Source organism: Streptomyces sp. NPDC107559, assembly GCF_055657365.1.
This window is the reverse complement of the sequence record NZ_JBVKBD010000004.1, coordinates 46,030-269,037: the sequence shown is the minus strand read 5'-3', so window position 1 is coordinate 269,037 and position 223,008 is coordinate 46,030. Positions and strand designations below refer to the sequence as shown.

Sequence of the window (223,008 nt, the reverse complement as noted above, 5' to 3'; positions counted from 1 at the left end):
GTTCCTTGAGACATGGGCCGTCGCCATCGAGATCGCGAGGACTCCCTCGGCTGTCGCACGACTGCGCGCAGCGGAGTACACCGCGCAGAGCGTGGACCGGGACGACCCGGCCTGGCGCGACGCCATGGACGAGATCCACACCCTCCATGTCTGGGCCCGGGAGTCGCTCGCCCGTGACTGACTGGCGTTGGGAGTACGACCCGGACGAATCCCGTGTCGTAGGCGGCGAGACACCCGCGCAGCCTGCGTTCGTCGCGGAGGTCGAGAAGCGCGCCGACGAACTGGTCCGCGCGGCAGAGGCACTGCACCTCGACGGAACCGGCTATCAAGGCGCGGGCGAAGGCGTACAGACCGCATACGTTCCCGGCGGGATGTTCCTCTACTTGACCGTCCCTCGCCACGAGTGCGTCTACATCCTCCAGGTCACCGTCTGGCCCGCCTGACCGCCTCCGCGCCCCTCACCGCCCCCGCAACTCCCCCTTCACCACCTTGCCGCTGGCGTTTCGGGGCAGGTGGGGGACGAACTCCACCGATCTCGGGACCTTGTAGTTCGCCATCTCGCGGCGGGACCAGGCGATCAGGTCGTCGGCCGTGAGGTGTGCGTCGGGGCGGCGGACCACGAAGGCCTTGCCGACCTCGCCGAGGCGGGTGTCCGGGACGCCGATCACCGCGACGTCCGCGATCTCGGGGTGCAGGCCGAGGAGTTGTTCGATCTCGGCGGGGTACGCGTTGAAGCCGCCGACGACGAACATGTCCTTCAGGCGGTCGGTGATGCGCAGGTTGCCCGCCGCGTCCAGGACGCCCACGTCACCGGTGCGCAGCCAGCCGTCCGCCGTGAGGACCTCCGCGGTCGCGGCCTCGTCCTCGTAGTAGCCGCGCATCACGTTGAAGCCGCGGACCAGCACCTCGCCCGGCAGTCCCGGCCCCAGCGGCGCCCCTGCCCCGTCGGCGATCCGGACCTCCGTGCCGGGTATCGCCCGGCCCGACGTCGACGCGATCACCGACGGCTCGTCGCCGCGGCGGCACATCGTGGCGATGCCGCTCGCCTCCGAGAGGCCGTAGGCCGTCAGGACGGTGCCGACGCCGAGCTCGCCCCGGAGGCGCTCCACCAGCCGCAGCGGGACCACCGCCGCGCCCGTCACGACCAGGCGCAGCGCGGACAGGTCGTGGGCGTCGCGGGAGGCGTGGTCCAGGAGGGACTGGTGCAGGGTCGGCGGGCCGGGGAGGACCGAGATCCGTTCCGCGGCGATGTTCGCCAGGACCGTGTCCACGTCGAACACCGGCTGGGGGACCATCGTCGCGCCCCGGGTCAGGCAGGCGATCACACCCGCCTTGTAGCCGAAGGTGTGAAAGAAGGGGTTCACGATCAGGTAGCGGTCGTCGCGGCGCAGGCCCGCCAGGTCGGCCCAGATCTCGTAGCCCCGCAGCGTCTGCGCATGGGTGATCACCACGCCCTTGGAGCGGCCGGTCGTGCCGGACGTGAAGACGATGTCGGAGGGCAGGGCGGGGGTCACCGCGTCCGCCCTGGCCCGTACCTCGGCGGCCCCGACGCCCTCCCCGTCCGCCAGGAAGTCCTTCCAGGTGCGGAAGTCGGCCGGGGCGTCGTCCGCGAGCACCACCACCCGTTCCAGGGCGGGCAGCCCGCCCAGCGGCCCGGGGCCCGGCCCCGCCCCCGCCGCCCCGCGCAGCGACGCCACGTACGAGGTGCCCAGGAACGTCCCGGTGACGAACAGCAGCCGCGCGCCGCTGCGCCGCAGCACGTCCACCGCCTCGGCGCCCTTGAAGCGCGTGTTGAGGGGGACCAGGACCGCGCCCGCCGACACCGCGCCGAGTGCCGCGACGATCCAGTCGAGGGAGTTGGGAGCCCAGACGGCCACCCGGTCGCCCACCTCGACGCCATGGGCGAGGCAGGCGGCGGCCGCCCGTTCCACGCGGGCGCCCAGCTCCGCGTACGAGATCCTCGTACGGCCCTCCACCACCGCCTCCGCGTCGCCGTACCGCTCGGCCGCCGAGCGGACCAGGCCCGGGATGCTGCCCCATTCCACGTCACCGCGCACGGCCGACCAACCTTCCAGACGCGTAGCTGACTGTCCGTCAGATTAGCTGTAACCTGACGGGCTGTCAGCAGTTGGGCAGTGGCCCGGAGGGGGCGCGCATGGGAAGTTCGGGGCTCAAGGACGCCACCGCCATCGTCGGGATCGGGCAGACCGGATTCGCCAAGCGGCTTCCCGAGGACGAGAAGACCCTCGCCTGCCGGGCCGTCCTCGCCGCCCTCGACGACGCCGGGATCGATCCCGGCGAGGTCGACGCGCTCGCCTCCTTCACGATGGAGGAGACGGAGGAGGTCGAGCTCGCCAAGGCGGTCGGGTTCGGTGATCTGACCTTCTTCAGCAAGATCGGGTACGGCGGGGGCGGTTCCTGCGCGACCGTCGCGCACCTGGCCGCCGCCATCGCCGCCGGGCAGGCCACCGTGGGGGTCGCCTGGCGGTCGCGCAAGCGCGGGAGCGGGCCCAGGCCCTGGACCAACACCGCCGTCCAGCTGCCCACCCCGGCCCAGTGGACCCGGCCCTTCGGGCTGCTGCGGCCCGTGGACGAGATCGCGATGCTGGCCCGCCGCTACATGCACGAGTACGGCGCCACCCGCGACCATCTCTTCAACGTCGCCCTCGCCTGCCGCAACCGGGCCAACCAGAACCCGGACGCGGTCATGTACGAGCGGCCCCTGACCCGGGAGATGTACATGACCTCCCGGTGGATCAGCGAGCCCCTCTGCCTCTACGACAACTGCCTGGAGACGGACGGCGCGCTCGCCTGCGTGGTCGTCTCGCGCGAACGGGCCCGCGACTGCCGCCGGAAACCCGTCTACGTCCACTCCGCCGCCCAGGGGCTGCCCGCCCAGCACCACGGCATGGTGAACTACTGGAACGACGATCCCCTCACCGGCCCGGCCTGGACCGCCGCCCGGCATCTGTGGAAGCACGCCGACCTCACGCCGGAGGACGTGGACGTCGCCCAGATATACGACGCGTTCAGCGCGCTCATACCGCTGTCGCTGGAGGGCTACGGGTTCTGCGGGAGGGGCGAGGGCGGGGCGTTCACCGAGGGGGGCGCCCTGGAGACCGGCGGGCGGCTGCCCGTCAACACCGGCGGGGGCGGGCTCTCCGAGGCGTACGTCCACGGCTTCAACCTCATCACCGAGGGCGTGAAGCAGCTGCGCGGGACCAGTACCGCCCAGGTCCCCGGCGCCTCCACCTGCCTGGTCACGGCCGGCGAGGGAGTCCCCACGTCCGCGCTGCTGCTGAGGAGTTGACCGACATGCTCTCTCCCGTCATCGATCCCGACGGCGCCCCCTTCTGGGAGTACGCCGACCGCGGCGAGCTCCGCGTCCAGGCCTGCGCCGACTGCGGCGAGGTGCGTTTCCCGCCCCGGCCCTGCTGCCCGCACTGCCGCTCCTTCGCGAGCGAGTGGCGGCGGACGGACGGGCGCGGACGGATCTGGTCCTACGTCGTCGCCCATCCGCCGCTGCTGCCCGGCTACGCCGAGCAGGCGCCGTACAACGTCGTCGTCGTCGAACTGGCCGACGCCCCCAGGATCCGGCTGGTCGGCAACCTGGTCGGCGGGGCGGGCGCGGCGCTGGACTCCGTGCCCGCCGACCGGGTCCGCATCGGGGCGCGGGTGCAGGTCGTCTTCCGCGACGACGGGCTGCCGCAGTGGGTCCTGGAGCGGCCGTGAGCGGGGTGCGGGTCGGCGCGGACAAGGACACCGGTGTCGCCGTCGTCACCCTCGACCGGCCCGACCGGCTGAACGCCGTCGACCTCGACATGGCCGCCGGACTCGCCGCCGTGTGGCAGGAGTTCCGGTTCGACGACACCGTACGGGCGATCGTGCTCACCGGGGCCGGCGAGCGGGCGTTCTGCACGGGACTGGACCGGGACGCGGTCGTGCCGCAGCCCGGGTCGCCGTACATGCAGGACGATCCGCTGCTGCGGATCGGGCCGAAGGCCAACGACCTGTGGAAGCCGGTCGTCGCCGCGGTGCGCGGGATGGCCTGCGGCGGGGCCTTCTACCTCCTCGGGGAGAGCGAGTTCGTGGTCGCCGACACGACCGCCGCCTTCTTCGACCCGCACACCACGTACGGCATGGTCAGCGCCTACGAGTCCGTCCTCATGGCCCAGCGGATGCCGTACGGGGAGGTCGCCCGGATGGCGCTGATGGGCAACGCGGAACGGATCGGGGCGCGGCGGGCGTACGAGATCGGGCTGGTCAGCGAACTCACCCCGCCGGGGCAGGCGCTGGCGGCGGCCGTGCGCTGCGCCGGCGTCATCGCCGGGTTCCCGACGGAAGGGGTGCAGGGGACGGTGCGGGCGCTGTGGGCGGCCAAGGAGGCCGCCCGGACGCAGGGGTTCGCCCAGGCGCCGCACCTGATCGCGCTCGGGAACCTGCCGGCCGAGCGGCAGACCGGGCTGTTCCGGGCCCGGCGGCGCACACACCGGACCCGCTGAGCCGCAGGACGGCTGAGCGGCAGGGCGGCAGGGCGGCAGGGCGGCTGAACCGCAGGACGGCTGAGCGGCAGGACGGCTGAGCGGCAGGACGGCTGAGCGGCAGGGCGGCCGAGCGGCGGGGTTGCTGAGCACCGGGGCCGCCGTCACCGCCGGAGGCGCTGCCCGGCCCGGCCCGCCGGGGGGGGGCGGTGCCGGGCCGGAAGACGGTGCCGGGCGGCGGGTCAGGTCGTGCGGGCCGTGCCCGTGCCCTTCTCCGCGTCCAGCGCGTACACGCAGCGGTCCTTGCTGCACGCGTACACCACGCCGTCCTTCACCACCGGCGAGCCGGTGATCTCGCCGCCCGTGGCGAGCTTCCAGCGCAGCCGGCCGTCGTCGGCCTTCAGGGTGTAGAGCAGGTGGTCGGTGGAGCCGAAGTGGATACGGCCCTCCGCCACCGTGGGGGCGCCCACGATGTCGCCGCCCGCCTGGAAGCGCCACTTGGGTGTGCCGGTGACCGCGTCCAGGGTGTAGAGACCCTTGCCGCTGCCGACGTGGACATGGCCCGCGGCCACCAGGACCGGCTCGATCGAGGACCGGGCCTCGGTGGCGATGCGCCAGCGGTCGCGGCCGTCGGCGGCGTCGAGCGCGTAGACCGTGCCGAGGTAGTCGGCCAGGTACACCCCGCCGCCGGTGACCGCGGGGCCGGGCACGAAGGCGGGCGGGGAGAGGAACGCGGCCGGGGCCTCGAAGTGCCAGCGCACCCTTCCGGTGGCCACCTCGACGGCCAGCACCCGGGTGCCGGCGCAGAGGTAGACATGGCCGTCCGGGGCGTGCGTGACGCGCACCGGCACCCCGCCGCAGGAGGCGGCGTCGCCGATCGGGTACGACCAGCGCTCCTCGCCGGTGCGCGCGTCCAGGGCGCACAGCCGGGCGTCCTGCCAGACGTACACCGTGCCGTCGTGCAGCGCGGGGCCCGCCTCCGGCGACTCGAAGTCGCTCTGGCAGCCGTTGATCTCCCACAGCCGCTGCCCGGTGGAGGCCTCCCAGGCCTGCACCCCGCCGCCGCGCGTGCCGGTGACGACCGTGCCCCGCTCGGCCTTCAGGGAGTACACCCAGGCGTCCGTGGACAGCCGCCACAGGTCGCCGCCCTCGCGGGCGTCCAGGGCGAACAGGGTGGGGCCGTCGGAGGCGTGCACCCGGCCGTCGGCGACCGCCATCGACCAGGCCACGTCCCGGGTCTTGAAACGGCGTCTGCCGGTCGCCACGTCGAGGGCGTGCACCTCGAAGGAGGTCACGTAGACCAGGTCGCCGGCGACCGCCGGGGTGCCCCACACGTCGTTGGACATGCGGAACCGCCAGGGACGCCAGCCGGCCGCCGCCTCCGGGAGCGCCGACGGCGCGGGTACGACGGGGTCGGCGCCGTTGACGCCGGGGCGGGGTCTGGCCCAGGACGCGACCAGGCCGGCCTCCGGCGGGGGTGCCTTGACCGCGGCGGCACGGGCGTCGGCGACCCGCGGTCCGGGTCCGATCGGCACCGCGGCCCCGGCCAGCCGGACCGGGCCGTTGTCGGGGGCGCCCACGGGGGCCGGGCCGGGCGGCAGCGCCGGGACGGCGGGGTCGCGCGAGGGCGGCGGCGGCACCGGGGCGCGGCCCCCGCTGCGCGGGCCGCTCACGGCCGGCTTCACCGGCGGGCGGCCGCCGCGGCGGGTCTCGATCAGGGCCACCGCCTTCTCGGGCAGCCACGCGGACGCGGTGCCGCTGTCGTCGGAGCCGGAGCCGAAGAGGTGGGGGGCCAGCTGGGCCTGGAGGTCGGCCGGGTTCGGGCGGCCGGTGGCCTCCATCTGCATGCAGGACTCGATGAGCGGGCGCAGCTCGTCCGGGAGCCCTTCGAGGTCCGGGCCCTCGCGCAGCAGCATGAAAACCGTCTCGACCGGGTTCGCGCCGTGGAAGGGCGGATGTCCGGTGGCGGCGAAGACCAGCATCGAGCCCAGCGAGAACACGTCGCTGGCGCCGGTGACGCTGCGGGAGTCCTTCGCCTGCTCGGGGGACATGTAGGCGGGTGTGCCGACCGCGACGTTCGTCATGGTCAGACGGGTGTTCGAAACACCGGAGGCGATGCCGAAGTCGATCACCCGGGGGCCGTCCTCGACCACGAGCACGTTCGAGGGCTTGAGGTCACGGTGGACCAGCCCGGCGCCGTGGATGGACTGGAGCGCCTCCGCGACGCCCGCGGCGAGCCAGCGCACCGCCTGGGCCGGGAGCGGCCCGCAGTCGTTCACTATCTCCTCGAGCGAGGGCGCGGGGACGTACGCGGTGGCCAGCCACGGCACCGCGGCGCGCGGATCGGCGTCCACGACCGCGGCCGTGTAGAAGCCGGAGACCGCCCGCGCCGCCTCCACCTCGCGGGTGAAACGGACCCGGAAGAGCTGGTCCTCGGCGAGCTCGGTGCGGACCGTCTTGATCGCCACGCGCCGGCCGGACGCCGAGCGCGCGAGATAGACCAGCCCCATGCCGCCGGCACCCAGCCGTCCCAGCACCTCGAACGGCCCGATACGCCGCGGATCGTGCTGCGTCAGCTGATCCACCACTTGCCCTGCCACCTCCCCGTACGGGCCGCACCACCCACGTGTGCAGCGACCCCGTGCAGCGTCTCACCACCGCACCGCCGTGGCGGCACGCACCCTGATTCTTCCTGGCCCGGCCACAGGTTGCGAACCCAGGGACAATCAGGATGTCTGCCATGTTATTGGGGGATATCAGGGCAAACATCGGGCGCTCAGCGTTCCAGCAGCGCGAAAGACGCCCCCTGATTGTCGCTGACGACGGCCACCGTCCCGTACGAGGTGTCGAACGGTCCCGCCTGGACCCGGCCGCCGAGCCGCCGGACGGTCCGGGCGGCGGCCGCGCAGTCCTCGACCCGGAAGTGGACGAGGAAGTGCGGCGGCATCTCGGCCGGGAAGACGTCGGCCACCGCGGCCCGGCCGAACGCGGGCTCGGACCCGGGACCGAACAGGGCCTCGTGGAAGAGGGCGCCGTAGAAGTCGTTGGCGGCGGCCGGGTCGCGGGCGTAGAGCTGGACCCAGGCGAAGGTGCCGGGGGTGCCGCGGGTGCCGAAGCCCGGGTAGGTGCCGGGCTGCCACAGACCGAAGACCGCCCCCTCGGGGTCGGCGGCCAGCGCGGCGACGCCCAGGTCGCCGTCCCTGAGCGGCGCCCTGACGGCCTGGCCGCCGGCCTGCTCCACCCGCCGCAGCAGCGCCCGCACGTCCGGGGTCGAGAAGTGCACCGCCCACACCGTGGGCATCCGGCCGTCCGTCTTGTGCGCGAGCGCGGCGACGGGCTCACCGTCCTTGCGGGCCCATACCGAGGAGCCGTACGCGTCCTCGTACGTCCATCCGAAGAGCTCTCCGTAGAATCGCTTGCCCGCCTCCACGTCGGGAAGCTGCGCGTCCACCCAGCAGGGAACACCCTCCCGGACGCCCCCTCCGTACCCCGATGCCCAGTTTTCGGCCATACCGCCAAAGTAACTGGGCCGCACGCACCCCGCAGACCAGCACATCAGCCCCCATACCCTCGCGCACCCCATTTGCACTCGGCCGAATCGCGCTCCGATCACCCCTCGGTAAGCTGACGGCATGACAGGACAAGTGCGTACCGTCGACGGCCGCGTGGCCGGCCGGCGTGGGCAGGCGACCCGGCAGAAGCTGCTCGACTGCCTCAGCGAGATGCTCAGCTCCTCCCCGTACCGGGACGTCAAAGTCATCGATGTCGCCCGGAAGGCGGGTACTTCGCCCGCCACCTTCTACCAGTACTTCCCGGACGTCGAAGGTGCCGTCCTGGAGATCGCCGAGCAAATGGCCGCCGAGGGCGCCGAGTTGACCGAACTGGTCGCCGGACGCTCCTGGGTCGGCAAGGCGGGCTGGCAGACCTCACAGGAACTCGTCGACGGTTTCCTGGAGTTCTGGCGCCGCAACGACGCGATCCTCAGGGTCGTCGACCTCGGGGCGGCCGAGGGGGACAAACGGTTCTACAAGCTCCGGATGAAGATCCTGAACTCGGTGAACAACTCCCTCTCCGACGCGGTCGCCGAGTTGCAGTCCAAGGGCAAGGTCGACAAGGACGTCAATCCGGCCGCGGTCGCCGGTTCGCTGGTCGCGATGCTCGCGGCGGTCGCCTCCCATCAGAAGGGCTTCCAGTCCTGGGGCGTCAAGCAGGCCGAACTCAAGCCCAATCTGGCACTGTTGGTGCACCTGGGCGTGACCGGCAAGAAGCCGACGAAATAGCCCCGGCCCTCTTTCCAGGTACCGAGTCCTGTCAGGCAGGCGGCGGCCCACCCGGGTGGGCCGCCGCCTGCCGCGCTACCTGCGCACGATCCTGAAGAGCCGTATCTCCCGCTCCACCCGCGCCTGGTACGCCGCGTACGGCGGCCAGAGCGCCAGCGCCGCCGCCCAGGCCGCGGCCCGCTCCTCCCCCGCCAGCAGCCGCGCCGTGACCGCGATGTCCTCGCCCCCGAGGCTGACGGACGCCTCCGGATGCGCGAGCAGGTTGTGGGTCCAGGCGGGGTGGCCGCCGCGGCCGAAGTTGGAGCCGACCAGGAGCCAGCCGCGGCCGTCCTCCTGCGGCACGCACGCCAGCGGGGTGTGCCGGGGCAGCCCGCTGCGCGCCCCGGTCGAGGTCAGCACTAGCCCCGGCAGCATCTGGGCGCTGAGCAGCACCTTTCCCCGGGTCAGCCGGTGGACCGTGCGGTCCAGGGCGGGGATGACGTGCGGGGCGACCTTCGCGAAGCCCCGGGTGGCGGACACCCGCCGCACCAGACGCACACCGACGGTGGTCACACCGTCACCTCCTGCCGCTCGAAGAGCCGTGCGGTCCGGGCCGCGTGCGCGCGCAGCCGGTGCACCGGGCCGAACAGCAACTCGTCGCCCGTGGCCCGCTTGAAGTACAGATGGGCCTCGTGCTCCCAGGTGAAGCCGATGCCGCCGTGCAGCTGCACGGCCTCGGCGGCGGCGGTCCGCAGCGCCTGGAGGGCCTGCGCGAGGGCGAGGCCGCCGACCCGCTCGCCCCGCGCGGTCGCCCACGCGGCGTAGTACGCGGCCGAGCGCGCCGCCTGCACCTGGACGTACACGTCGGCCAGCCGGTGCTTGACCGCCTGGAAGGAGCCGATCGCCCGCCCGAACTGCTCCCGGCGCCCGACGTGCTCCACGGTGCGCTCCAGCACCCGGTCGGCCGCCCCGACGGCCTCGCAGGCCAGGACGGCCGCGGCGGTGTCGCCGACCGCGGCGAGCACCGGCAGGACACCGCCCCGCTCCCCCGGCTCCGGCCGCTCCTGCTCCTCCCCCAGCAACTCGGCTTCGACATCCCGCAGTTGGAGACGGCCCTGCGGCCTGGTGGCGTCCAGCGCGGTCTGCCGCGCCCGCACCAGCCCGGCCGCGTCGCCGGACACGAGGAACAGCAGCGTGCGCGAGCGGGCGAAGCCGCCGGTGTGCGCTGCGACGACGAGGAGCCCGGCGCTGTGCCCGTCGAGGACCTGGTCCGCCTCCCCGTACAGCCGCCACCTGCCGTCCACGCGCCGGGCCTGCATCCCGCCGGCCCGGCCGCCGCCCGCCCAGTCGCCGCCGTTCGGGCCGGTCAGGGCGAGCGCGGTGGCGAGGGCGGCGCCCGGCACGGCGAGGGCGGCGGTCAGATCGCCGGCCGCGATCCGGGGCAGCAGCCCGGCGCGCTGCTCCTCGGTGCCGAGGGCGAGCAGCAGGGGGGCGGCGAGGGCGGCGGTGGCCAGCAGCGGGGTGGGGGCCAGGAAGCGCCCCGCCTCCTCGCAGGCGAGAGCGAGATCGGTGACCGGGCAGCCGGCGCCGCCGTAGCGCTCCGGCAGGGCGAGACCGGGCAGGCCGAGCCGTGCGGCCAGGGCCTCCCAGAGGCCGGGGTCGTGACCGGCGGGGGCGTCGGCGGCGGCCCGCACCTCCGCCGGCCCGCAGCGCTTGCGCAGCAGCTCACGGAGGGTGCGGCGGATGTCGTCCTGTTCTGCGCTGAAGCCGGCGTCCATGAGGACCACCCACCCTCTCCCGATCTGACGGCTCGTCATGTTAAGGCGGCCGCCCTCGGATGCACAGGGCCTCGACGCCTGCCGCCCCGACCGGATCTGATATACCGTCAGATCCATGTCGCTGCCAGGTACCCGAAGGGCCGCCGTCGTCGGCGCGGCGCTCTCCCGCTGCGGCCGCGTGGACGACGCGACCGCGTACACCCTGCACGCCCAGGCGGCCCGCCGCGCCCTCGCCGACGCCGGACTGGACCGCTCGCTCGTCGACGGCTTCGCCTCGGCGGGCACCGGCGTCCTCGCGCCCGTGGAGGTCGCCGAATACCTGGGACTGCGCCCCACCTGGGTCGACTCCACCACCGTGGGCGGCTCCACCTGGGAGGTCATGGCGGCCCACGCGGCGGACGCGATCGCCGCGGGCCACGCCAACGCCGTCCTGCTCGTCTACGGCTCGACCGCCCGCGCGGACATCAGGGCCGGCCGCCGCAGCGGCGACCTCTCCTTCGGCGCCCGCGGCCCGCTCCAGTTCGAGACGCCCTACGGCCACACCCTGATCGCCAAGTACGCCATGGCCGCCCGCCGCCACATGCTCGAACACGGCACGACCATCGAGCAGTTGGCGCAGGTCGCGGTCCAGGCGCGGGCGAACGCCGCACTGAACCCGGAGGCCATGTTCCGCGACCCGATCACGGTCGACGACGTGCTGTCCGGCCCGATGATCGCCGATCCGTTCACCAAGCTGCACTGCTGTCTGCGCTCCGACGGCGGGGCGGCGGTGCTGCTCGCCGCCGAGGAGTACGTACGGGACTGCCGCACCGCCCCGGTGTGGGTCCTGGGCACCGGGGAGCACGTCTCCCACGCCGCCATGTCCGAGTGGCCCGACTTCACGGTCTCCCCGGCCGCGGTGAGCGGACGGCTCGCCTTCGAGCGGGCGGGGGTCCGGCCCGACGAGATGGACTTCGCGGAGATCTACGACGCCTTCACCTACATGACGCTGGTGACCCTGGAGGACCTCGGCTTCTGCGCGAAGGGCGAGGGCGGGGCGTTCGTGGAGAAGGGGCGGCTGACGGTGGCGGGCGGGGAACTGCCCGTGAACACGGACGGAGGCGGTCTCTCGGCCCAGCATCCCGGGATGCGCGGACTGTTCCTGCTGGTGGAGGCCGTACGGCAGCTGCGGGGCGAGGCCGGGGCCCGGCAGGTGCGGCGACCGGACGGGGAGCTGCCCCGGCTGGCGGTCGCCTCCGGCACCGGGGGCTGGTTCTGCTCCTCGGGGACGGTGGTGCTGGGGCGGGACTGAGCGGGGCGGCGGTACCGGGCCGGTCGGCGGTACCGGGCCGGGCCGCCGACGTGGTGGCGGGCGGCCGCGCGGGACGGCTGCGTGATACTCGGGGCATGGCAACGGATCTTCACGAGCTGCTCAGGTCGCTGCGGGTGTGGGCCCCGGAGGCGACCGAGCTGCCGCCCTTCGACCCGGAGGCCGTGCCCGGCGACCCCCTCGCGCTGTTCACGGCCTGGTTCGCCGAGGTGGCCGCGGCCGGGCAGACTGAGCCGCACACCATGTCGCTGGCGACCTCGGACGAGGAGGGCCTGCCGGACGTACGGACCGTGATGCTGCACGGCGCCGACGCGGACGGCTGGGCCTTCGCGACCCACGCGAGCAGCCGCAAGGGCCGCCAGCTCGCCGCCCGGCCGTACGCCGCCCTCGGCTTCTACTGGCCCGTCCAGGGCCGCCAGGTGCGGGTGCGCGGCCCGGTCGCCGTCGCCCCGCCCGGGGAGGCGCGGGCCGACCTGCACGCCCGTTCCACCGGGGCGCTGGCCGCGGCGCTGACCGGCCGGCAGAGCGACGTCCTCGGCTCGGTGGAGGAGCTGCGGCGGGCCTCCGAGGGCGCCTGGGAGCTGGCCCGGCGGGAGCCGCAGGCCGAGGTCGGGAGCTGGACGCTCTACCGGCTCCGCCCGACGGAGGTGGAGTTCTTCCAGGGCGACGGACAACGCCGCCATGTGCGGCTGCGGTACCGGCGGGAGAGCGCCGACGCGAGTACGGACACGGGCGCGGGCTGGGTCAAGGAGCTGCTGTGGCCCTGAGGCCGCCGCACCCCGGCGCCGTACGTCCTTGAGAGCTCCGGGCCCACGCGCACCCCGGCACCCACGCGCCACCACGCCCCGCACGCGGCGCGCCGGTCAGGACAGCCGCGGCTCCGGGTCCGTCGCCAGCCTCGGCTCCGGGTCCGTCGCCAGCCGGGCGTGCAGATGGCTGTCGCGGAACGCGTCGTGGCGGCCCGCCTCGAACATGGCGCCGCGCAGGGTGCCCTCGTACCGGAAGCCGCAGCGCTCGGCGACCCGGCAGGAGGCGTCGTGGTCGAGGGCGTGGTCGAGTTCCAGCCGGTGCAGGCCGAGGTCGCCGTGGGCCCAGCGGGCGGCGAGGGCCAGCGCGCGGGTGGCGACGCCCCGGCCGCGGGCCTCCGGCAGGACCCAGTAGCCGACCCGGCCGGAGCGGAAGGCGGGGTCGATCGCGTTGACGCCGATGTGCCCCAGCGTCGTACCGTCCGCCGCGTCCGTGACCCGGAACGAGGCGCTGGTGCCGTCGGCCGCGCCGTCCTGCTTGGCCCGCAACGAGGCACGGGCGCTGTCGAGGTCCGCGACGGGCCTGAGCGGGGTGTTCCAGCGCCGGAACTCCCGGTCGGACAGCCCGCGCAGCCAGGTCTCGACGTCGGCGTCGCGGTCCGCGCGCCAGTGGCTCAGCCGCAGCCCGTGGCCGTGCAGTTCGGGGAAGGGGAAGCCGGGGGACCTGTCGCTCGTGTGGGCCATCGGGCCATTGAAACCGGTGAACCGGCGATCGGCAGCCCCTTTACGCCCCCGTCGGCGCCCGGCCCGCGAGGATCACGGTCGCTCCGGCCGGAACACCGGCACCCCCTCGCGGAAGGCGACCTCCAGTGCCGCACCCGCCCGCAGTCCGTCCGGCCCGCACTCCACCACCTCGGTCATCATCCGCGGCCCCTCGGCGAGGTCGACGACGGCGGCGACGTAGGGGGTGCGCTGCCCGAAGGGCGGCAGATCGTTGCGGTGGACGACGGACCAGGTGTAGAGCGTGGCCCGGCCGCTCGCCTCCTGCCAGGTCACGTCCTCGCTCCAGCAGTGCGGGCAGAACTCGCGGGGATAGTGGTGCGCCCGCCCGCACGCCCCGCAGCGGCGGATCAGCAGGCGTCCGCGCGCCGCCGCGTCCCAGTAGACGCGGGTGAAGCCGTCCGGTTCGGGGAGGTCGTGGCGCGGGCCGCCGCTCACCGGAACCAGCCGAGCGCGTCGTCCAGCGACCAGGTCTGCCACGACATCCCGAACAGGGCCACCACCGAGATGAGCCCCATCATCGAGTTCTGCCCCTGCTCGGCCCAGTCGTGGATCATCAGGACGAAGTAGAGGGCGTTGAGCACCAGTCCGCCGACCAGGGCGACCGGGGTCAGAAAGCCCGTGATCAGGCCCAGTCCGAGGGCGAGTTCCGCGTAGACGACGACGTACGCCATCGTGCGCGGCCTGGCCGCGACCACGGTCTCGAAGCCGGAGCGGACCGCACCCCAGCGGTGTCTCGCCGCGACGTCCGCCGCCCACGCGATGCCGGTGCCGTGCTCGAACCAGTCCTTGCGGTCCTTGTGCCGCCAGCTCTCCAGCCACCACAGGCCGAGCCCGATACGCAGCACCGCCAGCCATTCCGCCCCGCCGAGCCAGATCGTGTCCATGTCCCCGGACCCACTCTCCCGCCGACCCGCCCATCACATCTGACGGTACGTCAGTTCAGCGGACGGGCGGCACTTTCGCAAGATGCCCGCGACCCACGGCTCTCCGGGCGCCCCGCTCACACCGAAGCTGTGCGTCCGCACTGAATCCGGCGACATTGCCGACGATTTCGTCGGCACTCGACTACGTTCACAAGGACGCGGCGTCCGGTCTTCCCGTCTGTCCGACCGGGCGCCGCCCACCTCGCACCCCCAACACCCCACCGCGCATACACAATCGGGCGGCCTACGTCACACGTCCCACCCACCCGTCCCCCAGGCGTGATCAATCCGCAACCAATTCCGGTCTTGACCGAGACCCATCAATCCTGTGCGTGATTACGCTCGCGCTCATGCCAGACTCCACCCCCTCCTCCGACTCCACCCCGCCCGCGCCCGTCCCCTCCGCCGCGGCCGCCGCGGCCGTTGCCACGGACCGGCCCGTGTACGTCATCGGCGCCGGCCCCGGCGGGCTCGCCGTCGCGTACGCGCTGCGCGCCCGGGGCGTCCGCGCCGTCGTCCTGGAGAAGTCCGACCAGGTCGGCGCGTCCTGGCGACGCCATTACGACCGGCTCCACCTGCACACCACCCGGCGCCTGTCCGCCCTGCCGGGACTGCCCATCCCGCGCCGCTTCGGCCGCTGGGTGTCCCGTGACAACGTGGTGCGCTACCTGGAGAAGTACGCCGAACACCACGAGCTGGAGATCGTCACCGGAGTCGAGGTCTCCCGCGTCGAGCGCTCGCCCGACGGCACGGCCTGGCTGCTGCACGCCACCGGCGGCCGTGAACTGACCGGCGCCGCGGTGGTCGTGGCCACCGGCTTCAACCACACGCCCCACATCCCCGACTGGCCGGGCCGCCAGTCCTACACCGGCGAGCTGCTGCACGCCGGGGCGTACCGCAACGCCGAGCCCTACGCGGGCCGGGACGTGCTCGTCGTCGGGATCGGCAACACCGGCGCCGAGATCGCCGTGGACCTGGTGGAGGGCGGTGCCAAGCGGGTACGGCTGTCCGTCCGCACCGCCCCGCACATCCTGCGCCGCTCGACGGCCGGCTGGGCCGCCCAGTACACCGGTGTGCTGGTCCGGCGGCTGCCGGTCGGGCTCGTCGACCGGCTGGCCGGGCCGGTGGGCAGGCTCAGCGTGCCGGACCTCTCGGCCCACGGCCTGCCCCGCCCGGACACCGGCCTCTACAGCCGCGTCACCGCGGGGTCGATCCCGGTCCAGGACGTCGGCCTCATCGACGCCGTACGCAAGGGGCAGGTCGAGATCGTGGCCGCCGTCGACGGCCTGGAGGACGACGAGGTCGTCCTCGCCGACGGCAGCCGTCTGTCGCCTGACGCCGTCGTCGCCGCCACCGGCTACCTGCGCGCCCTGGAGGACCTGGTCGGCCACCTCGACGTGCTCGACGCCCGGGGCCGCCCGGTCGTGCACGGCGCCCGCACCCCGCGCAACGCCCCCGGCCTGTACTTCACCGGCTTCACCAACCCGATCAGCGGCATGTTCCGCGAGCTGGCGATCGACGCGGAGAAGATCGCGAAGGCCGTCGCGGCGGAAGCCGGACCGGGACAGGCGTCCCGCCTCCCGGGCTGACCCGGTACCGAGGCACGCCCCGCCCGCCGTCCGGCCCCGGCCCCGCGGCGGGCGGCCGTCCGTTCTTTGTGTGCACAACCATTCCTGACGGATCGTCAATTCAGTAATCTGACAGAGCGTCAGTTATTTGGCTGTCACACAGGAGCGGGCGGACCGATGCTTGGATCAACCCACGGCACCCTCACCACCGACTCCCGCCGGGCCCGCGTCATCGCGTGCGGTGAACCCCCGGCGCCGGCCGTCCACGGCCGCCCGGCCGACGTGGACGACCTCGACGTCGGCGGACGTCCGCTGCATGCGGCCGTCCCCGACCTGGACCGCCTCTTCCGGCCCGAGTCCGTCGCCGTGGTCGGCGCCTCGGACGCCGACGGCCGGCCCAACACCGGCATCACCCGGCAGCTGATCGCCTGGGCGGAACGGGTGGGCGCGCGACTGCACCCCGTCCACCCCACCCGCGCGTCGGTCTTCGGCATCCCCTGCCTGCCGTCCGTCGCCGACCTGCCCGAACAGGTCGACCTCGCCGTGCTCCTGGTCGCCGATCCGCTCCCGGTGGTCGAGGAGCTCGCCGAGGCCAAGGTGCGGTTCGCGGTGGCCTTCGCCTCGGGGTTCGCGGAGACCGGGGCATCGGGCGCGGCCGCGCAGACCCGGCTCGCGGACGCCGCCGCCCGGTCCGGGGTGCGGCTGCTCGGGCCCAACACCAACCTCAACGCCTTCGAGCGCTTCCGGGACGACCTCGACGGACCGGCGATCGCCCTCATCACCCAGTCCGGCCACCAGGGCCGTCCCGTCTTCGCCCTCCAGGAGCTCGGCATCCGCCTCTCCCACTGGGCGCCCACCGGCAACGAGGCCGACCTGGAGAGCGCCGACTTCATCTCGTACTTCGCCGAGCGGCCGGAGGTCGGTGCCATCGCCTGCTACGTGGAGGGCCTGAAGGACGGCCGGTCCTTCCTGCTCGCCGCCGACCGGGCCGCCCGGCGCGGGGTGCCGGTCGTCGCGGTCAAGGTGGGCCGCACGGAGACCGGCGCCCGCACCGCCGCCTCCCACACCGGCAAGCTGACCGGCTCGGACGCGGTGGTGGACGCGGCGATGCGGCAGTTCGGGGTGATCCGGGTCGACGGTCTCGACGAGCTCCAGGACACCGCCGCGCTGCTGGCCCGGGCCCGCGCCCCGCTCGCGGACGGGGTCGTCGTCTGCTCCATCTCGGGCGGCACGGGCGCGCACGTCGCCGACCTGGCGACCCGGGCCGGCCTGCGGCTGCCGGTGCTGTCCGAGGCCAAGCAGGCCGAGCTGCACCAGTGGATACCCGAGTACCTGAGCGTGGCCAACCCGGTCGACAACGGCGGGCACCCGGTCGGCGACGAACGCGGCCGGAAGATCATCGACGCGATCCTCGACGACCCGGCGGTCGGCGTCCTGATCTGCCCGGTCACCGGCCCCTTCCCGCCGCTGAGCGACCGGCTGGTCCAGGACCTGGTGGACGCGGCCGAGCAGTCGGACAAGCTGGTGTGCGTGGTGTGGGGGTCGCCGGTCGGCACCGAACCGGCCTATCGCGAGGTGCTGCTCGGCTCCTCGCGGGTGGCCACCTTCCGTACCGTCGGCAACTGCCTGGCGGCCGTGCGCGCCCACCTCGACCACCACCGTTTCGTACGCGCCTACCGCTCCCCCTTCGACGAGGCGCCGCGCACCACCTCCCCCTCCTTCCGCAAGGCGCGCGCCCTGATGCGGCCGGGCGAGCAGCTCAGCGAGCACGCGGCGAAGCAGCTGCTGCGCGCCTACGGCATCCGGGTGCCCCGGGAACAGCTGGTGACCAGCGCGGCGGCGGCCGTGCGCGCGGCCGGGCTGGTCGGCTACCCGGTGGTGATGAAGGCGTCCGGCGCGCGGATCGCCCACAAGACCGAACTGGGGCTGGTGAAGATCGGTCTGACCTCGGCCAGCCAGGTCCGTGACGCCTACCGCGAGCTGACGGAGATCGCCCGCTACGAGGACGTGCCGCTGGACGGCGTGCTGGTGTGCCAGATGGTGGAGCGGGGCGTGGAGATGGTCGTCGGCGTCACCCATGACGACCTGTTCGGGCCGACCGTGACCGTGGGGCTCGGCGGGGTGCTCGTGGAGGTCCTGCGGGACACGGCCGTGCGGGTGCCGCCCTTCGGCGAGGACCAGGCCAGGACCATGCTCACCGAACTGCGCGGCCGGGCCCTCCTCGACGGGGTCCGCGGCCGTCCGCCAGCCGATGTCGACGCCCTGGTCGAGGTCGTGCTGCGGGTGCAGCGCATGGCCCTGGAACTCGGCGGCGAGCTCGCCGAGCTCGACATCAACCCGCTGCTGGTGCTGCCCCAGGGGCAGGGCGCCGTGGCCCTGGACGCCCTGGCGGTGTGTCGCTGAGATGAGCACCCCCGAATCCGCCGGGTCCTGGGTCCAGCACGACGTGGAGGACCAGGTCTGCCGCATCACCCTCAACCGCCCGGAAGCCCTCAACGCTTTGAACCCCAGCCAGCGAGAAGAAATCATCCATCACCTTGCCAACGCCTCCGCCGACCCGCAGGTGCGGGCGGTGGTCGTCACGGGCACCGGCCGCGGCTTCTGCGCGGGCGCGGACCTGCGGGGCGGTCCGCCGGCCGGGGAGCGGGTCGCGGGCGATGTCGCCCGTACGCTCCGGCTGGGCGCCCAGCGGCTGATCGCCGCCGTCCTCGACTGCGAGAAGCCGGTGCTCGCCGCCGTGAACGGCACGGCGGCCGGTCTCGGCGCCCACCTCGCCCTCGCCTGCGATCTCGTGCTCGCCGCGCGGTCCGCCCGGTTCATCGAGGTGTTCGTACGACGCGGCCTGGTCCCCGACGGCGGCGGCGCCTATCTGCTCCCCCGGCTGGTCGGACCCCAGCGCGCCAAGGAGCTGATGTTCTTCGGCGACGCCCTCACCGCGCCGGACGCCGAGCGCCTGGGCCTGGTCAACCGGGTCGTCCCGGACGAGGAGCTGGCCGCGACGGCCCGCGCCTGGGCGGACCGGCTCGCCGCCGGTCCGACCCGCGCCCTCGCCCTGACCAAACAGCTCGTCAACGCCTCGCTCGACGCCGACCGCGCCACCGCCTTCGCCGCGGAGGCCGCCGCGCAGGAGATCAACATGACCACGGCGGACGCCCGGGAGGGAGTGGCGAGCTTTGTGGAGCGGCGCGCACCCGGGTTCCGGGGCCGCTGACCTCCGCGAAACGGCTCCCGGCGGCCCGCACACCCCTTCTCATCTGACGCATCGTCAGCTTCAATGGTGGATGTGATGGGACACGCGGGAATGGCAGCAGCCGCCGTCCGTTGGCTGAGGTCGGCCGAGGCGCCGCCGCCCACGTCCGTGGAGACGCTGCCGCGGCCGGAGCTGCGGTGTGTCGGCGAGGACGAGCGGGCGCCGGTCGACAGCGCCGAGTTCCGGCGGGTGCTGGGGAACTTCGCGACCGGCGTGACCGTGATCACCGCACCCGCCGCCGACGGCTCCGGCTCCCCCGCCGGTTTCGCCTGCCAGTCCTTCTCCTCGCTCTCCCTCGACCCGCCGCTGGTCGCCTTCATGGTCGGCCGCGCGTCGACGACCTGGCCGCGCATCGCCCGCGCCGGGGTCTTCTGCGTCAACGTCCTGGACGAGTCCCAGGGCGAGCTGTGCCGCGCGTTCGCGGTGAGCGGCGCGGACAAGTTCGCGGGGGTCGCGCACGAACCGGCCCCGGTCTCCGGCGCACCGCGCCTGGCCGGGGCGCTCGCCTGGATCGACTGCACCGTGCACGCCGTGCACACCGGCGGCGACCACCTCATCGTGGTCGGGCGGGTGGACGCCCTCGGCACCGGCGAGGCCGCCCCCGGCGAGGGCGGGGGTCCGCTCCTCTTCCACCGGGGGCGCTTCGCACGGCTCGGACCGGCCGACTGACGGCTCTCAGGCCATCGCCGGCAGCGCCGGCATCGTCGCCGGCCGCCGCCTGATCACCAGGGCCATCAGCGCCGCCGCCGCGCACAGCGCGCCCGACGCGTACCAGACCACGTCGTACGAGCCGAAGGCGTCCCGGGCGACACCGCCGAGGAAGGCGACGAGCGCGGCCCCCACCTGGTGGGAGGCGAGCACCCAGCCGAAGACGATGGCGCTGTCGTCGCCGTACTGCTCCCGGCACAGGGCCAGGGTGGGCGGCACGGTGGCGACCCAGTCGAGTCCGTAGAAGACGATGAAGAAGATCATCGGCGGGTGCACGGAGGGCGCCAGCAGCATCGGCAGGAACAGCAGCGAGATGCCCCGCAGCGCGTAGTACACGGCCAGCAGGCGGCGCGGTTCGAAGCGGTCGGTGAACCAGCCCGAGGCCACCGTGCCGACCACGTCGAAGACGCCGATCACCGCCAGCAGCGAGGCGGCCGCCGTGATGGGCATGCCGTGGTCGTGCGCGGCGGGCACGAAGTGGGTCTGCACCAGGCCGTTGGTCGACGCACCGCAGATCGCGAAGGTGCCCGCCAGCAGCCAGAAGGGGCCGGTGCGCACCGCCGCGAACAGGACGGTCACGGCGCGGCGGGCGGCGCCGGGGACGGGCGCGGGCTTCGGCACGAACTCCTCGGACCCGTACGGCTTCTGCCCCACGTCCGCCGGGTGGTCCCGCAGCAGCAGCCAGACGAAGGGCACGACGGCCAGGGCCGCGAGGGCCACCGTGACGGCGGCCGGACGCCAGTCGTGCTCCTCGACGATCCAGGACAGCAGGGGCAGGAAGATCAGCTGGCCGGAGGCCGAGGCGGCGGTGAGGATGCCGGTCACCAGGCCCTTGCGTGCGGTGAACCAGCGGTTGGTCACCGTCGCCGCGAACGCCAGGGCCATCGAGCCCGAGCCGAGGCCCACCAGCAGGCCCCAGCAGAGCATCAGCTGCCAGGCCGCCGTCATCCACACCGTCAGGCCGGAGCCGACCGCGATCACGGTCAGCGCGACCGCGACCACCCGCCGGATGCCGAAGCGGTCCATCAGCGCGGCGGCGAAGGGCGCGGTGAGGCCGTACAGCGCGAGGTTGACGGAGACGGCGGCGCCGACCGTGCCGCGCGACCAGCCGAACTCCTGGTGCAGCGGGTCGATGAGCAGGCCGGGCAGGGAGCGGAAGGCCGCCGCACCGATGATCGTGACGAAGGTGACGGCGGCGACGAACCACGCGCGGTGGACGCGGGAGCGGCGTGCGGACGGGGCGTCCGCCACGGTGGCTGCGGCTTCTGATGTCTGGGTCACGTCGTAGAGCATCCAGTGCGCGACCATGACAAACGAGTGGCCCGAAGGACAGCATTCGCTAGGATCGGGCCATGACCCGTGAGCGTGCGTTCCGCCCCCACCGTGTCGTCGTCCTCGCCCTCGACGGGCTGCTCCCCTTCGAACTGGGCATCCCGCACCGCATCTTCGGACGTCCCAAGGACGCCGAGGGGCGCCATCTGTACGAGGTCGTCACCTGCTCCGTCCGGCCGCCGGGCCCGGTCGAGACGGACGCCGACTTCGCCGTCCAGATCGCCCACGGACCGGAGGCCCTGGCCACCGCCGACACGGTCGTCGTCCCGGCGTCGTACGAACTGGGACCGGTCTACGAGCAGGGCGTGCTGACCGACGAACTGGCCGCCGCGCTCGCGTACATCAGGCCCGGCACCCGGCTCGCCTCCATCTGCACCGGCGGCTACGTGCTCGCCGCCGCCGGCCGGCTCGACGGCCGTCCGGCGACCACGCACTGGGCCGACGCCGCGCACTTCGCGCGGCTCTTCCCCCGGATCAAGGTCGACGCGGACGTCCTGTTCGTCGACGACGGCGACGTGCTGACCTCGGCGGGGGTCGCGGCCGGTATCGATCTGTGCCTGCACATGGTCCGCCGCGACCACGGCACCGCGGTCGCCAACGAGGTGGCCCGCCGGACGGTCGTGCCGCCGCACCGGGACGGCGGGCAGGCCCAGTACATCCACCGGCCCGTGCCCGACCCGCAGGTGTCCGGGACGACCGCCGCCCGCGCCTGGGCCCTCGGCCGTCTCCACGAGCCGCTCCAGCTGCGCGACCTGGCCGCCCAGGAGTCCCTGTCGGTACGCACGTTCACCCGCCGCTTCCGCGAGGAGGTCGGCGTCAGTCCCGGGCAGTGGCTGACCCGGCAGCGGGTGGAGCGGGCCCGGCACCTGCTGGAGTCCACCGATCTGTCGGTCGACCAGGTGGCCCGGGACGCGGGCTTCGGCACCGCCCAGTCGATGCGCCAGCACCTACAGACGGCGCTCGGGGTCACCCCCTCCGCGTACCGGCGGACGTTCCGGGTCGGCAGCGACCGCGACGACGTCCGGCCCGAGGGCGACGGCGGGAGCCCCGCCGGTGCGGGCAGCGAGGCCGGTCTGGGCGTCGCGCACTGAGCGGCCCTCGCGCCGGATCTCGCCCCACCAGCCGAGCGCCGTCAGCACGAGGGTCAGCGCCACCCCGGACAGGATCGCCGTCGACGGCGCCACGAACCGGAGCAGGGCGCCGGCCAGGGAGCCGGTGGCCGCGTACCCCGCGCCCGCGGCCGCGTACATCAGCGAGTAACCCGCGGCCAGGGCGCCCGGCGGGAGGGCCTCGCGCAGGGAGAGGTTGCGGGTGAGCATGGCCCCGGACTGGAGGGTGCCGCCCGCGGCCAGCGCGATCGCGATGCCCGCCGGGTGCGGGAGCAGCGCGGCGAGGGTGATGCACACCGAGGTCCCCGCCATCAGCACCACACTGCGGGTGCGCAGCCGTCCCGGCCAGTTCCGCAGGCCGTAGGCGAACGCGCCCAGCCCGGCGGCCACCGCCATCCCGGCCAGCAGCGGGCCGGACCAGCCGACGTCGACGCCGCGCTGTTCCAGCAGGGCGGGCAGGACGAGTTCGCTGAGGCCGAGCAGCGTCAGACTGGCCGCGCCCGTGACATACACCGGCCAGGCGTCGACCAGCGGCCGCCGCCGCGCCGCCCCGGCCCCGCCGCCTTCGCCTGTTCCCCGCCCGTCGTCCGCAGCCTCCTGGCCGCCCGCGCCCCAGCCGGCCGGGAACAGCCGCAGCCCGGCCACCGACGACGCCATCAGGGCCGCCGCCAGCAGCAGCGGCACCCGCGGCGCGGCCCCGAGGGCGAGGCCTGCGACCACGGCCGGGGAGACCGCCCACACCCCGGACGACAGCATCGACTCCACGGACAGCGCCTGGGCCGCCGCCCGCTCCGGGACCAGCGCGGTGAGCAGGGTGCGCAGACCGCCGGTGACGGCCGCCGGGGCGGCGCCGGCCACGCACGCGAACCCGGCCAGGACGGCGGCCGGGGCGCCCGGGAACATCCCGAGCCCCAGGAACCCGACGGCTCCGACGGCGAGCCCGGCGGACAGCTGGGCACGGGTCCGCTCCGGCCGCAGCCGCGTCCCGAGCACCGGGGCGCCGACGATCTCACCGATGACGTACGCCGCCGCGAGGGCCGCGCCCAGGGAATAGCCGCCGGGCCGCTCGCGCGCCAGGAAGACCAGGGCCAGCGGCGCCATGGCCACCGGCATCCGGGAGCCGACGGCGGTACCGGCCCAGGCCAGGACCTGCCTGGAGGCGATGTCGCGATAGGTCATGCGCCGACGGTACGGGCCGGGACCGACGACGCCCCGGGATTTTTTCCCCGCCCGTGGACGGCTTCCGGTCACCGTCAGAAGGTGAGCACCCCGCGCGCCACCCGTCCCGCCTCCGCGTCGGCCCGCGCCTTCTCGAAGTCCTCGACCGGATAGGTGCCCGTCACCAGCTCGTCGAGCAGCAGCCGGCCCTGCCGGTACAGCTCGGCGTACAGCGCGATGTCGCGCTGCGGGCGGGAGGAGCCGTAACGGCAGCCGAGGACCGCCTTGTCCAGGAAGAGGGAGGAGACCTTGAAGGACGCCTCGGCCGTCGCCGGGGGCACCCCGAGCAGGACCGCCTGGCCGTGCCGGTCCAGCAGGTCGATCGCCGCGCGGATCAGCTCCACCCGGCCGACGCACTCGAAGGCGTGGTCCGCGCCGGTCGGCAGGACGTCCTTCACCCCCTCGACGGAGGTGAGGAAGTCCGTCGCCCCGAACCGACGGGCCAGCGTCTCCTTCTCGGGGTTGGCGTCCACGGCCACGATCCGCAGGGCACCCGCGATCCGCGCTCCCTGGAGCACGTTGAGGCCGATCCCGCCGGTGCCGATCACGAGCACGCTGTCCCCGCGGTCCACGCGCGCGCGGTTGAGCACGGCGCCCAGCCCGGTCAGCACCCCGCACCCGATCAGCGCGGCGGACGGCATCGGGATGTCCTTCGGGATGCGCACCGCCTGCACCGCCTTCACCACCGTCCGCTCGGCGAAGGCCGAGTTGGCGGCGAACTGGTACACCGGACGGCCGCCCCGGGAGAACGGCCGCCCGGGACGGCCGATGGCCTGCCGGCACATCGTCGGCCGGCCCCGGTCGCAGTCCGCGCACGTCCCGCAGTTCGCGAGCGTCGACAGGGCCACGTGGTCCCCGGGCACCACATGGCCGACACCCGAGCCCACCGCCTCGACCACGCCCGCGCCCTCGTGCCCCAGCACCACGGGCACGGGGAAGGGGATGGTCCCGTCCAGCACGGACAGGTCGCTGTGGCACAGGCCCGCGGCGGAGACGGCGACCAGCACCTCTCCGGGTCCGGGATCCCGTACCTCCAGGTCGTCCGCGACCCGGACCTGCTTCCCGTCGTAGATCACGCCTCGCATCACACGGCTCCCTTGGGCTCCCTGGGCAGGCCGAGCACGCGCTCGGCGATGATCGTGCGCTGGATCTGGTCCGAGCCGCCGTAGATGGTGTCGGCCCGGGAGAACAGGAACAGGTGCTGGAGCGCGTCGAGTTCGTACGGCGCCGCGGGCGACCAGTCCACCGGTCCGACGGCCGCCGCCGCGCCGCGCGCCAGCATGGCCAGCTCCCCGAGCCGCTGGTGCCAGCCCGCCCACAGCAGCTTCGCCACGCTGGGCGCCCCCGCGTCGCCGGTACGGCCGAGGGTGCGCAGCGCGTTCCAGCGCATCGTGCGCAACTCGGCCCACTGGCGCACCAGCAGTTCCCGTACGACGGGATCGTCCGCCGTGCCCGTCTCCACGGCCGTGCGCACCACGCGCTCCAGCTCCGCGGCGAACCCGATCTGCTGGGCGAGGGTGGAGACGCCCCGTTCGAAGCCGAGCAGGCTCATCGCGACCCGCCAGCCGCCGCCCTCGCCGCCGACGACGTGCTCCACGCGCGCGCGTGCCCCGTCGAAGAACACCTCGTTGAACTCGCTCGTGCCGGTCAGCTGCCGGATCGGGCGGACCTCGACGCGGCCCGGCTGGTCCATCGGCACGAGCAGGAAGCTCAGGCCGTGGTGGCGGCGCGAGCCGGGCTCGGTGCGGGCCAGCACGAAGCACCAGTCCGCCTCGTGCGCGAGGGAGGTCCAGATCTTCTGTCCGGTGATCCGGTAGTGGGTGCCGGACGGCTCCCGGGCGGCGGTGGTGCGTACGCCCGCCAGGTCGGAGCCCGCGCCGGGTTCGCTGTAGCCCTGGCACCACAGTTCGTCGCCCGCGGCGACGGGGGGCAGGAAGCGGGCCTTCTGGCCGTCGGTGCCGTGGGTGAGCAGGGTGGGGGCGAGGAGGTTCTCGCCGATGTGCCCGGAGCGCGGGGGCGCGGCCGAGCGGGCGTACTCCTCGGCCCAGGCGACCTGCTGGGTGAGGGTGGCGGTGCGGTTGCCGTAGCCGTCCTCGGGCCAGCCCAGGCCGATCCAGCCCGCCTTGCCGAGGGTGCGTTCCCAGCCACGGCGGTCCCGGGCGTCGCCCGCGTGCGCGGCGAGCCACGAGCGTGCCTCGGCGCGGAACTCCTCGTCCTGCGGTGTGAACCCGAACTCCACGGTGACCTCCTCGGAAAGAGCGCGGCAGCGGTCCTGCTCAGGCGTTCGGCCGGGCTCCGTCCCGCGCCGCCCGCTCCATCGCCTCGACCCGCTCCAGCAGCGGCATCGGATCCGTCCCCACCGTCCCCGGCAGGAAGTCGGCGATCCGCTGCGGGGTCCAGACGCCGTCGGCGTAGGCGGCCCGCAGTTCCCTCGGCTGCGCCCACACCGCGATCTTGGGTCCGGCGATCGTGTACACCTGACCGGTGATGCGCTGTTCCCTGGCCCGGTCGGACAGCAGATAGACCACGAGCGCGGCCACGTCCTCCGGTTCGCCGATCTCGGTGAGCTCCATGGGCACGTTCGCCGACATCCGCGTACGGGCCACCGGGGCCACCGCGTTGGCGCTCACCCCGTACTTGTGCAGCCCCAGCGCGGCGCTGCGTACCAGCGAGATGATCCCGCCCTTGGCGGCGCTGTAGTTGGCCTGCGAGACCGAGCCCTGGTGGTTGCCGCTGGTGAAACCGATCAGGGTGCCGGAGCGCTGCGCGCGCATCACCGCGGAGGCCGCCCGGAACACGGTGAACGTGCCCTTGAGATGGGTGGCGACGACCGGGTCCCACTCCTGCTCGGACATGTTGAACAGCATCCGCTCGCGCAGGATCCCGGCCACGCAGACGACTCCGTCCAGCCGCCCGTACGCCGACACGGCCGTGTCGACCACCCGCTGTCCGCCCGCCATGGTGGAGATGTCGTCGGCCACCGCGACCGCCGTCCCGCCCGCGGCCTCGATCTCCTTGACGACGGCCTCGGCGACCTCGCTGCCCGGTGCGGCGCCGTCCACGGCGACACCGAAGTCGTTGACGACGACCCGGGCGCCCTCGGCCGCCGCCGCCAGCGCCACCGCCCGGCCGATGCCGCGTCCGGCGCCCGTCACCGCGACGACCTTGCCTGCCACGAAGTTCCCCACGCCCGGCCCCTTCCCGCGCTATCTGACGGACCGTTAGATTTTATGACCGGTCGGATGCCTGGAGACAAGCCCCGGGGAGCACCCATGTCACTGCCGGACGAGTTCCACGAGATCGCCAAGCGCGTCAACAACTGGGGCCGCTGGGGGGCCGACGACGAGCGCGGCACCCTCAACCTGATCACCGACGAGATCGTCCGGGAGGCGGCCGGGTGCGTGCGCACCGGACGGCGCGTCCCCCTCGCCCTGCCCCTGCGTCAGGACGGCGTGCAGACCGGGATGATCCCGGGGCGGGTCGACCCGCTGCACGTCATGGTGCAGATCAACCAGGAGATCTTCGGGCCGGGGACGGTGGCGTGCAGCGACGACGCCGTGACGATGGGGCTCCAGGCCGCCACCCACTGGGACGCGCTGCCGCACGTCTCCCACTCGGGCCGGCTCTACAACGGCCGCCCGGCCGGCACGATCACCGCGCACGGCGGCGCCGGGTTCGCCGGCATCGACAAGGCGGAGCACATCGTCTCGCGCGGGGTGCTGCTCGACGTGGCACGCGCGCGGGGTGTCGAACGGCTGGCCGGCGGACACGCCGTCACCCCGGAGGACCTGGAGGCGGCCGAGGAGCTGGCGGGCACCCGGGTGCGCGCGGGCGACATCGTGCTGGTGCGGACCGGGCAGATCCGGGCCTGCCTCGCGGGCGACCGGCACGGGTACGCCCATCCGTCGCCGGGCCTTTCGGTGCGCACGCCGGAGTGGTTCCACGCGCGCGACGTCGCCGCGGTCGCGAACGACACCCTCACCTTCGAGGTGTTCCCGCCCGAGATCGACGACCTGTGGCTGCCCGTGCACGCGCTCCACCTGGTGGAGATGGGCATGCTCCAGGGCCAGAACTGGGATCTCGAAAAGTTGTCCACAGCCTGTGGAGAAGAAGGGCGTTACGCGTTCCTGCTCTCGGCGATGCCCGAGCCGTTCGCCGGTGCGACAGGGACACCGGTGGCTCCGGTCGCGATCCTCTGAGCGGGCGGAGGCCACGGGGCACGCTCCACCGGTCGCGGCCCATCAGCCCGTACGGCGACTCCGGCGGTCCGCGGGCCGGTCCCGTCGGACGGGTTCGGCTGGCGGCGCGCCGCTGCCCGCCCCGAGCACGGCACCGCGCGCCGCCATCCGACCTCGGCGCACCCGCCCCGGTCCCTCTGCCCTGAGAAGAACGGCGCCGAACTCACGACCCGCCCGCGCCGAGGGCCCCCGTCACCGGGACCCTCGCCGCCCCCCTCGGCAAGTCGCTGCCACAAGCGTGATCAAACGGACACGCCGCGTCAACACCCGATCGGGGATTTATCGCCTATGCCCCACTTCGCCCTGGGCGCGCACGGAAGCACATCCGGGCGCACGCCGTCCTGGCCCTCACCGGACGACGGCACCTCACACACCCGGGCACCAGTGGCGACGGGATTCCGCCGGCCGTGCGCCCGCCCTGCGCGCCCGCGCCGGGCGCGGTCACCGCCACGGCCACGGGTCACACGGCTTCGTAGGCCCCGTACACGAGTCCCTCGTATCCCTCGCACGCCGCCACCTCGCGGCAGGCCGCCCCGGGGCCCTCGGACTCCTCGGGCCGGTCCACCTCGCACCAGATGCGCTTGCCCGCGCCCTCGGAGCTCCAGCCCCAGCGGTCGGCGAGGCCGTCCACCAGGGCCAGACCGCGGCCGCCGGTCGCGTCGCCGTCGGCACAGCGGGGCACCGGCGCCCGGTCGCAGGCGTCGGCCACCTCCAGCCGGACGGTGGCGACCTCGGCCGCCACGGCGGCCAGCGACAGGCGCAGCACGGCAGGCCGGCCGGTGTGCACCACGGCATTGGTGACCAGCTCGGAGACGAGGAGCACGAGGGTCTCGGCGAGCGGTTCGTCGGCCTCTATCCCGGACCCGGCGAGCCGCGAGCGGGCCCACCTGCGGGCGCGCCCGACCTCGGCTGGGTCGGGCCGGATCTCCAGCTGCACTTGTAGCACCTGCACCGCTCACACCATCCGAACCGGCGGACACATGGCCTCGCGCCACGCGAGCGCCACGACGAGGGCCATGACGAGGGCCACGATCGTAGCCATTTTCAGCATGGCCAGGACAATGGCCGCAGCCAGGATCACTGATCGTGAATCCCTTGTAGGACAGCTTGGTTGACGTACAGTCACGCCAACAAGCGCTTCGGGCATATTCCAGCGCCAAGGAGTACCTGTCCGGCATACTGTGCGACCGATGCCGACGCAAGTCGAACAGGCAGGGAAACGCCGCTCGGAGCAAGCCCTTTCTGCCTTGCAGGCAGCGATGCGCACCGCCGGATCCGGGGCCGCCTCTGGGGCGACACCCGCATGGCTCGTACCCGGAACCACTCGCATCCCACACAAGGTACCGGAGCACGGTGCCGACTCCGGGCCGTGACGAGCCCACCCCGCGGCACAACCCGATATCGACGCTCCGTAGTTCCGGGATGCCACGATCCGCGGCACTCGGGCGCGGCGCGCCCGCCGGCGGACGGCCCTCGGGACTCCTATGCCGGGTCGGCGGCCAGGTCGGCGGCGAGCAGTTCGGCGGCCTGGCCGCCGCCGCCCGCCCTCCGCGCCCGCACCCACGCCCGCTTCAGATGCAGATGCACCTCGGACTCCCAGGTGAAGCCCATCCCGCCGTGCACCTGGAGGCAGTCGCGGGCGCCGCGCACGGCCGCCTCGTCGGCCAGCAGCCTGGCCGCGGCGATGTCGACGGGGTCGGCGGTGACGGCGGCCGCGTAGACCGCCGCGCGGGCCGGCTCCGTCCGCTCCAGGATCTGCGCGCACAGGTGTTTGACGGCCTGGAAGGCCCCGATCGGCTGCCCGAACTGCTCACGCGTCCGGGCGTGTTCCACCGCCAGCTCGCACACCCGCGCGGCCGTGCCGAGCTGTTCGGCGGCCGTCAGCAGCACCGCGACGGGGTCCGGGGCGGCCGGCGGACCGTCCGGCGCGGGCACCCGGTGCAGCGGCGTCAGCGGGTCCACGGAGGTCAGCGCCACGGCCTTCGAGACGTCGCCGCGCACCACGTCCGCCTCCGCCAGCCACTCCACTAGCTCGCCGTCGACGGCCGCCACCACGGCCTGCCCTTCGGCCGCCCCGGGCACCGAGCCCGCCGCGAGATGGGTGGCCACCAGGGGGCCCGGCAGCAGGAACCGCCCCGCCTGCTCGAACGCCAACACCGCCTCGGGCAGTCCCAGTCCGACCCCGCCGTCCGCCTCCGGCACCCGCAGCGCGAAGAACCCGGCCGCCCCCAACTCCCGCCACAGCCGCCGGTCCAGGCCGGGCCGTTCGACGGCGGCGCGCAGCGCCCCGGCCGCGAAGCGCCGGGTCAGCAGCTCCCGTACACCGGCCCGCAACGCCTCCTGGTCCCGGGTGAGTCGGAATCGCACGGTCCGTGTCACCGTCCCTTCGGCAGTCCGAGGATCCGCTCGGCCACGATGTTGCGCTGGATCTGCGAGGTGCCGGCCGCGATCGTGTAGGCCAGCGAGGACAGCCGGTCGAGCACCCAGGGCCGGTCGAGGTCGAGCGACTCTGCGCCCAGCACGTCGGCCGCGGTGTCGTAGAGCTCCTGACGCGCGTGCGAGTACCTCAGCTTGAAGACCGAGCCCGCTACGCCGGGCACCGCGCCGCCCGCCGCCTCCGCCTCGCTCACGTTCCACTGCGTCAGCCGCCACAGCGCGCGGAACTCGGCGTTGAGCAGGCCCAGCCTGCGCCGCAGCCCGGGGTCGTCCCAGCGGCCGTCGGCACGGGCCGTGCGGGCGAGTTCGTCCAGCACCCGACGGCAGGCCACCACCTCGCCCACGAACGCCGTGCCGCGCTCGAAGGACAGGGTCACCATGGTCACCCGCCAGCCGTCGTTCTCCGCCCCGACCCGGTTGGCGACCGGCACCCGCACCTCGTCGAGGAACACCTCGGCGAACTCGGCGGACCCGGCGAGCGTGCGCAGCGGCCGTACGGTGACGCCCGGGGCGTCCATCGGCATGGCCAGCCAGGTGATGCCCCGGTGCCGGGGCGCCGCCGGATCGGTGCGCACCAACAGTTCGCACCAGTCGGCGACTTCGGCGTGCGAGGTCCAGATCTTGGACCCGCTCACCACATAGTCGTCGCCGTCGCGGCGGGCGCGGGTGCGCAGCGCGGCCAGGTCCGACCCGGCGCCCGGTTCGCTGAAGCCCTGGCACCAGACCTCCTCGCCGCGCAGGACCGGCGGCAGCCAGCGGGTCCGCTGCGCGGCCGTGCCCTCGGCGGCGATGGTCGGTCCCGCGTGCAGCAGTCCGACGAAGTTGGCGCCCACGTAGGGTGCGCCGGCCCGCTCGGTCTCCTCCAGGAAGATCAGCTGCTGGGTCGGGGTGGCGCCCCGGCCGCCCGCGTCGACGGGCCAGTCCAGCCCCGCGTACCCGGCGTCGTGAAGCATCCGCTGCCAGCCGAGGTCGTAGGCCCGGCGGGCCGGCCAGTCGCCGGGGGACGGCTTCGCCGGCAGCGTGGGCAGCACCCGCGCGAGCCAGGCCCGCAGCCCCGCGCGGAACTCCTCCTCGGCGGGCGTGTGGGAGAGGTCCATGGCGCACCCATCTGATAGTCCGTCAGATCGCCGCTGCCGAGCAGGCTAGCCGCGCACCCCTGGACCGGCAAGGCGGCCGGGCCTACGCTCTGCGCAGCATCTGACACATCGTCAGCTATCCGTGGGGGCCGAAGTGGACGACACCGCACACTCGCTGAGCTCCGCCCGCACCCTGTGGGACCTGGTGGTCCGCCGCGCCGCCCTCACCCCCGACCGTCCGGTGTTCCTCCAGGGCGGGCGCTCCCTGACCTTCGGCGGGCTGCGGGCGCGGGCCGAGCGGGTGGCGGCCGGGCTGTACGGCCGGGGCGTGCGCCCCGGCACGGTGGTCGCCTGGCAGCTGCCCACCCGCATCGAGACCGCCGTGCTGTCCTTCGCGCTGGCCCGGCTGGGTGCGGTGCAGACCCCGGTCATCCCGTTCTACCGGGACCGGGAGGTCGGCTTCGCCCTGCGCGAGTCACGGGCGGAGTTCTTCGCCGTACCGGGCGTCCTGCGGGGCTTCGACCACACGGAGATGGCACGGCGGCTGGGCGCGAAGGGCGTCTTCGAGGCGTACGAGGACGAGAGCCTGCCCGACGGCGACCCGGCCGTGCTGCCCCCGCCGCCCGCCGAGGGGACCTCGGTGCGCTGGATCTACTGGACCTCCGGCACCACCTCCGACCCCAAGGGCGTGCTGCACACGGACCGCTCGCTGCTCGCGGGCGGCTCCTGTCTCGCCCACGCGCTGCGGCTGTCGGCGCACGACGTGGGCTCGATGGCCTTCCCCTACGCGCACATCGCCGGACCCGACTACACGGTGATGCTGTTGCTGTACGGCTTCCCGGCCGTGCTGTTCGAGCAGTTCGCGCTGCCGGACGCGCTGGCGGAGTACCGCAGGCACGGGGTGACGGTGGCGGGCGGGTCGACGGCGTTCTACTCGATGTTCCTCGCCGAACAGCGCAGGCGGCCGGGCGAGAAGGTCGTCCCGACCCTGCGGCTGCTGGCGGGCGGCGGGGCGCCCAAGCCGCCCGAGCTCTACCACCGCGTCGTGCGCGAGATGGGGGTGCAGCTCACCCACGGCTACGGCATGACCGAGGTGCCGATGATCACCATGGGGGCGCCGGACGACACGGCCGAGAACCTGGCCACGACGGAGGGCCGGCCCCCGCGGGGCATGGAGATCCGGATCGTGGACGGGGAGGTGCGCCTGAAGGGGGAGGCCGTCTGCCAGGGCTATCTGGACCCGGCGCAGACGGCGGAGGCCTTCGACGACGACGGGTTCCTGCGCACCGGCGACCTCGGGCATCTCACCGGCACCGGCCATCTGGTCCTCACCGGACGGCTCAAGGACGTCATCATCCGCAAGGGCGAGAACATCTCCGCCAAGGAGATCGAGGACCTGCTGCACGCGCACCCGGCGGTCGGGGACGTCGCGGTCGTCGGACTGCCGGACGCCGACCGCGGGGAACGGGTCTGCGCGGTCGTCGAACAGCCCGCGGGCGCCGCGCGGCTGACGCTGGAGGCGGTGACGTCGTACCTGCGCGCGGAAGGGCTGTCGGTGCACAAGCTGCCGGAGCAGCTGGAGGTGGTCGACGCCCTGCCGCGCAACGAGACCCTGCGCAAGGTCCTCAAGTACCGGCTCAGGGAGCGCTATTCGGGGACGGTGAAGTAGCGGGCGAAGGCGGGCACGATCTCCGCCTCGCCGACCCGGCCGTCGCCGTCGATGTCGAGCGCGGCGGCCGTCGCGCGCGCGAGGTCCTCGGGCACGCCCAGGATCACCAGCACCCGCGCGGTGTCCGCGACGGCGGCCGTGCCGTCCGCGGCCGCCGCCAGGCCCAGGGCCGCGTGCAGGAAGGGGCGGGCGATCTCGCCGAACCGCTCGGGGTTGTCGTGCAGCCGCTTGACCGCGCCGTTGACGAACTCCTCCCGGGTGATGCGCTGGTCGCCGTCCCGGTCCGCGATGCCGGCCATGCCCTGCCAGAACGCCTCGGCGCCCGCGTACAGGGCCTGTCCCTTGTCGGAGCGGGCCGCCGTGCCGAACTCCGCCAGCAGCGCCTTGGCCGCCGTACTGAAGTCCTCCCGGTCGATGTAGCCGTTGCCGTCCTGGTCGAAGACGACGAACCGGGCGGCGATCCTGCGCTCGTACTCGCTGCTGACCATGTCTTCTCGGTCCGCCTTACCTCACGTCGGATGCATCTGGTGCCTCTGACCGGGAGCGTACGACGCCGGAGGCCGTCCGGGAGGGGGAAAACGACGCTTGCACCAAGACCGGGGGAATTCCGGGACAACGGTGCGACCGTCGGCCGGAGCCCTCCGCCGCCGCGCGGGCGGGCGGCCGTGCGCCGGTCCTCAGGCGGAGAGCGGGCGCGACTCCTCGGCGGCGACCGCCGTGTCGAGGTCCGGGTGGACGTCGAACAGCCGTCGGACGCCCAGCGCGCCGAAGACCCGGTTGACGTGCGAGCCCTCCACCGCGCCCTGGGCGGGCAGGACCAGCCGCAGGTGACCCTGGCAGGAGCGCAGCAGCCGGCGGGCCGCGATGAGGACGCCGACCCCGCTGGAGTCGCAGAAGTACACCCCGGACAGATCGAGGACGAGTCGGTGGCGGCCGTCGGCCACCACGTCGTGCACCCGTTGTCGCAACGTGGGCGACGTCACCAGATCCAGTTCGCCCGACACATGGAGCACGGCCCAGTCTCCCTGCGTGCCGTCGGTCACTTTGAACGCCACCACCACGCCCTTCGTCCGCCAAACGGAAGCTGTCCCATCACTTCCTTGCAGCGCGGCTGCCCAGCGGGCTGTTCCCTGAAACACCGACCAAAAAACGAAGACTGACCAAAGACGGCTTGTTTCAATCGTCTTCGATCCTGTTCGATCGAGTCTGATCGCCCGGATTCGGGGTAGCCAAACGATCGGAGCCCTCCCGCGCGGGATCCTGCCGGGTTCGCTACCACTCACGGCCGCCCCAGGGGCGCACATTGCAACAAAGGGGCGTGCGTTGTCGGACGTGCCGACTACATTCGAGGAGACGGTGGGCGCACGCTGATCTCAGGGACGAACCGGCGAGAGGGGCACGATGGCGAAGAAGGACGCACCGCCCCGCTGGGACCGCAAGATGCAGCAGCGCCTCGCACGCGGCGAGGCGGCCGCCCTCGGCGAGTTCTACGACCGGTTCGCTTCACTTGTGCACGGCCTCGCTCATCGCGTGCTCGAAGACGAGCGGGCCGCCGACAGCGTCACCCGCGAGGTCTTCGCCCATGTCTGGGAGCACCCGGACGCCTACGACCCGAAGACGGGACCCCTGCGCACCTGGGTGGCCGCCCTGACCCACCGTCTCGCCGTGCAGCGGCTGCGCGCCACCGGGACCGCGGCGCTCGCCGGCGACGACGGCGGGGCGAGCGCCGAGGAGCTGGAGCTCAAGGTGCGCCACGCCTCGGTCGCCGCCCGCGCCGACTACATCGTCCAGTCCATGCCCGCGCCCCTGCGCGCCGCCCTGGACCTGGCCTACTTCCAGCGCCGCGACTACCGCCAGACCGCCGCCGACCTCGGCGTCACCGAGGACGAGGCCCGCCGCCGGCTCCGCCTGGGCCTGCAACTGCTCTCCACCGCCCACGACGCCGGCGCCTCCGGGGCACCACCCGAATACGGAGGTGCCGCGTGAGCGGGGCGGACCGCTTCGGCCCGGACGACGAGAGTGCGAGCGAGAAGCACGAGGACCTCGAAGGACACGGGGAACGCAAGGAGTACGGGGAGTACGAGGAGCGCGGCGAGTACGACGCGTACGGAGGGCCGGAAGGGGACGAAAAGAACGCAGAGGGCGAACCGGTGCAGAACGAGCAGGGAGGGCGCGGGTCCGGCGGACCGGGCGGCCCGGACGACGGCCGGGGTCCGGACGAGGGCCGGCTGCGCATACCCCCGCCCCGCGCCTCCGTCGAGGACACCGGGCTGCCGCTGCCCGAGCCCGCCGCCCCGGCACCCGGCACCGCCCCGCTCGCCCTGGAGCACCCGGTCCTGAAGTCGCTGCTGGGCGCCTGGGCGCTGGCGGCCTGCTCGGCCGAGGAGACGGCGGCCGTCGAGGAGCACCTGGGCGACTGCGGCTCCTGCGCCGACGAGGCCCGGCGGCTGCGCGAGGCGGTCGGCCTGCTGCACCCGCCCGAGCCGCTGGACCTCGATCCGGGGCTGCGCACCCGCGTCCTGGCCGGCTGCCTGGACCGGCGCCCGCCGCGCATCCCGGTACCCGACTGGGCCCACGCCTACGACGCCGAGACCGCCCGCCTCGACGCGCTGCTCCAGGACTTCGGGGACGCCGAGTGGCACGCGCCGGTGCGGCTGCGCTGGTTCGACGGGGCCGCCACGGCGAGCCGCCGTACGACCGTCGCCGGGGTCATCGCGCATCTGCTGGCGGTCGACGGTCTCGTCGCGACCGCCCTCGGCCTCGACGACCCGGTGGCCGGCCTCCCGGCCGGCCGGACCGCGTCACCGGGAAGCCGTACGGAGGCGTACTGGCAGGCGTCCCACTTCCCGCCCACCCGCTCCGTGCGCACCCCCTGGCGGGAGCAGAGCCACGACATCGTCCGGACGGTGTCCTTCACCGGCGGCAGCGCCGGGAAGCTGACGGTGTCCTACGGCAGCACAGGCGACGGCGCCGAGATCGCGCTGCCGCTGCGGGACGCGATGCTGGACCGCGCCTTCGAGTGCTGGGTGCACGCGGAGGACATCGCGGAGGCGGTGGACTACCCCTACGCCCCGCCGTCCCCGCGCCATCTGCACCGCATGATCGACCTCGCGGCCCGGATGCTGCCCCTCGCCCTGGCCGAGCGCCGCCGCGCCGGACTCGCCGCGCCGGGCCGGGGACGGCATCTGGTCCCGGCCGGCGCACCGGGACGCAGCCTGCGGCTGGAGATCGAGGGGCTCGGCGGCGGGGAGTGGATGATCCCGCTGGACTCCCCGGCGGCGACCACCTCACCGGACCACGAGGTGGCCCATGTCGCCCTGGACGGCGTGGAGTTCTGCCGACTCGCGGCCGGACACGTCCCGCCGGAGGAGGCGGCCGCGGGGCAGGTCGGGGACCGCGAGGCGATCAGGGACGTACTGCTGGCCGCGGCCTCGCTGAGCCGGATGTAGCCGTCCTACGCGAAGACGACCGTCCGCCGGCCGTTGAGCAGGATCCGGCGCTCGGCGTGCCACTTCACGGCCCGCGCCAGCGCCTGGCACTCCACGTCGCGGCCGATCGCGACGAGCTGGTCCGGCGTGACGTCGTGGCGGACCCGCTCGACCTCCTGCTCGATGATCGGGCCCTCGTCGAGGTCGGCGGTCACGTAGTGCGCCGTCGCACCGATCAGCTTCACCCCGCGCGCATGCGCCTGGTGGTACGGCTTGGCGCCCTTGAAGCTCGGCAGGAAGGAGTGGTGGATGTTGATGATCCGGCCGCTGAGCTGCTTGCACAGGTCGTCCGACAGCACCTGCATATAGCGGGCGAGGACGACGAGTTCGGCGTTCTCCTCGCGCACCAGGTCCAGGAACCGGGCCTCCGCCTCGGCCTTGGTGTCCTTCGTCACCGGGATGTGGTGGAAGGGGACGTGGTACGAGCCGACGAGCTCGGCGAAGTCGTTGTGGTTGGAGACCACGGCCGCGATCTCCACCGGCAGCGCACCCGTGCTCGCCCGGAACAGCAGGTCGTTCAGGCAGTGCCCGAACCTGCTGACCATCAGGACGACGCGCATCTTCTCCGCGGCCCGGTGGATCTGCCATTCCATGCGGAAGGAGTCGCCGATCGCCGCGAAGCTGGCCCGCAGCTTGTCCAGCGTCACCGGCGTCTCCGCCGTGAAGTGGACGCGCATGAAGAACAGACCCGTGTCGTGGTCGCCGAACTGCTGGCTGTCCTCGATGTTGCAGCCCGTCATGAAGAGGTAGCTCGACACGGCGTGCACGATGCCCTGCTTGTCGGGGCAGGACAGGATGAGGACGTACTGGTCGGCCGGGGCCGCGGCGCGGGTGGACTGCTCAGTCATGCAGCACAGGGTCCCATATCCGCCCCGCACCGGCCGAGCACCGTCCGCTACGCGGACCGCGTCATGATCTGAAGCACTTCGAGGGTGCGCGGCGGCGCGTCCGGGTCGTCCCCGTCGCTCACCGCGAGACGCACATGGGCGTCGCGCGCCGCACGTATCGCCTCCGGCCACGCCTCGTGGTCGACGTAGGCGGAGACGGGCGCGTCCGGGCCGACCTGGTGCATGATCCGCAGCACCCGCAGCACGGCGGTGTCGACGAGCGCCGCCTCCTGGGAGTCGCGGAAGATCGTGCCGACGTACTTCTCGGCGGACCAGTTGTCCAACCAGGTGTCCTCGACCAGGCGGTACACGGCGTCGGTGACGTCGCCGTAGCCGTCCAGGCCGGCCAGCCAGACGTCCCGCTGGAACACCGGATCGGAGAGCATGTGCAGCGCGGAACGCACGTTGCTGCGCCAGCGCCACCAGGGCATGTCGTTCAGTGGCATGCCGCCCATGGTGGATGAGCGACGGCCGCGACGGGAAGAGTTCTCCGTACCTTGCACGGTCACCGATCGTACGTTCTTCCGCTCCGACCTCTCGACACCCCCCGTAATTCACCTTCCCGTCACCACTCGTTGACCCGAGGTCACTCCACGGTTAGTGATGTGGCGGAATCGTGCATGTTCATGACTGGCAGGCAACACACGCGCAGCACCTTCCCTCCCCACACCAGCCGGCGCGCCAGAGCTGTCCGCCGTGCCCTGGGTGTACTGGTGGCATGCGCGTCCCTCACCGTCGGCTGCGGGGCCATCCCCGGAACCGACGGAGCATCGGGAGACGACCCGATCACCGTGATGACCTGGGCCCCCCAGGACACCAACGCCACCAACAAACCCGGTATGCCCGCCTTCGCGGCGGCTTACGCCCGGTACATCAACGCGCACGGCGGCCTGGCCGGGGGCCGCAAACTCAAAGTGATCACCTGCAACGAGAAGAACGACTCGATCACCGCGGCGAAGTGCGCCCGGCAGGCCGTCAAGGCGAACGCCGTCGCGGTCCTGGGCTCCTACAGCCAGTACTCGGACTCGTTCTTCCCGCCGCTGGAAGGCGCCGGCATCCCCTACATAGGCGGCTACGGCATCACCAACTCCGAGTTCACCAGCCCGCTCTCCTACCCGGTCAACGGCGGCCAGGCGGTACTGCTGGCCGGCCTCGGCAAGGAGCTCGCGGCCAACTGCGGATCCGTCGCGCTCGTGCGCCCCGACAATGTCGCCGGGGACGCCCTGCCGGAGCTGCTCAACTCGGGACTGACGGCGGGCAAGCACGCGCCGACGGTCGACGTGCTGGCCGAGGACGACGCCACCGAGTACTCCGAGCAGTCGGAGGACGCCCTTCGGGCGGTCGCCACCTCCGGCGGCGGGAAGGACGACCAGGGGTGCGTGGTGCCCGCGCTCGGGGACGCCACCAGCACCTTCATGGACTCGTTCCGGCGTGACCGCGAGGACTACCCGTCCGTGCGGACCGCCACGGTGCTCGGCAGCGTCGACCAGACCGTGATCGACGCGTCCGGCGGCGCCTCTGGCCCGTACGAGGGCGCGTACATCACCGGCTGGTACCCGGCGGCGAACGACGACCGCTGGGACAACATGAAGAAGGTGATCAGCGAGCAGGCCTTCTCCGACAACCGGATCGACCCCGCGGACGCCGGCGTGCAGACGACGTACATCGCGTACACCGCGTTCAAGCGGATCGTCGAGTCGCTGGCCGGCGGCGAGGTGTCCGCCGACACCGTGCGGCACGCGCTGGACGACGGGCTGGAGATCGGTACGGGCGGTCTGACGCCGACCCTGCGGTGGCGCTTCCAGGACCGCCTCGCCTCCGTCGGCTTCCCCCGCCTGACCAACGCCGACGTGACCGTCCAGGTCGTGACCAAGGGGCGTCTGGTCTCGGGCAAGAAGGGCTTCATCGACGTCACCAAGACGCTGGAGGAAGCGAAGCTCAGCTGACGGGAGGGCCGGGAGGGGGATCCCGGCCCGTCGAGCCCAGCTGACGGAAGGACCGGGAGGGGGATCCCGGTCCACGGGGATCAGCCGACGAACCAGGGCCGGGAGGGGTGATCCCGGCCCACGATCCTCACAGCTGGGTCGACTGGCGCTCGGTCAGGCCGTACTTCCGCGCGATCGTGTTCCACAGCTGCGCGGCCTTCTTCTTCTGCGCGCTGGCAGTGCCGCTCGCCGCGTCGCCCGCCCGGGACTCGCCGGTCCTGCGGGCCTGGCCCTTCTTACAGGACTTCCCGTTCCCCGTGGTCTGGTCCGCCCAGGCCGCGTAATGGGTGTCGGCCGACGCGGACGCCTTCCACGCCTCGGTGAGCGCGCCGGTCAGCCGCTCGTGGTCGGGCAGCTTGTCGACGGACAGCCCGGACAGCCTCGTGACCAGCTCGTTGCGCTGCTTGGCCGCGTCCCGCAGGTCGGCGGCCGCCTGGCCGAGGTTGTCGCAGGACCTGACGCCGGCGACCGCCGCGATGACCGCGGCCCGGCTGCTGCCGCTGTCGGCCAGCAGCTTGTCCAGCTCCACGGCCTGCGCCTTCGCCCCGTCGCCGCCGGCCGCGGGAGCGGCGCCCTGGCTCGCCGACGCCGAGGCGGAGGCGGTCGAGCCCGCCTCGCCCTTGTCGTCGCCCCCGCCGCCGAGCAGCGAACCCGCGCCGATGCCGACCACGGCGATGGCGATGCCGATGCCGGCGATCAACGGCACCCGGGAACGGCCGCGGCCGCCCCCGTCCTCGCCCTGGTGGCCGGAACCCCAGCCGTCGTCGTCGCGGGCGCCGCGGCGGCCCGTGCCGGGACCGGCGGGCGGGGCGTACGAGGCCTGCCCGGGGTAGCCGTGCGCCGCGGGTCCGGTGTCGTGCTGCGGGATGCGCGGCAGCTGCTGCGTGGACCCGGCCGGAACGTCACCGCCCATGTCGTTGCGGAACAGGTTGTCGAACTCGGCGGGCGGCTGCCGGTCGCCGCCGTCACCCGGCATACCCCCGCCGTACGGTCCGGCGGACGGGTCCGCGGGCACCGGCGCGATGTACTGCGTCGCCTGGGCGTCGGGGTGGAACCCGGCGGCCACCGCCTCGGGCGGCAGGGCCCCGGGCCCCACCGGCGGTATGAACTGCGTCGCTCCCTCGTCCACGGCGGGCGCGACGACGGGCGGCAGGAACTGCGTGGCCCCCTCGACACCGCCGGGCGCGGCCGGGACCGGCGGAATGAACTGGGTGGCGCCCTCGTGGGCGGCCGGCGGCAGCGGCGCGCCGTACGCCGCGTGCTGCGGGCTCTCCGGCGGCATCGGGCCCGCGCCGCCGGAGGTCTGCGGCCAGGACGGCGCGGAGGACGCCGCCTGCGGCCCGCCCCAGGCCGGCTCGGCGGACGGCCAGTCCGCGGCGGGCGGCTGGGCCGCCCCCGGCTGCTGGCCGGGACCCCACGCCCCGCCCCAGGCCTGCCCGCCGGCCGGTGCCGCGCCGGCGGTGTCCTGACCGTACGCCTGGCCGTACTGCTGAGCGCTGTCCTGATAGCTCTGGTAGGGCAGGCCGGCGGGCGCCGCCGTCCTGCCGGGGAGCACCGGCTCGCCTCCGTCGGAGGGCAGCACGATGCCTTCGCGCGCTGACCGCGCCGAGGGCTCCTCGCCCTGTCCACTCTGCGTCACCGGGACTCCTACGAATGGGGGACCTTCGGGATCGTCGGCCCACGCTACCGGGTCCCCGGAACCGGGTGCTACGCAGCTCAGGACCTGACCTGCCTCCTTGTGACCTCAGTAACAGATCCGGGGCGCCGTGCGCTGTTCATGCCCGCTCCCGCGCACCGGCGGGCCGTTTCCCGCAGATTCACGCAGCGGCGCCCCCAGTGTTCACGCGGCCGCCGGCAGCTCCAGCCGCGCCCCGAACTCCCGCACCACCGGCTCGTCACGGTACGGATCCAGCCGCTGCTGGAAGTCCTCCAGATACTCGGCGCCCCGGTTGGAACGCAGCGTCTCCAGCAACTCCACCGCCTTCAGGCCCGTGTTGCAGGCCTCCTCGATCTCGCGCTGCTGCACCTGGGCGGTGGCCAGCAGGACATAGCCGATGGCCCGCCGTCGCGCCCGCGACTCGGGGTGCCCGGCCAGGGACTCCTGCGCACACCGCGCCGCCGCCTCGGCCTGTCCCAGGTCGCGGTGGCAGTGCGCCAACTCGTCGGCCAGATAGGCCTCGTCGAAGTGCGCGATCCACGCCGGGTCGTCGCCCGCGGCCGCGTCCGCCTGTTCCATCGCCGACACCGCGCGCCCCGAGGCGATCTGGGCCGCCCGCGCGTCGCCGAGCAGCGCGTGCCCGCGGGCCTCCGCCGCGCAGAACATGGCCTCCGCCCGCGGGGTCACCCGGCCCCGGGCCCCCTCCTGGGCCGCCCGCGCCAACTGCGCGATCTCCCGCGGGTTTCCGAGCTGCGCGGCGAGATGGCTCATGGACGCGGCGAGCACATAGCCGCCGTACCCGCGGTCGCCCGCCGCCTGCGCCAGCCGCAGCGACTGGATGTAGTAGCGCTGCGCCAGACCCGGCTGCCCGGTGTCCACGGCCATGTAACCGGCGAGTTCGGTCAGCCGTGCCACCGCGGCGAACAGCTCGCGGCCCACCGCCTCCCGGTAGGAGCCGGCCAGCAGCCCGGAGACCACGCTGTTGAGGTAGTGCACGACGACCGGGCGCACATGCCCGCTGCCGTACTGGTGGTCCAGGTCGACCAGCGCCTGGGTCATGGCCCGTACGGCCGTCACGTCGGACTGGCCCACGCGCGGGCCCGCGGCCCGCGCCACCTGCGAGTCCGGCACGGAGATCAGCCAGTCGCGGCTCGGCTCGACCAGCGCGGACGCGGCGACGGAGGACCCGGACAGGAAGTCCCGGCGTCCGACGTCGCTGCGCCACAGCTCGCAGACCTGCTCGATGGCCCCCAGTACCGTCGGCGAGAACTGGAGACCGACACCCGACGCGAGGTTCTTGCCGTTGGCCATGCCGATCTCGTCGATCGTGACCGTACGGCCCAGCTTGCGGCCGAGCGCCTCGGCGATGACCGCCGGGGCCCGCCCCCGCGGCTGCTGCCCCCGCAGCCAACGGGCCACGGACGTCTTGTCGTAGCGCAGGTCGAGGCCGTGTTCGGCGCCGCACATGTTGACCCGGCGGGCCAGCCCGGCGTTCGAGCAACCCGCTTCCTGGATGAGCGCCTGCAACCGTTCGTTCGGCTGCCGGGCGACGAGAGGCCTTGCGGCCATGGCTGAACCCCCTGTGGCTGCGGTGCCTGCCCACGCACCGAGTTGACGTGTCTTCGCTGGCCGGACCCGGTCGGTTCCGCCGAGTCGATCCGGCCTCGAAGATCAATGCCCAACGGACATAGCGAAAATGCCAGACATACGAGGATTGCCGGGGTAAAGGTGGAAGCCGACCCCACTCGTGGCTACCCACTTCCGCCGTGGATCCTCCCGCGCGCCCCCGCACGTGCATCCATGCGCCCCGGACGCGAAAGCAGTGCTCCTCCCCCGCGCGCGCCGGGACCGTAACCCGAGGTGGGCCGGGGAGTTGAGTGGGCGTGGAAGAGACGATCCCGGCCGCCGAAGCCGCCCAGATGCCGCAGCAGCGCGGGGAATCACTGCTGGAGACCGCCGTTCGCTACGCCGAGGAACGCCACTGGGACGTGGTCCCCGGCACCTGGCTGGAAGCCGTCGCGGGGGTGGAGCGCTGCTCCTGCGGCCGGGCCGGGTGCGGCGCGCCGGGCGCGCATCCCGCGCGCGAGGACTGGGCGACGCAGGCGACCGGCAGCGCGACCGTGGTGCGCCGGATGTGGCAGTGGCGGCCGACGGCGTCGATCCTGCTGCCGACGGGCCGTACCTTCGACGCGATCTCGGTGCCGGAGACGGCCGGCTTCCTGGCGCTGGCCCGGATGGAGCGGATGCGGCTCCCGCTCGGTCCCGTGACGTCGGCGCCCGACCGGCGGATGTACTTCTTCGTGCTGCCCGGGGCGTGCGCGAAGGTGCCCGAGCTGGTGCGCCGGCTGGGGTGGTCCCCGGCCTCGCTGGACCTGGTCGCGCTCGGGGAGGGGGCGTACGTGGCCGGGCCGCCCACCCGGTTCGGTTCGCGGGGGGCCGTGCAGTGGGCGTGCCGGCCCACCCCGGCCAACCGGTGGCTGCCGGACGCGGAGGAGCTGATCTCTCCGCTGGCGTACGCGTGCGGCCGGGACCGGTAGGGCGCGCGCCGTACCGCCCCGCCGAAGCGCTCCGTCCGGTCGTAGGGTGCATCCATGACGCAGGGAGCAGGGGTGGGCGCAGCCGCCGTACGCGTGCAGGGGCTCTGGAAGCGGTTCGGGCAGCAGGTCGCGGTCGCCGGGATCGACCTGGAACTGCCCGCGGGCAGGTTCATCGGGCTGGTGGGGCCGAACGGGGCCGGGAAGACCACCACCCTGTCCATGGTGACCGGCCTGCTCCGGCCCGACCAGGGCCGCGTCGAGGTGGTCGGGCACGACGTCTGGCGGGACCCGGTCGCGGTGAAGGCCCGGATCGGCGTGCTGCCGGAAGGACTCAGGCTCTTCGACCGGCTCTCGGGGCGTGAACTGCTCGGCTACTCAGGCCGGTTGCGCGGTCTGCCCGGCGCCGAGGTCGACAAGCGCGCCGCCCAGCTCCTCGACGTCCTCGACCTGGCCGGCGCGCAGCACAAGCTGGTCGTCGACTACTCGACCGGCATGCGCAAGAAGATCGGGCTGGCGGCCGCGCTGCTGCACAACCCCGAAGTCCTCTTCCTCGACGAGCCGTTCGAGGGCGTCGACCCGGTGTCCGCGCAGACCATCCGGGGCGTCCTGGAGCGGTACACGGCCTCGGGCGCCACGGTCGTGTTCTCCTCCCATGTGATGGAGCTGGTCGAGTCGCTGTGCGACTGGGTCGCCGTGCTGGCCGCGGGCCGCATCCGCGCCCAGGGCACCCTCGACGAGGTGCGCGGCGGGGCGCCCACGCTCCAGCAGGCGTTCCTCGAACTCGTCGGCGCCAACAGCCGCGACACCGGCTCCGAACTCGACTGGCTGGGCGGCGGATCCCGATGACGCATCCGGCCGACCCCCGTCCCGCCGGCCCCGCGGGCCTCCGTCCCGTGCCGGTTCCCGCCGGTCCCGGCGCACCCCGTCCCGCCGGCCTCACGGCGACCGTCGTCCGGCTGAAGCTGTCCCTGCTGCGCAACGGACTGCGGCAGTCCGGCGGACGGCGGGCGGCCTTCGTCGTCTCCGCCGTCGTCGCGCTGCTCTTCGCCGCGCTGCAACTGCTCGGGCTGATCGCGCTGCGCGGCCACGCGCACGCCGCGTCCCTGGTCGGGCTGCTGACGGCGGTGCTGGCGCTGGGCTGGGCGGTGATGCCGCTGTTCTTCCCCAGCGGCGACGAGACCCTGGACCCGACCCGGCTGGTGATGCTGCCGCTGCGGCCCCGGCCGCTGGTACGGGCGCTGCTGGCGGCCTCCCTGGTCGGCGTCGGCCCGCTGGTCACCGTCATGCTGCTGGCCGGCAGCGCGGTCTGTGTGGCGCACGGGACGGCGGCGGGGGTCGTCGCGGCCGTGGCCGTCGCCCTGGCCCTGCTGGTCTGCGTGGCCCTCGCACGGGCCGTCGCGATCGCCAACATCCGGCTGCTGACCAGCCGCAGGGGACGCGACCTCGCGGTGCTGAGCGGCCTGGTCATCGCGATCGGCGCGCAGGTGGTCAACTTCGGGGCGCAACGGCTCGGCGTGTCGGGTCTGGCACCGCTCGACCCGGTGTACGCGGTGGTGCGGTGGGTGCCGCCCGCGTCGGCGGTCGGGGCGGTGGACTCGGTGAGCCGGGGGGCGTACGGCACCGCGGCCGCCCAGCTCGCGCTGACCGTGGGCGCGCTGGTGCTGCTGGTGGCGGCGTGGGCGCGCAGTCTGACCCGGCTGATGACCGCCCCCGACGGCTCGACGGTGCAGCGGACCGAGTCCGAGGGCCGCGAGCGCGGTACGTCGTGGGGTCCGGCCCGGCTGCTCCCGGCCGGCCGCACCGGCACCGTCATGGAGCGCAGCCTGCGCTACATCTGGCGCGACCCCAAGACCAAGGCGGCCTGGGTGACGTCGCTGGCCATCGGCCTGATCGTGCCGGTGTTCAACGCGTTGCAGGGCACCGGCTCGATCTACTTCGCCTGCTTCGCCGCGGGGATGCTCGGCATCCAGATGTACAACCAGTTCGGCCAGGACACCTCCGCGTTCTGGATGGTCGCGCTGACCATCTCCACCCCGCGTGACGCGTACGCCGAGCTGCGGGCCCGGGCGCTGGCGCTGCTGCTGATCACCCTCCCGTACGCCACCCTCGTGACCGTGCTGACGACCGCGGTGCTCGGCGACTGGCGCCGGCTGCCGGAGGTGCTGGGGCTGTCCCTGGCGCTGCTGGGGGCGATGCTGGCGACCGGCGCCTGGACCTCGGCCCGCTTCCCGTACTCCATCCCGCAGGAGGGCTACAAGAACGTGGCGCCGGGGCAGAGCGGGCTCGCCCTGATCTCGATCCTCGGCGGCATGGTCGCCGCCGCGCTGCTGTGCGCCCCGGTCCTCGCGCTGACGATCTGGCTGAACGTCAGCGCGGGCGGCGACGCGTGGACCTGGCTGCTGCTGCCGGTGGGCGCGGGGTACGGGACGGCGCTCACCGCGCTCGGGCTGCGCCTGGCGGCCCCGCGCACCGCCGCACGGCTGCCGGAGATCCTGGCGGCGGTCAGCAAGGGCTGAGGCGGGCGGCCTGCGCCGGCGAAGGCCGGCAGGCGGCCAGGTGGCGGCTCAGGGCTGTGTCAGGGGCTGTCAGGGGCGTCAGGGGCTGTCAGGGGGTGAGTACGCCGTCCAGGAACGGCTCGATCGCCGCCCGCCACGCCTCCGGCTGGTCGTAGTGGACGAGGTGACCGGCGTCGGCCACCTCCGCGTACTGCCCGCGGGGCAGCACCCGGACCATCTCCTGCGCCTCGGCGCGGCCCAGCTCGCCGTCCTGGCCACGGACGACCAGGGCGGGGCAGCGGACCTGGGCGAGCTCCTCCCAGTGCGCGTCGTACACCCAGGTCTCGCGGGACCTCAGCATCTGCCCGGGCTCGAAGACGGGACGCCAGCCGTCGGAGGACTCGTGCATGACCTCGGCGTAGAACTCACCGCGGGCCGGATTGGGGCGCTCCACCCAGGGGTCGTCCTCGCCGAACCACTTGCGTACGTCGGCGAGGGTGGCGAAGGGGACGGGCCAGGACTGGAACCAGTCGGCCCACTCGCGCTGCGAGGCCGCGCCGAGCGCGGAGGCCCGCATGTCGCAGATGATCAGACCGTGCACCAGATCGGGGCGCTTGGCGGCGAGCTGCCAGGCGGTCAGCGCGCCCATGGCGTGACCGACGAGGACCACATGGGTGAGGCCCACCTGTTCCAGCGCGGCCTCGGCGTCCTCGACGTACGCCTCCCGGGTGAAGGACGCCTGCGGGGACTTGCCGCTCTGCCCGTGACCGCGCTGGTCGAGGGCGACGGCCCGGTGCCGTTCGGAGAGCCAGCGGGCGGTGGACGCCCAGTGGGAGGCCCGGCCCATCAGACCGTGCAGTAACAGGACACCGGGAGCGGCCCGGCTCTCCTGCGGCAGCCCCGGCCCGTACCGGTCCCGGCCGTGGGCCTCCTGCCCGGGTGGTCCGGCCTGCTCCGGCAGGAGTACGGCCGGGTCGCGCTTGGGCGGGTCGCCGAACTCCCAGGCGGCCAGGCGCACGCCGCCCGCCCCGGTCACGTCGATGCGTCGCGCCATTGGTCCTGGCACCCCCCTAGCTCCGCTCGGACCGCTCGCGCCGGCCGGTCCTGTGAACCGCTTGCTGCCTGCCGTCGTTGCCGTGGTACCGCTTTCCCTCATCCACATCTACGGACTCTACGCAGACTCATGGGCAAATTATCGAAAACGTATTCGAAATACGCCTTCTCCGCGGGTAACACCCCTCGTTCGAGTGACCACTCTCAAGGAATGATCGCCGCCACCGAGGGGAGATCTTCAGCGGGAGGCGGACCGCTCGGGGAAAACGGTCCGAGGGGAACGACCTTGAGAGCTCGGGGCTCCAGGTCGGAACAGGGGAGGACAGGCCCCGGCGCCTTCGGGCGCCGGGGCCACCCTGGTCTCTGCGGCACATCCTCCCCGCCCCCTCAGCCCGTATGCCTCATGCGACAGCAAGCCTGGCACGCGAAGCGTCGGACCGCTGCGATTCGGCGCACTCAGCGCTTGGCGACGAACACGTGCGAGGCGACCTCCGCCACCAGCTCGGCGGCCTCGCCGCCGCTGCCCACCAGCACACCGCCGGGAGACTCGGTCACGCTCACCACCGAGCCGGGCTGCACGCCCGCCCGGCGCAGCGTGTACATCAACTGCGCGTCCGTCTGGATCGGCTCGCCGATCCGGCGCACCACGACCGTCTTGCCCTCCAGGCCCGGGTCGAGCTCGGCCAGGGACACCATGCCCTCGTCCAGGAAAGGGTCGGCGCCGTCCTTCTCGCCGAGCTCCTCCAGACCGGGGATCGGGTTGCCGTAGGGCGACTCGGTCGGGTGGCGCAGCAGCTCCAGCACGCGCCGCTCCACGGCCTCGCTCATCACGTGCTCCCAGCGACACGCCTCGGCGTGCACCTGCTCCCACTCCAGACCGATCACGTCCACCAGGAGACACTCCGCGAGCCGGTGCTTGCGCATCACCCGGGTGGCCAGCCTGCGGCCCTCGTCCGTCAGCTCCAGGTGCCGGTCGCTGGCCACGGACACCAGTCCGTCGCGCTCCATCCGGGCCACCGTCTGGCTGACGGTCGGCCCGCTCTGGTCGAGCCGTTCGGCGATCCGGGCGCGCATCGGGACCACACCTTCCTCCTCCAGCTCGAGGATGGTGCGGAGATACATCTCCGTGGTGTCGATCAGTCCGGACATACCTGCCCCTAAATGAGATCTGCCGGAAGCACGGCTGGCTCCGCGGCGCGTGCGCTGGCCCTGGGCTCAATTCTGACGCATAGCACTGACAACCGTGCCCCGCCTGCGAAACGGGACGGTTACGCGGGAGTGCGCCGGGCTCGCCCACGGCGGACGCCGATCGTCCGGGGCGCACGGCGGCCCGCGAGCCACCCGGAAGGCGCGGACGGCGGGGAGGCGCCGACAGCGAGGGCACCCGGTCGACACGACCGCGCGTCGCCGTATTGACAGGGCACTGGTCCAGACCGCACGGTGATCCGCGGCACAGACGCCGCCAGACGCTGTGAAGGGGCATCGCATGGGCGACAGCACACCGGCCGGCCAGTTCTTCGACGCCGCGATCACCCTGCTGCAACGGGTCCGCGACGAGGAGGCCGGGGTCATCGAGGCGGCCGGCACGCTCCTCGCCGACGCGGTGGCCGGCGGCGGCCGTCTCTTCGCCTTCGGCGCCGGACACTCCTCGCTCGCCGCCCAGGACCTCGTCTACCGGGCCGGCGGCCTGGCCCTGATGAACCTGCTCCCCGTGCCGGGCATGGTCGGCGTCGACGTCAGGCCGGCCACGCTCGGCTCCGCCCTGGAGCGCGTCGACGGGCTGGCCGAAGTCGTCCTGGACTCCTCCCCGCTGCGCGCGGGCGACGTCCTCGTGATCATCTCCCTCTCGGGCCGCAACACCCTCCCCGTGGAGATGGCCATGGGCGCCCGCGCCCGTGGGGTGGAGGTCATCGGCGTGACCTCGGTGGCGTACGCCGCGCAGACGTCGTCCCGGCACTCCTCGGGGACGTACCTCAAGGACCACTGCGACCTCGTCCTCGACTCGAAGATCGCGGTCGGCGACGCCGAGCTCAGCCTGGACACCATCCCGGCCCCCTTCGCCCCGGCCTCCACCGTCGTCACCACGGCGCTGCTCCAGGCGGTCATGGCCACCACGGCCTGCACCCTCGCCGAGCGGGGCGTCGAGCCGCCGCTGCTGCGCTCCGGCAACGTCGACGGGGGCCACGACTGGAACCGCCGGATCATGCAGGAGTACCGGGACCGGATCTTCTACCAGCACTGACGGGAGCGGCCGGACCGGCTCCGGGCGCTCCCGCGGCGCGCACTACTCGGTCCGCAGCAGTCCCGCGAGGTCGAGGGCGCCCGCGATCCGTACCGCGACGTCCTCCGCGTACGCCGTGTCGGAGCGCTCGAAGGCGCTGCGGCCGCCGGTGCGCAGGAACGTCACCACGCCCAGCGTCCGCCCCCGGCTGCGCAGCACCGCGCACAGCGCGTGCACCGTGTCGGACGGCCACTGCCGGGCCAGCGCCCACTCCCGTGCCTCCTCGGCCGGCCCGGTCCCGGCGGCGGAGCGCACCGACCCGGTCCGTTCCACGCACTGCAACGCCGGATGCCCCGGGCCGTAGCACACGGGCAGCCCGGCCTGCCCGGTGAGCAGCGCGGGACCCGGGGTGCCCGCGGGCGTCTGGGCGATCCGCACCAGCCGTACCGGCCCGTCGGCCGGCTCCGTCACCCGGTCGATCAGGGCCTGGTCGGCGAACCCGGCGAGCGCGAAGTCGAGATGGACGGTGACCGCCTCGGCCGGGTCCTCGCACTCGGCGGCCGCGCGGGCCGCCCGGTGCAGCTGGTTGCCGCGGAAGCGCAGCAGCGCCGCCTCCTGCTCGCCCTGCCGGGACTCGGTGACGTCCTGGAACAGCCAGCCGACGCCGAGCGGGACCGGCTCCTCCGCGAGCGGCGAGGCCAGCCGCAGGAAACCGCTGCGCCAGCAGCGCCGGCGCTCGCCCTCGGGCGTGCGCACGGTCACCCAGATCTCGGCGGGCGCGGGCGGCGCGCCCTGGGCCAGGACGTGGGTGAGCGCGCTCTCCAGTTCCTCGACGCCCTGGGCGAGCAGTTCGCCGAGCGGCCGTCCCAGCGCCGCCGTGCGCCCGATGCCCAGCGCGCGGGCCGCGTGCGCGTTCACGACGGCGGGCCGCAGATCGGCGTCGACCAGGACGACACCCCAGCTCGCGTTCTCGAACAGGGCCTCGCTCAGCGCGATGGACCGCTCCAGGTCGATCTGCGCGTGCACCTCGCTGAAGGCGCAGTACAGGCCCGCGGGCCCGCCGTCGGGGCCGTGCACGACGGCCGACTGGGTCCGTACGAGCACCCGGCCGCCGTCCTTGGTCAGCAGCGCGAACTCGTGCACCTGGCGGCCGGGGGCCCGCATGGCGGCCATCAGCCGCGCCTGGACATCCTCGGCGTCCGCGGGGCGCACGGCCCAGCCGGCGAACCCGTGCCGTCCCACGGCCTCGGCCGCCGTCCAGCCCAGGATCCGCTCGGCCTCCCGGTTCCAGTGGGTGACGACGCCGTCCGCGTCGAAGGCGCACAGGGCCGCGTCCATGCCGTCCAGCAGCGCGGCGAGCAGATCCGAGCCGTCCGAGGCCTCCCGCTCGGGCTGTGTGGGCTCGTCCGGCCCCAGCTCGTCGGTGGTCCCACTACGCCGGGAAGCACTCACCTGGACCCCCTGCCGGCTGCGTCACTTGCCATCATTCAACTCGAACGTGATGCAGCACACATCGAGTTCCCACAAGATTGAAGGAATCGTTGTACGCCGGGGTCTATCCGGCACAGGACTCGCGGCGCAACGTCAGCCACAGATCGCTCTCCCCGTCCAGCACATACCGCTCGACCTCGACGAACCCGCGCGCCTCGGCGAACCGGACGCCGTCCTCGTTGGCCGCCAGGACGACGGCCTCGACCGTCCGGGCCCCCAGCGTCCGCGCGTGGGCCAGCCCGTGCTCGTACAGCGCCGTGCCGAAGCCCCGCCGCCGGAACCCGGGCAGCACCCGGGCGATGACGGTGGCGACCGCGTCCGCGCCCTCCGGCGGCCGTACGGTCGAGCAGCCGACCAGCGTGTCGCCGAGATAGGCGTTCGCCAGGCGGTAGCGGCCGACGCGCTCCACCGCCTCGGCCGGGGACATCGCCGCGGGCGGTACGACCACGTTGTGGACGTGCCGCCACTGCTCCGTCATCGCCTCGCCCGCCACGGGCGCTATCCGAAGCTCCGCCCGGCCCGCCGCGTCCGCCGCGTCCGTCCGGTCCGCCTGATCCATCTGGTCCATCTGATCCGTCTGATCCGTCTGATCCGTCTGATCCGTCATGGCAGCAGGGAATCGCGGCCCCGCCCGCCGGTCAACGGGATTGCCCGCGCGCGACGGCGGCGGGGCCGGCGGGGCCGGCGGGGCCGGCGCAAAAAGGGTTGAAGGTCCGCCGCGACCTTCTTAGGGTGGGACTTACACCGAAGGGAGGTGATCGGGTACATGAGTGAAACCCGGACGCGTGAGGTGGCTGCGGGCTAGCGGCCCGTCACCACACCGAGTGCGGTGCCGGACCAGCGCGTGACAGAAGCGTGCGGCCGGCCCAATCCCAAGCAGTCACCCGACCCGCGAGTCGCCGGTTACGTCCGGCCGGCCCCTCTTTCGGAGGGCCTGTGACTCGCGGGTCGTCTGCGTTCCCGGACGGATCCGGGGGCTCAGTGGCCGATGTCCTCGTAGCCCTCGATCTCGCGCGGGTCGCGGGAGCCCGGACCGATGTAGCGGGCGGAGGGACGCACCAGGCGTCCGGTGCGCTTCTGCTCCAGGATGTGCGCCGACCAGCCGGCCGTACGGGCACAGGTGAACATCGACGTGAACATGTGGGCCGGGACCTCGGCGAAGTCCAGCATGATGGCCGCCCAGAACTCCACGTTGGTCGCGAGGACCCGGTCCGGGCGACGGTTGTGCAGCTCCTCCAGGGCCGCCTTCTCCAGGGCCTCGGCGATCTCGAAGCGCGGGGCGCCGAGCTCGCGGGCCGTGCGGCGCAGCACCCGCGCGCGAGGGTCCTCGGCGCGGTAGACGCGGTGGCCGAAGCCCATGAGGCGCTCACCGCGGTCGAGGGCCTGCTTGACGTACGCCTCGGCGTCGCCCGTGCGCTCGATCTCCTCGATCATGCCGAGCACCCGGGAGGGGGCGCCGCCGTGCAGCGGGCCGGACATGGCTCCCACCGCGCCGGACAGGGCGGCGGCCACGTCCGCGCCGGTGGAGGCGATGACCCGGGCGGTGAAGGTGGACGCGTTCATGCCGTGCTCGGCCGCCGACGTCCAGTAGGCGTCGACCGCCGCCACGTGCTTGGGGTCGGGCTCGCCGCGCCAGCGGATCATGAACCGCTCGACGACGGACCGCGCCTTGTCGATCTCGCGCTGCGGGACCATGGGGCGGCCCTGGCCGCGGGCCGACTGGGCGACGTAGGACAGCGCCATGACGGCGGCGCGGGCAAGGTCGTCGCGGGCCTGCTCGGCATCGATGTCCAGGAGCGGTTTCAGGCCCCAGACGGGGGCGAGCATGGCGAGCGCGGACTGGACGTCCACCCGGATGTCACCCGAGTGCACAGGGATCGGGAACGGCTCGGCGGGCGGCAGGCCTGGGTTGAAGGCGCCGTCGACGAGGAGGCCCCAGACATTGCCGAACGAGACGTGGCCGACCAGATCCTCGATGTCGACGCCCCGGTACCGCAGCGCGCCGCCCTCCTTGTCCGGTTCGGCGATCTCCGTCTCGAACGCTACGACTCCTTCGAGTCCGGGTACGAAGTCGGACATCAGGCGGCTCCTCATGATGTGTACGACGGATGATGTTGTGGGCCGAGAACCGGGACCGGCGACCGGGCGGAACGGTGGAGTCGGCGTACGCCCCACGGATCCACGGTCGTCCGCGACGGCTCGCGGTCCTGGGCGCCCACCCTGGTGATGCCCCGTGCGGTCGGCGGTCATCCAACCAGGACGCCATCAGCACCATATCCCTGAGTGTCACCTTTGGGGAGTACTTGCGGCACTGAGTGCCACCCCGATGATGCGGGACGACACCCGGCGGCGGGCATGCATACGGCAAGATGACCGCGTGAACGCCGCCCACGACGCCGCCGCCCCGGATCCCGCCTCGATGCGCAAGCAGTACCGGGAGGAGGGTCTCGCCGAGTCCGATCTGGCCGCCACGCCCGTGCAGCAGTTCGCACGCTGGTTCAAGCAGGCCGCCGCGGAGGCACACCTGTTCGAGCCGAACGCCATGATCGTCTCGACGGTGGACGCGGAGGGCAGGCCCAGCTCCCGTACGGTGCTGCTGAAGCAGTTCGACGAGCACGGCTTCGTCTTCTACACCAACTACGACTCCCGCAAGGGCCGCGACCTGGCCGGGAACCCGAACATCTCGCTGCTGTTCCCCTGGCACCCGATGGAGCGCCAGGTCATCGTCCAGGGCGTGGCGCGGCGTACCGGCCGGGACGAGACGGCCGCCTACTTCCGCACCCGGCCGCACGGTTCCCAGCTGGGTGCCTGGGCCAGCACCCAGTCCAGCGTCGTCCCCTCCCGCGCCAAGCTCGACGCCTCGTACGCCGAGCTGGAGGACCGCTACCCGCAGGGCGAGCAGGTCCCGGTCCCGCCGCACTGGGGCGGTTTCCGGGTGACCCCGCGGACGGTGGAGTTCTGGCAGGGCCGGGAGAACCGGCTGCACGACCGGTTGCGGTACGTGGCGCAGGCGGACGGCGGCTGGCGCACGGAGCGGCTCAGCCCCTGAGCCGGCCGGGTCCCGGGGTCCCGGTCCCGCAGGCCCCCGGTCCCCCGGGCGTCAGTCCCGCAGCGCCGCGTCCAGGACGGCCGCCCACTGCGTCACGACCCGTTCGCGGCGCTGGCGGTCGTCGGTGAGCAGATTGGCCAGGCCCAGGCCGCGGGCCATGTCCAGCAGGCCCTGGACCGTCTCGCGGACCCCGGGCCGGGACTCGTCCGCGCCCAGCAGGTCCACGGCTATCCGATGGGTCTCACGGCCGACCCGGGCCTCCAGCTCGATCACCCGCGGGCTCAGCTGCTCCTCGTTCGAGGCGGCCACCCACAGATGCAGCGCCGCCCGGAACAGCGGGCCGGTGTAGAGGTCGACGAGGGCCGCCACCACCTCGCGCCGGTCCTGGGCGGCGCCCTCGGGGAAGAGGGCCCGCAGCGCGCCGGAGCGTTCCTCCGCGACGTACTCGACGGCCGCCGTGAACAGGTCCTCGCGGGTCGGGAAGTGGTGCTGGGCGGCGCCCCGGGAGACCCCGGCGCGCTCGGCGACGACCAGTACCGTGGAGCCCGCCCAGCCGTGCTCGGCGAGGCAGGCGACCGCGGCCTCCAGCAGCCGCTGCCGGGTGGCCCGGCTGCGGTCCTGCTTGGGGGCGCGGTCGCGGTCGGCTGTGGTCACAGCACCCATGCGGGATCCCGTCGTTCGAGGAAGGCCGTCATCCCCTCCCTGGCCTGCGCGGAGGAGAACAGCCGGGCCGAGAGCGCGGTGAGGTCGGCCGCGTCCTGGTCGAATGCCTCCAGCACCCTAGCCGTGAGCAGCGCTTTCGTCTCGGCCAGTGCCCCCGGGGCGGCCTTGCGCAGACCCTCCAGGACGGGTTCCAGTACGTCGTCCACGTCGTCGCCCGCCACGGTCAGCAGCCCGGTCCTGACCGCCTCGGCGGCGTCGAACCGTTCGCCGGTGAGGTAGTAGCGGGCGACGGCGCGCGGGTCGGCGCGGGGCAGCAGGGTGAGCGAGATGACGGCCGGGGCCACCCCGATCCGCACCTCCGTGAGCGCGAAGGTGGCGTCGTGGGAGGCGGCCGCGATGTCGCAGGCGCCGAGCAGGCCGAGGCCGCCCGCCCGTACGTGCCCGGTGACCCGGGCCACGACCGGCTTGGGCAGCTCGACGATGCCCCGCAACAGGGCGACCAGCGCGTCAGGGTGCGGCGGGTCGCGCAGGTCGGCGCCGGCGCAGAAGGTGTTGCCGGTGTGGGTGAGGACGACCGCGCGCACCCCGTCGTCCCCGGCGCAGTCGGCCAGCGCGTCGGCGAGTTCCCCGACGAGCGCCGCGGAGAGCGCGTTGCGGGTGTCCGTCGCGTCGAGGCTGAGCGTCTGCACGCCCCGCTCGCGGGTCCGTCCGACCAGGGTCATGCGCGCTCCCTCAGTTCCCGGCGCAGGGTCTTCCCGGACGCGGCCCGCGGCACCGCGTCGATGAAGGTGACCTGCCGGACACGTTTGTAGGGGGCGACGCGCTCGGCGACGTACATCATGACCTCCCCCTCGGTGAGGCCGGCGGCGGCCTGCTGGGCGACCACGAAGGCGTGCGGTATCTCGTTGCCGTCGTCGTTGCGGACGCCGACGACGGCGGCGTCGGCGATGCCGGGATGGGTGAGCAGGATGGCCTCCAGCTCGGCGGGGGCCACCTGGAAGCCCTTGTACTTGATGAGCTCCTTGACCCGGTCGACGACGAACAGCCAGCCGTCGTCGTCGACATGGCCGACGTCCCCGGTGTGCAGCCAGCCGTCGGCGTCGATCATGTCGGCGGTGGCGTCGGGGCGGCCCAGGTAGCCCTTCATGACCTGGGGCCCGCGGATCAGGATCTCGCCGGGCTCGCCGACGTCGAGGTCCGTGTCGGGGTCGTCGAGGGAGACGATCCGCATCTCGGTGCCGGCGATGAGCCGGCCGACGGTCCCCGGGGGCGCGTCGGCCATGGCGTCCAGCGGGACGACATGGGTGCCGGGCGACAGCTCCGTCATCCCGTACGCCTGGCCGACCGGCGGCAGGCCCAGCCGCCGGGAGCAGGCCGCGGCGAGCTCGGCGTCCAGCGGGGCGGCGGCGCTGACGATGTACTTCAGCGACGACAGGTCGTACTCGGCGACGGCCGGGTGCTTGGCGAGGGCGAGGACGATCGGCGGGGCCACGTACAGGCCGGTGATGCGGTGGTTCTGGATCGCCGCGAGGAAGGAGTCCAGTTCGAAGCGCTGGAGGACGACGACGGTGGCGCCCTTGCGCAGCGGCGCGTTCATCAGGGCCGTCAGGCCGTAGATGTGGAAGAAGGGCAGCACGGCGAGGATGCGTTCGCCGGGGCCGGTGTCGACCGCGGGCTCCAGCTGCGCCAGGTTGGTGGCGATCTGCCGGTGGGTGAGCATCACGCCCTTGGGGACGCCCGTGGTCCCGGAGGAGTACGGCAGGGCCGCGACGTCCTCGGCCGGGTCCAGGGCGACCTCGGGTTCCGGCGCCTCGGAGGCGAGCATGTCGATCAGCGAGCGGTGCCCCGGCGCGCTGTCGCAGACGAAGATCTCCTGGACTCCGCCGGCCAGCTCGGCGGCCTCGCGCGCGCTCGCCAGCAGCGGTGACACGGTGACGATCCAGCGGGCCGCCGAGTCGCGCAGCTGCTTGGCGAACTCCTGCGCCGTGGCCAGCGGGTGCACGGTGGTGACGGAGGCCCCCGCGCGCGTGGCGCCGTAGAACGCGACCGGGAAGGCGACCGTGTTGGGGCTGTGCAGGGCGAGCACGTCGCCCTTGCGCACCCCCGCCTCGGCCAGCGCGGCCGCGACCCGCCGGTGGAACCGGTCGACCTGTTCGTACGTGAGGGTGGTGCCGTCGGTGCCGTCCACCAGGGCGGGGGTGTCCTCGAACTCGGCGGCCCGGCCCAGTACCGCCTCGTGGATGGGGATTTCGATGGCAGGGACGTCTGCGTACGCGCTGCGGAACACGGTTCCTCCTCGCACAACGGTGTGCTGGATCAGTACGACTTGGGCAGACCCAGGGTCTGGTGGGAGATGTAGTTGAGAATCATTTCCCGGCTCACCGGAGCAATACGGGCCACACGCGAGGCTGTTATCAATGCGGCGAGACCGAATTCTCGGGTGAGGCCGTTGCCGCCGAGGGTGTGCACCGCCTGGTCGACCGCCTTCACGCAGGCCTCCCCGGCCGCGTACTTGGCCATGTTGGCGGCCTCGCCCGCGCCGATGTCGTCCCCCGCGTCGTACAGCGCGGCGGCCTTCTGCATCATCAGCCGGGCGAGTTCGAGGTCGATGTGCGCCTGCGCGAGGGGGTGCGCGATGGCCTGGTGGGCGCCGATCGGGACCTTGAAGACGGTCCGCTCACGCGCGTACTCGATCGCCCGGGCCAGGGCGAAGCGCCCCATGCCGATGGCGAACGCGGCCGTCATGATCCGCTCCGGGTTGAGCCCGGCGAAGAGCTGGAGCAGGCCCGCGTCCTCGTCGCCGACGAGTGCCTCGGCGGGCAGCCGCACCTCGTCCAGGACCAGTTCGAACTGCTTCTCCGCGCCGTGCAGTTCCATGTCGATCTTCTGCCGGGAGAAGCCCTCGGCGTCCCGCGGGACGATGAACAGACAGGGCTTGAGGCTGCCGGTACGGGCGTCCTCGGTACGGCCGACGATCAGGGTGGCGTCGGCGATGTCGACGCCGGAGACGAAGACCTTGCGGCCGCTGAGCAGCCAGTCCCCGCTGTCGCCGTCCCGGCGGGCGGTGGTGGTGATCCGGTGCGAGTTGGAACCGGCGTCGGGCTCGGTGATGCCGAAGGCCATCGTGCGGGAGCCGTCGGCGAGGGCGGGCAGCCACTCCCGCTTCTGCTCCTCGGTGCCGAAGCGGGCGATGACCGTGCCGCAGATGGCGGGCGAGACGATCATCATCAGCAGGGGGGCGCCGGCCGCGCCGAGCTCTTCGAGGACGATGGACAGCTCGGCGATGCCGCCACCGCCCCCGCCGTACGCCTCCGGCAGGTTGACGCCCAGGTAGCCGAGCTTGGCGGCCTCCTGCCAGAGCTCGGCCGGATAGCCGCCGTCCGCGACGACCCGGGCGAGGTAGTCGCGGCCGTAGCGCCTGCCGAAGGCGGCCACCGCGGCGCGGAGGTCCTGGTGCTCCTCGGGCTCGATGAGGGTGCTCATGGTGCTCCTTCGAGTGCGGGTTCGTCGGGACCGGGCGCGCCGGGTCCGCACGGGGGATGCGGACCCGCGTCCCGTCAGGCCTGCTGCACCACGGCCAGCAGCGTGCCGACCTGCACCTGCTGTCCCACGGTCACGGAGAGGGAGGTGAGGGTTCCGTCGGCGGGTGCCGTGATGTGGTGCTGCATCTTCATCGCCTCCAGCCAGAGGATCGGCTGACCGGCGGCGACGGCCGCGCCGGGCTCCAGCCCCTCGGCGATCCGCACCACCGTGCCCGGCATGGGGGCGACGAGGGAGCCGGGGGCCCGCTGGGCGGCCGGGTCGGGGAAGCGGGGCAGGGCGGTCAGCGCGGTGGCGTTGACGTGGACCCGGTCGCCGTACCGTGCGACCTCGAACTTCCGTTGCACACCGTCCACTTCGAGTACGACGAGAGCGGCGTCGGCGTGCACCACCCGCACCCCTTCGGCGGTCAGGCCGTCGCGGGTGTGCCGGTAGTGGACCTCGTGCTCCTCGCCGGCCATGGCGTAGCGCCTGGTCTGCGGCTGGGACGGCAGGTTGCGCCAGCCGCCGAAGCGGGAGCGGCCGTGGGCGTCGGCCAGGGCGGCGGCCAGCGGGGCGTGCGGGTCGGCCGGACCGCCGTCGGTGAGGGCGGCGAGGTGCCGGTCGTAGAAGCCGGTGTCCATGCGGCCGGCGGTGAACTCCTCGTGGCGCAGGGAGCGTACGAGGAGGTCCCGGTTGGTGGCGGGGCCGTGCACCGCCGTCCGCTCCAGGGCGCCGGCCAGCCTGCGCAGGGCCTCGGCGCGGGTGGGGGCGTGGGCGACCACCTTGGCGAGCATCGGGTCGTAGTGGACGCCGATCTCGTCGCCGTCGGTGTAGCCGGTGTCCAGGCGGACGCCGTCGGGGACGGCGAGGCGGTGCAGGGTGCCGGTCTGCGGGGCCCACCCGCGGGCCGGGTCCTCGGCGTACAGGCGGGCCTCGACGGCGTGGCCGTCCGGGCGGGGCAGGGTGCCCGCCAGGGCGTGGCCCTCGGCGATCCTGATCTGCTCGGCGACCAGGTCGACGCCGAACACGGCCTCGGTGACGGGGTGTTCGACCTGGAGGCGGGTGTTCATCTCCAGGAAGTGCGCCCGGCCGTCGGCGACCAGGAACTCGACCGTGCCCGCGCCCGTGTAGTCGACGGCACGGGCGGCGCGCACGGCCAGCGTGTGCAGTTCGCGCTCCAGCTCCTCGGGCAGGCCGGGCGCCGGCGCCTCCTCGATCACCTTCTGGTGCCGGCGCTGGAGGGAGCAGTCGCGGGTGCCGAGCGTCCACACCGTGCCATGGGTGTCGGCGAGGACCTGCACCTCTACATGGCGCCCGTTCTCGACGTAGGGCTCGACGAACACCTCGCCGTCACCGAAGGCGCTCACGGCCTCGGCGCGCGCGCCCTCCAGCGCGCCGTCGAGGTCGGCGAGCCGGCGCACGATCCGCATCCCGCGCCCGCCGCCGCCCGCCGCGGCCTTCACCAGGACGGGCAGGTCGGCCTCGGTGACCTCGCCCAGCGGCACGAGGCCCATCAGTTCCTTGGCGCGGGTCTTGGACGCCATGGCCTCGATCGCCTCCGGCGGCGGACCGATCCAGACCAGGCCCGCGTCCAGGACGGCGCGCGCGAAGTCGGCGTTCTCGGACAGGAAGCCGTAGCCGGGGTGCACGGCGTCCGCGCCGGCGGCGACGGCCGCCTTCACGATCAGGTCGCCGCGCAGATACGTCTCCGCGGGGGTCGCCCCGGGCAGCCGTACCGCCGTGTCGGCCGTACGGGTGTGCAGGGCGTGCGCGTCGGCGTCCGAGTGCACGGCGACCGTCCGGATGCCCGCCTCGCGGCAGGTACGGAAGACACGGCAGGCGATCTCGCCGCGGTTGGCGACGAGGACGGAAGAAATCACGTGTACGGACCTCACATCCGGAAGACGCCGAAGCCGCCGCGCGCGCCCTCGAAGGACGCGGTGTGGACGGCCGACAGGCACAGGCCGAGGACGGTGCGGGTGTCGCGCGGGTCGATGACGCCGTCGTCGTACAGCCGCCCGGACAGGAACATCGGCAGCGACTCGGACTCGATCTGCTGCTCGACCATGGCGCGCAGCCCGGCGTCCGCCTCGTCGTCGTACGGCAGCCCCTTCGCGGCGGCCGACTGGCGGGCGACGATCGACAGCACGCCGGCCAGCTGCTGCGGGCCCATCACCGCCGACTTGGCGCTGGGCCAGGCGAACAGGAAGCGCGGGTCGTAGGCACGTCCGCACATGCCGTAGTGCCCGGCGCCGTAGGAGGCGCCCATCAGGACGGACAGGTGCGGCACCTTCGAGTTGCTGACCGCGTTGATCATCATCGCGCCGTGCTTGATGATGCCGCCCTGCTCGTACTCCCGGCCGACCATGTAGCCGGTGGTGTTGTGCAGGAACAGCAGCGGGATGTCGCGCTGGTTGGCCAGCTGGATGAACTGGGCGGCCTTCTGGGACTCGGCGCTGAACAACACCCCCTGGGCGTTCGCCAGGATCCCGACGGGATAGCCGTGCAGGGTGGCCCAGCCGGTGGTCAGGCTCGTCCCGTACAGCGGCTTGAACTCGTCGAAGTCGGAGCCGTCGACGATCCGGGCGACGACCTCGCGCGGGTCGAAGGGGGTCTTGAGGTCGCCGGGGACGATCCCGAGGAGCTCCTCCGGGTCGTACTTGGGCGGCTCGGCCGGACCCGGATCGGGGTAGGCCTTGCGGTGGTTGAGGCGGGCCACGACCCGCCGTGCCTGACGCAGCGCGTCCTGCTCGTCGACCGCGAAGTAGTCCGCGAGCCCCGACACCCGGGCGTGCATCTCGGCGCCGCCGAGCGACTCGTCGTCGCTCTCCTCGCCGGTGGCCATCTTCACCAGCGGCGGCCCGCCGAGGAAGACCTTCGCCCGCTCCTTGACCATGATCACGTGGTCGGACATGCCGGGGACGTAGGCGCCGCCGGCGGTCGAGTTGCCGAAGACGACGGCGACGGTGGGGATCCCGGCGGCGGACAGCCGGGTCAGGTCCCGGAAGATCGCGCCGCCCGGGATGAAGATCTCCTTCTGAGACGGCAGATCGGCGCCGCCGGACTCCACCAGGCTGATGCAGGGCAGCCGGTTGGCGAGCGCGATGTCGTTGGCGCGCAGCGCCTTCTTCAGGCTCCACGGGTTGGATGCACCGCCGCGCACGGTGGGGTCGTTGGCGGTGATCAGGCACTCCACGCCCTCGACCACCCCGATGCCGGTGACGAGCGAGGCGCCGACCGTGTACTCGCTGCCCCAGGCGGCCAGCGGCGACAGTTCCAGGAACGGGGTGTCGGGGTCGAGCAGCAGCTCGATGCGCTCGCGGGCCAGCAGCTTGCCGCGCCCGCGGTGCCGGTCGACGTACTTGGGGCCGCCGCCCGCGAGCGCCTTGGCGTGCTCGGCGTCCAGGTCGGCGAGCTTGGCGAGCATGGCCTCGCGGTTCGCCCGGTGGTCCGGGCCGTTGACGTCCAGCGCGGACGGCAGGACCGTCACAGCAGCACCTCCGGTATGTCCAGGTGACGGGAGCGCAGCCACTCGCCGAGGGCCTTGGCCTGCGGGTCGAAGCGGTGCTGGGCGGCGACGCCCTCGCCGAGGATCCCCTCGACGACGAAGTTCAGGGCGCGCAGGCCGGGCAGGACGTGGCGGACCACGCGCAGACCGGCGGTCTCCGGCAGCAGCTCGCGCAGCCGTTCGACGGTGAGGGTGTGGGCCAGCCACCGCCAGGCCTCGTCCGTCCGCGCCCAGACCCCGATGTTGGCGTTGCCGCCCTTGTCGCCGCTGCGGGCACCGGCGACCAGGCCGAGCGGGGCCCGCCGGGTCGCCGCGCCCGGCGGCAGCGGCTCGGGCAGGGCGGGCTCCGGCACCTCGTCGAGTACGCGGGTGCCGGGGGCGGCGGGCACGGCGACCCGGCGTCCGTCGTGGAGCACCGCCAGGTGTTCGACGGTGTCCTGGGGGACGTACGCCGCCTCGAAGACCCCGTAGGGCGCGCCCTTCCCGGGCGGCGCCACCACATGGAATCCGGGATAGCTCGCGAGGGCCAGTTCGATGGCGGCGCCGCTCAGCGCCCGTCCCACGGCCGTCTGGTCCTGGTCGCGCACGACCAGCCGCAGCAGCGCGCTCGCGGTCTCCTCGGTGCCGGCGTCCGGCCGGTCGGTGCGGACCAGGTCCCAGCGGACCTCGGCGGGCGGGTTCCCGGCGAGGGCGTCCGCCATCTGCTCCCGCACCAGCGCGGCCTTCGCCTCGATGTCGAGGCCGGTGAGGACGAAGACGACCTCGTTGCGGAAGCCGCCGAAGCGGTTGAGGCCGACCTTGAGGGCGGGCGGCGGGGCCTCCCCGGTGACGCCCTCGACCCGCACCCGGTCGGGGCCGTCCTGGGTGAGCCGTACGGTGTCCAGCCGGGCGGTGACGTCGGGGCCGGCGTACCGGGCGCCCCCGGTCTCGTAGAGCAGCTGGGCGGTGACCGTGCCGACGTCGACGAAGCCGCCGGTGCCGGGGTGCTTGGTGATCACACAGCTGCCGTCGGCGTGGAGCTCGGCGAGCGGAAAGCCGGGGCGGCGGACTGCGCCGCCGCCCCGGCGGCCTTGTTCGGGTTGGGCGCCGTTGTCGTCAATCCGGTTGAAGAAGGCGTAGTTGCCGCCGGTGGCCTGGGTGCCGCACTCCAGGATGTGTCCGGCGACCACGGCCCCGGCCAGCCGGTCGTGGTCGTCCGGCGCCCAGCCGAAGTGGGCCGCGGCGGGCCCGGTGACCAGGGCCGCGTCGGTGACCCGCCCGGTGACCACGACGTCCGCGCCCGCCTTCAGGCACTGCGCGATGCCGAAGCCGCCGAGGTAGGCGTGGGCGGCCAGGGCGCCGGGGTGGCGGGCCAGCAGGTCGTCGCCCTCGACATGGGCGACCCGGACCGGGATGCCCAGCCGGCCGGCCAGCTGCCGTACGGCGTCCGCGAGTCCGGCCGGATTGAGGCCGCCCGCGTTCGTCACTATCTTCACGCCCCGCTCGTGGGCGAGGCCGAGGCCCTCCTCCAGCTGCCGCAGGAAGGTACGGGCGTAACCGGCGGCCGGGTCCTTCATCCGGTCGCGGCCCAGGATCAGCATGGTCAGCTCGGCGAGGTAGTCGCCGGTCAGCACGTCGAGCTCCCCGCCGGTGAGCATCTCGCGCAGGGCGTCGAAGCGGTCGCCGTAGAAGCCGGAGGCGTTGCCTATCCGCAGGGTCACCGCGCGGCGCCCTTCGGGGGGCGTCCGGCGCCGGGCAGTCCGGCGAAGGCCTGGGCGAGGCCGAGCCAGCGGTCGGCGTCGGGGCCTTCGGCGCGTACGTCGACGTCGGCGCGGTGGGCGCGCTGGGTGACCAGGAGGCAGAAGTCGAGGGCGGACCCGGTGACCCGCTGCGGGGCGTCCTCGGGGCCGAGCGCCCAGCCGGCGCCGGAGGGCAGGACCAGCTCGACGCGGAAGGCGTCGGCGGGCGGGGTGAGCCCATGGACACCGAAGGCGAAGTCACGGGTGCGCACCCCGAGCCGGGCGACATGGCGCAGCCGGTCGGTGGGCGCGCGGACCACGCCGAGGGCGTCGGCCACGTCCTGGCCGTGCGCCCAGGTCTCCATCAGCCGGGCGGTGGCCATGGAGGCGGCCGACATGGGCGGGCCGTACCAGGGGAAGCGGGCACCGGCCGGGGCCTCGCGCAGGGCCCGGTCGAGCGCGGCACGCCCCTCCCGCCAGCCTGCCAGCAGGGCGGCGGACGGCTGTCGGGCGCCCTCCTCGGCGCCCTCGTCCACGAACGAGTCCGGCGCCTCGAGGGCCTTCTCGACCAGGGCGTGGAAGGCGTCGGCGTCCGTGACGGAGAGATGGGCGGAGTGGTCGGTCCAGGCGAGGTGGGCGATCTGGTGGGCGACGGTCCACCGGGGCGCGGGAGTCGCAAGCTCCCACTGCCGTGGACTCAACTCGGCCACGAACCGGTCGAGTTCTTCGCTCTCGTCACGCAGATCATCGAACACTGGCGTCGGATCGGACATGCCGGGGAGCATGCCAGCGGGCCTAGAAACAATCAAGCATGCTTGCATGAATTTGTTCGTGCGGAACGCGCCGTCCAAGGTCCGGCAGATGGGGCCGCCGCGGCGTCCCGAGCCCCGGCGCAGCGTGCGGCAGCAGCCGGCAGCCGTCAGGACAGCGGGTCCGAGGTGATCTGCCAGATACTGAAGAGTTCCGAGCGCGGCGTGACCATGTACACGAAGAAGCCACCCGCCACGAACGCGTGCTTCGCGCCTTCGTCGGCGCCCTGGTACGCGGGGCCGTGCAGGTGAAGCGCCTCGGCCGCTCGGACCAGTTCGTCAGCCGTCTTCTCCACTTCGGCGACGAACCCGGTCGGCGCCCCGGCGGCCACCGTCGCCTCGTCCGGGACGTACTCCCAACGCCAGGTCACTTCGCGAGCGCCCGGAAAGCGGCACGGTAGATACCGCTTGCGGTGCCCAGATGCTCGCGGGCCTCGTCCGGCTTGATCGCGACATGAGCGAGGTATGCGGCTCGGTGGTACGCCTTCGCCGTCTCCGGGTGGCGCTCGATCTCGATCAGCGCCGCCCAGTGGTCGAGGTAGGCGTGGACGGGCCGGAGCGAGCCATGGTCGACGGCTTCGGCGAGGGCTTGATCCTTGGCCTGGTCGTAAGCGGTCAGGAGTTGCGGCGCGACAACGGCACAGGCGGCACGCAGAGCGCCCGGAGTACGGTCCGGTCGCGGGATCAGCGGTCCGTCGCCGGTTGTCTCGCTGTGCTGCGTGCTCATCCGCCGTCCCCTTCGCGTCTCCGACCGACGGGCCGACCGCGTGCCGGTGTCGGCTCGTGGCACGCACCCGACTCTAGTACCCGGCCGTACGGCCACGCCTCAGGAAACGTCAGGAAGCGCTCGGCGGGACCGCTGCCTTTCCGCGGCCCACCTGGGTGCGTACGGCCCCCATGCTCGCGCCGATGACCAGCGCGATCGCGGCCGCCTGGAGGGCGGAGAGGGCCTGGTCCAGGATGAGGAAGCCCGCGGCCGAGGCGATGGCCGGCTCCAGGCTCATCAGGATCGCGAAGGTCGAGGAGGGCAGCCGGCGCAGGGCGAGGAGTTCGAGGGTGTAGGGCAGGACGGAGGAGAGCACGGCCACCCCGGCGCCCAGACCGAACGTCACCGGGTCGAACAGCTTCGTCCCCGACTCGGCCAGCCCCAGGGGCAGGAACAGCAGCGCGCCGACCGCCATCGCGAGGGCGAGCCCGTCGGCCTGCGGGAAGCGGCGGCCGGTACGGGCGCTGAAGACGATGTACGCCGCCCACATCGCGCCCGCGCCCAGGGCGAAGGCGACACCCCCGGGGTCGAGGTCGCCGAACCCCCCGCCGCCGAGGAGGAAGACACCGGCGAGGGCCAGCCCCGCCCAGACGAGGTTGAGCGCGCGACGGGAGGCGACCACCGAGAGCGCGAGCGGGCCGAGGACCTCCAGCGTGACGGCCGGACCCAGCGGGATGCGGTCGACCGCCTGGTAGAAGAGGCCGTTCATCGCGGACATCGCGATGCCGAAGACGACGACCGTGCCCCAGTCGGCGCGGGAGTGGCCGCGCAGTCGCGGACGGCAGACGAGCAGCAGGACCAGCGCCGCCACCAGCAGTCGCAGGCTCACCACGCCGAGCGCGCCGGCCCGCGGCATGAGGGTCACGGCGAGCGCGCCGCCGAACTGGACCGAGACGCCCCCGGCCAGGACCAGTCCGACCGGCCCGAGCGAGCCGAACCGGCGGGGCGCGCCACCCGTGGGGACGGGCACGGGTTCCGTCGCCGACACGGACGGGGACGACGGGGTGGTGGCGCTGGGGGTGGTCACAGGCGGTCCTGGGGGCTGGCTCGGATCAGAGATCGTTCATCGTGATGCACTTCCGAGTCCAGGGTAATGGACTCCGTCAGGGGTGTGAACCCTTGACGGGACTGTCCTGAATGCCGAGACCGGCGGCCCCGTCGGACGCCGGGCGGCGGTGCCGGGTCAGCGGCGGGCCAGGTAGAACTCCAGGGTCCGGTGCAGCAGCCGGTTGAGCGGGAAGTCCCACTCGCCGAGGTATTCGACCGCCTGCCCGCCGGTGCCCACCTTGAAGCGGAGCAGGCCGAGCAGATGGTCGGACTCCTCCAGCGTGTCGGTGATGCCCCTCAGGTCGTAGACGGAGGCGCCCAGCCGGTGGGCGTCGGTCATCATCCGCCACTGCACGGCGTTGTTGGGCTGGACCTCGCGCCTGCGGGCGGTGGAGGCGCCATAGGAGTACCAGACGTGGTCGCCGACGGTCAGCATGGTGGCCGCGGCCAGCACCTCGCCGTCGTGATGGGCGAGGTAGAGCCGCATCCGGTCGGGGTGCTCGGAGTTGAGCGCCGTCCACATGCGCCGGAAGTACGACAGCGGGCGCGGGGTGAAGCGGTCGCGCTCGGCGGTCTCGGTGTACAGCCCGTAGAACACCGGCAGGTCCTCCGGGCCGCCCGGCACGACCTTGACCCCGGCCTTCTCCGCCTTCTTGACGTTGCGCCGCCACTGCTGGTTGAGGCCGCCGTGGACGTCCTCCAGCGACCGCCCGGCGAACGGCACCTGGAAGACGTAGCGCGGCTGCCCGGCCGCGAACCCCTCCTCCCCGCCGGCCGCGGCCCGCCGCCAGCCCATCCGGCGCAGCCGGTCCGCGACCTGCTCGGCGAGCGGCTCGTACGAGGTCGCCTCCGCCTCGCCCAGCCGCCGGACGTCCGGATCCGCGATCGCCGCCTTCACCGCGTCCGCGCTCCAGCGCCGTACGACCACGGGCGGTCCCATCTTGACCGAGAACGCGCCCCGCGACTTCAGATGAGCGAGCAGCGGTCGCAGCCATCGCTCCAGGTCGGGCGCGAACCAGTCGATCACCGGCCCCTCCGGCAGATACGCGAGGTAGCGCCGCAGCCTGGGCAGCGGCCGCAGCAGCACCAGGCCCGCCCCGGCCAGCCGCCCGTCCTCGTCGAACCAGCCCAGGCTCTCCGACCGCCAGTCGGGCTTGACGTCACCCCAGGACGGGATCTGGAGGTGGCTGACGGAGGGGCGGGCCGAGACGAAGGCGAGGTGCTGGGCGCGGGTGATGGGCTGGACGCGAAAGGTCATGCGCGGGGCTCCCTCGTACGGTTCCTGGCGATACGCGGCTCATCGGCCAGCCTAGGAGGGCTTGCCCGCTTCGTCCTGCGCCACGCGTCCGTCCGGCCCGCTCACCGGTCCCCACCGGCCCCGTCGGCCCACTCAGCCGACCCCACCGACCCCGCCGGCCCCGTCGGCCCGCTCAGCCGGCCCCGTGCGGTCCGGGCGGCCGCCCGTCCGGGCCGCCCGGCAGGCACTCCGCCAGCACCTCCGCCAGATGTCTCCCCCGCACCCCGGCCAGCTGCTCCAGCTGGGTCCGGCAGGAGAACCCGTCGGCCAGGACCACCGTCCCGGCCGCCGCGGCCCGCACCGACGGCAGGAGCCGTTCCTCGGCGCACGCCCTCGACACCTCCTCGTGCCCCTTCTCGAAGCCGAAGTTGCCGGCCAGTCCGCAGCAGCCGCCGCCGAGCTCGCCCGTCAGTCCCGCCGCCGTACGCAGCCGGCGGTCCGGTCCGTCGCCGAGCACCGCGTGCTGATGGCAGTGGGTCTGGCCGACGACCGGGCGGTCCACGCGGGGCGCGGCCCAGTCGGGAGCGTGCTGTTCGAGGACCTCCGCGAAGGTGCGGACGCGAGCGGCGAGGAGGGCCGCGCGCGGGTCGTCGTGCAGCAGTTCCGGCAGGTCGCCGCGGAGCGCGGCGGCACAGCTCGGCTCCAGGACGACGACCGGGGCGGCCGTCTCCAGCACCGGCGCCATCAGGTCGAGGGTGCGGCGCAGCACGGTGCGGGCGCGGTCCAGCTGGCCCGTGGACAGGTACGTCAGACCGCAGCAGACCCGGTCGTGACGCGCCGTCAGCAGGGTGGCCGCCGACCTCGTCCGGCCGTCCGCGATCCGGCCCCGCGGCGGCCGTAGCGTCGGCGGCAGCACCACCCGCAGGCCCGCCGCCTCCAGCACCCGCACGGCCGCCCGGCCCACGGCGGGCGAGAGGTACTCGGTGAAGGTGTCCGGCCACAGGACGACCAGGTCGCCGGCCCCCGTGCCGACAGTGGCCCGCCGGCCCCGCCACCACCGGCTGAACGGCTCGGGTGCCAGCCGGGGGATCTCCCGCTCCGGGGCGATCCCGCCGAGCCGTTTCGCCGCCCACGCCAGCGACCGCACGCGGGCGAGCGCGTTGAGCACCCGTACCGCGCGTGTCCGGGAGGCCCAGCGCAGCCACACCGGCAGCCGTCCCAGCGTGTAGTGGGCCATGGGACGGCGGCGCCCGGCGTAGTGGTGGTGCAGGAACTCCGCCTTGTACGTGGCCATGTCGACGCCGACCGGGCAGTCCGAGCGGCAGCCCTTGCAGGACAGGCACAGGTCCAGCGCGTCCCTGACCTCTGGGGAGCGCCAGCCGTCCGTCACCAGCTCACCCGCCAGCATCTCGTGCAGCAGCCGGGCGCGTCCGCGGGTGGAGTGCGCCTCCTCGCCGGTCGCCCGGAAGGACGGGCACATCACCGCGGGCCCGGACGCCTCGGCCGTACGGCACTTCGCCACCCCGACGCAGCGGCGCACCGCCGCCGAGAAGTCGCCGCCGTCCGCGGGATAGCCGAAGGCCACGTCCACGGGGGTGCGCGGCAGCACGGAGAAACGGAGGTCGCTGTCCAGCGGGGCCGGGCGCACCAGCATCCCGGGGTTGAGCAGGTCGTCGGGGTCCCAGACCGCCTTGGCGCGCTCGAAGAGCGCCACCGTCTGCGTGCCGTACATCCTCGGCAGCAGCTCGGCGCGGGCCTGCCCGTCGCCGTGCTCCCCGGAGAGCGAGCCGCCGTACGCCACCACCAGGTCGGCGAGCTCCTCGGAGAAGCGGCGGAAGCGGCCCACGCCCGCCTCGGTGAGCAGGTCGAAGTCGATACGGACATGGATGCAGCCGTCCCCGAAGTGCCCGTACGGGGTGCCCCGCAGGCCGTGGGCGGCCATCAGGGCCCGGAAGTCCCGCAGATACGCGCCGAGCCGGGCGGGCGGCACCGCGCAGTCCTCCCAGCCCGGCCAGGCCTCGGAGCCGTCCGGCATCCGGGTGGCCGTGCCGCTCGCGTCCTCGCGGACCCGCCACAGCGCGCGCTGCCCGGCCGGGTCCGTGACCACCAGCGCGTCGACGGCGTCGGCCGCCCGGGCGACCTCCCGGGCCCGCGCGTGCGCCTGGGCCGCCGTGCCGCCGCCCGTCTCCACGAACAGCCAGGCCCCGCCCCGGGGCAGCCCGGCCGTCCCGCGCACCAGGTCCGCCGCCATCCCCTCCACGGTCAGCGGGCCGAGCGGGAGCAGCCCGGCGGCCGCCTCGGCGGCGGCGCCCTCGTCGGCGTACCCCAGCACGGCCAGGGCGACCGCGCGGGGTGCCTCGACCAGTCGTACGACCGCCTCCGTCAGCACCCCGAGGGTGCCCTCCGAGCCGCAGAACGAGCGGGCGACGTCGGCGCCGCGCTCGGGCAGCAGCGCGTCCAGGGCGTACCCGGAGATGCGGCGGGGCAGGTCGGGGAAGCCGGTGCGCAGCCGCGCCAGTTCGCCCTCCGCCAGCTCCCGCAGGCCGTCCGGCGCGCCGGCCCAGCCCGGTCCGAGTCGCGAACGCGCGCCGCGCGCGGTGAGCACCTCCAGTTCGCACACGCTGTCCGCGGTGGTCCCCCAGGCCACCGAGTGCGCGCCGCAGGAGTTGTTGCCGATCATCCCGCCGAGCGTGCACCGGCTGTGGGTGGACGGGTCCGGACCGAAGCGCAGTCCGTGCGGCGCGGCGGCCTCCTGGAGGCGGTCGAGGACGAGTCCCGGCTGCACGACGGCCGTGCGCGCGTGCGGGTCCAGCGAGACGAGCCGGTTCATGTGCCGGGTGAAGTCCAGCACCACCCCCGTCCCCGTCGCCTGCCCCGCGATCGACGTGCCCCCGCCCCGGGCCACCACCGGGACCCCGCGCTCCCGGCACACGGCCAGCACCGCCGCCACGTCGTCGGCGTCCCGCGGCGCCACCACGCCGAGCGGGACCCGCCGGTAGTTGGACGCGTCCATCGTCACCAGGGCCCGGGAGGTGACGTCGAAGCCGACCTCGCCCCGGACGGCCCGCCGCAACTCCGCGGCGAGACCCGCCGGATCCGCCGCACCCCGCGACTCCGCCGGACGGCCCGTACCGCCTGAGTCGCCCGCGCCGCCCGGCCCGCCCGGGCCCTTCCGTGCACCGAGATCCCTCATACGCCCAGGATGCCCACGGCCACCGGCAGGAACGAGCGGGTGACGAACGGACGGCGTCCGGATGGCGGCCGGACGGCCCCCGGAGGTCCGGCGGATGACGATCCGGCGCCCGTGCTGTAGGTACGCACAGGTCCGCGGGGCGGCGCGATCGTCTCATCGAACGGACACGGTTCCGTCCCGTTTCGCCGAGGCGATACCCTCCGGCTCGTGGCTGAGATCCAGATTCCTGCTGACATGAAGCCCGCGGACGGTCGTTTCGGCGCGGGTCCCTCCAAGGTGCGGGTGGAGGCGCTGGACGCCCTGGCCGCCACCGGTACGTCCCTGCTCGGCACCTCCCACCGCCAGGCCCCGGTCAAGAACCTGGTCGGCCAGGTCCGCGCGGGCGTCTCCGAGCTGTTCCAGCTCCCGGACGGCTACGAGGTCGTCCTCGGCAACGGCGGCTCCACCGCCTTCTGGGACGTCGCGACCCACGGCCTGATCGAGAACAAGTCGCAGCACCTCACCTTCGGCGAGTTCAGCTCCAAGTTCGCCAAGGCCGCCAAGCTGGCGCCCTGGCTGGCCGAGCCGACCGTGATCTCCTCCGAGCCGGGCACCCACCCCGAGGCCGCGGCCGAGGCAGGCGTAGACGTCTACGCCTTCACCCACAACGAGACCTCCACCGGTGTGGCAGCGCCCCTCAAGCGCGTGCCGGGCGCCGACGAGGGCTCCCTCGTCCTGGTGGACGCCACCTCCGGCGCCGGCGGCCTGCCGGTCGACATCGCCGAGACGGACGTCTACTACTTCGCCCCGCAGAAGTCGTTCGCCTCCGACGGCGGCCTGTGGATCGGCGTCTTCTCCCCGGCCGCGATCGAGCGCGCCGAGCGCGTGCACGCGTCCGGCCGCCACGTCCCCGAGTTCTTCTCGCTGCCCACGGCGATCGACAACTCCCGCAAGAACCAGACCTACAACACCCCGGCCCTCGCCACCCTCTTCCTGCTCAACCAGCAGCTGGAGTGGATCAACGGCCAGGGCGGCCTGGCCTGGTCCACGGCCCGCACGAAGGACTCCTCCACCCGCCTGTACTCCTGGGCCGAGGACTCCAAGCACGCGAGCCCGTTCGTCTCGGACCCGGCCAAGCGCTCCCAGGTCATCGGCACGATCGACTTCTCGGACGAGATCGACGCCGCCGCGATCGCCAAGGTGCTGCGCGCCAACGGCATCGTCGACACCGAGCCCTACCGCAAGCTCGGCCGCAACCAGCTGCGCGTCGCGATGTTCCCGGCGATCGACCCGGCGGACGTCGAGGCGCTGACGAAGTGCATCGACTACGTGATCGAGAAGCTCTGACCGCTTCCCGCTTCCCGCTCGCAGAGCTCCGAGGGGCGCCCGGTGTCCACCGGGCGCCCCTCGCCGCGTCTCACCTCACGCCCCTGCCCCGGCGCCCGACCGGTGTCAGGACGCGGCCGAGTCGGGCCAGAGCGCCCGCAGGGCGTCGGGAACTCCCTCCACGCCGCGGAAGTCGCCCATGGCCAACTGGAGGATGTAGCCGGGCAGGATGCAGACGAAAGCGGCGGCGATCGCCTCGGCGGACACCTCGCGCGGGAGGTTGCCGCTCTTCTGGTGCTCGCGGACGACCTCGGCGAAGTCGAAGCGCATCTGGGCCAGCAGGTCGTTGAACTGGGCGGCCAGTGAGGGGTTCCGCAGGGACTCGGACCAGGCCAGCACAGCGAGCCCGGCGATGTCCTGTTCGAGGGTCCTGGTCCTCACGAGTTCGAGGACGTCGGCCATCACGGCCCCGACGGAGCTGCTGGGCCGGTGCTCGGCGACGCTGTGGACCATGGCCAGGACCTCGCGCATGTTCTCCTGGGCGATCGCCGTGATCATCTCGTCCTTGCTGGCGAAATGCCGGTACACCGCCCCCGCCGAGAGGTCGGCCTCCGCGAACAGGTCCTGCATGGACGTCGAGTGGAATCCGTCCCGCAGGAAGCAGCGGCGAGCTGCGTCCAGAATCTGCTTCCGGCGGGCCTCCATGTACTCCTGCGTGACCTTCGGCATCTACCCACCCATACATTAAAAAACGAATCTTCGTGTCAATTTAACACTCGGCGGCGACAGGCGCCCATGACGCCGCACGCGCCGGTGCGCGGGCCGGCCGGCCCGCAGGACGGCGATACTCCGCCATACTTTCCGGACGATCAATATCAATCAGGCCGAAAACCCCTTGGGTAGGGAGGCTGGCGATCTTGGACGTCTACGAGGCGGTCACGAGCCGGCGGGCGGTGCGCAAATTCACCGACCGGCCCGTCCCTCAGGAGGTGCTGGAGCGCGTACTGTCCGCCGCGACATGGGCGCCGTCCGGTTCGAACCTCCAGCCGTGGCATGTGTACGTGCTGACCGGGCGGCCACTGGCCGAGCTCAAGAGACGCGCCGGCGAGCGCGTGGCCGCGGCCGACCCGTGGGACGAGCGGGAGTACGAGATGTACCCGCCCGCGCTGAAGTCCCCGTACCACGAACGCCGGTCCGCCTTCGGCCGGGAGCGCTACAGCGCACTCGGTATCGAGCGCGAGGACTGGGAGGCGCGCCAGCGGGCCGCCGCCGCGAACTGGGACTGCTTCGGCGCGCCCGTCGCCCTGTTCTGCTACATCGACCGCGACATGGGCCGGCCCCAGTGGTCCGACCTCGGCATGTATCTGCAGACCGTCATGCTGCTGCTGCGCGCCGAAGGGCTGCACAGCTGCCCGCAGATGGCGTGGTCCGTGTACCGCAGGACCGTCGCGGAGGTCCTGTCGCCCCCGGACGACCTCATCCTCTTCTGCGGCATGTCGATCGGGTTCGAGGACCTCACGGCGGGCGACCCCCGTACGGGCCGGGCACCGCTCGACGAGACCGTCACGTTCGTCGCGGACTAGGGCCTGTCGTGCCGCGGCACACCCCCGCGGCCTCGGCCGAAGCAGGCGCCGCTCCTGCTCGGCCGCCCCGGCCGCCCGCACGTCCCCGGTGATCACGCCGACCGCCTCAGTGGCCGGCCGCGTGCCGGGCGTGCAGGTGCGGGTGGTTCCCCTCCCGCGCCGGGGAGGGCGACTGGGCGTGCGCGTCGGGGGTCGACCGCTGGACGGGCACCGCGGCTTCGCTCGCGGCCGGACCTTCGCCACTCGCGCTGTCGGCTCCGGTGGGGGCTTGCGCGTACGGGGCGTCCGCCGCGGCAGGCGTCCGGCGGCGCCCGAAGGCGACGGCCGCCAGGCCGAGCACACTCCACAGGACGAGAACGGCGATGTGGCCTCCGGAGCCGTTGCCGTCGAAGTAGGCCGTGCCGCGCAGCAGATTCGCGCCGGCGCCCGGAGGCAGCCACTGACCGATGTCGTCCACCGCCTTGGGCAGCAGTTCCGGTGCGGACGTGCTGCCGGAGAACGGGTTGCCCACGAAGACCATGAGCGCGGCACCGGCCCCGAGCCCCGCGGGGCCGATGAGCGTGATCAGACCGGCGGTGGTCGCGCTGATGGCGAGCATGGTCAGGGACAGGGCCGCCCAGGTGGCCACGTGCTGGTGCGGCAGCGCACCGAGAACGCCCTGGGCGACCAGATAGGCGCTGAAGCCGGCCGCCGCGCACGCGACGACCAGGTCGACCAGCCGACGCCGGCCCGGCATCCGGACACCGGACATCGTGATGAGCGCCGCGATCAGAATGCTGCAGATGGTGAGCGGGAGAACCGCCGAGCTGAACACCACCCCCCGGGGATCGTCCGCGGAGGTCGGGACGACGTCCACCGACTTCACCCCGACCTTGACCGGCGTCACGGGGGCGTGCTTCCCGGTTTTCGACCCGCCAGCCCCGCCGTGCGCCGACGGCGCGGCACTCCCGGAGACCCGCTTCCCGCCCTGGGACTTGGCGGGCCCGCCGTGCGCCGACGGCGCGGCGGTCCCGGTGACCGACGGCGCGGCGGTCCCGGTGGCCGACGGCACGGCACTCGCGGCCGCACGCGCGGCCGCCGCCTGGGTCGCATGAGCGGCGAGCTGCCGGCCTGCCGTGTCGAGCAGCTGGGCCACGGGCACACTGGCGGCGGAGGCCTTCATCACGGTGACACTGGCCGGGGTGACGACGAAGGCACCGTAGACGTCCCGGTCCTCGATCGCGGAGCGCGCCGACGCCTCGTCCGGGTAGAGGTGGAAGTCGAATCCCCCCGGCTCGCTGTGCGCGAGGCCTTCGATCGCGCTCTGACTGGCCGCGCTCGTGCCCACGATCCCCACCGGCAGATCACGCGGCGCGATGCGCGACGCGGGCCATGCGTACGCCATCACGGCCAGCGAGATCACCAGTGGCAACGCCACGGTCACCACAGCGGCCCGACGCCCCCATGACAGGAGTCCCACCAACGGGTTCTTCACGGTCACGCTCCCAAAGACGAATGATCGTTCTCTTGCGCATCCAGTCTGCTATGGCTGCGAAAAAACGTCAACACGAACATTCGTTTTTCTTTTTCGACGCTCCCTGCCGGGAGTCGCGTCGCCCCGTCGCCGCTGCCGGAGCAGCAGGACCCATCCCGTGACACCGACCAGCCCGGGGGTGATCATCCGGTAGAGGAGATCGACGGCCGTGGCGCCGCTCATGGGCACCCCGCCGTGGTGCAGGGTGAGGACCAGGGCCGCGTCGAGGGTGCCGAACCCGGCGGGCAGCAGCGGCATGGCCGACGCGGCCGATACCCCCGCGACGTAGGCGAGCAGCACCGTGCTCCAGGCGGGCGAGACCCCCACCGCATGGCACACGGTGAGCAGGCAGAAGAAATCGGCGGTCCAGTTGAGCAGGGCGAAGACGAGTCCGCGCACCCAGAATCGGGCCGGCGGGTGGATGGCGGCCAACTCGTCGAGCAGCCGGTCGGCCGACGTCTGCCCCACGGCACCCACGTCCCCCACGGCCCCGGGCCGCAGTCTGCGCCACAGCCGGAACCACGCGCTCAGGGGCCGACGCAGCACGGTGGCGTGGTGGACGAGCGCAAGGGCGGCGCCGGTGAGGGCGCAGGTCGCCGCGATCTGGACGGCGCCCCGGGCGAGCTGCGAGCCGTCCCCCGCGAGCGTCTGGCCGACGCCGGCGAGCGCGACGAGCGCGATCGTGCCCAGCACACCGGTGGCCGCATGCGTGAAGCCGATCTGAGGCGCGCTGGCGCCCCAGGAACGCATACGGCGCGTCCGGTAGGTGATCGAGACCAGGCTGCCGCCGGGCAGGGTCGCGCCGACCGCGTTCCCGGCGAACACCGTGGCGACGGCGGAGCCCAGCCTGACGCGCAGCCCGCCGCTGCCGAGCGCGAGTCGTTGCAGGCGGGCGAACGCCATCATGGAGGCCATCTCGGCGGCAAGGGCCAGCAGGAGCCACGCGGGCCGAAGCCGGGCCAACTCCCCTGCCGCCCTGCGCGCGTGGGGCTCGACCAGCATCCATTCGGCGCCCATCACCGCCACCATGGCGCCGGCGGTCAGCACCGTACGCCGGCGGAAGCGCGGCGAGGACGTGAACTCGTCGCCCTCGCCGGCCCGCTCCGTCCGGGCACCCGCCGCCGCGTCCGGATCGCGGCCACCGTCCGGCCCGGCCTGGCGCGGGCCGCTCATCGCGGTGTCGGCCAGTCGGGAATCAGACGGACCAGACCCTCCAGGTGCACCTGGCACCGCGTGTGCTCCGGGACGGCCAGGTCCCACAGGCCCGCGGGGAACCGCACGTCGACGCGGACGGCCGCGACATGGCCCGGTTCCCTCCCCGCGATCGACGGGAACGGGCCGACGATGTTCAGCCGGGTCAGGGTGACGGCTCCGGTGATGCCGTTCAGCGTGAGCATGGCGGTGAGGGTCCGGCGGGTACCGGTCCGGTCCTGGAGGTGGTTGCGGACCAACCGCAGTTGCCCTCCGGATCCCGCGAGTTGACGCCCCAGGTCCGCCTGGCGCCACCAGGAGCGCCGCGGGCGGCCGGCTGCGTCGCCGTCGGACATCCGAAAGCGCAGCAGACCCCCCGCCGGTTCTTCGGTGTCATCGCTGACGAGGAAGGCCTCCGCAAGGTGCAGCGGCAGACGCGAGGAGCCCTGGCCGCGACGCCGGCTGTCCAGCCAGTTGCTGCCTCCGCGACTCCCGTTGCCGTGTCCTGTGTCCGGTGATGCGGCCCCGATGTCCGGGGGGCCCACCTCGTCCGGGGGCGGGGGCGGGACAGAAAAGATCATGACGAGTCACCTGGGGGAAGCAGTCGGGGCGGTACGGCCGGAGGACGACGGAATCCGACCGGCGCGCCCGATGCCACCGCGACGGGCCGGGTGCGGGCGGACGAGGGGCGCGGAGACCGATGGCGCGCGACGGCGGTGAGGGTGGCCATCAGACGTCCTCACACCGTGGCCGTGGTCTGCCGGGCGAGCCAGTCCTCGGTGAGCCGGTGGCCGGCCTGGACCAGCCGCGGGGTGTCGCGGAAGTCGATGAGGCTTCCCACGGGGGTGAGGGCCGCGGGCAGCCGGAGCACCGATCCGCGGACCGCCGCGAAGTCCCGCCGCTCACGTTCGTCCAGGATCTGGCACACCGCCCGGAAGGCGACGTCCAGGGCCGCGGGCGGCCGGCGGCCGACCTCTTCCGTCACCGCGGCGGGCAGTACGTAGATGGTGCTCGCGCCGAGTGCTTCCGCCTGGAGCACGGGCATGTCCGCCGACACGCCGCCGTCGATGAGGCGGCACCCCCCGACCCGCACCGGCGGGTACAGGCCCGGGAAGGCCGCCGAGGCGAGCAGCGCCGAGACGACATCGCCGTGGGACAGAACGACCGCCGCGCCGGTCTCGAAGTCGGTCGCCACGGCGTGCGCCGGCACGACGGTCTCCTCGATCCGGCCGACGCCGATGCCGGACCGCAGCACCTGCCGCAGCGCCGCGCTGGAGACCGCCGCCTCCCCCCGGCCCAGCAGGGCCCTGACCAGGGTCCGGGGCGATATCGGCGCGACGTGCCGACGCTTGAGGCTCAGCCAGAGCGCTTCCAGCCGGTCGATGCCCTCGACGCTCGGGTCGGCGGCGAAGGCGACGCCGTTGAGCGCGCCGGCCGAGGATCCCACCACGAGATCGGGCCTGATCCCCGCCTGCGTGAGCGCCCGCAACGCGCCGACCTGCGATGCGCACAGACTGCCGCCGCCCTGAAGCACGAACGCCACGGTGCCGGACCGCGCCGGCTCGGCCGCCGCCGACTCGGCCGCCGCAGGCGCGGCCGGCGCAGGCGCGGCCGGCGCAGGCACGACCGGTGCCCCGGCATCCCCTGGAACCTGGCACGGAGCCGTCGCCGACCCACCGGTTTGCACGGTGCCCATGCCGCCTCCTCCCTTTCCGCGAACGATCATTCCGTTTTGCGGTTCCCCATCCTGCGGCACCGATCGAAGCCCGTCAAGACGAACATTCGTTTTCCTTTAGGTGGGAATGAAGGGCGCCCGGCGGACACCGGACGCCCTTGTCTCACACCGCTCTCACACCGCCGTACAGCTCAGGCTCGGCACCGCGCCGCCGCCCGGCGCGCCCCCGAACCCGAAGCTCGCCGAACCGCCCACCGCGACAGCGCCGTTGTGGGCCGCGTTGACGGCGGTCACCGTGCCCCCGCTCTGCGTGTACGAGGCGTTCCACATGTTCGTGACCTGCTGCGAGCCGCTCCAGGTCCACGTCACCTTCCACGAGGTGAGCGCGGTCGTCCCGGTGTTGGTGACCTTGACGTCGGCGTTGAAGCCGCTGCCCCAGTCACTGCTGACGCTGTAGGCGGCGCTGCACGCGGCCGTGGTGCCGCCACCGCCACCCCCGCCACCACCGCCGCCGCCCGCCGGGAAGCCGGGCGCCTTGATGCTCGCGAGATACCCGTCCTTCACCGTGTCCACGGTCGCCCAGTCGTCCTTCAGGATGCCGCCGGTGTCACCGGAGTTGGGGTTCCACGACCAGAACGTCCAGTGGAAGCCGTCGGCGCCGTAGGTGGCGGTCGGCCGCAGATAACTCACCAGCGCCGCCAGCCACTTCTGGTCCACCGTCGACTGGAGCGTCGTACCGAACTCGCCGACCCACACGGGCGCGATGTTCTGCTTGAAGATGTAGCCCCAGTACTTGTCCCAGATACCCGGCATGTTGGCGGGGAACGCCGGGTCGCTGAACCAGCTCTGCTGGGCGACGCTGGTCGCGTAGTCGTGGGCGGAGTACACCACCCGGTTGGGCACGGCGAGTTGCACGGGGTACTGCCCGACGCCCATCAGATTGCCGCCCCACCAGCCGGAGACCCCGTTGAACGACTGCACGCCCTCCACGAAGACCAGCAGGGCGGGATTGACGGACAGCACGGCGTCGCCCGCGCGCTGCGCCGCCAGCCGCCAGTCCGTGGCCTGGTCCCCGCAGCCCCAGCAGGCCGGGTCGTGCGGCTCGTTGTGCAGGTCGATGCCGATGACGGTGTCCTGGCCCGCGTAACGGGACGCCAGCGCCTTCAGGTCGGCGATCCAGGCCGACTCCGGGACGGCCGAGGTGTACCAGAGCGCCGACTGCCCGCCCGAGTCCGGCCGGTGCCGGTCCAGGATGACCTTGAGACCGTCCTGGCCGGCGTACGACACGATCCGGTCCATGACGCCCAGCGAGTTCAGGCCCGCCAGGTCGGCGTTCTTGCCGCCGGAGAAATCGATGCTGTTCGGGACGGTCGTGCTCTTGAAGATGTCGTCGCTGTAGGGGAGGCGGATGGTGTTGTAGCCCAGCGACTTCATCTGGTCGATCATGCTCTTGTAGTCGCGCGACCAGAGGCCGTGCACGACGTAGTTGGCGGTCTCGAAGCCGAACCAGTTGATGCCGGCGATCCGCACCGGCTGTCCGGACGCGTCCAGGATCTGACGGCCGCTGGTGTGCCAGTAACCCGCCCCGGCGGCCGGGGCGGCGGCCGCGTGGGCGGCCTGGACGCCGGCCAGCGGTAACAGGAGCGCCGCGGCGGCGGCACACAGCGCTCTGCGCAGACTGCGGAACATGTCGCTGCTTCCTCTCGTGGGGGAGCGGCTCCGGAACACGTGGGAGCGCTCCCACGACACCGCATCTCCCATGGAAGTAAGAACTCACGCGCCCGTCAAGACGCGTGACGCCACCTCAGTTCCGGCGCAGCAGCCGCCGGACGCCGAACAGCCCGGCGCAGACGGCGGCGACGGCGAGCGCGCCGTAGGTGACACCGCTGCCGCCGGAGCCGCCGCCCGTCGCGGAATCCCCCGGACTGCCGCCGCCGGACGGCTTGTCGGAGCCGGACCCGTTGCCGCCCGACCCCCCGCCGGGCGCGTCCTCCGCCTGCACGGAACTGCCGGCGCCCTCGCTGCCGTACATGAGCTTGGTCCCGTCGGCGGAGTAGGTGACGGACTCCCCCTGGCCCTGCAACGGCACGTTCAGGCGGCCCAGCCGCTCGATCTTCCCGCCGTTCCAGTCGTAGTAGATGCCTCCGAAGTAGCCGCGCACGGCGAGCCGGCTGCCGTCGGGCGAGAAGGCGGCGTCCGTCGCCCAGAGGTCGACCGTGGCGACGGGCTTGAAGATGTTGGCGCCGGAGGGCGACAGCTCGGCCGGGCCCTCGTACAGGTGCCCGCCGTCCTCCTTCTTGTCGATGATGTACACCCGGCCGGTCTTCGGGTGGACGACCAGCGACTCGGCGTTGCGCGCGCCGTCGGAGTACTTCACCACGTACTGCGTGGCCTTGACCGTCTGGTCCTTGAGGACCTTGGGCTCGGGCAGCCGGTAGATCCAGACGTACGGCCAGGTCCCGTCGAGGTTGTCGCCGATGTCGCCGACGTAGATCTGGTTGCCGGGGCCGATGGAGACGGCCTCCACGTCACGCGGTGAACCGATGCCGCTCAGCGTGAGGGTGGCGACCGTCTTTCCGGTGGCGCTGTCCACGGCGTAGAGGTAGGGCCCGTCGTCGCTGTCGTTGTGGGTCCAGTAGATCCCGGGGTGCAGACGGGAGGCGGCCAGGCCGCTGGACTCGGTGATGCGCGGGTCCTTGATGGTGAACCCCTCGTCGCCGCCGGCGGCAAGGGCGGGCGCGGCCAGCACACCCGTGAGCAGGACACCGGCGAGGAGGGCGAACGGTCGACGCATGCCCCAAGACTGCCATCCCGGACCTGGTGCCGCGTCAGCCGAGGCCCGTCGTCCGCGTGGCAGGCCTCACACCCGGCCCGGTCCGCCGACGGCCCGCCGATCGTCCATCATGAGCGGATGCTCAGGTTCATGCCCGTCGGCGACTCCCAGACGATCGGAAGCGCCGGCGAACACACTTGGCGTTACCGGATGTGGCAGCACCTGCGCACGACGTACGGCGGCCCGTTCGCCGTCGTCGGCCCGCGTGAGACGCTCCACGACAAGGCGACGGACGCGCCCACGTCGTACGAGTACGCCGAACCGGACTTCCCGCGCGCGCACCTGGCCGGCTGGGGCGAGGGCTGGCTGCACATGGCCCCGCTGGTCGGCGACGCGGTCCGCGCGCACCGGGTGGACGTCCTGCTGGTCGCCCTCGGCCTGATCGACCTGGGCTTCTACACCAACGCCCGGCAGACGGCGGACAACGTGCGGCTCTTCGTGGCCGAGGCGCGGTCGGCGAACCCCCGGGTGCGGATGGTCGTCCTGCCGGTGATCCCCAACTCCCGCGCGCTGGAGGACCCCGAGTTCGCGGTGGAGGTCGCCGCCTTCAACGAACTCCTGGCCAAGGCGGTCGCCGACCTCGACGGACCCCGCTCGCCCCTGCTGCTGGCCTCGCCGCCGCCCGGGTACGACATCGACCACGACACCTACGACGGCACGCACCCCAACGCGAGCGGCGAACACAAGATCGCGGAGGCCTTCGCGGAGGCGATGCACCAGGGGTGGGGACTGGGCGGGGAGTACGACCGGGGCTGAAGCCCCGGTCCGGCCCACGCCTCCTGCCGTGACCCGGTCACTGTGCGTATCGTTGAACCGCGCGGTCGCACTCGTGCGGAGGGCGGCCGGGGAGGAGCGCCACCATGACCGTCCTGGAAGACAGGATCGAGATCGAGATGGCCGACGACAACGCCGAGCGCCTGGACCAGTGGTTCGAGCGGCTCGCCCGGATGCCCGTCCCCGAGGGTTACAAGGCCGAGATCGTGGGGGGCTGCGTCTTCATGACGCCACAGCGGGACGTCCACTGGGAGACCATTCGCGAGATCCTCTGGGCGCTCGAAGACCGATTCGGAAGGCGCGCGCGGGTGTTCTCGGACGTCCGTATCGACTTCCCCGGCCCCCAGAACGGCTTCTGCCCCGATGTGGCCAAGCTGCGTGAGGGCGCCGCGAAGGACGACGAGGGCCGCTGGCGGTACGAGGACGTCGAGTTCGTCGCCGAGGTCGTCTCCAAGGGGACCGCCCAGAACGACTACGGGCCGAAGAGGACCGCGTACGCACTCGCCGGGGTGCCCGTGTACCTGATCGCCGACCCGTACCAGGGTGCGTGTCATGTGTACACCGAGCCCAAGGAGGGCGACTACGCGTACAAGCTGCGCGTCGGCTACGGAACCGACGTCGACATGACCACGACTCCCCTCGCGCTCACCCTCAGGACCGACGACTTCCCGCGCGACTGATCCCCCTTGCTTGGAGTGCACTCCAGGACGTTGGCTTGGAGACCATGGAGTACACGCAGCTCGGACGCACCGGACTCAAGGTCAGCCGACTCGTCCTCGGCACCATGAACTTCGGCCCCCTGACGGACGAGGCCGACAGTCACACGATCATGGATGCGGCGCTCGACGCCGGTATCAACTTCTTCGACACTGCGAACGTGTACGGCTGGCGCGAGAACAAGGGCCGTACGGAATCGATCATCGGGAACTGGTTCGCCCGGAACGGCGAGCGGCGCGACAAGGTCGTCCTCGCCACCAAGGTCTACGGCAACATGGCCGCCGAGGGCGACGCCTGGCCCAACCACGACAAGCTCTCCGCGCTCAACATCCGGCGGGCGGTCGACGCCAGCCTGAAGCGGCTGCGGACCGACCACATCGACGTCTACCAGTTCCACCACATCGACCGTTCGACCCCCTTCGAGGAGATCTGGCAGGCCGTCGACGTACTGGTGCAGCAGGGGAAGATCCTCTACGTCGGCTCCTCCAACTTCCCCGGCTACAAGATCGCCCAGGCCAACGAGGCCGCCGCCCGCCGCGGCACCATGGGCCTGGTCAGCGAGCAGTGCCTCTACAACCTCGCCGAGCGGCGCGCCGAGATGGAGATCGTCCCGGCCGCGCGGGAGTACGGGCTCGGGGTCATCCCCTGGTCGCCGCTCCAGGGCGGTCTGCTGGGCGGTGTGCTCAAGAAGGAGGCCGAGGGCGGACGCCGTGCCTCCGGCCGGACGGCCGAGGTCCTCGCCGACCCGGCCGGACGCGCGCAGATCCAGGCGTACGAGGATCTGCTCGACAAGCACGGCGTGGAGCCCGGCGAGGCCGCGCTGGCCTGGCTGCTCACCCGGCCGGGGGTGACCGGCCCGATCGTCGGCCCGCGCACCCCCGAGCAGCTCGCCTCGGCGCTGCGTGCCGTCGAGCTGGAGCTGGGCGAGGAGCTGCTGGCGGGTCTCGACGAGATCTTCCCGGGGCCGGGCCCGTCCCCGGAGGCCTTCGCCTGGTAGGCGGCCAGCCTTCGGACCGCTGACGGACGGCCGACGCACAGCCGACGGACGGTCACCGGGGAGCGCCCCGGTGGGCCGGACCGTCGGCCCGGCGGTCACGGCGGGCCGGCCCGGGTCACAGCACCTGGAGGGGCACGGGCTCACCCGGTCCCGGACCCGTGCGGCCGCGGCCCCGCACGGCCGCGCGCTCACCTGCCGAGCGCGGCCGCCACGGCGACGACGACGAACAGCAGCACAAGCACACCGGCCATGATCCGGTTCCGGGTTTTCGGGTCCACGCGTCCGAGCGTAACCGGCCCCGGCGCAAAGCCGTCCGGCGGACCGCCCCGAAGCCGCCCGGCTCCGCTCAGGCCACGTGGCCCCCGTCACTCCCGGCGTCCCCGGCGCTCTCCTCGCTCCCGGCGTCCCCGGCGCTCTCCTCGCTCCCGGCGTCCCCGGTTCGCCGGGCGGAGCCCAGCGGCCAGCGGACGACCGTCTCGTAGCGGGGCTGCTCGCCGGGCACACCCGACTTCGGCAGGTTGCTGCGGACCAGGCACAGGTCCGTCACCGTCCAGGTGTCGCTGGTGAACCCGGCGAGGGCCTCGACGTACGGGCGGGTGTCGATCCCGTCGCGGCTGCGGGCCACCGTGAGATGGGCCTGGTAACGGCGGTGCTCGCCCATGGGCACGCCCGCCTTGCGCGCGGCGGCCTCGCTCCGGTCGGCCAGCAGCCGCAGCGTCTCCAGGTCGCCGGCCGCGCCCGTCCACAGCGCCCGTCCGTGCCCGAACTGTCCGCCGCCGCGCAGCGCCAGCGGGAAGGGGGACGTTCGGTGCGCGGCGCGCTCCAGCCGGGCCGACAGCGCGGGTACGAGGTCGTCGTCGACCTCGCCGTAGAACGCGAGCGTGAAGTGCCAGCCGGGGCGGCCCGTCCAGCGCAGCCCCTGCGCGCCGGGCAGCTTGCGCAGGGTGTCGACCTCGGCGGCCAGTTCGCGGGTGACGTCCTGCGGGGGCAGCACGGCGGCGAAGAGTCTCATGGACGTCACCCTTCCAGGGAACGGACCGTCCGGCGAGCCTCCCGCCCACGCACGTGCGCCCCCCCGCCCGCCCGGGAGGCGCGGAGCCGGTGCCCGGGCGGCCGGGCGGCCGGGCGGCCGAGCAGCCGGGCGGCCCGGCTGCGCATCGCGCCGGAGCCGGTGTCCCGGGGGGAACGCAGAGGCCCGGGGGAACGGTCTCCCCCGGGCCCGGCACCTACGCTGCGGCGGCTCAGACCGCCGCGGCCAGTTCCTCCTGGCGCTCCTTCGGGACGAAGCCCACCCGCGGGTGGCCGTGGTTCCAGCCCACCGCCAGCCGCAGTCCGCCGACGCGGGCCATGACCAGGCCGATGGTGACGGCCGCGACGGCCGAGACGGCACCGCCCGCCGCCAGTCCGGCCCGCACCCCGTAGGTGTCCGTGATCCAGCCGGCGATCGGCGCGCCCACCGGCGAGCCGCCCATGAAGACCATCATGTACAGGGCCATCACCCGGCCGCGCATGGCCGGGTCGGTGGCCATCTGGACGCTGGTGTTGGCGGTGACGTTGACCGTCATGCCGAACATCCCGATCGGGGCCATGAGCAGGGCGAACAGCCACAGGGAGGGGCTGAGGGCGGCGACGATCTCGACCGCGCCGAAGACCACCGCCGCCGCGACCAGCACCCGCATCCGCGCCGTGCCCCGGCGGGCGGCGAGCAGCGCGCCGGCCAGTGAGCCGACCGCCATCAGCGTGTTGAAGAGGCTGTACGATCCCGCCCCCGCGTGGAAGACGTCGTCGGCGAAGGCCGAGAGGTACACGGGGAAGTTGAAGCCGAAGGTGCCGATGAACCCGACCAGGGCGATCGTCCAGATCAGCTCGGGCCGCCCGGCGACGTAGTGCAGGCCCTCGCGCAGCTGGCCCTTGCCGCGCGGGGCGCGCTCGACGACGTGCAGTTCGCGGGCGCGCATCAGCAGCAGTCCGGCGATGGGCGCGACGAAGGACAGGCCGTTGGCGAGGAACGCCCAGCCCGTGCCCACCCCGGTGATCAGCAGACCCGCCACGGCGGGACCGACCAGCCGGGCGGACTGGAAGTTCGCGGAGTTCAGGCTGACCGCGTTCTGCAACTGGTCGCGGCCGACCAGTTCGGTGACGAAGGACTGGCGGGCCGGGTTGTCGACGACCGTGGCGAGGCCGACGGCGAAGGCGGCGAGGTAGACGTGCCAGACCTGGACGTGTCCGGACAGCGTCAGGAAGGCCAGCACGAGCCCGGTGACGGCCATCGCGGACTGGGTGACGAGCAGGGTGCCGCGCTTGGGCAGCCGGTCGACGAGGACGCCGCCGAAGAGGCCGAAGAGCAGCATCGGCAGGAACTGCAGGGCCGTCGTGACGCCGACGGCCGTGGAGGAGCCGGTGAGGCTGAGGACCAGCCAGTCCTGGGCGATGCGCTGCATCCAGGTCCCCGTGTTGGAGACGACCTGGCCGATGAAGAACAGGCGGTAGTTCCTGACCTTCAGTGAGCTGAACATCGAGGACCGGCGGGACCGGCCGGGTGAGCTGTCGTGGATGGTCGGTGCGGGGGCGGAAGGTGCTCCGGATCCCGTACTCAAAAGGATTCGCCTCCTCGTCCGGCCGCCCGTTCGCCTGACGCGCGGCCGGGTTGTGCCGGTCTACAGGTGTGCGAGCTTCTCCAGGACGGGGGCTGCGGCGCGCAGTTTCGCCCACTCGTCGTCGTCGAGGCCGTCGACCAGGGAGGCCAGGAAGGCGTTCCGCTTGCGGCGGCTCTCCTCCAGCATCGCCGTGGCCTGTTCGGTCTGGGTGACGACCTTCTGGCGCCGGTCCTCGGGGTGAGGCTCCAGCCGGACCAGGCCCTTGGCCTCCAGCAGCGCGACGATGCGGGTCATCGACGGCGGCTGGACGTGTTCCTTTCGGGCGAGTTCGCCCGGGGTCGCGCTCCCGCACAGGGACAGGGTGCCCAGCACCGACATCTCGGTCGGGCTGAGCGACTCGTCGACTCGCTGGTGCTTGAGCCGACGGGACAGCCGCATGACTGCGGATCGCAGGGAGTTCACGGCGGCAACATCGTCGCCATGGGTAAGGTCCGACATAGTCTTTAGCGTAACTCATTACTCTCGCTAAATACCAATGGGACACGCGCGGCGCGCGCTCACGACCGCCGGGGCACGCGGGGTGCCCATGACCCGGACGGCTCAACCCGGATATCACTCATACGGGTGATCCATAGGGGGAACATCTCGCGCCACACCGAAGCGTGCGGCGACTCTCGTACGCATGGGGACCAGCGTGCTCAGCCTGCGTGTGGACGGGGAGCTGCTCGAGAGGCTCCGGGAACATGCCGCGAAAAGGGGAATGAGCGTCCAGGACTATGTGGTCCGGACGCTCATTCGCGATGACTTCGACGAGCGGTTCCAGACCGCCGTCGAGGAGACGGAGAAGTTCTACGGGGTCACGTGACGACCCCGCGCCATCAGGTCAGGCCGAGGGCCGGCATCAGGTAGTAGAAGGCGAACACCGCCGAGACGACGTACATCGCGGCCGGGATCTCCTTGGCCCGGCCGGCCGCCAGACGCATCACCACGAAGGTGATGAAGCCCATGCCGATGCCGTTGGTGATCGAGTACGTGAACGGCATCATGACCATCGTGACGAAGGCCGGGATGGCGATCGTGAAGTCGGCCCAGTCGATCTCCTTGACCGAGCCGGCCAGGATCAGGAACCCGACCGCGATCAGAGCCGGGGTGGCCGCCTGGGACGGGACCATCGTGGCGATCGGGGTGAGGAACAGGGCCACGGCGAACAGGGCGCCGGTGACGACGTTCGCGAAGCCGGTGCGGGCGCCCTCGCCGACGCCTGCCGTGGACTCCACGAAGCAGGTGGTGGCCGAGGAGGAGGAGGCGCCGCCCGCGGCGACCGCGATGCCGTCGACGAAGAGGACCTTGTTGATGCCGGGCATCTGACCCTGCGCGTCGGTCAGCTTGGCCTCGTCGCTGATGCCCATGATCGTGCCCATCGCGTCGAAGAAGCACGACAGCAGGACCGTGAAGACGAACAGCACACCGGTCAGCACGCCGACCTTGTCGAAACCGCCGAACAGGCTGAACTTGCCGATCAGACCGAAGTCGGGGGTGGCGACGGGGTTGCCGGGCCACTTCGGCGTCGTCAGACCCCAGGACGGGATCGTCGCGACCGCATCGATGATCATCGCCAGGACGGTCATGGCGACGATCGAGATCAGGATCGCGCCGGGAACCTTGCGCACGATGAGCGCCAGGGTCAGCAGCGTGCCCAGGATGAAGACCAGCACCGGCCAGCCGGTGAGGTGACCGTCGACGCCCAGCGTGAGCGGGACGGTGGTGTGGGCGGCGTCCGGGATCCGGGAGACGAAGCCGGAGTCGACCAGACCGATCAGCATGATGAACAGGCCGATACCGATGGCGATGGCCTTGCGCAGCCCGTAGGGCACGGCGTTCATGACGCGCTCGCGCAGACCGGTGGCGACCAGCAGCATCACGACGAAGCCGGCCAGGACCACCATGCCCATGGCATCCGGCCAGGTCATCCGCGGGGCGAGCTGGAGCGCGACCACGGAGTTCACACCCAGACCCGCGGCGAGCGCGATGGGCACGTTACCGATGACACCCATGAGGAGGGTGGTGAAGGCGGCCGTGACCACGGTCGCCGTGACCAGCTGGCCGTTGTCGAGCTGGTGCCCGTACATGTCCTTCGCGCTGCCCAGAATGATCGGGTTCAGCACGATGATGTAGGCCATCGCGAAGAAGGTGGCGAAACCGCCACGGATCTCCCGGGACAGCGAACTGCCCCGCTCGGAGATCTTGAAGTAGCGGTCGAGAGCGCCGTACGCGGGCGTGCCGCCCGGCTGCTCGGGCGCGGGAACCTTGGCGGGGGCCGAGGTGGACATGCGGGACCTCAGGGGGTGACGGGGGTGGGGAACATGATCGAGCCTCGCCGCTCCCAGGTCACCTTCAGCGTTCCCCCACGATGCTGTTGGTGTTTCCTACGACAAGAAGTGGCCAGGCTCGTACCGTTTCAGTATGAACATATGAAGTCGATTTAGCTATCTCCGCGCGTAGACCCAGGTCTCACAGGTGACACACCGCTCCCTGCGTCACCACCCCGAAGGCCTCGTAAGCTGTGCGCATGACCAAATGGACCCCCACGCACGAGGCGCCCGAGCCCCTGGAGGGCCCCGTGGTCGCCACCATCACCGGCGGCACGATCATCTGGTTCGCCCTGTTCCTCGTACAGCTCCCCTTCTACGGCTGGTACGCGGACCACGGCCACGCATGGTGGATCTGGACCTGTCTGGCCGGCGGCGGGCTGGGCCTGATCGGCATCTGGTACGTACGCAAGCGCGACGCGGCGATCAAGCGGGCGGCCGCGGCGGCGGTCCCGGCGGCCGAGTAGCCACCGAACCCACGGGCCCGCGCGGCATCGGACCCACGGGCCCGCCGGACCCACTGGCCCGCGCCCCGCGTCGTCCGTGCCGGTCGTCCCTGCCGAGCGCCCGTACGACCACGGCATCAGTCCCCGCGCGCCCTCCTCGTCCTCAGGTCGGAACTTCCGCCCACTCGGCGGGTGAACCGTCAAATCCGCACGTACCGTCGAAGGCATGAGGCACATCGACGCCGGCGCCGAGCTCGATCCCGTGCACCCCGTCCCCATGCCCCCACCGCCGGCCACCGGACTCAGCACCGCCCAGGTCGCCGAGCGCGTGGCCCGCGGACAGATCAACGACATCCCCGTGCGCAGCAGTCGTTCCCTGACCGAGATCGCCCGTGCGAACGTCTTCACCCGGTTCAACGCGATCATCGGCGTGCTCTGGCTGATCATGCTGTTCGTCGCGCCGTTCCAGGACAGCCTGTTCGGCTATGTGATCCTCGCCAACACCGGTATCGGCATCGTCCAGGAGTGGCGGGCGAAGAAGACCCTGGACTCGCTCGCCGTCGTCGGGGAGACCCGGCCGACGGTCCGGCGGGACGGCGCGGCCGTCCAGATAGCCACCTCCGAGCTCGTGCTCGACGACCTCGTGGAGATCGGACCGGGGGACAAGGTCGCCGTCGACGGCGTCTGCGCCGAGGCCGACGGGATGGAGGTCGACGAGTCGCTGCTCACCGGCGAGGCCGACCCGGTCGTCAAGCGGCCCGGCGACCCGGTGCTCTCCGGCAGCTTCGTCGTGGCCGGCGGCGGGGCCTTCAAGGTCACCAAGGTGGGCCGCGAGGCCTACGCCGCCCAGCTCGCCGAGGAGGCCTCCCGCTTCACCCTGGTCCACTCCGAGCTGCGCTCCGGCATCTCCACGATCCTGAAGTACGTGACCTGGATGATGATCCCGACCGCGATCGGCCTGATCATCAGCCAGTTCTTCGTCCAGCAGCACGGATTCAAGGACTCCATCGCCCGGACGGTCGGCGGGATCGTCCCGATGGTCCCGGAGGGGCTGGTGCTCCTCACCTCCGTCGCCTTCGCCATCGGCGTCATCCGGCTTGGCCGAAAACAATGCCTCGTCCAGGAGCTGCCCGCCATCGAGGGACTCGCCCGCGTCGACATCGTCTGCCTCGACAAGACCGGCACCCTCACCGAGGGCGGTATGGACGTCACCGAGCTGCGCCCGCTCGGCGGCCACGAGGAGGCCCACGTACGCAGGGTGCTCGGCGCGCTCGGCGAGTCGGACCCGCGGCCCAACGCCTCCCTCCAGGCCGTCATCGACGCCTACCCGGACACCGAGGAGTGGCGCTGCACCGAGTCCCTGCCGTTCTCCTCCGCCCGCAAGTACAGCGGCGCCTCCTTCAGCGAGGGCAACGGCGAGTCGAGCACCTGGCTGCTCGGGGCCCCCGACGTGCTGCTGCCCGACACCGACCCCGCCCTCGCCGAGACCGGACGGCTCAACGCGCAGGGGCTACGGGTCCTGCTGCTCGCCCGGGCCACCCGCGACCTCGACGGTCCCGACGTGGCGAAGGACGTCCGGCCCGCCGCCCTCGTCGTACTGGAGCAGCGACTGCGCCCGGACGCGGCGGACACCCTCGGCTACTTCGCCGAGCAGAACGTCCACGCCAAGGTGATCTCCGGTGACAACGCGGTGTCCGTCGGGGCGGTCGCGGGCAAGCTCGGGCTCACCGGCACCGCCGTCGACGCGCGCAGGCTGCCCACGGACCGGCGGGAGATGGCGCGGGCCCTCGACGAGGGCACCGTGTTCGGGCGGGTCACCCCGCAGCAGAAGCGGGACATGGTGGGCGCCCTCCAGTCCCGCGGCCACACGGTCGCGATGACCGGGGACGGGGTGAACGACGTGCTCGCGCTCAAGGACGCCGACATCGGTGTGTCCATGGGCTCGGGGTCCGAGGCGACCCGGGCCGTCGCGCAGATCGTGCTGCTGAACAACAGCTTCGCCACGCTGCCCTCGGTGGTCGGAGAGGGGCGGCGGGTGATCGGCAACATCACCCGGGTGGCCACGCTCTTCCTGGTCAAGACCGTCTACTCGGTCCTGCTGGCCGTGCTGGTGGTGTGCTGGCAGGTCGAGTACCCGTTCCTGCCCCGACACCTGACCCTGCTGTCCACCCTGACCATCGGCGTCCCGGCGTTCTTCCTGGCCCTCGCCCCCAACAAGGAGCGCGCCCGGCCGCACTTCGTCCGGCTGGTCATGCGGTACGCGATCCCGGGCGGGGTGGTGGCCGGGGCGGCGACCTTCGTGACCTATCTGCTCGCCCGCCACCACTACACCGGGGCGGACTCGCTGGACGCGGAGACGAGCGCGGCCACGCTGACCCTGTTCCTGATCTCGATGTGGGTGCTGGCGATCATCGCCCGCCCGTACACCTGGTGGCGGGTCGTCCTGGTCGCCTCGATGGCCGCCGGGTTCCTGGTGGTGCTGGTGGTGCCGGCGCTCCAGAGTTTCTTCGCGCTGAAGCTGGAGGGGACGGCGATGCCCTGGACGGCCGTGGGCATCGCGGCGGTGTCGGCCGTCGTCCTGGAACTGCTGTGGAAGTGGGTCGACCGCCGCTTTCCCGCATGACAGAACGCCGGCACCGGCAGTACTGGCGGTACTGCCGGTGCCGGCGTTCTTCAGCCGGGTGCGGCTCTTACTGCACGTCGATGAAGTCGCCCGCGGCGTTGACGGCCGGGGTGGTCGTGGTGCCCGCGAAGACGTAGCGGTAGTAGCCGTCCGCGGACGCGGTGACCGTCGTCTTCAGGGCGCCCGTGGAGCTGGTCTTGACCGTCTTGACGGTCGTGTAGGCGGTGGCGCCCTTCTTCTTGAACTGGAGCTTCACCGGCTGGGTGGCGTAGCCGGCGTACTTGCCGCTGTCCCAGTTCGCGCGGGTCAGCGCGCCGGTGACCGTGATGGTCTTGCCCTTCTTGACCGGCTCCGGCGAGGCGTTGACCGTCAGCTTCGACAGGCGCTGGACGTTCTTGGCGCCCAGGTCGCCCTGCCACTTGATGTTGCTGCCGTTGGTGGCGACCGCGACCGCGCCGACCTTCCAGGCGCCGGCCTCGGCGTTGAACAGGTCCTCGGTCTCGTCGGAGGAGGCCGGACGGTACTGGAGCTTGGCCGTGCACTTGAGCACGGTCGAGGAGGACGCGGTGCAGGTGCCCGGGCCGTCACCGCCGAGCATGTCGGTCGGCGCGGTGATGGAGGTGCCACGGTAGAGGACCGGGCCGCTCTGGAAGGAGCTCGCGCTGACGCTCGCGGGGTGCGTCACCGTGTAGGTCGCGGTGACCGTGACCTGCGCGGTGGGGCCGACCACGATGTTCTTGCCGGCGTTGACCACGACGTTGGAGAAGGTGACCGCGGACAGCGGGTTGCCGGCGGCCTGCGCGGCCGGGACGGCGAGAGCGGAGAGGGCCAGGGCGCCGGAGACGGCGGCCACAGTGGCTCGAATACGCATGGGGTTCCCCAGGTGGAGAAGGGGTCCCGCCGCTGGCCGTTCCTCACGGTTCGTCGTCGGCGCGGGACCCAAGTGATCGGTGAGTCTGTTGACTCGCCGAGTGAGATCAGCGAGACATGCGACTGGTTGTACGGGTGATGCGAAGGAACCCGATTTTTTATGTTCGCGTTACGCACCGATGACGAAGCACAGAGCAGAACGCCCGGCCCCGGGAGACCCCGGGACCGGGCGGAGACGCGGAGCGCGACGGCGCCGACTACCGCACGTCGATGAAGGACTACCGTACGTCTATGAAGTCGCCCGCGGCGCTGACCGCCGGGGTGGTCGTGGTGCCCGCGAAGCTGTAGCGGAAGTAGCCGTCGGCGGCGGCCTTGACCGTGGTGCTCAGGGCACCCGTCGAGCTGGTCCTGACCGTCTTGACGGTGGTGTAGGCGGTGGCGCCCTTCTTCTTGAACTGGAGCTTCACCGGCTGGCCGCTGTACCCCGCGTACTTGAGGGTCTCCCAGTTGGCGCGGGCCAGCTTGCCCGTGACCGTGATGGTCCTGCCCTTCTTGACCGGCTCCGGCGTGGCGTTGACCGTCAGGGTCGCGGCGCGCTGGACCCGGTGGGTCGTCTGGTAGTCGTTCCAGTAGACCCTGCCGTCACGGGCGAACACTCCCACCGCCACGTGCCAGGTGCCGGCCTGAAGGTTGGCGGTCAGGTTGCTGCCCGGGACGGCGGTGACGGTCAGGCTGCAGGTCGAGGTGGTGGCGCTGGCGGCGGCGCAGGTGGCCCTGCCCTCGTTCGCCAGCAGCAGCCCGTCGAGGCCGCTGTCGAGGTTGGTGCCGTGCCACAGGTCGACGTCGATGTCCTGGATGCCGCTGGAGTGGCTCGCGGTCACCGACACCGTGAACTTCTTCGAGGCCGACGGACCGACGACGATGTTCGCGCCGGAGTTGACCGAGACCTTGGAGACCTTCGGCAGTTCGTCCGCGGCCGTCGCGGCCGGCACCGCCAGGGCGGTCAGGACGAGGGCGCCCGAGACGGCCGCGACGGTGGCTGGGATGCGCATACGGTCCCCCGCTTGAAGGAGGCCCGCCGTCCGTCGTCGCACACGGTTCGCGAGGACGGCAGGGCCCGATGGGTCGTGGAGTCTGCTGACTCACATGATCAGATGCGTCACGCGGGTGAAGGGTTGCACACGAGATGAAAACCTCGTGGCGTTCCAGGCGTTCCGGCGGCTCAGTCGAACCAGCGGTCCCGCGCCAGCTCGTCCGTCCGCGAGGGGTCCTCCAGCAGCGCCGCGACCTCGAAGCGGCGCGGCCACTGGCCGGCCGCCCAGGCCAGGCCCGCGGCGACTCCCTCCAGGGTCGAGGCGTGCAGGACGCCGTCGTCGGTGAGCCGCCAGTCGATCTCCACGCCGTCCACGAGGAGCTCCTCGTGCTCGACGTAGGACCGCGGGGTCCGCGGCCCGAGCAGGACCCGCACCGGATCCGGTACGTCGTGCTCGGCGCCCTCGGAGCCGACCTCGCCGGTGACGGACTCGCTCAGCCGCCGCACCTGGAACAGCTCGGCCAGCCGGTAGGCGAGCGCCGGGCGCACCGGCAGCAGCGGCACGCCCTCGGTGAAGGGCAGCAGGTCGGGCGAGTCGACCACCACCGCGTCGGCCGCGTCCACCACCTCCACCCGGCCGTCGACGACCGCGCGCAGCTCGTCGGGCAGGGTCACCTGCTCGGGGTCCAGATCGGACAACGCGCAGTACAGGCCGTGCAGTTGGGCGGCGGTGACGGAGCGCTCCGGGTCGGCGAGCCGGTCGAGCAGTTCGGCGGCGCCGCCGGGCTCGTCGAGCAGCGCGGCCACCGAGGTGCGTACCCCGAGGGCCCGCAGCACCTGCTCGTCGTCGAACCCGGTCGCGTCGGCCTCGTCGTACAGGCCGCGCAGCAGCGGGTCGCCGCCGGCCGAGAGCAGACCGGCCGGACGCCGGCCGTCGATCACCGGGTGCCCGCGCAGCCACCAGGCCGTGTAGGGCCGTACGACCTCGTGGGTGCCGTCGGGCAGCAGGATGCGCAGCGGCTGGACGAGGGCGTCGCGCAGCGGCGGCCGGGCCAGCATCGCCAGCGCCTGCGGCCAGCTGTCCTCGTCGACCAGGTCGAGATCGCGTACGGCGACGAGTTCGGTGGCCACCGGCGGCACCGGGGTGTCCGGGAACCGGTCGAGGACGTCCTCGCACCACACGTCGACGGCGTCCAGCAGACCGGCGTCGTCGGGCTGGGCGAAGTCGCCCTCGCGGGGCTCCAGTTCGTCCGGGTCGAGGACCACGTCCGTGGCGCGGACCAGGGCGAAGCCGGCCAGCACGCCGCAGGCGGCCAGCGGCTGTTCGCCCCACTTGTCGGCCAGTTCGGTGTCGACGAAGGCCAGTTCGTCCTCGCGCATCACCTGGGCGAAGGGGCTGCCGGGCAGCACCAGCTCGCCGGCCGGGGCGAGTTCGCCGTCCTCGTCGGGCAGGGCGAGGGCGCCGAGCCAGGGTTCCTCGCCGGGCTCGATGCCGGCGTCCCGGACCAGGGCGAGGACGATGTCGGCGAGTTCCTCGGCGTCCAGGACGTCCTCCTCCCACGCCCCGCCCATGTCGTCGAGGGAGGCGGCGACGGCACCCCGCACCTGGGGGGTGGTGAGGACGGCGCGGGCCAGGGCCGGCAGGGCGCCGAGCTTCTCCAGGAGGGGGTGGACGGCGTCCGGGTGGGCGACCTTCAGGCCGAGCCGGGCCAGCACCTCGGGTTCGATCAGGGCGCCGTCCGAGGAGGGCAGCAGCACCTGCCGGGGACCGACGGTGGTGCGCCCGTCGGCGAGCGGCACGGGCAGCCCGGAGAGCCGGTCGGGGTCGACCCCGGCGAGGCTGTCGTACAGCCGCCGCCACCAGTCGGGCTCCTTCTCCAGCCCGGCCAGCCGGTCGACCGCGTCGGCGAGCGCCACCCGGGCCACGCCCAGCGTGCGCAGCTCGACCCGGCGTTCGAGGCCGGCGGGCAGCAGGGTGGGGAGCACCTCGGCGAGCACCCGGACGGTGTCGCCGCCCGCGCCCTCGACCACTTCGGCGTCGCGCGGGCGCAGGGCCTCCGGCAGATCGGGGTCGGGCGTGCCGTCGGGCCGGACCGCGGGCGGCAGGAAGGCCGTACGGGGCAGGCGCTCCAGGATCGCCTGGCGCAGGGCGCCGTCGAGGCCGCCCTTGCCGAGCGGGCCGGGCACGAGGTCGAGGATGCCCTCGTCCACCGGGCGCCAGTCGGTGAGGAGTTCGGTGTAGGCGTCGGCCGCGCGCTGCACGAGGAAGTCGGTGAGCGGGCCGGGGGCGGCGTGGCGCCGGGTGGGGTCCAGCGGGAAGGACGCGATGAGCAGGGCGGGGACGCCGAGGGGCTCGTCGCTGGGGGTGGGGGCGTGCACGAACGGGCCGGTCCGGGGGTAGCCGGGCGAGCCGTCCCCGGCCTCGGGCACCGCCCAGGTGACCGACCAGTGGGGGCGCAGCCGCTCCTCCACGGGGCGGTCGACGAGCAGGTCCGGGGTGAGCGGGCCGTGGGCGGTGGACGTACGCCAGCGGGTGGTGCCGTCCCGGGAGTCCTCCACGACCGTGTGCGCGCCGTCGGTACGGCGGCGCAGCGTGCGCGGGGTGCCGTCGCCGATCTCGACCACGACCTCCGTCAGGCCGGGCAGGGCGAGCAGGAGGGCGTCGTCCACGGCGCCCAGGAGGCGCTCGGCGAGGTCGGCGGCGGCCGTGTCGCGCAGCGGGAGGACGACGACCGTGTCGTACGGGTCGGGCGCGGTGCCCTCGGCGGGGAACGGCAGGCGCAGCAGCGGGACATGGCCGTCCCGGCGGCGGATCTCGTCGCCCAGGCCGGGGCTGTGGCCGACCTGCTCCGCGGCCAGCTCGCGGGCCTCGGCCAGGGACCAGCGCACTCCGCCGTGGCGGGCGAGGACCGCGGGTTCGTCGGTGACGGCGAGGACGGCGGCGAAACCGACGCCGAACCGGCCCACCGCGCCGTCGTGGACGTCGCGTTTGGCGGAGGCGCGCAGGGTGGACAGCGACTCGACGCCGGCCGCGTCCAGCGGGGCGCCGGTGTTGGCGGCGGCGAGGACGCCGTCGCGGAGGGTGAGGCGCAGCCGGCCCGGTACGCCCGCACGGGCCGCGGCGTCCGCCGCGTTCTGGGCGAGCTCGACGACGAGCCGGTCGCGGTAGCCGCCGAGGACCAGGTCCTCCTCGGCGTTGGCGTCCTCGCGGAAGCGGGCGGGGCTGGTGGCCCAGGCGTCGAGCACACCGCGGCGCAGACGGGCCGTGCCGAAGGGGTCCGCGCCCTCGGGTGCCGGCCGCACGAACTTGCTCACGTTCACACTCTCCTCATCGGCGTGAGGTCGAAGGTACCGCGCGGCCGGGCCCGCTCCCGCCGCTGTGGCCCACGAAGATCCGGCCTTTCCCGCGCGGGCGGACCGGGCGTACGGGAGCACGCACCCGACACGCCCGCGGCGCTACGGGTACCCAGGCATCCCCGGCCCCATGGGCACCCACGCCCCCGGAGGCCCCACAAGCACCCGCACGCCTCGGGCAGGGGCGGAAGCAGGGGTGGGACCGGGCGGGGGCGGAAGTGGAGGCGGGACCGGGCCGAGGCGGAAGCAGGAGCGGGGCCGGGCAGGGGCGGGGCAGTGGGCGTGTCCTGGCCGGCGGAGCCCCGGGGGCCGGGCGGGTCCGGGGCTACGAGTGCCCCAGCTCCGCCGTCTCCTCGTCCGCCGTCACCGCGGGCACCGACCCCGAGTCGGGCGCCGGGCGGAGCGGGAACGGGTCCACCCGGGTCTCGTCGATCACCGGCTCGGCCGGGCGGGGCGGCTTCGGCATGACCGCGGCCTCGGAGTGGCCGCCGCAGCCGTAGGCGAGGGAGACCACCCGGCCGTCGGCCGGGGAGAACTCGTTGGCGCAGACGCCGAACGCCTGCCCGAGGGAACCGCCGATGGGCACCAGGAAGCCGCAGCTCACACAGGACGCGGGGGCTGCCTGGGCCATCGCGGTCTTCGACCCGAAGGCCTCCTCCCAGCGGTCGGCGCCGACGTGCAGGCCGTACCGGGACAGCACCCGCGCCCGGCGCATCCCGAGCTCCTCGGCCACCGCGGCGAGCGAGCCGCGGGCGGGGACGACGGGCTGTGCCGCGGGCGCGCCCGCGGTGACCTCCGCGTCCTCCGCCTCCACCAGCTCGGCCATCTCGTGCGAGACCGGCGCGCTCGGCGGGGGCTCGTCCTCGCCGGAGTAGCCCGGTTCCAGGCGCAGATCGTCGGCCTCGGTGGGCAGCAGGTCGCCGGGGCCCATGTCGCCGGGGCGCAGCCGTTCGCTCCACGGCACCCACTCCGGCGCGAGCACCGCGTCGGGGCCGGGCAGCAGGACCACCTCGTCCAGGGTGACGATCTTCGCGCGGGACGCCCGCGCCACCGTCACGGCCCAGCGCCAGCCCCGGTAGCCCAGCTCCTTGCACCCGAAGAAGTGCGTGACAACACGGTCACCCTCGGAGACCAGCCCCACGTGCTCGCCGACCACACCCGGCGCGGCGGCCTCCTCGGCGGCGGCGCGGGCGAGGTCGACCGCCTCGGCGCACAGGCGGTCGGGGGTGCGGCTTCGCGTTGTCGCTGCGCTCACAGGTATCGCTTCTCTCCTACGCCGTCTCTCGGGTGCGCCGGCCTGAAGGCGGCAGGGCGGACGGAGCGGACCGAAGGGCCGCGTCGACGTCCGCGCCCGACGCGCTCGGGCGCACCTACGTCATCCATTCTGCGGGATGTCCGAGAGGCGCGCGGCCGAGAACGTTCGCCACGGCGCGCTACGCACGGTACCTGTTCGCGTCTGCTTGGCCTACACCGACGGGACTGTTCGCGGCCTCACGATGCGGTTTCGTGCTGTTTCCCGGCCGCCCGGCCAGCCGTGGAGCCGTCGGGAGCACGCCGTGCGGCCGTCGGGAGCACGGCGTGCGGCCATGAGGTACGCGGCCATACGCGCGGTTACCGCACTAGGCACAGCTTTATCGGGGCACTATGACGTCGTGGCAGCCGCGAGGTCGCCCCAGGGCGCCGCCGGGATCGGCGGGGTGAAGGGCAGCAGCCGAGGTGGCGGTTCGGGCCGGGTCGGCGGTTCCGTCCGCGCGATCGGCCGCGCCCTGCACCTCCCCTTCACCGGGACCGCGCGGGGCATCCGCAAGGCCACGCACGCGCACGGCGCGGGCGAGTCCGGCCTCGGCAAGCTGATCGAACTGCACGCGGTGAACGGCGCCGGGGACGTCATGATCACCGTGGCGCTCGCCTCCACCGTGTTCTTCTCCGTGCCGACCGACGAGGCGCGTGGCCGCGTCGCGCTCTACCTGGCGATCACGATGGCACCCTTCACGGTCCTCGCGCCGGTGATCGGCCCGCTCCTGGACCGGCTGCCGCACGGCAGACGCGCGGCCATGGCGGCCGCGATGCTGGCCCGCGCGCTGCTGGCGCTGGTGCTGTCCGGGGCGGTGATCACCGGCAGTCTGGAGCTGTACCCGGCCGCACTCGGCGTGCTGGTCGCGTCGAAGGCGTACGGGGTGGTGCGCAGCGCGGTCGTGCCCCGGCTGCTGCCGCCGGGCTTCTCCCTGGTCAAGGCGAACTCGCGGGTCACCCTCGGCGGACTCCTCGCGACCGGTGTCGCCGCGCCGGTCGGAGCGGGGCTCCAGGCGCTCGGGCCGCGCTGGCCGCTCTACGGCGCCTTCGTGATCTTCGTGGCGGGGACGTTCCTGTCCTTCACGCTGCCGCCCAAGGTCGACTCGGCCAAGGGCGAGGACATCGCGCTGCTGGCCTCGGACGAGGAGCATGTGCGCGGGCCGCGCCGCCGGGAGGCCAGACGGCTCGGTCTGCGGACCGTCGGACCCGCGGTCACCCACGCGCTGGGCGCCAACGCCGCGCTGCGCTGCCTGACCGGCTTCCTGATCTTCTTTCTGGCCTTCCTGCTGCGCGAGCATCCGCTGACCGGTCAGAGCGCGGCGGTGTCGCTGGGGATCGTCGGCGTCTCCGCTGGTGTGGGCAACGCGCTCGGCACGGCCGTCGGGGCCTGGCTCAGGTCACGGGCGCCGGAGATCATCATCGTGACGGTCCTCGCGATCGTGCTGGGCGCGGCGATCACCGCCGCGGTGTTCTTCGGGGCGTTCCTGGTGGCGTGCCTGACGGCGGTCGCCGGGTTCGCCCAGGCACTGGCCAAGCTGTCGCTGGACGCGTTGATCCAGCGGGACGTGCCCGAGCCGGTGCGCACCTCGGCGTTCGCGCGCTCCGAGACACTGCTCCAGGTGTCCTGGGTGTTCGGTGGCGCGGTGGGCATCGTGCTGCCGCTGAACGGCACCCTGGGCCTGGCGGTGGCCGCCTGCATCGTGGCCGCCGGCTGGCTGACGACCGCGCGCGGGCTGCTGGCCTCGGCGCGGCGCGACGGCGCGGGCCGTCCGAAACTGGCCTGACCGCGCCGCCCGGCCCGGCCCGGGGGAGCCCGGTCCGCCAGCGAGTGGCGTAACCCCCGGCCGCGCCGGACCCCACTTGGGCGGAGCATGGGAGGTGCCCGATAGCCTTCGCCCATGAAGACGCTGCAATCCGTTGTGCGACGCCGCCGCGCCGTCGCAGCCGCCGGCGCCGTTTCCGCCGGACTGCTCGTTCTGTCCGCCTGCGAGAAGCCGACGCCGATCTCGACGATCACCGTGGGCACGAGCTCGGTCAGCTCCCAGGCCACCTGCTACAACGACGGCAAGTCGCTGGACACCCAGGCACTGGTGAGCTGCCTGAAGGACACCGACATCAAGTCGATCACCGTCGACCCGGACGAGACCGTGCGCTTCGGCGTCGACCCGGAGATCGCGGACAACGGCTGGACGCTCCTGATGAACGGTCAGCCGCTGACCGACTCCAGCACCAAGACCTACCGCACGATCCCCGGCAGCGTGTTCTTCAACGCCCAGTACGGCGCCAGCGGCGACTCCACGCTGGTGTCCATCAAGGAGGGCGACAAGGACGTGACCGGTCTGTGGTCCTTCAAGCTCAAGAAGGACGCCTGACCACGTCCTCCGTACGTGTCCTCGTCGCCACCGCGGTTCCCGCCGAACGGGACGCGGTGGCACAGGCGTTCCCCGGGCCGGTCGACGAGGTGCGGCTGCCCGGGGTGAGCCTGCGCCGGACGGCCGGCCGGTACGACCTGCTGGCGGCCGGTGTCGGGCCCGCGCTCGCCGCCGCCTCCACCGCGACCGCCCTCACCGCGGCGGCCCTGGGCGGGACGCCCTACGCGCTCGTGGTCAGCGCCGGCATCGCCGGCGGCTTCCCGCCCGACGCGCCCGTCGGCTCGCTCGTCGTCGCCGACGAGATCACGGCCGCCGATCTGGGCGCCGAGACCGCCGAGGGCTTCCTGCCGGTCACCGAGCTCGGCTTCGGGACCGTCACCCACCGTCCGCCGCACCCACTCGTACGGGACCTCACGACGGCGCTGGACGCCCGCGCCGGGGCCGTACTGACCGTCTCGACGGTCACCGGGTCCGCCGAACGCGCGGCCCTGCTGCGCGCCCGGCACCCGCGGGCCCTGGCCGAGGCCATGGAGGGCTTCGGGGTGGCCGAGGCGGCCGCCGCGCACGGCACGCCCGTGCTGGAGATCCGCGCCGTCTCCAACCCCGTCGGTCCGCGTGACCGTGCCGCCTGGCGCATCGGCGACGCCCTCGCGGCCCTCACCGAGGGCTTCGCGAGGCTCGTACCCGTCCTGGAGAAGTGGAACCCGCATGACCGGTGAGCCCGCGCAGTCCAAGCTGCGGATCTCGTACTCCCCCTGCCCCAACGACACCTTCGTCTTCGACGCCCTCGCCCACGGCCGGGTCCCGGGCGCCCCGGCCCTCGACGTGACCTTCGCCGACATCGACATCACCAACGGCATGGCCGAGCGCGGCGAGTCCGACGTGCTGAAGGTGTCGTACGCCGTGCTGCCGTACGTCCTCGACGAGTACGCGCTGCTGCCCTGCGGCGGCGCGCTGGGCCGCGGCTGCGGGCCGCTGGTGCTCACCCGGGACGCGGAAGCCGACCTCACCGGACGCACCGTCGCGGTGCCGAGCGAGAAGTCCACGGCCTATCTGCTGTTCCGGCTGTGGGCCGCGGACACCGTCCCCGGCGGGGTCGGGGAGATCGTCGTGATGCCCTTCCACGAGATCATGCCCGCGGTGCGGGACGGGAAGGTCGACGCGGGACTCGTCATCCACGAGGCGCGTTTCACCTATCAGAACTTCGGGCTGCACAAGCTCGCGGACATGGGCGAGCACTGGGAGAACACCACCGGGCTGCCGATCCCGCTGGGCGCGATCATCGCCAAGCGTTCCCTGGGCGCCCGGGAGCTCACCCGGCTCGCCGACTCCATCCGTACGTCCGTGCACGCGGCCTGGGACGACCCCGAGGCCTCCCGGCCCTACGTCATGGCACACGCGCAGGAGATGGATCCGGCCGTCGCCGACCAGCACATCGGTCTGTACGTCAACGAGTTCACCGCCGGTCTCGGCGAGGACGGTTATGCGGCCGTACGGGGACTGCTCACCCGTGCGGCGGCCGAGGGACTGGTACCGCCCCTCGGCCCGGACGCGCTCGCCTTTCCCTAGGCCCGGCGGTCGTCACACATCCAGTTGGTCGGCGACCGCGCGAAGCAGCCCGGCGACCTGCTTTCCGGCGGTCTTCTCGGGATAGCGGCCGCGCTCCAGGGTCTGGGAGACGTTTTCCAGAAGGGTCGTCAGGTCCTGGACGATGGAGGCCAGTTCGTCCGGCTTCTTGCGCTGCGCGGCCGCGACGGACGGGGCCGGGTCCAGCACGACGACCGAAAGGGCCTGGTCGCCGCGCTGTCCGGCGACGACTCCGAACTCAACCCGCTGCCCCGGCTTGAGTGTCTCGACTCCGGCGGGGAGGACCGAGGAATGGACGAAGACGTCGCCGCCGTCGTCACGGGAGAGAAAGCCGAAGCCCTTCTCGCTGTTGAACCACTTGACCTTGCCAGTCGGCAAAGCACACGCTCCCTCGATCCGTCCTGGCCACGCCCGGACGCACTTGAACTGCCGTCGAACCACCTTACCGGGGGTCTCTCCAGCGGAACACGCCTTAAAACGGGACCGAGGCCCTACCTGTGTGGGAAGGGCTCAAAGTGGTTGTAGAGGTTCAGTGCACGTCCCGGCTCCGGACGGGCCCGGGCCGCACGGAGCGGCCGACGACCTGCGGTGGCCTGCCGAACTGCCGTAACGATCCTTCCGCCGCGGACAAAGGCAGGAGAAGGAAATAGGGCTCGGGCGTTTCCCGTTCGGGGGACCTTGCCTTTCCGCCCCTTACCCGTGCACCGCTTACGCCTTTTCGGGAACGCCGGGACTTCACCCGGACCGAATTCCCTATCGCCGCGGACCCGCCGCATCCGGCCGGAAGGCGCGGACACCCGAGGGCCAAGTCCGGGAGTCATGGCGGAGGCGGACGCTTTCCGGGTCTGCGGACGACCGGCTCGATCTCGCCGCCCGACACGTCCGCCCGACACGTCCGTCCGTGCGGACGTCGCCGGACCGTCCGCGCGCGCCGGGAACTACCCTGTCCGGGTGCGTGACGAAACCCGAACCGATTCCGCCGGGCCCGGCGACCGGCTGATCCGTGCCGGTGCCCTGGTCTTCTTCGCCGGTGCCGTGGCCACTCTGGTCACCGTGACCCCGCTGCTGCTCGACACGAAGCCCTTCCCGACGTACATGTTCGGGCTGAGCATGCTGATGGGCGTCGGCTTCCTGATCGCCGGTGCGGGCGTGCTCCGGTCGATCGCGGCCGGCCGTCGTCAGGCGCGGGCCGCCGGGCGGTAGGACTCCAGCCAGCCCGGGAAGTGCAGGAGGTCGGGCAGGACGACGTCCGCGCCGGCCGTGCGCAGCTCCGCCGCGCTGCACGGCCCGGTGACGACCGCCACCGACAGCGTCCCGGCCGTGCGCGCGCCGCGGACGTCCCCGACGTGGTCGCCCACGTAGACGTCCGCCGCGTGGGCGCGCAGCGCCTGTGCCTTGGCCTCGGCCCACAGGTCGCCGATCACCTCGTCGGGTTCGATGCCCAGGTGCTCCAGGTGCAGTCGGGCGCTGGGCTCGTACTTCGCCGTCACGACGATCGTGCGCCCGCCGGCCGCCCGTACGGCCTCGATCGCGGCGCGGGCGCCCGGCATCGCGGACGTCGCGGCGACGGCGAAGGCCGGGTACATCTCCCGGTACAGCTCCACCGCGGCCGGCACCTCCTCCGCCGGGAACCAGTTGGCCAGCTCCTCCACCAGCGGCGGCCCCAACCGGGTGATCACCAGGTCCGCGTCGACGTACGTCCCCGTCCGCTCGGTGAGCGCCCGGTAGCAGGCGTGGATGCCGGGGCGGGAGTCGATCAGCGTCATGTCGAGATCGAATCCGACGGTCAGCGCGGGAGCGGTGGTGGAGGCCATGCAGGCCATTGTGCCCACGCCGACAGCGCGCGGGCCGGGCGCCCGGGTGCCTCCCCCGGCTTCCCCGGCTTCCCCGGCCAAGAGCGGTCAGCGGCTGCGCTGGGAGCGCCACACCAGGAACAGGGCCGACGCGACGGCCGCGCCCCGTACCACCCAGGGCCAGGTCTGGGCGAGCGCGTCGTTCATCTGGCCGTCGGCGATGGGGGTTCCCCACCGGCCGTCGGTCCTGCCCCACAGCCAGACCAGACCTGACGCGACCGCCAGGCCGGGCAGCCACGCGACCGCCCACTTCGCCTCCGCCCGGGTCAGCCGGCGCGAGGCGTAGGCGATCAGCCAGCCGAGCAGCAGCGCGAACCAGTTGCCGAGCACCGCGCCGACGACGAGGGCGCCCGCGGCGATCAGGAGCAGCGGATTGCTCCAGTTGCCGGTGCCGAAAGACGGCAGGCGGCGGCGGGCGGCGGGTGCGTCCGGGACGTCGGCCGCGGTCTCCGCGCCCGGGTCCGCCGGTGCCGCCGGGTCCTCCGCGTCCTTCGGGTCCTTCAGGTGCTTGCGCGGCGGCGGCTTGAGCAGCTCGGGGATCTCCACCCCGCCGACAAAGCCCGGCACCTCGTCGCCGACGCCGAAGGGACTGCTGTCCGTGCGCCACCAGTCGGGCTGGGTCGCGCTGTCGCCGAGTTCGTGCGCGGCCGCGCGGTGCGGGGGCGACGGGGCGTCCGAGGGCGGTGGCGCCTGCGGCCCCGCGGTCCGTCCCGACCGGGGGCGCGGGACCGCACGGCGCAGCCGGCCGGGCCGTCCGTCGTCCGCTCCCGCCGCCGCGTCGCGCTGCGCGGGCACGGCGGCGGCCGGTGTCTGCGGGGCGCCCCCGCCGCCGGCGGCGGCCGCGACGACGTCGTCGGGGCTGCCGATGCGGTCCAGGATGCGGCGTACGGCGGCCGGACTGTCCACCGGTGTCCTGGCGCGCCGCCGGTCGATCTCGTTGCGCAGCTCCGACACCAGCCGCATCCGCGCGGACGACGACAACTGCCGCTGGTGCGCCACGTCTCCGACACGGCTCAGATACTCGTAGACGACCTGGTCGCTCTCGATCCCCACGAAGTCCCCTCCGGGGCGGATGTGTTGGCTGACCCCGTGGAGGCAGACGTTACCGCTCCCGGCGCGGCCGGGGCATCTCCCGGCCGCGCCCGCGCGGCGGTTCGCGCGGCGGTTTCGAGCGGCGCTTCGAGCGGGCCGCCTCGACCACTGCCCCGACCGCTGCCGCAACCGCTGCCGCGACCGCTGCCGCGACCGCCGCCGTGGCGCGGCTAGGGGAGCGGCTCGGGGAGCGGCTCGGGGAGCGGCTCGTGGCGCGGCTAGGGGAGCGTCGGGCACAACAGGCCCGCGCGGGGGTCGGCCGCCTAAGGGGACCCGCTACCGTGGGTCAGATGAGCACCGCGGACCACCCCGCCCCCCGCTCCCTCGCGGAAGCGCTCCGCGCCAGGGACGACCACTCCCTGGCCGCCCTCCTGCGCAGCCGCCCCGACCTCATCACCCCCGTCCCCACCGATCTCACCCAGCTGGCGACCAGGGCGGGCACCCGTGCCTCGGTGGTCCGCGCGCTGGAGCGGCTGGACCGGTTCACCCTCCAGGCGGCGGAGGCGCTCGCGGTCGCGGCGGACCCGGCGTCGTACGCCGAACTGCTCGGCCTGATGGGCGGCGACGACGGGGACCCGGCCGTCACCGCGGCCCTGCCCGGCGCCGTGGCAGGACTGCGCGAACAGGCCCTGGTGTGGGGCGGCGACGACCGGCTGCGGCTGGTGCGCACCGCCCGTGAACTGCTCGCGCCCTCGCCGCAGCACCCCTCGCCGACCGGTCTGGGCCCCACGGTGCAGGAGGTCACGGCCGGGATGTCGCCGGGCCGGATCCAGGAGATCGTCGGCACCGCCGGGCTGGCGTCGACGCACGACGCCGTGTCGGCGGCCGCCGCGCTCACCGCGCTGTTCACCGACCGCGCCCGGATGGACGCGCTGCTCGGCCAGGCCCCGGCCGACTCCCTCGACGTCCTGGACCGGCTGGTGTGGGGGCCGCCGTACGGGCAGGTCACGGCCGACCCGGCGGCCCGGCTGCGCTGGCTGCTGGACCGCGGACTGCTGCTGCCGACGGCGCCCGGCACGGTCGTACTGCCCCGCGAGGTCGCCCTGCATCTGCGGGCCGGGCGGGCGCACCGCGCGCCCGAGCCCGTGCCGCCCGCCGTCGAGCCGGCCGGTACACACACCCCGGCGGTGGTGGACGCGACCGCGGCCGGCCAGGCGTACACGGCGCTGGCGACCGTCGAGGAGTTGCTGAAGGACTGGGACGAGGGCGGGCCCGCCGTGCTGCGGGCGGGCGGGCTGAGCGTGCGCGACCTGAAGCGGACCGCGGTCGCCCTGGACGCGTCCGAGCCCATGGCCGCGTTCTGGGTCGAACTCGCCTACGCCGCCGGGCTGGTGGCCTCCGACGGCGAGGCCGACGAACGGTACGCGGCCACCCCCGCCTACGACGAGTGGCTGGAGCAGCCGCCGGCCGAGCGCTGGGCACGGCTCGCCGAGGCGTGGCTGCTCGCGACCCGGACGGCGGGTGTGGTCGGCGGGCGGGACGCGAAGGAGCGGCCGCTGTCGGCCCTGGGTCCCGGGCTCGACCGGTCCGCCGCGCCCGAGGTGCGGCACCGGGTGCTGACCCTGCTGGCCGGGCTCCCGCAGGGCACCGCGCCGGCCGCCGACGTGGTGCTCGCCCGGCTGCGCTGGGAACGCCCGCTGCGCGCCCGCGGCGGCACGGTGAGCCGCCCCGGCGAGAGCGGCGGCGAGGACGACGACCTGCGCTCCCGGATGGTGCGCTGGACGCTGACGGAGGCGGAGACGCTGGGCGTGACCGGCCGGGGCGCGCTGTCGGCACACGGGCGGGCCCTGCTGGGGGCGCCCGGGCCGAGGGCGGCCGACGCCGACGGTCCCGCCGGGCCGGGCGGCAGACTGCCCTTCCCGCACCACAGGACCGCCCGCCCCGAACCCCTCTCCGCCGCCGAGCAGTCCGTCGCCTCCGCGGCCGCGGCCCGGCTGCTCACCCCGCTGCTTCCCGAACCGCTGGACCATGTGCTGCTCCAGGCCGACCTCACGGCGGTGGCACCCGGACCGCTGCGCCGTCCGCTGGCCGACACGCTGGGCGTGCTCGCGGACGTCGAGTCGAAGGGCGGGGCGACGGTGTACCGGTTCACGCCGGGCTCGGTGCGGCGCGCGCTGGACGCCGGCCGGACCGCGAGCGATCTGCACGCCTTCCTCGCCACCCACTCCCGTACCCCGGTCCCGCAGCCGCTCGCGTACCTGATCGACGACGTCGCCCGCCGGCACGGCCATCTGCGGGTCGGCGCGGCCTCGGCGTACGTGCGCTGCGACGACGACGCCCTGCTGAACGAGATCATCGCCGACAAGCGCGCCGCCGCCCTGCGGCTGCGCCGCCTCGCGCCGACCGTGCTGGCCGCCGAGGCCGACCCGGCCACGCTGCTGGAGGGTCTGCGGGCGATGGGGTACGCGCCCGCCGCCGAGTCCGCCGAGGGCGACGTGCTGATCGCCCGCGCGCACGCCCACCGCACTCCGCCCCGCACGGCCCCCGAGCCGGTCCCCGAAGGTCCGCCGATGCCCGACCCGACGCTCCTGACGGCGGCGATCCGGGCGATCCGGGCGGGCGACCTGGCCTCCACCGCCCCGCGGAAGGTCTCGGCCGGCGACGCGGTCCCGCCGGCCGGCGGCGAGCTCCCGCGCACCGGCTCCGCCGAGACCCTCGCCACCATGCAGGCCGCCGTCCTCACCGGCCAGGCCGTGTGGATCGGCTACGTCAACGCCGAGGGCGCCGCGAGCCAGCGGGTGATCGCGCCGGTACGGGTCGAGGGCGGCTTCGTCACGGCGTACGACCACACGGCCGACGAGGTCCGCACGTATCCGCTGCACCGGATCACGGGGGTGGCGGAGCTCGCCGACGAGCAGCAGTGACCGCCCGGCGCCCCGCCCGGCGGTCGCCGCCGCTCCGGGCCGACGGTCCCTCCGGTCCGCGCGCGAGGTCCGTGCGCGGACCTCACGTGCCCGGTCCACACGTGCCCGGTAGTCGCGTGCCCGGTAGTCGCGTGCGCGGACCCCGCCTACGCGGTCAGCAGTCCTCCACGCGGGCGCCCTCGGGCAGACCGAAGTGCCTGCGGGCGGCGGCCTCCAGCGCCGAGGGCCGGTCGGCGCCGTCGAGCACGGACCGGGCGGAGTACCCGAAGTGGTCCGCTTCCCACTCCCCGTACCCGGCGCCGTCCGGCGGTTCCTCCTGGGACACCACGCGGTAGCCGCCGTCCGGCTCCCGCTCCAGCCGGACCACCTGCGGGACATGGGAGCCGCTGCACTCCACCAGAGCGCCGCCGCGCACCCCGTACTCCATGCACAGCGTGTCCACGCCGGCCCGGATCCGGTCCCCGCGCCGCTCCATCTCCAGCGCCTTCGCCCGGCAGAACCACCGTGCCTCCAGCTCGGGCACGCTCTCCCCGTACCCGCTGCCCTGCGACTGCGCCACCAGCCGGGCCTCGATCACGGGCCCCACCTCGTCCCACAGCCGCGTGTCGATGACCGCCGGACGCGTCATGACCCACGAGCCCGTCGCCACCAGCACCGCCGCGGCTCCCACGCCGGTGCCCCATCTGCGTACCGACATTCCGTGAGCTCCTCACCGCGCCGCCCGGACCGCGCCGCTTCGTCCTGGTCAGACAGCCGCCGGGCGGACAGGGTTGCGCGGGAGAATGAACAAACCACTTTTCATAACGGTCCGGACATCTCCGTCGGCCGTGCCCCGGGCGCCGGCGGACCTTCGTCCGGGACCGACCGCGCCGACGGCCGGTAGGGCACACTGGACGTTTGGCCATGCCGCGCCATCCAGAAAGGCAGCCCCGAGTGAACGGTCCGCTGATCGTCCAGTCCGACAAGACCCTGCTCCTCGAAGTCGACCACGAGCAGGCCGACGACTGCCGCCGGGCCATCGCCCCGTTCGCGGAGCTGGAGCGGGCGCCGGAGCACATCCACACCTACCGGCTGACCCCGCTCGGCCTGTGGAACGCGCGGGCCGCCGGCCATGACGCCGAGCAGGTCGTGGACGCGCTCGTGCACTACAGCCGCTACCCCGTGCCGCACGCGCTGCTCGTCGACATCGCGGAGACGATGGACCGCTACGGCCGGCTGACGCTGTCCAAGCACCCGGCGCACGGGCTGGTCCTGACCAGCACCGACCGGCCGGTGCTGGAGGAAGTGCTGCGCTCCAAGCGGATCGCCCCGCTGGTGGGCGCCCGCATCGACCCCGACACGGTCGTCGTGCACCCCTCCGAGCGCGGGCAGATCAAGCAGACGCTGCTGAAGCTGGGCTGGCCGGCCGAGGACCTCGCCGGGTACGTCGACGGCGAGGCGCACCCGATCGAGCTGGCCGAGGACGGCTGGGCGCTGCGGCCGTACCAGAAACAGGCCGTGGAGAACTTCTGGCACGGCGGCAGCGGTGTCGTCGTGCTGCCGTGCGGCGCGGGCAAGACGCTGGTCGGGGCCGGGGCGATGGCGCAGGCCTCGTCGACCACGCTGATCCTCGTCACCAACACCGTCTCCGCCCGGCAGTGGAAGCACGAGCTGGTGAAGCGGACCTCGCTCACCGAGGACGAGATCGGCGAGTACAGCGGCACGCGCAAGGAGATCCGGCCCGTCACCATCGCCACGTACCAGGTGCTCACCACCCGGCGTAAGGGCGTCTACCCGCACCTGGAGCTGTTCGACTCCCGGGACTGGGGACTGATCGTCTACGACGAGGTGCATCTGCTGCCCGCGCCCGTCTTCAAGTTCACCGCCGACCTCCAGGCCCGGCGCCGGCTCGGGCTCACCGCGACCCTGGTGCGCGAGGACGGCCGCGAGTCGGACGTCTTCTCGCTGATCGGGCCCAAGCGGTTCGACGCGCCGTGGAAGGAGATCGAGGCACAGGGCTACATCGCGCCCGCGGACTGTGTCGAGGTCCGGGTGAACCTCACCGACTCCGAACGGCTGGCCTACGCGACCGCCGAGGCCGAGGAGAAGTACCGCTTCTGCGCCACGACCGCGACGAAGCGGAAGGTGACCGAGGCGATCGTGCGGCGCTTCGCCGGCCAGCAGATCCTCGTCATCGGCCAGTACATCGACCAGCTCGACGAGCTGGGCGAGCACCTGAACGCGCCGGTGATCAAGGGCGAGACGTCCAACGCCCAGCGCGAGAAGCTCTTCGACGCCTTCCGCGAGGGCGAGATCAGCGTGCTGGTGGTGTCGAAGGTGGCCAACTTCTCCATCGACCTGCCGGAGGCCACCGTCGCCATCCAGGTCTCGGGCACGTTCGGCTCGCGGCAGGAGGAGGCCCAGCGGCTGGGCCGGGTGCTGCGGCCCAAGGCCGACGGCCACCAGGCCCACTTCTACTCGGTGGTCGCCCGCGACACGATCGACCAGGACTTCGCGGCGCACCGCCAGCGGTTCCTCGCCGAGCAGGGCTACTCCTACCGGATCGTGGACGCGGACGAGCTGCTGTCGGAGGGCTGACGGGGCCGCTCCGCCGGGGCCGGGTCCAGGAACGGCCGGTCCCGCCGCGCCGGGACCTGGGGCCGGGCCGCCGTCCCGGGCCGCCGCGGGTCCTCGGGGACCGGGACGGCGGCCCGCCGTCCGCGGCAGGCCGCGCCGGCCAGCAGCGCGCAGCCCAGCAGCGGATACGGCGCCGCCAGCGGCTGCTGCCACCAGGGCAGCCGCAGGTCCAGATCGCCCTGGTGCGGCAGCAGCCACATCGTGCGGGCGGTGAACAGCGCGGTGGTCAGCAGCGCCGTACGCAGGTGTCCGTCCGCCAGCAGTACGGCGATCAGCGGGACGCACCACACCCAGTGGTGGGACCAGCTGACCGGCGACACCAGCAGCGCGGTGAACGCGGTGAGCAGCACCGCGTGCCGCTCCCGTGCGGCGCGCGCGGCGAGCCACAGGCCGCAGACGGCGACGGCGAGCGCGGGGAGCGCCCAGGCGGGGCCGGGCGCCGGGTCGCCGAGGAGGCGGGCCGTCAGGCCCTGGAGGGACTGGTTGTCGACGATCCACGGCTTGCCGACGCGGCCGGTGTCGTAGAGGCGGCGGGTCCAGAAGTCGGCGCTGGCGGCGGGCAGCGCCAGGGCGCCGAGCAGGGCGGTGGCGGCGGACGCGGCCGTCGCGGTGGCCGCCTCCCGGCGCCTGCCGCGCAGCAGCAGGTGCACGACGAAGAGCGCGGGGGTGAGTTTGATCCCCGCCGCGATGCCCAGGGCGACGCCGCGGCCCGGGGCGCCCGGCAGGCGGGTGAGGTCCCACAGCACCAGGACGGTCACGACCAGGTTGACCTGGCCGAACAGCACGGTCTGGAAAACCGGCTCCAGCCAGAGTGCCAGGGCCGTGGCGGCGCACAGGGCGGAGGAGCCGAGCGGACGGCCCGCGAGCCGGGCGGAGAGCTGGACCAGCCGGGCCAGCAGCAGCACGTTGCCTGCGAGGAACGCCGCCTTCACCACGGGGACGGGCAGCCAGGCCGCCGGGGTGAACAGCAGCGCCGCGAAGGGCGGGTAGGTGGCCGGGAGGTGCCACCGGGTGACGGTGAAGCCGTAGAGATCGCCGCCACCGTCCAGGACGGCCGCGCCCTCGGCGCGGTAGACCAGCGCGTCGGCCATCGGGGCGCGCTGCACCACGCACAGGGCGACGAAGGCGGCGAGGGAGACCGCCAGCAGCAGAAGGGAGGTCGCGGAGGGTGATCGACGGGTCACGCAGTGACCCTAGGATGTCATTTGTGGCGGACGCCCGCCTCCTCGCCGTACTCCCCGAGGATGATCACGTCGAAGGCCGCCCCCAGGAACACCTTCACGGCGCGCAGGGCGTCGCCGAAGCGGTGCGGATGGCTCCCGGTGAGCGGGGTGGCCCCGGGGGGGCGGTTCGGGACTGGGGTGACGATGGCTGCACTCATATCTCCATAGTGGCCTTCCCCGGACGAAAGGGGCATCGGTCGAGGGGTCGAGCCCGTACCGTCCCCACGTACACCCGTGGGCCGAGCGGACGCCTCCGGGGCGGAGGGGATGTCCCCTAGGGGAGACCTGGAACCCCCGCAGGCCCGCGCCTCCCGGGGCCTGCGGGGCCTGCGGGACTTTCGGGGCCTGCGGGACTTCCCGGGCTTGCAGCGCCTGTGGAGCCTGCGGGAGGGCGCCTCCCCGGGAACGGACGCCGGGTGGACTCGGGGCAGGCGCCGGGTGGACGCGGGCGGGCGCGGGAAAGACGCGCGGGCGGAAAACCGTTCGCTTCCGGACGGCCCGCTCGCCTACAATCTCCGCTCTTGCCCGCCTCCCTCACGGAGCGCGGCCGGCCGGACGGAAACCGGGCGGCATCCCCGCGGCCGCCCACCGGCCACGGCGCACCAGTCGTCATCCCGCAGCAGGCCCCGGAGGCACTCCCTTGTCCACGCCGTCCGCCGACGATCCCCTCTCCCGCGAGCGCGCCCACCTCACCTCGTCCCGGTCCGCGCTGCGCGCGATGCGCGAGGACGTCGAGTCCCTCGACATCCGCGACGTCACCGCGAACTGGGTCAACGCCGAGGTCCTCGCCCGCCAGATCGACGACCGCATCAAGGCGCTGGCCGACCTCAGCGACACCCCGCTGTTCTTCGGCCGGCTCGACTACCTGCACGCGCCCGGCGCCGAGCAGGCCGAGGGCGCGGAGGGCGAGCAGTTCTACATCGGGCGCCGGCACGTGCACGACGGGGACGGCGACCCGATGGTGATCGACTGGCGTGCGCCGGTCTCGCAGCCGTTCTACCGGGCGTCCAAGAAGGACCCGTTGGACGTCGGGCTGCGCCGTCGCTTCGGGTACACGGGCGGCGACCTCACGGCGTACGAGGACGAGCACCTCTCGGACCCCGCCGAGACGGCGCGCACCAGCAAGCTGCTCCAGCAGGAGATCGAGCGTCCGCGTGTCGGGCCGATGCGGGACATCGTGGCCACCATCCAGCCCGAGCAGGACGAGATCGTGCGCAGCGGGCTGGGCGGGACGGTCTGTGTGCAGGGCGGGCCGGGGACCGGGAAGACGGCCGTCGGCCTGCACCGTGTCGCCTACCTCCTGTACGCCCACCGGGAGCGGCTCGCCCGCACCGGCACCCTGGTCATCGGGCCGAACCGGTCCTTCCTGAACTACATCGAGCAGGTGCTGCCCGCGCTGGGCGAGCTGACGGTCCGGCAGGCCACGGTCGACGACCTGGTGGGCCAGGTGGAGATCCGGGGCACGGACGACGCGACGGCCGCGGTCGTCAAGGGCGACGCCCGGATGGCCGAGGTGCTCAGGCGGGCCCTGTACTCCCATGTCACGCTGCCCACCGAGCCGGTCATGGTGGTGCGCGGCTCCCGGCGCTGGCGCGTGCCCGCGTACGAACTGGAGGACATCGTCCGCGAGTTGCTGGCGCGCGACATGCGCTACGGCGCCGCCCGCGAGGCCCTGCCGCAGCGCGTCGCGCACGCGGTCCTGGTGCAGATGGAGCGGTCGGGCGAGGCGCCTGACGACCGGGTGCAGGACGCGGTGGCCCGCAACACCGCGGTGAAGGCGGCGGTGAAGGAGCTCTGGCCGCTCGTCGACCCGGCGAAGCTCGTGCTGCGACTGCTGGCGGAAGCGGACTTCCTCGCCGAGCACGCGGCCGGGATCCTCACCGAGGAGGAGCAGAAGGCGATCCTGTGGGCGAAGCCCGCACGGAGCGTCAGGGCGGCCAAGTGGTCCCTGGCCGACGCGGTGTTGATCGACGAGGCGACCGACCTGATCCAGCGGACGCACTCCCTGGGGCATGTGGTGCTGGACGAGGCGCAGGACCTCTCGCCCATGCAGTACCGGGCGGTGGGCCGGCGCTGCACCACCGGTTCGGCGACCGTGCTCGGCGATCTGGCGCAGGGCACCACCCCGTGGGCGACCCGGAGTTGGGACGAGGCGCTGACGCACCTCGGCAAGTCGGACGGCGTGGTCGAGGAGCTGACCGCCGGTTTCCGCGTACCGACGGACGTCATCACGTACGCCTCCCGGCTGCTGCCGCACATCGCCCCGGGGCTGACCCCGGTCGCGTCGGTCCGCGAGAACCCCGGCTTCTTCGACCTGCGCCCGGTCACCGGCACCGGTGAAGTGGTCGCGGCCTGCACGGAGTTGCTGGGCAACGAGGGCTCGACCGGTCTGATCGCGGCCGACGCCCGGATCCCGGCGCTCGCCGAGGCGCTCACGGCGGCCGGGCTCGGGTATCTGGCGCCCGGCGAGGAGACGACCCGGCAGACCCGGCTGACCCTGGTCCCGGCCTCGCTCGCCAAGGGCCTGGAGTACGACTACGTGGTCCTGGACGAACCACAGGCCGTGGTGGACGGCGAACCGGACGAGCGCACCGGGCTGCGCCGTCTGTACGTGGCGCTGACCCGGGCGGTGTCGGGCCTGATCGTCACGCACGCGGCCCCGCTGCCCGACCAGCTCACCGGCTCACCGGCCGATCTGCCGGCCGATCTGCCGGCCGGCTGACCGGCCGGCTGACCGGCCGGCCGGCGTCACCGCCCGTCGACCGCCCGCCGCCACTCCTCGACCGCGGTGGCCGACACCGGGCCCGACCAGCCGTCCGGCCGTGCCGCGCCGCCGATGTGGAAGCCGTCGATCCGCGCGGCGAGCAGCGCCGGCACATGGTCGAGCCGGAGGCCGCCGCCGACGAGGAGCCGCGGCTCATAGCCGGGTTCCCCGCGCCGGGCCGCCTCGGCCAGCAGCGTGGGCAGACCGTCGTCGACGCCGTGCGGCGAACCGGCGGTGAGGTAGGTGTCCAGTCCGGGCAGGCCGTCGAGCTGTTTGCGCAGGGCGTCCCGGTCGGCGGCACGGTCGATGGCCCGGTGGAAGGTCCAGGCGGCGCCGTCCAGTTCGCCGACGATCCGCTCGACCGCGTCCAGGTCGACGCCGCCGTGCCCGTCGAGGAAGCCGAGCACGAACTCGGTGGCCCCGGCCGCCCGCAGCTCGCGGGCGGCCTGCACCAGCCGGTCGAGGTCCCCGGCCGCGAAGCCGTCCGCGAGCCGGAGCATCACGCGCAGATCGATGTCGACAGCGGCCCGGATCCCGGCGAAGGTCCGGACCGGCGGGGTGAGCCCGTCGGCGGCCATGTCGGTGACCAGCTCAAGGCGGTCCGCGCCTCCGGCCTGGGCGGCGACCGCGTCCACGACGTCGAGGGCGATCACCTCCAGGACTGCACGCGTGCTCATAGGTCCCCTTCTCTTGGGCTGCCCGGATTCCCCGGGCCCCCGGCGCGACTACAGGTCTAGTCCAATCTCAGGGTACGCCCACCTGCCCGGAGGCCGCGAGAGCACGGCCGCCCCGCGCCGACGGCCCGCCCCGACGCCCGGGTCAGCCGAAGAGGTTCAGTTCCCCTTCCGGCGCGCCGGCCAGTTCGTACGAGCCGCCGCGCACCGGACGCCCCGTGTACAGCCGTACGAGGATGGCGGCGTCGCCGATGTAGCGCGCCGGAGTGCGCCCGGCCCGGTGATCGCCGAGGGCCAGCGGTTCGTCCACGTCGTCGAGGTCGGCGTGCATCGGCAGCCGGCCGCGCTCGCGGCTGATCCGGGCGAGGAGCGTGAGCGCGTACGGCAGTCCGTCCCCGGCGTACGCCCCCGGCTCCCCGAGCGCCTCGCGTACGTCCCCGGCGTGCACCCACTCCCCCAGCGCGATCCCGTCGAGCCTGCCGTCGGTCCGGGCGATCACCGGACCCGCCTCGGTCATCCCGCGCTCCAGCTCGTCGACGACCTGCGCGTTCGTCCACCCGGCGCGCTCGGCGATGTCACGGTCGTTGGACTCGGGCGAGAACACGCCTTCCTCGAACCGGCCCTCCACCACTCGGCTCAACGCGGCCGCGGCGTGCGCCAGCACATCCCGCACCGTCCAGCCCGGACACGCCTCGGTGGGCAGCGCGAAGTCCTCCTCCTTCCTGGCCCGCAGCAGCGGGATCAGCGCGTCCCGCTCGATCGTCAGGAGCCGCCCGGGCAGCTCGGGGTCCCGTTCGCCTGATGTCCAGTCAGTCATGCCCTACACGCTAGGCCGCCGTCGGCCCCCACGGGAGAATGGCCTCATGACTGATCCCACCGGTCCCGTCGGCCCCGACGGTCGCGTCGGCCTCGTCGGTCGCGTCGACCCCGACGCCCTGCACGCCCTGCGTTCCCGCTGGCTGCCCACCCTGCTCGCGGCCCGGGAGGGCGCCGCTCACCCCGACCCGTGGCCGTACGCCGACGAGCTGTTGCGCCGCTGGTCGGAGCCGCAGCGCAGGTACCACACGGTCACGCATCTGGCCGCGGTGCTGGACCACGTCGACACGCTGGAGGAGTACGCCGACGACCCCGCCGCGGTGCGGCTGGCCGCCTGGTTCCACGACGCGGTCTACCTGCCCGAGCGGTCGGAGAACGAGGAGCGCTCCGCCCGCCTCGCCGAACGCGCGCTCCCCGAGGCCGGCGTCGGCGCGGCGCGCACGGCCGAGGTCGCCCGGCTGGTCCGGCTGACCGTCGGCCACGACCCGGCCGAGGACGACCGCAACGGCCAGGTGCTGTGCGACGCCGACCTCGCGGTGCTGGCCGGGCCGCCCGCCGCGTACGCCGCCTACACCGCCGCCGTCCGCCAGGAGTACCACTTCGTCCCGGACGACGCCTTCCGCGCGGGCCGCTCGACGATCCTGCGTCAACTCCTCGACCTGCCAAGGCTGTTCCGTACCCCGTTCGCCGCCGGGCGCTGGGAGGCCACGGCGCGTCACAACCTCCGCTCGGAGCTGGAAATGCTGTCGCTCTGAGGACGGCCCCGCCCCTACGCTGCCCCCCATGCATGCATGGGGCGGGGAACAGGTGGAAGAGGCCGTCGCGGGCTGTGTCGCGACGCTGGGCAAGGCCGTGGACACGGACTGGACCACGGTGAAGGCCGGCCGGCTGGAGTGGGACTGCCGGGAGACGGCCGCGCACCTCGCGGGCGCCCTCCTCGCCTACGCCGGACAGCTGGCGGGCCGGGCGCAGCAGCGGTACGTCCCCTTCGAGATCACCCTCGACGGGGACGAGGACGGACTCGACCCGGCGGACAACGCCGGTGTCCTGCAGGTCCTGGAGACGACCGGCGCCCTGCTCGTCGCCACCCTGCGCACCACCCCGCGCGAGGTCCGCGCCTTCCACCCGTTCCCGTTCCGCAGCGCGAACCGCGAGGGCTTCGCCGCGATGGGCGTCACCGAGGTGCTGCTGCACACCCACGACATCGCCGAGGGTCTCGGGATCGCCTACGAGCCCTCCCCCGACCTCGCCGAGGCCGTCCTCACCCGGATCTTCCCGCAGGTCCGGCCGGGTCCGACGCCCTGGGCCACCCTGCTGTGGGCCACCGGCCGCGGCGACCTGGCCGGGCGCGCCCCCGTCACCGACTGGCGCTGGAGCAACAACCTCGTCATACCGGCCGGACGTCTCACCCTCCAGGGCATCACCCCCGCCGCCGCCCACGACCTGCGCCAGGGCGGCGACGGCGGGTTCGAGTGGATCGAGGGCGGCCCGTTCGAGGGGACGCGGGACGCCGCCGGGATGCTGGTGAAGGCGTACGAGGCCGGGGTGCACCGGCCCGAGTGGGGCGTGTTCGCCCTCGTACGCACCGAGGACGGCCGCGCGGTCGGCGGCATGGGCTTCCACGGCGCTCCCGACGAGCAGGGGCGCGCGGAGATCGGCTACGACCTCGTCGAGGGCGCGCGCGGCCGGGGCTACGCCACCGAGGCGCTGCGCGCGCTGTCGCAGTGGGCGCTGGCCCGTGACGACGTGCGCTCCGTGTTCGCGACCGTCGACCGGGACAACGCCCCTTCGCAGGCGGTGCTGTCCCGGGCCGGGTTCACCCGGGTCGACGCGGACACCGAGCACCCCGCGGGCGACGGGGAGCTCGCCTACGAACTGGGCCGCTGAGCACGGCCCTTGGGCCGGCGCAGCCCCGAGGAGTGCAGCAGCCGCACCACCTCGCGGCTGCTGACCTGGACCGCACCGGCGGCGACCGCGTCGGCGTAGCGGTGCGAGGGAAGGTCGTAGTGGTCGCGCTCGAAGGCCCGCCGCGGCACGCCCAGTCCATCGGCGAACAGGTGCAGTTCGTCGTAGGAGACATCGCTGACGACATGCGACCACACCCGGCCGTGGCCGGGCCAGGTGGGCGGATCGATGTAGATCGTCACGGGCGCGCCCCGCGAGTCCCCGGGAACTCCGCCGCCGGTGTCCTGGTCCGGTCGCTCACGACGAGGGCGTCCCGTCCGTGGCCGCCCCGAGCGCACCCACCGCCGCGACCTTCACGCCCGCCTGGTGGCACACCCAGTGCGGGTCGGGTCCGAGTTCCGGTTCGACGTCCAGGGCGTGCGGGTCGCCGGAGCCGCAGACCGGGCACAGCGGCCAGCGGCCGTAGCGCTCCAGCAGCGCGTCCTGGACGTCCTGCGCGACCAGCCCGGCCACGTAGTCCAGGCCGTCCGGCCACTGCTCCACCCACCAGCGCCGCTGCACCACGGAGTCCTCGACCAGCGAGACCACGTCCGCCTCCGCCACCTGGCCCGCGACCAGGTCGGCGAGCACCAGGGCACGCGCGGCGTGCAGTGCCTTCTCCAGGGGGCTGATGGGGTCCATGCACCCATTGTGCGCACTCTTGACCCCGACACCGAGCCGAAAATATCTTTCAAGGGTGACCCAGGACGTGAAGGAAATTTTCGGAAGCTCCGGTTCACCCGTCGCCGGCCCGCCCGCCCCCGCCGCCCTCGCGGCCAAGGTCCGCACCCTCGCCCCGTCGATGACCCGCTCCATGCAGCGCGTCGCCGAGGCCGTCGCGGGCGATCCGGCCGGCTGCGCGGCGCTCACCGTCACCGGCCTGGCCGAACTCACCGGCACCAGCGAGGCGACCGTGGTGCGCACCGCCCGGCTGCTCGGCTACCCCGGCTACCGCGACCTGCGGCTCGCCCTCGCCGGCCTGGCCGCGCAGCAGCAGTCGGGACGGGCCCCCGCGATCACCACCGACATCGCGGTCGACGACCCGATCGCCGACGTGGTGGCCAAACTCGCCTACGACGAGCAGCAGACCCTCGCCGACACCGCGGCCGGGCTCGACACCGTGCAGCTCGGCGCGGCGGTCGCCGCGGCCGCCGCCGCCCGCCGCATCGACGTGTACGGCATCGGGGCGTCCGGCCTGGTCGCCCAGGACCTCACCCAGAAGCTGCTGCGCATAGGGCTGATAGCGCACGCGCACAGCGACCCGCATCTCGCCGTCACCAACGCGGTGCAGCTGCGCGCGGGGGACGTGGCGATCGCGATCACGCACTCCGGGTCCACGGGCGATGTCATCGAACCGCTGCGGGTCGCGTTCGAGCGCGGCGCGACGACGGTGGCGATCACCGGACGGCCCGCCGGTGCGGTCACCCAGTACGCCGATCACGTACTGACCACGTCCACGGCCCGGGAGAGTGAACTGCGGCCCGCGGCGATGTCCTCCCGTACCAGTCAACTGCTGGTGGTGGACTGCCTGTTCGTGGGGGTGGCGCAGCGGACGTACGACACGGCGGGTCCGGCGCTGGCCGCGTCGTACGAGGCGCTGGCCCACCGGCATCGGTAGACCTGGCCGCGGCACCGGCCACGGCGGCCGCCCCGCCCGCGGCGACGCGGGCCCGGCGGGACCGTCCACGACGCGCAGGACCGATCGATCGCCGACCCGCAGGACACGAAAGAGCCACAGCCATGACCTCCACGTCCCCCCGGCACGACCTCCGCTCCGAGCTGGAGAGCCTCACCACCGAGGGCTTCCGCCCGGAGCTCGCCGACATCGACCGGCTGCCCACCCTCGACATCGCCCGGATCATGAACGGCGAGGACGCCTCCGTGCCCGCCGCGGTCGCCGCACGGCTGCCGGAGATCGCCGCCGCCATCGACGCCGTGGCGGAGCGGATGGCCCGGGGCGGGCGTCTGGTCTACGCCGGGGCCGGGACGGCCGGCCGGCTCGGCGTGCTGGACGCCTCCGAGTGCCCGCCCACCTTCGACACCCGGCCCGGCCAGGTCGTCGGCCTGATCGCGGGCGGCCCCGACGCCCTGGTCACCTCGGTCGAGGGCGCGGAGGACTCCGGGGAGCTGGCCCGGGCCGACCTCGACGCCCTCGCCCTGACCGCCGACGACACGGTGGTCGGCGTCTCGGCCTCCGGGCGCACCCCGTACGCGATCGGCGCCGTGGAGCACGCCCGGGCCCGCGGCGCGCTGACGATCGGGCTCGCCTGCAACGCGGGCAGCGCGCTGGCGGGCGCCGCCGAGCACGGCATCGAGATCGTCGTCGGGCCCGAACTGCTCACCGGCTCCACCCGGCTGAAGGCGGGCACGGCGCAGAAGCTGGTGCTCAACATGATCTCGACGATCACGATGATCCGGCTGGGCAAGACGTACGGGAACCTGATGGTCGACGTCCGCGCCTCGAACGAGAAGCTGCGCGCCCGTTCCCGCCGGATCGTCGCGCTCGCCACCGGCGCGGACGAACCGGAGATCGAGCGGGCGCTGACCGCCACCGGCGGCGAGGTGAAACACGCGATCCTGGCGATCCTGGCCGGGGTGGACGGTCCGACGGCCGCCCGCCTTCTGGAGGAGTCGCACGGCCATCTGCGCGCCGCGCTGGCGGCGGCCGGGGGCTGAGCCGCACGCTCGACGGGTGCGCACCGATCCCGCCTCCACCGCCGCCGCGATCCTCCCCCTGGTCGGCGGCCCCGCCAACGTCACCTCCGTCGCCCACTGCATGACCCGGCTGCGGCTGGGTCTGACCGATCCCGCACGGGTGGACGAGGCGGCGCTGCGCGCCCTGCCGGGTGTCCTCGGCGTCGTCGCCGACGGCACGTACCAGATCGTCCTGGGGCCGGGGGCGGTGACACGGGTGACGGCGGAGTTCGAGGAGCTGGTGCGGGGCGCCGCGACCGCGGATCCGGCGGCCGGAAGTACGGCGGCGGATCCGACGGCCGGAAGTACGACCGCGGATCCGACGGCCGGGAGTACGGCGGTTGCGGATCCGGCGGCCTGGGGCACGGCGGCCGCGGCTCCGGCGGCCCGGGGTGCCGTGCCGTCCGGGGAGCGGCGGCGCGCCGGCGCTCCCGCGAAGGCGGTGCTGCGCCGCGTGGCGGACATCTTCGTGCCGCTGATCCCGGCGCTGATCGGCTGCGGGGTGCTGGCGGGCGTGGCCGGGCTGCTGGTGAACAACGGCCTGCTGCCCGGCCTCGCCCCCGCCCTGTCGGCCGTGGCCTCCGCCTTCATGGCGCTGATCGCCGTGTTCGTCGGCCACAACACCGCGAAGGAGTTCGGCGGGACGCCGATCCTGGGCGGCGCGGTGGCGGCCGTGGTGGTCTACCCGGGCGTCGCGAAGGTGACGGTGTTCGGGACGGCCCTCGCGCCCGGCCAGGGCGGGGTGCTGGGGGCGCTGGCGGCGGCCCTGCTGGGCACGTACGTCGAGAAGTGGTGCCGCGGCCGGGTCCCGGACGCCCTGGACGTCCTGCTCACCCCGGCCCTCACGGTCCTGGTCGCCGGCCTGGCCACCCTGTACGGCCTGATGTACGCGGCCGGACAGGTCGCGGCGGCGATCGGCACGGCCGCGAACTGGCTGCTGTCGACCACGGGCGCCTTCGCGGGCCTGGTCCTCGGCGGCCTGTTCCTGCCCCTGGTCATGCTGGGCCTGCACCAGGCGCTGATCCCCATCCACACCACCCTCATCGAGCAGCAGGGCAGCACGGTCCTGCTGCCCATCCTGGCGATGGCGGGCGCGGGCCAGGTGGGTGCGGCACTGGCGGTGTACGTCCGCCTGCGCCACGACACCTCCATCCGTACGACGATCAGATCGGCGCTTCCGGCAGGTCTGCTGGGCGTCGGCGAACCCCTGGTCTACGGCGTCTCCCTGCCCCTGGGCCGCCCCTTCCTGACCGCCTGCGCCGGCGGAGCGGCCGGCGGCGCCTTCATCGGCTGCTTCGCGATGCTCGGCGACCATGTGGGCGCGAAGGCGATCGGCCCGTCGGGCTGGGCCCTGTTCCCGCTGCTGGCCGGGAACAGGGGCCCGGCGCCGACGGCCGCGATCTACGCGGGCGGACTGCTGACGGGGTACGCGGTCGGCTTCGCCGCGACCTATCTCTTCGGCCTCACCCACCTCGTCCGGACCACCGCCCCGGCCGCCGCCCGGACGTCCGCACCGGTCTCCACCGGGACCATCGCCCAGACCCCCGCCCCGGTCTCCGCCCGCGAGGACGGCCCCCTCCGGCGGACCTCCTCGTACCCTGGGGAGTGACCGTCGACCTTCCCTCCCCCGTCGGCATCACGCTCGACACCGAGAAGCCAAGGACTACGCCGACCGACATGAATCACGCCCAGCTCACGGCTCTCGGTCGTGCTCTCCGCCTGCTCGGCGAGCACGGGGAGGCCCTCAACACCGACACGCCCGACGCCCGGCTGCACGAGGTCAGGGCGGATCTGCGGCGCGCCCTGGACCTGCTGGAGGAGAGCGTCACCACCGCCGCGCCCAGCACCCGGTGCGCCGAGCACCCGAACGGCCCGGTCGACACCTCCGCCCCCGACCTGTGCCTGCTGTGCGAGACCCGGCGCCGGGCCGCCCGCCGCTCCGAGTTCAGCGGCCCCGCCCCGGACCCGCAGCCCGCCACCGGCCCGTCCCGCTACGGGGTGCGCGCCGACCGGCCGCAGCCGCAACAGCGCTGGCTGCCGGAGCTGTGGAACGGGCAGGAGTGGCAGCTGTGCGGCACCCCGCGCCGCGACCGCCGGGAGGCGGAGCTGTTCATCGCCGCCCAGCGGCGCGGCTCCCGGCCCGCGATGGCCTACCGGCTCGTGCACGAGTTCACCGACTACGAGGTGCTGCGCGTGTGGGGCACACCGGTGAAGGTCGACATCGAACCGCTCGGGAACCTGTGAGCCGTCGGAGCCTGCCGAGCCGGGCGGACCGGACGAGGACGCGCGCCTGACGCACCGCACCGCGACGACGGACGGCCGCCGTCCCGTCGGTGCGGGGCGGCGGCCGTCCGGTGAGCGCGCGTGCTACGCCTTGGCTCCGGACACCTCGGCGGCGCCGTCGGCCGCCTCGCTCCCGGGCTGCTCCTCCGGCTCGCCGGCCGCGGCGGCCGGCCTGCGGCCGGGCAGGAAGGCGGCGAGGACGAAGGCGAGGGCGGCGGCGCCCGCGCCGAGGGCCATGACGACCTTGAAGCCGTTCTCGGACGGCAGTTCGTAGCCGCCGAGGTTCATGGTCATGTTGGCCAGGATCACTCCGGCGACGGCGCTGGACACCGAGGTGCCGATGGACCGCATCAGGGTGTTGAGGGCGTTCGCCGCGGCCGTCTCGGACGGGTCGACGGCGCCCATGATGAGCGCGGGCATCGCGCCGTAGGCGAAGCCGACACCGGCGCCGATGATGCAGGACACCAGGACCAGGTGCCAGACCTCGGACATCAGGACGATGTTCAGGCCGTACCCGGCGGCGACGATCACGGCGCCGATCATCAGGGTGACCTTCGGGCCCCTGGCCTTGGTGATGGCCGCGGACGCCGGGGCGAACACCATCATGACCAGGCCCTGCGGAGCCATGACCAGACCGGCGGTCATCATCGACTTGCCGAGGCCGTAGCCGGTCTGGGTGGGCAGCTGGAGCAGCTGCGGCAGGACCAGCGCCATCGCGAACATCGAGAAGCCGAAGGCGATCGAGGCGAGGTTGGTGAACAGGACCTGGCGGCGGACGGTGGTGCGCAGGTCGACCAGCGGGGTCGCGGTGCGCAGCTCGAAGAAGCCCCAGGCGACGAGGACCACGACCGCGACGGCGAACAGGCCGAGCGTGGTACCGCTGCCCCAGCCCCAGTCGCCGCCCTTGGAGACGGCCAGCAGCAGGGAGACCAGTCCGGCCGCCATGCCGAGCGAGCCGACGAAGTCGAAGCGGCCGCCGGTGCGCACCGCGGACTCCGGTACGAAGACCAGGACCAGTCCGAGGGCGACGAGGCCGAGGGTCGCGGAGGTCCAGAACAGGACGTGCCAGCTGAAGTTGTCGGCGATGAAGGCCGCGGCGGGCAGGCCCAGGGCACCGCCGACGCCCAGCGAGGCGCTCATCAGGGCGATGGAGCCGGCGAGCTTCTCCGCCGGCAGTTCGTCGCGCATGATGCTGATGCCGAGGGGGATGACCGCGGCGGCCAGGCCCTGGAGGGCACGGCCGACGATCATCGGGACCAGCGAGTCGCTGAGCGCGCAGACCACCGAGCCGAAGACCAGCAGCACGACGCTGATCAGCAGCAGCCTGCGCTTGCCGAACATGTCGCCGAGCCGGCCGGCGACGGGGGTGGCCACGGCCGCGGCGAGCAGGGTGGCGGTGACCGCCCAGGCCGCGTCGGACGCGGAGGCGTGCAGGTACTTCGGCAGCTCGGGGACGATCGGGATGACCAGGGTCTGCATCAGCGAGACGACGATTCCGGCGAAGGCCAGGACCGCCACCACTGCGTTCGACCTCGGCGGGGCGGATCCCCCGGCGGCTGTGGGCCGGACAGGAGTGTCGGACATGAAGAGGCCTCCGTGGGAGCGGGACGTGCGGGCACACCAATGTGCTTGACTCAGGCAACCTTAGGTCGATTGATTGACTTAAGCAAGCGAAAACTTGTACGCCCTGCCCGGCGAGGCGAGGCGAGGCGAGGCGAGGCGCCCGAGCCTTACCGCGGGTCCGGAGTCGGCCCGTACCGCGCGATCACCTCGCGGGTGCGCTCCTCGTCGAGTTCGTAGACGGTCTCGTGGGCCCGCGGGTCGCGCGCGTGGAAGGTGTGGAACATCGGCCCCGCCGCCCCGCCCAGCTCCACCAGCGAGGCCGAAGCGCCACGCACCGCGCGTTCGGTGCCCGGCCGGGTCGTCAGGTCGATGCGGTTGACCACGCCCGGCGTGACCCACACCGGCACGCCCGCCAGGAAACCGGACAGCTGGAGATGGAAGTGCCCGGCGAGCACGACCCGTACGTCCGTGCCGCGGATCGCGTCGGCCAGGGCGTCCGCGTCGAGCAGGCCGAAGGCCCGCTGGGTCGGCACGTCCAGACAGATCGGCGGGTGGTGCAGCGCGAGCACGGTGCCGTGCCGCGCGGGCGTGGCCAGCACCTCGCGCAGCCAGGCGAGCTGGGTCTCCCCCAGCCTCCCGTAGACCTCGCCGGGCACCAGCGAGTCCAGCGTCACGAAACGGTGGCCGTCCACCTCGCCGACGGCGGCCCGTTCGGCCCCCGGCAGCACGGCGGCGGCCCGGTCGGTCCCGTCCGGGCCCAGATGGCCACTGCCCAGCACCTTCGCGAAGGCCCGGCGCTCGTCATGGTTGCCGGTGGTGTAAAAAACCGGGGCGTCCCGGATCCGCGCGAACTCGCCCACGGCCTCCCGCACGGTCGTGTACGCCTCCACCGCGCCGTCGTTCGCCAGGTCGCCGGTGACCACGACCGCGTCGATGTCACGCTGCCCGGCCAGCTCGGCCAGCATCAGCCGCAGGGACCCGGTGGCGTCCACGCCGTGCCGGTTGGGCTCGTCGGTCCGCTCCACATGGGTGTCGGACAGATGCAGGATCCTCATCCGCCGCACGCTAACGGGAGTCGGGGCCCGCGGCCAGAGCGCGTCCGCGGGCCCCGACGGCTCAGCTGAGGGTCTTCAGCGCCGCCGCGTCGTACGGCTTCAGCTCGTCGAAGCGGTCGGCCAGCACCTTCGCCGCCCACTGCGGGTCCTGGAGCAGCGCGCGGCCGACGGCCACCAGGTCGAACTCGTCGCGCTCGAAGCGGTCGAGGAGGTTGTCGATGCCGCGCACCGGGGAACCCTCGCCGACGAACGCGTTGATGAAGTCGCCGTCGAGGCCGACCGAGCCGACGGTGATGGCGGGCCTGCCGGTCAGCTTCTTCGTCCAGCCGGCCAGGTTGAGGTCGGAGTCGTCGAACTCCGGGACCCAGTAACGGCGGGTGGAGGCGTGGAAGGCGTCGACACCGGCCGCGGCGAGCGGGGCCAGGATCGCCTCCAGCTCCTGCGGGGTCTCGGCGAGCCGGGCGTCGTACTGCTGCTGCTTCCACTGCGAGTAGCGGAAGATGACGGGGAACCGGGGCGAGACCGCCGCGCGCACCGCGGCGACGATCTCCGCGGCGAACTTCGTCCGGGCCACCGGGTCGCCGCCGTAGGCGTCCGTGCGGCGGTTGGTGCCCGCCCACAGGAACTGGTCGATCAGATAGCCGTGCGCGCCGTGCAGTTCGACCCCGTCGAAGCCGATGCGCTCGGCCTCGGCCGCCGCCTTGGCGAACGCCTCGACGACATCGTCCAGGTCCTGCTGGGTCATGGCCTGACCGGTGACCTCGGCGCCCTCCTTGTAGAGGCCGGAGGGGCCGACCGGCGGGGCGTCCGCGAACGGCGGCTGGCCCGCCCGGCGCACCATGCCGATGTGCCACAGCTGCGGCACGATCGTCCCGCCCGCCGCGTGCACGGCGTCGGTGACCTTCGCCCAGCCCGCCAGCTGGTCCTCGCCGTGGAAGCGCGGGATGCGGTCGCTCTGCCCGGCCGAGTCGTGACCGACGTACGTCCCCTCGGTGACGATCAGGCCGACGCCCGCGGCGGCACGGCGGGCGTAGTACGACACCACGTCCTCGCCCGGGACACCGCCCGGGGAGAACTCGCGCGTCATCGGCGCCATCACGATGCGGTTGGGGACGGTGAGGCCGTTGATGTCGACGGGCCGGGACAGGATCTCGGCCGCACGGGAGACTGCGGACTCGGTGACGCTCACGTGGGGGGCTCCTCGCGAAGTGACGATAGACCGGACGGTATGTGCATACGCATGTAACGTGTGCCTACCTCAACGGAACCGCCACCCCGACGCATTCCGGCCGCCCGCCGACACGCCGTGTGATCCCGGCCACGCCGGACCCCGGCCCATCGGAACGCGGGCGCGAGCCGGCCGGGCCAAGAGCCTGTCCGGGCCGGGAAAAGCCCGAGGGCGGTACCCCCCGTCGCCGGGAGGTACCGCCCTCGGTAAGGACGCGGATCAACCAGAGGTCGATCAGAAGTCCATGTCACCGCCCGGCATGCCGCCGCCGGCCGGGGCCGCGGCCTTCTCCGGCTTGTCGGCGATGACGGCCTCGGTGGTGAGGAACAGCGCGGCGATGGAGGCGGCGTTCTGCAGCGCAGAGCGGGTCACCTTCGCCGGGTCGATGATGCCTTCGGCGATCATGTCGACGTACTCGCCGGTGGCCGCGTTCAGGCCCCAGCCCACGGTCAGGTTGCGGACCTTCTCGACCACGACGCCGCCCTCGAGACCACCGTTGACGGCGATCTGCTTCAGCGGGGCCTCCAGGGCGAGCTTCACGGCGTTGGCGCCGGTCGCCTCGTCACCCGAGAGCTCGAGCTTCTCGAACACCGCGGAGGCCTGGAGCAGGGCCACGCCACCACCGGCGACGATGCCCTCCTCGACGGCCGCCTTCGCGTTGCGGACGGCGTCCTCGATGCGGTGCTTGCGCTCCTTGAGCTCGACCTCGGTGGCGGCACCGGCCTTGATGACGGCCACGCCGCCGGCCAGCTTCGCCAGGCGCTCCTGGAGCTTCTCGCGGTCGTAGTCCGAGTCCGAGTTCTCGATCTCGGCGCGGATCTGGTTGACCCGGCCCTGGACCTGGTCGGCGGAGCCGGCGCCGTCCACGATCGTGGTCTCGTCCTTGGTGATGACGACCTTGCGGGCGCGGCCCAGGAGGTCCAGGGTCGCGTTCTCCAGCTTGAGGCCGACCTCCTCGGAGATCACCTCGCCGCCGGTGAGGATGGCGATGTCGTTCAGCATCGCCTTGCGGCGGTCACCGAAGCCCGGGGCCTTGACGGCGACGGACTTGAAGGTGCCACGGATCTTGTTGACGACCAGGGTCGACAGGGCCTCGCCCTCGACGTCCTCGGCGATGATCAGCAGCGGCTTGCCCGACTGCATGACCTTCTCCAGGAGCGGGAGCAGGTCCTTGACGGAACCGATCTTGGAGTTGGCGATCAGGATGTACGGGTCGTCGAGCGACGCCTCCATCCGCTCCATGTCGGTGGCGAAGTACGCCGAGATGTAGCCCTTGTCGAAGCGCATACCCTCGGTGAGCTCCAGCTCCAGACCGAAGGTCTGGGACTCCTCGACGGTGATGACGCCTTCCTTGCCGACCTTGTCCATCGCCTCGGCGATGAGCTCGCCGATCTGGGTGTCGGCGGCGGAGATGGAGGCCGTGGAAGCGATCTGCTCCTTGGTCTCGACATCCTTCGCCTGCTCGAGCAGGGCGCCGGAGACGGCCTCGACGGCCTTCTCGATGCCGCGCTTGAGGGCCATCGGGTTGGCACCCGCGGCCACGTTGCGCAGACCCTCGCGGACGAGCGCCTGGGCGAGGACGGTCGCGGTGGTCGTACCGTCACCGGCGACGTCGTCCGTCTTCTTGGCGACTTCCTTGACCAGCTCGGCGCCGATCTTCTCGTACGGGTCCTCGAGCTCGATCTCCTTGGCGATGGAGACACCATCGTTGGTGATCGTGGGGGCGCCCCACTTCTTCTCGAGGACGACGTTGCGGCCCTTGGGGCCGAGCGTCACCTTCACGGCGTCCGCGAGCTGGTTCATGCCGCGCTCGAGGCCGCGCCGTGCCTCCTCGTCGAACGCGATGATCTTGGCCATGTGAAGTGGTCCTCCCGGACTGGGGTGGATTGCTCCGGACCGCGCTGGCGCCCGCGACGGACGGCTCGCACGCCTCGTGGTTCCTTGCCCCACCCGGCCTGCGGGCCTCACCGACCCGGTCCTTCGTTGTCACTCTCACCTTCAGAGTGCTAACGCAATGATTAGCACTCGCCCCTGCCGAGTGCAAGCGCCCTCGGGTGATCCGCAGGTCGCGAGCGACGGCACCCGGACAGGCCGAAGGGCTCGCACCCCACGGGATGCGAGCCCTTCGGCGAAGAACAGAAGAACGTCGCTGCAATAAGTCGGCGCGTGCTTCAGCCGGCCGCCAGCCGGACCATGTCCGCCTGCGGCCCCTTCTGACCCTGCGAGATCTCGAAATCGACCCGCTGGCCCTCTTCCAGGGTGCGGTACCCGTCCATCTGGATCGCGCTGTAGTGGACGAACACGTCCGCACCACCGTCGACCGCGATGAAGCCGTACCCCTTCTCCGCGTTGAACCACTTGACGGTGCCCTGAGCCATGCCTAACTCCCCTATTACTGGCCCTTGCACAGATCCACACTTCGCGGATCCGGGTCAGACCTCACCCCCCATGGGACGGGGGCGTGCGCCGGAACGCGTCGACCGCGGCTGAATGTATCTGTCCAACTGCCGTCTGCAACAGGTCAATCGGACGAGAAATCCGGGCACGACGAGTCCACGGAACAGCAGCAATTCGCCTTGTTTCAGGGCAACTTGGGCCGGGCATTGGGGGCGAAAGGCGCAAAACACCTGCCCACTTTGGCTACTTCTCGTCGCCCGTGCGGCAGGTCGTCAAGGTCGCAAACCCCGGAATCGGGAGCTGCTTCCCCAACTCTACCGCGCTCAATCACACAGAATTGCCCCCTCCGCTTCTCTCGCGGAGGGGGCAATTCTATGAACACTCGGTAACCGAGGTTACCGAAGGTAATGATCAGCCTCCGGCGACCGCCGGAATGATGGAGACGCCGGCGCCGTCCGGAGTGGCCGTCTGGAGCCCCTGCTCGAAGCGGACGTCGTCGTCGTTCACGTACACGTTGACGAACCGGCGCAGCTTGCCCTGGTCGTCCAGGACGCGGGCGGCGATGCCGGTGTGGTTCTTCTCCAGGTCGGAGATGACCTCGGCGAGGGTCGCGCCCTGGGCGCTCACCTCGGCGGCGCCGCCGGTGTAGGTGCGCAGGATGGTGGGGATGCGGACGTTGACGCTCATGATGCGAGGCCAGCCTCTCGGAAGGAGTCCAGGTTCGGGCGGATGGTCGCGGTCAGACCGGTGCCGGCGACCGCGTCGAGGGTCTTCAGACCGTCACCGGTGTTCAGCACGACGGTCGTCAGGGCCGGGTCGAGCAGGCCGTTCTCGATGAGCTTGCGGGTCACGCCCACCGTCACCCCGCCCGCCGTCTCGGCGAAGATCCCCTCGGTCCGAGCCAGCAGCTTGATCGCGTCCACGATCTGCTCGTCCGTCACGTCCTCCACGGCACCGCCCGTGCGGCGCGCGATGTCGAGGACGTACGGCCCGTCGGCCGGGTTGCCGATGGCGAGGGACTTGGCGATGGTGTGCGGCTTCTGGGGCCGTACGACGTCGTGGCCGGCCTTGTAGGCCACGGACACCGGCGAGCAGCCCTCCGCCTGGGCGCCGAAGATCTTGTACGGCCGGTCCTCGACCAGTCCGAGCTTGATGAGCTCCTGGAGCCCCTTGTCGATCTTGGTGAGCTGGGAGCCGGAGGCGATCGGGACGACCAGCTGGTCGGGCAGCCGCCAGCCGAGCTGCTCGCAGATCTCGTACGCCAGGGTCTTGGAACCCTCCGCGTAGTACGGCCGCAGGTTGACGTTGACGAAGCCCCAGCCGTCGCCCGCCGGATCGCCGATCAGCTCCGAGCAGAAACGGTTCACGTCGTCGTAGTTGCCCTCGATGCCGACGAGTTCACCGCCGTAGACCGCGGCCATGACGATCTTGCCCTGCTCCAGGTCGTGCGGGATGAACACGCAGGAGCGCAGACCGGCACGGGCGGCCGCGGCGCCGACGGCGCCGGCCAGGTTGCCGGTGGAGGAGCAGGACAGGGTGGTGAAGCCGAAGGCGCGCGCGGCCTCCAGGGCCTGGGCGACGACCCGGTCCTTGAAGGAGTGCGTCGGGTTGCCGGAGTCGTCCTTCACGTACAGCCCGCCCGTGACACCGAGCTCGCGGGCCAGGTTGTCGGCCTTGACGAGCTGGGTCCAGCCGGGGTTGAGGTTGGGCTTGTCCGCCACGTCCGCGGGGACGGGCAGCAGCGGCGCGTAGCGCCAGATGTTCGCGGGTCCCGCTTCGATCCGCTTGCGCAGCTCCTCGGTCTCGTACCGCGAGAAGTCGTAGGCGATCTCGAGCGGGCCGAAACACTCCTCGCAGGCGAAGACCGGGCCGAGGGGCACGCGGTGTCCGCACTCGCGGCAGGAGAGCGCCGCGGCGGAGCCCAGATCGACGGGGTTCGTGGTGCTTACAGCAGTCTGCGCAGCCATGGAGGCGAGGCCCTTTCTCCTCATCTTCCTCACGACGCACTTCGCCGTGAGACGGATTTGGCACCTTCCCGAGCCGGGAGCCTCGCGTGAACGAGAAACCGACTGGAGGGTTGCCGGGGCTTCATCGGGCCGTATCCCTCTGCCCCTCTGGATGAGCGGTATGAAGTTTTCAGCGGTCGGCCACCCTGGACATGCGATGGTCATCCGCGTTGTTCAAGACTGTAACCGAAGGCCCCGACAGTTGAGAGAGTCGTCCGAACCGCGAGATACCCGTGCCCGTCAGCCGCTGTCGCGGCGGGCGTCCACGCCCGCCGCGAGCACGCAGAACGCAGAAGGAGCCGCCGCTGTGCTGGAAGAAGTCGAGCGCTGGCTGAGCACACGCTCCTGGTCCGTCAGCGACCGCCCGCTCCACAAGATCCTCGCCGCGAAACGCGCCCGGGGCCAGTCGGTCTCCGTCGTCCTGCCCGCACTCAACGAGGAGGAGACGGTCGGTGACATCGTCTCCGTGATCCGGCACGACCTGATGCAGCAGGTCCCGCTCGTCGACGAGATCGTCGTCGTCGACTCGGGTTCCACCGACCGCACCTCGGCGGTGGCCGCGGCCGCGGGCGCCCGGGTCGTCCACCGCGACGCCATCCTGCCCCGGATCCCGGCCGTGCCCGGCAAGGGCGAGGTGCTGTGGCGGTCCCTCCTGGTCACCGGCGGGGACATCGTCTGCTTCGTCGACGCCGACCTCAGGGAGTTCTCCTCCGACTTCGTCTCCGGCATCGTGGGCCCGCTGCTCACCGATCCGGACGTCGACCTGGTCAAGGCCATGTACGACCGCCCGCTGGGCGGGGCGGCCGGCCAGGGCGGCCGGGTCACCGAGCTGATGGCCCGTCCGCTGCTGAACATGCACTGGCCGCAGCTGGCCGGGTTCGTGCAGCCGCTCGGCGGCGAGTACGCGGCCCGCCGCTCCCTGCTGGAACAGCTGCCCTTCCCGGTCGGGTACGGGGTGGAGCTGGGCATGCTGGTCGACTCGCTGCACCTGGTGGGCCTCGACGCGCTCGCCCAGGTGGACGTCGGGGTGCGCAAGCACCGCCACCAGGACGGGCAGGCACTGGGCCGGATGGCCGCCGCCATCTACCGCACCGCGCAGCTGCGGATGGCCCGCGGGCATCTGATCCGGCCCTCTCTCACCCAGTTCGAGCGGGGCCGGGACGGCTTCGAGCCGCGCACGTACTCCGTGGACACGGAGGAGCGGCCGCCGATGGCCGAGATCGCCGAGTACAGGTCACGCAAGGTGGCCTGACGGGTGCACGGGGTGACGTTCCCGAAGGGGTCGTATACAAATGTTTCCGGACTGTTGTGGGCCTTCCGCACGTTTGAGCGTTTCCGGGCCGGGCTAGGTTGAGGCGTATGGCTTCCACGCACACTGCTGAGGTGCTGGTCGCGTCCAACCGCGGCCCGGTTTCGTACGAGGTGGGCGAGGACGGCTCGCTGCACGCCCGCAGGGGCGGCGGCGGGCTGGTCTCGGGCCTGTCGGCCATCGGGCCCGACGCCGGGGCGCTGTGGGTGTGCTCCGCCCTGTCCGACGGCGACCGCGAGGCGGTGCGGCGCGGCGCGGGCGAGCCGGGCGTGCGGATGCTGGACATCCCGGCCGACGTGCACGCCGACGCCTACAACGGCATCGCCAACTCGGTGCTCTGGTTCGTCCACCACATGCTCTACCAGACCCCGCTGGAGCCGGTCTTCGACGCGGAGTTCCGGCGCCGGTGGGTGGCGTACGAACGGTACAACCGCGCCTTCGCCGAGGCGCTCGCCGAGGAGGCGGCCGACGGGGCGACGGCGGTCGTCCAGGACTACCACCTGACGCTGGTGCCGGGCATGCTCCGCGAACTCCGCCCCGACCTGCGTATCGGCCATTTCTCGCACACCCCGTGGGCGCCGCCGGACTACTTCCGGATGCTGCCGGACGACATCCGGGAACAGATCGTGCGGGGCATGCTCGGCGCGGACCGGCTGGGCTTCCTCACCCGGCGGTGGGCGGGCGCCTTCCTGGACTGCGCGGGCGAGGTGGACCGCGAGCTGATCCGTCCGGCCCGGCCGGAGGGCGAGGGGCCCGGGACGGTCGAGCACGCACCGCCCGGCGGCGGCGCGCAGCGCACCACGGTGATCGGCGTGCACGGCCTCGGCGCCGACGCCGACTTCCTGCGCGAGCGCGCCCACCGGGCCGACGTCGGCGAGCGGATGGCGGCGCTGCGGGCGGAGATCGGCGAGGGCCGCAGGACGGTCGTGCGGGTGGACCGGACCGAGCTGTCGAAGAACATCGTGCGCGGTCTGCTGGCTTACCGGCAGCTGCTCGACGACCACCCCGAGTGGCGGGAGCGGGTCGTGCACGTCGCCTTCGCCTACCCCTCCCGGCAGGACCTCGCCGTCTACCGCGCGTACACCGCCGAGGTGCAACGGCTGGCGGACGAGATCAACGCCGGGTACGGGACGCCCGGCTGGACGCCGGTCGTGCTGCACGTGAAGGACGACTTCGCGCGCTCGCTGGCCGCGTACCGGCTGGCCGACGTGGCCCTGGTGAACCCGATCCGGGACGGCATGAACCTGGTCGCCAAGGAGGTGCCGGTCGTCTCCGACGAGGGGTGCGCGCTGGTGCTGTCACGGGAGGCGGGGGCGTACGAGGAGTTGGGCGAGGACGCGATCACCGTCAATCCGTACGACGTGACGGGGACGGCGCGGGCGCTGCACGAGGCGCTGGTGATGCCGGTGCCCGAGCGGGCGGAGCGCACGAAGCGGCTGGCCGCCGCGGCGACCGCGCTGCCGCCGGCCCAGTGGTTCCTGGAGCAGTTGACCGCCCTGCGCGGCTGACGGCCCGCACGGCCGCCCGGCCCGCCGCCGGGCGGCCGAAGCCGTCAGCCGAGGTGGGCGGACAGCGCGCGCAGCAGGTCCACGACCCCCTCGGGGCCGTCGACCACCAGGTCGGAGCGTTCCCGCAGGGCGGCCACCTCGTCGCTGCCGCTGCACACCAGGAGGCCGGGGACGCCCTCGGAGCGGAGTTTGTCGACGGCGGCGAAGGCGGGGAGGTCACCGAGGTCGTCGCCGGCGTAGAGGACGGACTCGGCGCCGATCTCGCGCACGTACTCCGTGAGGGCGACGCCCTTGTCCATGCCCGGCGGCCGCAGTTCCAGGACCATGCGGCCTGGCTCGACGATCAGGCCGTGGCGGGCGGCGAGTTCGGCGAGGGGGGCGCGCAGCGCCTCGAAGGCGGCCCCCGGGTCCTCGGCCCGGCGCGTGTGGACGGCGAGGGCCCGGCCCTTCTCCTCGATCCAGGTGCCCTTCCAGGCCCCGATCGCGTCCAGGAAGCCCGGCAGTTCGGCCCGTACGGCCGCGACGCCGGGGTGCGGCGGCGGGGCGATGACGGCGCCGGTGCCGGCCTCCCAGCGTTCGGCGCCGTAGTGGCCGAGCACGACGAGGTGGTCCAGGCCCGGCATCGCCTCGAAGCCGCCGTTCCGTACGGCCACCGCGGGGGGCCGGCCGGTGACGACCGCGACCGCGGCGACCCGCGGCGCGAGGGCGGCGAGCGCGGGCACCGCGTCCGGGTGCGCACGGGCCTGCTCGGGGTCCGCCACGATCGGCGCGAGCGTGCCGTCGAAGTCGAGCCCGATCACCGAGCGCTCCGGGCGGGCGAGGATGGCGTCCAGCGCTTCGCGGCCCGCCGGGGTCGTGGGGGTCGGCAGGGACCGTGCGGGGTGCGGGGAGTGCGTGTCATGGCTGCCCATAGGGCGACCCTATCCACGGGGCGGCGGCCGCACCCCTGACTCGTCGGACCCGGGGGCGACCGGCCGGTCCGCGCTCACCGTTCGGCCCGCCGGGACTCCCGCACCCGTCTGAGCCGGTTCACCGTGACCGGGTCCTCGGCGAGGGCCCGCGCGTCGTCGAGCAGGGCGTTGAGCAGCTGGTAGTAGCGGACGGGCGCCAGGCCGAGTTCCTCGCGGATGGCGCGTTCCTTCGCGCCGGGGCCGGGGAAACCCCGGCGCTCCAGGGCGAGGATGTCCCGTTCGCGGCGGCCGAGGGCGGCACCGCGGTCCTGGTCGTCGTCCATGACGGCACCGTAACCGTTCCCGGCGGCCGGGCGGGAGTGCGGCGAGGTCCGGACCGGGACACACCGCGATCGTCCCGGTCCGCTCCGTCGGCCGCGCCGCGCCGCTCTTTGCCCCGATTGCGCCGTCCGCTCGTCCGTTTGCCGAATAAAGGTCTATACCGCGCAAGTGGACTAGACCTCTCTTGGGTCCACGGGTCACACTGTCTCCGTGAGACATGTCATCGCCCTCGACGTGGGCGGCACCGGGATGAAGGCCGCTCTGGTCGGGGCGGACACCACGCCGTCCGGGGGGACTTCGTCCGGACCCCCCGTGCTGCTGCACCGGGCGCGCCGGGCCACCGGCCGCGAGCACGGACCCGACGCGGTCGTCGACGGCATCCTCGACTTCGCCGCGGAGCTGCGCGACCACGGCGAGCGGCACTTCGGCGAGCCCGCGGCCGCCGCCGGCGTCGCCGTCCCCGGCATCGTCGACGAGCAGCAGGGCATCGCCGCCTACGCGGCCAACCTCGGCTGGCGCGACGTACCCCTGCGCGACCTGCTCACCGAGCGGCTCGGCGGCATCCCCGTCGCCCTCGGGCACGATGTGCGCACCGGCGGACTGGCCGAGGGCCGCATCGGCGCGGGCCGGGGCGCCGACCGCTTCCTGTTCGTCCCGCTCGGCACCGGCATCGCGGGCGCCATCGGCCTCGACGGCCGGGTGGAGGCGGGCGCCCACGGCTTCGCGGGCGAGATCGGTCATGTCGTCGTACGGCCCGGCGGCACCCCGTGCCCCTGCGGGCAGCGCGGCTGCCTGGAGCGCTACGCGTCCGCGTCGGCGGTCAGCGAGGCATGGGCCGCCGCCTGCGGACAGCCGGAGGCCGACGCGGCCGACTGCGCGAAGGCCGTCGCGTCCGGCGACCCGAACGCCGTCCGGGTCTGGCGGACGGCCCTCGACGCGCTCGCCGACGGGCTGGTCACCGCGCTCACCCTGCTGGACCCCCGCACGATCATCATCGGTGGCGGACTCGCCGAGGCGGGGGAAACCTTGTTCACACCGTTGCGGGACGCCGTCCGGCAGCGCGTCACCTTCCAGAAGCTTCCGTCGATCGTCCCCGCGGCACTCGGGGACACCGCCGGCTGCCTGGGCGCGGGGCTCCTCGCCCGGGATCTCCTGACCACCACTGACCCCTCGGAGGTAACCGCCTGATGGCCACTAGGAAGGTGCTCGCCGGCGCCCGGGTGGTACTGCCCACCGGGACCGTGGACGGCGGCCGAGTCTTCGTCGAGGGCACCCGGATCACCGGCCCGTCCCCGGCCGACGCGGAGACCGTGGACGTCAGCGGCCACTGGCTGGTCCCCGGCTTCGTCGACATCCACAACCACGGAGGCGGCGGCGCGTCCTTCTCCGGCCCGGCCGAGGACGTCCTGACGGCCGTCCGCGCCCACCGCCGGCACGGCACCACCACCCTCGTCGCCTCCACCGTCACCGACGACATGGACATCCTCACCCGGCAGGCCGGACTGCTGTCCGAGCTGGCCGAACAGGGCGACATCGCGGGCATCCACTTCGAGGGCCCGTTCATCTCGCCCTGCCGCAAGGGCGCGCACTCCGAGGCGCTGCTGCGCGACCCCGAGCCGGCGGAGGTCCGCAAGCTGGTCGACGCGGCCCGCGGCCACGCGAAGATGGTCACCCTCGCCGCCGAACTGCCGGGCGGCATCGACTCCGTACGCCTGCTGGCCGAGCACGGGGTGATCGCGGCGATCGGCCACACGGACGCGACCTACGAGCAGACGGTGGAGGCGATCGAGGCGGGCGCGACCGTCGCCACCCACCTCTTCAACGCGATGCCCGCGCTCGGCCACCGCGCCCCGGGCCCGATCGCCGCCCTCCTGGAGGACGAGCGCGTCACGGTCGAGCTCATCAACGACGGCACGCACCTGCACCCGGCCGCCCTGGAACTGGCGTTCCATCACGCGGGCCCGGACCGGGTCGCGTTCATCACCGACGCGATGGACGCGGCCGGCATCGGCGACGGCCGCTACATGCTCGGCCCGCTGGAGGTCGAGGTCAGCGAGGGCGTGGCCCGGCTGGTGGAGGGCGGCTCCATCGCGGGCTCCACCCTGACCCAGGACCGCGCGTTCCGGCGGGCGGTGACGGTCGACCGCCTCTCCGTGGAGCACGCGGTCGCCGCCCTCTCCGCCAACCCGGCCCGGCTGCTGGGGATGTACGACCGGGTCGGCTCCCTCGAACCCGGCAAGGACGCCGACCTGGTGCTCCTCGACGCGGACTTCGCCCTCAAGGGCGTGATGCGCCGGGGCGAATGGGTGATCGATCCCCAACTGGCCTGAAACGTCCGCCCCCAGGGAGACGGTGGCCGGCCCGAGGACTGGGCCGACCGCCGTCTCTTTGGCATGATCAGGCCTCTGGGCAAGGCGACACGGCAGGCGTGTGCCTGATTTCTTCGGGGGAGGTCGCTCCGGGTGATTCTCACGGTCACGCTGAACACCGCTCTCGACATCACCTATCGCGTGCGGTCCCTGCGGCCGCACACCTCCCACCGGGTCTCCGAAGTACTGGAACGCCCCGGCGGCAAGGGCCTGAACGTGGCCCGCGTGCTGGCCGCGCTCGGCCACCCGGTGACCGCCACGGGCTTCGTGGGCGGCGCGACGGGCCAGGTCGTGCGGGAGCGGCTCGCGGACACGGCCGGCGTCCGGGACGCCCTGGTTCCGGTCTCGGGCCCGACCCGGCGCACGGTGGCCGTGGTCGACCCGCTCTCCGGTGACACCACCCAGCTCAACGAGCCCGGCCCGCTCATCGCGCCGGGCGAGTGGGCCGCCTTCCAGGACACGTACGGGGAACTGCTCCGCGATGCCGACGCGGTGGCCCTGTGCGGCAGCCTGCCGCCGGGGGTGCCGGTCGGGGCGTACGCGCTGCTGGTGCGGACCGCGCGGGCGGCCGGGGTGCCCGTCCTGCTCGACACCAGCGGCGAACCGCTGCGCCGGGGCGTCGCGGCCCGCCCGGACATCGTCAAGCCGAACGCCGCGGAACTCGCCGAACTCACCGGCTCCCACGAGCCCCTGAAGGCGACCCAGGACGCCCGCCGCCGCGGCGCCCAGTCGGTGGTCGCCTCTCTCGGCCCCGAGGGCCTGATCGCGACCACTCCGGAAGGCCGCTGGCGGGTCGCTCCGCCGCGCCGGGTGCACGGCAATCCGACCGGCGCGGGCGACTCGGCGGTCGCGGGGCTGCTGTCGGGCCTCGTGGAACACCTGCCGTGGCCCGCACGGCTGGCCCGGGCGGCGGTCCTGTCGGCGGCGACGGTACTGACGCCCGTGGCGGGCGAGTTCGACCGGACGGTGTACGAGGAGCTGACGGGTCAGGTCTCGGTGACGGAGGAGAGCAGCGCGGCCTGAACGCGGCCGGAACGGACGCCCCGCACCACGGGCCGTCGGTGACACCGGTGACCGTCTGCGCGGTCACCGACGCCCCGGGCCGGGGCCGGCCGGGGCCCGGGGTGAACGCGTCCTGGTGCGGCGGCCCTGGTGCCGCCGCCGCCCTAGTTCCTGACCTGGCCCTTCTTGACCCAGAGCTGGTCGAGCAGGACGTTGCACTTGTCGCCGTCCTGGCAGGAGAGCGTGATCGTGTTGGTGCCCTTGGTGAGGGTCGGGTAGGCGAAGGTCTTCGTCCAGCCCTTCTCGAAGTTGCCCTCTTCGGCGTGCGCGAAGTTGCCCAGGTTGAGCTTGGTGCCGAACTGCTTGCCGTTGAACGTGAGGGTCATCGACTGGTCCTGGCCCGGCACGCTGTAGTGCGCGAAGAGCGTGTAGTCCCCGTCCTCGGGGATGCCGTCGACGGTCCAGGTGACGGAGCTGCCGACCTGGTTGAGGTTGCCGACGTAGATGCCGCCGTCCGCCTGCGCGCCCTTGACGTCCGAGGCCAGGGCGGCACCGCCGTCCAGCCGCAGCGCCTTCGCGTCGACCGTCGGGAGCTTGGCCTCCTCGGCGGGCTCGTCGCCGCCGGAGTCGCTGGGCGAGGCGCTCGCGGAGGCGGTGGGCGCGGTGGAGGTGTCGCCGCCCGCCTTGTTGTCGTCGTCGCCGCCGCCCGTCATCGCCACCGCGATGCCGATGACCACCGCCGCGACCACCGCGATCGCACCGATCAGCAGACCCTTGGTGTTGGGGCCGCGGCCGTTGCCGGCGCGGCGCGTCGGCTGCTGGGGAGCGGTGGGCGGGCCGCCGGGGTACGACTCGGGTGCCGCGTAGTGCGAGTTCGGCTGCCCGTACGCGCCCTGCTGGGGCACGCCGGCCTGGCCGTAGGCGGCGGTCGGCGCCTGCTGGCCGTACTGGCGCTCACCGACCGCCCGCACCCGGCTGACCGAGTTCGGGTAGCCGTAGCCACCGCCGGAGGGCGGCTGAGCTCCGTTGGCCTGCCCGTCGGCGTAGAGGTAACCGAACGGGTCTTCTTCCTCAGGCGTGCTCGCGCCGTTGTTGCCGGGCGTCATCCCTTCGTACTCCTCAACAGGTGCGGGGCGGATGCGGTACACGTTCTTATACGAGTGGAGAATGGCGAGCCTACCCGCTTCTGATGGCCCGAACAGGTGACTCAGGCCGCATCAACCCGATGACCTGCACATCATCCCGCGCGTCTGTGCTGTTTGGGACGAGATCGTTTCTCCACGTACATCCGTTCGTCAGCTGACTTCAAGACCTCGTCCGCGGTCATTCCGCAGTGCGCCCAGCCGATACCGAAACTGGCGCCCACCCGGACGGCCCGCCCCTCGGCCCGGATGGGCTGGATGATCTCGTTGCGCAGCCGTACGGCCAGGTCCTCGGCGTCGGCCCGGCCGAGCCCGTCGGCAAGGATCACGAACTCGTCGCCGCCGAGCCGGGCCACCGTGTCGCCGTCGCGGACCTGACGGCTGAGCCGCCGGGCGACCTCGATGAGCACCGTGTCGCCCGCGTTGTGCCCGAACCGGTCGTTGATGGACTTGAAGCCGTCGAGGTCGCAGAAGAGGACCGCGAGGCCCTTGGTGCCGTCGTCCTCGCCCTCCTCGGGGGCGGCGATGTGCACATGGTGGTCGAAGCCGTCGTACGCCTGCCCGCCCGGCCGGAAGTCGAAGCCGTGGCCGTTGGCGTCGAACGCGGCGTGCCCGAAGGCCGCGTCGTGGGAGTCGAGCGCCGCGGGGTGCCCCGACTGCGGGCGCCGGCAGAGCCGGGCGGCCAGCCTGGCCCGCAGTTCGGCGGAGTTCGGCAGTCCGGTGAGGGAGTCGTGGGAGGCGCGGTGGGCGAGCTGGAGCTCGCGGCGCTTGCGCTCCTCGATGTCCTCGACGTGGGTGAGCAGGAAACGCGGCCCGTCGGCGGCGTCGGCGACGACGCTGTTGCGCAGCGAGACCCAGACGTAGGTGCCGTCCCGGCGGCCCAGGCGCAGCTCGGCCCGCCCGCCCTCGGCCGAGGTGCGCAGCAGGGTGCCGATGTCCTCGGGGTGGACGAGGTCGGAGAAGGAGTAGCGGCGCATCGCGGAGGCCGGGCGGCCCAGCAGCCGGCACAGGGCGTCGTTGGTCCGCAGGATCCGGCCGTGCTGCTCGCCGCCCATCTCGGCGATGGCCATGCCGGAGGGCGCGTACTCGAAGGCCTGCCGGAAGCTCTCCTCGCTGGCCCGCAGGGCCTGCTGGTCCCGCTCCAGGCGGACCAGCGCGCGCTGCATATTTGCACGTAGACGCGCGTTGCTAATGGCGATGGCGGCCTGGAACGCATACATCTGGAGCGCCTCGCGTCCCCACGCGCCCGGCCGGCGGCCGTTGCGCGGCCGGTCCACGGACAGCACGCCGATCAGTTCGCCGCTGGAGCCGCCCGGCACGGCAGGCGTGAACATCGGCGCGAACAGCCGGTCGGAGGGGTGCCACTCGTCCTCGAAGCGGGGGGCGGGCCCGTCGGTGTACCACTGGGGGACGTCGTCGTCGTCGAGGACCCAGCCCTCGGTGTGGGATATGAAGACCAGGTCGCCCCAGGTCTCGCCCATGCTCAGGCGGCGCTCCCAGGAGTCGCGCGAGCCGACGCGGCCGGTGATGAGTGCCTCGGCGGCCGGGTTGCCGGCGAAGGCGGCGACCACCAGGTCGCCGTCCGGGCGGACGAGGTTCACACACGCCAGCTCGTACCCGAGGGCGCTCACCACGCCCTCCGCGACAGTCTGCAGTGTGTCCGCCAGGCTGCGGGCGGTGTTCATGTCCGCCATGACCTGGTGCAGCTGTCTCAGGGACGCAAGACGGACATAGGGCTCCGACTCGGTCTCCATGCTCGCCCTCCCCCCGAGACTTCGCAGCGAATCAAGGGTTGTCTTCGGCGTACGTCCTTGCAGCTTCCCCGTCACTGAATCACAGCGCGCTGCCCACTCGGTACACAGGGTCAACAATTAATGGCTCTTGTGACTCAAGTCACAGCTGAAGCTGAACAATTCAGTAGAGTTTCTGCATTTCTCCTGTGCGTTTTCTGAACGCAAACTATGTGGGCCTGTGAACAGGATGCGCAAGACGTCACTGTCGATCTTGCAAATGGGCCCTGTCCGCAAGCCGTGCGGCCCGCTTTGCAGCCCTCTTGCAGCGCCTCTTCCACCCGTCTTGCGGCCGTCTTGCAGCCCTCCTTGCAGCCGGTCCCGCCGCCGGTCCCGCCGTCGCTCTCCGCGACCGGTTCCGTCGCCGTCTCGGTCCCCGGTCGTAGGTCCGCACTCGGACCGAGGCCCGATGCGCCGCCCGCGGAGCGGAGACTAGCGTTTCCGGCGTGCTGAAGACTTCGCCCGCCGTGCCCTCCCCGCTCTCCCCCTCCCCCGGTACCGCCGCCGGGCATGCTGAGGGGGTGAGCAACGACGAGTTCCGCGCCGCGATGGCCCGGCTGGCCGCGGGCGTGGTCCTGGTGACGGCACAGGAGCCGCCGCTCGACCCCGACGACCCCACGGCGCCCGGCGGCGAGGACGTCGGCATGACCGCGACGGCCTTCCTGTCGGTGTCCCTGGACCCGCCCCTGGTACTGGTCAGCCTGCGTACCGGCAGCCGGATGGACGACCTCCTGGACGAGCAGCCCTGCTGGGCGGTCTCCGTGCTCACCGAGGGCCAGCGCCACATCGCCGGCCGGTTCGCGATGAAGGGCCGGATCAGCGACCGGCTGCTGTTCGCGGACCTGCCGTACGTACGGGGCGAGGTCTCCGGCGCGCCCCTGCTGGACGGCACGCTGGCGACCCTGGAATGCCGTACCGAGCAGCGGGTGGCCGCGGGGGACCACACGCTGGTGATCGGGCGGGTGCTGACCGCACGGGTGCCGAGCACGGACGGCGGACCCCTGCTGTACTTCCGCGGTCGCTACCGGCAGCTCGACTAGGCGGCGCGGACCCGGACGCCGAGGTCCGGTGCGCGCCGGGACCCTAGGTCCAGTCCCGGCCGGAACGGCCGCGCTTGGTGTCGGAGCGCTGCTTCTTCTGCCGCAGCCGCCGCTCGTTGATGCCCCGTGGGATCCGGGTCGGCCGACGCGACTTGGGCGGCGGCGCGGTGGCCTCCGCGAGCAGCGCCGCCAGACGTACGGCGGCGGCCTCGCGGTTGCGCCACTGGGAGCGGTGCTCGGAGGCGCGTACGACCACGACGCCGTCGACGAGGCGGCCGGCCAGCCGCTCCAGCGCCCGCTGCTTCCACACCTCGGGCAGCGCCTTCGTCGCGGCCAGGTCGAAGCGCAGCTCCGCCTGCGAGTCACTGGTGTTGACGTGCTGGCCGCCGGGCCCCGACGACCGCGAGAAACGCCACATGAGCTCGGCCTCGGGGAGCGAGACGGAGCCGCGGACGACATAAGGACCGGACATGCCGTCCATGGTCGCGCGTGTGTCCGGCTCACGTCACGCGAATATGCGGCTTCCAGGACATCGGCGTCCGGGACATCGGTAAAGAAAGTAAAGACACCTGGAACCTTGGGTACGTCTCACGACGTTCATAGGGGTAGCGGTAGCTTCGTGCCGTACGAAGCCGTGTACGCAACGAGGGAAGGGACTCCCAACAATGGCTGTAAGCCTGTCCAAGGGTGGCAACGTCTCGCTCACCAAGGAGGCTCCGGGCCTGACCGCCGTCACCGTGGGCCTCGGCTGGGACGTCCGCACCACCACCGGCACGGACTTCGACCTCGACGCCTCGGCGATCGCGGTCAACACCCAGGGCAAGGTCTACTCGGACGCCCACTTCGTCTTCTTCAACAACAAGCAGACCCCGGACAGCACGATCGTCCACACCGGTGACAACCGCACGGGTGAGGGCGCCGGCGACGACGAGGCGATCAACGTCAACCTCGCGGGTCTGCCCGCCGACATCGACAAGATCGTCTTCCCGGTCTCCATCTACGACGCGGAGAACCGCTCGCAGAACTTCGGCCAGGTCCGCAACGCCTACATCCGCATCCTGAACCAGGCTGGCGGCAGCGAGATCGCGCGCTACGACCTCTCCGAGGACGCGGCGACCGAGACCGCCATGGTCTTCGGCGAGCTGTACCGCAACGGCGCGGAGTGGAAGTTCCGTGCCGTCGGCCAGGGCTACGCCTCCGGCCTGGTGGGCATCGCCCAGGACTTCGGTGTGAACGTCTGATCCGCACCGCCCGCGCGAAGCCCCCGTCCGACCGGCCGGGGGCTTCGGCGTTCTTCGGTGCAAAGGTCCCCGGGACCTGCCCGGCTACCCTGCGGCCATGCGCCTCGATCCGCTCGCCCTCACCCCCGACCGCGACATCCCGGCTCCCCTGCTCACCGAACTGACCGCGCTCTACGCGTCCGCCCGGACCTTCCACGCGCTCAGCGGCGAGTTCCCCGACCCGGACGACATCCGTCCGGAGCAGGTGGCGGCGGCGCTCGCGGACGAACTGGCCCAGCCGGGTGCGGAGGTGTTCCTCGCCCGCAGCGAGGGACGGCTCGTCGGGGTCGTCGTGACCCTGGCCCGTCACCCCGACCCGGCCGACCCGGACCCGTGGATCGGGCTGCTGATGGTGGACGCGCAGGAGCGGCGGAAGGGACACGGGCGCGAGCTGGCGACGGCCGTCGAGGAACGGTTCCGGGCCGCCGGGCGCAGCGCCGTGCGCCTCGCCGTCCTCGACGCCAACCCCGAGGGCCTCGCCTTCTGGACCGCCCTCGGCTACGAGGTCCTCGACCACCGCCGCGACCGCCAACTCGGCCGCCCCTGCACCGTGCTGCGCAAGCCGCTGCGGGGATAGGCCCGTTCCGGAACGGATCCGGGCCGGGGCGAGTCCGGTCCTGGGTGGGGCCGGTCCTGGGTGGGGCCGTTTGGGGTCGGACCAGTTGGGGTCGGACCAGTTGGGGTGGGGCCGGTCAGCGGTGGGGCGGCTTGCCGTCTCCGTACAGCCAGTCCCGCCAGATCGCGCCGAAGTCCTTGTCCGGCGCCTGGCGTTCCACGTACGCCGTGAACTGGGCCGTGTCCGCGTTGCCGTGACGGTGGGCGGCGGCCCATCCCTGGACGATGTCGTAGAACGTGTCGTCGCCGACGGTCTGCCGGATCTTCTGGAGGACCATCGCGCCACGCCAGTACACGGGCGGGTCGGAGATGTGCGCCGCGCCGGACGGCTTCGCGGGCGGGAACGCCCAGACCGCCGCGTCCGCCTCCGCGGTGCCGAAGTAGCCGCCGTCGTAGAGCGAGTCGAAGGTCTCCTGGGCGCTGTCGCCGCCCTGGTCCTCCTGCCACAGCCACTCCGCGTAGGTCGCGAAGCCCTCGCTCAGCCACATGTCCCGCCAGGTCCTCGGCGTGACGGAGTTGCCGTACCACTGGTGGACGAGTTCGTGGACGAGGGTGTCGGTGTCGAGGACACCGGGGAAGACCGGCCGGTTCTGGGTCTCCAGGGCGTAGCCGACCTCGTCCTGACGGTCGACGATCACCCCGGTGGAGGAGAACGGGTACGGGCCGAAGTTGGTCTCGGCCCACTCCATCACCTCCGGGAGCTTCGCCAGCACGGCGCGGCTCTCCTTCGCACGGGCCGGGTCCACGGCGACGTACGCGGGCAGCGCCCCGCCGACGGTGGAGCGGCCGACCTGGTAGCGGCCGATCGCGACCGTGGCGACGTAACTGGCCATGGGTTCGGCGGTGTGCCAGGAGAAGGTGGTCCGGCCGCCCGCGGTGGTCTCGCCGGACTGCTCCCCGTCGGAGACCGCGGTCAGGCCCTTCGGCACGGTGACGGCGATGTCGTACGTCGCCTTGTCGGAGGGGTGGTGGTTGCCGGGGAACCAGGTCATGGACCCCGTGGGCTCGCCGAGCGCGAGTGCCCCGTCGGCGGTGGGCAGCCAGCCCTCCTTCGAGCCGTCCTGGTCGGTGAGGGTGAGCGGGGTGCCCGCGTAGCGGACCGTGACCTGGAACGTCTCGCCGTCGTGGAGGACGTCTCGCGGGCGGACGGTCAGCTCCTGCCCCGCCCGGTTCCAGCGCGCCTTCTCGCCCTCGACGGTGACCGTCCGGACGTCCAGACCCTTGAGGTCCAGATCGAAGGCGGAGAGGTCCTGGGTGGCGCGGGCGGTGATGCCGGCGGTGCCGGTGAGGTGGCGGCTGCCGGGGTCGTAGGCGAGCCGCAGGTCGTAGTGGGTGACGTCGTAACCGCCGTTGCCCGCCTTCGGGAAGTACGGATCCCGCAGCCCCGGGCCGCCCGGCGCGCCCTGGCCGCCACCGCCGTCGCACGCGGCGAGGACGAGCGCGAGCACGAGCGCGGGCACGACAGGCATGGATCGGGACATGTCAGCGATCCTATGAGGGCGTGGCACCATCATTCACGTGCTCGACATCGGCTACGCCCTCTCCAACCGCTTCCCGGACCCGCCCCAGACGGACTACCGCCGCGCGGACGTCCATGCGCTGCGGCACGACCTGTTCTGCGGCGACGTCTATCTGGCGGACACCGAGAAGGACCACGAGTTGTCCACAGCCTGGGGATGGGTGCCGGTCCTCGACTTCGCCTGGGCGCTGTGCGACATCGTGGAGCGCATCGACCAGGACCCGGCGGGCTCCCGCGCCTCCCGCCCGCAGCACGCGGAACTGGACTTCACCGAGTCCACCGACCGCATGCTCTTCGAGCGCCGCTTCGGCTGGGTGGACATCGAGTCCGACTGGATGCCGGCCGAGGAACCCCCGCTCACCTTCTCCCACAGCGAACTGCGCCGCGAGGCACGGGACTTCCTGCACGACCTGATCGCCGATCTGGTCGACCTGCACGACGACCTGGGCGAGAACCCGGCGATCTGGACCCTCCAGGCCCGCTTCCCCCGGGTGGGCTGAGCCCGCACCGGCCGACGGCCCGGCAAAGGCCCGCCGCCGCCCCGGCTCCAGGCCTCCGGCCCCCGCCCCTCGGCCCCGGATCTCAGCCCTCAGCCCGGTCCTCAGTCCTCCACGCGGATTCCCAGCTCCGCCGCCAGCACCGGTGCCAGATCCAGCAGTTGCCCCGTACTGATCACCGCTCCGCGCAGCCGGTCCACCCCGCGCGCGATCTCCAGCGAGGCGACCCCGCGCAGATCCACGTCCGTCAGGGTCGCCGCGCCGAAGTCCACGCCCTTCAGCACGCAGTCCACGAACTCCACCCGCTCCAGCCGGGCACCCCCGAAGTCCGGCTCGACCAGGACGCAGCCCTCGAAGACGACGTCCTTCAGCCGCGCCTTGCGCAGGTTGAGGTAGTCGATCTTCCCGCCCCGGAGCACCACCCGCTCCAGCACCGACCCGTGCAGCTGCACCCCGCCCAGCCGCGCGTCCACCAGCTCCACGTCCCGCAGCGTCGACTCGGCGAGGTCGGTGCCGACACCCCGTATACCGGTCAGGACCGAGTCCAGGATCCGGGCGTGGTGCAGTCGCGTCTCGTCCAGCGCGCAGCCGTTCAGCGCGCAGTCCATGAAGCGCGCGCCCGCGCCGTCCTGCCCGGCGAAGTCCTCCGGCCCGAACTCCAGCCCGTCGTAGTCCCCGTCGGGTTCCAGACCGCCCCCGCCGTACGGCTCCAGCGGCGGCAGCCGCACCTCCGGCCGCCGCGCGCCCGCGCGCCGGGAGCCGCCCGCCGTACCGGACCCGCTCCGCCCTGCGGTCCTGCCCGCCCCGCCCGCACCTGTCCTCGCCATGCCCCCATCCTGCACCGCGCCACTGACATCCCGCCCGGACCGCCTCACCTTCGCCCTTGACCTCAAGTGCGATCGAGGTCGAAGAGTGGACCCCGGGCCCGGTCCCGGTCGCCCCCTCCCCTCCCTCCTCCCCCGACCCCGACGGGAAGTCCCCATGCACGCCATCCGGCTCCACGCCTTCGGTCCCGCCGAGAACCTCGTCCTCGAACAGGTCGAGGACCCCCAGCCCGCCCCCGGCCAACTGCGCATCGCCGTCGCCGCGGCGGGCGTCCACCTCCTCGACACCGCCCTGCGCCAGGGATTCCGGGGCCCGCTGCCCGAGCCGCCCGCCCTGCCCACCGTCCCCGGCCGCGAGGTGGCCGGCACGGTCGAGTCCCTCGGCGAGGGCGTCGCGGACCACTGGCTCGGCCGACGCGTGGTCGCGCACCTCGGCTTCGCCCCCGGGGGCTACGCCGAACTGGCCGTCACCGATGCCGACCGCGTCCACGAGATCCCCGAGAACCTCGACTTCGCCCAGGCCGTCGCCATGATCGGCACCGGCCGTACGGCGCTGGGGATCGTGCAGTTCGCCGAGCTCGGCCCCGGCTCGGTCGTCCTGGTCCCGGCGGCCGCGGGCGGCATCGGCACCCTGCTGGTGCAGTACGCCAGGAACGCCGGCGCCACCGTCGTCGGCCTCGCGGGCGGCCCGCACAAGGTGGCCCGGGTGCGGGCGAACGGCGCCGACCCGGCCGTCGACTACACCGACCCCGCCTGGCCCGGCAAGGTCCGCGCCCACCTCGGCGGGCGCCCGGTCACCGTGGTCCTCGACGGTGTCGGCGGCGAGGTCGCCCGCGAGGCCGTCGCGCTGCTCGGCCCCGGTGGCCGGCACCTCGTCTTCGGCTGGTCGGCGCAGCTCCTGCGAGGCGGCGGCGCCCACCTCGTCGAGGGCGTCTCCGAACAGGTCCTCGGCCCGGCCATGACACGGCGGACCGGCGGGCCCCACCCGCTGCGCACCCTCGAACTGCGGGCCCTCGCCGAGGCCGCCGCCGGCCGTCTCACCCCCGTCGTACAGCGTTTCCCGCTCGCCGGGGCGGCCGCCGCACACCGCGCCCTGGAGACCCGGAACACGATCGGAAAGGTGGTCCTGGAGCCATGACCGGGTACGGCGCACACCGAGATGCGGCCCCTGCCGATCCATGGTCTTCTGACCGGGTGAGTGACCCCCGTACGGGTGAGACCACCACCTCCCTCGACACCGACCCGCACCGCTGGTGGGGGCTGGTGGTGATCGCCCTCGCGCAGCTCATGGTCGTCCTGGACGCGACCATCGTGAACATCGCGCTCCCCTCCGCACAGCGCGCGCTCGGCATGTCCGACGGCAACCGCCAGTGGGTCATCACCGCGTACACCCTCGCCTTCGGCGGTCTGCTCCTGCTCGGCGGCCGGGTCGCCGACATCGTGGGCCGCAAGCGCACGTTCGTCATCGGGCTGGTCGGCTTCGCCGCCGCCTCCGCGTTCGGCGGCGCGGCCACCGGCTCCGGAATGCTCTTCGGCGCCCGCGCCCTCCAGGGCGCCTTCGCCGCCCTCCTGGCCCCCTCCGCGCTCAGCCTCCTCACCACGACCTTCACCGACCCCAGGGAGCGCGGCAAGGCCTTCGGCATCTACGGCGCCCTGGCCGGCAGCGGCTCGGCGATCGGCTTCATCGTCGGCGGGCTGCTCACCGAGTACCTGAACTGGCGCTGGTGCCTCTACGTCAACGTACCCATCGCGATCGCCGCCGTCCTCGGCGCCGTCGTCCTGCTGCGCGACAGCCCCGGCCAAGCCGGTGCCCGCCTGGACGTGCCCGGGGTGCTGCTCGGCTGCGGCGGCCTCGTCTCGGTCGTGTACGGGTTCAGCGAGGCGAACCCGCGCGGCTGGACCGACCCGCTGGTCCTGGCGCTGTTCGTGGCGGGCGTCGTACTCCTCGCGGCCTTCGTGTGGTGGCAGACCCGGGCTCCCGTACCGCTGCTGCCCCTGCACATCGTCAGGGACCGCAACCGGGCCGGCTGCTTCCTGACCATGGCCCTCGCCGTCATCGGCATGTTCGGCCTGTTCCTGTTCATGACCTACTACCTCCAGGTCATCCTCGGCTACTCCCCCGTGAGGACGGGCCTGGCCTTCCTTCCGCTGACCGCCGCGATCGTCATCGGCTCCACCCAGATATCCGCCCGGCTGCTCCCGCGCGTGGCCCCGCGGATGCTGATGGTCCCCGGGATGGTCCTGGCCGCGAGCGGCATGCTCGTCCTCACCCGGATGACGGTGGACTCCTCCTACCCCACCGAGATCCTGCCCGCGCTGGTCCTGATGGGCCTCGGCATGGGCCTGACCTTCATGCCGGTGTTCTCCACCGCCACCGCGGGGGTCGCCCCGCAGGACGCGGGCGTCACCTCCGCCACCGTCAACACCTCGCAGCAGGTCGGCGGCTCCATCGGCACGGCCCTGCTCAACACGATCGCCACCACCAGCGGCGCCGCGTACATCACGGCGCATCTGCGCAACCCCGCCCAGAAGGACCTGATCGTGCGCGAGGGCATCGTCCACGGCTACACCGTCGCCATCTGGTGGGCCGCCGGGATCATGCTGCTGGCCGGCCTGGTCGCGGGCCTGATGGTGACGGCGAAGCCGCCCGCGCGCGAGATCCCGGCGCCGGCGCCGGTACCGGAGTCGGCGGCCTGACCGGCCCGCCCTCCTCGGCGCCGCCCGCCCCGGCGCCGCCCCGAGGTCTCAGTGCCGCCCCGCCACCCGGTCCGCCGCCCGGGCCAGCCGGGAGGACCGCGCGCCGTGCGTCTCCCGCTCGCGCCGGTCCGCCGCCCGGTAGGTGGCGTACATCCCCTGCACGCCCAGCCACCGCAGCGGCTCCGGCTCCCACCGGCGGACCTTGTGTCCCACCCACGGCAGCTCGGTCAGCTCCGTGCGCCCGCCCTGGCCCGAGTCCTGCTGCACGAGATCGCTCAGCGTGCGGGCCGCGAGGTTGGCGGTGGCGACGCCCGAACCGACGTAGCCGCCCGCCCAGCCGAGCCCCGAGGACCGGTCCAGGGTGACCGTCGCGCACCAGTCCCGGGGCACGCCCAGCACACCCGACCAGGCATGTTCGATCCCCACCCCGGCCAGCGAGGGGAAGAAGTCCACGAGGATCGCGCGCAGCGCCTCGACGGTCGCCGCCTGGGTCCGTCCGTCGTTGTCGGTCCTCGACCCGAAGCGGTACGGGACGCCGCGCCCGCCCAGCGCGATCCGGCCGTCGGCGGTGCGCTGCGCGTACATGTACGCGTGCGCCATGTCGCCCAGCGTCTCCCGCCCGTCCCAGCCGACCGACTCCCACTGCGCGGCCGTCAGCGGCTCGGTCGCGATCATCGAGGAGTTCATCGGCAGCCAGGTCCGCCGCTGCCCCTTCAGCGAGGCCGTGAACCCCTCCGTGCAGCGCAGCACATAGGGCGCGCGGACGGTCCCGTACGGGGTGACCGCGTGCTTCGGCCGGATCTCCGTCACCGGCGTCGACTCGTACAGGGTCACGCCCAGCGCCTCCACGGCCGCCGCCAGCCCCTTGACCAGCTTCACCGGGTGCACCCGCGCCCCGTGCGGCGTCCACGTCGAACCGACCGCGTCCGCGACCCGGATCCGCTCGGCGGTCTCCCGGGCGCCGTACAGCTCCCGGTCCTTCTCGCCGAACTCCAGTTCCCCCGCGTGGAACGCCTTCAGCCGCGCCAGCTGGGCCGGCGTGCGCGCGACCTCCAGCACCCCGCCCCGGTGGACGTCCGCCTCGATGCCCTCGTCCGCCACGACCCGGACGACCTCGTCGACGGTGTCGTTCATGGCCCGCTGCAACCGTGCGGCCGCCTCGTGTCCGTGCAGCTTCGCGTACCGGTCGCGGCCCGCGATGCCGTTGTACAGCCAGCCCCCGTTGCGGCCCGAGGCGCCGTAGCCGCAGAACTTCTGTTCCAGGACGGTGATCCGCAGGAACGGAGCGGCCTTCTTCAGGTAGTACGCGGTCCACAGGCCCGTGTACCCGCCCCCGACGATCACGACGTCCGCGGAGGCGTCCCCGGCCAGCGGCTCCCGCCGCGCCGGAAGACCGTCGTCCGCGTACCAGAACGAGATGCCGCCGTTGACGACGCTGCCGCCCGAGTTGTTCATGTCCGGGACGTTAACCCCTGCACTCGGCCACTGTCTCCTTCGGATTCCGTGCTTTTTCCGCGCCCCCTGGTGAGCGGAAAACAGGCCAGCCCGATCAGTGCCGAGACGAAATGTCCGACGTCGGTGAAGGTGCGGCCGATCACGAGCGGGACCCCGTACCAGGCGAGCACGAAGGCGAGATAGGGGTACCGCCAGGGCGCGGCGATCCGGTAGGTCAGCACCGCGACCACCCCCGCCAGCGCGTAGCTCACGCCCACGTCGAGGGTGTCGACCGCCGAGGGCGGCGCCATCCCGTCCCTGATCGCCCGCAGCAGCACGCCCTCGCTGATCAGCGTCGCCAGCACGTGCGCGGCCGCGCACACCGCCAGCCAGCGCAGCGTGCCCAGCCAGCGCTCGGCCTGCGCGTGGAAGACGGAGTACAGCACGACGTACGGCCACCAGAACCCGCCGGCGATCCACATGGCGCTGGCGATCAGCACCCGCACCGGGTTGTCCGACAGTTCGTGGAGGTTCGTCGACCGCTGCCGCAGGAACTGTTCCTCGAACTCCGGCGACATGTGGTGCAGGGCGACCGTGGTGACGAACAGGATCGCCAGCCACACGTACGTACCGGGCGCGCTGCGGACGTACGCCCGCACCCGGCGCAGAATCTCGCCTCCGCTGATTCGCATGAGCCGATTCACACACGTCGGTACCGCCCGGAGCGTGATCGACATTCCGAACAGATCGGCGACCCCGCCGAGCGGCCGGGGCCTGTCCTAGGCTCACAAACATGATCCGTACCGCCGTGCCCGCCGACGTCCCCGTCCTCCACAGCCTGATCCGTGAACTCGCCGAGTACGAGAAGGCCCCGCAGGAGGCCCGGGCCACCCCGGAGCAGCTCCACGAGGCGTTGTTCGGCGAGCACCCCGCCGCCTTCGCCCACATCGCCGAGGACGACGCCGGCGGCGGGACGGTCGGCTTCGCCCTGTGGTTCCTGAACTTCTCCACCTGGCGCGGCGTCCACGGCATCTACCTGGAGGACCTGTACGTCCGCCCCATGGCCCGCGGCAGGGGCCACGGCAAGGCCCTGCTGACGGAGCTCGCCCGCATCTGCGCGGAGCGCGGCTACCAGCGCCTGGAGTGGTCGGTCCTGAACTGGAACCGGTCCGCGATCGACTTCTACGACTCGCTCGGCGCCCTTCCCCAGGACGGGTGGACGACGTACCGGCTGACGGACGAGGCGCTGACCAAGCTGGGGACCCAGGAATAGCTCCGGGACAGCCCGGGAACCGAGGGTCCCCGGACAGCCGAAAGCCCAGGCCGCCATCGCTGCGGCCCGGGCTCTTCCGGAGCCCCCTGTCGGATTCGAACCGACGACCTTCGCTTTACAAGAGCGGTGCTCTGGCCAGCTGAGCTAAGGAGGCGTGCGCGTACGCCTGACGCACGTGCCCGTGCAGTGTACCCACGTAGGGGTGGCCCTCCGTCGAAAATTTCCGCGAAGTTCACAGTCCTCCGGGTACTGACAGATCGGGTGACCTGGAGGTAGCGTCCTGAACCGGTTCACTCGTGTGGACTACACCAACCACCTTCCTACAACGGATCGTCCGGCACGTTCCTGCCGGTAGAAGGGGGCCCATTCACCATGGCCACTGTCTCGTTCGACAAGGCGACCCGGATCTACCCGGGTTCCGAGAAGCCTGCCGTAGACGCACTCGAGATCGAGATCGAGGACGGCGAGTTCCTCGTTCTGGTCGGTCCGTCCGGCTGCGGCAAGTCCACCTCGCTCCGGATGCTCGCGGGGCTCGAGGACGTGAACGCCGGCGCCATCCGCATCGGTGACCGTGACGTCACCCACCTGCCGCCCAAGGACCGGGACATCGCGATGGTGTTCCAGAACTACGCGCTGTACCCGCACATGTCGGTCGCCGACAACATGGGCTTCGCGCTCAAGATCGCCGGCGTCAACAAGGCGGAGATCCGGCAGAAGGTCGAGGAGGCCGCGAAGATCCTCGACCTGACCGAGTACCTGGACCGCAAGCCGAAGGCGCTCTCCGGCGGTCAGCGCCAGCGTGTCGCCATGGGCCGCGCCATCGTGCGCGAGCCGCAGGTCTTCCTCATGGACGAGCCGCTGTCCAACCTGGACGCCAAGCTCCGCGTGTCGACCCGTACGCAGATCGCCTCGCTCCAGCGCCGTCTGGGCATCACGACCGTCTACGTCACCCACGACCAGGTCGAGGCCATGACGATGGGCGACCGTGTGGCGGTCCTCAAGGACGGTCTGCTCCAGCAGGTCGACTCCCCGCGCAACATGTACGACAAGCCCGCCAACCTCTTCGTGGCCGGCTTCATCGGCTCCCCGGCGATGAACCTGGTCGAGGTCCCGATCACCGACGGCGGCGTCAAGTTCGGCAACAGCGTGGTGCCGGTCAACCGCGAGGCGCTGAAGGCCGCCGCCGACCGCGGCGACCGCACGGTCACCGTCGGCGTGCGTCCCGAGCACTTCGACGTGGTCGAGCACAACGGCGCCGCCGCCGCCTCGCTGTCGAAGGACACCGAGGACGCCCCGGCCGGTCTCGCGGTCTCCGTGAACGTCGTCGAGGAGCTCGGCGCCGACGGCTACGTCTACGGCGCGGCCGAGGTCGGCGGCGAGGTCAAGGACCTTGTGGTCCGCGTCGGCGGCCGCCAGGTGCCGGACAAGGGCGCGCAGCTGCACGTCGTGCCGCGGCCGGGCGAGATCCACGTGTTCTCGACCTCCACGGGCGAGCGCCTCACCGACTGAGCGCACGCCGCCCGGGACGAAGACTCCCGGATGATTCACCCCCGCTGACGAATCGGGCCCCGCACTGCGCTGCGGGGCCCTTTTCGTGGTCGCCGAATACCCCGGCAAAACACCCTTTTCGAGTGATGTACGTCAACGCCCTACCCAAAAAGAGGCGTCTTCTCATCCCCCGAACCGGTGACTAAATGTCGCCAAATCATTACCGGGCGCTACCCTCACACGCGTGAAGCACTCCACCTCCCAACAGACGCGACGCGGCCACCGGGGCCCCGCCCACCGGATCGGCCGCACCCTCGCCCTCGTCCTGCCCGTCGTCCTGGTGCTCTCCGGGACCCTCGCGGTCACCCGGGTCAACTGGTCGGGCAACCCCTCGAACTCGGTGCTCACCGCGTCCGACGTCTCCACCGCGAACGGCGCCTCGCGCTCCGTGGTCCGCGCACCGCAGGACCTGCTGCGCGACCGGCTGCTGACGCAGTTGCAGGACAAGGACCCGGGCGTCGTCCTCACCCACCTCCAGCAGGCCGTCAACGGCCACCCGTCGCTCGCCGAGCACTGCGCCTCCATCGCCCGCGCCCTGGGCCGTGCCGCGGTGCGCATCTACGGCGCCCCGCGGGCCCAGTCGTACGCACGCCCCGTCTGCGACACCTCCTTCGCGTCGGGGGTGGCGGCCGGTCACAGCTGAACCCCGACCCCGCGGCCGGCCGCCCCGCGCGGCGGCCGGCCAGGATCGGATCTCCGGTCCGGGCCACGGGCGGGGCGCCGCGTACAGTTCGGGCATGACCGATCCGCACGCCGCGTCCCGCCCCACGCAAGCCGTCATCCTGGCCGGTGGCCAGGGTTCCCGGCTGCGCCCCTACACCGACGACCGGCCCAAGCCGATGGTGGAGATCCCCGGCACGGGGACGCCGATCATCGGCCATCAGCTCGTCTGGCTCGCCGAGGAGGGCGTGACGGACGTGGTGGTCAGCTGCGGCCACCTCGCCGACGTCCTCCAGAAGTGGCTGGACTCGGCCGACCTGCCGGTGAACGTCACGACGGTCGTCGAGCCCGAGCCGCTCGGCCGCGGTGGCGGTCTGAAGTACGCGGCCGCCCGTCTCCCGCACCCCGACCGGTCCTGGTACGCGACGAACGGCGACATCTGGACCCGTTTCTCGCTGCGTGACATGGCGGACTTCCACACCGAGCGCGACGCCGTGGCGACCCTCGCCCTGGCCCGCCCGCGCATCCCCTGGGGCGCGGTGAAGACCGACGGCTTCGGGCACATCACGGACTTCATCGAGGCCCCGCCGACGACGAACGAGATCAACGCGGGCGTCTACGTCTTCTCCCCCGAGTTCGCCGATCTGCTCCCCGCGCGGGGCGACCACGAGCGCACCACGTTCCCGCATCTGGCGCGGGAACGCCGCCTCGCGGGCTTCCCGATCCCGCAGGGCGCCTACTGGCGGGCGATCGACACGGCGAAGGACCTGACCGAGGCCGCGCGGGAGCTGGCCGCTCTGGGCCGCTGAGAGACCCGGGAGCTTCTTCCCCGCCCCGCGGCCGCCCCGCCGGCCCCCGCGGGGCCGCACAGCGCCCGTACGAGGCCGACGAGGCCGTGCGAGGCCGCACAGCGCGGCAAGGCCGCACAGGCCCGAACGACGCCCGTGCGACACCCGCACGACGGTCGTACAGCGCCCGTACGACGCCCGCAGGGCAGTCGCGCAGCGCCCATACCGCCCGCAAGCGCCCGCAACCGGCGCCCGTGCAGCGGCGCGGCAGTACGACGACGGGGCCCCGCACGTCATCCGTGCGGGGCCCCGTCGTCGTGACGGTCGGTCGCGGCGCTAGCCGAGCAGGCCGCCCACCAGGCCGGACTGGCCGCCGGAGGAGGAGCCCGAGCCGCCGCCGGAACCGCCGGAGCCGCTGGAACCGCCCGAGCTGCCGGAGCCGCCGGAACTGCCGGAGCCACTGGAACCGCTGGTTCCGCTGGGCGAGCCGCTGCCGCCGGACGAGGGGCCCGAGCTGGTGCTCGGGGCGCCGCCGGACGAGGCGGACTGCGGCGGCGGCGCCTGGCCTGCCGTGCTCTGGCTCTGGCTGTGGCTGGGCGCGCCGGTGGTGGCGGTGCCGGTGTCGTGGGTGGCGTCCGGGGTGGTGGCGGTGTCGCTGGAGGGGCTGGCCGCACCGGAGGGGGCGCCGTGGGCCGGCGCGCTGGAGGAGGGCGAGGGCTTCTGCCGGTGCTTGCGCTCGGCCGGGTCCTGCGGGAGCGGCGAGCCGGGCAGTTCGTTGCGCGGGGCCTCGCCGGGGCCGGGGACGACGACACGGCCCGCGTCACGGACCGCACCGCCGAGCAGGGAGCCGACGAGCAGGGTGAGGCCAACGGCGACGGCCGTGACGAGGGCGCCGCGGCGCAGGACGTGACGGCGCAGTTCCCAGATGTCCGAGCGGGGTCCGAGGCGGCGCCAGGCACCGGCCGCGAGGCGTCCGTCGACCGAGTAGACGGGCGCGCCCGCGATGAGCAGCGGGGACCAGGCGGCGAGACAGATGATGTCGGGCGCGTCGTAGACGGGGGCCGTCTTCCAGCTGACGGTCACGAGCAGCGCGGCGGACAGCGCCGCGCCGGCCACCGCGGTGACCCGCTGCCAGCAGCCGAGGAACGTCAGGACGCCCACGATGACCTGGAGGAAGGCGATGACCAGGCCGGACCCGACCGGGTGCTGGAGCGCGAACTGGCGCAGCGGCTCGGCGACTTCCCAGGGGTGCAGGGTGTCGAGCCACTTGACCATCGAGCCGCGCTTGCCGCCGTCGAAGTACAGGGGGTCGCAGAGCTTGCCCATGCCGGCGTACACGGAGATGAAGCCGAGGAAGATGCGCAGCGGGAGCAGCACCACGCCGAGGTTCATCCGGCGGCCGGGGAAGTAGGCGTGCCGTGCGGGGTCGTCGGCACGCCGCCCGGACCGCGAACCGTGCCGCGCCCCGCCCCTCGTCTCGATGTCGTCGTACGCGTCCTCGGCCTCGAACCGCCCGTCGTCGTAGGCGGGTTCGCCGTATCCGGGACCGCCGTACCCGGGACCGCCGTACCCGGGACCGTCGTGGCCGGGGCCGGCGTGGGCGGGCCGTCCGTAGGCGGGTTCGTCGTAGGCGCTGCCGACCGTGCGCATCTGGGGCAGGAGCCGGGCCCCGGCGGGCATCCCGTCGCCCGAGGTGCGCTGGGGGCCGACGACGGGGGTCTCCAGCGTCTGGTCCAGCTCGTCGTACCGGCCGCCGTAACCGTCGTAACCGTCGTAACCGCCGCCGGGCCGGCCCGGGGCCGCGGTCCTCGTGTCGACGCGCGGGATGACCTGGGTGGCCCCGGCGTCGGACGAGGGCTGCTCGCCGTGCCGGACGCTGCCTGCCCGCACGGCCTGGAGGAGGCGGTGGGCGCCGGTGTCGTCGGGGGCGGACCTGCCGCTCCAGACGACCGCGCGGCGACGGGCTCCGGCGCCGCCCGCCGCGGGCGCCTGGGCGGTGCCTGCGCCGACGGTCAAGTGCCGTGCGATCCGCGGCGATTGGGCGCGTCTCGCCGACGTGCCCAGCTGGACGCGGAAGCTCGCGTGATTGACGATGACCTGCGCCGGATCGCTCGGCACCTTCACCATGCTCAGCGCGGGAGCGTCGTCGTATCCCGACGAGCGGTCCCCCGTGGGTGTGCGGGGTGTTCTGGTGTCCACACTCATCTAACCGAGTGACGTGGAGTTAGGACACTGCTTTGACCGGGCGGATCTGTCCGGACCCCGTCAAGGTTGTGCTCGACGCCCGGATTGCCCCGAGCGAGTGACGGGGACGTACGTCCGTTCGGACGGCGTCCCGGCCCGGTCCGAGGCACGCGCCGAACGCGCCCCGGACCTGGGTCCGCGCTGCTCTCAGGCGCGTCGCCGGGACGCCTCGTACAGCACGACGCCCGCCGCGACACCGGCGTTCAGCGACTCCGCGCCACCGGGCATCGGGATCCGCACCCGGAAGTCGCAGGTCTCGCCGACCAGCCGGGACAGTCCCTTGCCCTCGCTGCCGACGACGATGACGACCGGGCCGCCCAGCGCCTCCAGGTCGCCCACCTCGGCCTCGCCGTCGGCGGCCAGGCCGACCACGGTGAGACCGGACTTCTTGTACGCCTCCAGGGCGCGCGTGAGGTTGGTGGCGCGGGCCACCGGCGTACGCGCGGCCGTACCCGCGGACGTCTTCCACGCACCGGCGGTCATACCGGCGGCGCGCCGCTCGGGCACGACCACGCCGTGGCCGCCGAAGGCGGAGACGGACCGTACGACGGCACCGAGGTTGCGCGGGTCGGTGACGCCGTCGAGGGCGACGATGAGCGGGTCGGCGCCCTCGTCGTAGGCGGCGGCCACGAGGTCCTCGGGGTGGGCGTACTCGTACGGCGGGACCTGGAGGACCAGACCCTGGTGGTTGAGCCCGTTCGTCATCCGGTCGAGCTCGGGACGGGGGGCCTCCATGAGGTTGATCCCGCCGCGCTCGGCCGCGAGCTGGAGCGCCTCGCGCACCCGCTCGTCGTTGTCGATGAACTGCTGGACGTAGAGCGTGGAGGCGGGCACGCCCCCGCGCAGCGCCTCGACGACCGGGTTGCGCCCGACGACCATCTCGGACGTGCCCTTGCCGCCGCGGCCGCGCACCACGGGGCGGCGGGCGACCTGCTTCGCCTTCGCGGTGGCGATGCGGTTCTTCTTGTGCTTCTTGCGCATCTCGGCGGGCGGGGTCGGGCCCTTGCCCTCCAGGCCCTTGCGCCGCTGGCCGCCACTGCCGACCTGCGCGCCCTTCTTGCCGGACATGCGGCGGTTGTTAGCGGCCATGACCTACCTGTCTGTGCGAGGCGACGCGGCGCATGCGCCCGCGTCGAAGTGTGTACGTCTATGAAGTGTGCCGCCCGGAGGCCCGGACGGCACAATCGATCACGTAGGCGATCGGGTGGGATCAGCGCGGGCCGAGGCTCCAGCGCGGCCCCTGCGGACCGTCCTCGATGACGAGTCCGGACTGGTTGAGCTGGTCGCGGATGGCGTCCGCGGTCGCCCAGTCCTTGCGGGTCCGGGCCGCCTCGCGCTGGTCGAGGACCAGTCGTACGAGGCTGTCGACGACGCCGTGCAGGTCGTCGCCCCGGTCCGTCTCGTCGGCCCAGTGCGGGTGGAGCGGGTCGAGCCCGAGGACGCCGAGCATGGCGCGTACCTCGGCGAGGCGGGCGATCGCCGCCTCCTTGTCGTCGGCGGCGAGCGCGGAGTTGCCCTGCCGGACGGCGGTGTGCACGACGGCGAGCGCCTGCGGCACGCCCAGGTCGTCGTCCATCGCCTCGGCGAAGGCGGGCGGCACCTCGGCGGCGGGTTCGACGACCCCGCCGGCCTTCTCCACGACCCGCTGCACGAAGCCCTCGATCCGCGCGAACGCCGACTCGGCGTCGCGCAGGGCCTCCTCGCTGTACTCGATCATGGAGCGGTAGTGCGGGGTGCCGAGGTAGTAGCGCAGCACGATCGGGCGCCAGTTCTTGACCATCTCGGAGACGAGCACCGAGTTCCCGAGCGACTTGGACATCTTCTCGCCGCTCATGGTGACCCAGGCGTTGTGCACCCAGTACCGGGCGAACTCGTCGCCGAACGCCTTCGCCTGGGCGATCTCGTTCTCGTGGTGCGGGAAGATCAGGTCGAGGCCGCCGCCGTGGATGTCGAAGGCGGAACCGAGGTACTTGTGCGCCATGGCGGAGCACTCCAGGTGCCAGCCCGGGCGCCCGCGTCCCCACGGTGTCTCCCAGCTCGGCTCGCCGGGCCTGACCGACTTCCACATGGCGAAGTCGCGGTGGTCCCGCTTGCCCGTCTCGCCCTCGCCCGAGGGCTGGCGGAGGTTGTCCAACTCCTGGTTGGAGAGCTGGAGATACTCCGGGAAGGAGCGCACGTCGAAGTAGACGTTGCCGTCGGCCTCGTAGGCGTGTCCGCGCTCGATGAGCCCGCGCATCATCTCGACCATCTCGGGCACGTGCCCGGTCGCCCGCGGTTCGTACGTGGGCGGCAGGCAACCGAGGGCCTGGTAGCCGTCGTTGAACGCGCGCTCGTTGTCGTAGCCGATGGACCACCAGGGGCGGTCCTCCTCGTGCGACTTCTTGATGATCTTGTCGTCGATGTCGGTGACGTTGCGGATGAACGTGACGTCGTAGCCGCGGTGGGCGAACCAGCGGCGCATGATGTCGAAGTTCAGCCCCGACCGGATGTGTCCGATGTGCGGGGCCGCCTGAACGGTGGCACCGCACAGGTAGATCGAGACACAACCCGGCTTGAGCGGGGCGAAGTCACGGATCTGCCGGGCGCTGGTGTCGTACAGGCGAATAGTCACCACTCCAGGGTAGTGGTCGCGAGGCAGTGCCCCGCGACCCTTCCGCCCTATTCCCTCCGGACGACGGGAGCACGCGGGTACGCGGACGCGCGGGGCGGAGCCCCCTGCCGGGCTCAGCCCGTGCGGACCACCAGCGCCGTGGCCACCGCCATCAGGCCCTCGCCGCGCCCGGGGAAGCCGAGCCCGTCCGTCGTGGCCCCGGACACCGACACGGCCGCGCCGACCGCCTCGGACAGGATCTTCTGCGCCTCGTCGCGCCGCTTGCCGATCTTCGGCCGGGGTCCGACGACCTGGACGGCGACATTGCCGATGACGAATCCGGCCTCGCGCACCAGCCGCGCGGCCTCGGTCAGCAGCGTCACCCCGGACGCGCCGGCCCACTCGGGCCGCCCGGTGCCGAAGTGCTGCCCCAGATCACCGAGCCCGGCCGCGGAGAACAGCGCGTTGCACGCGGCGTGGGCGACGACGTCCGCGTCGGAGTGCCCGGCCAGGCCCGGCCCCTCGCCCTCCCACTTCAGACCGGCGCACCACAGCTCGCGCCCCTCCTCGAAGGCGTGGATGTCCGTGCCGATCCCCACCTGCGGCAGCACGGGCAGGTACGCCCTGGCGCCCTGGGCCTCCCCGGAGGCACCGGGCGTCCCCGAGAGCTCAGAAGCCATCGTTCAGCCTCCGGCGCGTCAGGACCGCCTCCGCGAGCACCAGGTCCAGTGGCCGGGTGACCTTGAAGGCCTCCTCGTGCCCGGGGACCACCACGACCGGCAGGCCGAGCTGCTCCACCATGCTCGCGTCGTCGGTGACGTCGTCGGTGACCGTCTCGTGGGCGCGCAGCAGCGTGGCCCGGTCGAAGCCCTGCGGCGTCTGGACGGCCCGCAGCCGCTTCCGCTCGGGCGTGGCGAGCACCGGCTCCGGCTCGCCCGGCACGGCCGCCGGCTCGACCTCCTTGACCGTGTCCGCGAGCGGCAGGGCGGGCACGACCGCGGCCGCGCCCTCCCGTACGGCCTCGATCACGGCGTCCACCGTGTCGACCGGCACCAGGGGCCGGGCGGCGTCGTGCACGAGCACGATGCCGCAGTCGGGCGGCAGCGCGTCGAGGCCGAGCTTGACCGACTCCTGGCGGGTCTCGCCGCCGGGGACGACGAGGAAGTCGGTCCGCTCCGGCAGCGCGTGCGCGTCGAGCAGCGACTTGACCTCGCCCGCGCCGTCGGGCGGCGCCACGACGACGACCAGGGAGACGGCTCGGGACGCGGCCATGGCGCGCGCGGCGTGGATGAGCATGGGAGTGCCGTTCAGCGCGCGGAGCGCCTTGGGTGCGCCCGGACCGAGGCGCACACCCCGGCCGGCGGCCGGGATCACGACGGCGGTACGGGTGGGCACGGCCGGGGCCTCCGGAACGGCATCCGCGGTCGAAGGGCGCGAAACGTCAGACATCGGTTCCTGTCAGGTTTGTGTGCTCGGCCTACGTGGGTATGGCCACAGCGTGCCGGGCGCGACGCCTTGACCGGAACCCTTCCGTGACACCGGTCGAGCCAGCTGCCCGGGCCCGGCACACCAGTATCGGGGGAATTCCTCGTGGCGTACGGCATCCGAGTACGGCGTACAAAGAAATGCCGCAGCGCCCGGCGACAGAAGATACGTCATCGGGCACCGCGGCATTTCACTGCGCAGAGTGAGAGGCGTGCTGAGTAGGGCGGACGGTGCCGCCGCGCGTCAGGACGCGAGGACCTCGTCGAGCAGGGCCTCCGCCTTGTCCTCGTTCGTGTTCTCCGCGAGAGCCAGCTCGCTCACCAGGATCTGGCGGGCCTTGGCGAGCATGCGCTTCTCACCGGCGGAGAGTCCGCGCTCGCGCTCACGACGCCACAGGTCACGCACGACTTCCGCGACCTTGATGACATCGCCGGAGGCGAGCTTCTCCAGATTTGCCTTGTAACGGCGTGACCAGTTCGTGGGCTCCTCGGCGTACGGAGCGCGCAGCACCTCGAAGACCCGGTCCAGCCCGTCCTGACCGACCACATCACGCACGCCGACGAACTCCGCATTGTCCGCTGGCACACGTACCGTCAGGTCGCCCTGGGCGACCTTCAGCACCAAGTAGGTCTTGTCCACGCCTTTGATCTGGCGAGTTTCGATAGCCTCGATCAGCGCGGCCCCGTGATGGGGATAGACCACGGTGTCGCCAACCTTGAACGTCATGTGACAGGTACCCCTTCCGTGGCTATCCAGAGTAACACGGAAACGGCGGCTTCTGAATGGCGTTTTCGCAGGTCAGGGCATATCTCGGGGCTTGACAACAGCAACAGGAACGTGCATCGCGGACCGATCGGAAGCGGGTATTCGCAGGTCGGAGCGGCTCTCCAGGGGAAGGGAAACACACACGTTACCCACATCCGGAGGCCACCCCAAGTGGACGAACGTCCCCAAATGTCTGGTTCCATACGATCGACTTCCGCTACTCCGTTCGGTTGCCGGTGCCGACCGCGACACGAATCCGGAATTGATCACGGGGTGATCACAAGGGAAGATCGCAAGACCGGCGGAACGGCCGGCCGAACCGCATCGGTGATCAATTCAGCCGCTTAGAGGCCTGCCACCACCGGTTATTCCGACACGGAAAATCCGCAAGCCCGTCTAAGTGAATCTCGTACGACGGTGAGACCAATACGTTCCCGGTCGCTTCCGGCTCCGGAAAGCCTCCGGGTACCGCCTGCCGAGGGAAGCCGGGCGCCCCGGGGGAGGGTCGGGTGCGGCGGCTCCGGAACGGCTCGGTAACCTAAGGCCGCTGACAGACACTTAGGGCGGCTTTAGGTACAGCTGCCCCTGCGTTCAAGGAGAAGCCGCCGCCGTGAGCAGCAGCCTTCGACGCGGCACCCTCGCCGCCTCCGCCATCGCGTTCTCGATCGCCTCGCTCGCCGCGTGCGGCGCGGGCAACAGTTCCCAGACGCTGGAGGTCCAGCCCGACAACGCGGCGACGAGCGTCGGCGACATCAAGATCCAGAACGCTCTCGTCATCACCCAGCCCGGCACGGACACCTCGGGCCCCTCGGTGATCTCCGCGACCGTCTTCAACAGCGGCACCAGCGCCCAGACCCTGGACTCCATCAGCGTCGAGGGCGGCGGCACCGCGAAGCTCTCCCCCGCCAAGGGCAGCGACAAGCTGAGCATCCCGGCGCACGGCTCCCTGGTCATCGGCGGCAAGGACAACGCCTCCGCGGTGCTCTCAGACGCCGCCGAGGCCGTCCAGAACGGCAACGTCCAGAAGGTCACCTTCACCTTCAGCTCGACCGGCGCCGTGAACATCAGCGCCTTCGTCGTCCCGGCCGAGAGCTACTTCTCCTCCTGGGGCCCGAGCGACATCCCGAGCGTCACGCCGTCCGCCACCGAGGAGCCGTCGACGGGCGAGTCCGCCTCCCCGAACGAGTCGGAGTCCCCGAACGCGACCGCCACCGAGTCGGCAGCCAGCCAGTAGACAGGCACGGCCCGCGCACGTACGGCGGAGGGCGGCACCCTTTCCAGGGTTCCGCCCTCCGCCGTACGTGCGTGCCGGATCCCTCCGGCACGATCCGACTCCCGACGGCTGTTTACGGCTCGAACTTGTAGCCGAGGCCGCGCACCGTCACCAGGTACCTCGGCGCACCGGGGTCCGGCTCGATCTTCGCGCGCAGGCGCTTGACGTGGACGTCGAGGGTCTTGGTGTCACCGACGTAGTCGGCGCCCCAGACCCGGTCGATCAGCTGCATACGGGTCAGGACGCGGCCCGCGTTGCGCAGCAGCATCTCCAGCAGGTCGAACTCCTTGAGCGGGAGGTCGACCTTCGAGCCGGAGACGGTGACCACGTGCCGGTCGACGTCCATCCGGACCGGGCCGGCCTCCAGCGCCGCCGGGGTGACCTCCTCGGGCTCGCCCCGGCGGCGCAGCACCGCCCGGATACGGGCGACCAGCTCGCGCGAGGAGAACGGCTTGGTGACGTAGTCGTCGGCTCCTATTTCCAGACCGACCACCTTGTCGATCTCGCTGTCCTTGGCGGTGACCATGATCACCGGGACGTTCGAGCGGCCGCGCAGCTGGCGGCACACCTCGGTGCCGGGCAGCCCCGGCAGCATCAGGTCGAGCAGGACGAGATCGGCGCCGTTGCGCTCGAACTCGTCGAGCCCGTCGGGGCCCGTGGTCGCGACAGCGACCTCGAAGCCCTCCTTGCGGAGCATGTACGACAGGGCGTCGGAGAAGGACTCCTCGTCCTCGACGACAAGCACACGGGTCACGGAAGGACCTCCGGGGCGGAAAGCGTTTCGTACGCGGTTGAGTCGGGGGATGTGGTCCGCGAGGGATGAGCGGGGTGTGCGGCCCCGCCGGGCTCGACGACGGGCTCGACGACGTTCTCGACCACGCTGTCGATGACGTTCTCGGGGATGTCCTCGTCGTAGTCGTCGTATTCGTCGTTCACATGATCGTCGTAGGTGTCGTTCACGTGGTCGAGGTCGGGATGCTGCTGGGCGCGGTCGCGGGCCGCACCTGCCTCCGGCAGCCGCAGAGTGAACGTGGAGCCCTGTCCCTCGGAGCTCCACACCGTGACCTCCCCGCCGTGCGAGGCGGCCACGTGCTTGACGATCGCCAGCCCGAGGCCCGTACCGCCCGTGGCACGGGAGCGGGCGGGGTCGACCCGGTAGAAGCGCTCGAAGATGCGCTCCTTGTCCTTGTCCGAGATGCCGATGCCCTGGTCGGTCACGGCGATCTCGATGAGGTCCCCTCCGGGCACGCTGACCCGGCGGGCGGCGATGCCGACCCGGGTGCGGGCCGGCGAATAGTTGACGGCGTTCTCGACGAGATTGCCGAGTGCGGCGGCGAGCTGCCCCCTGTTCCCCCAGATCCGCAGGTCGGCGGTGCCGCCCGCGGCCATGGTGATCTGCTTGGTGCCGGCCTGGTGACGGCAGCGGTCGATGGCCTCGGCGACCAGTTCGCCCACCCGGACCGGTTCGGCGTCCTCCAGCGGGTCGTCGTTCTGGACCCGGGAGAGGTCGATGAGCTCCTGGACCAGGTTCGTCAGCCGGGTGGCCTCGATCTGCATCCGCCCGGCGAAGCGCTCCACCGCCTCCGGATCGTCCGAGGCGTCCATGACGGCCTCGGAGAGCAGGGAGAGCGCGCCGACCGGGGTCTTGAGCTCATGGCTGACGTTCGCGACGAAGTCGCGCCGTACCGCCTCGATGCGCCGGGCCTCGGTGAGGTCCTCGACGAGAAGCAGCACGAGCCGGGAGCCGAGGGGGGCGACACGCGCGGACACGGCGAGAGCCTCGCCCCGCCCGGTCCCCCGCCTGGGCAGATCCAGTTCGACCTGGCGTATCTCGCCGTCCCGCCGGGTGTCCCGGGCCATCTGGAGCATGGGTTCGACGGCGAGCTTCCCACCGCGCACCAGCCCGAGGGCGTACGCGGCGGAGCTCGCCTTGACCACGGCGTCCGCCTCGTCGAGTACGACGGCGGAGGAGCGGAGCACGGAAAGGACCGTGTCCACCCCCGGCGGGAGCACGAGATCGGTGTGCAGGGATGTTCTGGTGGGTCGCTGCTGGTCGCGTTCGCTCCAGCGGAACGCCAGCATGGCGATGGCACCGGTGAGTACCCCGGCGATCGCTGCCGCTGCGGCGACCGCCGCGTTCACGTCCATGCCCCCAGGTTAGGCATGCCGTCCCGGATGGCTACAGCCATCGAAGTGCGACCTCGAACACTCGTCGCCCAGAGTTCACCTTGGAGCTAGCAGTGGTTCATTTTGGGTGACGGAAACCGACGCGTACAGGCCGGAACGTGGGAGCGTGGGGTTCGTACCGCCGGTGCTAGAACGTTCGACGACTCAGACGTTCGAGGACTCACATGTCCGAAGGACCGGCCCCCCAAACCCCTATGGAACACGTACGAGAGGGAACCTGATGCGGGACGCGTACCACGAGGAACTGGACTCGATCGGCGACGGACTGGTGGAGATGGCCCGGCTGGTCGGGTCGGCGATCGGGCGCGCCACGACCGCCATCCTCGACTCCGACCTGAAGCTGGCCGAGAGTGTCATCGAGGCGGACAAGAAGGTCGACGAGCTCCAGCACGACCTGGAAGCCCGTGCGATAGCCCTGCTGGCCCGGCAGCAGCCGGTCGCCACCGACCTGCGGATCGTCGTCACGTCACTGCGGATGTCCGCCGACCTGGAGCGCTCCGGCGACCTCGCCCAGCATGTGGCGAAGCTCGCGCGCCTGCGCTTCCCGGAGCACGCCATACCGCACGACCTGCACGCCACGATCCTGGAGATGGGTCAGCTCGCGCAGCGTCTGATGGCGAAGGCGGCCGAGGTGATCATCACGAAGGACGTCGATCTGGCGATGCAGCTGGAGACCGACGACGACGCCATGGACCTGCTGCACCGCACCCTGTTCCAGCACCTGATGGACGACCGCTGGAAGCACGGCATCGAGACCGCGGTCGACGTGACGCTGCTGGGCCGTTACTACGAGCGGTTCGCCGACCACGCGGTGGCGGTCGCCAAGCGCGTGGTGTTCCTGGTGACGGGTGAGCACGCGGACGAGCTCCAGCCCGACATCCAGCCGGACATCCAGGCCACCGGGTCCAAGGGCGCCTGACCCTCCGTATCCGAACAGGCGCGAAGAGGATCGGCCGGGGCGTGCCCGAAGCCACCGTGCGCCGTTGATGCGCCCGGTGGAGCGGGCATGCAATGGGCACAGGCACCGCCTCCAGGAGGGACCCAGAGCCATGGCCGAATCCCCCAGCACACAGCCCGACCCCGCGCAGGAACGCCCCACCGAGCAGCCCGCCGACATCAGGAGCCTGACGCTGATCGGCGCGTGCGGCTGCGGCTCGGGCTGCGGGTGCGGGTGCCAGTCGGGCAACCCCTGCCAGTGCGGCTGACGAAGCCCACGGCGTACGACGGCGTACGACGACGAAGGTCGTCGTACGCCGTCGCGGGTCCCGCCTCTCCTCGCACCCCGTCGGTCGCCGCCTCGCCCGTACGGGCGCAGCATGGAAGGTGATCCGCAGGCAGAGGAGGTGCGGGACCATGCCCCAGTTCATGGACATCCACCACGGCATGCAGGGCATCACGGCCGAACAGCTGGACGCGGCCCACAAGGCGGACCTCGCGATCGAGGGCGAGGAGCAGGTGCACTTCGAACGCGCCTGGGCCGACCCGGCCACCGGAACCGTCTACTGCCTCTCCGAGGCCCCCTCCGCCGAGGCGGTCCAGCGCGTGCACGAACGCGCCGGCCACAAGGCGGACGAGATCCACGCGGTCCCCCTGTCCGTCTGGTGACGCCGCCCGCCCCGGCGGTCCGGGCTCACCTCACGTCGACGAAGTCGGCCGCACCGGTCCTGGCCGGGGTGAGGCTCGTGCCCGCGAAGGCGAAGCGGTACTCGCCGTCCACCGTCGCCTTCACCGCGGCCCTGACCCAGCCGTTCCGGTCGGTCTTGACCTTCTGCAGCGTGACGAAGGCCCCGCTCCTGCCCTTGCGGAACTGGAGCAGCACCTGGTGCCCGATGAGCGGCACGTCCTTGTGCTGTTGCCAGCTCGCGACGGTCATCCGGGCCCTGACCGTCACGGTCCCGCCCTTCTTCACCGGCTCCGGGGTGGCGTCGGCCCCGGACAGGTGGGTCTCGCGCTTGATGCGCGCTATGCCGGTGCCGACGTCGTCCAGGCGGGTGACGTTGCCCGCGCCGTCGACGGCCACGGCGCCCACGGTCCAGACACCGGCGAGGGCGTTGCTGCGGAGGTTGGTGTTCGGGTCGGCGACCACGACGGCCTCGCACTTGGACGTGGTCGCACTGGCCTTCACGCAGCGGCCGGACCCGACCTGGGCCAGGTAGCCGTCGGCCTGCGCCCGGGTGTTCCCGTGCCACAGTCCGTACGTCACGCTCCGGACGCCTGACGGGTCGTTGACCGTCGCGGAGATCTGGAAGGCGACCTTCGCCCTGGCCCCGACGACGACGGTGTAGTCGAGCCTCTTGTTGACCACGATGTCGCTGAATCTCGTGGGTGTGTCGTCCTGCGTGGCCCCGGCGGCCGGGCCGGCCAGCGCGGTGACGGCCAGGGCCGCGCCGAGGGCTGCGGAGGCGGTGACGGTGGCGGTGGCGCGTAGACGCATGATGCGGTCTCCCACTTTCATGAACGGGGTGGCGACTTCACCTGCGTCAGACAGCGGGGATCACCGCGGAGTTGTGCACCATTGCCGCCCGACCCATGACTTAACCCCGACGCCCACCCGGGTTGGCGAAATCAGCGACTGCCGGTCAACTTCCCTGTGGGGAAAAGGAATCAGAGCCGCCTTTCCGACGCTTGTCCGCTCGTCCGGGCAGCCGCCGTCACGCGGTTTCCGGTGCACAGGCGACGGCCAGCAGTGCCATGTCGTCGGCTCTGCGGCCACCGGTGTGCCGGTGCACGTCGGCCAACAGGGCGTCGAGGAGAGCCTCCGGCCGGGCATCCGGGGATATGGCGGCTCCCGCGACGGGGTCGTAGAAGGCGCCCTTGTCGTCACGGGCCTCCGTCAGTCCGTCCGTGTAGAGCAGCAGAGTCGCCCCTTCCGGGAAGGCCACCATGTCGACGGGGGCAGGGTCGTCGGCCAGGGCCGCCATGCCCAGGGGCACGGCCGGCCGGCTGGGCTCGACGTACCGCACGCCGTCGGGCAGGAGCAGTACGGGTGCCGGGTGGCCACGGTTGACGAGGCGGACCGCCCCTCCGTGCCGGGGGAACTCCGCCACCACGCCCGTGATGAACCCCTCGAGCTCGGTCTCGCTGCCCGACTGCTGGGTCTCCAGGACGGCAGCCCGCTCCAGCCGCTTCACGACCCCGGTCAGGCTGGGTTCGTACAGGGCCGCCTCGCGAAAGGTGACGATGCTGGCCGCGACCGCCCTGACCGCGTCCATTCCCTTGCCGCGCACATCGCCGATCACGCAGCGCACGCCGAACGGGGTGTCGAGCACGGCGTAGAGGTCCCCGCCGATCTGTGCGTCCGTCTGTGCGGCCTCGTAGCGCACGGCGAAACTCAGCGGGCCGCTCGCCTTCGGCGGTTCCGGCAGCACGGCGCACTGGACGGCGGCGGCGATGTCGCGCGCGGAACGCAGCTGGGTCTGGAGGTGATGCAGGAGGCGGTTGAGGAAGATCGCGACCGCGGACACCGTCGCCACCATGGCCAGCTCGCTGACCTCGGGCGCCGTTCCGTGGTAGCCGAAGTGCACGAACGAGACCAGGTCGAGCAGGAACGCGCACACCCCGGTGAGAATGGTGCCGCGCAGCGACAGCAGAGGCGCGGCCATCAGGATCGCGGCCGTGTAGAAGGCCGCGGCACTGACCGTGGGTGGCGTGAACAGGTCGACCAGCCCTGCTCCGAGAAGCAGGACGGCCGGCATCAGGCGCCTGTGCCCCTCCAGCCACTGCCACACTTCCGGCCCCGCCACGCGCAGCTCCCGATACCGACGGCTCTCCCTGCCGGCCCAGGCTAAAGCCCGCCCCGCGCGCCCCGCCGCCGCACTTCCCCCGGCTCGCCCTCGCGACGGCGACTGCAACCCGAATGGCATATGCCCCGCACAAACCCACCCCCGTTCGTCAGATTGCGGTGACCTTGACCATGGGGCCGTAGGCGTTGACGTGGACTTGGTCGGGGGCCTGGTACACGACGCGCCAGGTGCCGGAGCGGGTGATGGTGGGGTGAGCGGCGAAGTAGCCGGTGCTGCTGGTGCGGGCGCTGGTGATCAGGTGCCAGGTGCTGCTGCCGGAGGGGCGGAAGAAGATCTGGACGGTGGCCTTGGGCAGGGGGGTCCAGGAGCCGTAGCCGTTCTGCTTGAGGGTGCCGCTGATGGTCACGGTGTGGTGCTTGGTGACCCTGGTGTGGCTGGGCTTTCCGCCGCTGATGGCGGTCTGATAGCGGAAGGCGTGGACGACCGGGCTGTAGGCGGCGGTGAAGCCGGGGGCGCCGGGGTAGTAGTAGCGCCAGTAGCCGTGGGGGTTGGTGACGGTGAGCACGGAGGCGGCGAAGCCGTTGGCGGCGCTGCCGAACGTGGTGGAGCCGATGTTGGTCCAGCCGGTGTGGCCGTCGTTGGACTGCTGGATGTAGACCCGCCCATACGGCAACCAGTCGCCGGAGAAAGTCGGGTATCCGGAGATGTGCAGGCGGGAGTAGGCGTCGACGGTCGGCTTGTTGGCGTACAGGGACACCTTCGCGACGGGCTTGGCGACGGTGTAGCTGACGCTGGCAGGAGTGAGGAACGGCCGCGTGTAGCTGACGGTCCAGATCGTGGTGCCGTTGATGACGGGCACGGTCTGGCTGAACCGCCCGGTTGCGTCGGTGGTCGCCCCGGCGGCTTGTCTGCCCGTGCTGGCTTGGATCGGGAGCGTGACGTTTGCCAGCGGCACCCAGGTGCCGTCCTCCTCCTGGCGTTCCGCGGTTCCGCTGATGACCTCCCCGCTGCCGACCGGGGCGCCGGTGCTGCCGGTGTGGTCCAGGGTGATGCGTACGGGGGAGTCGACGGAGGCGATCGGCTCGGAGTCCGGGCCCTGGCCGTACGTCGTTGTGGTTGTGGCCAAGACGTGGAGGGTGGTGTTCTGCACGTCGCCGGGGTGGACGGTGAAGGCGAAGGTGCCGTCTGCCGCCGTTGCGTTGCGGGGCGACGTGTGCCCGTCCCAGGTGACGAAGACGCCCATGCCGGCGGGGGACTGCCACGGGCCGGTGTCGCCGGCGGCCGGGTCGTACTCGGTCACCCGGCCGGTGACGTTGATGTCCTGGTGCTCGAAGCTGAGGGCCGTGGGCTCGTAGGCGGTGTCGTGGAAGACCAGCGAGGGGAGGTAGGCGAGGACGCCGCGGCCGGGAAGGGAGACCGTGCCCTCGCTGTCCTGCGCGGTGATGGCGACCCGGTACGAGGCGTAGACGTCGAGTCCCAGTGAGCCGCTGCTCTGCCAGGTACCGGAGGTGGCGGTGCCGGAGACGAGGTGGAAGTCGGTGACCGTGCTATTGGGCACGGTGGCCGTGCCTGCGGTGAGGGTGGCCGTCACGGAGGTGACGCCGGCCGGGGCGTCGATGTGGGCGGTGAGCTCGAGCCCGGTGTCGGTCTGGACCCTGCCGATCCCCGAGACCACGGGCCCGGTGGTGTCGGCGCTCGCCTGACCGGGGGCTGTGACCATGCCGGCGAGTATCGCGGTGCTGATGGCCGCGGCTCGCGCGGCGTTCTTCAAGATCACGGGACTGCTGCTTTCGAAATCGAGGGGATGACGACGGGCTCGAACCACGGCGGCCGACCGCCAGGCGGAGAGGACGGCCGAGGTGCCGGGCCCTGCTGAGGGACCCGGCTCCGGTTGCGGTGGCCGGGGGCGTTCGAGTGCGATCAGGTACAGCCGGCCACCAGCAGGCGTGCTGCGGATTTCGCCTCGTCCACGACGGTGCGGTCTTGAAGGAGGGCGGCGCCCGGACTCCCGTCGGCCTGGGCGGCCGGCCGGGCAAGCGCGGAAAGTGCCAGGGCCCCGGAACCGGCAGCCACGGCGGCGCGGATACGCACGTAGTTGTCCCCACATCAGATGCGATCCCGCCGTGCGTCCCCCAGCGGGATCTTGAAAGATGAACGGATTCTCATGCATGGCACACGCGTTCGTAAACGCCTTTGCGCGCGACAGTCGGATCCTGGGGTCCCACACGCCTACGGATCACTCTCCAAGAGCCTCCGTGCGCGCACCGAAGTCCTCGACCGGGCTCGCCCTTCGGGGCCCATCCGATGAGGTGGTGGAAGCGGATGCGCCGTGCGGACATCGCTGAGGTCCCAGAGAGGTCCCAGGGCACGAAAACGCCTCCCATCCGCGCCGTATGCGCAGGTGGGAGGCGTGTTCGCTATCTCTACTTCCTCTTGCCCTGGGTCTTGTCGGAGATCTTGGTGACCTGCTGCTTCCCAGCTCAGGGACGGTGGGCTCGTGCGCCCGGTCGTCGACGTTGGTCGTCGTTGGCCGCTGTTGAGCAACCTCGGACGGCCCAGGGACGGCCCAGCTTCGGCGCGCTCGGCTGACGGCCGGCACCTTGGAGACGCCCCGTCTGAACCTCAGCCGACGCCAGTCAGCCACGACGGCGGATGCGCCGACCGACCACGCACGCGTATGCCTCCCTGCACCCCCACCGGCCTCAGCCACGCTGCCGGTGCCGTCGACCAGAGCAAGCCGTGACGGCCGGCCCGTGACGACAGGGCCCTCGGCGTGTCGCGGCCAAGGGGCTCGCATACCTTCACGTCATGGACTTCAACATCACCGCGGAGGAGGAAGCCGTCGTGTTCCACGTGGCGAGCCTCGTCCAGGACGGCCTCTCCCCCACGGACGACGACTTGGCGGAGGAGCTGGGTGAAGAGATTCGCCCAGTGCTGCAATCGCTCCTGGGCAAGGGCTGGCTCGTGGTCGACGAGGATCGTGAGCTGGCCTTGTCCACGATCGCGCGGCATGTCGTGTCCAGCCGCAGGGATGCCGAGGGGCCGCAGACGTAGCAAGAGAGCTCGCGGTCGACCTGGCTCGTCTGTCGCTCTGCCAGCGGGGTTGCCACGACCCGTCATGTGGTGAAGCGACCGGCTGTGGCCACCACTGCCTTGTAAGGGCGGACGTAGTCGGTGGCATGTCCGTCCAGGTCACTAGGGCTTTAGCCGCGTCCCGGGTGGACGGCGCATCTCGACTGCGGCGAGCCGTCGTTGACCGTGGTTGACCGCCCGATGTGGCACGACTGTGGCACGTTCCGAATCACGGAGCGCTTAGAAGGCGCTTGGTGCGTCGCACGGAGCACCCCCTCCGACCTGCACCGCTCCCCCGCCCTGGAGCCCCATCGGTCAGCCCTCGACACACATTCGACAGGGCCCGTGGTTCGCTACGGCCGCCGGTAGGCCTCGGGGTCGACTCCCTCCTCGGGTGTCCTGGCGAAGCTCACATAGACGGGGTACTCAGGATCGCCCACCTGCATGAGGGCGAAGAGATCCAGTTCATGGTTGGCGAACCGATGCAGATACTGGAGGAACAACTCCACCTCCGCTTTGGACAGTGGCTCGTCGTGCCGCTCGTTGCGCATGCGTGCACGATACGAGCGGAGCTCGAAGGGGCGTTGTGGAGTAGCCCACTTGCAGCGTTGCGCACCCATGACACTGGCTTCGGGGAGCACCGCATTAGGAGTTCGATCCAGGTGCGGCCCGGCAGGGTTCTCGCCCGATGGGAACGTACGTCTCGGGCCGTGAGTGCGTGCCCACGTCCGGTGCTGTTGATGTCACCTGTGGATGTCAGAGACGTTCTGGGCCGGGGCGCCTTCGAGTCCGAAGGATGGCTTAGCGGGTGGGAACTCTGCACCCGTACGCCAAGGCGAGCACGACACGTCTGGCATCCCTGCGGTCGTAGCCGGTCGCTTCCCTTACCTCGGATATCGCTCCCAGCCATTTGCCTTGCTGGATCAGATGCTGTGCTCGCTCCTGCGTGAGCCTTGGGACGGGGATCTGCAGGGCGCGGATGATGTCTGCATCCCAGCGCTCTCGGCGCGCGCGCCGGACTCGTATCCACGTTCCTGCCGACCACGTCATTGTTTCCCCCTGTAGAACGCACGGTGGCTTCCAAGACTGACTCAGCGCTGCCTCAACTGGTGGGCCACCGTACAAGGCTGCGGCAGTAGTCCACTGTGGTTCGCTGATGGGCGCCGCCGTCCGGGGCTGTCGGTGTCAACGTCGGTCAGTCCCGCGGGTGGACTGGACACGTTCGCTGCTCGCCCTTGTCCACCTTGGCGGGGCCTCCCTCCGATAGCAGTCTGTACCTCAGCCGACGACAGTCAGCCACGATGCCGGGTGGGCCGACCGACCAGGCACGCGTGTGCCTCGCTGCACCCCCGCCGGCCTCAGCCACCCTGCCATGCCGTCGCCCAGCGCAAGCCGCGCTGGCCGAACCGTGAGGGCGACGCATGAGCCCTCAGCTTGGGAAGCTGCGGGCATCTGCAGGTGAATCGGGAGCTGGCCTGGGCGAACGACTGCGGGGTGACCGCGTTGGGCTGGGCCGCCTTCACCGTGATTCCCCGCTGTTCCCCGCTCGGCATGGTGCGCTTGTGGTGCGGGGCCGACGCGCTACAGCCGACCGCTGATCACTGGCGGTCCGTTGTAAGTATCTGTCGCTATCGCCTCAAGCGCGCCTTCGGCTCCGGGGGTTCCAGCTCTGAAGGGAATGGTTGCATCCCCGCCCCGTCTGTTGGTCTGCCAGCATGATCGCACCCTCTTGCCTGACTTGACGTCAGATCGTATGCCGCACAGTCCTGTTGAGCGCGGCCCCGGCTTATTGAACGGGTTCGAAATTCTCTTCCGTGGCCTGTGAGCCTGTTGTTAGGATCGATCACTCGGGTGTGGGGGGGGCGGGGGCGCCGGGATTGACCGGCTTGCTTGCTGTGAGTACTGAGGACCGAGCCGATTCCCCTGCCTGCTCCAGGTCCTTTCACGTCAGGGGTGGAATCAAGTGGCCAAACGTGTCCTCCTCCGCAGTGCCGTCACGGCGGTCGTGTCGCTGTCGCTGGCTGTAGGTCCTGCCTCCTGGGTCGCATTGGCCGATGCAGGAACGTTCAGTGAGACCACGATTCCCGCGACCATGCGCGCCACACCGGGCTACGGATCTGTGGTGAGCGTCGGGCCTTCCGGGTTTCTGCACTCCGCCACCACCACGAGCGGTCCCTCCGGACTGGAGTGGACGGGCGCGGACGGCTCGACCCGAAAGCTCGAGGGCACGCAGCCGCACGACCCTGTCGAGTACTACGGAGCGGCATCGGACGTCGTGGCGCTGCCGCCGAGCGGCGGCACGGGCGAGGTACTGCTGCGGAACATGGTCACCGACGAGACCACGACCGTCACTGTCCCCGCAGGTCAGGTTTACAGCAGGGCGATCGGGACCACCGTGGTGACCCAGGGCGGAGCCGGTGCCGACGGGAAGTGGACTGAGTTTCATCTGCTGAGCAATGAGAACGGGACCACGGCGGACCGCCGCGTGACAGGCCTTCCAGAGGGTGCCTCCATCATCATTAACGGGCGGGCCGGCGTCCACGGGTTCCTCTCACTTCTGAAGGTCCCCGGAGAGGACGTCGGACAGTACGCCTGGATCGATCTCCGCACCGCGGAAGCCACGTTTCTGCCGTACGGCACGGTGTATGGGAATTCCGTGGTGACCGCCGTTCATCTGGTTACCCCCCAGGCCGGCGGCGTGCGGATCTATGAGCAGGGCCGGTTCGACACCCCCGTGCGCGAGATTCAGGTCAGTCTCAAGGACGCGAAGGTTCTCGGCGTCGTCGGTGACTCGCTGATCGTGGCCCGCTATGACTCTTCGCTCGGTCAGAAGGAGTACGAGGCGTCCATCTGGAAGGTTGTGGCCGTCCCCTTCGACGGTTCCGCCGAGCGGACGCTTCTCGCCCGTGCGGTGGCGGACCGTGTTTCCGTCCGGCCGGACGGCGGCGTTCAACTCGTCGGCGGCCAGTCCGCGGAGGACTACGGCTACCAGGACATCACCGCCGGGGCGGACGGCGTACCGTACGCGGCTCGTGTGCTCCTCATCCCGCCGGTCTCGATGCGGCTCCAGCGGCTGACGCTGGATCACGGCACAGTCAGGACCCTGGAGTACGGCGACGGGGCCACCTTCGCGTACGACCGCCTGCTCACCGAAACCGCGCCCGGATACGGCGAGCGCGTGCGGATCGGCAGCCTGTCGGCCCCATACAACAAGTGCAGCGTCGGCAACGGGCTGTGCCCCGAGCTGTATCCCACCGGGGACGGCCGGACCGTGTACCGCGGGGCAGTGAGCGTGGACGGCGGCTGGCAGCCCAAGCTGTTCGTCGTGGGCAAGGGCGAGACGTTTCCCGGAACGCCGATCGAAACGGGCCTCCAGGATTCTTTCGACGATTCTCCGGACCAGATGAGGATCGTGGGGGCATCCGAGAACCTGGTGCTGGTCGACGGGACACCTGCTGGCGGCAGCCGGGAACTCCGGGTCGTGGACATCGACTCCGGCAAGGTCGTGCACACGGAGCCGTACCAGAGGGGTGCGATCTGGGGGACCACTCTGTGGTCCTCGGCCCCGGGCGGCAAGGTCACGGCCAAGGACGCGCGCACCGGGGCCTCGCTGACGTCCTTCACGGTGAACACCGGGTGCTCCTCCATGGTCGATCTGCAGGCCGTCGGCCGGTGGCTGTACTGGAAGTGCAACTTCAGTACCGCTCCGTACGCCGCGGGCGTCTACGACCTCCAGTCCAGGAAGAACATTCCGCTTCCCTCCACCGCGCAGGCTTACCTCGGCGACGGTGTCGTCGCCGTCCGGGGCGGGCAGGGGGGGTGTCTACGGCCTGCAGACCGGGATGGTCGTCCAGCGGTGGGCAACCGACGCCGCGGGGCTTGTGGCGCTCGACCCTCGTAACGGTGACCTCGCGTACTCCACGCTGGACCAGGCCGTCCACGTCCTGCACACCGGGCGGCCCGAGGCGGCCCTGGTCTCTCCCTACCGGAATGTCACCGCGCGGGTGGAGACGGACGTGACCCCGGTCTCTTGGCGCGGTGAATGGTGGCTCTCCGAGCCGGCGGCTTCCTGGAGGGTGGAGATACGCCACAAGGCCACGGGCCGCGTGGTGGCCACGCGCAGTGGCGGACCGGCCGAGTACTCGATCGCGACGACGTGGGACGGCCGGGACACGACGGGCGGACTGCTTCCCAACGGCTCGTACACCTGGACGCTGACGGCTCAGTCGGCGGACGGGCAGGGAGCGGCGTTGGTCCAGTCCGGCACGGTCCGGTTGACGGGTGGCACAGCGGTGTGGCGGGACCACGTCGGCGGCTCGGCCCTGCCCGACGGTGTCGGCGACCTCCTGACGATGAACTCCTCGGGGTGGCTCACCTTCCACCAAGGGGACGGGGCCGGGAAGTTCTCCGGGAGCGTTTCGGCGAGCGGCTGGTCGACCTCGGTCAGGGCCGTGCCGTTCGGCGACCTCAACGGCGACCGCTGCAACGACGTCCTGGTCCGGCTGAGCACCGGCGCCCTGCGCCTGTACAAGCCGGTCTGCGGCGCCCCGCTCAAGTCGGCGACGTCGTACACCACCCTCGCCACCAGCGGCTGGAACCAGTACGACGTCCTCACCTCGCCCGGAGACCTCACGAAGGACGGCCGCCCGGATCTGATCGCCCGCAACGCCTCGACCGGCGCGGTGTACCTGTACAAGGGGACCGCTGGCGGCACGCTCGCAGCTCGCGTGAAGCTCTACGACAACTGGAAGACGTACAAAAAGGTCGTGGGCGTCGGAGACCTCAACGGCGACGGCATCGGCGACCTGGTCGCGCAGGACACGGCGAACAACCTGTACCGGTACTTCGGGAAGGGCAACGGCACCTTCGCTGCGCGGGTGAGGATCGCCACCGGGTGGGGATCCACGTATAACGCGGTCGTCGGCGTCGCGGACATCACCGGGGACGGCAAGGGCGACCTGGTCATGCGGGACACGGCGGGCAACCTGTACCGCCAGACCGGGACCGGCAAGGGGACGTTCGCCTCCCGGGTGAAGATCGCGACAGGCTGGCAGGGCTACAAGGGCCTCTTCTAGCCAAGTTGTGACGTGCGTCACGCCTCCGGCGAGGGAATCGCTGGGGCGTGACAGATGACGCGACAGTGAATGGGCCGAAGGGAACGGCTGGGCTGTCACCCGGCACGGCACCGCCACTCTCCTCACGGCGGCCGGAGTCGCGCCCCACGTCGTGATGGAGATCCTCGGGCACAGCCAGATCAGCATCACCATGGACGTGTACACGCACGTCGTGGAGGACACCCAGCGGGAGGCCATGAGTCACATGGACCGGCTGCTCAGGAAGCGCCCCGGTCGTCAGTGACCGTGCTCGTTGATATCAGATGCGGACGTCAAAGGCCCCGGACCATGATCGGTCCGGGGCCTTTTCCCTTGTGCCCCCGGCAGGATTCGAACCTGCGACACCCGCTTTAGGAGCGAGGTTGGGCGATCACGGGCGTGACCTGCGGATTCCCTGCGTTGGTCAGAGCAGGCCGAGCACGCCCCTACGGACCCCGGTTCCCCGTGAGTCCCCGTCCGTTCTGGCACGAGAGTGGCACGAGCTCCGCGCCGGCCCAGGGGCGTCGGCCTGCCGAAGCCAGTGCAGCCTGAACCGTTCTAGGCGTGCACCAGGCGGACGGTGCCGATCGCTATTCCGATCACTCCGAGGACCGCACTCGTGGCCCTCAGCACCGCGGGCGTGAGGACGGCGCTGACCCTTGGATGATTTGCCACACCGCGGTGAAGCCGCTCAGCGGCGTTGCCCGCATTGAGCGCCACCAACATCAGGGCCATCCCGAACCCGAGGTCGTATACCGCCCTGCTCCACGCACTCATTGCGTTCCCCTTCCAGGCCGCACCCATTTTGCAGGTCTGCTCGATCGGTCGGTTCTGTGGGGATGGGGTCGGCGGAGTCTCAACGGGCGAGTCAAGCTGACGGGGCGCCGCCCCTGGATCAAGGACGGCGCCTGCGGTAGAGACGAGTTTTGAGGTCTGGCCTCATCTTTATCAGGTCGATTGCAGCGGGTCGGCAGCGTTGGTCAACCGGCCGTAGCCTCGGGCTGACCGTCCACCGGGGTTCAACGCTGACCGCTGGTGTCCGGGCCTGTTGGTGTCAGGCATTGATGTCAGTGGCAGAAGCCTTGCAGCGTCGCGTCAGAACGGCTTGAAGGTCGGCTGAACGGGTCCGATCTCACCGTTGGCGACCAGCTCTTCGAGGTCTTCCGGTTCCAGGAACTCCAGGGCCTCCGGTTCGATGCCGTGGTACCGGTCTACGTCAAGCAGTTGCCGTACGAACGTGAGGGCGAAGTCCGAGAACGGGCCGTCGAAGGTCTCGCAGCCCTCTTCGTGGACCATCGTGACGATCTTCCACCGGTCCGGGTCGCTGGGCAGGAAGAAGTGCTCGTCGCCGCTGTAGTCGTATCCCCAGGAGATCAGCCCACCAGGTGCGGGGTGAAAGGGGTACGGGATGTGCTCGGAGTCCCCGCGGCTCAGGGCCCTGTCCCGGCGCTCGGTGAACCTTTGGTGCGTCTTGCGCATGCGCGTCAGGAGCGGGCTCGATCCGGTGGGGTGGAACACAACGAGCTCGCCGGAGATGACCCCGCTCCCGTAGGCGTCCAGGAACTTTTTGAAGTCGCTGGGCAGCGCGGAGCCTATGTGCCGCTCGACCTCGTCCCAGTCGGCTGGGTTCGCTTGCCGGTGGGCAGGAACCCCCAGTAGGGCCTGCAACTCATCCAACGAGGACATGCACGCTCCAAGGCTGGTCAGCGATGATCTGCGCCGCCAACTTTATGAGCCGGCCGTCCGCCTGCCACACCCCGTGCGCGGAGTCTCCATGAGCGGGTCAAGCCGCATACGGTCTTGAAAACCGTCGTGGCAGCGATGTCACCGTGGGTTCAAATCCCACACCCACCGCAGGTGAACGGCCTCTGACCAGGTGCATCGGTCAGGGGCCGCTCTGCTGGGCGGTCCCTGCTCGCCGCCGTGATTCCCCGCCCGTCCCCGGTCGATCGGGCACGGCAGGGGCACGGGCACCTTCTGATCCGTAGCTCTAGCCGGATCGGTCAACGACGGTCATGCCGGCCGCCCCGAAGCCCCGGAGGGACGCTACCGGACAGGGTCGTCTACTGAGGTTGCGGTACGGAGCTGCTGTACAACTGCACCGCGGGCGCTCAGTGGCCTCATGGTGCACCATGAGGCGTCGGTCGGTTCCGCTGGGAGGATCGGATGTCGTCGCTCGACCGCCTCAGGGCGCTCCTGGGTAAGCCGGTGACTTGGGGTTGGGCCAGGCCGCGTCTGTGGACGGCGTCCGAGCAGTACCTCGGGGTCGAACTGCCCTCGGACTACAAAGCGTTCCTTGATCTGTACGGGCCGGGGAGCATCGACGGTTACCTGTCGCTGAGCCGGCCTCTGGAAGCCGACACCACCGAGCTGGAGCGGTTGTGGTCGCTGGAGGACTGGCGCCGGGCGCGACTCAGTGCCCCGGACCTGTATCCGTATCCCTTCCACCCCGATCCTGGCGGCCTTATCTCCTGGGGTTCGGACGAGCACGGCAGCGAGTACTACTTCCTCGCAATCGAACCGAACCCTGATGAGTGGCGCATCGTCGTCGGCAGCGAGAGCAACAGTTGGTTCGAGACTGCGGGCACCTTTTGCGACTTCCTCGTGCGCTGCTTCGACCGTATCGATCGGCCGCCTTTCATGGACCGCACTTGGCCCACCCCTGATGCCCGCTACCACTCCCATGCCTGATGGGACGCTCGCATTAGGCATGGTTCGGTCGGCGGCCGACACCCGCTTTAGGAGCGAGGTGAGGCGACTGCGGCTCTGACCTGCGAAACAGCCACGTGGGCGGAGAGGGGTATCAGGCACCTGCTGGCCCCGCCGTTCCCCGTGGCGCCCCGCTGGATCTGGCACGGATGCGGCACGGGGAGCTTCTGATCTTCCTCAACTCTGCTTCGCTGACGAGCACCTGTGCAAGTGCTGTATGCGCCTCCTCTGAGCAGGGGTGGCGCTGTTGCCGACTGTCGTCATCTGTCGCCGTCGGCCACCCTCGGACGGCCCAGAGACGGCCCGGCTTCGATGGTCGTCCATTCTCCGCAGCAGTCGGCTGAGCCACCGGCTCGGTCAGGGATAGATCAGGATGAGTGTCACGGTGGGCAAGAACGCGCCCATTCCGCTGAGTAGCCAATAGGTCCGAGCGGCGAGTGAGGTGCGGCGCGCAAGGGCGCGGTTGGCTGTCCACCACAGCAGCGTGTACAGGCCGACGATGGGCAGGATGATCACGAGCCAAAGGGCCATACCGTCGTTCTCCGTCGGTTCCGGATGGCTCCAGTTCGCCGCCAGGAACCACAGCAACCAGATCGGCACCACCCCCGGGACTCCAAGTAGCAGGTTCACGCCCAAGGCCGTCGGCCACCGTCTGATCATCGTCACCCTCCCCTTGATCGACTGCGGCGACGGTACAACGAAGGTCGGCGGAGTCTTAATGGGTGTGTCAAGTCGTACGCGATCTTGAAAACCGTCGTGGCGCGAGTCACCGTGGGTTCAAATCCCACACCCACCGCACAGGTTGAAGGCCCCTGACCAGGAACATCGGTTGGGGGCCTTCGTCACGCTCGCTGCCCGCTCGTGACCGTGATTCCCCGTGACTTCCCGGTCTACCGGGCACGGGAGGGGCACGGCGCTCGTCAGAGCTACTCGTAGATCCGAGCCGCAGTCAGGGCGCGGGCGAAGAACGTCCAATCGCCCTCGCTCGGCAAGTCGTGCCCGAAGTTCCGGTACCAACCCGGAGACGCGGTAACCCAGGATTCGAGTGCTTCCAAGAACCTGTCCAGCGTGGCGTTCTCCCACTGCTGGCCGTTGGCTGCATGGTCTGCGCGAAGACGCGCCAGGAAAGCACTGAAGGCTTCACGATCATAAATTAGGTCGTCGGGTGTCAGGGGGCTCGTCATGGCCGTGATCCTAAGAGGCGCCCTCAGCGACTGGGGTGCGAGCTAGCGATCACATCCCACCCTTACCTACCACTCACCCCAGCTCCCATCCCGTCCGCCGTCGACCCACACACCGTGGAGCGGGCGTGGTTCATGGCGTCCAGGTGGAGCGCGCCACTGTACGAACGACTGTGACGCCATGGGCCGCGTCTGCTCGGCTCTGCCTGGGTCGATGGTGGACGGGATGGGAGCCCACCGCGCACGCCACGATGTGCCCGCGGCCGGGAACGGCGCCCCCTCCATCCCGGTGCCGGCCGATCCCCCGCCGGAGGCATCGCCTTGACCGTTGGCCGCGTTCTGCGGTGCTCGACTCGTGGCTACCGGCCCTGTCCACATGTGGGCGCGCGTCGGCGCAGCGCGGGCGGAGCGGGTCGGAGGCAGGGAGCGGCGCCCGCACCTCGACTCGACCAGCCTCCCGGCCGGCCAACTCCTCGTCCGCTGCAACAACCGCCGCGTCACCCGCTGCCCGGCCTGCGCCGAGGTGTACCGCCGCGACACCTTCCAGCTGATCACCGCCGGACTGCGCGGCGGCAAGGGCACCCCCGAACACGTCGCCACCCATCCACGCGTCTTCGCCACCCTCACCGCCCCCGGGTTCGGCCCAGTCCACAACCGCCGTACCAACGGCCGACCCTGCCGCTGCTGCACCCACCACGCCCCGGAGGACGAAGCACTCGGGACCCCTCTGGACCCGGAGACTTACGACTACAAGGCGGCCGTCCTCTGGAACGCCCACGCTGGTTCCCTCTGGCGGCGCTTCTCGACCTACCTCCGCCGGGAGGTCGCCAAGCGCGCCGGTCTCTCCCAACGTCGCCTCCGCGACCACGCCCGCGTGTCCTTCGCCAAGGTCGCCGAGTACCAGAAGCGCGGCGCGGCCCACTTCCACGCCGTCATACGCCTCGACGGCCCCGGCGGCGGTGATACCCCGCCCCCGGCCTGGGCCACGGCCGAGCTGCTCACCGACGCCATCGGCGCGGCCGCGTCCAAGGCCCGGGTCGACGGCCCGCTCATCGACGGACGTCCGCACACCTTCGCCTTCGGCCGTCAACTCGACGTCCGCACCATCCGATCCGCCGATTTCGACGGCGGCCAGGAGCTGACCGAGCGGGCCGTAGCGGCGTACATCGCCAAGTACGCCACCAAAGGCGCCGAGGCGGCCACGGGAGCTCTCGACCGCCCCCTGAAGTTCGCCGCCGAACTCGCCCAGCTCGACATCAGCGACCACGCCCGCCGTCTCGTCCGAACCGCCTGGACCCTCGGAGCCCTCAAAAGCCTCGAACACCTCCGCCTGCGCGCCAGGGCCCACATGCTCGGCTTCCGCGGCCACTTCTCCACGAAGTCCCGCCGCTACTCCACCACCCTCGGGGCCCTCCGTGCCGCCCGCGCCGAATGGCGCCGAGCCCAAGCCGCAGCGAACGCCCCTGCCACCGGGCCCGAGACGACGTACGTCCTCGCGCACTGGGTCTTCGCCGGCACCGGCCTCTCCGACGCCGAGGCCTGGCTCGCCGCATCCCTCGAACCCGCCCCCGGAACGGAAGGAGAACCCACCCGTGGCTAGCCGCCGCCTCGCCCTGGCCGACGTGGCCACCGAGCCGCGCCCCCTGCCTGCCCGGTACCTCACCCCTGACGACCTGGTGGAGATGTTCGAGCTGCCCAGCGTCGAGACGGTCTACCAGTGGCGCCGGAAACGAACCGGTCCCCGCGGCTTCCGCGTCGGTCGGCATCTCCGCTTCGACCCGGCCGACGTGCGGGCCTGGGTGGACTCCCAGCGGGAAGGAGCTGCCGCCTGATGGCCGGGCACATCCAGGACCGGTGGTACAAGTCCGAGGTCGGTCCGGACGGCAAGAGTCGCCGGGTGAAGAGCGAGCGCTATGGTTCGGGCATGCGTTACCGGGCCCGCTACGTCGGTCCGGACGGTACGGAGAAGTCCAAGAGCTTCCCCGATCGGCAGAAGCGCCTCGCTGATCAGTGGCTGGCGCAGACCGAGGCGGACATGACCCGCGGGCAGTACATCGACCCACGCGCGGCTCGCACCACGTTCCAGCAGTACGCGGAGAAGTGGGTGACTCACGCGCCCGATCCGAACACTCAGGCGTCGATGGAGTCGCAGCTTCGGTTGCACGCGTTCCCGTACCTGGGGCCGCGTCCCCTCGGTTCCTTCCAGCCTGCACACATCCGCGACTGGGTGGGACGGCTACAGGAGAACGGCATCCGGGGGTCGTACGCCCGGACGATCTACTCCAACGTGCGCGCGGTTCTGAGCGCGGCCGTGGACGACGGGCACCTTCCCCGGAACCCGTGCGCTGCTCGCTCCGTGCGTCCACCGACTGTGGATGACAGGCGGGTCGTCCCCTGGACACCGGAACGCGTCTTCGCCGTCCAGGCCGGCATACCCGAGCGGTTCCGGGCCATGGTCAACCTGGGCGGGGGCTGCGGCCTGCGGCAGGGCGAGATCCTCGGTGTGGCCGTCGACGCGATCGACTTCGCGTCGGACACGCTCCACGTGGTCCAGCAACTCAAGCTGAGCCGGAGCAAGCCTGTGTTCGCTCCGCCCAAGGGCGGCAAGCTGCGGGATGTTCCGCTGCCTGGGCCGGTGGCTGATGCCCTCCGGGCCCATATGGAGCGGTTCCCGCCGGTCGACATCACCTTGCCGTGGAAGGTGGCGGACGGGCCTCCAGTGACCAAGCGGCTGATCTTCACCGGGCCGCGGGGTGGTCACGTCTGGCGGACGTCCCTCAACGAGGAGGTGTGGAAGCGGGCGCTGGCCTCGGCCGAGGTGATCCCCGAACGGAAGCCGGGCGAATCGTACGCCGAGTCCCGCGAGAACGGCATGCACGCGCTTCGGCACTTCTACGCGTCGGTACTCCTGGACGCCGGGGAGAACATCAAGGCACTGGCCGAGTACCTGGGCCACTCAGACCCAGGCTTGACCCTGCGCGTCTACGCGCACCTGATGCCGTCCAGCCGGGAGCGGACCAGCAGAGCCGTGTCAGACGTCTACTCGATGCGTCTCCACCCCGAACCGTGAGATCCGCGGCCGGTCCGGCAGGATGCTCAGACCTGGCCACTTCGGGGAGGGAATCCATGGACTCGACGGATGGCGTCATCAATCTGATCCACCTGGCCGACAGGCCTGGCACCAGCGGACACAGTGTCTCCGTGCGCGTCCTGGGTCGTTATCAGCCCGGGATTCTGACCGGACACGACTTTCTCGAGTGCGAGATCGTCGTCGAGGCGGAATCCGTCAACGGCAACTTCTCTGTGACCCTTCTCCCTGAGGACCTGGAGGACTGGGAGGACGTCTTGACGACCCTGGAGTCCGGCCGGTTCGCCATGTGGCTCACATCCGGGCGGACACCTTCCATGAAGTTCAAGCCTGACGAGAGCGGCGGGCTCTGGGTGTCGGTGCACGACGGTCCGTCGTCAGCAGTAACTGTCACCGTCCCGCTGTTCGCACCACCACCGAAGTGGGTCACCGAGCAACGCGATCTGCTCGCCCAGGCCCGCGAGGTCTACCCCCGCGAAGTCGTCGAGACATCACCCGGCGCCTACGAGTGGCGGCGCAAACGCAACGCCTGACGGCCCGACCAAGCACCTCACGGCCCACAGACGGCCCAGCCCCACCAAAAAGCCCCCGCCCCGCGAGGAACTCGCAGGTCGGGGGCTTACTGGTGTCGGGTTACTTCTTCTTGCCCTGGTTCTTGACCGCCTCGATGGCCGCTGCGGCCGCTTCCGGGTCGAGGTACTTTCCGCCCGGGGTGACCGGCTTGAAGTCGGCGTCGAGTTCGTAGTACAGGGGGATGCCCGTGGGGATGTTCAGGCCCGCGATGTCGGCGTCGGAGATGCCGTCGAGGTGCTTGACCAAGGCGCGCAGGCTGTTGCCGTGGGCGGCGACGAGGACCGTGCGGCCGGTCAGGAGGTCGGGGACGATGCCGTCGAACCAGTACGGGAGCATGCGGACGACGACGTCCTTGAGGCACTCCGTCTGCGGGCGCAGCTCCGGCGGCAGCGTCGCGTAGCGCGCGTCGTCGAACTGGGAGTACTCGGAGTCGCGGTCGAGCGGCGGGGGCGGGGTGTCGTACGAGCGGCGCCAGAGCATGAACTGCTCCTCGCCGAACTCCGCGAGGGTCTGCGCCTTGTCCTTGCCCTGGAGAGCGCCGTAGTGACGCTCGTTCAGGCGCCACGAACGGTGGACCGGGATCCAGTGGCGGTCCGCCGACTCCAGGGCCAGCTGCGCGGTGCGGATCGCGCGCTTCTGGAGGGACGTGTGGACCACGTCGGGCAGCAGGCCGGCGTCCTTCAGCAGCTCACCGCCGCGGACCGCCTCCTTCTCGCCCTTCTCGTTGAGGTTGACGTCCACCCAGCCGGTGAACAGGTTCTTCGCGTTCCACTCGCTCTCGCCGTGGCGGAGGAGGATCAGCTTGTACGGTGCGTCGGCCATGCGTATGAGCCTAATCGAAGGCTCTGAGGCGGGGCGTTCCTGCCCACGGAACGGACTCCGGACAGGGGACTGACGTACGGCGAACGGGGAGGAGTGGGCGAAGGCGGGTGCGGTGCCCGGCGCGGGGGCGAGCGCGGGCGCGGGGGCGGCGACAGTTGACTGGATCTGTTAATTGAGTGGTCTGCCCGAGGCCCGCGATCGTAAGTTGTGCGCACCGCCTGAGCCGCTTACAACCGTGGGAGTACCTCCATGTCCGTCACCGCTCTGAGGCGCGCCGCCCGCGAGACCCTCTCCGGGCTGCCCCGCGAGTTCTGGTGGCTGTGGACCAGCACTCTCGTCAACCGGCTCGGGGCTTTCGTCGCCACCTTCATGGCGCTCTACCTGACGCTCGACCGCGGCTACTCCGCCTCGTACGCGGGTCTGGTCGCCTCGCTGCACGGGCTCGGCGGTGTCATCTCCTCCCTGGGCGGGGGCGTGATGACCGACCGGCTCGGGCGGCGGCCCACGATGCTGATCGCCCAGGTGTCCACCGCCCTGTCGGTGGCGCTGCTCGGGTTCATGCACGATCCCGTCGCCATCGCCGGCGTCGCCTTCCTGGTCGGAATGGCCAGCAACGCCTCCCGGCCGGCCGTGCAGGCGATGATGGCCGACATCGTGCGGCCCGAGGACCGGGTGCGGGCCTTCTCGCTCAACTACTGGGCCATCAACCTCGGCTTCGCCGTCTCCTCCATGGCGGCCGGCTTCATCGCCGAGTTCAGCTACCTCGCCGGGTTCCTGATCGAGGCGGGGATGACCCTGGCCTGCGCGGTCGTCGTCTTCCTGAAGGTCCCGGAGTCCCGGCCGCAGCGCACGGCGGCGGAGAAGAAGGCCGCCGACGAGGTCGGGCTCGGGACCGTGCTGCGCGACCGGCGTTTCATGAGCGTGGTCGGGCTGTCCTTCCTGGTCGCGGTGATCTTCCAGCAGGGGTCGGTCGGACTGCCCGTCGCCATGGGCGCGGCCGGGTTCACCCCGGCCGACTACGGCCTGGCGGTCGCCGTCAACGGCTTCCTCATCGTCGCTCTCCAGATCCCCGTCACCCGGTTCATCGAGCACCAGGATCCGCGACGGCTGCTGGTCGTCTCCTCGATGCTCGCGGGGTACGGCTTCGGGCTCACCGCCTTCGCCGGCTCCGTCGGCGTCTTCGCCCTCACGGTGTGCGTGTGGACGCTCGCCGAGATCGTCAACGCGCCGACGCAGACCGGCCTCGTCGTCCGGCTCTCCCCGGTCCACGGACGCGGGCGCTACCAGGGCATGTACACCATGTCGTGGTCGGTGGCGGCCCTGGTGGCCCCGCTGATGTCCGGTTTCGTCATCGACCGGTTCGGCGCGGAGTGGCTGTGGGGGCTGTGCGCGGTCGTCGGAACGGGGGCCGCGGCCGGGTACGCGGCGCTGATGCGGACGCTCGCCGCGGACGAACGGACGGCCAACGAGCAGGCGGCGGACGGGCGGCCGTCGGACGGGCGGGCCAAGGCTTCGTCCGACACCTCGGCCATCACCTCGGTCAACACCTCGCCCGAGGCTGTCGCCAAGCCGTGAACCCTGGGCTCAGGGGTGCATTCGGGCGCCCTTGAGCACCTTGTCCACCGCGTTGCGGGGGCCGTACACCGCGAGTCCCACCAGGTCCAGCGCCGCCGTCGGCACCGCGCGTACGGCCGCCCGGTTGTCGTGGTCGTTGCCGGTGGCGAAGAGGTCGGAGGTGAAGAGCGCGCGGGGCAGGGCGCGGGACAGCGCCCTGGTGTGGGCCGCCGTCAGCGTCTCCTTCGTGCCTTCGAGGACCAGTACCGGCTGGCGGAACATCGGCAGGTGCACGACGCCGTCCGCGTCCTCGTACGGGTCGCCGATCACCTCGGGTACGACCGTGCCGAGGCCGCTGGTGAGGAACGCGGTGACGTTCAGGCGCTGCCAGGTCTCCAGGTCCTCCCGCAGCAGGACGGCGATCTTGGTGTCGAATCGGGGCTGCTCGCTCATGCCTCGAGACTGCCGAACGCCGCCCGGCGCCGTCTTGTACGTTCCTTGCATGGCCACCTCGCGCGACGACGGCAACCACGTCTCCGCCTGGCGCCCGCGCGTGCCCGGTGTCGTGGAGGTCCTCCATGCGCGCTTCACCGAGTACGCCTATCCGATGCACGTGCACCAGGCGTGGACGGTGCTCATCGTCGACGCCGGGGCCGTACGGTACGACCTCGACCGGAACGCGCACGGCACCCCGCACGACACCGTCTCGCTGCTGCCGCCGCACGTCCCCCACAACGGCTCCCCCGCCACCTCGGACGGCTTCCGCAAGCGGGTCCTCTACCTGGACAGTTCGCGGCTGGGCGAGCATCTGATCGGGGCGGCGGTCGACGGACCGGATCTGCGTGATCCGGTGCTGCGGCTGCGGGTCGGGCAGCTGCACACCGCGCTGGCGCGTCCCGGCGACGAACTGGAGGCCGAGAGCCGGCTGACGTTCCTCGGCGAGCGGCTGCGGACGCTGCTGCGGCCCCGGGACGCCGTGCGGGTCCCGCGCCGGGACCCCGTCGTCGCCCGCAGGCTGCGCGAACTGCTCGACGAGCGCGTGGCCGAGGGCCTCACCCTGGACGAGGCCGGCGGTCTCCTGGCCGCCCATCCCGCCCATCTGGTGCGGGCGTTCAGCGGCGCGTACGGCATCGCCCCGCACCAGTACCTGATGTCCCGCCGGGTCGAACTCGCCCGCGGTCTGCTCCTGGAGGGACAGCCGCCGGGTGAGGTGGCGGCTGTGGCCGGCTTCTACGACCAGGCCCATCTGACCAGGCACTTCAAGCGGCTGGTGGGGGTGACGCCGGGACGCTACCGGGCCGGGGCGCCGTCCCCGTACGGGCGCAGCGCTTCCTGAACCGGCGCCGTCCGCCCCCGGCTGCCCGCCCCCGGCCGTCCGCCGGACCGGTCGGCCGGTCAGTCGGCCTGGCGCCGCGTCAGGTGTGCGAACGCGTCCAGGTTGCCGGTCGGCTCGCCGCGGGAGACGCGCCAGGCGTACTCCTTGCGGATCGCCGAGGCGAAGCCCAGTTCCAGCAGGGTGTTGAAGGCGCCGTCGGCGGCCTCCAGGACCTGGCCGAGGATGCGGTCGGTCTCGTCGGCGGTGACCGTGGCGAGCGGGAGGCGGGCCGTGACGTAGACGTCGCCGAGCGGGTCGACGGCGTAACTCACGCCGTACAGCTTGAGGTTGCGTTCCAGCAGCCAGCGGTGGACGCCCGCCTCGTTCTCGTCGGGGTGGCGGATGACGAAGGCGTTGAGGGAGAGGGAGTGGCGGCCGACGACGAGCGAGACGGTCGTCTTCAGTTTCCGGGTGCCGGGCAGCTGCACGACGAAGGAGCGGGGTGCGGGGCTCTCCCACTCCAGTCCGGCGTCCGCCAGGAAGCTCTCGACGGCCCGGGTGGCCCGCTCCGCTTCGGTCCGGTGAGCGATGTCAGCCTTGTCAGCCATGGTGGGAGCGTACGCGACGCCGGTGCGACTGCACCGCGGCCGTGTACACGTCCGCGGTGGCCGCGGCCGCGGTGTCCCAGCCGAAGGATCGGGCGTGCCGGGCGGCGGCGGGTCCCATCCGGGACAGCAGTTCGGGGCGGTCGGCGAAGTCGGCCAGCACGCGCGCGTAGGCGGCCGGTTCGTGGCCCCGCACCAGCACGCCGGTCTCGCCGTCGCGCACGGCCACCGGCAGGCCGCCGACCTCGGCGGCGAGCACCGGGGTGCCGACCGCCTGCGCCTCGATCGCGACCAGTCCGAAGGACTCGCTGTAGGAGGGGACGACGAGCACGGACGCGGCCCGGAACCAGTCGGCGAGCTGGTCCTGGCCGACCGGCGGGCGGAACCGTACGACATCGGTGACACCCAGGCGCGCGGCCAGTTTCTGCAGGCCCTCCGGCTTGGCCAGGCCGCTGCCGCTGGGGCCGCCCACGATCGGTACGACGAGGTTCCTGCGCAGGTCGGGGCGCTCGTCGAGGAGGACGGCGATGGCGCGCAGCAGGACGTCGGGGGCCTTCAGGGGCTGTATGCGGCCCGCGAAGAGGGGGATCAGGGCGTCCTGCGGGAGGCCCAGGCGGGCGCGCGCGGCGGCGCGGCCGTCCGCGGGACGGAAGCGGTCGAGGTTCACCCCGGGGTGGACGACGGCGACCTTGTCGCGGTCGGCGGCGTAGTGCCGTACCAGTTCGGCGGCTTCCTCCGTGGTGTTGGCGATCAGGCGGTCGGCGGCGCTGACGATCTGCGTCTCGCCGATCACCCGGGCGGCGGGCTCGGGCGTGTCGCCCTCGGCCAGGCTGGCGTTCTTGACCTTGGCCATGGTGTGCATGGCGTGCACCAGGGGGGCGCCCCAGCGCTGGGCGGCGAGCCAGCCGACGTGCCCGGAGAGCCAGTAGTGGGAGTGGACCAGGTCGTAGTAGCCGGGGCGGTGGCCGGCCCAGGCCTGCATCACGCCGTGCGTGAAGGCGCACAGCTGGGCGGGCAGCTCCTCCTTGGCGAGGCCCTCGTACGGCCCCGCGTCGACGTGCCGGACGAGGACGCCGGGGGCCAGCTCGACGGCCGGCGGGAGGGCGCCGGTGGTGGCGCGGGTGAAGATCTCGACCTCGATGTTGATCGCGGCCAGACGCTGCGCGAGCTCCACGATGTAGACGTTCATGCCGCCGGCGTCGCCGGTGCCGGGCTGGTGCAGCGGCGAGGTGTGCACGGAGAGCATGGCGACCCTGCGAGGCCTGCGGTGCGGCAGCCTGAGCCGGGAGGGCGCTGTCCCCGAGCGCCGCCCGAGCCTGCTGACGTACTGGCTCACGTGGCGTTCCTCCTCGCTTCGGGCATGCCGTGCGGGGACGCATCGCGCCCTCCAAGGGGGTGGAACACCGGAGGAAGCCATTCCCATTCCGCGCGGGGTGGTTTTTGCCGAGTCATTACCGAGTGTCGCTCAACCGTTCGAGCACAGACCGCGTGCACCTGAGGGCGGACACGGGCGCATACCCTCATAGGCATGACATCCCGCGCCTCCGCCCGCCCCGTGGGCACGGTCACCCGCGGGACCACCAACCCCAACCGGCTGCGCCGCATGGACCGCTGGATCGTGGCCGCGTACGGCGACCGGCTGCGCAGCGCCGCCGACCCGGTGGCGGTCGACCTCGGGTACGGGGCCGCCCCCTGGACCGCCGTCGAACTGCTTCAGCGCCTGCGCTCGGCCGTGCCCCACGCACGCGTGGTGGGCGTCGAGATCGATCCGGCCCGGGTGGCCGCGGCCCGGCCCTACGAACGCGAGGGCCTGGTCTTCCGGCACGGCGGTTTCGAGATCCCCCTCCCCCAGCGGCCGCACCTCGTACGGGCCGCCAACGTCCTGCGCCAGTACGACGAGAGCGAGGTCGCCGCGGTCTGGCAGCGGCTGTGCTCCCGCCTAGCCCCCGCGACCGCCGACTCGCCCGGCGGACTGCTCGTCGAGGGGACCTGCGACGAGATCGGCCGTCGGCACGTATGGGTCGCGCTCGGCCCGGAGGGGCCGCGCACGGTCACCTTCGCGACCCGGCTGGGCTCCCTGGAGCGCCCGTCGGACCTGGCCGAACGGCTCCCCAAGGCGCTGATCCACCGCAATGTCCCCGGTGAGCCCGTGCACGCCTTCCTGCGCGACTTCGACCGGGCCTGGGCCGCCGCCGCCCCCTACGCCTCCTACGGCGCCCGGCAGCGTTGGATCCGGGCGGTCCGGGACCTGACGGCGGACTGGCCGGTGACGGACGGGCCCGTGAGGTGGCGACAGGGTGAAGTCACGGTGACGTGGGAAGCGTTGGCGCCGCGAGGCTGATCCGGGGCCGCCCGATCCGCTTCCACCTGCACGGAACGATCCTTGTGAGTCGTTCGTCACACAGGCGGGGAGATCGTCATACCGGGCCGGGATGAGGGGGAGTGAGGGGGAAGCAGTTGCTCTGTCGTTTTGCGCGTCGCCGTGGCACGATCCCCCGGAAGCCGTAAGTTACTGACGGGAAATCAACTTGGGGGACGGCGTATGGGAACGGGCAAGCGCACGCTGATCGCAGCGGCCGTCACGGTGGTCTGTGCGCTCACCGTCCTGGCGGTGCCGTGCACGGCGTTCGCGGCCCCCGGCCCCACACCGACCCCGGCCGCCACCTCGGCCACCACACCGCCCGCCGCCGCGACCGGCACCGTGACGCCTCCGCCCGACAAGGACCTGGAGGCCGTCCGCGAGCAGCTCGACCGGCTCTACCACGCGGCCTCCGTGGCCACCGACGCGTACAACGCCGCCGAGGAGAAGTCGCAGCAGCAGTCCGCCGAGATCGTCCAGTTGGCCCGGAAGATCGTCGAGGGGCAGGAGCGGCTCGACGACCTCAAGGACCGGGCGGGCGCCGCGGCCCGCGCCCAGTACCGCGGCGGCGGCCTGCCGGACGAGGCCCGGCTGATGCTGAGCGACAACCCGCAGCAGTTCCTCGACGGGGCGGGCCGGGTGATCCAGGGTGAGCGGGCGACCAAGGGCCTGCTCGGCGAAATGAACCGCACCCAGCAGGACTTGGAGCAGTACGCCGCGGACGCCTCCGCCCAGTGGCGGAAGCTGGAGGCGAACCGCCGGGCCAAGGCGGCCGCCCAGAAGAACATCGAACGGCAGATCACGGCGGCCAAGACCCTGGAATCCCGGCTGGAGAAGAGGCAGAAGGAGCGCCTCGCCAAGCTGGAGGAGGAGGCCGCGCTCCGGGCGCAGACCGCCTGGCTGGACTCCGGCATCCTCGACGAGATCGACGGCAAGGCCTCCGCGCAGGACAAGAAGGCCGTGGCGTTCGCGACGGCCCAGATCGGAAAGCCGTACGTGTGGGGCGCCGAGGGGCCCGATTCGTACGACTGCTCGGGGCTGACCTCGCAGGCCTGGGCGAACGCCGGCCACGGCATCCCGCGCACCTCGCAGGAGCAGTGGAAGCAGCTCGAGCACGTCGACCTCAAGGACATGCGCCCCGGCGACCTCATCATCTACTTCGGCGACGCCAGCCATGTCGCGATGTACGTGGGCGACGGCGCGATCATCCACGCCCCGCGGCCGGGCCGCACGGTGACCCTGGCGGGTGCCGGGACGATGCCGATCCTCGGGGTGGTCCGTCCGGACGCATGACCGGGACCACGCGACCGCGGACGCACGACCGGGGACGTAAGACCGGGGATCCATGCCCCGTACGCACGACCGCGGACGCATGACCGGGGATCCATGCCCCCGTACGCACGACCGCGGACGCATGACCGGGGTCACGTGATCGCAACCACGTGACCGCGGGCACGTGACCGCACCCACGTGGCACGGCACACCAACTGCGGTCACGTGAGCCGTCGTACCCACGGCGGCCGCCGAACTTCCCGTGGACGTGACGTTCGTCATCCCCGCTGCACACCCCGCCTGCCCAACTGCGGTAGGTAAAGCGGCATATGCCAGAGGCCTCGTCCCAACCTGGGTGTCGCACACCATTCCGCTGCGGCGCCGACACCCGCTATGGTCCCCGTCGGTGGATGGAGTCCCTCCGTCCGCCGTGCCCTCGGGGGGAGGGAAGGAACCCAAAACGATGCCCGTACCCGTGCCCCGGCAGAGAGCAATCCCGGCCGTGGAGTGTGGTCAGGCGCAGGCCGTGCCCCAGGCCGGCCCCTCGAAGGAAGAGACCCCGCGCAAGGAAGCCCAGGTCGTCGACGCCACTGCCGCCACGCACCCGAACGCCACCGCTCACGCCCCTCTCACACTCCTGCTGATCGAGGACGATCCGGCGGGGTCGCCGATCGTGCCCGATCTGCTCGACTCGGCCGGCAACCCGATCCGGGTGCGCACCGCACGCAACCTCACCGAGGCCGAGCGACTGCTCACCGACGACGTCCAGTGCATCCTGCTGGACCTGGCGCTGCCGGCGCCCGGCCGCTCGTCCGGCGAGGACGAGCTCGCCGTGCTCAAGCACGTGCTGCGGCTCGCGCCCCGGCACGCCGTGCTCGCGCTCACCGCGTCCGGCGACGCCGAGCGCGGCGCGGAGGCGGTACGGGTCGGCGCCCAGGACTATCTCTTCCGGGACGAGCTGGACGGACGGCTGCTCAGCCGCGCGATCCGCTACGCCGTGGAGCGCAAGCGTTCCGACACCGCCGAGCGGCGGCTCGCCGAGGGCAAGCTGCGCGCCCAGGAGAACGCCCGGCTGGAACGCGGCCTGCTGCCGACCCCCCTGCTGGAGGGCTCGACGCTCCGCTTCGCCGCGCGCTACCGCCCCGGCCGCTCCCGCGCACTGCTCGGCGGCGACTTCTACGACACCGTCCGCATGCCCGACGGCACCGTGCACGCCATGATCGGTGACGTCTGCGGGCACGGTCCGGACGCGGCCGCGTTGGGCGTGGAGCTGCGTATCGCCTGGCGTGCGCTGACCCTGGCGGGCCTGTCCGGCGACGAGCTGCTCGGCACGCTCCAGCAGGTGCTGGAGCACGAGCGCGACGACGACGAGATCTTCGCGACGCTGTGCACGGTGGACATCGCCCCGGACGGCCGTCGGGCCGGTCTGTGCCTGGCGGGCCACCCGTCCCCGCTGCTCGCCCGGCCGGGCGAGCAGGCGGAGCTGCTGCCGTACGACGACAACGGCCCCGCCCTCGGGCTGCTGCCCGGCGCGCGCTGGCCGCGTACGCAGGTGGAGCTTGGCGCCGAGTGGAGCCTGATGCTCTACACCGACGGCTTGATCGAGGGCCGCGTCGGCCAGGGCCGGGAGCGGCTCGGGCAGGACGGCATGGTGGAGATGGTCCGCCGCCAGCTCGCCTCGGGTCTGTACGGCGAGCAGCTGCTGCGCGCCGCGGTCAGCGAGGTCCGCGAGCTGAACGGGGGCGAGCTGACGGACGACGTCGCGGTGGTACTGCTGGACCGGGTTCTCTGAGGAACTCCGCGGCCGGGCGGTGGAACCCGGCAGCGTTCAGCAATCAGCGGTCAGCGGCCGCCGTTGTACGGGCCGTAGGGGCCGTCGCTGCTGCTTCCGCCGCCGCGGCGGCCCCAGCCGCCGCCACCGCCGGAGACCTGCTTCAGCGCGGGCCGTACGTCCACCAGGTACACGATGCTGGCGACCGCGGCCGCGACCGGCAGTATCGCGAGGATCGAGAACAGGTAGCTCACTACGAGCGAGATACCGAGGATGATCAGCCAGAACACCTTGTTCTGCTTGTCGGCCGCACGGAAGGCGTCCTCGCGCCGGAAGGCCGCGTCGGTCAACCCGAACGCCGCCAGGGCCATCAGAAGGATCTTCAGCAGTCCCAGGAACCCTGCGAAACCCAACGCCAGCATGCTGCCCACCGCCTGTTCTCGCCGACCTGTCCGACACGTCCGACCATGACCCCTACCCGGCCACCGTACCCGTAGAACGGGCCGGACACCCCGGAGGTGCCCGGCCCGGACGAATGCCGTCCCTTACTTGGCGGGCGGGGTCGGCTTCTTGCCGGTGGCCTTGCGGGGGGCCGGGGCCTTCTTCGCCGCGGCCTTCTTCTCCGTGGCGGACTCGGCCCCGGTCCCGGCCTGCTGCGGCTCCTCCTTGACCTCGACCGGCTCGGCCTTCGGCTCGATGACGATCGCCAGTTCCTCGATCTCCTCGGCGGTCTCGCCGCGCCAGGTCCGCACGGCCTGCTCGCCGTGCTCGGCGACCTTCTCGTAGGTCTCGCGGGCCTTCACGGCGTACTCGGCGGCGACGCCGACCCCGCGCAGCGCGAGGTCCTGGGCGTTCTCGCCGAGCTTCTTCAGGTCGGCGTCGAGCGAGCTGCCGAACTTCTTCAGGTCACCGTCGAGGGCGCTGATGAATTCGCCGACCTTCGTCTGGAGGGTCTCCTGAGCCTCCTTGGCCCTGGCCCCGGCCTCCTTGGCGCGGGCCGCGGCCTTCTCCTGCACGGCCTTCGTGTCGGTACCGCGGACGGCCTCGAACCGGGCGGGCGCCTCGGCCCGCAGCTGCTCCACCAGACCGGGCACCTTCTTGGCCTGCTGCAGGGCGAGGTCGGCGGTGCCGGCGGCGAAGTAGAGCGGAGTGGGGTCGCTGAAGGTCTTGCGCAGGTCGTCGGTGATGGCCATGGTGAGGGTCCTCCCGGATTCGCGTTCGGCTGAGGGTGGTGTGGGTCCGCAGTCAGGCAGCCGGTCCCCTGGTCCGGTCAACTGGCCGTCTGCTGCGGGTCTGCGCCGGAACCGCCGGCGGGGCGGGCACGGCGTACCGCGCTTTGCGTACCGCTGTCGTCGGCGTCGGCGTCCTGCGCCCCGTCGGACTCGCCCCGGGGCTCCGCGGCATCTGTCGCATCCCCGGGATCCGCCGGGTCCGCCGGGTCCGCCGCGGGGACGGACTCGAATCCGTTCTGCTTGCGGAACGACTCGTAGATCTGGAGCAGTGCCTGCTTCTGCCCCTCGGTCAGCGTGGGATCGGCGAGGATGACCGCGCGGGTCTCCACCTCGTCCCGGTCCCGCTCGGCGTCGAGGATCCCGGCACGGACGTACAGCGTCTCGGCGGAGATCCGCAGCGCCTTCGCGACCTGCTGCAACACCTCCGCGCTCGGCTTGCGCAGACCGCGCTCGATCTGGCTGAGATACGGATTGGACACCCCGGCGGCATCGGCGAGCTGCCGCAGCGACAGCTGCGCATTGCGCCGCTGCTCGCGCAGATAGTCACCGAGATTGCCGACGTTGAGCGATGCCATGCGTCCACCTTGCCGCACCTTCGCTAACTTTTGCAAGCAGCCGCTTGCAAAAGTGTGCCGCCCGGCGACGGCGCCGCCTCCGGCGGTGTCCTGTCTCTGCGATGTGCAGGCAGTCCCGTTCCTCTGTAGGCATGTGCAACCGGGTCCCGGTCACGTGTAGGCAAGTGCTGAAGAGTTCCGGTCTTGTGTAGGTACGGGGATCGCCCCGCTTCTCAACTCCTACGGCATCCGTTTGGGCCACCGCACCTACGACAGCGCGGAGTTGCATCCCTTCCGCCACCAGCCCTCAGGCGCCGGCCCGGGAGCTGGGAAATCCACTACGACCCCTACGACATCTCCCGCGTCTGGGTGCGCAACCACCGCGACGGAGGCTGGATCACCGCCATCTGGCAGCACCTTCGCACCGCCCCGACACCGATGGGCGAACTCGCCTGGGACCACGCCCGCCGCACACGACTCAGCACCACCATCGAGGCCACAGCCAGACGGATCGAAGTCCTCCTGAACCCTTGATCTTGTTCCGGAGATCGTTCTGTTGGAGGCTGAGGCATGCAGAATCTGCCGACATTCGTTTTTGTTCATGGGGCCTTCGCGAATTCGTTCTCGTTCGCGCCGCTACAGGCCGAGCTCGCCTTACTCGGGCACCGCTCGGTCGCGGTCGACCTTCCGGGGCACGGATTCGAGGCGACCTTCCCCGCGGCCTACCAGGCCCCTCAGGATCTCGACGCACTCGCCGCAGAACCAGGGAGCATCAAGGGAATCACGCTCGCCGACAACGCCGTCCGCGTGATCGAAGTCCTCGAACGAGCCAAGCGGCACGGGCCCACCATCCTGGTCGCCCACAGCAGGGGCGGCATCACGACCACCGCCGTCGCCAACGCCCGGCCCGAGCTGATCGACCGAATCGCTTACGTCTCCGCCTGGTGCCCCGTCGATCTGGACGTGAGCGACTACTACGCTCAGCCGGAGATGGCGGACGTCGACGCGGGAGCCTTCGTTGCCACGCTCGTCGGGAACCCGGCCGAACTCGGTCTGCTCCGGACCAACTTCCGAACCTCCGACCCAGCAGCGCTCGCCGCGTTCAAGCGAGCGTTCGCCGCCGACCTCACCGATGACGAGTTCCGGATCTTCCTGAACACCTTCCAGCCCGATGAGAACCTGGATGTCGGTACGTCCACCGACCGGGCACAGGCCACGACCTGGGGCCGGATTCCCAAGACCTATGTGCGCCTGGCCAACGATGCAAGCATTCCGCTCGCCGTGCAGGACCGCATGATTCGCGAAGCCGACGCGCTCACACCCGACAACCCCTTCGACGTCCGGACACTCGAGGGGAGCCACCTGCGCTGGCTCGTCCACCCGAAGCCCGCCGCTGAGCTGCTCGCAGACGTCGCAGCGCGCTGACACTCCACCAGGCAATCGGTCGGTGCTGCAGGGGCAGTGATGCCAGTCTTCGCGTCATCGCATGAGCAGGCACAGGCCAGCGCACGGCACGCCGAAGCCCAGCGGGGTCCCGCCAGGCTCACCCCGCCAGGAACGCCAGGCCGATCGGTGGACTTACGCGATGCGCACCCGGGGGCGGCTGCCTACGGTTGAGCGGGACAGGGGAGCCCGTTCGTCCCACTCAATCGTAAGCACCGCAGGTCAGAGCCCTACCATGCCCACAGTTACCTGGAACAGGACACCGGCGGAAAACCCTGGAGTGCCGCTCCGGCATGGGGAATCATGCAGCCATGCGACCGGACGGCTGGCACCTCACCGAAGACGTAGACGACTTCCTCGCCCGCGCCGGAGACTTCCTGCGCTCCCGGCCCGGCCCGCACGTCATGGCGCTGACCTGGGCCGAGCGGGTGCGGACCCGTGGGGCGGGCGCGTCGGGCCCCGGGGTCCCCGTCTTCGGCGTGCTGGAGTCGGCGGGCGAGGTACGGGCGACCTTCCACCGCCTCCCGCCCCGAGCTCTGACCCCCACCCCGCTCACGCCCGGGCAGGCCGACTCCCTCGCCGCCCACCTGGCCGCCCTCGGGCACCCCCTTCCCTCCGTCAGCGCGGACCAGCAGACCGCCACCGCCTTCGCCGAGGCCTGGCAGCGGCACACCGGCGCGACACCGAAGGCCCGGCAGACGCGGGTCCGGCTGTACCGCCTCGGCACGCTGATCCCGCCGGAGCCGATGCCGGCCGGCCGGGGCCGGCTGCTGGGCGAGCAGGACCTCGAACAGACCATGTTCTGGTGCGGCGAGTTCGCCAGGGCCGTCGGGGAGGACGTGTCCATCGACGCCCGCACCTGGGCGGGCACCCGCTTCGCCGACAAGCGCTACACGCTCTGGGAGACCCCGGACGGCACCCCCGTCTCCGTCGCGGGCATGAATCCGCTGATCGGCGGCCAGATCCAGGTGGACGTCGTCTACACCCCGGCCCACCTGCGTGGTCGCGGCTACGCGGCCGCCGTGGCGACGGAGGTGAGCCGGGCGGCGCTGGCCGCGGGGGCGAAGGACGTCGTGCTGTTCGCGGACGTGGCCAACCCCACCAGCAACGCCCTCTACCGGCGCCTCGGCTATCGCGCGCTCACCGACTGGGCGGCGTACGACTTCTCGTGACGCCGGACCGTGGCGCCGGAACGCGGTAGCGGGACTACGACCGCTGCGGTTCCGGTCGGCCGATCCACTGCTCCAGCACCGAGAAGTCCGCGCCCGTCAGCCCGTACCGGTGGTCCACCCGGTGGAGCAGGGCCCGGCCGGGGTGGTGGGCGGCCACCCAGATGCGGTCGGCGGCGGTGATCTCGTCGTCGACCCAGACGAAGGGCCGGCCCGCGGCGAGGGCGACGAGCGGCCGGGTCTTCCAGTGCAGGGCCCCCGGCGGACACTCCTCGTCCGGCCACTCCACCACCGGCAGCGGGGGCAGCCCGAGCCAGGGCGCCACACAGACGTTGGCCTCGTCCATCCAGGTCGTGGCCCACACCAGCTCGCAGCCCAGCGCCACCAGCCGGGGGCCGAGCCCCGGGTCGATCCGGGTCAGCAGCGGATTGCCGACGGACCGGGCACAGGTGCCGAAGCGCGTCTCGTACACCGGGTACGGGCCGCTCGCCCCGAAGGGGAGCAGCGTCCCGTCGACGTCCAGGAAGAGGAGCACGGCGGCCGGGGAGGACGGCGAGGCGGACGAAGTGGCCGTGGCGGCCGTGGCAGGCGTGGCGGGCGTGGCGGGCGTGGCGGGCGAGGAATGCATCGGTGCCCACGTTGCCCTTCTTCTCGCCCCGACGCCACCCACCCGCGCAAGGCCGACGGGCCGCTGCTCGCCTGCGGCCTGATCCGGATCCGCCGGACTGGCCGTAGGACCTGTCCTAGAACGGCAGGGGGCGCGCGTGCACCACGTCCAGTCGTGACACCGCGCGGGTGAGGACGACGTACAGCCGGTGCAGTCCGCGTTCCCCCGCCTCCGCGATCGCCGCCGGTTCGACGGCGACGACATGGTCGTACTCCAGGCCCTTGACGACGCTCGCCGGGACCACCGCCACCCGGGCGGCCGGCTCGTCGGCCGTGGCCGCCCCGATCCCGGCCGCGCCGAGCGCGTCCCGCAGCCGCGGCACGTCGGCGTCCGCGGCGACGACGCCGACGGAACCCTCGCGGGCGAGCGCGTGCCGTACGCAGTCCACGGCCGCGGAGAGGACGTCGTCCGTCGGGCGCAACCGCAGTTCGCCGTCCGTACGCAGGGAGCGGGCGGCCGGCACCTCGACGTCCAGCCGCTCCAGCAGCCGGTTGGCGAGCGCGACGACCTCGACCGGCACCCGGAATCCGCTGGTCAGCGGTACCACGGCCGCGTCCGGCTTGCCCAGGTGGCCCAGCAGCGTGGCCCAGCTCCGGGCCGCCCACGGGGTGGTCCCCTGCGCCAGGTCGCCGAGCACCGTCAGCGAGCCGAAGGCCGCCCGGCGGGCGATGGCCCGGCACTCCATCGGGGAGAGGTCCTGGGCCTCGTCGACGACGACATGGCCGTAGCTCCCGGGATGTTCGACGAGCCCGGCGAGCTCGTCGAGGAGGACGAGGTCGGCAGCCGACCAGCGGGCCGACTTCCACGAGCGCGGCGGCCGCGCCCACCGCAGGGCCCGCCGTTCCTCCTCGTCGAACAGCCCGTCGGCGGCCCGCGCCAGCTCGTCCGGGTCGGTGAGGAGCGCGGCGAGGACCTCCTCGGGCCGGACCCGCGGCCACGCGGCGTCGAGGTACGCGCTCACCGGCCGGGCCCGCTCGATCCGGCGGACCCAGGCGCTCGGCGGCGGCCCGTACCGCAGCTCGGCCTGTTCCTGGAGCCGGCGCACGATCCGGCTGCGCACCCGCTCCCGCCCGACGGCGTACGGCGGCTGCTCGGCGAGCACGCCCGAGACGATCTCCGTCAGCCTGGCGGCCGTGACGCGCCAGCGGTAGGTGCCGTCGGGGATGTCGAGGCTGTCCCGCGTCCCGACCGTCACGCGCGCGTAGAGCGCTCGGCGCAGCACCTCGGCCATCCGGGGGTCGTGCTTGAGGGCCGCGGTCCGTTCGTCGTCGGTCCCGGTCGCGGGGTGCCGGGCGATCTCCTCGCCGAGCGTGGACTGCCGTACGCCCGTCTCGCCGAGCGCGGGCAGCACCTCGGCGATGTACGACAGGAAGGTCCGGTTGGGGCCGAGGATCAGCAGGCCGGAGCGTCTGATGCGCTGGGGGTGGGTGTAGAGGAGGTAGGCGGCGCGGTGCAGGCCGACCGCGGTCTTCCCGGTTCCCGGTGCCCCCTGCACGCAGACCGACAGCGCCAGGTCGCCGCGTACGAGGTCGTCCTGCTCGGGCTGGATGGTCGCGGCGATGTCGCGCATCGGGCCGACCCGGGGCCGTTCGATCTCGCGGGCGACCAGGTCGCTCACCCCGGCCCCGGCGTCCTCGCCGCGTCCGAGGTGTTCGTCCTCCAGGGCGGTCAGGTCGGCGGAGTCGCCCCGGCTGCCGGGGGCCCAGCCGAAACGGCGGCGGACGGCGACGCCCTGCGGGTCGCGGGCGCTCGCCTGGTAGAAGGCGCGGGAGACGGGGGCCCGCCAGTCGACGATCAGGGGCGGTGCGGCCGGGGCCGTGCTGATCCGCAGCCGTCCGAGGTGGTAGCGCTGGCCGGCGTGGTCGCCCTGACCTGGCGCGAAGTCCAGCCGGCCGAAGAACAACGGCCCCTCGGGCAGCTCGCGCATCTCCTTGGCCTTGCTGCGCAGCTGGTATCCGAGCACCTCGGCGTCGGCTCCGGAGGCGGAGACGTCCTCGCCCCTGACGACCTGCTCCTGGGCGCCCTCGACCATGGCTGCGAGGGCGGTGCGGCAGGTGTCGTGGTGGGTGCGTTCGCGGCGGAGATCCTGGTCGAGGCCGGGTCCGGTGGACGTCATGCCCCGAGCGTACGTGAAAAACGTAACCGAGTTAAATATTCTGCCGCGGCCGCCCGGCCGCCGGCCCGCCGCGCCGACCCCCGCCCTCCGTGCGCCGTTCCCGTAGGCCGTTCCGTTCCCGTACGCCGTTCCCGTACGTCGCTCCCCGTCCGCCGTCCGCCGTCCGCCGTCCGCCCGCTCAGGCGAGCCGCGGCAACCCCGCCGCCAGTGCGCCGAACGCCCGCTCGGCCGCGGCCACCGCGTCCGGCCGCACCCGTGCCACCGGCTCCCCCTCGGCGATACGCCGCCAGTTGTCCTGCGCGAGGATCCGCTGGACGGCGATGATCTGCCCGGCGGCCAGCCGCGCCTCGAGGCCGCCGCCGAGCGCCCCGGCCAGTGCCGCCTCCGACCGCTCCAGGTACGGGTACAGCCGGGCGACCAGCGCGGGAGTCCCGTACAGCAGCCGGTGGAAGGCGAGGACCGCGGGATGGTCGTTGAGCCCGGTGATCGGATCGCACCGCTCCAGCCCGTCGAGGAAGTGCCGGCGCAGCGCGGCCAGCGGTGTCGGCCCCTCGGTCACCACCCGCGCCGCCTCGTCCTCGTGGTCGGCGAACCGGTGCAGGACCAGGTCCTCCTTGGTCGGGAAGTACCGGAAGAGGGTCGGCTTCGAGATCCCCGCCGCGGCGGCGACCTCGGCGACGGACACGGCGTCGAACCCTCTCTCCAGGAAGAGGCCGACGGCGGTGTCCGACACGTCCTGGTACATCCGCTGCCGCTTGCGCTCGCGCAGCCCCCCGTTGCCCCTGCTCATGGCTACGAAGCGTAGCCCCGGCGCGGGCGCGTCAGGACCCGCGGTGAGTTCCTACGGTGCGTAGCCCCGGCGCCAGCGGGTCAGGGCCGTCGCGGTCCGCCCCGGCGACGGCACCGAGGCCAGCCCCAGGGGCTCCGCGCCCGCGCGCAGCACCGCGCACAGCCGGGGCACGACGACCCGCAGCGGTGCGCCGCCGTGCAGTTCGAGCGCGGTCCGGATGACGTCGGTGAACAGGGACTGCGCGCGTTTGAAGCCGAGGATGCGCGGCAGGTCCTGCGGCCAGTGCCGGGCGGCTCCGGGCCGGGTGTGCTCCAGCGCGGCCGTCCAGCGTTCGGCGACCCGGCGGGCCTGGCGGCCGGGGTAGCGCATCAGGTGCAGATGGGTCGCGAGGTCGTAGAGGGGATCGCCGAAGGTGGCGAGTTCCCAGTCGATGGCCCAGAGGCGGCCGGCCGGGTCGAGGATCAGGTTCTCGCGGTGCAGGTCGCCGTGGAGGAGGTGGAAGGGGCGTTCCGCGATCCCGTCCAGCCGCTGGCGCAGCCGCTTGAACGCGTGCGCGTCGACGCCGAGGTCCCGGAAGAGGGTGCCGAAGGCGTGCTCGTTGCGGGTGTAGACGTGCTCCTCGGCGAAGAGCGCCAGCCGCTCGACGAACCCGTGGCTGTCGCCCTCGGCCTCCCGCTCCTCGTCGGGCACGCGCGAGAGCAGGGGCAGCGATCCGGCGGGTATCGAGGCCAGGTCCCGCACCAGGTCCAGGAGCTGGTCCACGACGGTGTCGGGGATCGCGGTCCCGGCGCGGAACCGGGAGCCGAGCGTGTGCCCCTCGATGTACCTCTGGAGCGTCACGCCGTCGGCGCGGACCACCTCCGGCACGCCCCTGACCCGTCCGGCCAGGGCGGTCAGCAGTAATTCCTCCCGCAGGAAGGTCCTGCGCTCGAACCGGATGACGTCCGCGCGCGGCTCCCTGAGCTTCATCCGGGCGGTGCCGAACGCTCCGTCGCGCGGCACGAAGGCGTACGTCTCGTGGTAATACCCCGTCAGGGGGCCGTGCAGGGGCTGGTCCCCGGCGATCTCCCGCGCGCGGCGGCGGGTGCCGCCCGACGGGTCAGGTGCCTTGTCCTCAGGCCTCATCAAGGAAGAGAGCATACGAGTCGACGACAAGGGTGGCTCCCGCCCCACGCAATTCCGACTCCTTGCGCAGGTCTCGCCCGAACCCGATGAACGCCACGCCCGCGGCCCGCGCGGCGATCGCGTCCGCCGGGGAGTCACCGATCATGACGGCGTCCTCGCGGCGCAGCCGCAGACTGCCCAGGGCCCGGTCGACGACGTACGGGTCCGGTTTCATCCGCTCGACCTCGCGGGGGCGTCCGTGCACGGCGTCGAAGCAGTTCCGCAGCCCCTCCCGCTCCAGGTAGTACGCGGCCGCCCGCGCCGCGTTGTTGGTCACCACGGCCAGCCGCGTGCCCCGTGCGGAGAGCCGGCGGATGAGCTCGGCGGCGCCCTGGGTGGGCCACGCCCCGCGCCGTACCGCGGCCAGCTCGCCCTCCGTCACCCGGTCCTCCAGGGCCCGGACCAGGTCCCCGGCGCGCCGGGGCAGACGACGGTCGCGCTGCGCCCGGTACACGGCCCGCAGCACGGCGTGCGGATCCTTGCCGGCCGCCTCCTCGGGAGTCAGCACATGCGCGGCGCCGGCCTCGGCCACCAGGGTGCGCAGTTCGTCGGCGACGGGCCGGGAGGAGCCGCCGGGAAAGAGCCGGCAGACCGGCCCGTCGAAGTCGAAGAGGACTCCGCGGGCCCCCGCGAGCAACGATCGGACGTCGGTCGTGTCCTCGACTTCAACAGCCATGCGGTTCCAGGCCCTCCAGCGGCTCCACCAGTTCGGCACACCTCTCCCGGTCCGGGCCGGGCTGCGGTTCCCGCCGCAGCGTCGGCGGCCAGGTCCGCGTCCCGTGCCGTATGCCGTCGCTCCGGTCGACGCCGCGGGGCCGGTCCGCGTTCCGGCACGCCTCGGCGCCGCCCTTCCCGGGCCGCGCGGCACGGTGGGCGGCGGGCTGCCGGGCCCGGTCCTCGCTGTGCCACCGGCGCAGCGCCCGCACCAGGGCCGGCCGGTCCTGGGGCTCGCCCGGCATCCACAGCGGCCCGCGGGCCCGGTCCAGCGCACGGCGCACCCGGTCCGCGGACCGGCCGAGGTCCTCGGGCGTCGGTTCGGCGGGCAGGTCGAGGGCGGCGCGCATCACGTCCGGGAACACCGACTGGACGTGCTCGAATCCCAGATAGGTGCCGAGGTCGGGGTCCAGGCCCTCGGTCAGGTCGGCGCGGCCCGCCTGCCGCATCGCCTCGGCCCACAGCTCCGTCATGAGCTTGCGCTCCGCGGGGTCGTAGTCCATGCGCACCAGATGGGTCGCCAGGTCGTGCAACACGTCCCCGTACAGACTGAGTTCCCAGTCGAGGACGGTGAGCCGATCGCCGTCGCCGGGCTCCTGCGTCACCACGATGTTCGCGCGGTGGACGTCCGTGTGCAGCAGGCCGAACGGACGCCGGACCGGGTCGGGCACGGTCCGCAGGAAGCGGCTCATGAGGTCCGCCGGGATGCCCACGGAGTCGAAGAGGCTCCCGAACCGGGGCCGGTTGGCCTGGTGGACCCGCTGCTCCGTGAAGCGGGCCAGCCGGTGCAGGAAGGCCCGGCTGTCGTCGCCGCGCGGCCAGTCGTCCGCGGGCCGGGGCAGCGCCTGCGGGGGGATACCGGCCAGCTGTGCGAAGAAGTCGGCGAGCACCTTCATCCGCGGTTCGCCGACCGGCGTCCCGGGCGGCTCTTCGGACAGCGCGTGACCGGGCACGTAGGCGTGCAGCGACCAGGCCCCGAAGTCCGCGAGGCAGCGCGGCACGCCGGCCAGCCGCTCGCTCACCACGTCCAGCACCTCGGACTCGCGCCAGATGCGCGGCACCACCTCGACGGTCTCCAGGGGCACCCGGAACTTGGCGCGCACCTGCCCGGACCCCATCCCGAGGAGGGAGGCCAGCGGCAGGCCGAGCGGAAGGATGTGGTTCCGGTTGTGGTGCCCGACGACGATCGGGCCGCATGCCCGGCGACGGCGCGCCTCCGCGAGGACCCGGACCAGTGCGGTGCGGGCGCGGTGGGGCAGGTGGTGCAGCATGGGCGGAGAGTACAGGCTGCCGAGTGACACTTCTCACGTTTGGCCACCATATGGACATCCGTCCTCAGTTCTTGCCCAGCGCCTCGCGCTCCGTGTCGACCATCGCCCAGAGGTCGTCGAACACTCCTCGCAGGTCGAAGAACTCCGAGTCCGGTCCGGCGTCGGCCGTGAAGTGGCGCAGGGTGGCACCGACACCCATGACGTCCACCGCGCCCTCCACGGCCGTCCCGTCCTCCAGCTCTATGCCTTGCTCCAGGCGGTAGTAGCCCTTGAGTACATGGGTGCCGTTGAAGACGCACAGCTTGAACTGCGGGGTCAGCGGGATCCTGCGGACCTCCAGGTCCAGTTCGACCTCGCAGCGCGCGAGCCGGGAACGGCACTGCTCCATGTCGGCCACGTTGCGGCGGGCCATCTCCTGCCAGCGCCGCAACGGACGGTCGTCCGCGGGATCCCAGGCCCGCGGGTAGTAGAGCGCGGTGTCCTCGGCGGGCAGCAGGAACCGTACGGTCACCTTCCGCAGTTCGGTGAACTCGCCGTCCTCCACGCGCTGCACCTGGGTCCGGAACAGCCCGACGACCGACTCACCCGTCAGGACGAACACGTCGAGCGACGCCTCCGGTGCCGCGAAGAGCCGGGACATGAAGGAGTGCAGCCGGGGCCGGTCCTGCGGACTGCTGTCCGAGGACGGCTTCCGCAGTACGAACGTGCCGCTGCCCTGCTTCAGGCCGACCAGGCCGGCGTCGGCCAGCAGTCGGGCGGCCTTCTGCACCGTGTCCCGCGAGCAGTTGAGGTTCGACGCGAGCACACGCTGGGACGGCAGCGTGCTGCCCACCGGGTACGTTCCGTCCGCTATGCGCGACTCCAGCGCGTCGTACACGCGGCTCAGCGTCCGGGGGCTGGTGTCCTCGCCATCCAAAACACTCACAGGCAGAACCTACCGCTTCCATGCAGGTGTGACACCACTTCCAGTCAACAACTCCCCATATTGGACTGTCGGTTAACCGATCTATCAGTCCGGGAACAGTCCAATCAGGATGAGCAGTCCAATTGGCCGACAAGTTGACGACAGTCAACAGCGTCGCAGGACCTCCGGGGGGACCGTGAAGACTCAGGAGTGGCAGGAGTTGCTGGCCGGCATGGCACTGATCCTGCTGGAGAGGCTGATGCGGCAGCACTACGGGGTGCTCGGGCCGCTCCTCGTCCTCTCTCTGTCAATTGGACTGAGAGCGGTCAAGGCGCCGCCCGGCTGGACCCTCTGCCTGGTGTTCGTGTGGCTGTCGATCCAGGCCTAGGGACAGCCGTAGTGGACGGAGTCTCAGGAATGGTTGCGGCGCAGGGACGACAGCAGTGGCTCCAGCGAGCCCATGATGTCGCGGGCCGGCACACCGCCCTGCAGCATCCGCAGCCGGGCCGCGGAGTTGCGCGCGTAGCCGAGGAAGCGGACACCGGCCGCGTGGGCCGCGGCGTGGTCGGAGAGGGCGTCGCCGATCATCAGCGAGGCGTCCGGCGCGGCGCCCATCGCCCGCAGGGCGCGGTTCAGCATGTCCGGGTGCGGCTTGAGCAGCCGCAGTTCCTGGGTGCGGCCGTAGATGTGCGGGTCGAAGCAGCCGTACAGGCCGCGCCCGGTCAGGTACGAGGCCACCGTGCGGGCCGAGTTGTTCGTCACGACGGCGAGGCGCGTGCCGACCGCCACCCAGGTCCGGATCAGCGGGTCCGCGTACGCCGTGGGCATCGCCACCCGGACCGCCCGCAGTTCGTGCCGGGTGAGGTTCTCCTCCAGTCCGGCTATCACGTCGCTTCCCGGATAGCGGCCGTGCAGCGAGCTGAGGGTGCCGTGCGGATCCGAACTGAAACGTTCCTCCTTGGTGAGCATCCCGCCCAGTCCGCGGATGTCGAGCCAGCGCACCTGGTCCCGGGCGATGACATCGGCCGGATGACCGGAGAACAGCCGGCAGATCGGTCCGTCGAAATCGAAGAGGACATACCGTGTGCGTGCGACCAGTTCGTGCAGTTCATCGGCTTCACTCGGCACCGGTTCGGCCCGTCCCGTCTCAGCAGTCACTCTGCGAGTGTCTGTCCGGGAGCCTCCGAATCCCAGAGGGCATCGAAGTAATTCTTGGTCGCCCGGACGACCGCCGCCTCCTGTCCGCCCCTGCTCAGCCGGTACTCGAACAGGTCCGAGCTGAACCCGCTGACGTCCAGGACGTCGAACTCGCCGGCCCCGGGCAGCTCGTAGGAGTGCCGGCCGACCGGGTAGTCGCCCCGCAGGGCCAGCGTGCCGTTCAGCACGTACTTCTTCTCCGACGGCACGAAGCGCAGCGGCCGGAAGGTCACCCCGCTGGCGACGCCCTGGTAGCGGCGCAGGTTGGACAGATGGATGTCCATGGTCTTCATCTGGGCCCTGATCTGGGCTTTCAGCTGCTCGTGCACCGCGTCCCTGAGATCCGGCCGGTCGACGGGGTCGGGATAGGGCAGGGGGACGTCCGGCCCCGGCAGCAGGCACCGCACGGTGACCGACGCGGGGCGTGCCTCGCCCCTGGCGACCGCCGCGCACATCTCGGCGAGCGCCCACAGCAACGTCTCCGCGGTGAAGCAGACGGCGTCGATGGTCACGTCGTCGGCCCGGAACGCCTCCTCCAGATACCTGATCAGGACGACCCGGGCCGCCCTGGACTCGGGCGACGGCTCCGCCGGGACGTCGGCCACCCTCGGCGGGCTCCCCTTGGTCACGTTCGTCAGCAGTCCGTCCTGCTGGAGCATGCCCAGCGCCTGCCGTACGGTGCCGCGCTCGACCCCGAACTCCTCCGCGAGCACGGCCTGGGTGGGCAGCCGGTCGCCGGCCTCCAGGTCTCCGGCCCTGATCCGCTCCCGCAGGGCGTCGGCGATCTCCTGGGCCGAGGCTCTCCCGCTGCCGTTCACCACCGCGTTCTCCCGGTCGACGTCCATGCCCCGATTGACCCCGCGGGGCGCCTGCGACCCCAGTCAGCTGAGGGTCAGGTCCGTAGTGATGGTTTCCCAGAGTGCGTCGAACCATTTCCGGGACTGCTCCACGAACGCGGCGTCCCGCTCCCCCGCGCCCCGCTCGAAGGAGAACAGGACGGACTCGGAACCCAGCACGTCGTACATGTCCATGGTCCCGCTCTCGGTGGTCTCCTCCCGGAGCTTGATCATGTAGTACGCCATCAGCGCCTCCGTCCCGTTGAGCAGGTACAGCTTCACCGGCGGGGTGAAGGGCAGGGCGCGGAAGGTGACCTGTACGTCGATGCCGTGGGAGGAGCGCAGCGAGCGCAGGTTGTGCCGCAGGACCTGCCCCTGGGCGTTGCGCATCGCCAGCCACCGCTGGTGGACCGGGTCGTCGTCCCCGCGCCCGTCGACCGGGATCGGGAAGGCCAGGTCGATGTTCCGGCTCGGCAGCAGGATCCGCACGTCGATCGACTCGGGGCGGACGCGGTCCCCGTGGATCAGGCGCAGCGGTTCGCCCAGGGCCAGCATCAGGCTCTCGGCCGTGAGGCAGGCCGCGTCGATCCGCACGTGCCGGGCCTTGAACGCCTCCGTGAGCCGGGGGGCCAGGCCGACCATCGTCGGCTGCGGCCGGTGGTCGGCCGGTGCCGGTTCCGCGATCCGCGGCGGGCTGCCCTTGCTCACGTTGCTGAGCAGTCCGTCGTCCTGGAGCGCGCGCAGCGCCTGGCGCACGGTGCCGCGCTCGACCTCGAACTCCTCGGCGAGCTCGGCCTGGGTGGGCAGCCGGTCGCCCGCCTTGAGGTCTCCGACGCGGATGCGTTCCCGCAGGACGTCGGCGACGTCCTGCGCCGATCTCCTGCTGCCGTTCAATGCCACGTTCTCCTGAGCCACAACCAAACGCTACAACTTAGATCCATCTACCGGGAGTTGTTTGAGAGTTGTTTACGACTGGCTGCCAAGTGGGGACAAATTCTTTGGAGTTGGCTGCCAACTTATCCGAGTTGGCGGAAGGTTTGCCTCCCCTCGACCAGCCTTCGGCCTCCGGCCGCCCGCGCCTGGCCCGACCCGCACCGTCCCGCCCCGCACCGCCGCGCTCCGACCCGCACCGCCATGTTCCGCACCGCCATGTTCCGCACCGCCATGTTCCGTCCCGCCCTGTCCCGTCCGGCAGCCCGAAGGGGGAACCACCGTGCCAGCCGCTCTCGCCCTCCTGACCACCGTCCTCGGCGTAGGCCTGGAACAGACCGTCCAGTGGAAATACGGCGCCGCCGGCGTCATCGGCCTGCTGCTGCTCTCCATCGGCATCAGGGCCAGGAACCCGACCGTCAGCTCCATCGGGGCCGTCATGCTCGCCGCCCTGGTCACCAGGCCCGCCATGTGACGCGGCGCCGCCCTGCCCGCCCGCCGTGGGAGACGTCAGTCCGTGAGCACCAGCTCCGAACTGATCGTCTCCCACAGTGCGTTGAACCACAGGTGCGACTGCTCCACGAAGGTCGCGTCCCGCAGCCCCACGCCCCGCTCGAAGGCGAACAGCATCGACCGGGTGCCCTCGGCGTCGTACATCTCCAGCGGCTCGTGGTCGACCTCCGCCTCCCGGCGCACCAGCGTGTAGTAGGCGAAGAGTGCCTCCACCCCGTTGAGGAGGTAGAGCTTGACCGGCGGGGTGAAGGGCAGCGCGCGGAAGGTCACCCGGACGTCGATGCCGTGGGTGGAGCGCAGGGCCAGCAGGTTGTGCCGGAGCACCTGCCCCTGCGCGTTGCGCTGGGCCAGCCAGCGGCGTTGCAGGCGCTCGGCGTCCGAGGGGTCGACCGGCGCCGGGAAGGCCAGGTCGATGTTCCGGCTCGGCAGCAGGATCCGCACGTCGACCTTGGCCGGTTCTATACGCCCCTCATGGATCTGGCGCAGCGGCTCGCTCATGGCGAGGGTGAGGGAGACCGAGGTCAGACAGAGCGCGTCGATCGAGACGTGCGGGGCCGCGAAGGCGCCCGCGACGCGCGGCCCGAGGGCCACCATGGTGGGCTGCGGCGGGACCTCCGGGCCGGTCGGCGTCCTGCCGAGGCCCAGGTCGGAGGCGACGGTCGCCGGACTGCCCTTGGAGATGTTGGTGAGCAGCCGCTCCGTCTGGAGGATCCGCAGCGCCTCCCGCACGGCCCCGCGCTCGACCCCGAACTCCTGCGCCAGCTCGGCCTGGGTGGGCATGCGCTGGCCCGGCCGCAGCACCCCGGACCTGATCCGGGTGCGCAGCACGTCGGCCACCTCGCGGTGTGTCACCTGTGGCCGCTGTGGCCTTTTCCGCCCACTGGCGGAGGCGGGTTCCGGGTCCACGACCAAACCCTACAACTTCCCGCCATCTTTGGGCAGTTCAGGGGAAGGTGGTTATGAGCCGCTTCCAAGCGGAGATAACTACAGTGAAGTTGGTAGCCAACTTAAGCAACATGGTCAGACCGATGGCGGGTTGGCCGCCAGGGGGGACAAGGAGAGACCGTCATGCCGCTCGTCGCCGTCGCCGTCGCCGCCCTTGCCATCGGCTTCGAACAGATCGTCCAGTGGAAGTACGGGCCGATGGGACTCATCGCGTTCGCCGCGCTGACCGTCGGACTCAAAGCCAGGAACACCGCGATCAGCGGTATCGGAGCGGTCATCCTCGTGATGCTGCTCGCCCAGTCCGGCTGACCGGGCTCCCTTCCGGAGGGGAGCCGGGAGCCTGGTCCGTCTGCACCACCGCACAACAACCACAACCGAACAGCACCAGCTACGGATGCGTGGTACCGCACTGCCGCATCACAGCGACACAGCACCACCGTCGGCCGGAAGGAGGTCTCAGAACATGTCCGGGCACCAGGGCCGCCTGGACGTACGCAGCAGGGCGTCGGCCACCTGGGCGGCGCCCGCTCGTTCTTCCCGGACCCGGCCCAGCGCCGCCAGCCGCACCGCCGACTCGTCGCCCAGCCACAGGGTCGCCAACTCGGCGACGTCCAGGGTGAGATCGGCGTCCGCCCGGGTCGGTGCGCACACCCCGGCCCCGCCCGCCGCGGTCTGCAGCCGGTAGCGTCCGCCGGTCAGCCCGGCCCGGTCCACGACCTCCAGCACCAGCTCGCCGGCCCCGTCGTAGGTACGCGCCTCCAGGGCCCGTACGACGTCCAGCAGCCGCACCCACAGCCAGTCCGCCTGCCGGGTGATCCGGGCCGACCTGACGTCGGGGAAGAAGAACGGGAGCAGGTCGTCCGGGGCCCGCCAGCCCGTCTTCACCCGCGCCACCCAGTCGATCGAGCACAGGTACCGCCACAGGGCGCGCTCGGCGGCCGGGGTCGAGGCGATCAGCCAGTCCACGCTCGCCGTGACGCGCGGCTGCTTGGCGTCGTCCCACACGGTGTCGCACTCGTAGGACACCAGGCCCTCGACCTCGCCGTCCGCCGAGCGGTACACGGCGTAGAACGGCTCGGTCCACGACGTGTCGAAGCGTACGACGCCGGTGTTCACCCGCCACCACAGGTCGTCGCGGCTGATGGCGCCCGGCTGGCCGCGCCGCACCCGTTCGTGCAGCTCGGGGCCGAGCTTGCGCACCTCCTCGCCCTCCACCAGGTCGATGCGGCCGCCGTCGTCCGGGACGGTGGCGCGGAGGTCGAGGCCGGTGCGGGCGGTGTCGACGACCCACTCGGCCGTCGAGGTGGCGGGCCCGAAACCGTAGCGGCCGTAGATCCGGTACTCGGCCGCGATGAGGGTGGCCACCACGTCGCCGCGCTCCTTCGCCGCCGCCAGGTCCTGGCTCATCATCCGGGTGAGCAGACCCCGGCGGCGATGGGTGGCGGTGACCGTGACGTTGGAGATGGCGTCGGCCTGGACCGGGGTGCCGCCGACGGCCGTGAGCTCCTGGGCGAAGGAGCGGAAGGTGGCGACGCAGCGGGAGCCGTCGAAGGCGCCGAGCAGCCGGCCCGGCACGAACTGCTGACGGCGGCCCGCGAGTTGTTTGCCCGAGCTGACCGGCTCCCGCAGGAAGCCGGTGTTCAGGGCGCGGAGCCAGTCGGCGAGCTCGGGCTCGGTGATCGGACGGACGTCGATGGCGGGGCGGCTCGTCATGAGGTCACGGTAGGTGGGCGGCACGGGGGTGTCGCGCGCATTTCCCCGGACGTGTCAGACGAGCAGGTCGTCGACCTGCGCTTCCCCCTCGCGGTACCGGCGGGCGATCTCCGCGCTGCAGTCGTCCGCCGTCCGCTGCCACTGCTGCCGCCGACGGGAGACCTGCTGCTCGTACCGTACGAGCCGGCCCATCCCCTCGCTCAGTTCCGGGTCGGTGCGGGCGCCCAGGTCCGAGAGTTCGACCTCGGCGAGCATCTCCGAGGCGAGCAGCCGGTACTCCTCGCTGTGCGGGGTGCCCAGCGTGACATGGCGGGCGGAGGAACGCTGCCGGGCCGGGGCGTCGGTCAGGATCTCCGGCAGCCGGGCGAAGACGGACGCCCCGCCCGGGGTGTCCACCGGGGACGCCGGACCGCGCCGGGCCAGCTCCGCGCGCAGGATGTCGATCCGGCCCTGGAGCAGCCGCCGGATGTAGCTGAGGTCGGCCTCGTCGCGCTGGGCGTCCCGGCGCAGGGTGCGCAGCTCGGCCAGGCTCAGCGCGGCCAGGTCGTGCTCGGCCGGCTGCCACGGGCTGTCGGTGCGCTGTGCGGGCGGCCTGGGGGCAGCCGCGGACGACTGCCCGGTGAGCCCGGTACTCGGTGTGCTCATGTGCCTCTACCCGTCCCCTCGACCGGCGTGTGGCGCCATCGTGCCACCCCAAGTGGCCACTATGGGAACGAGTGCACCCGATCGGCCCCAGATGGGGGTATACGGATCAAAAAAGACCTGGTAGCAACCCTGCGCGAACTGCTCTTCGGACCGACCGTCCGCCGGGCCGCCCGCCGGGCCCGGCATGATGGGCGTATGCGTGCAGTGGTGCAGAGAGTGGACGGCGCGAGCGTCGTCGTCGACGGCAGGACGGTCGGGGAGATCATCGGCGAGGGACTGTGCGTCCTGGTCGGGGTGACCCACGACGACACCCCGGAGAAGGCGGCCCAGCTCGCCCGCAAGCTGTGGTCGATCCGGATGCTCCAGGACGAGAAGTCGTGCAGCGACATCGCCGCGCCGCTCCTCGTGATCAGCCAGTTCACCCTGTACGGCGACGCCCGCAAGGGACGCCGACCCACCTGGAACGCGGCCGCCCCCGGCGAGGTCGCCGAGCCGCTCGTCGACGAGGTGGTCGCCCAGCTGCGTTCCCTGGGCGCGACGGTGGAGACGGGCCGGTTCGGCGCGCAGATGCGGGTGTCGCTGACCAACGACGGCCCGTTCACCGTCCTGCTGGAGATCTGACAGACCCCTCAGGGTTCGACGACGACTTCCTGTGCCGCCGCCGTCTCCCCCGCCAGCAGCCGTGCGTCCACCGGCACGTTCCGCTTCACCAGCGCGAGGGCGATCGGGCCGAGCTCGTGGTGGCGTACGGACGTCGTGACGAAGCCGATCTTCCGGCCGTCGGCACCCTCGTCCGCGACCCGCAGCTCCGTGCCGTGGGCGGGCAGGTGGACCTCGCTGCCGTCGAGGTGCAGGAAGACCAGGCGGCGCGGGGGCTTGCCCAGGTTCTGGACCCGGGCGACCGTCTCCTGGCCCCGGTAGCAGCCCTTCTGGAGGTGGACCGCGGTGCCGATCCAGCCCAGCTCGTGCGGGATGGTGCGGTGGTCGGTCTCGAAGCCCAGCCGCGGCTGGTGGTGCTCGACGCGCAGCGCCTCGTAGGCGAGCAGCCCGACCGGCGGGCCGGCCTTCGCCATGTACTCCTCCAGCTGCGCGCGCGGCAGGAAGAGATCACGGCCGTACGCCGTCTCGCGTACGACGACGTCCTGCGGCACCTCGGTGATCGAACCGGCCGGCAGGTGCACGACCGCGAGGTCGGCGGTCCGGTCGGCGACCTCCACCCGGTAGAAGAACTTCATCGACTCCAGGTACGCGATCAGCGCGTCCTGGGTGCCGGGCTCCACATGGGCCCAGGCGGTCGTGCCGTCGTCCACCAGGTAGAGGGCGTGTTCGATGTGGCCGTGCGCGGACAGGATCAGCGCCTCGGTGGCCTCGCCGGCCGGCAGCTCGCTGACGTGCTGGGTGAGCAGCAGGTGCAGCCAGCTCAGCCGGTCCTCGCCGGTGACGGCGACGACCCCGCGGTGCGAGAGGTCGACGCATCCGGTGCCGTCGGCGAGGGCGCGCTGCTCTCGGAACAGGTCGCCGTAGTGGGCGGCGACGCCTTCGTCCACACCCTCGGCGGGGACCGCGCCGGGCAGGGACAGCAGAGGGCTCTTCATGGACACAAGCCTACGACTTGGTAATTGAACTCTTGAGCGTGCAGTCCTTGCACCGGCCGAAGATCGCGAAGTGCTTCATGTCGGTGTCGAACCCGAAGGTCTCGCGCAGTTTGGCGGTGAAGTCGGCGGCCACCTCGATGTCCGCCTCGATGACGTTCTGGCAGTCACGGCAGACGAGGTGGATGTGATGGTGCCGGTCGGCGAGGTGGTACGTCGGCGCCCCGTGCCCGAGATGCGCGTGGCTGACCAGCCCGAGCTCCTCCAGGAGCTCCAAGGTCCGGTAGACCGTGGAAATGTTGACCCCCGACGCCGTCTTCCTCACTTCCACGAGGATGTCGTCGGGGGTCGCGTGCTCCAGGGTGTCCACGGCTTCGAGCACGAGCTGCCGCTGCGGCGTCAGCCGGTAGCCACGCTGCCTGAGGTCGCTCTTCCAGTCCGTACTTCCGGTGCTCACCACACAGGAAAGTCTAGAACTACTTGAAGAAGGCGATCCCGTCGTCCGGCATGTCGTCCGGGAGGGCCTTGGCCCAGCGTTCGACCTCCTCCGGGGTGACGGCCTTCTTCAGGTGGGCGGACATGTAGGGGCGCAGCTCGACCTCGGGGGTCTGCTTCTCGCCGACCCACATGAGGTCGCTCTTGACGTAGCCGTACAGGCGCTTGCCGCCGGTGTACGGACGGGAGGCGGCGGTCCGCGCCACCGCGTCCGTGACCAGGTCGATCTGCGGCTTCTTGTCGGCGAGTTCGCCGTACCAGATCTCGATGACGCCGTCGTCGCGGGTCATCGTGACCTCGACCTTGCGGTCGGCGTCGATGCGCCAGAAGCCGGACTCCGACTCCAGGGGGCTGACCTTGTTCCCGTCGTTGTCCAGGACCCAGGTGTGGGAGTGGTACTCCAGGAAGTCCCGGCCGTCGTGCGTGAAGGTGACCTCCTGGCCGAAGTTGCACTTCTCGGAGCCGGGGAAGTCGTGCACGCCCGCACCGGCCCAGGAGCCGAGCAGGAAGGCGAGCGGGACGAGGTCCTTGTGCAGGTCGGACGGGATCTCGATCATGAGTGGCAGTCCCTAGAGGTTGATCAGCGCTGACCCTGGTACAGCTTCTTCACGGTCAGCCCGGCGAAGGCGAGGACGCCGAGGCAGACCAGGACCAGCAGGGTTTCGAAGAAGATCTCCACGGATGCTCCTTGGGATGAGCGTGGTTGCGCACGTAGACAAGGCCGGGACCCAGCTTACGCGGCCGGGCCCCGGCCCTCTCCGTGAGGTACGCCCTGCGGGTCAGCCGAGCAGTTCGCTCTGCAGGGCGACGGTCTGCTGGAAGGGGACGGCGGCGGCGCCGCCCTTGCGGGACTGGACGATCAGCGCGAAGACGTCGCCCGCGGACACACAGGCCTCACGGACCTGCTCGGCTCCGTACGGCTTCTCCTCGAAGTACACGGAGTGCTCGATGCCGGACACCGACACCTGTTCGGGGAAGGCCTCGTCGTACGTGGACGCCTCGGCCCCGCGCACCTGATGCGCCGGGTTGGCGAACGGGACGGCCTCACTCGCGTAGACCTTGTCCGCGACCGTCGCCGTACCGAACTGGAGCAGGTAGATCCGGGTCCGGGTGCCGTCCGGAGTGGTCCAGCCGCGGGCCGCGATGTGCCGGAGGCCGTAGTCGACGAGCTGCTGCTGCACCTCCTGCCGCTCCTCCCCGATCGTGAACTCCGCCAGGTAGTCCTTCATCGGCAGCCAGCCGTCCGTGCCGAGCAGCGCCTTGTCCGGCGTCGCCCCCTTCGGGGCCGGCAGGACCAGGGCGCGCAGATCGGCGTAATGAGCGTTGGCCGTGTTCGCCTCGGCGAACGGCGCGGGGCTGCCCGACGGCAGCGGCGGCCGGACGAGCGTGGAGTAGTCCCAGCGCCCGTCGGACTGGGTCCCCAGACCCGGTACGTCGGTCCGCTCCATCCCCGTGATGCCGTACGCCGACGCCGACGCGACGGCCGCGAAGACGCCGACGGCGGCTGTCCAGCGCAGGACGGCACGCAGGATCCGGCGGTCCTTCGGGGGACGGACACCTACGCCGACGGGCTCGGGGCCGGGGACCGCACCGGCCACGACCGCGACGGGAGCCGCCATGACGGCGGGCCCCGGCTCGGGCGCGGGCTCGGCCTCGGGTGCGGGCCGGGGTGCGGGTTCGGTCCCGGCCTCGGGTGCGGCAGGCGTGTTGTCGTCCGCCGTGGGCCCGGCGGGCGCGGTCCCGGTCTCTGCGGTCGTGGGCTCGTTCACGGTCACGGGTTCGTCCCTCTGCGGTTCCTCGGTCGGTGTGGGCTCCGCGACCTGCGGCTGCTCGGTCATACCGCCTTCCCAGGCTCTGCTATGCGGTCGAGCTGGGTGCTCAGGAGCTCGGCGACTCCCTTGGTGTCGAGCGGCTTCACGCCGTCCGCCGTCGCCGTGACCAGGACGTCTCCCACGTAGCCGGAGCAGAACATCGAGTCGAGGTCCTCGTCGGAGTCCTTGGGCGGCAGGAAGCACTTGGCGTCCTTGTGCCCCTTGATCTCCGGGCCCTTGCGGAAGACGTCGAGGGCGGCGAGGAACTCGTTCTGGAACGTCGACCTCTCCCGGACCGCGGCCTTGCTGTCCATCTGGGCCAGCACGATGCGCACGGTGAAGATGTCGTCGTTGTTGTAGGGGTCGACCTTGTGGTTGTAGTAGCTGCGCATCGCCATGGCCGTGGTCGGCTGCTTGTCGATCTCCTTCTCCAGCCGCTTGCGCTGGGAACGGGGCAGATCGCCCAGTGCCTGCTTGCGCAGGGCCGTGGCCTGGGCACCGCTGAGCTGGACGTCGGCGCCGAACTCCCCGATGTCGGGCCCCTCGCTCCAGCCGTCGGTGCCGTAGGGCACCAGCGTCCCGGCGAGACCGCGCCGGTCCTCCGACTGCTTCTTCTCCGCCGGGGACTTCGGGAACTTCCAGACGGGAGCGCCCGCGTCACGGTCGGCGCCGTCCACGGTCACGGCGGTGAAGCCCACCCCGGCGACGACCGCACCGGCCAGCAGCACGCTGCCGGCGACGGCGGCGACCCGCCCCTTGCGCAGCCGTCGGCGGGCGGGCGCGGGCGCGACGGACTCGGATCCCGCGGACGCGAGCACCTCCGCCCCGGCATCCATGGCCGGCTCGACGGACGCTACGGGCTCGACGGGCTCGACGGGCTGCACTTGCTCGACCGGCTGAACCTGCTCGGCGGACCCGGCCTGCTCGGCGGTCTCGACCGGCTCGCTCTCCTTCTCGCTCACAGCTGCTCCATCTGCCGCTTGGCCAGATCCATGATCGTCTTCTTGGGGATCGGCTTGCTGTCGTAGATCCAGATCTCCATCGCGATGTCGCCGCGCCAGGCGTGCGCCTCCGCGCTGTACATGGGCAGGTATCCGGGCTTGGTGTCGGGCTTGGTGTGGACGTACGCCATGCCGTCCCCCGTACCGGGGATGCTCCAGCTGTCGGTGCCGTCCTCCCTGTCGGCCCAGTACTGGCCGTTGTTGCTGGAGTCCTCGGCACCGGTCTCCTCGTGCTGGCGGAACTGGGCCAGCTCGATCTCGACGCTGTACGTGTCGCCGACCTGCCAGCCGCCGTCGGCGGCCCGGCGGAATTCCTTGCCGACGAGGTCGGGAAACGCTTCGCGGGGCTTGGTGAAGCGTTCCGTGTAGGCGGCCAGGTCGATCCAGCCGTCGTCGGGAATCCACTCGGCCTTCTTCGCGCCGCGCGGCATCTTCAGCAGCAGCTTGCGCAGGTCGCCGTCGGTCTTCACCTGGCGGTCCTGGGCCGCCGACAGCCGCTCGGGCCCGTCCCCCTTGCCCTGCGCCAGCGTCGGCTGGGAGAGCGGCGGCAGTTTCGTCGGCTCACGGTCCGCCTGGACCAGGTAACCACCGCAGGTGCCCGCGACCAGGCCGAGCACGGCGGCGCCGACGATCAGCAGCGCCGTACGCCCGCGGCGGCGCGGCCGGGACGGCGCCACGGCGTCGGACGCATCCGGCACGTCCGGTGCTGTCGGCGTATCCGGCGTCACCGGTACATCAGGGGCCTCTGACACCTCCGACACACTCGACGCCTCTGGTGCGTCGGATGCAACGGGCACCACTTCAGGTTCTTCCAAAACGTCCCCCACAGAACGCGAATCATCGATTCCACATACACGCGCCACAGGAGACTCATGGTGGATGCAAGCAGTTGTAAGGAGGTTGATTACGATTCAGCCATGGCTAAGAAGCTCGTTATCAAGGTGACGGCGGGGGCCGACGCGCCCGAACGCTGCTCTCAGGCGTTCACGGTCGCGGCGGTGGCCGTGGCCAGCGGGGTCGAGGTCTCCCTGTGGCTGACCGGCGAGTCCTCGTGGTTCGCGCTGCCCGGGCGGGCGGCCGAGTTCGAGCTGCCGCACGCGGCGCCGCTGCCGGATCTGATCGACGCGATCCTGGCCGGCGGCCGGCTGACCCTGTGCACCCAGTGCGCGGCCCGCCGGGACATCACGGAGAAGGACGTCATCGAGGGCGTACGGATCGCGGGCGCACAGGTGTTCGTGCAGGAGGCGCTGGGCGACGAGACACAGGCGCTCGTCTACTGACGTACCGGGGGCGACGGCCGGACAGGCCCTACGCCACCCACAGGCAGAACGGGTGTCCTGCCGGGTCGAGGAGCACCCGTACGTCGTCCTGCGGCTGGTACGCGGCGGGCGTGGCCCCCGCCGCGACGGCCCGTGCCGTCTCGGCCTCCAGGTCGTCGACCTCGATGTCCAGGTGCAGCATCATCTGCTGCTCGCCGGGGGCGCGCGTGGGCCAGGCGGGCGGTACGTACGCCGGCTCGGTCTGGAAGGACAGGGCGAGACCCGGCAGACCCGGCGGCGGGCCGATGAGCACCCAGTCGGGTTCGTCGGCGCGCACCTCGTAGCCGAGCAGGCCCAGATAGAAGGCGGCCAGTTCGTGCGCGTCGGGCGCGTCCAGGACGACGGTCGACAGCCTCGCGAAGGACATGCCCGTCTTCCTACCGGGGCCGCTTCTTCCCGTCCAGCTACCGGGGCCGCTTCTTCCCGTCCAGCTCGTCCCACCACTCGTCGGACTCGCGGTCGCCCGAGGGGTCGTCCCACCAGCGGTCCTCGGGTCCGCGGCGGTTCGCCACCATCGCGGCGACCGGCGGGATGACCATGGCGACCACGCACATGCCCACGGCCGCCGGGATCGACCACAGGCGCACGACCGCCCACGCCAGGACGAAGAGGCCGATGCAGAACCCCATCATGGCGAAGTAGACGTGCCGCCGGCGCGCGTACATACCTCCAGCGTAGGACCGCGCCCGTGGGACCGCGCCCGTGGGACTGCGCATGCCGAAGGGCCGCATCCCAGGCGTCCAACCCGCGGGATGCGGCCCTTCGGTGGTCCACCGCGTCGCTCAGACCGCGATCGCGACCTCGGCGAGGCCGCCCTGCTCGGCGACGACGGTGCGGTCGGCGCTGGCGCCGGGAACGAGGGCGCGCAGCGTCCAGGTGCCCTCGGCCGCGTAGAAACGGAACTGGCCCGTGGCCGAGGTGGGGACCTCGGCGGTGAACTCGCCGGTCGAGTCCAGCAGACGGACGTAGCCGACCACGGGCTCGCCGTCCTTCGTCACCTGACCCTGGATCGTGGTCTCACCGGGCTTGATCGTCGAGGCGTCCGGGCCGCCGGCCTTCGCTCCACACATGTCGTACTCCTGAAGGGGGTGATGAACGGTCGGGCGGATTGCTTACTTGTTGGCGCCGAGCTCGATCGGCACACCCACGAGGGAGCCGTACTCGGTCCACGAGCCGTCGTAGTTCTTGACGTTCTCGACACCGAGCAGCTCGTGCAGGACGAACCAGGTCAGGGCCGAGCGCTCGCCGATCCGGCAGTAGGCGATGGTGTCCTTGGCCAGGTCCACCTGCTCGTCGGCGTACAGCTCCTTGAGGGCGTCGTCCGACTTGAAGGTGCCGTCGTCGTTGGCGTTCTTCGACCACGGGATGTTGCGGGCGGTCGGGACGTGGCCCGGGCGCTGCGACTGCTCCTGCGGCAGGTGCGCCGGGGCGAGCAGCTTGCCGGAGAACTCGTCGGGCGAGCGGACGTCGACCAGGTTCTGCGCGCCGATGGCCGCCACGACGTCGTCGCGGAAGGCGCGGATGGCCTTGTTCTGGGGCTTGGCCTGGTAGGAGGTCTCGGTGCGCTCGGGCACCTCCGAGACCAGCTCGCGGGCGTCCAGCTCCCACTTCTTGCGGCCGCCGTCGAGGAGCTTGACGTTCTCGTGGCCGTACAGCTTGAAGTACCAGTAGGCGTAGGACGCGAACCAGTTGTTGTTGCCGCCGTAGAGGATCACCAGCGTGTCGTTGGCGATGCCCTTGGCCGACAGGAGCTTCTCGAAGCCGTCCTGGTCGACGAAGTCACGGCGGACCGGGTCCTGGAGGTCCTTGGTCCAGTCGATCCGGATCGCGTTCCTGATGTGGTTCTTCTCGTACGCGGACGTGTCCTCGTCGACCTCGACGATGGCGATGCTCGGGTCGTCCAGGTGTTCCTGGACCCAGTCGGCGTCGACCAGGACCTCGCTGCGGCGGCTCATGCTCTTTCTCCTCCGGGCAGTTGCGGCGGGCGTGCAAGTGAGAGGGGTGCGCACACACCAGAAGGGGGCGCACGGATGCCCAGGCCAGGGCAGGGGGATGTGGAAGTCGGTGCTTCCGCTCAGAAGGGGCGACAGAGCATGGCGGCGACGCGGCACAGGTCTACTGCCCGCCGCTTCGTGAGGTCCGCCTGTCGCTTCATGGACTCGATCGTAGGGACGGACGGCCCGGCATGTCACCGGCGTGTCGTATTTTGAGACGCGATCGTCCACACTATGGGACGAGAAAGGCGCCCGGACCGCCGTGGCACGGCTTCCGGGCGCCTGCGTGTGCTGCCGCGCCTACCCCGCGGACCGGGGTGTCTCGCCTGTCGGACCGCTGACGTCCGCCTGACGTCCGACTGACGTCGTCCTACCCGGCCAGCCTGACGTTCGAACCCTGCACCGAGATCTCCACCCCGTCGCTCGTCGGCTCGACCTTGTCCAGCCGGACGCCGCCCGGCAGGTCCTGGATGGCCTGCTGGAAGTCGGTGATCGAGCGGACCGACTTCTCGGCGAGACCGGCGCCGAGCTGGCCGGGCATCGAGTCCGCGCGCACCTGCACGCTGTCGCCCTTGACCGTGACCGTGCTGAGTACGGGCACCGGGCGGGGCAGCTTGACGCCGAGGACGGTCGCGTCGACCATCACCTTGATCTTGCCGTTGCCGCCGTCGGACAGGCCCACGACCTGGGCGCTCACTCCGGGCCCGACGTCGGTGGGCTCGGACTTGGCGGCCTTGAGCAGCTCGTCGTAGGAGATCGTCGCGGTGCCGGTGGCGGTGGCCGCGGTGGCGGAGCTGTAGTCGCCCGAGAAGGCGACGCCCTTCATGTGTGCCTTCAGATCGTCGATACGGATCTTCCCGGCGCCGTCGCCCGCGGCCGCGTCGTAGTCCTTGATGCCGATCTCGACGTCGTCCAGCTCACCGCCCGCGACCTGGGTGAGGAACGGGAAGCCGTTGATGGAGACGTCCGGGGTGCCGGCCAGTCCCTCGCTCGTCCTCAGCTTGTCCGCCACCTCGCCCTCGGCGAAGTGCGCGGCGACCCGGTCCACGACGGCGAAGAGCACGCCCAGGATCACGACGAGGATCAGAAGTATTCGCAGCGCACGCATTCGGTTTTCTCCCCCACCTTGACGGTCGGTCAGCCAGGACGACAGTCACGGTAGCCCCGGCGCGCGGGACCGTCGCGGAATTGTCGATCACCTGTGACATGCCACGGGCACCGCAGCGTCCTGCGGAAACGGGCCGGGGGCGGGGGGGGGAGAAACCCCACCGGGCAGCCGCGCCCCCCCCGGGGGGTTTTTTGTCTTTCTTCCGGACCAGGCTCATCCCACGCTCTGACCCCTACCCCGCCTC

General features: G+C 72.3%; 209 protein-coding genes, 1 tRNA gene, 4 pseudogenes and 1 riboswitch (1 of these 215 only partly in view). Of the genes and pseudogenes, 85 read left to right on the top strand and 129 right to left on the bottom strand.

Going from position 1 to position 223,008, the window contains the following annotated elements; translation table 11 throughout:
* On the top strand, nt 1-181 hold the 3' portion of the coding sequence (locus ACZ7OY_RS15785) for a DUF6247 family protein (protein WP_471911898.1). The gene continues 179 nt to the left of window position 1, outside the view; only the last 181 of its 360 coding nucleotides appear in the window; its start codon lies off the left edge, out of view; its stop codon occupies nt 179-181.
* Nucleotides 174-443, top strand: coding sequence for a hypothetical protein (locus tag ACZ7OY_RS15780; RefSeq protein ID WP_471911897.1), 270 nt, complete (start codon nt 174-176; stop codon nt 441-443). The genes ACZ7OY_RS15785 and ACZ7OY_RS15780 overlap by 8 nt, the downstream gene beginning before the upstream one ends.
* Nucleotides 444-458: 15 nt before the next feature.
* Here ACZ7OY_RS15780 and ACZ7OY_RS15775 read toward each other — a convergent pair whose 3' ends face one another.
* On the bottom strand, nt 459-2,057 hold the full coding sequence (locus ACZ7OY_RS15775) for a FadD3 family acyl-CoA ligase (protein WP_471911896.1): 1,599 nt from the start codon (nt 2,055-2,057) through the stop codon (nt 459-461).
* A 98-nt stretch (nt 2,058-2,155) separates the two neighbouring features.
* Between ACZ7OY_RS15775 and ACZ7OY_RS15770 the strand changes: the two genes are divergently transcribed.
* From ACZ7OY_RS15770 to ACZ7OY_RS15760, 3 genes are read left to right on the top strand one after another with little or no spacing between them, the layout of a single operon-like run.
* Entirely contained in the window at nt 2,156-3,310 is a 1,155-nt protein-coding gene (locus tag ACZ7OY_RS15770; protein WP_471911895.1) for a lipid-transfer protein, read from the top strand.
* A gap of 5 nt (nt 3,311-3,315) precedes the next feature.
* Nucleotides 3,316-3,732 (top strand): Zn-ribbon domain-containing OB-fold protein, encoded by a 417-nt coding sequence (locus ACZ7OY_RS15765; RefSeq protein ID WP_471911894.1) that lies wholly within the window; start codon nt 3,316-3,318, stop codon nt 3,730-3,732.
* Complete coding sequence (locus tag ACZ7OY_RS15760; RefSeq protein ID WP_471911893.1) at nt 3,729-4,502, top strand: enoyl-CoA hydratase/isomerase family protein; 774 nt, start codon at nt 3,729-3,731, stop codon at nt 4,500-4,502. The genes ACZ7OY_RS15765 and ACZ7OY_RS15760 overlap by 4 nt, the downstream gene beginning before the upstream one ends.
* A gap of 221 nt (nt 4,503-4,723) precedes the next feature.
* On the opposite strand, the gene afsK is transcribed toward ACZ7OY_RS15760, so the two are convergent.
* Nucleotides 4,724-7,069 (bottom strand): protein serine/threonine kinase AfsK, encoded by a 2,346-nt coding sequence (gene afsK / locus ACZ7OY_RS15755; protein WP_471911892.1) that lies wholly within the window; start codon nt 7,067-7,069, stop codon nt 4,724-4,726.
* Between the two features lie 188 nt (nt 7,070-7,257).
* Nucleotides 7,258-7,992, bottom strand: coding sequence for an AfsK-binding protein KbpA (gene kbpA, locus ACZ7OY_RS15750; RefSeq protein WP_471911891.1), 735 nt, complete (start codon nt 7,990-7,992; stop codon nt 7,258-7,260).
* 133 nt (nt 7,993-8,125) lie between these two features.
* On the opposite strand from kbpA, the gene ACZ7OY_RS15745 reads away from it, so the two are divergent.
* The gene (locus ACZ7OY_RS15745; protein ID WP_351622403.1) at nt 8,126-8,761 is read left to right on the top strand and encodes a TetR family transcriptional regulator; all 636 of its coding nucleotides are present in this window, start codon (nt 8,126-8,128) and stop codon (nt 8,759-8,761) included.
* Between the two features lie 75 nt (nt 8,762-8,836).
* On the opposite strand, the gene ACZ7OY_RS15740 is transcribed toward ACZ7OY_RS15745, so the two are convergent.
* Entirely contained in the window at nt 8,837-9,313 is a 477-nt protein-coding gene (locus tag ACZ7OY_RS15740) for a nitroreductase family deazaflavin-dependent oxidoreductase (RefSeq protein ID WP_471911890.1), read from the bottom strand.
* Nucleotides 9,310-10,518, bottom strand: coding sequence for an acyl-CoA dehydrogenase family protein (locus ACZ7OY_RS15735; RefSeq protein WP_471912095.1), 1,209 nt, complete (start codon nt 10,516-10,518; stop codon nt 9,310-9,312). Before ACZ7OY_RS15735 ends, ACZ7OY_RS15740 begins: the two co-directional genes overlap by 4 nt.
* A 115-nt stretch (nt 10,519-10,633) precedes the next feature.
* On the opposite strand from ACZ7OY_RS15735, the gene ACZ7OY_RS15730 reads away from it, so the two are divergent.
* Entirely contained in the window at nt 10,634-11,809 is a 1,176-nt protein-coding gene (locus ACZ7OY_RS15730; RefSeq protein WP_471911889.1) for a thiolase C-terminal domain-containing protein, read from the top strand.
* A 95-nt stretch (nt 11,810-11,904) separates the two neighbouring features.
* The gene (locus tag ACZ7OY_RS15725) at nt 11,905-12,594 is read left to right on the top strand and encodes a pyridoxal 5'-phosphate synthase (protein WP_471911888.1); all 690 of its coding nucleotides are present in this window, start codon (nt 11,905-11,907) and stop codon (nt 12,592-12,594) included.
* A 96-nt stretch (nt 12,595-12,690) separates the two neighbouring features.
* Here ACZ7OY_RS15725 and ACZ7OY_RS15720 read toward each other — a convergent pair whose 3' ends face one another.
* The 3 genes from ACZ7OY_RS15720 to ACZ7OY_RS15710 all read right to left on the bottom strand — a co-directional run bounded on the left by ACZ7OY_RS15720 (nt 12,691) and on the right by ACZ7OY_RS15710 (nt 14,240).
* A complete protein-coding gene (locus ACZ7OY_RS15720) occupies nt 12,691-13,317 on the bottom strand; it encodes a GNAT family N-acetyltransferase (RefSeq protein WP_471911887.1) in 627 nt (208 codons plus the stop codon).
* Between the two features lie 72 nt (nt 13,318-13,389).
* Nucleotides 13,390-13,791 carry a Zn-ribbon domain-containing OB-fold protein gene (locus tag ACZ7OY_RS15715; protein WP_471911886.1) on the bottom strand — a complete coding sequence of 134 codons (402 nt, stop codon included), beginning with the start codon at nt 13,789-13,791 and terminating at the stop codon, nt 13,390-13,392.
* On the bottom strand, nt 13,788-14,240 hold the full coding sequence (locus ACZ7OY_RS15710; protein WP_351602574.1) for a DoxX family protein: 453 nt from the start codon (nt 14,238-14,240) through the stop codon (nt 13,788-13,790). The genes ACZ7OY_RS15715 and ACZ7OY_RS15710 overlap by 4 nt, the downstream gene beginning before the upstream one ends.
* Before the next feature lie 389 nt (nt 14,241-14,629).
* Between ACZ7OY_RS15710 and ACZ7OY_RS15705 the strand changes: the two genes are divergently transcribed.
* The 4 genes from ACZ7OY_RS15705 to ACZ7OY_RS15690 all read left to right on the top strand — a co-directional run bounded on the left by ACZ7OY_RS15705 (nt 14,630) and on the right by ACZ7OY_RS15690 (nt 19,766).
* Nucleotides 14,630-15,868 carry a flavin-containing monooxygenase gene (locus ACZ7OY_RS15705; protein ID WP_471911885.1) on the top strand — a complete coding sequence of 413 codons (1,239 nt, stop codon included), beginning with the start codon at nt 14,630-14,632 and terminating at the stop codon, nt 15,866-15,868.
* A gap of 156 nt (nt 15,869-16,024) precedes the next feature.
* Nucleotides 16,025-18,250, top strand: a complete 2,226-nt coding sequence (locus tag ACZ7OY_RS15700; RefSeq protein ID WP_471911884.1) for an acetate--CoA ligase family protein — start codon at nt 16,025-16,027, stop codon at nt 18,248-18,250.
* Nucleotide 18,251: 1 nt separating this feature from the next.
* Entirely contained in the window at nt 18,252-19,058 is an 807-nt protein-coding gene (locus tag ACZ7OY_RS15695) for an enoyl-CoA hydratase/isomerase family protein (RefSeq protein ID WP_471911883.1), read from the top strand.
* A gap of 75 nt (nt 19,059-19,133) precedes the next feature.
* Nucleotides 19,134-19,766: a flavin reductase family protein gene (locus tag ACZ7OY_RS15690; protein ID WP_471911882.1), complete on the top strand. Its 633-nt coding sequence runs from the start codon at nt 19,134-19,136 to the stop codon at nt 19,764-19,766.
* A gap of 6 nt (nt 19,767-19,772) precedes the next feature.
* Here ACZ7OY_RS15690 and ACZ7OY_RS15685 read toward each other — a convergent pair whose 3' ends face one another.
* Complete coding sequence (locus ACZ7OY_RS15685; protein ID WP_471911881.1) at nt 19,773-21,086, bottom strand: MFS transporter; 1,314 nt, start codon at nt 21,084-21,086, stop codon at nt 19,773-19,775.
* 71 nt (nt 21,087-21,157) lie between these two features.
* Between ACZ7OY_RS15685 and ACZ7OY_RS15680 the strand changes: the two genes are divergently transcribed.
* Nucleotides 21,158-22,228: a GlxA family transcriptional regulator gene (locus ACZ7OY_RS15680; protein ID WP_471911880.1), complete on the top strand. Its 1,071-nt coding sequence runs from the start codon at nt 21,158-21,160 to the stop codon at nt 22,226-22,228.
* Here the strand turns inward: ACZ7OY_RS15680 and ACZ7OY_RS15675 are convergent.
* The 4 genes and pseudogenes from ACZ7OY_RS15675 to ACZ7OY_RS15660 all read right to left on the bottom strand — a co-directional run.
* Nucleotides 22,124-23,425 (bottom strand): annotated as a pseudogene (locus tag ACZ7OY_RS15675) (MFS transporter); the annotation flags it as partial. The gene ACZ7OY_RS15680 and the pseudogene ACZ7OY_RS15675 sit on opposite strands and share 105 nt — an antisense overlap.
* A 74-nt stretch (nt 23,426-23,499) precedes the next feature.
* Nucleotides 23,500-24,549 carry a Zn-dependent alcohol dehydrogenase gene (locus tag ACZ7OY_RS15670; RefSeq protein ID WP_471911879.1) on the bottom strand — a complete coding sequence of 350 codons (1,050 nt, stop codon included), beginning with the start codon at nt 24,547-24,549 and terminating at the stop codon, nt 23,500-23,502.
* Nucleotides 24,549-25,703: an acyl-CoA dehydrogenase family protein gene (locus tag ACZ7OY_RS15665; protein ID WP_471911878.1), complete on the bottom strand. Its 1,155-nt coding sequence runs from the start codon at nt 25,701-25,703 to the stop codon at nt 24,549-24,551. Before ACZ7OY_RS15665 ends, ACZ7OY_RS15670 begins: the two co-directional genes overlap by 1 nt.
* Before the next feature lie 37 nt (nt 25,704-25,740).
* Entirely contained in the window at nt 25,741-26,652 is a 912-nt protein-coding gene (locus ACZ7OY_RS15660) for an SDR family NAD(P)-dependent oxidoreductase (RefSeq protein WP_471911877.1), read from the bottom strand.
* 84 nt (nt 26,653-26,736) lie between these two features.
* On the opposite strand from ACZ7OY_RS15660, the gene ACZ7OY_RS15655 reads away from it, so the two are divergent.
* On the top strand, nt 26,737-27,663 hold the full coding sequence (locus tag ACZ7OY_RS15655; protein ID WP_471911876.1) for a cyclase family protein: 927 nt from the start codon (nt 26,737-26,739) through the stop codon (nt 27,661-27,663).
* Nucleotides 27,664-28,162: 499 nt separating this feature from the next.
* Here ACZ7OY_RS15655 and ACZ7OY_RS15650 read toward each other — a convergent pair whose 3' ends face one another.
* The 3 genes from ACZ7OY_RS15650 to ACZ7OY_RS15640 form a co-directional block, all read right to left on the bottom strand.
* Entirely contained in the window at nt 28,163-28,639 is a 477-nt protein-coding gene (locus ACZ7OY_RS15650; protein WP_471912094.1) for an ATP-binding protein, read from the bottom strand.
* Nucleotides 28,640-29,184: 545 nt separating this feature from the next.
* On the bottom strand, nt 29,185-30,069 hold the full coding sequence (locus ACZ7OY_RS15645; protein WP_471911875.1) for an acyl-CoA dehydrogenase family protein: 885 nt from the start codon (nt 30,067-30,069) through the stop codon (nt 29,185-29,187).
* Nucleotides 30,070-30,077: 8 nt separating this feature from the next.
* Nucleotides 30,078-31,235, bottom strand: a complete 1,158-nt coding sequence (locus ACZ7OY_RS15640) for an acyl-CoA dehydrogenase (RefSeq protein ID WP_471911874.1) — start codon at nt 31,233-31,235, stop codon at nt 30,078-30,080.
* Nucleotides 31,236-31,368: 133 nt separating this feature from the next.
* On the opposite strand from ACZ7OY_RS15640, the gene ACZ7OY_RS15635 reads away from it, so the two are divergent.
* Nucleotides 31,369-32,883, top strand: a complete 1,515-nt coding sequence (locus tag ACZ7OY_RS15635) for a class I adenylate-forming enzyme family protein (protein WP_471911873.1) — start codon at nt 31,369-31,371, stop codon at nt 32,881-32,883.
* Here ACZ7OY_RS15635 and ACZ7OY_RS15630 read toward each other — a convergent pair.
* Together ACZ7OY_RS15630 and ACZ7OY_RS15625 are read right to left on the bottom strand one after the other, a co-directional pair.
* Nucleotides 32,862-33,371: an EF-hand domain-containing protein gene (locus ACZ7OY_RS15630; protein WP_471911872.1), complete on the bottom strand. Its 510-nt coding sequence runs from the start codon at nt 33,369-33,371 to the stop codon at nt 32,862-32,864. The two genes, ACZ7OY_RS15635 and ACZ7OY_RS15630, sit on opposite strands and share 22 nt — an antisense overlap.
* Nucleotides 33,372-33,560: 189 nt before the next feature.
* The gene (locus tag ACZ7OY_RS15625) at nt 33,561-33,944 is read right to left on the bottom strand and encodes an STAS domain-containing protein (protein WP_471911871.1); all 384 of its coding nucleotides are present in this window, start codon (nt 33,942-33,944) and stop codon (nt 33,561-33,563) included.
* A gap of 340 nt (nt 33,945-34,284) precedes the next feature.
* Here ACZ7OY_RS15625 and ACZ7OY_RS15620 point away from each other — a divergent pair, with 340 nt between their 5' ends.
* Nucleotides 34,285-34,869, top strand: a complete 585-nt coding sequence (locus tag ACZ7OY_RS15620) for a sigma-70 family RNA polymerase sigma factor (protein ID WP_351602538.1) — start codon at nt 34,285-34,287, stop codon at nt 34,867-34,869.
* Entirely contained in the window at nt 34,866-36,332 is a 1,467-nt protein-coding gene (locus ACZ7OY_RS15615; RefSeq protein WP_471911870.1) for a zf-HC2 domain-containing protein, read from the top strand. Before ACZ7OY_RS15620 ends, ACZ7OY_RS15615 begins: the two co-directional genes overlap by 4 nt.
* A gap of 5 nt (nt 36,333-36,337) precedes the next feature.
* Here ACZ7OY_RS15615 and purU read toward each other — a convergent pair whose 3' ends face one another.
* A complete protein-coding gene (gene purU / locus ACZ7OY_RS15610; protein WP_471911869.1) occupies nt 36,338-37,219 on the bottom strand; it encodes a formyltetrahydrofolate deformylase in 882 nt (293 codons plus the stop codon).
* A 47-nt stretch (nt 37,220-37,266) separates the two neighbouring features.
* The gene (locus ACZ7OY_RS15605; RefSeq protein WP_384725563.1) at nt 37,267-37,767 is read right to left on the bottom strand and encodes an SCO4402 family protein; all 501 of its coding nucleotides are present in this window, start codon (nt 37,765-37,767) and stop codon (nt 37,267-37,269) included.
* A gap of 117 nt (nt 37,768-37,884) precedes the next feature.
* On the opposite strand from ACZ7OY_RS15605, the gene ACZ7OY_RS15600 reads away from it, so the two are divergent.
* Nucleotides 37,885-39,204 (top strand): ABC transporter substrate-binding protein, encoded by a 1,320-nt coding sequence (locus ACZ7OY_RS15600; protein ID WP_471911868.1) that lies wholly within the window; start codon nt 37,885-37,887, stop codon nt 39,202-39,204.
* 127 nt (nt 39,205-39,331) lie between these two features.
* Here ACZ7OY_RS15600 and ACZ7OY_RS15595 read toward each other — a convergent pair whose 3' ends face one another.
* A complete protein-coding gene (locus tag ACZ7OY_RS15595) occupies nt 39,332-40,882 on the bottom strand; it encodes a hypothetical protein (protein WP_471911867.1) in 1,551 nt (516 codons plus the stop codon).
* A 201-nt stretch (nt 40,883-41,083) separates the two neighbouring features.
* On the bottom strand, nt 41,084-42,469 hold the full coding sequence (locus tag ACZ7OY_RS15590; RefSeq protein ID WP_471911866.1) for a transcriptional regulator: 1,386 nt from the start codon (nt 42,467-42,469) through the stop codon (nt 41,084-41,086).
* A 314-nt stretch (nt 42,470-42,783) separates the two neighbouring features.
* Here ACZ7OY_RS15590 and ACZ7OY_RS15585 point away from each other — a divergent pair, with 314 nt between their 5' ends.
* Genes ACZ7OY_RS15585 through ACZ7OY_RS15575 form a run of 3 tightly spaced genes read left to right on the top strand, consistent with a single transcriptional unit; the run spans nt 42,784 to nt 45,953 of the window.
* Nucleotides 42,784-43,437 carry a bifunctional DNA primase/polymerase gene (locus tag ACZ7OY_RS15585; RefSeq protein ID WP_471911865.1) on the top strand — a complete coding sequence of 218 codons (654 nt, stop codon included), beginning with the start codon at nt 42,784-42,786 and terminating at the stop codon, nt 43,435-43,437.
* A gap of 54 nt (nt 43,438-43,491) precedes the next feature.
* Nucleotides 43,492-44,283, top strand: a complete 792-nt coding sequence (locus ACZ7OY_RS15580) for an ABC transporter ATP-binding protein (RefSeq protein WP_471911864.1) — start codon at nt 43,492-43,494, stop codon at nt 44,281-44,283.
* A complete protein-coding gene (locus ACZ7OY_RS15575) occupies nt 44,280-45,953 on the top strand; it encodes a transporter (protein ID WP_471911863.1) in 1,674 nt (557 codons plus the stop codon). The genes ACZ7OY_RS15580 and ACZ7OY_RS15575 overlap by 4 nt, the downstream gene beginning before the upstream one ends.
* Before the next feature lie 88 nt (nt 45,954-46,041).
* Here the strand turns inward: ACZ7OY_RS15575 and ACZ7OY_RS15570 are convergent, their stop codons facing one another.
* On the bottom strand, nt 46,042-46,986 hold the full coding sequence (locus ACZ7OY_RS15570) for an alpha/beta fold hydrolase (protein WP_471911862.1): 945 nt from the start codon (nt 46,984-46,986) through the stop codon (nt 46,042-46,044).
* A 455-nt stretch (nt 46,987-47,441) separates the two neighbouring features.
* The gene (locus tag ACZ7OY_RS15565; protein ID WP_384725579.1) at nt 47,442-48,134 is read right to left on the bottom strand and encodes a metal-dependent transcriptional regulator; all 693 of its coding nucleotides are present in this window, start codon (nt 48,132-48,134) and stop codon (nt 47,442-47,444) included.
* 337 nt (nt 48,135-48,471) lie between these two features.
* On the opposite strand from ACZ7OY_RS15565, the gene ACZ7OY_RS15560 reads away from it, so the two are divergent.
* Nucleotides 48,472-49,227: an SIS domain-containing protein gene (locus ACZ7OY_RS15560; protein ID WP_471911861.1), complete on the top strand. Its 756-nt coding sequence runs from the start codon at nt 48,472-48,474 to the stop codon at nt 49,225-49,227.
* Nucleotides 49,228-49,269: 42 nt separating this feature from the next.
* On the opposite strand, the gene ACZ7OY_RS15555 is transcribed toward ACZ7OY_RS15560, so the two are convergent.
* The 3 genes from ACZ7OY_RS15555 to ACZ7OY_RS15545 form a co-directional block, all read right to left on the bottom strand.
* Nucleotides 49,270-50,658 (bottom strand): PAS domain-containing protein, encoded by a 1,389-nt coding sequence (locus tag ACZ7OY_RS15555; RefSeq protein ID WP_471911860.1) that lies wholly within the window; start codon nt 50,656-50,658, stop codon nt 49,270-49,272.
* A gap of 103 nt (nt 50,659-50,761) precedes the next feature.
* Nucleotides 50,762-51,265: a GNAT family N-acetyltransferase gene (locus tag ACZ7OY_RS15550; RefSeq protein WP_471911859.1), complete on the bottom strand. Its 504-nt coding sequence runs from the start codon at nt 51,263-51,265 to the stop codon at nt 50,762-50,764.
* Between the two features lie 410 nt (nt 51,266-51,675).
* Entirely contained in the window at nt 51,676-52,776 is a 1,101-nt protein-coding gene (locus tag ACZ7OY_RS15545; protein WP_351602512.1) for a citrate synthase 2, read from the bottom strand.
* A 340-nt stretch (nt 52,777-53,116) separates the two neighbouring features.
* On the opposite strand from ACZ7OY_RS15545, the gene pdxH reads away from it, so the two are divergent.
* Nucleotides 53,117-53,746: a pyridoxamine 5'-phosphate oxidase gene (pdxH, locus tag ACZ7OY_RS15540; protein WP_471912093.1), complete on the top strand. Its 630-nt coding sequence runs from the start codon at nt 53,117-53,119 to the stop codon at nt 53,744-53,746.
* 51 nt (nt 53,747-53,797) lie between these two features.
* On the opposite strand, the gene ACZ7OY_RS15535 is transcribed toward pdxH, so the two are convergent.
* The 13 genes from ACZ7OY_RS15535 to ACZ7OY_RS15475 form a co-directional block, all read right to left on the bottom strand.
* Nucleotides 53,798-54,409, bottom strand: a complete 612-nt coding sequence (locus ACZ7OY_RS15535; protein WP_471911858.1) for a TetR/AcrR family transcriptional regulator — start codon at nt 54,407-54,409, stop codon at nt 53,798-53,800.
* The gene (locus ACZ7OY_RS15530; RefSeq protein ID WP_385531367.1) at nt 54,397-55,131 is read right to left on the bottom strand and encodes an enoyl-CoA hydratase family protein; all 735 of its coding nucleotides are present in this window, start codon (nt 55,129-55,131) and stop codon (nt 54,397-54,399) included. The genes ACZ7OY_RS15535 and ACZ7OY_RS15530 overlap by 13 nt, the downstream gene beginning before the upstream one ends.
* A complete protein-coding gene (locus ACZ7OY_RS15525; RefSeq protein ID WP_471911857.1) occupies nt 55,128-56,696 on the bottom strand; it encodes a 4-coumarate--CoA ligase family protein in 1,569 nt (522 codons plus the stop codon). Before ACZ7OY_RS15525 ends, ACZ7OY_RS15530 begins: the two co-directional genes overlap by 4 nt.
* A 29-nt stretch (nt 56,697-56,725) precedes the next feature.
* Nucleotides 56,726-57,892: an acyl-CoA dehydrogenase family protein gene (locus ACZ7OY_RS15520; RefSeq protein WP_471911856.1), complete on the bottom strand. Its 1,167-nt coding sequence runs from the start codon at nt 57,890-57,892 to the stop codon at nt 56,726-56,728.
* Nucleotides 57,893-57,966: 74 nt separating this feature from the next.
* Nucleotides 57,967-59,811, bottom strand: a complete 1,845-nt coding sequence (locus tag ACZ7OY_RS15515) for an acetyl/propionyl/methylcrotonyl-CoA carboxylase subunit alpha (RefSeq protein ID WP_471911855.1) — start codon at nt 59,809-59,811, stop codon at nt 57,967-57,969.
* 11 nt (nt 59,812-59,822) lie between these two features.
* Complete coding sequence (locus ACZ7OY_RS15510) at nt 59,823-61,421, bottom strand: acyl-CoA carboxylase subunit beta (protein WP_471911854.1); 1,599 nt, start codon at nt 61,419-61,421, stop codon at nt 59,823-59,825.
* Nucleotides 61,418-63,139: an acyclic terpene utilization AtuA family protein gene (locus ACZ7OY_RS15505; RefSeq protein ID WP_471911853.1), complete on the bottom strand. Its 1,722-nt coding sequence runs from the start codon at nt 63,137-63,139 to the stop codon at nt 61,418-61,420. Before ACZ7OY_RS15505 ends, ACZ7OY_RS15510 begins: the two co-directional genes overlap by 4 nt.
* Entirely contained in the window at nt 63,136-63,930 is a 795-nt protein-coding gene (locus ACZ7OY_RS15500) for a TIGR03084 family metal-binding protein (protein ID WP_471911852.1), read from the bottom strand. Before ACZ7OY_RS15500 ends, ACZ7OY_RS15505 begins: the two co-directional genes overlap by 4 nt.
* Before the next feature lie 146 nt (nt 63,931-64,076).
* Nucleotides 64,077-64,337 carry a hypothetical protein gene (locus ACZ7OY_RS15495; protein WP_471911851.1) on the bottom strand — a complete coding sequence of 87 codons (261 nt, stop codon included), beginning with the start codon at nt 64,335-64,337 and terminating at the stop codon, nt 64,077-64,079.
* The gene (locus ACZ7OY_RS15490; RefSeq protein ID WP_471911850.1) at nt 64,334-64,693 is read right to left on the bottom strand and encodes a DUF6247 family protein; all 360 of its coding nucleotides are present in this window, start codon (nt 64,691-64,693) and stop codon (nt 64,334-64,336) included. The genes ACZ7OY_RS15495 and ACZ7OY_RS15490 overlap by 4 nt, the downstream gene beginning before the upstream one ends.
* A 109-nt stretch (nt 64,694-64,802) precedes the next feature.
* Nucleotides 64,803-65,759 (bottom strand): EamA family transporter, encoded by a 957-nt coding sequence (locus ACZ7OY_RS15485; RefSeq protein WP_471911849.1) that lies wholly within the window; start codon nt 65,757-65,759, stop codon nt 64,803-64,805.
* Nucleotides 65,760-65,915: 156 nt separating this feature from the next.
* Nucleotides 65,916-67,037, bottom strand: a complete 1,122-nt coding sequence (locus tag ACZ7OY_RS15480; protein ID WP_471911848.1) for a lipid II:glycine glycyltransferase FemX — start codon at nt 67,035-67,037, stop codon at nt 65,916-65,918.
* A 172-nt stretch (nt 67,038-67,209) separates the two neighbouring features.
* Nucleotides 67,210-70,209, bottom strand: a complete 3,000-nt coding sequence (locus tag ACZ7OY_RS15475; RefSeq protein ID WP_471911847.1) for an FAD-binding and (Fe-S)-binding domain-containing protein — start codon at nt 70,207-70,209, stop codon at nt 67,210-67,212.
* A gap of 207 nt (nt 70,210-70,416) precedes the next feature.
* Between ACZ7OY_RS15475 and serC the strand changes: the two genes are divergently transcribed.
* Nucleotides 70,417-71,535: a phosphoserine transaminase gene (gene serC, locus ACZ7OY_RS15470; protein WP_471911846.1), complete on the top strand. Its 1,119-nt coding sequence runs from the start codon at nt 70,417-70,419 to the stop codon at nt 71,533-71,535.
* Nucleotides 71,536-71,640: 105 nt separating this feature from the next.
* On the opposite strand, the gene ACZ7OY_RS15465 is transcribed toward serC, so the two are convergent.
* Nucleotides 71,641-72,243, bottom strand: a complete 603-nt coding sequence (locus ACZ7OY_RS15465) for a TetR/AcrR family transcriptional regulator (protein ID WP_471911845.1) — start codon at nt 72,241-72,243, stop codon at nt 71,641-71,643.
* A 188-nt stretch (nt 72,244-72,431) separates the two neighbouring features.
* Here ACZ7OY_RS15465 and ACZ7OY_RS15460 point away from each other — a divergent pair, with 188 nt between their 5' ends.
* The gene (locus tag ACZ7OY_RS15460; protein WP_471911844.1) at nt 72,432-73,097 is read left to right on the top strand and encodes a nitroreductase; all 666 of its coding nucleotides are present in this window, start codon (nt 72,432-72,434) and stop codon (nt 73,095-73,097) included.
* Between the two features lie 106 nt (nt 73,098-73,203).
* On the opposite strand, the gene ACZ7OY_RS15455 is transcribed toward ACZ7OY_RS15460, so the two are convergent.
* From ACZ7OY_RS15455 to ACZ7OY_RS15430, 6 genes are all read right to left on the bottom strand, one after another.
* Nucleotides 73,204-74,514, bottom strand: coding sequence for a hypothetical protein (locus ACZ7OY_RS15455; protein ID WP_471911843.1), 1,311 nt, complete (start codon nt 74,512-74,514; stop codon nt 73,204-73,206).
* 105 nt (nt 74,515-74,619) lie between these two features.
* Nucleotides 74,620-75,783 carry a lysylphosphatidylglycerol synthase transmembrane domain-containing protein gene (locus ACZ7OY_RS15450; RefSeq protein WP_471911842.1) on the bottom strand — a complete coding sequence of 388 codons (1,164 nt, stop codon included), beginning with the start codon at nt 75,781-75,783 and terminating at the stop codon, nt 74,620-74,622.
* Entirely contained in the window at nt 75,780-76,382 is a 603-nt protein-coding gene (locus ACZ7OY_RS15445) for a hypothetical protein (RefSeq protein WP_471911841.1), read from the bottom strand. The genes ACZ7OY_RS15450 and ACZ7OY_RS15445 overlap by 4 nt, the downstream gene beginning before the upstream one ends.
* 158 nt (nt 76,383-76,540) lie before the next feature.
* The gene (locus ACZ7OY_RS15440) at nt 76,541-77,425 is read right to left on the bottom strand and encodes a patatin-like phospholipase family protein (protein WP_471911840.1); all 885 of its coding nucleotides are present in this window, start codon (nt 77,423-77,425) and stop codon (nt 76,541-76,543) included.
* A 225-nt stretch (nt 77,426-77,650) separates the two neighbouring features.
* Nucleotides 77,651-79,165 (bottom strand): cellulase family glycosylhydrolase, encoded by a 1,515-nt coding sequence (locus ACZ7OY_RS15435; protein ID WP_471911839.1) that lies wholly within the window; start codon nt 79,163-79,165, stop codon nt 77,651-77,653.
* A gap of 115 nt (nt 79,166-79,280) precedes the next feature.
* On the bottom strand, nt 79,281-80,270 hold the full coding sequence (locus ACZ7OY_RS15430) for a WD40 repeat domain-containing protein (RefSeq protein ID WP_471911838.1): 990 nt from the start codon (nt 80,268-80,270) through the stop codon (nt 79,281-79,283).
* Between the two features lie 117 nt (nt 80,271-80,387).
* Here ACZ7OY_RS15430 and ACZ7OY_RS15425 point away from each other — a divergent pair, with 117 nt between their 5' ends.
* From ACZ7OY_RS15425 to ACZ7OY_RS15415, 3 genes are all read left to right on the top strand, one after another.
* Nucleotides 80,388-81,065: an SGNH/GDSL hydrolase family protein gene (locus ACZ7OY_RS15425; RefSeq protein ID WP_471911837.1), complete on the top strand. Its 678-nt coding sequence runs from the start codon at nt 80,388-80,390 to the stop codon at nt 81,063-81,065.
* Between the two features lie 104 nt (nt 81,066-81,169).
* On the top strand, nt 81,170-81,763 hold the full coding sequence (locus ACZ7OY_RS15420) for a Uma2 family endonuclease (protein WP_471911836.1): 594 nt from the start codon (nt 81,170-81,172) through the stop codon (nt 81,761-81,763).
* A gap of 44 nt (nt 81,764-81,807) precedes the next feature.
* A complete protein-coding gene (locus ACZ7OY_RS15415; protein ID WP_471912092.1) occupies nt 81,808-82,797 on the top strand; it encodes an aldo/keto reductase in 990 nt (329 codons plus the stop codon).
* Between the two features lie 445 nt (nt 82,798-83,242).
* Here ACZ7OY_RS15415 and thpR read toward each other — a convergent pair.
* The 3 genes and pseudogenes from thpR to ACZ7OY_RS15400 form a co-directional block, all read right to left on the bottom strand.
* Nucleotides 83,243-83,809: pseudogene (thpR, locus tag ACZ7OY_RS15410) on the bottom strand (RNA 2',3'-cyclic phosphodiesterase); the annotation flags it as partial.
* A gap of 229 nt (nt 83,810-84,038) precedes the next feature.
* The gene (locus ACZ7OY_RS15405; protein WP_471911835.1) at nt 84,039-85,394 is read right to left on the bottom strand and encodes an MFS transporter; all 1,356 of its coding nucleotides are present in this window, start codon (nt 85,392-85,394) and stop codon (nt 84,039-84,041) included.
* Between the two features lie 60 nt (nt 85,395-85,454).
* Entirely contained in the window at nt 85,455-85,892 is a 438-nt protein-coding gene (locus ACZ7OY_RS15400) for a MarR family winged helix-turn-helix transcriptional regulator (protein WP_351600183.1), read from the bottom strand.
* A gap of 184 nt (nt 85,893-86,076) precedes the next feature.
* On the opposite strand from ACZ7OY_RS15400, the gene ACZ7OY_RS15395 reads away from it, so the two are divergent.
* A complete protein-coding gene (locus tag ACZ7OY_RS15395) occupies nt 86,077-86,259 on the top strand; it encodes a ribbon-helix-helix protein, CopG family (protein ID WP_152894851.1) in 183 nt (60 codons plus the stop codon).
* 13 nt (nt 86,260-86,272) lie between these two features.
* Here ACZ7OY_RS15395 and ACZ7OY_RS15390 read toward each other — a convergent pair whose 3' ends face one another.
* Nucleotides 86,273-87,724: an NCS2 family permease gene (locus tag ACZ7OY_RS15390; protein WP_471911834.1), complete on the bottom strand. Its 1,452-nt coding sequence runs from the start codon at nt 87,722-87,724 to the stop codon at nt 86,273-86,275.
* A gap of 239 nt (nt 87,725-87,963) precedes the next feature.
* Between ACZ7OY_RS15390 and ACZ7OY_RS15385 the strand changes: the two genes are divergently transcribed.
* Both ACZ7OY_RS15385 and ACZ7OY_RS15380 read left to right on the top strand, forming a co-directional pair.
* Nucleotides 87,964-88,230 (top strand): DUF2530 domain-containing protein, encoded by a 267-nt coding sequence (locus tag ACZ7OY_RS15385; protein ID WP_471911833.1) that lies wholly within the window; start codon nt 87,964-87,966, stop codon nt 88,228-88,230.
* A 205-nt stretch (nt 88,231-88,435) separates the two neighbouring features.
* Nucleotides 88,436-90,832 carry a cation-translocating P-type ATPase gene (locus tag ACZ7OY_RS15380; RefSeq protein WP_471911832.1) on the top strand — a complete coding sequence of 799 codons (2,397 nt, stop codon included), beginning with the start codon at nt 88,436-88,438 and terminating at the stop codon, nt 90,830-90,832.
* 67 nt (nt 90,833-90,899) lie between these two features.
* Here ACZ7OY_RS15380 and ACZ7OY_RS15375 read toward each other — a convergent pair whose 3' ends face one another.
* The 4 genes from ACZ7OY_RS15375 to ACZ7OY_RS15360 form a co-directional block, all read right to left on the bottom strand.
* Nucleotides 90,900-91,703, bottom strand: coding sequence for a hypothetical protein (locus ACZ7OY_RS15375; protein ID WP_471911831.1), 804 nt, complete (start codon nt 91,701-91,703; stop codon nt 90,900-90,902).
* A 277-nt stretch (nt 91,704-91,980) separates the two neighbouring features.
* Complete coding sequence (locus tag ACZ7OY_RS15370; RefSeq protein ID WP_471911830.1) at nt 91,981-92,754, bottom strand: DUF5707 domain-containing protein; 774 nt, start codon at nt 92,752-92,754, stop codon at nt 91,981-91,983.
* Nucleotides 92,755-92,924: 170 nt separating this feature from the next.
* Entirely contained in the window at nt 92,925-96,050 is a 3,126-nt protein-coding gene (locus tag ACZ7OY_RS15365) for a sacsin N-terminal ATP-binding-like domain-containing protein (protein WP_471911829.1), read from the bottom strand.
* Nucleotides 96,051-96,414: 364 nt separating this feature from the next.
* Nucleotides 96,415-97,344, bottom strand: coding sequence for a DUF3027 domain-containing protein (locus tag ACZ7OY_RS15360; protein ID WP_471911828.1), 930 nt, complete (start codon nt 97,342-97,344; stop codon nt 96,415-96,417).
* 397 nt (nt 97,345-97,741) lie between these two features.
* Between ACZ7OY_RS15360 and ACZ7OY_RS15355 the strand changes: the two genes are divergently transcribed.
* The 4 genes from ACZ7OY_RS15355 to ACZ7OY_RS15340 all read left to right on the top strand — a co-directional run bounded on the left by ACZ7OY_RS15355 (nt 97,742) and on the right by ACZ7OY_RS15340 (nt 101,323).
* On the top strand, nt 97,742-99,166 hold the full coding sequence (locus ACZ7OY_RS15355) for an MFS transporter (protein WP_471911827.1): 1,425 nt from the start codon (nt 97,742-97,744) through the stop codon (nt 99,164-99,166).
* Nucleotides 99,167-99,280: 114 nt separating this feature from the next.
* On the top strand, nt 99,281-99,754 hold the full coding sequence (locus ACZ7OY_RS15350) for a DUF2771 domain-containing protein (protein WP_471911826.1): 474 nt from the start codon (nt 99,281-99,283) through the stop codon (nt 99,752-99,754).
* Nucleotides 99,724-100,473 (top strand): futalosine hydrolase, encoded by a 750-nt coding sequence (locus tag ACZ7OY_RS15345; RefSeq protein ID WP_471911825.1) that lies wholly within the window; start codon nt 99,724-99,726, stop codon nt 100,471-100,473. The genes ACZ7OY_RS15350 and ACZ7OY_RS15345 overlap by 31 nt, the downstream gene beginning before the upstream one ends.
* Nucleotides 100,463-101,323 (top strand): 1,4-dihydroxy-6-naphthoate synthase, encoded by an 861-nt coding sequence (locus ACZ7OY_RS15340; protein WP_471911824.1) that lies wholly within the window; start codon nt 100,463-100,465, stop codon nt 101,321-101,323. Before ACZ7OY_RS15345 ends, ACZ7OY_RS15340 begins: the two co-directional genes overlap by 11 nt.
* Nucleotides 101,324-101,335: 12 nt before the next feature.
* Here ACZ7OY_RS15340 and ACZ7OY_RS15335 read toward each other — a convergent pair whose 3' ends face one another.
* Nucleotides 101,336-101,719 carry a cold-shock protein gene (locus tag ACZ7OY_RS15335; protein ID WP_385521298.1) on the bottom strand — a complete coding sequence of 128 codons (384 nt, stop codon included), beginning with the start codon at nt 101,717-101,719 and terminating at the stop codon, nt 101,336-101,338.
* Nucleotides 101,720-102,292: 573 nt separating this feature from the next.
* On the opposite strand from ACZ7OY_RS15335, the gene ACZ7OY_RS15330 reads away from it, so the two are divergent.
* Entirely contained in the window at nt 102,293-102,544 is a 252-nt protein-coding gene (locus ACZ7OY_RS15330; protein ID WP_471911823.1) for a hypothetical protein, read from the top strand.
* Here ACZ7OY_RS15330 and ACZ7OY_RS15325 read toward each other — a convergent pair.
* Nucleotides 102,520-103,155 (bottom strand): HAD family hydrolase, encoded by a 636-nt coding sequence (locus ACZ7OY_RS15325; protein WP_471911822.1) that lies wholly within the window; start codon nt 103,153-103,155, stop codon nt 102,520-102,522. The genes ACZ7OY_RS15330 and ACZ7OY_RS15325 overlap by 25 nt on opposite strands.
* Nucleotides 103,156-103,242: 87 nt before the next feature.
* The gene (locus tag ACZ7OY_RS15320) at nt 103,243-104,247 is read right to left on the bottom strand and encodes a hypothetical protein (protein ID WP_471911821.1); all 1,005 of its coding nucleotides are present in this window, start codon (nt 104,245-104,247) and stop codon (nt 103,243-103,245) included.
* Nucleotides 104,248-104,576: 329 nt separating this feature from the next.
* Between ACZ7OY_RS15320 and ACZ7OY_RS15315 the strand changes: the two genes are divergently transcribed.
* A complete protein-coding gene (locus ACZ7OY_RS15315; protein WP_471911820.1) occupies nt 104,577-107,150 on the top strand; it encodes a helicase-associated domain-containing protein in 2,574 nt (857 codons plus the stop codon).
* Nucleotides 107,151-107,304: 154 nt separating this feature from the next.
* Here the strand turns inward: ACZ7OY_RS15315 and ACZ7OY_RS15310 are convergent, their stop codons facing one another.
* Nucleotides 107,305-107,847 (bottom strand): hypothetical protein, encoded by a 543-nt coding sequence (locus ACZ7OY_RS15310; RefSeq protein WP_471911819.1) that lies wholly within the window; start codon nt 107,845-107,847, stop codon nt 107,305-107,307.
* A gap of 236 nt (nt 107,848-108,083) precedes the next feature.
* Between ACZ7OY_RS15310 and ACZ7OY_RS15305 the strand changes: the two genes are divergently transcribed.
* On the top strand, nt 108,084-109,727 hold the full coding sequence (locus ACZ7OY_RS15305; protein ID WP_385521316.1) for a DNA repair helicase XPB: 1,644 nt from the start codon (nt 108,084-108,086) through the stop codon (nt 109,725-109,727).
* Here the strand turns inward: ACZ7OY_RS15305 and ACZ7OY_RS15300 are convergent.
* Entirely contained in the window at nt 109,685-110,950 is a 1,266-nt protein-coding gene (locus tag ACZ7OY_RS15300) for a glycosyltransferase 87 family protein (RefSeq protein ID WP_471911818.1), read from the bottom strand. The two genes, ACZ7OY_RS15305 and ACZ7OY_RS15300, sit on opposite strands and share 43 nt — an antisense overlap.
* A 17-nt stretch (nt 110,951-110,967) precedes the next feature.
* Nucleotides 110,968-111,147, bottom strand: a complete 180-nt coding sequence (locus ACZ7OY_RS15295) for a hypothetical protein (RefSeq protein ID WP_471911817.1) — start codon at nt 111,145-111,147, stop codon at nt 110,968-110,970.
* 482 nt (nt 111,148-111,629) lie between these two features.
* On the opposite strand from ACZ7OY_RS15295, the gene ACZ7OY_RS15290 reads away from it, so the two are divergent.
* The gene (locus ACZ7OY_RS15290) at nt 111,630-113,711 is read left to right on the top strand and encodes a HelD family protein (RefSeq protein ID WP_471911816.1); all 2,082 of its coding nucleotides are present in this window, start codon (nt 111,630-111,632) and stop codon (nt 113,709-113,711) included.
* Nucleotides 113,712-113,737: 26 nt separating this feature from the next.
* Here the strand turns inward: ACZ7OY_RS15290 and ACZ7OY_RS15285 are convergent, their stop codons facing one another.
* Nucleotides 113,738-114,430: a copper homeostasis protein CutC gene (locus ACZ7OY_RS15285; RefSeq protein ID WP_471911815.1), complete on the bottom strand. Its 693-nt coding sequence runs from the start codon at nt 114,428-114,430 to the stop codon at nt 113,738-113,740.
* 142 nt (nt 114,431-114,572) lie between these two features.
* The gene (locus tag ACZ7OY_RS15280; protein WP_471911814.1) at nt 114,573-115,244 is read right to left on the bottom strand and encodes a maleylpyruvate isomerase family mycothiol-dependent enzyme; all 672 of its coding nucleotides are present in this window, start codon (nt 115,242-115,244) and stop codon (nt 114,573-114,575) included.
* 46 nt (nt 115,245-115,290) lie between these two features.
* Between ACZ7OY_RS15280 and ACZ7OY_RS15275 the strand changes: the two genes are divergently transcribed.
* A complete protein-coding gene (locus ACZ7OY_RS15275; protein ID WP_471911813.1) occupies nt 115,291-115,998 on the top strand; it encodes an HD domain-containing protein in 708 nt (235 codons plus the stop codon).
* A 52-nt stretch (nt 115,999-116,050) separates the two neighbouring features.
* On the top strand, nt 116,051-117,130 hold the full coding sequence (locus ACZ7OY_RS15270) for a GNAT family N-acetyltransferase (protein WP_471912091.1): 1,080 nt from the start codon (nt 116,051-116,053) through the stop codon (nt 117,128-117,130).
* Here the strand turns inward: ACZ7OY_RS15270 and ACZ7OY_RS15265 are convergent.
* Nucleotides 117,112-117,390 carry a DUF4031 domain-containing protein gene (locus ACZ7OY_RS15265; RefSeq protein ID WP_471911812.1) on the bottom strand — a complete coding sequence of 93 codons (279 nt, stop codon included), beginning with the start codon at nt 117,388-117,390 and terminating at the stop codon, nt 117,112-117,114. The two genes, ACZ7OY_RS15270 and ACZ7OY_RS15265, sit on opposite strands and share 19 nt — an antisense overlap.
* Before the next feature lie 55 nt (nt 117,391-117,445).
* Nucleotides 117,446-117,829 (bottom strand): hypothetical protein, encoded by a 384-nt coding sequence (locus ACZ7OY_RS15260; RefSeq protein WP_471911811.1) that lies wholly within the window; start codon nt 117,827-117,829, stop codon nt 117,446-117,448.
* Between the two features lie 55 nt (nt 117,830-117,884).
* On the opposite strand from ACZ7OY_RS15260, the gene ACZ7OY_RS15255 reads away from it, so the two are divergent.
* The 4 genes from ACZ7OY_RS15255 (at nt 117,885) to ACZ7OY_RS15240 (ending at nt 122,125) form a co-directional block, all read left to right on the top strand.
* The gene (locus tag ACZ7OY_RS15255) at nt 117,885-118,805 is read left to right on the top strand and encodes a MurR/RpiR family transcriptional regulator (protein ID WP_351600237.1); all 921 of its coding nucleotides are present in this window, start codon (nt 117,885-117,887) and stop codon (nt 118,803-118,805) included.
* Between the two features lie 122 nt (nt 118,806-118,927).
* Nucleotides 118,928-119,863 carry an N-acetylmuramic acid 6-phosphate etherase gene (murQ, locus tag ACZ7OY_RS15250; protein WP_471911810.1) on the top strand — a complete coding sequence of 312 codons (936 nt, stop codon included), beginning with the start codon at nt 118,928-118,930 and terminating at the stop codon, nt 119,861-119,863.
* 16 nt (nt 119,864-119,879) lie between these two features.
* Complete coding sequence (locus tag ACZ7OY_RS15245; RefSeq protein WP_471911809.1) at nt 119,880-121,490, top strand: PTS transporter subunit EIIC; 1,611 nt, start codon at nt 119,880-119,882, stop codon at nt 121,488-121,490.
* 68 nt (nt 121,491-121,558) lie between these two features.
* Nucleotides 121,559-122,125, top strand: a complete 567-nt coding sequence (locus ACZ7OY_RS15240) for a hypothetical protein (RefSeq protein WP_471911808.1) — start codon at nt 121,559-121,561, stop codon at nt 122,123-122,125.
* Between the two features lie 123 nt (nt 122,126-122,248).
* Here the strand turns inward: ACZ7OY_RS15240 and ACZ7OY_RS15235 are convergent, their stop codons facing one another.
* The 7 genes from ACZ7OY_RS15235 to thrC form a co-directional block, all read right to left on the bottom strand.
* Nucleotides 122,249-123,748: an MFS transporter gene (locus tag ACZ7OY_RS15235; RefSeq protein ID WP_471911807.1), complete on the bottom strand. Its 1,500-nt coding sequence runs from the start codon at nt 123,746-123,748 to the stop codon at nt 122,249-122,251.
* A 146-nt stretch (nt 123,749-123,894) separates the two neighbouring features.
* A complete protein-coding gene (locus tag ACZ7OY_RS15230) occupies nt 123,895-124,782 on the bottom strand; it encodes a metallophosphoesterase family protein (RefSeq protein WP_471911806.1) in 888 nt (295 codons plus the stop codon).
* Between the two features lie 61 nt (nt 124,783-124,843).
* Nucleotides 124,844-125,971 carry an NADH:flavin oxidoreductase gene (locus tag ACZ7OY_RS15225; RefSeq protein WP_471911805.1) on the bottom strand — a complete coding sequence of 376 codons (1,128 nt, stop codon included), beginning with the start codon at nt 125,969-125,971 and terminating at the stop codon, nt 124,844-124,846.
* 273 nt (nt 125,972-126,244) lie between these two features.
* Nucleotides 126,245-127,867 carry a chaperonin GroEL gene (gene groL / locus ACZ7OY_RS15220; protein ID WP_152894495.1) on the bottom strand — a complete coding sequence of 541 codons (1,623 nt, stop codon included), beginning with the start codon at nt 127,865-127,867 and terminating at the stop codon, nt 126,245-126,247.
* Nucleotides 127,868-128,181: 314 nt separating this feature from the next.
* A complete protein-coding gene (locus tag ACZ7OY_RS15215; RefSeq protein ID WP_016436693.1) occupies nt 128,182-128,388 on the bottom strand; it encodes a cold-shock protein in 207 nt (68 codons plus the stop codon).
* Nucleotides 128,389-128,818: 430 nt separating this feature from the next.
* Nucleotides 128,819-129,094, bottom strand: a complete 276-nt coding sequence (locus ACZ7OY_RS15210) for a MoaD/ThiS family protein (protein WP_471911804.1) — start codon at nt 129,092-129,094, stop codon at nt 128,819-128,821.
* Nucleotides 129,091-130,374 (bottom strand): threonine synthase, encoded by a 1,284-nt coding sequence (gene thrC, locus ACZ7OY_RS15205; protein ID WP_471911803.1) that lies wholly within the window; start codon nt 130,372-130,374, stop codon nt 129,091-129,093. The genes ACZ7OY_RS15210 and thrC overlap by 4 nt, the downstream gene beginning before the upstream one ends.
* Before the next feature lie 17 nt (nt 130,375-130,391).
* Nucleotides 130,392-130,532: riboswitch (SAM riboswitch) on the bottom strand.
* Between the two features lie 188 nt (nt 130,533-130,720).
* On the opposite strand from thrC, the gene ACZ7OY_RS15200 reads away from it, so the two are divergent.
* Both ACZ7OY_RS15200 and ACZ7OY_RS15195 read left to right on the top strand, forming a co-directional pair.
* Nucleotides 130,721-131,665 carry a glucosyl-3-phosphoglycerate synthase gene (locus ACZ7OY_RS15200; protein WP_385527424.1) on the top strand — a complete coding sequence of 315 codons (945 nt, stop codon included), beginning with the start codon at nt 130,721-130,723 and terminating at the stop codon, nt 131,663-131,665.
* 107 nt (nt 131,666-131,772) lie between these two features.
* The gene (locus ACZ7OY_RS15195) at nt 131,773-133,230 is read left to right on the top strand and encodes an alpha,alpha-trehalose-phosphate synthase (UDP-forming) (RefSeq protein ID WP_471911802.1); all 1,458 of its coding nucleotides are present in this window, start codon (nt 131,773-131,775) and stop codon (nt 133,228-133,230) included.
* A 44-nt stretch (nt 133,231-133,274) separates the two neighbouring features.
* On the opposite strand, the gene otsB is transcribed toward ACZ7OY_RS15195, so the two are convergent.
* The gene (otsB, locus tag ACZ7OY_RS15190; protein ID WP_471911801.1) at nt 133,275-134,141 is read right to left on the bottom strand and encodes a trehalose-phosphatase; all 867 of its coding nucleotides are present in this window, start codon (nt 134,139-134,141) and stop codon (nt 133,275-133,277) included.
* Nucleotides 134,142-134,215: 74 nt separating this feature from the next.
* Nucleotides 134,216-134,464: a DUF3263 domain-containing protein gene (locus ACZ7OY_RS15185; protein WP_384736191.1), complete on the bottom strand. Its 249-nt coding sequence runs from the start codon at nt 134,462-134,464 to the stop codon at nt 134,216-134,218.
* Between the two features lie 208 nt (nt 134,465-134,672).
* Here ACZ7OY_RS15185 and ACZ7OY_RS15180 point away from each other — a divergent pair, with 208 nt between their 5' ends.
* The 3 genes from ACZ7OY_RS15180 (at nt 134,673) to ACZ7OY_RS15170 (ending at nt 137,854) form a co-directional block, all read left to right on the top strand.
* The gene (locus ACZ7OY_RS15180) at nt 134,673-135,650 is read left to right on the top strand and encodes an ROK family protein (RefSeq protein WP_471911800.1); all 978 of its coding nucleotides are present in this window, start codon (nt 134,673-134,675) and stop codon (nt 135,648-135,650) included.
* The gene (nagA, locus tag ACZ7OY_RS15175; RefSeq protein WP_471911799.1) at nt 135,650-136,792 is read left to right on the top strand and encodes an N-acetylglucosamine-6-phosphate deacetylase; all 1,143 of its coding nucleotides are present in this window, start codon (nt 135,650-135,652) and stop codon (nt 136,790-136,792) included. Before ACZ7OY_RS15180 ends, nagA begins: the two co-directional genes overlap by 1 nt.
* 132 nt (nt 136,793-136,924) lie before the next feature.
* Nucleotides 136,925-137,854, top strand: coding sequence for a 1-phosphofructokinase family hexose kinase (locus tag ACZ7OY_RS15170; protein WP_471911798.1), 930 nt, complete (start codon nt 136,925-136,927; stop codon nt 137,852-137,854).
* Nucleotides 137,855-137,997: 143 nt separating this feature from the next.
* Here the strand turns inward: ACZ7OY_RS15170 and ACZ7OY_RS15165 are convergent, their stop codons facing one another.
* A complete protein-coding gene (locus ACZ7OY_RS15165) occupies nt 137,998-138,939 on the bottom strand; it encodes a carbohydrate-binding protein (protein ID WP_471911797.1) in 942 nt (313 codons plus the stop codon).
* 131 nt (nt 138,940-139,070) lie between these two features.
* Nucleotides 139,071-140,729 carry a diguanylate cyclase CdgB gene (gene cdgB, locus ACZ7OY_RS15160; protein WP_471911796.1) on the bottom strand — a complete coding sequence of 553 codons (1,659 nt, stop codon included), beginning with the start codon at nt 140,727-140,729 and terminating at the stop codon, nt 139,071-139,073.
* Between the two features lie 482 nt (nt 140,730-141,211).
* Here cdgB and ACZ7OY_RS15155 point away from each other — a divergent pair, with 482 nt between their 5' ends.
* Nucleotides 141,212-141,805 carry a flavin reductase family protein gene (locus ACZ7OY_RS15155; RefSeq protein ID WP_471911795.1) on the top strand — a complete coding sequence of 198 codons (594 nt, stop codon included), beginning with the start codon at nt 141,212-141,214 and terminating at the stop codon, nt 141,803-141,805.
* Nucleotides 141,806-141,848: 43 nt separating this feature from the next.
* Here the strand turns inward: ACZ7OY_RS15155 and arfB are convergent, their stop codons facing one another.
* Entirely contained in the window at nt 141,849-142,286 is a 438-nt protein-coding gene (arfB, locus tag ACZ7OY_RS15150; RefSeq protein ID WP_152895549.1) for an alternative ribosome rescue aminoacyl-tRNA hydrolase ArfB, read from the bottom strand.
* 184 nt (nt 142,287-142,470) lie between these two features.
* Here arfB and ACZ7OY_RS15145 point away from each other — a divergent pair, with 184 nt between their 5' ends.
* Nucleotides 142,471-143,046: a TerD family protein gene (locus ACZ7OY_RS15145; protein ID WP_471911794.1), complete on the top strand. Its 576-nt coding sequence runs from the start codon at nt 142,471-142,473 to the stop codon at nt 143,044-143,046.
* Nucleotides 143,047-143,143: 97 nt separating this feature from the next.
* Nucleotides 143,144-143,662 (top strand): GNAT family N-acetyltransferase, encoded by a 519-nt coding sequence (locus ACZ7OY_RS15140; RefSeq protein ID WP_471911793.1) that lies wholly within the window; start codon nt 143,144-143,146, stop codon nt 143,660-143,662.
* A gap of 115 nt (nt 143,663-143,777) precedes the next feature.
* Here the strand turns inward: ACZ7OY_RS15140 and ACZ7OY_RS15135 are convergent, their stop codons facing one another.
* Nucleotides 143,778-145,181 (bottom strand): M1 family metallopeptidase, encoded by a 1,404-nt coding sequence (locus tag ACZ7OY_RS15135; RefSeq protein WP_471911792.1) that lies wholly within the window; start codon nt 145,179-145,181, stop codon nt 143,778-143,780.
* Nucleotides 145,182-145,218: 37 nt separating this feature from the next.
* Between ACZ7OY_RS15135 and ACZ7OY_RS15130 the strand changes: the two genes are divergently transcribed.
* Nucleotides 145,219-145,719 carry a hypothetical protein gene (locus ACZ7OY_RS15130; protein WP_162470037.1) on the top strand — a complete coding sequence of 167 codons (501 nt, stop codon included), beginning with the start codon at nt 145,219-145,221 and terminating at the stop codon, nt 145,717-145,719.
* 101 nt (nt 145,720-145,820) lie between these two features.
* Here the strand turns inward: ACZ7OY_RS15130 and ACZ7OY_RS15125 are convergent, their stop codons facing one another.
* Entirely contained in the window at nt 145,821-146,543 is a 723-nt protein-coding gene (locus ACZ7OY_RS15125) for a pentapeptide repeat-containing protein (protein WP_471911791.1), read from the bottom strand.
* 154 nt (nt 146,544-146,697) lie between these two features.
* On the opposite strand from ACZ7OY_RS15125, the gene ACZ7OY_RS15120 reads away from it, so the two are divergent.
* Both ACZ7OY_RS15120 and ACZ7OY_RS15115 read left to right on the top strand, forming a co-directional pair.
* On the top strand, nt 146,698-147,678 hold the full coding sequence (locus ACZ7OY_RS15120) for a zinc-binding dehydrogenase (protein ID WP_471911790.1): 981 nt from the start codon (nt 146,698-146,700) through the stop codon (nt 147,676-147,678).
* 56 nt (nt 147,679-147,734) lie between these two features.
* On the top strand, nt 147,735-149,237 hold the full coding sequence (locus ACZ7OY_RS15115) for an MFS transporter (RefSeq protein ID WP_471911789.1): 1,503 nt from the start codon (nt 147,735-147,737) through the stop codon (nt 149,235-149,237).
* A 48-nt stretch (nt 149,238-149,285) separates the two neighbouring features.
* On the opposite strand, the gene ACZ7OY_RS15110 is transcribed toward ACZ7OY_RS15115, so the two are convergent.
* Together ACZ7OY_RS15110 and ACZ7OY_RS15105 are read right to left on the bottom strand one after the other, a co-directional pair.
* A complete protein-coding gene (locus tag ACZ7OY_RS15110) occupies nt 149,286-150,692 on the bottom strand; it encodes an NAD(P)/FAD-dependent oxidoreductase (RefSeq protein WP_471911788.1) in 1,407 nt (468 codons plus the stop codon).
* Nucleotides 150,689-151,363, bottom strand: coding sequence for a rhomboid-like protein (locus ACZ7OY_RS15105; protein WP_471911787.1), 675 nt, complete (start codon nt 151,361-151,363; stop codon nt 150,689-150,691). Before ACZ7OY_RS15105 ends, ACZ7OY_RS15110 begins: the two co-directional genes overlap by 4 nt.
* Nucleotides 151,364-151,422: 59 nt before the next feature.
* Here ACZ7OY_RS15105 and ACZ7OY_RS15100 point away from each other — a divergent pair.
* A pseudogene (locus tag ACZ7OY_RS15100) lies at nt 151,423-151,944 on the top strand (GNAT family N-acetyltransferase); the annotation flags it as partial.
* A gap of 80 nt (nt 151,945-152,024) precedes the next feature.
* Here ACZ7OY_RS15100 and ACZ7OY_RS15095 read toward each other — a convergent pair.
* A tRNA-Thr gene (locus ACZ7OY_RS15095) sits at nt 152,025-152,098 on the bottom strand.
* Between the two features lie 218 nt (nt 152,099-152,316).
* On the opposite strand from ACZ7OY_RS15095, the gene ACZ7OY_RS15090 reads away from it, so the two are divergent.
* From ACZ7OY_RS15090 to ACZ7OY_RS15080, 3 genes are all read left to right on the top strand, one after another.
* Complete coding sequence (locus tag ACZ7OY_RS15090; protein ID WP_471911786.1) at nt 152,317-153,453, top strand: ABC transporter ATP-binding protein; 1,137 nt, start codon at nt 152,317-152,319, stop codon at nt 153,451-153,453.
* A gap of 223 nt (nt 153,454-153,676) precedes the next feature.
* On the top strand, nt 153,677-154,135 hold the full coding sequence (locus ACZ7OY_RS15085) for a hypothetical protein (protein WP_351617677.1): 459 nt from the start codon (nt 153,677-153,679) through the stop codon (nt 154,133-154,135).
* Between the two features lie 94 nt (nt 154,136-154,229).
* Nucleotides 154,230-154,961 carry a nucleotidyltransferase family protein gene (locus ACZ7OY_RS15080; RefSeq protein ID WP_471911785.1) on the top strand — a complete coding sequence of 244 codons (732 nt, stop codon included), beginning with the start codon at nt 154,230-154,232 and terminating at the stop codon, nt 154,959-154,961.
* Between the two features lie 315 nt (nt 154,962-155,276).
* On the opposite strand, the gene ACZ7OY_RS15075 is transcribed toward ACZ7OY_RS15080, so the two are convergent.
* From ACZ7OY_RS15075 to ACZ7OY_RS15050, 6 genes are all read right to left on the bottom strand, one after another.
* Nucleotides 155,277-157,145 (bottom strand): DoxX family membrane protein, encoded by a 1,869-nt coding sequence (locus tag ACZ7OY_RS15075; RefSeq protein ID WP_471911784.1) that lies wholly within the window; start codon nt 157,143-157,145, stop codon nt 155,277-155,279.
* Nucleotides 157,146-157,331: 186 nt separating this feature from the next.
* A complete protein-coding gene (rlmB, locus tag ACZ7OY_RS15070) occupies nt 157,332-158,273 on the bottom strand; it encodes a 23S rRNA (guanosine(2251)-2'-O)-methyltransferase RlmB (RefSeq protein WP_471911783.1) in 942 nt (313 codons plus the stop codon).
* 121 nt (nt 158,274-158,394) lie between these two features.
* Nucleotides 158,395-159,795: a cysteine--tRNA ligase gene (gene cysS / locus ACZ7OY_RS15065; protein WP_471911782.1), complete on the bottom strand. Its 1,401-nt coding sequence runs from the start codon at nt 159,793-159,795 to the stop codon at nt 158,395-158,397.
* A gap of 113 nt (nt 159,796-159,908) precedes the next feature.
* Nucleotides 159,909-160,454 (bottom strand): 2-C-methyl-D-erythritol 2,4-cyclodiphosphate synthase, encoded by a 546-nt coding sequence (gene ispF / locus ACZ7OY_RS15060; RefSeq protein ID WP_471911781.1) that lies wholly within the window; start codon nt 160,452-160,454, stop codon nt 159,909-159,911.
* Complete coding sequence (ispD, locus tag ACZ7OY_RS15055) at nt 160,444-161,223, bottom strand: 2-C-methyl-D-erythritol 4-phosphate cytidylyltransferase (protein ID WP_384735173.1); 780 nt, start codon at nt 161,221-161,223, stop codon at nt 160,444-160,446. Before ispD ends, ispF begins: the two co-directional genes overlap by 11 nt.
* A gap of 279 nt (nt 161,224-161,502) precedes the next feature.
* Nucleotides 161,503-161,985, bottom strand: a complete 483-nt coding sequence (locus tag ACZ7OY_RS15050) for a CarD family transcriptional regulator (protein WP_003953493.1) — start codon at nt 161,983-161,985, stop codon at nt 161,503-161,505.
* A 649-nt stretch (nt 161,986-162,634) separates the two neighbouring features.
* On the opposite strand from ACZ7OY_RS15050, the gene ACZ7OY_RS15045 reads away from it, so the two are divergent.
* Nucleotides 162,635-163,258 (top strand): copper chaperone PCu(A)C domain-containing protein, encoded by a 624-nt coding sequence (locus ACZ7OY_RS15045; protein ID WP_471911780.1) that lies wholly within the window; start codon nt 162,635-162,637, stop codon nt 163,256-163,258.
* 112 nt (nt 163,259-163,370) lie between these two features.
* Here the strand turns inward: ACZ7OY_RS15045 and phoP are convergent, their stop codons facing one another.
* Nucleotides 163,371-164,042 carry a two-component system response regulator PhoP gene (phoP, locus tag ACZ7OY_RS15040; protein ID WP_004000192.1) on the bottom strand — a complete coding sequence of 224 codons (672 nt, stop codon included), beginning with the start codon at nt 164,040-164,042 and terminating at the stop codon, nt 163,371-163,373.
* A gap of 5 nt (nt 164,043-164,047) precedes the next feature.
* Nucleotides 164,048-165,445, bottom strand: a complete 1,398-nt coding sequence (locus ACZ7OY_RS15035) for a sensor histidine kinase (protein WP_471911779.1) — start codon at nt 165,443-165,445, stop codon at nt 164,048-164,050.
* A 259-nt stretch (nt 165,446-165,704) separates the two neighbouring features.
* Between ACZ7OY_RS15035 and phoU the strand changes: the two genes are divergently transcribed.
* The 3 genes from phoU (at nt 165,705) to ACZ7OY_RS15020 (ending at nt 167,089) form a co-directional block, all read left to right on the top strand.
* Nucleotides 165,705-166,403 carry a phosphate signaling complex protein PhoU gene (gene phoU / locus ACZ7OY_RS15030; protein ID WP_471911778.1) on the top strand — a complete coding sequence of 233 codons (699 nt, stop codon included), beginning with the start codon at nt 165,705-165,707 and terminating at the stop codon, nt 166,401-166,403.
* A gap of 130 nt (nt 166,404-166,533) precedes the next feature.
* On the top strand, nt 166,534-166,689 hold the full coding sequence (locus ACZ7OY_RS15025) for a hypothetical protein (protein ID WP_351619375.1): 156 nt from the start codon (nt 166,534-166,536) through the stop codon (nt 166,687-166,689).
* 148 nt (nt 166,690-166,837) lie between these two features.
* Nucleotides 166,838-167,089, top strand: a complete 252-nt coding sequence (locus ACZ7OY_RS15020) for an SCO4226 family nickel-binding protein (protein ID WP_471911777.1) — start codon at nt 166,838-166,840, stop codon at nt 167,087-167,089.
* A 25-nt stretch (nt 167,090-167,114) separates the two neighbouring features.
* On the opposite strand, the gene ACZ7OY_RS15015 is transcribed toward ACZ7OY_RS15020, so the two are convergent.
* The 3 genes from ACZ7OY_RS15015 to ACZ7OY_RS15005 all read right to left on the bottom strand — a co-directional run bounded on the left by ACZ7OY_RS15015 (nt 167,115) and on the right by ACZ7OY_RS15005 (nt 171,004).
* The gene (locus ACZ7OY_RS15015; protein ID WP_471911776.1) at nt 167,115-167,918 is read right to left on the bottom strand and encodes a calcium-binding protein; all 804 of its coding nucleotides are present in this window, start codon (nt 167,916-167,918) and stop codon (nt 167,115-167,117) included.
* Between the two features lie 217 nt (nt 167,919-168,135).
* Entirely contained in the window at nt 168,136-169,227 is a 1,092-nt protein-coding gene (locus ACZ7OY_RS15010; RefSeq protein ID WP_471911775.1) for a PP2C family protein-serine/threonine phosphatase, read from the bottom strand.
* A 148-nt stretch (nt 169,228-169,375) separates the two neighbouring features.
* The gene (locus ACZ7OY_RS15005) at nt 169,376-171,004 is read right to left on the bottom strand and encodes a hypothetical protein (protein ID WP_471911774.1); all 1,629 of its coding nucleotides are present in this window, start codon (nt 171,002-171,004) and stop codon (nt 169,376-169,378) included.
* A 1,031-nt stretch (nt 171,005-172,035) separates the two neighbouring features.
* Here ACZ7OY_RS15005 and ACZ7OY_RS15000 point away from each other — a divergent pair.
* A complete protein-coding gene (locus ACZ7OY_RS15000; protein WP_471911773.1) occupies nt 172,036-172,281 on the top strand; it encodes a hypothetical protein in 246 nt (81 codons plus the stop codon).
* A 371-nt stretch (nt 172,282-172,652) separates the two neighbouring features.
* Here the strand turns inward: ACZ7OY_RS15000 and ACZ7OY_RS14995 are convergent, their stop codons facing one another.
* Nucleotides 172,653-172,850, bottom strand: a complete 198-nt coding sequence (locus ACZ7OY_RS14995; RefSeq protein ID WP_471911772.1) for a hypothetical protein — start codon at nt 172,848-172,850, stop codon at nt 172,653-172,655.
* A gap of 1,724 nt (nt 172,851-174,574) precedes the next feature.
* Between ACZ7OY_RS14995 and ACZ7OY_RS14990 the strand changes: the two genes are divergently transcribed.
* The 3 genes and pseudogenes from ACZ7OY_RS14990 to ACZ7OY_RS14980 all read left to right on the top strand — a co-directional run.
* Nucleotides 174,575-176,200 (top strand): hypothetical protein, encoded by a 1,626-nt coding sequence (locus tag ACZ7OY_RS14990; protein WP_471911771.1) that lies wholly within the window; start codon nt 174,575-174,577, stop codon nt 176,198-176,200.
* Nucleotides 176,181-177,374 carry an FG-GAP-like repeat-containing protein gene (locus ACZ7OY_RS14985; RefSeq protein WP_471911770.1) on the top strand — a complete coding sequence of 398 codons (1,194 nt, stop codon included), beginning with the start codon at nt 176,181-176,183 and terminating at the stop codon, nt 177,372-177,374. Before ACZ7OY_RS14990 ends, ACZ7OY_RS14985 begins: the two co-directional genes overlap by 20 nt.
* Nucleotides 177,375-177,474: 100 nt before the next feature.
* A pseudogene (locus ACZ7OY_RS14980) lies at nt 177,475-177,657 on the top strand (tyrosine-type recombinase/integrase); the annotation flags it as partial.
* Between the two features lie 830 nt (nt 177,658-178,487).
* Here ACZ7OY_RS14980 and ACZ7OY_RS14975 read toward each other — a convergent pair.
* Nucleotides 178,488-179,078 (bottom strand): SMI1/KNR4 family protein, encoded by a 591-nt coding sequence (locus ACZ7OY_RS14975; protein WP_471911769.1) that lies wholly within the window; start codon nt 179,076-179,078, stop codon nt 178,488-178,490.
* A 480-nt stretch (nt 179,079-179,558) separates the two neighbouring features.
* Here ACZ7OY_RS14975 and ACZ7OY_RS14970 point away from each other — a divergent pair, with 480 nt between their 5' ends.
* Nucleotides 179,559-180,083 (top strand): SMI1/KNR4 family protein, encoded by a 525-nt coding sequence (locus tag ACZ7OY_RS14970; RefSeq protein WP_471911768.1) that lies wholly within the window; start codon nt 179,559-179,561, stop codon nt 180,081-180,083.
* Between the two features lie 375 nt (nt 180,084-180,458).
* On the opposite strand, the gene ACZ7OY_RS14965 is transcribed toward ACZ7OY_RS14970, so the two are convergent.
* Nucleotides 180,459-180,704 carry a hypothetical protein gene (locus tag ACZ7OY_RS14965; RefSeq protein WP_471911767.1) on the bottom strand — a complete coding sequence of 82 codons (246 nt, stop codon included), beginning with the start codon at nt 180,702-180,704 and terminating at the stop codon, nt 180,459-180,461.
* Between the two features lie 323 nt (nt 180,705-181,027).
* Nucleotides 181,028-181,285, bottom strand: coding sequence for a DUF7660 family protein (locus tag ACZ7OY_RS14960; protein ID WP_471911766.1), 258 nt, complete (start codon nt 181,283-181,285; stop codon nt 181,028-181,030).
* Nucleotides 181,286-181,658: 373 nt separating this feature from the next.
* On the opposite strand from ACZ7OY_RS14960, the gene ACZ7OY_RS14955 reads away from it, so the two are divergent.
* Genes ACZ7OY_RS14955 through ACZ7OY_RS14940 form a run of 4 tightly spaced genes read left to right on the top strand, consistent with a single transcriptional unit; the run spans nt 181,659 to nt 184,903 of the window.
* The gene (locus ACZ7OY_RS14955; protein ID WP_471912090.1) at nt 181,659-182,882 is read left to right on the top strand and encodes a replication initiator; all 1,224 of its coding nucleotides are present in this window, start codon (nt 181,659-181,661) and stop codon (nt 182,880-182,882) included.
* Complete coding sequence (locus ACZ7OY_RS14950) at nt 182,875-183,114, top strand: helix-turn-helix transcriptional regulator (protein ID WP_471911765.1); 240 nt, start codon at nt 182,875-182,877, stop codon at nt 183,112-183,114. Before ACZ7OY_RS14955 ends, ACZ7OY_RS14950 begins: the two co-directional genes overlap by 8 nt.
* Complete coding sequence (locus ACZ7OY_RS14945) at nt 183,114-184,352, top strand: tyrosine-type recombinase/integrase (RefSeq protein ID WP_471911764.1); 1,239 nt, start codon at nt 183,114-183,116, stop codon at nt 184,350-184,352. Before ACZ7OY_RS14950 ends, ACZ7OY_RS14945 begins: the two co-directional genes overlap by 1 nt.
* A gap of 56 nt (nt 184,353-184,408) precedes the next feature.
* On the top strand, nt 184,409-184,903 hold the full coding sequence (locus ACZ7OY_RS14940) for a DUF5959 family protein (protein ID WP_471911763.1): 495 nt from the start codon (nt 184,409-184,411) through the stop codon (nt 184,901-184,903).
* A 100-nt stretch (nt 184,904-185,003) separates the two neighbouring features.
* Here ACZ7OY_RS14940 and ACZ7OY_RS14935 read toward each other — a convergent pair whose 3' ends face one another.
* Entirely contained in the window at nt 185,004-185,765 is a 762-nt protein-coding gene (locus tag ACZ7OY_RS14935; protein ID WP_392619896.1) for a phosphoglyceromutase, read from the bottom strand.
* A 249-nt stretch (nt 185,766-186,014) separates the two neighbouring features.
* Between ACZ7OY_RS14935 and ACZ7OY_RS14930 the strand changes: the two genes are divergently transcribed.
* Complete coding sequence (locus ACZ7OY_RS14930) at nt 186,015-187,340, top strand: MDR family MFS transporter (RefSeq protein WP_471911762.1); 1,326 nt, start codon at nt 186,015-186,017, stop codon at nt 187,338-187,340.
* A gap of 9 nt (nt 187,341-187,349) precedes the next feature.
* Here ACZ7OY_RS14930 and ACZ7OY_RS14925 read toward each other — a convergent pair whose 3' ends face one another.
* The gene (locus ACZ7OY_RS14925) at nt 187,350-187,823 is read right to left on the bottom strand and encodes a DUF2000 family protein (RefSeq protein WP_471911761.1); all 474 of its coding nucleotides are present in this window, start codon (nt 187,821-187,823) and stop codon (nt 187,350-187,352) included.
* Here ACZ7OY_RS14925 and ACZ7OY_RS14920 point away from each other — a divergent pair.
* Nucleotides 187,822-188,655 carry an AraC family transcriptional regulator gene (locus ACZ7OY_RS14920; RefSeq protein ID WP_471911760.1) on the top strand — a complete coding sequence of 278 codons (834 nt, stop codon included), beginning with the start codon at nt 187,822-187,824 and terminating at the stop codon, nt 188,653-188,655. The genes ACZ7OY_RS14925 and ACZ7OY_RS14920 overlap by 2 nt on opposite strands.
* A 59-nt stretch (nt 188,656-188,714) precedes the next feature.
* Here ACZ7OY_RS14920 and ACZ7OY_RS14915 read toward each other — a convergent pair whose 3' ends face one another.
* Both ACZ7OY_RS14915 and mshA read right to left on the bottom strand, forming a co-directional pair.
* A complete protein-coding gene (locus ACZ7OY_RS14915; protein WP_471911759.1) occupies nt 188,715-189,242 on the bottom strand; it encodes a type III secretion system chaperone family protein in 528 nt (175 codons plus the stop codon).
* Nucleotides 189,235-190,575 (bottom strand): D-inositol-3-phosphate glycosyltransferase, encoded by a 1,341-nt coding sequence (gene mshA, locus ACZ7OY_RS14910; protein ID WP_471911758.1) that lies wholly within the window; start codon nt 190,573-190,575, stop codon nt 189,235-189,237. Before mshA ends, ACZ7OY_RS14915 begins: the two co-directional genes overlap by 8 nt.
* Nucleotides 190,576-190,767: 192 nt before the next feature.
* Between mshA and ACZ7OY_RS14905 the strand changes: the two genes are divergently transcribed.
* The 3 genes from ACZ7OY_RS14905 to ACZ7OY_RS14895 all read left to right on the top strand — a co-directional run bounded on the left by ACZ7OY_RS14905 (nt 190,768) and on the right by ACZ7OY_RS14895 (nt 194,662).
* Complete coding sequence (locus ACZ7OY_RS14905) at nt 190,768-191,580, top strand: class I SAM-dependent methyltransferase (RefSeq protein ID WP_471911757.1); 813 nt, start codon at nt 190,768-190,770, stop codon at nt 191,578-191,580.
* Between the two features lie 201 nt (nt 191,581-191,781).
* A complete protein-coding gene (locus tag ACZ7OY_RS14900; RefSeq protein WP_471911756.1) occupies nt 191,782-192,891 on the top strand; it encodes a C40 family peptidase in 1,110 nt (369 codons plus the stop codon).
* Between the two features lie 442 nt (nt 192,892-193,333).
* Nucleotides 193,334-194,662, top strand: a complete 1,329-nt coding sequence (locus ACZ7OY_RS14895) for a PP2C family protein-serine/threonine phosphatase (protein WP_471911755.1) — start codon at nt 193,334-193,336, stop codon at nt 194,660-194,662.
* A 50-nt stretch (nt 194,663-194,712) separates the two neighbouring features.
* Here ACZ7OY_RS14895 and ACZ7OY_RS14890 read toward each other — a convergent pair whose 3' ends face one another.
* The 3 genes from ACZ7OY_RS14890 to ACZ7OY_RS14880 all read right to left on the bottom strand — a co-directional run bounded on the left by ACZ7OY_RS14890 (nt 194,713) and on the right by ACZ7OY_RS14880 (nt 196,448).
* Entirely contained in the window at nt 194,713-195,063 is a 351-nt protein-coding gene (locus ACZ7OY_RS14890; protein WP_471911754.1) for a DUF2516 family protein, read from the bottom strand.
* 123 nt (nt 195,064-195,186) lie between these two features.
* Complete coding sequence (locus tag ACZ7OY_RS14885; protein WP_471911753.1) at nt 195,187-195,834, bottom strand: hypothetical protein; 648 nt, start codon at nt 195,832-195,834, stop codon at nt 195,187-195,189.
* A 77-nt stretch (nt 195,835-195,911) separates the two neighbouring features.
* On the bottom strand, nt 195,912-196,448 hold the full coding sequence (locus ACZ7OY_RS14880) for a helix-turn-helix domain-containing protein (protein WP_471911752.1): 537 nt from the start codon (nt 196,446-196,448) through the stop codon (nt 195,912-195,914).
* 549 nt (nt 196,449-196,997) lie between these two features.
* On the opposite strand from ACZ7OY_RS14880, the gene ACZ7OY_RS14875 reads away from it, so the two are divergent.
* Nucleotides 196,998-197,852: an alpha/beta fold hydrolase gene (locus ACZ7OY_RS14875; protein WP_471911751.1), complete on the top strand. Its 855-nt coding sequence runs from the start codon at nt 196,998-197,000 to the stop codon at nt 197,850-197,852.
* A gap of 329 nt (nt 197,853-198,181) precedes the next feature.
* On the top strand, nt 198,182-199,042 hold the full coding sequence (locus ACZ7OY_RS14870; RefSeq protein ID WP_471911750.1) for a GNAT family N-acetyltransferase: 861 nt from the start codon (nt 198,182-198,184) through the stop codon (nt 199,040-199,042).
* 34 nt (nt 199,043-199,076) lie between these two features.
* On the opposite strand, the gene ACZ7OY_RS14865 is transcribed toward ACZ7OY_RS14870, so the two are convergent.
* The 7 genes from ACZ7OY_RS14865 to ACZ7OY_RS14835 form a co-directional block, all read right to left on the bottom strand.
* Nucleotides 199,077-199,574 (bottom strand): HAD domain-containing protein, encoded by a 498-nt coding sequence (locus ACZ7OY_RS14865; protein WP_471912089.1) that lies wholly within the window; start codon nt 199,572-199,574, stop codon nt 199,077-199,079.
* A gap of 208 nt (nt 199,575-199,782) precedes the next feature.
* On the bottom strand, nt 199,783-201,822 hold the full coding sequence (locus ACZ7OY_RS14860; RefSeq protein WP_471911749.1) for a HelD family protein: 2,040 nt from the start codon (nt 201,820-201,822) through the stop codon (nt 199,783-199,785).
* A gap of 178 nt (nt 201,823-202,000) precedes the next feature.
* Nucleotides 202,001-202,612, bottom strand: coding sequence for a TetR family transcriptional regulator (locus tag ACZ7OY_RS14855; RefSeq protein ID WP_471911748.1), 612 nt, complete (start codon nt 202,610-202,612; stop codon nt 202,001-202,003).
* A gap of 51 nt (nt 202,613-202,663) precedes the next feature.
* Nucleotides 202,664-203,737 carry a phosphotransferase gene (locus ACZ7OY_RS14850; protein ID WP_471911747.1) on the bottom strand — a complete coding sequence of 358 codons (1,074 nt, stop codon included), beginning with the start codon at nt 203,735-203,737 and terminating at the stop codon, nt 202,664-202,666.
* Nucleotides 203,727-204,452, bottom strand: coding sequence for an HAD family hydrolase (locus tag ACZ7OY_RS14845; protein ID WP_471911746.1), 726 nt, complete (start codon nt 204,450-204,452; stop codon nt 203,727-203,729). The genes ACZ7OY_RS14850 and ACZ7OY_RS14845 overlap by 11 nt, the downstream gene beginning before the upstream one ends.
* Nucleotides 204,442-205,761, bottom strand: coding sequence for a phosphotransferase family protein (locus ACZ7OY_RS14840; RefSeq protein ID WP_471911745.1), 1,320 nt, complete (start codon nt 205,759-205,761; stop codon nt 204,442-204,444). Before ACZ7OY_RS14840 ends, ACZ7OY_RS14845 begins: the two co-directional genes overlap by 11 nt.
* A gap of 64 nt (nt 205,762-205,825) precedes the next feature.
* Nucleotides 205,826-206,686: a GntR family transcriptional regulator gene (locus tag ACZ7OY_RS14835; protein ID WP_471911744.1), complete on the bottom strand. Its 861-nt coding sequence runs from the start codon at nt 206,684-206,686 to the stop codon at nt 205,826-205,828.
* Nucleotides 206,687-206,861: 175 nt separating this feature from the next.
* Between ACZ7OY_RS14835 and ACZ7OY_RS14830 the strand changes: the two genes are divergently transcribed.
* The gene (locus ACZ7OY_RS14830) at nt 206,862-207,053 is read left to right on the top strand and encodes a hypothetical protein (protein WP_471911743.1); all 192 of its coding nucleotides are present in this window, start codon (nt 206,862-206,864) and stop codon (nt 207,051-207,053) included.
* 23 nt (nt 207,054-207,076) lie between these two features.
* On the opposite strand, the gene ACZ7OY_RS14825 is transcribed toward ACZ7OY_RS14830, so the two are convergent.
* From ACZ7OY_RS14825 to ACZ7OY_RS14815, 3 genes are read right to left on the bottom strand one after another with little or no spacing between them, the layout of a single operon-like run.
* Entirely contained in the window at nt 207,077-207,823 is a 747-nt protein-coding gene (locus ACZ7OY_RS14825) for an HAD family hydrolase (protein ID WP_471911742.1), read from the bottom strand.
* The gene (locus tag ACZ7OY_RS14820; RefSeq protein WP_471911741.1) at nt 207,820-208,707 is read right to left on the bottom strand and encodes a GntR family transcriptional regulator; all 888 of its coding nucleotides are present in this window, start codon (nt 208,705-208,707) and stop codon (nt 207,820-207,822) included. Before ACZ7OY_RS14820 ends, ACZ7OY_RS14825 begins: the two co-directional genes overlap by 4 nt.
* Before the next feature lie 36 nt (nt 208,708-208,743).
* Complete coding sequence (locus ACZ7OY_RS14815; RefSeq protein ID WP_471911740.1) at nt 208,744-209,619, bottom strand: GntR family transcriptional regulator; 876 nt, start codon at nt 209,617-209,619, stop codon at nt 208,744-208,746.
* 292 nt (nt 209,620-209,911) lie between these two features.
* Between ACZ7OY_RS14815 and ACZ7OY_RS14810 the strand changes: the two genes are divergently transcribed.
* Complete coding sequence (locus ACZ7OY_RS14810; RefSeq protein ID WP_471911739.1) at nt 209,912-210,103, top strand: hypothetical protein; 192 nt, start codon at nt 209,912-209,914, stop codon at nt 210,101-210,103.
* Nucleotides 210,104-210,138: 35 nt separating this feature from the next.
* Here ACZ7OY_RS14810 and ACZ7OY_RS14805 read toward each other — a convergent pair whose 3' ends face one another.
* On the bottom strand, nt 210,139-211,053 hold the full coding sequence (locus ACZ7OY_RS14805) for a winged helix-turn-helix domain-containing protein (protein ID WP_471911738.1): 915 nt from the start codon (nt 211,051-211,053) through the stop codon (nt 210,139-210,141).
* A 156-nt stretch (nt 211,054-211,209) separates the two neighbouring features.
* Here ACZ7OY_RS14805 and ACZ7OY_RS14800 point away from each other — a divergent pair, with 156 nt between their 5' ends.
* Nucleotides 211,210-211,395: a hypothetical protein gene (locus tag ACZ7OY_RS14800; protein ID WP_471911737.1), complete on the top strand. Its 186-nt coding sequence runs from the start codon at nt 211,210-211,212 to the stop codon at nt 211,393-211,395.
* A 147-nt stretch (nt 211,396-211,542) separates the two neighbouring features.
* On the opposite strand, the gene ACZ7OY_RS14795 is transcribed toward ACZ7OY_RS14800, so the two are convergent.
* Both ACZ7OY_RS14795 and ACZ7OY_RS14790 read right to left on the bottom strand, forming a co-directional pair.
* The gene (locus ACZ7OY_RS14795; protein ID WP_471911736.1) at nt 211,543-212,799 is read right to left on the bottom strand and encodes a GNAT family N-acetyltransferase; all 1,257 of its coding nucleotides are present in this window, start codon (nt 212,797-212,799) and stop codon (nt 211,543-211,545) included.
* A gap of 54 nt (nt 212,800-212,853) precedes the next feature.
* Nucleotides 212,854-213,444, bottom strand: a complete 591-nt coding sequence (locus tag ACZ7OY_RS14790) for an RsiG family protein (protein WP_471911735.1) — start codon at nt 213,442-213,444, stop codon at nt 212,854-212,856.
* 195 nt (nt 213,445-213,639) lie between these two features.
* Here ACZ7OY_RS14790 and dtd point away from each other — a divergent pair, with 195 nt between their 5' ends.
* Nucleotides 213,640-214,065, top strand: a complete 426-nt coding sequence (gene dtd / locus ACZ7OY_RS14785; RefSeq protein ID WP_351604696.1) for a D-aminoacyl-tRNA deacylase — start codon at nt 213,640-213,642, stop codon at nt 214,063-214,065.
* Nucleotides 214,066-214,073: 8 nt separating this feature from the next.
* Here the strand turns inward: dtd and ygfZ are convergent, their stop codons facing one another.
* The 6 genes from ygfZ to ACZ7OY_RS14755 all read right to left on the bottom strand — a co-directional run bounded on the left by ygfZ (nt 214,074) and on the right by ACZ7OY_RS14755 (nt 219,041).
* Entirely contained in the window at nt 214,074-215,039 is a 966-nt protein-coding gene (gene ygfZ / locus ACZ7OY_RS14780) for a CAF17-like 4Fe-4S cluster assembly/insertion protein YgfZ (RefSeq protein ID WP_471911734.1), read from the bottom strand.
* A gap of 10 nt (nt 215,040-215,049) precedes the next feature.
* The gene (locus ACZ7OY_RS14775) at nt 215,050-215,496 is read right to left on the bottom strand and encodes a Fur family transcriptional regulator (RefSeq protein WP_471911733.1); all 447 of its coding nucleotides are present in this window, start codon (nt 215,494-215,496) and stop codon (nt 215,050-215,052) included.
* Nucleotides 215,497-215,512: 16 nt separating this feature from the next.
* Nucleotides 215,513-216,088, bottom strand: a complete 576-nt coding sequence (locus ACZ7OY_RS14770) for a heme-binding beta-barrel domain-containing protein (protein WP_351604690.1) — start codon at nt 216,086-216,088, stop codon at nt 215,513-215,515.
* A 222-nt stretch (nt 216,089-216,310) separates the two neighbouring features.
* On the bottom strand, nt 216,311-217,369 hold the full coding sequence (locus ACZ7OY_RS14765) for a hypothetical protein (protein ID WP_471911732.1): 1,059 nt from the start codon (nt 217,367-217,369) through the stop codon (nt 216,311-216,313).
* Complete coding sequence (locus ACZ7OY_RS14760; RefSeq protein ID WP_471911731.1) at nt 217,366-218,304, bottom strand: hypothetical protein; 939 nt, start codon at nt 218,302-218,304, stop codon at nt 217,366-217,368. Before ACZ7OY_RS14760 ends, ACZ7OY_RS14765 begins: the two co-directional genes overlap by 4 nt.
* Nucleotides 218,301-219,041, bottom strand: a complete 741-nt coding sequence (locus ACZ7OY_RS14755) for a hypothetical protein (RefSeq protein WP_471911730.1) — start codon at nt 219,039-219,041, stop codon at nt 218,301-218,303. Before ACZ7OY_RS14755 ends, ACZ7OY_RS14760 begins: the two co-directional genes overlap by 4 nt.
* 219 nt (nt 219,042-219,260) lie before the next feature.
* Here ACZ7OY_RS14755 and ACZ7OY_RS14750 point away from each other — a divergent pair, with 219 nt between their 5' ends.
* Nucleotides 219,261-219,623 (top strand): DsrE family protein, encoded by a 363-nt coding sequence (locus ACZ7OY_RS14750; RefSeq protein ID WP_152885621.1) that lies wholly within the window; start codon nt 219,261-219,263, stop codon nt 219,621-219,623.
* 28 nt (nt 219,624-219,651) lie between these two features.
* Here the strand turns inward: ACZ7OY_RS14750 and ACZ7OY_RS14745 are convergent, their stop codons facing one another.
* From ACZ7OY_RS14745 to ACZ7OY_RS14720, 6 genes are all read right to left on the bottom strand, one after another.
* Nucleotides 219,652-220,029, bottom strand: coding sequence for a VOC family protein (locus ACZ7OY_RS14745; RefSeq protein ID WP_471911729.1), 378 nt, complete (start codon nt 220,027-220,029; stop codon nt 219,652-219,654).
* A gap of 37 nt (nt 220,030-220,066) precedes the next feature.
* Nucleotides 220,067-220,327: a DUF3099 domain-containing protein gene (locus ACZ7OY_RS14740; protein ID WP_351604678.1), complete on the bottom strand. Its 261-nt coding sequence runs from the start codon at nt 220,325-220,327 to the stop codon at nt 220,067-220,069.
* Nucleotides 220,328-220,444: 117 nt separating this feature from the next.
* Nucleotides 220,445-220,732: a DUF1416 domain-containing protein gene (locus ACZ7OY_RS14735; RefSeq protein WP_152885624.1), complete on the bottom strand. Its 288-nt coding sequence runs from the start codon at nt 220,730-220,732 to the stop codon at nt 220,445-220,447.
* A gap of 42 nt (nt 220,733-220,774) precedes the next feature.
* Nucleotides 220,775-221,617: a sulfurtransferase gene (locus ACZ7OY_RS14730; RefSeq protein ID WP_471911728.1), complete on the bottom strand. Its 843-nt coding sequence runs from the start codon at nt 221,615-221,617 to the stop codon at nt 220,775-220,777.
* A gap of 119 nt (nt 221,618-221,736) precedes the next feature.
* Complete coding sequence (locus ACZ7OY_RS14725) at nt 221,737-221,817, bottom strand: Ms5788A family Cys-rich leader peptide (RefSeq protein ID WP_350751515.1); 81 nt, start codon at nt 221,815-221,817, stop codon at nt 221,737-221,739.
* Between the two features lie 209 nt (nt 221,818-222,026).
* Entirely contained in the window at nt 222,027-222,764 is a 738-nt protein-coding gene (locus tag ACZ7OY_RS14720) for an LmeA family phospholipid-binding protein (RefSeq protein WP_471911727.1), read from the bottom strand.
* Nucleotides 222,765-223,008 lie beyond the last annotated feature (244 nt).

Coding starts and splice junctions, on each gene's coding strand:
- ACZ7OY_RS15210 (WP_471911804.1), bottom strand. CDS start 129,094: ATGAGCGTCAACGTCCGCATCCCCACCATCCTGCGCACCTACACCGGC.
- ACZ7OY_RS15445 (WP_471911841.1), bottom strand. CDS start 76,382: ATGATCTTTTCTGTCCCGCCCCCGCCCCCGGACGAGGTGGGCCCCCCG.
- ACZ7OY_RS15385 (WP_471911833.1), top strand. CDS start 87,964: ATGACCAAATGGACCCCCACGCACGAGGCGCCCGAGCCCCTGGAGGGC.
- ACZ7OY_RS15770 (WP_471911895.1), top strand. CDS start 2,156: ATGGGAAGTTCGGGGCTCAAGGACGCCACCGCCATCGTCGGGATCGGG.
- ACZ7OY_RS14880 (WP_471911752.1), bottom strand. CDS start 196,448: ATGGCATCGCTCAACGTCGGCAATCTCGGTGACTATCTGCGCGAGCAG.
- ACZ7OY_RS15285 (WP_471911815.1), bottom strand. CDS start 114,430: ATGAGCACGCGTGCAGTCCTGGAGGTGATCGCCCTCGACGTCGTGGAC.
- ACZ7OY_RS15725 (WP_471911888.1), top strand. CDS start 11,905: ATGGCAACGGATCTTCACGAGCTGCTCAGGTCGCTGCGGGTGTGGGCC.
- ACZ7OY_RS15600 (WP_471911868.1), top strand. CDS start 37,885: ATGACTGGCAGGCAACACACGCGCAGCACCTTCCCTCCCCACACCAGC.
- ACZ7OY_RS14905 (WP_471911757.1), top strand. CDS start 190,768: ATGACATCCCGCGCCTCCGCCCGCCCCGTGGGCACGGTCACCCGCGGG.
- ACZ7OY_RS15710 (WP_351602574.1), bottom strand. CDS start 14,240: ATGGACACGATCTGGCTCGGCGGGGCGGAATGGCTGGCGGTGCTGCGT.
- ACZ7OY_RS15310 (WP_471911819.1), bottom strand. CDS start 107,847: ATGTCGGTACGCAGATGGGGCACCGGCGTGGGAGCCGCGGCGGTGCTG.
- ACZ7OY_RS15000 (WP_471911773.1), top strand. CDS start 172,036: ATGGACTTCAACATCACCGCGGAGGAGGAAGCCGTCGTGTTCCACGTG.
- murQ (WP_471911810.1), top strand. CDS start 118,928: ATGACCTCCACGTCCCCCCGGCACGACCTCCGCTCCGAGCTGGAGAGC.
- ACZ7OY_RS14995 (WP_471911772.1), bottom strand. CDS start 172,850: ATGCGCAACGAGCGGCACGACGAGCCACTGTCCAAAGCGGAGGTGGAG.
- ACZ7OY_RS15735 (WP_471912095.1), bottom strand. CDS start 10,518: ATGGACGCCGGCTTCAGCGCAGAACAGGACGACATCCGCCGCACCCTC.
- ACZ7OY_RS15450 (WP_471911842.1), bottom strand. CDS start 75,783: ATGAGCGGCCCGCGCCAGGCCGGGCCGGACGGTGGCCGCGATCCGGAC.
- ACZ7OY_RS14720 (WP_471911727.1), bottom strand. CDS start 222,764: ATGCGTGCGCTGCGAATACTTCTGATCCTCGTCGTGATCCTGGGCGTG.
- ACZ7OY_RS15575 (WP_471911863.1), top strand. CDS start 44,280: ATGACGCATCCGGCCGACCCCCGTCCCGCCGGCCCCGCGGGCCTCCGT.
- ACZ7OY_RS14900 (WP_471911756.1), top strand. CDS start 191,782: ATGGGAACGGGCAAGCGCACGCTGATCGCAGCGGCCGTCACGGTGGTC.
- arfB (WP_152895549.1), bottom strand. CDS start 142,286: ATGGACGGCATGTCCGGTCCTTATGTCGTCCGCGGCTCCGTCTCGCTC.
- ACZ7OY_RS15545 (WP_351602512.1), bottom strand. CDS start 52,776: ATGTCCGACTTCGTACCCGGACTCGAAGGAGTCGTAGCGTTCGAGACG.
- ACZ7OY_RS14920 (WP_471911760.1), top strand. CDS start 187,822: ATGGCCACCTCGCGCGACGACGGCAACCACGTCTCCGCCTGGCGCCCG.
- ACZ7OY_RS14800 (WP_471911737.1), top strand. CDS start 211,210: ATGCCGCTCGTCGCCGTCGCCGTCGCCGCCCTTGCCATCGGCTTCGAA.
- ACZ7OY_RS15765 (WP_471911894.1), top strand. CDS start 3,316: ATGCTCTCTCCCGTCATCGATCCCGACGGCGCCCCCTTCTGGGAGTAC.
- ACZ7OY_RS15480 (WP_471911848.1), bottom strand. CDS start 67,037: ATGACCTTTCGCGTCCAGCCCATCACCCGCGCCCAGCACCTCGCCTTC.
- cdgB (WP_471911796.1), bottom strand. CDS start 140,729: ATGGAGACCGAGTCGGAGCCCTATGTCCGTCTTGCGTCCCTGAGACAG.
- ACZ7OY_RS15400 (WP_351600183.1), bottom strand. CDS start 85,892: ATGTCGGACCTTACCCATGGCGACGATGTTGCCGCCGTGAACTCCCTG.
- ACZ7OY_RS15275 (WP_471911813.1), top strand. CDS start 115,291: ATGACTGATCCCACCGGTCCCGTCGGCCCCGACGGTCGCGTCGGCCTC.
- ACZ7OY_RS15135 (WP_471911792.1), bottom strand. CDS start 145,181: ATGTCCCGATCCATGCCTGTCGTGCCCGCGCTCGTGCTCGCGCTCGTC.
- ACZ7OY_RS15015 (WP_471911776.1), bottom strand. CDS start 167,918: ATGCGTCTACGCGCCACCGCCACCGTCACCGCCTCCGCAGCCCTCGGC.
- ACZ7OY_RS15435 (WP_471911839.1), bottom strand. CDS start 79,165: ATGTTCCGCAGTCTGCGCAGAGCGCTGTGTGCCGCCGCCGCGGCGCTC.
- ACZ7OY_RS15120 (WP_471911790.1), top strand. CDS start 146,698: ATGCACGCCATCCGGCTCCACGCCTTCGGTCCCGCCGAGAACCTCGTC.
- ACZ7OY_RS15680 (WP_471911880.1), top strand. CDS start 21,158: ATGACCCGTGAGCGTGCGTTCCGCCCCCACCGTGTCGTCGTCCTCGCC.
- ACZ7OY_RS15375 (WP_471911831.1), bottom strand. CDS start 91,703: ATGCGTATTCGAGCCACTGTGGCCGCCGTCTCCGGCGCCCTGGCCCTC.
- ACZ7OY_RS15215 (WP_016436693.1), bottom strand. CDS start 128,388: ATGGCTCAGGGCACCGTCAAGTGGTTCAACGCGGAGAAGGGGTACGGC.
- ACZ7OY_RS14855 (WP_471911748.1), bottom strand. CDS start 202,612: ATGAGCAGGGGCAACGGGGGGCTGCGCGAGCGCAAGCGGCAGCGGATG.
- ACZ7OY_RS14885 (WP_471911753.1), bottom strand. CDS start 195,834: ATGGCCATCACCGACGACCTGCGCAAGACCTTCAGCGACCCCACTCCG.
- ACZ7OY_RS15700 (WP_471911884.1), top strand. CDS start 16,025: ATGCTTGGATCAACCCACGGCACCCTCACCACCGACTCCCGCCGGGCC.
- ACZ7OY_RS15425 (WP_471911837.1), top strand. CDS start 80,388: ATGCTCAGGTTCATGCCCGTCGGCGACTCCCAGACGATCGGAAGCGCC.
- ACZ7OY_RS14765 (WP_471911732.1), bottom strand. CDS start 217,369: ATGACCGAGCAGCCGCAGGTCGCGGAGCCCACACCGACCGAGGAACCG.
- ACZ7OY_RS15185 (WP_384736191.1), bottom strand. CDS start 134,464: ATGGACGACGACCAGGACCGCGGTGCCGCCCTCGGCCGCCGCGAACGG.
- dtd (WP_351604696.1), top strand. CDS start 213,640: ATGCGTGCAGTGGTGCAGAGAGTGGACGGCGCGAGCGTCGTCGTCGAC.
- otsB (WP_471911801.1), bottom strand. CDS start 134,141: ATGGGCAGCCATGACACGCACTCCCCGCACCCCGCACGGTCCCTGCCG.
- ACZ7OY_RS15570 (WP_471911862.1), bottom strand. CDS start 46,986: ATGGCGCGACGCATCGACGTGACCGGGGCGGGCGGCGTGCGCCTGGCC.
- ACZ7OY_RS14840 (WP_471911745.1), bottom strand. CDS start 205,761: ATGCTGCACCACCTGCCCCACCGCGCCCGCACCGCACTGGTCCGGGTC.
- groL (WP_152894495.1), bottom strand. CDS start 127,867: ATGGCCAAGATCATCGCGTTCGACGAGGAGGCACGGCGCGGCCTCGAG.
- phoU (WP_471911778.1), top strand. CDS start 165,705: ATGCGGGACGCGTACCACGAGGAACTGGACTCGATCGGCGACGGACTG.
- ACZ7OY_RS15165 (WP_471911797.1), bottom strand. CDS start 138,939: ATGACGCCCGGCAACAACGGCGCGAGCACGCCTGAGGAAGAAGACCCG.
- ACZ7OY_RS15560 (WP_471911861.1), top strand. CDS start 48,472: ATGGGCGACAGCACACCGGCCGGCCAGTTCTTCGACGCCGCGATCACC.
- ACZ7OY_RS14915 (WP_471911759.1), bottom strand. CDS start 189,242: ATGGCTGACAAGGCTGACATCGCTCACCGGACCGAAGCGGAGCGGGCC.
- ACZ7OY_RS14730 (WP_471911728.1), bottom strand. CDS start 221,617: ATGAGCCGCCGCAGCGAGGTCCTGGTCGACGCCGACTGGGTCCAGGAA.
- ACZ7OY_RS14850 (WP_471911747.1), bottom strand. CDS start 203,737: ATGAGGCCTGAGGACAAGGCACCTGACCCGTCGGGCGGCACCCGCCGC.
- ACZ7OY_RS15295 (WP_471911817.1), bottom strand. CDS start 111,147: ATGAGTGCAGCCATCGTCACCCCAGTCCCGAACCGCCCCCCCGGGGCC.
- ACZ7OY_RS14890 (WP_471911754.1), bottom strand. CDS start 195,063: ATGCTGGCGTTGGGTTTCGCAGGGTTCCTGGGACTGCTGAAGATCCTT.
- ACZ7OY_RS15670 (WP_471911879.1), bottom strand. CDS start 24,549: ATGCGAGGCGTGATCTACGACGGGAAGCAGGTCCGGGTCGCGGACGAC.
- thrC (WP_471911803.1), bottom strand. CDS start 130,374: ATGGCTGCGCAGACTGCTGTAAGCACCACGAACCCCGTCGATCTGGGC.
- ACZ7OY_RS15240 (WP_471911808.1), top strand. CDS start 121,559: ATGAATCACGCCCAGCTCACGGCTCTCGGTCGTGCTCTCCGCCTGCTC.
- ACZ7OY_RS15315 (WP_471911820.1), top strand. CDS start 104,577: ATGAGCACCGCGGACCACCCCGCCCCCCGCTCCCTCGCGGAAGCGCTC.
- ACZ7OY_RS14925 (WP_471911761.1), bottom strand. CDS start 187,823: ATGCAAGGAACGTACAAGACGGCGCCGGGCGGCGTTCGGCAGTCTCGA.
- ACZ7OY_RS15075 (WP_471911784.1), bottom strand. CDS start 157,145: ATGAGTGTGGACACCAGAACACCCCGCACACCCACGGGGGACCGCTCG.
- ACZ7OY_RS14795 (WP_471911736.1), bottom strand. CDS start 212,799: ATGACGAGCCGCCCCGCCATCGACGTCCGTCCGATCACCGAGCCCGAG.
- ACZ7OY_RS15630 (WP_471911872.1), bottom strand. CDS start 33,371: ATGGTCAGCAGCGAGTACGAGCGCAGGATCGCCGCCCGGTTCGTCGTC.
- ACZ7OY_RS15655 (WP_471911876.1), top strand. CDS start 26,737: ATGTCACTGCCGGACGAGTTCCACGAGATCGCCAAGCGCGTCAACAAC.
- ACZ7OY_RS15490 (WP_471911850.1), bottom strand. CDS start 64,693: ATGAGCACGCAGCACAGCGAGACAACCGGCGACGGACCGCTGATCCCG.
- ACZ7OY_RS14820 (WP_471911741.1), bottom strand. CDS start 208,707: ATGGACGTCGACCGGGAGAACGCGGTGGTGAACGGCAGCGGGAGAGCC.
- ACZ7OY_RS14940 (WP_471911763.1), top strand. CDS start 184,409: ATGGACTCGACGGATGGCGTCATCAATCTGATCCACCTGGCCGACAGG.
- ACZ7OY_RS14955 (WP_471912090.1), top strand. CDS start 181,659: ATGTGGGCGCGCGTCGGCGCAGCGCGGGCGGAGCGGGTCGGAGGCAGG.
- ACZ7OY_RS15235 (WP_471911807.1), bottom strand. CDS start 123,748: ATGTCCGACACTCCTGTCCGGCCCACAGCCGCCGGGGGATCCGCCCCG.
- ACZ7OY_RS14735 (WP_152885624.1), bottom strand. CDS start 220,732: ATGTGTGGAGCGAAGGCCGGCGGCCCGGACGCCTCGACGATCAAGCCC.
- ACZ7OY_RS15080 (WP_471911785.1), top strand. CDS start 154,230: ATGACCGATCCGCACGCCGCGTCCCGCCCCACGCAAGCCGTCATCCTG.
- ispD (WP_384735173.1), bottom strand. CDS start 161,223: ATGTCTGACGTTTCGCGCCCTTCGACCGCGGATGCCGTTCCGGAGGCC.
- ACZ7OY_RS15280 (WP_471911814.1), bottom strand. CDS start 115,244: ATGACTGACTGGACATCAGGCGAACGGGACCCCGAGCTGCCCGGGCGG.
- ACZ7OY_RS15325 (WP_471911822.1), bottom strand. CDS start 103,155: ATGGCCTCCACCACCGCTCCCGCGCTGACCGTCGGATTCGATCTCGAC.
- ACZ7OY_RS15395 (WP_152894851.1), top strand. CDS start 86,077: ATGGGGACCAGCGTGCTCAGCCTGCGTGTGGACGGGGAGCTGCTCGAG.
- ACZ7OY_RS14770 (WP_351604690.1), bottom strand. CDS start 216,088: ATGATCGAGATCCCGTCCGACCTGCACAAGGACCTCGTCCCGCTCGCC.
- ACZ7OY_RS14845 (WP_471911746.1), bottom strand. CDS start 204,452: ATGGCTGTTGAAGTCGAGGACACGACCGACGTCCGATCGTTGCTCGCG.
- ACZ7OY_RS15500 (WP_471911852.1), bottom strand. CDS start 63,930: ATGTCCGATCCGACGCCAGTGTTCGATGATCTGCGTGACGAGAGCGAA.
- ACZ7OY_RS15475 (WP_471911847.1), bottom strand. CDS start 70,209: ATGAGGGATCTCGGTGCACGGAAGGGCCCGGGCGGGCCGGGCGGCGCG.
- ACZ7OY_RS15690 (WP_471911882.1), top strand. CDS start 19,134: ATGGGACACGCGGGAATGGCAGCAGCCGCCGTCCGTTGGCTGAGGTCG.
- ACZ7OY_RS15195 (WP_471911802.1), top strand. CDS start 131,773: ATGGCTTCCACGCACACTGCTGAGGTGCTGGTCGCGTCCAACCGCGGC.
- ACZ7OY_RS15105 (WP_471911787.1), bottom strand. CDS start 151,363: ATGCGAATCAGCGGAGGCGAGATTCTGCGCCGGGTGCGGGCGTACGTC.
- ACZ7OY_RS14725 (WP_350751515.1), bottom strand. CDS start 221,817: ATGAAGCGACAGGCGGACCTCACGAAGCGGCGGGCAGTAGACCTGTGC.
- ACZ7OY_RS15565 (WP_384725579.1), bottom strand. CDS start 48,134: ATGTCCGGACTGATCGACACCACGGAGATGTATCTCCGCACCATCCTC.
- ACZ7OY_RS15420 (WP_471911836.1), top strand. CDS start 81,170: ATGACCGTCCTGGAAGACAGGATCGAGATCGAGATGGCCGACGACAAC.
- ACZ7OY_RS14945 (WP_471911764.1), top strand. CDS start 183,114: ATGGCCGGGCACATCCAGGACCGGTGGTACAAGTCCGAGGTCGGTCCG.
- ACZ7OY_RS15340 (WP_471911824.1), top strand. CDS start 100,463: ATGACCGGTGAGCCCGCGCAGTCCAAGCTGCGGATCTCGTACTCCCCC.
- ACZ7OY_RS15350 (WP_471911826.1), top strand. CDS start 99,281: ATGAAGACGCTGCAATCCGTTGTGCGACGCCGCCGCGCCGTCGCAGCC.
- ACZ7OY_RS15020 (WP_471911777.1), top strand. CDS start 166,838: ATGCCCCAGTTCATGGACATCCACCACGGCATGCAGGGCATCACGGCC.
- ACZ7OY_RS15390 (WP_471911834.1), bottom strand. CDS start 87,724: ATGTCCACCTCGGCCCCCGCCAAGGTTCCCGCGCCCGAGCAGCCGGGC.
- ACZ7OY_RS14935 (WP_392619896.1), bottom strand. CDS start 185,765: ATGGCCGACGCACCGTACAAGCTGATCCTCCTCCGCCACGGCGAGAGC.
- ACZ7OY_RS15140 (WP_471911793.1), top strand. CDS start 143,144: ATGCGCCTCGATCCGCTCGCCCTCACCCCCGACCGCGACATCCCGGCT.
- ygfZ (WP_471911734.1), bottom strand. CDS start 215,039: ATGAAGAGCCCTCTGCTGTCCCTGCCCGGCGCGGTCCCCGCCGAGGGT.
- ACZ7OY_RS15090 (WP_471911786.1), top strand. CDS start 152,317: ATGGCCACTGTCTCGTTCGACAAGGCGACCCGGATCTACCCGGGTTCC.
- ACZ7OY_RS14740 (WP_351604678.1), bottom strand. CDS start 220,327: ATGTACGCGCGCCGGCGGCACGTCTACTTCGCCATGATGGGGTTCTGC.
- ACZ7OY_RS14750 (WP_152885621.1), top strand. CDS start 219,261: ATGGCTAAGAAGCTCGTTATCAAGGTGACGGCGGGGGCCGACGCGCCC.
- ACZ7OY_RS14870 (WP_471911750.1), top strand. CDS start 198,182: ATGCGACCGGACGGCTGGCACCTCACCGAAGACGTAGACGACTTCCTC.
- ACZ7OY_RS15730 (WP_471911889.1), top strand. CDS start 10,634: ATGTCGCTGCCAGGTACCCGAAGGGCCGCCGTCGTCGGCGCGGCGCTC.
- ACZ7OY_RS15705 (WP_471911885.1), top strand. CDS start 14,630: ATGCCAGACTCCACCCCCTCCTCCGACTCCACCCCGCCCGCGCCCGTC.
- ACZ7OY_RS15520 (WP_471911856.1), bottom strand. CDS start 57,892: ATGAGCACCCTCATCGAGCCCGAGGAGCACCAGGACCTCCGCGCCGCG.
- ACZ7OY_RS15620 (WP_351602538.1), top strand. CDS start 34,285: ATGGCGAAGAAGGACGCACCGCCCCGCTGGGACCGCAAGATGCAGCAG.
- ACZ7OY_RS14960 (WP_471911766.1), bottom strand. CDS start 181,285: ATGACGAGCCCCCTGACACCCGACGACCTAATTTATGATCGTGAAGCC.
- ACZ7OY_RS15640 (WP_471911874.1), bottom strand. CDS start 31,235: ATGGACCTCTCCCACACGCCCGCCGAGGAGGAGTTCCGCGCGGGGCTG.
- ACZ7OY_RS15035 (WP_471911779.1), bottom strand. CDS start 165,445: ATGGACGTGAACGCGGCGGTCGCCGCAGCGGCAGCGATCGCCGGGGTA.
- ACZ7OY_RS15260 (WP_471911811.1), bottom strand. CDS start 117,829: ATGGACCCCATCAGCCCCCTGGAGAAGGCACTGCACGCCGCGCGTGCC.
- ACZ7OY_RS14875 (WP_471911751.1), top strand. CDS start 196,998: ATGCAGAATCTGCCGACATTCGTTTTTGTTCATGGGGCCTTCGCGAAT.
- ACZ7OY_RS14860 (WP_471911749.1), bottom strand. CDS start 201,822: ATGACGTCCACCGGACCCGGCCTCGACCAGGATCTCCGCCGCGAACGC.
- ACZ7OY_RS14975 (WP_471911769.1), bottom strand. CDS start 179,078: ATGTCCTCGTTGGATGAGTTGCAGGCCCTACTGGGGGTTCCTGCCCAC.
- ACZ7OY_RS15125 (WP_471911791.1), bottom strand. CDS start 146,543: ATGGCGAGGACAGGTGCGGGCGGGGCGGGCAGGACCGCAGGGCGGAGC.
- ACZ7OY_RS14895 (WP_471911755.1), top strand. CDS start 193,334: ATGCCCGTACCCGTGCCCCGGCAGAGAGCAATCCCGGCCGTGGAGTGT.
- ACZ7OY_RS15415 (WP_471912092.1), top strand. CDS start 81,808: ATGGAGTACACGCAGCTCGGACGCACCGGACTCAAGGTCAGCCGACTC.
- ACZ7OY_RS15430 (WP_471911838.1), bottom strand. CDS start 80,270: ATGCGTCGACCGTTCGCCCTCCTCGCCGGTGTCCTGCTCACGGGTGTG.
- nagA (WP_471911799.1), top strand. CDS start 135,650: ATGGCCACTAGGAAGGTGCTCGCCGGCGCCCGGGTGGTACTGCCCACC.
- ACZ7OY_RS15590 (WP_471911866.1), bottom strand. CDS start 42,469: ATGGCCGCAAGGCCTCTCGTCGCCCGGCAGCCGAACGAACGGTTGCAG.
- ACZ7OY_RS15370 (WP_471911830.1), bottom strand. CDS start 92,754: ATGCGCATCCCAGCCACCGTCGCGGCCGTCTCGGGCGCCCTCGTCCTG.
- ACZ7OY_RS14745 (WP_471911729.1), bottom strand. CDS start 220,029: ATGTCCTTCGCGAGGCTGTCGACCGTCGTCCTGGACGCGCCCGACGCG.
- rlmB (WP_471911783.1), bottom strand. CDS start 158,273: ATGGCCGCTAACAACCGCCGCATGTCCGGCAAGAAGGGCGCGCAGGTC.
- ACZ7OY_RS15110 (WP_471911788.1), bottom strand. CDS start 150,692: ATGAACAACTCGGGCGGCAGCGTCGTCAACGGCGGCATCTCGTTCTGG.
- ACZ7OY_RS14790 (WP_471911735.1), bottom strand. CDS start 213,444: ATGAGCACACCGAGTACCGGGCTCACCGGGCAGTCGTCCGCGGCTGCC.
- ACZ7OY_RS15695 (WP_471911883.1), top strand. CDS start 18,252: ATGAGCACCCCCGAATCCGCCGGGTCCTGGGTCCAGCACGACGTGGAG.
- ACZ7OY_RS14970 (WP_471911768.1), top strand. CDS start 179,559: ATGTCGTCGCTCGACCGCCTCAGGGCGCTCCTGGGTAAGCCGGTGACT.
- ACZ7OY_RS15550 (WP_471911859.1), bottom strand. CDS start 51,265: ATGGACCAGATGGATCAGGCGGACCGGACGGACGCGGCGGACGCGGCG.
- ACZ7OY_RS15145 (WP_471911794.1), top strand. CDS start 142,471: ATGGCTGTAAGCCTGTCCAAGGGTGGCAACGTCTCGCTCACCAAGGAG.
- ACZ7OY_RS15535 (WP_471911858.1), bottom strand. CDS start 54,409: ATGGGTGCTGTGACCACAGCCGACCGCGACCGCGCCCCCAAGCAGGAC.
- ACZ7OY_RS15380 (WP_471911832.1), top strand. CDS start 88,436: ATGAGGCACATCGACGCCGGCGCCGAGCTCGATCCCGTGCACCCCGTC.
- ACZ7OY_RS15025 (WP_351619375.1), top strand. CDS start 166,534: ATGGCCGAATCCCCCAGCACACAGCCCGACCCCGCGCAGGAACGCCCC.
- ACZ7OY_RS15530 (WP_385531367.1), bottom strand. CDS start 55,131: ATGACCCTGGTCGGACGGACCCGCGAGCGGGGCGTGCAGACGCTCAGC.
- ACZ7OY_RS14930 (WP_471911762.1), top strand. CDS start 186,015: ATGTCCGTCACCGCTCTGAGGCGCGCCGCCCGCGAGACCCTCTCCGGG.
- purU (WP_471911869.1), bottom strand. CDS start 37,219: ATGACTGAGCAGTCCACCCGCGCCGCGGCCCCGGCCGACCAGTACGTC.
- ACZ7OY_RS15230 (WP_471911806.1), bottom strand. CDS start 124,782: ATGAGGATCCTGCATCTGTCCGACACCCATGTGGAGCGGACCGACGAG.
- ACZ7OY_RS15580 (WP_471911864.1), top strand. CDS start 43,492: ATGACGCAGGGAGCAGGGGTGGGCGCAGCCGCCGTACGCGTGCAGGGG.
- ispF (WP_471911781.1), bottom strand. CDS start 160,454: ATGGCTTCTGAGCTCTCGGGGACGCCCGGTGCCTCCGGGGAGGCCCAG.
- pdxH (WP_471912093.1), top strand. CDS start 53,117: ATGCGCAAGCAGTACCGGGAGGAGGGTCTCGCCGAGTCCGATCTGGCC.
- kbpA (WP_471911891.1), bottom strand. CDS start 7,992: ATGGCCGAAAACTGGGCATCGGGGTACGGAGGGGGCGTCCGGGAGGGT.
- ACZ7OY_RS15050 (WP_003953493.1), bottom strand. CDS start 161,985: ATGACGTTCAAGGTTGGCGACACCGTGGTCTATCCCCATCACGGGGCC.
- ACZ7OY_RS15465 (WP_471911845.1), bottom strand. CDS start 72,243: ATGCCGAAGGTCACGCAGGAGTACATGGAGGCCCGCCGGAAGCAGATT.
- ACZ7OY_RS15720 (WP_471911887.1), bottom strand. CDS start 13,317: ATGGCCCACACGAGCGACAGGTCCCCCGGCTTCCCCTTCCCCGAACTG.